The organism is Vicinamibacterales bacterium (assembly GCA_041659285.1).
GTDB lineage: Bacteria > Acidobacteriota > Vicinamibacteria > Vicinamibacterales > UBA2999 > 12-FULL-67-14b.
In genome coordinates, this window is sequence record JBAZYO010000004.1 from 229,217 (window position 1) to 448,600 (window position 219,384).

Annotated in this window: 192 protein-coding genes and 5 tRNA genes (1 of these 197 running past the window's edge); 95 read left to right on the plus strand and 102 right to left on the minus strand. The window is 67.7% G+C overall.

What is annotated here, in order from left to right:
* The 3 genes in view from WC815_08115 to WC815_08125 are tightly spaced (each overlapping or abutting the next) and all read right to left on the minus strand, a layout consistent with a single transcriptional unit that may run on beyond the window.
* A protein-coding gene (locus tag WC815_08115) for a hypothetical protein (GenBank protein MFA5908727.1) crosses the window boundary here: on the minus strand, nucleotides 1-608 show its 5' portion. 517 nt of this gene lie to the left of the window's left edge; the window shows 608 of its 1,125 coding nt (coding positions 1-608); its start codon is at nucleotides 606-608; its stop codon lies off the left edge, out of view.
* Entirely contained in the window at nucleotides 605-1,687 is a 1,083-nt protein-coding gene (locus WC815_08120; GenBank protein ID MFA5908728.1) for an SGNH/GDSL hydrolase family protein, read from the minus strand. The genes WC815_08115 and WC815_08120 overlap by 4 nt, the downstream gene beginning before the upstream one ends.
* Entirely contained in the window at nucleotides 1,687-3,504 is a 1,818-nt protein-coding gene (locus WC815_08125) for a glycosyltransferase family 39 protein (GenBank protein ID MFA5908729.1), read from the minus strand. The genes WC815_08120 and WC815_08125 overlap by 1 nt, the downstream gene beginning before the upstream one ends.
* Nucleotides 3,505-3,584: 80 nt before the next feature.
* On the opposite strand from WC815_08125, the gene WC815_08130 reads away from it, so the two are divergent.
* On the plus strand, nucleotides 3,585-4,760 hold the full coding sequence (locus tag WC815_08130; protein ID MFA5908730.1) for a glycosyltransferase: 1,176 nt from the start codon (nucleotides 3,585-3,587) through the stop codon (nucleotides 4,758-4,760).
* Nucleotides 4,761-4,772: 12 nt separating this feature from the next.
* The gene (locus WC815_08135; protein MFA5908731.1) at nucleotides 4,773-6,140 is read left to right on the plus strand and encodes a glycosyltransferase family 39 protein; all 1,368 of its coding nucleotides are present in this window, start codon (nucleotides 4,773-4,775) and stop codon (nucleotides 6,138-6,140) included.
* Nucleotides 6,141-6,197: 57 nt separating this feature from the next.
* On the opposite strand, the gene WC815_08140 is transcribed toward WC815_08135, so the two are convergent.
* The 16 genes from WC815_08140 to WC815_08215 all read right to left on the minus strand — a co-directional run bounded on the left by WC815_08140 (nucleotide 6,198) and on the right by WC815_08215 (nucleotide 22,855).
* A complete protein-coding gene (locus WC815_08140; protein MFA5908732.1) occupies nucleotides 6,198-7,661 on the minus strand; it encodes an FAD-dependent oxidoreductase in 1,464 nt (487 codons plus the stop codon).
* Nucleotides 7,658-8,599: an NAD(P)-dependent oxidoreductase gene (locus WC815_08145; protein ID MFA5908733.1), complete on the minus strand. Its 942-nt coding sequence runs from the start codon at nucleotides 8,597-8,599 to the stop codon at nucleotides 7,658-7,660. Before WC815_08145 ends, WC815_08140 begins: the two co-directional genes overlap by 4 nt.
* A 17-nt stretch (nucleotides 8,600-8,616) precedes the next feature.
* On the minus strand, nucleotides 8,617-9,591 hold the full coding sequence (locus tag WC815_08150) for an SDR family NAD(P)-dependent oxidoreductase (protein MFA5908734.1): 975 nt from the start codon (nucleotides 9,589-9,591) through the stop codon (nucleotides 8,617-8,619).
* A 19-nt stretch (nucleotides 9,592-9,610) separates the two neighbouring features.
* Nucleotides 9,611-10,261 (minus strand): winged helix-turn-helix transcriptional regulator, encoded by a 651-nt coding sequence (locus tag WC815_08155; GenBank protein ID MFA5908735.1) that lies wholly within the window; start codon nucleotides 10,259-10,261, stop codon nucleotides 9,611-9,613.
* A gap of 6 nt (nucleotides 10,262-10,267) precedes the next feature.
* On the minus strand, nucleotides 10,268-10,984 hold the full coding sequence (locus tag WC815_08160; GenBank protein MFA5908736.1) for an acylneuraminate cytidylyltransferase family protein: 717 nt from the start codon (nucleotides 10,982-10,984) through the stop codon (nucleotides 10,268-10,270).
* Nucleotides 10,981-12,138, minus strand: coding sequence for a UDP-N-acetylglucosamine 2-epimerase (gene neuC / locus WC815_08165; protein ID MFA5908737.1), 1,158 nt, complete (start codon nucleotides 12,136-12,138; stop codon nucleotides 10,981-10,983). Before neuC ends, WC815_08160 begins: the two co-directional genes overlap by 4 nt.
* A 4-nt stretch (nucleotides 12,139-12,142) precedes the next feature.
* Complete coding sequence (locus tag WC815_08170; protein ID MFA5908738.1) at nucleotides 12,143-13,606, minus strand: aldehyde dehydrogenase family protein; 1,464 nt, start codon at nucleotides 13,604-13,606, stop codon at nucleotides 12,143-12,145.
* Nucleotides 13,603-15,540 carry a transketolase C-terminal domain-containing protein gene (locus tag WC815_08175; GenBank protein MFA5908739.1) on the minus strand — a complete coding sequence of 646 codons (1,938 nt, stop codon included), beginning with the start codon at nucleotides 15,538-15,540 and terminating at the stop codon, nucleotides 13,603-13,605. Before WC815_08175 ends, WC815_08170 begins: the two co-directional genes overlap by 4 nt.
* Before the next feature lie 102 nt (nucleotides 15,541-15,642).
* On the minus strand, nucleotides 15,643-16,488 hold the full coding sequence (locus WC815_08180) for an SDR family oxidoreductase (protein ID MFA5908740.1): 846 nt from the start codon (nucleotides 16,486-16,488) through the stop codon (nucleotides 15,643-15,645).
* 190 nt (nucleotides 16,489-16,678) lie between these two features.
* Entirely contained in the window at nucleotides 16,679-17,665 is a 987-nt protein-coding gene (locus WC815_08185; GenBank protein ID MFA5908741.1) for a GDP-mannose 4,6-dehydratase, read from the minus strand.
* Nucleotides 17,666-17,763: 98 nt separating this feature from the next.
* Nucleotides 17,764-18,669 carry a glucose-1-phosphate thymidylyltransferase RfbA gene (rfbA, locus tag WC815_08190; GenBank protein ID MFA5908742.1) on the minus strand — a complete coding sequence of 302 codons (906 nt, stop codon included), beginning with the start codon at nucleotides 18,667-18,669 and terminating at the stop codon, nucleotides 17,764-17,766.
* A complete protein-coding gene (locus tag WC815_08195) occupies nucleotides 18,666-19,631 on the minus strand; it encodes a phosphoglycerate dehydrogenase (GenBank protein ID MFA5908743.1) in 966 nt (321 codons plus the stop codon). The genes rfbA and WC815_08195 overlap by 4 nt, the downstream gene beginning before the upstream one ends.
* Entirely contained in the window at nucleotides 19,628-20,473 is an 846-nt protein-coding gene (gene rfbD / locus WC815_08200) for a dTDP-4-dehydrorhamnose reductase (GenBank protein ID MFA5908744.1), read from the minus strand. The genes WC815_08195 and rfbD overlap by 4 nt, the downstream gene beginning before the upstream one ends.
* Nucleotides 20,470-20,973 carry an SsrA-binding protein SmpB gene (gene smpB / locus WC815_08205; protein MFA5908745.1) on the minus strand — a complete coding sequence of 168 codons (504 nt, stop codon included), beginning with the start codon at nucleotides 20,971-20,973 and terminating at the stop codon, nucleotides 20,470-20,472. Before smpB ends, rfbD begins: the two co-directional genes overlap by 4 nt.
* Nucleotides 20,970-21,860, minus strand: a complete 891-nt coding sequence (gene pdxA, locus WC815_08210) for a 4-hydroxythreonine-4-phosphate dehydrogenase PdxA (GenBank protein ID MFA5908746.1) — start codon at nucleotides 21,858-21,860, stop codon at nucleotides 20,970-20,972. Before pdxA ends, smpB begins: the two co-directional genes overlap by 4 nt.
* On the minus strand, nucleotides 21,839-22,855 hold the full coding sequence (locus WC815_08215; protein MFA5908747.1) for a DNA polymerase III subunit: 1,017 nt from the start codon (nucleotides 22,853-22,855) through the stop codon (nucleotides 21,839-21,841). The genes pdxA and WC815_08215 overlap by 22 nt, the downstream gene beginning before the upstream one ends.
* A gap of 83 nt (nucleotides 22,856-22,938) precedes the next feature.
* On the opposite strand from WC815_08215, the gene WC815_08220 reads away from it, so the two are divergent.
* The 3 genes from WC815_08220 (at nucleotide 22,939) to WC815_08230 (ending at nucleotide 24,075) form a co-directional block, all read left to right on the plus strand.
* A tRNA-Val gene (locus WC815_08220) sits at nucleotides 22,939-23,014 on the plus strand.
* Nucleotides 23,015-23,211: 197 nt separating this feature from the next.
* Nucleotides 23,212-23,288: transfer RNA gene (locus WC815_08225), tRNA-Asp, on the plus strand.
* 397 nt (nucleotides 23,289-23,685) lie between these two features.
* The gene (locus WC815_08230) at nucleotides 23,686-24,075 is read left to right on the plus strand and encodes a hypothetical protein (protein MFA5908748.1); all 390 of its coding nucleotides are present in this window, start codon (nucleotides 23,686-23,688) and stop codon (nucleotides 24,073-24,075) included.
* Here WC815_08230 and WC815_08235 read toward each other — a convergent pair.
* The 9 genes from WC815_08235 to WC815_08275 are packed head-to-tail and all read right to left on the minus strand — an operon-like array spanning nucleotide 24,061 to nucleotide 32,127.
* On the minus strand, nucleotides 24,061-24,567 hold the full coding sequence (locus WC815_08235; GenBank protein ID MFA5908749.1) for an isoprenylcysteine carboxylmethyltransferase family protein: 507 nt from the start codon (nucleotides 24,565-24,567) through the stop codon (nucleotides 24,061-24,063). The genes WC815_08230 and WC815_08235 overlap by 15 nt on opposite strands.
* Nucleotides 24,564-25,703 carry a glycosyltransferase family 9 protein gene (locus WC815_08240; protein MFA5908750.1) on the minus strand — a complete coding sequence of 380 codons (1,140 nt, stop codon included), beginning with the start codon at nucleotides 25,701-25,703 and terminating at the stop codon, nucleotides 24,564-24,566. The genes WC815_08235 and WC815_08240 overlap by 4 nt, the downstream gene beginning before the upstream one ends.
* Nucleotides 25,704-25,731: 28 nt before the next feature.
* On the minus strand, nucleotides 25,732-26,208 hold the full coding sequence (locus WC815_08245; GenBank protein MFA5908751.1) for an adenylyltransferase/cytidyltransferase family protein: 477 nt from the start codon (nucleotides 26,206-26,208) through the stop codon (nucleotides 25,732-25,734).
* Entirely contained in the window at nucleotides 26,201-27,217 is a 1,017-nt protein-coding gene (locus WC815_08250) for a PfkB family carbohydrate kinase (protein MFA5908752.1), read from the minus strand. Before WC815_08250 ends, WC815_08245 begins: the two co-directional genes overlap by 8 nt.
* On the minus strand, nucleotides 27,217-27,780 hold the full coding sequence (locus tag WC815_08255) for an HAD family hydrolase (GenBank protein MFA5908753.1): 564 nt from the start codon (nucleotides 27,778-27,780) through the stop codon (nucleotides 27,217-27,219). Before WC815_08255 ends, WC815_08250 begins: the two co-directional genes overlap by 1 nt.
* Nucleotides 27,777-28,865, minus strand: coding sequence for a glycosyltransferase family 9 protein (locus WC815_08260; protein ID MFA5908754.1), 1,089 nt, complete (start codon nucleotides 28,863-28,865; stop codon nucleotides 27,777-27,779). The genes WC815_08255 and WC815_08260 overlap by 4 nt, the downstream gene beginning before the upstream one ends.
* On the minus strand, nucleotides 28,855-29,805 hold the full coding sequence (locus WC815_08265) for a lysophospholipid acyltransferase family protein (GenBank protein MFA5908755.1): 951 nt from the start codon (nucleotides 29,803-29,805) through the stop codon (nucleotides 28,855-28,857). The genes WC815_08260 and WC815_08265 overlap by 11 nt, the downstream gene beginning before the upstream one ends.
* The gene (gene lpxK, locus WC815_08270; GenBank protein MFA5908756.1) at nucleotides 29,805-30,794 is read right to left on the minus strand and encodes a tetraacyldisaccharide 4'-kinase; all 990 of its coding nucleotides are present in this window, start codon (nucleotides 30,792-30,794) and stop codon (nucleotides 29,805-29,807) included. The genes WC815_08265 and lpxK overlap by 1 nt, the downstream gene beginning before the upstream one ends.
* Complete coding sequence (locus WC815_08275) at nucleotides 30,787-32,127, minus strand: 3-deoxy-D-manno-octulosonic acid transferase (protein MFA5908757.1); 1,341 nt, start codon at nucleotides 32,125-32,127, stop codon at nucleotides 30,787-30,789. The genes lpxK and WC815_08275 overlap by 8 nt, the downstream gene beginning before the upstream one ends.
* Nucleotides 32,128-32,249: 122 nt before the next feature.
* On the opposite strand from WC815_08275, the gene gap reads away from it, so the two are divergent.
* The 5 genes from gap to WC815_08300 all read left to right on the plus strand — a co-directional run bounded on the left by gap (nucleotide 32,250) and on the right by WC815_08300 (nucleotide 35,723).
* A complete protein-coding gene (gap, locus tag WC815_08280; protein MFA5908758.1) occupies nucleotides 32,250-33,242 on the plus strand; it encodes a type I glyceraldehyde-3-phosphate dehydrogenase in 993 nt (330 codons plus the stop codon).
* Nucleotides 33,243-33,270: 28 nt separating this feature from the next.
* Complete coding sequence (locus WC815_08285; GenBank protein MFA5908759.1) at nucleotides 33,271-34,470, plus strand: phosphoglycerate kinase; 1,200 nt, start codon at nucleotides 33,271-33,273, stop codon at nucleotides 34,468-34,470.
* A gap of 1 nt (nucleotide 34,471) precedes the next feature.
* Nucleotides 34,472-35,230, plus strand: a complete 759-nt coding sequence (tpiA, locus tag WC815_08290; protein ID MFA5908760.1) for a triose-phosphate isomerase — start codon at nucleotides 34,472-34,474, stop codon at nucleotides 35,228-35,230.
* A 15-nt stretch (nucleotides 35,231-35,245) separates the two neighbouring features.
* On the plus strand, nucleotides 35,246-35,611 hold the full coding sequence (gene secG / locus WC815_08295; protein ID MFA5908761.1) for a preprotein translocase subunit SecG: 366 nt from the start codon (nucleotides 35,246-35,248) through the stop codon (nucleotides 35,609-35,611).
* Nucleotides 35,612-35,636: 25 nt separating this feature from the next.
* A tRNA-Leu gene (locus WC815_08300) sits at nucleotides 35,637-35,723 on the plus strand.
* Nucleotides 35,724-35,882: 159 nt separating this feature from the next.
* Here the strand turns inward: WC815_08300 and WC815_08305 are convergent.
* The 7 genes from WC815_08305 to WC815_08335 all read right to left on the minus strand — a co-directional run bounded on the left by WC815_08305 (nucleotide 35,883) and on the right by WC815_08335 (nucleotide 48,685).
* Nucleotides 35,883-38,345 carry a M15 family metallopeptidase gene (locus WC815_08305; GenBank protein ID MFA5908762.1) on the minus strand — a complete coding sequence of 821 codons (2,463 nt, stop codon included), beginning with the start codon at nucleotides 38,343-38,345 and terminating at the stop codon, nucleotides 35,883-35,885.
* A gap of 158 nt (nucleotides 38,346-38,503) precedes the next feature.
* The gene (locus tag WC815_08310) at nucleotides 38,504-41,020 is read right to left on the minus strand and encodes a hypothetical protein (GenBank protein MFA5908763.1); all 2,517 of its coding nucleotides are present in this window, start codon (nucleotides 41,018-41,020) and stop codon (nucleotides 38,504-38,506) included.
* A gap of 18 nt (nucleotides 41,021-41,038) precedes the next feature.
* Nucleotides 41,039-43,087 carry a S8 family serine peptidase gene (locus WC815_08315; GenBank protein MFA5908764.1) on the minus strand — a complete coding sequence of 683 codons (2,049 nt, stop codon included), beginning with the start codon at nucleotides 43,085-43,087 and terminating at the stop codon, nucleotides 41,039-41,041.
* Between the two features lie 12 nt (nucleotides 43,088-43,099).
* Nucleotides 43,100-44,827: a M15 family metallopeptidase gene (locus WC815_08320; GenBank protein ID MFA5908765.1), complete on the minus strand. Its 1,728-nt coding sequence runs from the start codon at nucleotides 44,825-44,827 to the stop codon at nucleotides 43,100-43,102.
* A gap of 46 nt (nucleotides 44,828-44,873) precedes the next feature.
* On the minus strand, nucleotides 44,874-45,809 hold the full coding sequence (locus WC815_08325; protein MFA5908766.1) for a trypsin-like peptidase domain-containing protein: 936 nt from the start codon (nucleotides 45,807-45,809) through the stop codon (nucleotides 44,874-44,876).
* A gap of 197 nt (nucleotides 45,810-46,006) precedes the next feature.
* Nucleotides 46,007-46,777, minus strand: a complete 771-nt coding sequence (locus tag WC815_08330; GenBank protein ID MFA5908767.1) for a Crp/Fnr family transcriptional regulator — start codon at nucleotides 46,775-46,777, stop codon at nucleotides 46,007-46,009.
* 336 nt (nucleotides 46,778-47,113) lie between these two features.
* Nucleotides 47,114-48,685: a sigma 54-interacting transcriptional regulator gene (locus WC815_08335; GenBank protein MFA5908768.1), complete on the minus strand. Its 1,572-nt coding sequence runs from the start codon at nucleotides 48,683-48,685 to the stop codon at nucleotides 47,114-47,116.
* Between the two features lie 563 nt (nucleotides 48,686-49,248).
* Here WC815_08335 and WC815_08340 point away from each other — a divergent pair.
* The 6 genes from WC815_08340 to WC815_08365 are packed head-to-tail and all read left to right on the plus strand — an operon-like array spanning nucleotide 49,249 to nucleotide 54,633.
* A complete protein-coding gene (locus WC815_08340) occupies nucleotides 49,249-50,043 on the plus strand; it encodes a hypothetical protein (protein ID MFA5908769.1) in 795 nt (264 codons plus the stop codon).
* A gap of 27 nt (nucleotides 50,044-50,070) precedes the next feature.
* Complete coding sequence (locus WC815_08345; GenBank protein ID MFA5908770.1) at nucleotides 50,071-50,607, plus strand: hypothetical protein; 537 nt, start codon at nucleotides 50,071-50,073, stop codon at nucleotides 50,605-50,607.
* Complete coding sequence (locus tag WC815_08350) at nucleotides 50,604-51,932, plus strand: hypothetical protein (protein MFA5908771.1); 1,329 nt, start codon at nucleotides 50,604-50,606, stop codon at nucleotides 51,930-51,932. Before WC815_08345 ends, WC815_08350 begins: the two co-directional genes overlap by 4 nt.
* A gap of 35 nt (nucleotides 51,933-51,967) precedes the next feature.
* Nucleotides 51,968-53,041 carry a hypothetical protein gene (locus WC815_08355; GenBank protein MFA5908772.1) on the plus strand — a complete coding sequence of 358 codons (1,074 nt, stop codon included), beginning with the start codon at nucleotides 51,968-51,970 and terminating at the stop codon, nucleotides 53,039-53,041.
* Between the two features lie 58 nt (nucleotides 53,042-53,099).
* Nucleotides 53,100-53,960, plus strand: a complete 861-nt coding sequence (locus WC815_08360; GenBank protein ID MFA5908773.1) for a hypothetical protein — start codon at nucleotides 53,100-53,102, stop codon at nucleotides 53,958-53,960.
* On the plus strand, nucleotides 53,944-54,633 hold the full coding sequence (locus WC815_08365) for a hypothetical protein (protein ID MFA5908774.1): 690 nt from the start codon (nucleotides 53,944-53,946) through the stop codon (nucleotides 54,631-54,633). Before WC815_08360 ends, WC815_08365 begins: the two co-directional genes overlap by 17 nt.
* A 22-nt stretch (nucleotides 54,634-54,655) precedes the next feature.
* On the opposite strand, the gene WC815_08370 is transcribed toward WC815_08365, so the two are convergent.
* Complete coding sequence (locus WC815_08370; GenBank protein ID MFA5908775.1) at nucleotides 54,656-55,384, minus strand: hypothetical protein; 729 nt, start codon at nucleotides 55,382-55,384, stop codon at nucleotides 54,656-54,658.
* Nucleotides 55,385-55,391: 7 nt separating this feature from the next.
* The gene (locus WC815_08375; protein MFA5908776.1) at nucleotides 55,392-65,441 is read right to left on the minus strand and encodes a neuraminidase-like domain-containing protein; all 10,050 of its coding nucleotides are present in this window, start codon (nucleotides 65,439-65,441) and stop codon (nucleotides 55,392-55,394) included.
* Nucleotides 65,442-65,581: 140 nt separating this feature from the next.
* Here WC815_08375 and WC815_08380 point away from each other — a divergent pair, with 140 nt between their 5' ends.
* The 3 genes from WC815_08380 to WC815_08390 are packed head-to-tail and all read left to right on the plus strand — an operon-like array spanning nucleotide 65,582 to nucleotide 70,928.
* Complete coding sequence (locus tag WC815_08380) at nucleotides 65,582-66,901, plus strand: nodulation protein NfeD (protein ID MFA5908777.1); 1,320 nt, start codon at nucleotides 65,582-65,584, stop codon at nucleotides 66,899-66,901.
* 8 nt (nucleotides 66,902-66,909) lie between these two features.
* On the plus strand, nucleotides 66,910-67,686 hold the full coding sequence (locus tag WC815_08385) for a slipin family protein (GenBank protein MFA5908778.1): 777 nt from the start codon (nucleotides 66,910-66,912) through the stop codon (nucleotides 67,684-67,686).
* Nucleotides 67,683-70,928: a PAS domain S-box protein gene (locus tag WC815_08390; protein MFA5908779.1), complete on the plus strand. Its 3,246-nt coding sequence runs from the start codon at nucleotides 67,683-67,685 to the stop codon at nucleotides 70,926-70,928. The genes WC815_08385 and WC815_08390 overlap by 4 nt, the downstream gene beginning before the upstream one ends.
* A gap of 25 nt (nucleotides 70,929-70,953) precedes the next feature.
* On the opposite strand, the gene WC815_08395 is transcribed toward WC815_08390, so the two are convergent.
* On the minus strand, nucleotides 70,954-72,381 hold the full coding sequence (locus tag WC815_08395) for a Na+/H+ antiporter NhaC family protein (protein ID MFA5908780.1): 1,428 nt from the start codon (nucleotides 72,379-72,381) through the stop codon (nucleotides 70,954-70,956).
* A gap of 39 nt (nucleotides 72,382-72,420) precedes the next feature.
* Between WC815_08395 and WC815_08400 the strand changes: the two genes are divergently transcribed.
* The 8 genes from WC815_08400 to WC815_08435 all read left to right on the plus strand — a co-directional run bounded on the left by WC815_08400 (nucleotide 72,421) and on the right by WC815_08435 (nucleotide 82,768).
* Entirely contained in the window at nucleotides 72,421-73,347 is a 927-nt protein-coding gene (locus WC815_08400; GenBank protein ID MFA5908781.1) for a transporter substrate-binding domain-containing protein, read from the plus strand.
* A gap of 3 nt (nucleotides 73,348-73,350) precedes the next feature.
* On the plus strand, nucleotides 73,351-74,025 hold the full coding sequence (locus WC815_08405) for a response regulator transcription factor (GenBank protein MFA5908782.1): 675 nt from the start codon (nucleotides 73,351-73,353) through the stop codon (nucleotides 74,023-74,025).
* Nucleotides 74,006-75,403 carry a HAMP domain-containing sensor histidine kinase gene (locus tag WC815_08410; protein MFA5908783.1) on the plus strand — a complete coding sequence of 466 codons (1,398 nt, stop codon included), beginning with the start codon at nucleotides 74,006-74,008 and terminating at the stop codon, nucleotides 75,401-75,403. Before WC815_08405 ends, WC815_08410 begins: the two co-directional genes overlap by 20 nt.
* Nucleotides 75,404-75,472: 69 nt before the next feature.
* Entirely contained in the window at nucleotides 75,473-76,957 is a 1,485-nt protein-coding gene (locus tag WC815_08415; GenBank protein MFA5908784.1) for a DegQ family serine endoprotease, read from the plus strand.
* A 48-nt stretch (nucleotides 76,958-77,005) separates the two neighbouring features.
* Nucleotides 77,006-77,905, plus strand: a complete 900-nt coding sequence (locus WC815_08420) for an RluA family pseudouridine synthase (GenBank protein ID MFA5908785.1) — start codon at nucleotides 77,006-77,008, stop codon at nucleotides 77,903-77,905.
* A gap of 26 nt (nucleotides 77,906-77,931) precedes the next feature.
* Nucleotides 77,932-80,142 (plus strand): DUF5916 domain-containing protein, encoded by a 2,211-nt coding sequence (locus WC815_08425; protein ID MFA5908786.1) that lies wholly within the window; start codon nucleotides 77,932-77,934, stop codon nucleotides 80,140-80,142.
* 94 nt (nucleotides 80,143-80,236) lie between these two features.
* On the plus strand, nucleotides 80,237-81,940 hold the full coding sequence (locus WC815_08430) for an amidase family protein (protein ID MFA5908787.1): 1,704 nt from the start codon (nucleotides 80,237-80,239) through the stop codon (nucleotides 81,938-81,940).
* A 9-nt stretch (nucleotides 81,941-81,949) separates the two neighbouring features.
* On the plus strand, nucleotides 81,950-82,768 hold the full coding sequence (locus WC815_08435) for a DUF3014 domain-containing protein (GenBank protein ID MFA5908788.1): 819 nt from the start codon (nucleotides 81,950-81,952) through the stop codon (nucleotides 82,766-82,768).
* 36 nt (nucleotides 82,769-82,804) lie between these two features.
* Here the strand turns inward: WC815_08435 and WC815_08440 are convergent, their stop codons facing one another.
* Nucleotides 82,805-83,623 (minus strand): DUF4159 domain-containing protein, encoded by an 819-nt coding sequence (locus tag WC815_08440; GenBank protein MFA5908789.1) that lies wholly within the window; start codon nucleotides 83,621-83,623, stop codon nucleotides 82,805-82,807.
* A gap of 6 nt (nucleotides 83,624-83,629) precedes the next feature.
* A complete protein-coding gene (locus tag WC815_08445) occupies nucleotides 83,630-85,135 on the minus strand; it encodes a radical SAM protein (GenBank protein ID MFA5908790.1) in 1,506 nt (501 codons plus the stop codon).
* A gap of 135 nt (nucleotides 85,136-85,270) precedes the next feature.
* Here WC815_08445 and WC815_08450 point away from each other — a divergent pair, with 135 nt between their 5' ends.
* Nucleotides 85,271-87,442 carry a patatin-like phospholipase family protein gene (locus WC815_08450; protein MFA5908791.1) on the plus strand — a complete coding sequence of 724 codons (2,172 nt, stop codon included), beginning with the start codon at nucleotides 85,271-85,273 and terminating at the stop codon, nucleotides 87,440-87,442.
* Between the two features lie 9 nt (nucleotides 87,443-87,451).
* Nucleotides 87,452-88,660, plus strand: a complete 1,209-nt coding sequence (locus tag WC815_08455) for a M28 family peptidase (GenBank protein MFA5908792.1) — start codon at nucleotides 87,452-87,454, stop codon at nucleotides 88,658-88,660.
* A 390-nt stretch (nucleotides 88,661-89,050) separates the two neighbouring features.
* Here the strand turns inward: WC815_08455 and WC815_08460 are convergent, their stop codons facing one another.
* Nucleotides 89,051-89,422, minus strand: a complete 372-nt coding sequence (locus WC815_08460; protein ID MFA5908793.1) for an RNA-binding protein — start codon at nucleotides 89,420-89,422, stop codon at nucleotides 89,051-89,053.
* A gap of 307 nt (nucleotides 89,423-89,729) precedes the next feature.
* On the opposite strand from WC815_08460, the gene WC815_08465 reads away from it, so the two are divergent.
* A complete protein-coding gene (locus tag WC815_08465; GenBank protein MFA5908794.1) occupies nucleotides 89,730-91,571 on the plus strand; it encodes a histidine kinase N-terminal 7TM domain-containing protein in 1,842 nt (613 codons plus the stop codon).
* Here WC815_08465 and WC815_08470 read toward each other — a convergent pair.
* A complete protein-coding gene (locus WC815_08470) occupies nucleotides 91,472-92,191 on the minus strand; it encodes an HAD family hydrolase (GenBank protein ID MFA5908795.1) in 720 nt (239 codons plus the stop codon). The genes WC815_08465 and WC815_08470 overlap by 100 nt on opposite strands.
* Before the next feature lie 72 nt (nucleotides 92,192-92,263).
* Here WC815_08470 and WC815_08475 point away from each other — a divergent pair, with 72 nt between their 5' ends.
* Nucleotides 92,264-94,447 (plus strand): TonB-dependent receptor, encoded by a 2,184-nt coding sequence (locus tag WC815_08475; protein MFA5908796.1) that lies wholly within the window; start codon nucleotides 92,264-92,266, stop codon nucleotides 94,445-94,447.
* Between the two features lie 193 nt (nucleotides 94,448-94,640).
* On the opposite strand, the gene WC815_08480 is transcribed toward WC815_08475, so the two are convergent.
* Both WC815_08480 and WC815_08485 read right to left on the minus strand, forming a co-directional pair.
* Nucleotides 94,641-95,633, minus strand: coding sequence for a hypothetical protein (locus WC815_08480; protein ID MFA5908797.1), 993 nt, complete (start codon nucleotides 95,631-95,633; stop codon nucleotides 94,641-94,643).
* Between the two features lie 62 nt (nucleotides 95,634-95,695).
* Nucleotides 95,696-96,133 (minus strand): 6-carboxytetrahydropterin synthase, encoded by a 438-nt coding sequence (locus WC815_08485; GenBank protein MFA5908798.1) that lies wholly within the window; start codon nucleotides 96,131-96,133, stop codon nucleotides 95,696-95,698.
* A 26-nt stretch (nucleotides 96,134-96,159) separates the two neighbouring features.
* Here WC815_08485 and WC815_08490 point away from each other — a divergent pair, with 26 nt between their 5' ends.
* Nucleotides 96,160-97,035 (plus strand): hypothetical protein, encoded by an 876-nt coding sequence (locus WC815_08490; GenBank protein MFA5908799.1) that lies wholly within the window; start codon nucleotides 96,160-96,162, stop codon nucleotides 97,033-97,035.
* On the opposite strand, the gene WC815_08495 is transcribed toward WC815_08490, so the two are convergent.
* Both WC815_08495 and WC815_08500 read right to left on the minus strand, forming a co-directional pair.
* Nucleotides 97,013-98,197, minus strand: coding sequence for an acyltransferase (locus WC815_08495; protein ID MFA5908800.1), 1,185 nt, complete (start codon nucleotides 98,195-98,197; stop codon nucleotides 97,013-97,015). The two genes, WC815_08490 and WC815_08495, sit on opposite strands and share 23 nt — an antisense overlap.
* Nucleotides 98,178-100,676, minus strand: a complete 2,499-nt coding sequence (locus tag WC815_08500) for an ABC transporter permease (GenBank protein ID MFA5908801.1) — start codon at nucleotides 100,674-100,676, stop codon at nucleotides 98,178-98,180. The genes WC815_08495 and WC815_08500 overlap by 20 nt, the downstream gene beginning before the upstream one ends.
* Before the next feature lie 60 nt (nucleotides 100,677-100,736).
* Between WC815_08500 and WC815_08505 the strand changes: the two genes are divergently transcribed.
* On the plus strand, nucleotides 100,737-100,961 hold the full coding sequence (locus WC815_08505) for a hypothetical protein (GenBank protein ID MFA5908802.1): 225 nt from the start codon (nucleotides 100,737-100,739) through the stop codon (nucleotides 100,959-100,961).
* Nucleotides 100,962-100,985: 24 nt separating this feature from the next.
* On the plus strand, nucleotides 100,986-101,429 hold the full coding sequence (locus WC815_08510; GenBank protein ID MFA5908803.1) for an EVE domain-containing protein: 444 nt from the start codon (nucleotides 100,986-100,988) through the stop codon (nucleotides 101,427-101,429).
* Here the strand turns inward: WC815_08510 and WC815_08515 are convergent.
* The 3 genes from WC815_08515 to WC815_08525 all read right to left on the minus strand — a co-directional run bounded on the left by WC815_08515 (nucleotide 101,426) and on the right by WC815_08525 (nucleotide 105,578).
* Nucleotides 101,426-102,895: an aldehyde dehydrogenase family protein gene (locus WC815_08515; GenBank protein MFA5908804.1), complete on the minus strand. Its 1,470-nt coding sequence runs from the start codon at nucleotides 102,893-102,895 to the stop codon at nucleotides 101,426-101,428. The two genes, WC815_08510 and WC815_08515, sit on opposite strands and share 4 nt — an antisense overlap.
* A gap of 107 nt (nucleotides 102,896-103,002) precedes the next feature.
* Entirely contained in the window at nucleotides 103,003-104,484 is a 1,482-nt protein-coding gene (locus WC815_08520) for an NCS1 family nucleobase:cation symporter-1 (GenBank protein ID MFA5908805.1), read from the minus strand.
* Entirely contained in the window at nucleotides 104,481-105,578 is a 1,098-nt protein-coding gene (locus WC815_08525) for a hypothetical protein (protein ID MFA5908806.1), read from the minus strand. Before WC815_08525 ends, WC815_08520 begins: the two co-directional genes overlap by 4 nt.
* A gap of 143 nt (nucleotides 105,579-105,721) precedes the next feature.
* On the opposite strand from WC815_08525, the gene WC815_08530 reads away from it, so the two are divergent.
* Genes WC815_08530 through hydA form a run of 3 tightly spaced genes read left to right on the plus strand, consistent with a single transcriptional unit; the run spans nucleotide 105,722 to nucleotide 108,390 of the window.
* Nucleotides 105,722-106,399, plus strand: coding sequence for a DNA alkylation repair protein (locus WC815_08530; GenBank protein ID MFA5908807.1), 678 nt, complete (start codon nucleotides 105,722-105,724; stop codon nucleotides 106,397-106,399).
* Between the two features lie 29 nt (nucleotides 106,400-106,428).
* Nucleotides 106,429-106,959 carry a hypothetical protein gene (locus WC815_08535; protein MFA5908808.1) on the plus strand — a complete coding sequence of 177 codons (531 nt, stop codon included), beginning with the start codon at nucleotides 106,429-106,431 and terminating at the stop codon, nucleotides 106,957-106,959.
* A gap of 54 nt (nucleotides 106,960-107,013) precedes the next feature.
* The gene (gene hydA, locus WC815_08540; GenBank protein MFA5908809.1) at nucleotides 107,014-108,390 is read left to right on the plus strand and encodes a dihydropyrimidinase; all 1,377 of its coding nucleotides are present in this window, start codon (nucleotides 107,014-107,016) and stop codon (nucleotides 108,388-108,390) included.
* Nucleotides 108,391-108,490: 100 nt separating this feature from the next.
* On the opposite strand, the gene WC815_08545 is transcribed toward hydA, so the two are convergent.
* From WC815_08545 to WC815_08560, 4 genes are all read right to left on the minus strand, one after another.
* Entirely contained in the window at nucleotides 108,491-108,823 is a 333-nt protein-coding gene (locus WC815_08545; protein MFA5908810.1) for a heavy metal-binding domain-containing protein, read from the minus strand.
* A 124-nt stretch (nucleotides 108,824-108,947) separates the two neighbouring features.
* Nucleotides 108,948-109,445 (minus strand): Rieske 2Fe-2S domain-containing protein, encoded by a 498-nt coding sequence (locus WC815_08550; protein ID MFA5908811.1) that lies wholly within the window; start codon nucleotides 109,443-109,445, stop codon nucleotides 108,948-108,950.
* Complete coding sequence (locus tag WC815_08555) at nucleotides 109,424-109,930, minus strand: hypothetical protein (GenBank protein ID MFA5908812.1); 507 nt, start codon at nucleotides 109,928-109,930, stop codon at nucleotides 109,424-109,426. The genes WC815_08550 and WC815_08555 overlap by 22 nt, the downstream gene beginning before the upstream one ends.
* Nucleotides 109,927-110,490 (minus strand): hypothetical protein, encoded by a 564-nt coding sequence (locus tag WC815_08560; protein MFA5908813.1) that lies wholly within the window; start codon nucleotides 110,488-110,490, stop codon nucleotides 109,927-109,929. The genes WC815_08555 and WC815_08560 overlap by 4 nt, the downstream gene beginning before the upstream one ends.
* Before the next feature lie 275 nt (nucleotides 110,491-110,765).
* On the opposite strand from WC815_08560, the gene WC815_08565 reads away from it, so the two are divergent.
* Nucleotides 110,766-111,914, plus strand: coding sequence for a patatin-like phospholipase family protein (locus WC815_08565; protein ID MFA5908814.1), 1,149 nt, complete (start codon nucleotides 110,766-110,768; stop codon nucleotides 111,912-111,914).
* Nucleotides 111,915-111,920: 6 nt separating this feature from the next.
* On the opposite strand, the gene WC815_08570 is transcribed toward WC815_08565, so the two are convergent.
* Complete coding sequence (locus WC815_08570) at nucleotides 111,921-112,397, minus strand: AraC family ligand binding domain-containing protein (GenBank protein MFA5908815.1); 477 nt, start codon at nucleotides 112,395-112,397, stop codon at nucleotides 111,921-111,923.
* Between the two features lie 107 nt (nucleotides 112,398-112,504).
* Between WC815_08570 and WC815_08575 the strand changes: the two genes are divergently transcribed.
* Both WC815_08575 and WC815_08580 read left to right on the plus strand, forming a co-directional pair.
* Complete coding sequence (locus tag WC815_08575) at nucleotides 112,505-114,076, plus strand: M28 family peptidase (GenBank protein ID MFA5908816.1); 1,572 nt, start codon at nucleotides 112,505-112,507, stop codon at nucleotides 114,074-114,076.
* Entirely contained in the window at nucleotides 114,073-114,993 is a 921-nt protein-coding gene (locus tag WC815_08580; protein MFA5908817.1) for an MBL fold metallo-hydrolase, read from the plus strand. The genes WC815_08575 and WC815_08580 overlap by 4 nt, the downstream gene beginning before the upstream one ends.
* Before the next feature lie 65 nt (nucleotides 114,994-115,058).
* Here the strand turns inward: WC815_08580 and WC815_08585 are convergent, their stop codons facing one another.
* The gene (locus WC815_08585; GenBank protein ID MFA5908818.1) at nucleotides 115,059-117,188 is read right to left on the minus strand and encodes a PQQ-binding-like beta-propeller repeat protein; all 2,130 of its coding nucleotides are present in this window, start codon (nucleotides 117,186-117,188) and stop codon (nucleotides 115,059-115,061) included.
* 330 nt (nucleotides 117,189-117,518) lie between these two features.
* A complete protein-coding gene (locus tag WC815_08590) occupies nucleotides 117,519-118,115 on the minus strand; it encodes a CPBP family glutamic-type intramembrane protease (protein ID MFA5908819.1) in 597 nt (198 codons plus the stop codon).
* A 159-nt stretch (nucleotides 118,116-118,274) separates the two neighbouring features.
* Between WC815_08590 and WC815_08595 the strand changes: the two genes are divergently transcribed.
* The 3 genes from WC815_08595 to WC815_08605 all read left to right on the plus strand — a co-directional run bounded on the left by WC815_08595 (nucleotide 118,275) and on the right by WC815_08605 (nucleotide 122,910).
* Nucleotides 118,275-119,480, plus strand: coding sequence for a GGDEF domain-containing protein (locus WC815_08595; GenBank protein ID MFA5908820.1), 1,206 nt, complete (start codon nucleotides 118,275-118,277; stop codon nucleotides 119,478-119,480).
* Nucleotides 119,481-119,496: 16 nt separating this feature from the next.
* Nucleotides 119,497-120,051: a response regulator gene (locus WC815_08600; protein MFA5908821.1), complete on the plus strand. Its 555-nt coding sequence runs from the start codon at nucleotides 119,497-119,499 to the stop codon at nucleotides 120,049-120,051.
* Between the two features lie 306 nt (nucleotides 120,052-120,357).
* Nucleotides 120,358-122,910, plus strand: a complete 2,553-nt coding sequence (locus WC815_08605) for a TonB-dependent receptor (GenBank protein MFA5908822.1) — start codon at nucleotides 120,358-120,360, stop codon at nucleotides 122,908-122,910.
* A gap of 469 nt (nucleotides 122,911-123,379) precedes the next feature.
* Here the strand turns inward: WC815_08605 and WC815_08610 are convergent, their stop codons facing one another.
* Nucleotides 123,380-123,634 carry a helix-turn-helix domain-containing protein gene (locus tag WC815_08610; protein ID MFA5908823.1) on the minus strand — a complete coding sequence of 85 codons (255 nt, stop codon included), beginning with the start codon at nucleotides 123,632-123,634 and terminating at the stop codon, nucleotides 123,380-123,382.
* 303 nt (nucleotides 123,635-123,937) lie between these two features.
* On the opposite strand from WC815_08610, the gene WC815_08615 reads away from it, so the two are divergent.
* The 3 genes from WC815_08615 to WC815_08625 all read left to right on the plus strand — a co-directional run bounded on the left by WC815_08615 (nucleotide 123,938) and on the right by WC815_08625 (nucleotide 125,317).
* On the plus strand, nucleotides 123,938-124,222 hold the full coding sequence (locus WC815_08615) for a winged helix-turn-helix domain-containing protein (protein ID MFA5908824.1): 285 nt from the start codon (nucleotides 123,938-123,940) through the stop codon (nucleotides 124,220-124,222).
* Nucleotides 124,223-124,520: 298 nt separating this feature from the next.
* Entirely contained in the window at nucleotides 124,521-124,907 is a 387-nt protein-coding gene (locus WC815_08620) for a hypothetical protein (protein ID MFA5908825.1), read from the plus strand.
* Between the two features lie 146 nt (nucleotides 124,908-125,053).
* The gene (locus WC815_08625) at nucleotides 125,054-125,317 is read left to right on the plus strand and encodes a hypothetical protein (protein ID MFA5908826.1); all 264 of its coding nucleotides are present in this window, start codon (nucleotides 125,054-125,056) and stop codon (nucleotides 125,315-125,317) included.
* A 106-nt stretch (nucleotides 125,318-125,423) separates the two neighbouring features.
* Here the strand turns inward: WC815_08625 and WC815_08630 are convergent, their stop codons facing one another.
* The 8 genes from WC815_08630 to WC815_08665 form a co-directional block, all read right to left on the minus strand.
* Entirely contained in the window at nucleotides 125,424-125,804 is a 381-nt protein-coding gene (locus WC815_08630; GenBank protein ID MFA5908827.1) for a PIN domain-containing protein, read from the minus strand.
* The gene (locus WC815_08635) at nucleotides 125,801-126,001 is read right to left on the minus strand and encodes a hypothetical protein (protein ID MFA5908828.1); all 201 of its coding nucleotides are present in this window, start codon (nucleotides 125,999-126,001) and stop codon (nucleotides 125,801-125,803) included. The genes WC815_08630 and WC815_08635 overlap by 4 nt, the downstream gene beginning before the upstream one ends.
* A gap of 120 nt (nucleotides 126,002-126,121) precedes the next feature.
* The gene (locus WC815_08640) at nucleotides 126,122-126,526 is read right to left on the minus strand and encodes a hypothetical protein (GenBank protein MFA5908829.1); all 405 of its coding nucleotides are present in this window, start codon (nucleotides 126,524-126,526) and stop codon (nucleotides 126,122-126,124) included.
* Between the two features lie 194 nt (nucleotides 126,527-126,720).
* A complete protein-coding gene (locus WC815_08645; GenBank protein MFA5908830.1) occupies nucleotides 126,721-127,776 on the minus strand; it encodes a 2-oxoacid:ferredoxin oxidoreductase subunit beta in 1,056 nt (351 codons plus the stop codon).
* Nucleotides 127,773-129,572, minus strand: coding sequence for a 2-oxoacid:acceptor oxidoreductase subunit alpha (locus tag WC815_08650; protein MFA5908831.1), 1,800 nt, complete (start codon nucleotides 129,570-129,572; stop codon nucleotides 127,773-127,775). Before WC815_08650 ends, WC815_08645 begins: the two co-directional genes overlap by 4 nt.
* Entirely contained in the window at nucleotides 129,569-131,374 is a 1,806-nt protein-coding gene (locus tag WC815_08655) for an FAD-dependent oxidoreductase (GenBank protein MFA5908832.1), read from the minus strand. Before WC815_08655 ends, WC815_08650 begins: the two co-directional genes overlap by 4 nt.
* A 21-nt stretch (nucleotides 131,375-131,395) precedes the next feature.
* Complete coding sequence (locus tag WC815_08660) at nucleotides 131,396-132,997, minus strand: alkaline phosphatase D family protein (GenBank protein ID MFA5908833.1); 1,602 nt, start codon at nucleotides 132,995-132,997, stop codon at nucleotides 131,396-131,398.
* Nucleotides 132,998-133,026: 29 nt separating this feature from the next.
* Entirely contained in the window at nucleotides 133,027-133,524 is a 498-nt protein-coding gene (locus tag WC815_08665; protein ID MFA5908834.1) for a methylated-DNA--[protein]-cysteine S-methyltransferase, read from the minus strand.
* A gap of 72 nt (nucleotides 133,525-133,596) precedes the next feature.
* On the opposite strand from WC815_08665, the gene WC815_08670 reads away from it, so the two are divergent.
* From WC815_08670 to WC815_08680, 3 genes are read left to right on the plus strand one after another with little or no spacing between them, the layout of a single operon-like run.
* Nucleotides 133,597-134,763 (plus strand): DUF1343 domain-containing protein, encoded by a 1,167-nt coding sequence (locus tag WC815_08670; protein ID MFA5908835.1) that lies wholly within the window; start codon nucleotides 133,597-133,599, stop codon nucleotides 134,761-134,763.
* Between the two features lie 2 nt (nucleotides 134,764-134,765).
* The gene (locus WC815_08675) at nucleotides 134,766-135,266 is read left to right on the plus strand and encodes an SRPBCC domain-containing protein (GenBank protein MFA5908836.1); all 501 of its coding nucleotides are present in this window, start codon (nucleotides 134,766-134,768) and stop codon (nucleotides 135,264-135,266) included.
* A complete protein-coding gene (locus WC815_08680) occupies nucleotides 135,263-135,643 on the plus strand; it encodes a DUF1801 domain-containing protein (protein ID MFA5908837.1) in 381 nt (126 codons plus the stop codon). The genes WC815_08675 and WC815_08680 overlap by 4 nt, the downstream gene beginning before the upstream one ends.
* A gap of 65 nt (nucleotides 135,644-135,708) precedes the next feature.
* On the opposite strand, the gene WC815_08685 is transcribed toward WC815_08680, so the two are convergent.
* Nucleotides 135,709-136,884 (minus strand): ATP-binding protein, encoded by a 1,176-nt coding sequence (locus WC815_08685; GenBank protein ID MFA5908838.1) that lies wholly within the window; start codon nucleotides 136,882-136,884, stop codon nucleotides 135,709-135,711.
* Between the two features lie 672 nt (nucleotides 136,885-137,556).
* Here WC815_08685 and WC815_08690 point away from each other — a divergent pair.
* Nucleotides 137,557-138,756 carry an FAD-binding oxidoreductase gene (locus tag WC815_08690; protein MFA5908839.1) on the plus strand — a complete coding sequence of 400 codons (1,200 nt, stop codon included), beginning with the start codon at nucleotides 137,557-137,559 and terminating at the stop codon, nucleotides 138,754-138,756.
* Here the strand turns inward: WC815_08690 and pyk are convergent.
* A complete protein-coding gene (gene pyk, locus WC815_08695) occupies nucleotides 138,753-140,162 on the minus strand; it encodes a pyruvate kinase (GenBank protein MFA5908840.1) in 1,410 nt (469 codons plus the stop codon). The two genes, WC815_08690 and pyk, sit on opposite strands and share 4 nt — an antisense overlap.
* A 104-nt stretch (nucleotides 140,163-140,266) precedes the next feature.
* Nucleotides 140,267-142,828, minus strand: coding sequence for a response regulator (locus WC815_08700; GenBank protein MFA5908841.1), 2,562 nt, complete (start codon nucleotides 142,826-142,828; stop codon nucleotides 140,267-140,269).
* Between the two features lie 101 nt (nucleotides 142,829-142,929).
* Here WC815_08700 and WC815_08705 point away from each other — a divergent pair, with 101 nt between their 5' ends.
* From WC815_08705 to WC815_08720, 4 genes are all read left to right on the plus strand, one after another.
* Complete coding sequence (locus WC815_08705) at nucleotides 142,930-143,577, plus strand: O-methyltransferase (GenBank protein MFA5908842.1); 648 nt, start codon at nucleotides 142,930-142,932, stop codon at nucleotides 143,575-143,577.
* A gap of 121 nt (nucleotides 143,578-143,698) precedes the next feature.
* The gene (locus WC815_08710; GenBank protein ID MFA5908843.1) at nucleotides 143,699-143,920 is read left to right on the plus strand and encodes a hypothetical protein; all 222 of its coding nucleotides are present in this window, start codon (nucleotides 143,699-143,701) and stop codon (nucleotides 143,918-143,920) included.
* A complete protein-coding gene (locus tag WC815_08715) occupies nucleotides 143,917-145,263 on the plus strand; it encodes an amidase (GenBank protein ID MFA5908844.1) in 1,347 nt (448 codons plus the stop codon). Before WC815_08710 ends, WC815_08715 begins: the two co-directional genes overlap by 4 nt.
* The gene (locus WC815_08720) at nucleotides 145,260-146,399 is read left to right on the plus strand and encodes an alpha/beta hydrolase (protein ID MFA5908845.1); all 1,140 of its coding nucleotides are present in this window, start codon (nucleotides 145,260-145,262) and stop codon (nucleotides 146,397-146,399) included. Before WC815_08715 ends, WC815_08720 begins: the two co-directional genes overlap by 4 nt.
* Before the next feature lie 62 nt (nucleotides 146,400-146,461).
* Here WC815_08720 and WC815_08725 read toward each other — a convergent pair whose 3' ends face one another.
* The 4 genes from WC815_08725 to WC815_08740 form a co-directional block, all read right to left on the minus strand.
* Complete coding sequence (locus WC815_08725; GenBank protein MFA5908846.1) at nucleotides 146,462-146,692, minus strand: hypothetical protein; 231 nt, start codon at nucleotides 146,690-146,692, stop codon at nucleotides 146,462-146,464.
* Nucleotides 146,693-146,785: 93 nt separating this feature from the next.
* Nucleotides 146,786-147,808: a zinc-binding dehydrogenase gene (locus WC815_08730; protein MFA5908847.1), complete on the minus strand. Its 1,023-nt coding sequence runs from the start codon at nucleotides 147,806-147,808 to the stop codon at nucleotides 146,786-146,788.
* Nucleotides 147,809-149,188, minus strand: coding sequence for a pitrilysin family protein (locus tag WC815_08735; GenBank protein ID MFA5908848.1), 1,380 nt, complete (start codon nucleotides 149,186-149,188; stop codon nucleotides 147,809-147,811).
* Nucleotides 149,185-150,489, minus strand: a complete 1,305-nt coding sequence (locus tag WC815_08740; protein MFA5908849.1) for a pitrilysin family protein — start codon at nucleotides 150,487-150,489, stop codon at nucleotides 149,185-149,187. The genes WC815_08735 and WC815_08740 overlap by 4 nt, the downstream gene beginning before the upstream one ends.
* Nucleotides 150,490-150,520: 31 nt before the next feature.
* On the opposite strand from WC815_08740, the gene WC815_08745 reads away from it, so the two are divergent.
* On the plus strand, nucleotides 150,521-151,711 hold the full coding sequence (locus WC815_08745; protein MFA5908850.1) for an MFS transporter: 1,191 nt from the start codon (nucleotides 150,521-150,523) through the stop codon (nucleotides 151,709-151,711).
* Between the two features lie 64 nt (nucleotides 151,712-151,775).
* Here WC815_08745 and WC815_08750 read toward each other — a convergent pair whose 3' ends face one another.
* Nucleotides 151,776-152,864, minus strand: coding sequence for an Mrp/NBP35 family ATP-binding protein (locus WC815_08750; protein ID MFA5908851.1), 1,089 nt, complete (start codon nucleotides 152,862-152,864; stop codon nucleotides 151,776-151,778).
* An 82-nt stretch (nucleotides 152,865-152,946) separates the two neighbouring features.
* Between WC815_08750 and WC815_08755 the strand changes: the two genes are divergently transcribed.
* Both WC815_08755 and yidD read left to right on the plus strand, forming a co-directional pair.
* Entirely contained in the window at nucleotides 152,947-153,294 is a 348-nt protein-coding gene (locus WC815_08755; GenBank protein MFA5908852.1) for a DUF4870 domain-containing protein, read from the plus strand.
* A 26-nt stretch (nucleotides 153,295-153,320) separates the two neighbouring features.
* Nucleotides 153,321-153,599 (plus strand): membrane protein insertion efficiency factor YidD, encoded by a 279-nt coding sequence (yidD, locus tag WC815_08760; protein MFA5908853.1) that lies wholly within the window; start codon nucleotides 153,321-153,323, stop codon nucleotides 153,597-153,599.
* Nucleotide 153,600: 1 nt separating this feature from the next.
* Here yidD and WC815_08765 read toward each other — a convergent pair whose 3' ends face one another.
* Together WC815_08765 and WC815_08770 are read right to left on the minus strand one after the other, a co-directional pair.
* Nucleotides 153,601-153,981, minus strand: a complete 381-nt coding sequence (locus WC815_08765; GenBank protein MFA5908854.1) for a hypothetical protein — start codon at nucleotides 153,979-153,981, stop codon at nucleotides 153,601-153,603.
* Nucleotides 153,978-154,436: a hypothetical protein gene (locus WC815_08770; GenBank protein ID MFA5908855.1), complete on the minus strand. Its 459-nt coding sequence runs from the start codon at nucleotides 154,434-154,436 to the stop codon at nucleotides 153,978-153,980. Before WC815_08770 ends, WC815_08765 begins: the two co-directional genes overlap by 4 nt.
* A 66-nt stretch (nucleotides 154,437-154,502) precedes the next feature.
* Here WC815_08770 and WC815_08775 point away from each other — a divergent pair, with 66 nt between their 5' ends.
* Entirely contained in the window at nucleotides 154,503-154,667 is a 165-nt protein-coding gene (locus tag WC815_08775) for a hypothetical protein (protein ID MFA5908856.1), read from the plus strand.
* On the opposite strand, the gene WC815_08780 is transcribed toward WC815_08775, so the two are convergent.
* The 4 genes from WC815_08780 to WC815_08795 form a co-directional block, all read right to left on the minus strand.
* Complete coding sequence (locus WC815_08780) at nucleotides 154,664-154,840, minus strand: hypothetical protein (GenBank protein MFA5908857.1); 177 nt, start codon at nucleotides 154,838-154,840, stop codon at nucleotides 154,664-154,666. The genes WC815_08775 and WC815_08780 overlap by 4 nt on opposite strands.
* A gap of 117 nt (nucleotides 154,841-154,957) precedes the next feature.
* Nucleotides 154,958-157,756 carry a UvrD-helicase domain-containing protein gene (locus WC815_08785; protein MFA5908858.1) on the minus strand — a complete coding sequence of 933 codons (2,799 nt, stop codon included), beginning with the start codon at nucleotides 157,754-157,756 and terminating at the stop codon, nucleotides 154,958-154,960.
* Nucleotides 157,749-160,697, minus strand: a complete 2,949-nt coding sequence (locus WC815_08790) for a PD-(D/E)XK nuclease family protein (protein MFA5908859.1) — start codon at nucleotides 160,695-160,697, stop codon at nucleotides 157,749-157,751. Before WC815_08790 ends, WC815_08785 begins: the two co-directional genes overlap by 8 nt.
* Nucleotides 160,694-162,049, minus strand: coding sequence for a hypothetical protein (locus WC815_08795; protein MFA5908860.1), 1,356 nt, complete (start codon nucleotides 162,047-162,049; stop codon nucleotides 160,694-160,696). The genes WC815_08790 and WC815_08795 overlap by 4 nt, the downstream gene beginning before the upstream one ends.
* 269 nt (nucleotides 162,050-162,318) lie before the next feature.
* Here WC815_08795 and WC815_08800 point away from each other — a divergent pair, with 269 nt between their 5' ends.
* Entirely contained in the window at nucleotides 162,319-162,534 is a 216-nt protein-coding gene (locus WC815_08800) for a hypothetical protein (protein ID MFA5908861.1), read from the plus strand.
* Between the two features lie 10 nt (nucleotides 162,535-162,544).
* Entirely contained in the window at nucleotides 162,545-163,645 is a 1,101-nt protein-coding gene (locus WC815_08805) for an asparaginase (protein MFA5908862.1), read from the plus strand.
* Between the two features lie 14 nt (nucleotides 163,646-163,659).
* Here the strand turns inward: WC815_08805 and WC815_08810 are convergent, their stop codons facing one another.
* Together WC815_08810 and WC815_08815 are read right to left on the minus strand one after the other, a co-directional pair.
* The gene (locus WC815_08810) at nucleotides 163,660-164,607 is read right to left on the minus strand and encodes an alpha/beta hydrolase (GenBank protein MFA5908863.1); all 948 of its coding nucleotides are present in this window, start codon (nucleotides 164,605-164,607) and stop codon (nucleotides 163,660-163,662) included.
* Between the two features lie 71 nt (nucleotides 164,608-164,678).
* Nucleotides 164,679-167,081 carry a beta-L-arabinofuranosidase domain-containing protein gene (locus WC815_08815; protein ID MFA5908864.1) on the minus strand — a complete coding sequence of 801 codons (2,403 nt, stop codon included), beginning with the start codon at nucleotides 167,079-167,081 and terminating at the stop codon, nucleotides 164,679-164,681.
* 42 nt (nucleotides 167,082-167,123) lie between these two features.
* On the opposite strand from WC815_08815, the gene WC815_08820 reads away from it, so the two are divergent.
* Nucleotides 167,124-168,302 carry an aldose epimerase family protein gene (locus tag WC815_08820; GenBank protein MFA5908865.1) on the plus strand — a complete coding sequence of 393 codons (1,179 nt, stop codon included), beginning with the start codon at nucleotides 167,124-167,126 and terminating at the stop codon, nucleotides 168,300-168,302.
* Here the strand turns inward: WC815_08820 and WC815_08825 are convergent.
* From WC815_08825 to WC815_08835, 3 genes are all read right to left on the minus strand, one after another.
* Nucleotides 168,280-168,978: a methyltransferase gene (locus WC815_08825; protein ID MFA5908866.1), complete on the minus strand. Its 699-nt coding sequence runs from the start codon at nucleotides 168,976-168,978 to the stop codon at nucleotides 168,280-168,282. The genes WC815_08820 and WC815_08825 overlap by 23 nt on opposite strands.
* Nucleotides 168,975-170,558, minus strand: a complete 1,584-nt coding sequence (locus tag WC815_08830) for an FGGY family carbohydrate kinase (protein MFA5908867.1) — start codon at nucleotides 170,556-170,558, stop codon at nucleotides 168,975-168,977. The genes WC815_08825 and WC815_08830 overlap by 4 nt, the downstream gene beginning before the upstream one ends.
* A gap of 74 nt (nucleotides 170,559-170,632) precedes the next feature.
* Nucleotides 170,633-171,481, minus strand: coding sequence for a 5'-3' exonuclease H3TH domain-containing protein (locus WC815_08835; GenBank protein ID MFA5908868.1), 849 nt, complete (start codon nucleotides 171,479-171,481; stop codon nucleotides 170,633-170,635).
* Between the two features lie 183 nt (nucleotides 171,482-171,664).
* Between WC815_08835 and WC815_08840 the strand changes: the two genes are divergently transcribed.
* From WC815_08840 to WC815_08850, 3 genes are read left to right on the plus strand one after another with little or no spacing between them, the layout of a single operon-like run.
* Nucleotides 171,665-171,934, plus strand: a complete 270-nt coding sequence (locus tag WC815_08840; GenBank protein MFA5908869.1) for a MoaD/ThiS family protein — start codon at nucleotides 171,665-171,667, stop codon at nucleotides 171,932-171,934.
* 6 nt (nucleotides 171,935-171,940) lie between these two features.
* Nucleotides 171,941-173,059 (plus strand): hypothetical protein, encoded by a 1,119-nt coding sequence (locus tag WC815_08845; GenBank protein MFA5908870.1) that lies wholly within the window; start codon nucleotides 171,941-171,943, stop codon nucleotides 173,057-173,059.
* A complete protein-coding gene (locus WC815_08850; protein ID MFA5908871.1) occupies nucleotides 173,056-173,658 on the plus strand; it encodes a plastocyanin/azurin family copper-binding protein in 603 nt (200 codons plus the stop codon). Before WC815_08845 ends, WC815_08850 begins: the two co-directional genes overlap by 4 nt.
* Before the next feature lie 40 nt (nucleotides 173,659-173,698).
* Here the strand turns inward: WC815_08850 and WC815_08855 are convergent, their stop codons facing one another.
* Entirely contained in the window at nucleotides 173,699-174,100 is a 402-nt protein-coding gene (locus WC815_08855) for a hypothetical protein (protein ID MFA5908872.1), read from the minus strand.
* 106 nt (nucleotides 174,101-174,206) lie between these two features.
* Between WC815_08855 and WC815_08860 the strand changes: the two genes are divergently transcribed.
* Both WC815_08860 and WC815_08865 read left to right on the plus strand, forming a co-directional pair.
* On the plus strand, nucleotides 174,207-175,151 hold the full coding sequence (locus WC815_08860) for a hypothetical protein (protein MFA5908873.1): 945 nt from the start codon (nucleotides 174,207-174,209) through the stop codon (nucleotides 175,149-175,151).
* Nucleotides 175,152-175,164: 13 nt separating this feature from the next.
* Nucleotides 175,165-175,240 (plus strand) — tRNA-Ala (locus WC815_08865).
* 68 nt (nucleotides 175,241-175,308) lie between these two features.
* Here the strand turns inward: WC815_08865 and WC815_08870 are convergent.
* Nucleotides 175,309-176,973 carry a S1C family serine protease gene (locus tag WC815_08870; GenBank protein MFA5908874.1) on the minus strand — a complete coding sequence of 555 codons (1,665 nt, stop codon included), beginning with the start codon at nucleotides 176,971-176,973 and terminating at the stop codon, nucleotides 175,309-175,311.
* 39 nt (nucleotides 176,974-177,012) lie between these two features.
* On the opposite strand from WC815_08870, the gene WC815_08875 reads away from it, so the two are divergent.
* The gene (locus WC815_08875) at nucleotides 177,013-177,858 is read left to right on the plus strand and encodes a crosslink repair DNA glycosylase YcaQ family protein (protein ID MFA5908875.1); all 846 of its coding nucleotides are present in this window, start codon (nucleotides 177,013-177,015) and stop codon (nucleotides 177,856-177,858) included.
* Between the two features lie 4 nt (nucleotides 177,859-177,862).
* Here the strand turns inward: WC815_08875 and WC815_08880 are convergent, their stop codons facing one another.
* From WC815_08880 to WC815_08890, 3 genes are all read right to left on the minus strand, one after another.
* Nucleotides 177,863-179,269: a PQQ-dependent sugar dehydrogenase gene (locus WC815_08880; protein ID MFA5908876.1), complete on the minus strand. Its 1,407-nt coding sequence runs from the start codon at nucleotides 179,267-179,269 to the stop codon at nucleotides 177,863-177,865.
* Nucleotides 179,270-179,374: 105 nt separating this feature from the next.
* Nucleotides 179,375-180,982, minus strand: coding sequence for a M56 family metallopeptidase (locus WC815_08885; protein ID MFA5908877.1), 1,608 nt, complete (start codon nucleotides 180,980-180,982; stop codon nucleotides 179,375-179,377).
* The gene (locus WC815_08890) at nucleotides 180,979-181,368 is read right to left on the minus strand and encodes a BlaI/MecI/CopY family transcriptional regulator (GenBank protein ID MFA5908878.1); all 390 of its coding nucleotides are present in this window, start codon (nucleotides 181,366-181,368) and stop codon (nucleotides 180,979-180,981) included. Before WC815_08890 ends, WC815_08885 begins: the two co-directional genes overlap by 4 nt.
* 97 nt (nucleotides 181,369-181,465) lie before the next feature.
* Between WC815_08890 and WC815_08895 the strand changes: the two genes are divergently transcribed.
* Genes WC815_08895 through WC815_08910 form a run of 4 tightly spaced genes read left to right on the plus strand, consistent with a single transcriptional unit; the run spans nucleotide 181,466 to nucleotide 186,714 of the window.
* Nucleotides 181,466-183,322 (plus strand): PQQ-binding-like beta-propeller repeat protein, encoded by a 1,857-nt coding sequence (locus tag WC815_08895; protein ID MFA5908879.1) that lies wholly within the window; start codon nucleotides 181,466-181,468, stop codon nucleotides 183,320-183,322.
* Nucleotides 183,323-183,364: 42 nt separating this feature from the next.
* Nucleotides 183,365-183,805, plus strand: a complete 441-nt coding sequence (locus tag WC815_08900; protein MFA5908880.1) for a hypothetical protein — start codon at nucleotides 183,365-183,367, stop codon at nucleotides 183,803-183,805.
* Nucleotides 183,802-185,337, plus strand: a complete 1,536-nt coding sequence (locus WC815_08905) for an ATPase domain-containing protein (GenBank protein MFA5908881.1) — start codon at nucleotides 183,802-183,804, stop codon at nucleotides 185,335-185,337. Before WC815_08900 ends, WC815_08905 begins: the two co-directional genes overlap by 4 nt.
* Nucleotides 185,338-185,340: 3 nt before the next feature.
* Nucleotides 185,341-186,714 carry an ATP-binding protein gene (locus WC815_08910; GenBank protein MFA5908882.1) on the plus strand — a complete coding sequence of 458 codons (1,374 nt, stop codon included), beginning with the start codon at nucleotides 185,341-185,343 and terminating at the stop codon, nucleotides 186,712-186,714.
* Nucleotides 186,715-186,720: 6 nt separating this feature from the next.
* Here WC815_08910 and WC815_08915 read toward each other — a convergent pair whose 3' ends face one another.
* Nucleotides 186,721-187,188 (minus strand): hypothetical protein, encoded by a 468-nt coding sequence (locus WC815_08915; GenBank protein ID MFA5908883.1) that lies wholly within the window; start codon nucleotides 187,186-187,188, stop codon nucleotides 186,721-186,723.
* Nucleotides 187,189-187,286: 98 nt separating this feature from the next.
* Here WC815_08915 and mqnB point away from each other — a divergent pair, with 98 nt between their 5' ends.
* From mqnB to WC815_08930, 3 genes are read left to right on the plus strand one after another with little or no spacing between them, the layout of a single operon-like run.
* Complete coding sequence (gene mqnB / locus WC815_08920) at nucleotides 187,287-187,916, plus strand: futalosine hydrolase (protein MFA5908884.1); 630 nt, start codon at nucleotides 187,287-187,289, stop codon at nucleotides 187,914-187,916.
* A complete protein-coding gene (locus WC815_08925; protein MFA5908885.1) occupies nucleotides 187,898-188,668 on the plus strand; it encodes an MqnA/MqnD/SBP family protein in 771 nt (256 codons plus the stop codon). The genes mqnB and WC815_08925 overlap by 19 nt, the downstream gene beginning before the upstream one ends.
* A 58-nt stretch (nucleotides 188,669-188,726) precedes the next feature.
* A complete protein-coding gene (locus tag WC815_08930) occupies nucleotides 188,727-189,827 on the plus strand; it encodes a Gfo/Idh/MocA family oxidoreductase (GenBank protein MFA5908886.1) in 1,101 nt (366 codons plus the stop codon).
* A gap of 8 nt (nucleotides 189,828-189,835) precedes the next feature.
* Here WC815_08930 and crcB read toward each other — a convergent pair whose 3' ends face one another.
* Nucleotides 189,836-190,210 carry a fluoride efflux transporter CrcB gene (crcB, locus tag WC815_08935; protein ID MFA5908887.1) on the minus strand — a complete coding sequence of 125 codons (375 nt, stop codon included), beginning with the start codon at nucleotides 190,208-190,210 and terminating at the stop codon, nucleotides 189,836-189,838.
* Nucleotides 190,211-191,467: a hypothetical protein gene (locus WC815_08940; protein ID MFA5908888.1), complete on the minus strand. Its 1,257-nt coding sequence runs from the start codon at nucleotides 191,465-191,467 to the stop codon at nucleotides 190,211-190,213. It lies immediately after the preceding gene.
* A gap of 157 nt (nucleotides 191,468-191,624) precedes the next feature.
* Between WC815_08940 and WC815_08945 the strand changes: the two genes are divergently transcribed.
* Both WC815_08945 and WC815_08950 read left to right on the plus strand, forming a co-directional pair.
* Nucleotides 191,625-193,739: a TonB-dependent receptor gene (locus WC815_08945; protein ID MFA5908889.1), complete on the plus strand. Its 2,115-nt coding sequence runs from the start codon at nucleotides 191,625-191,627 to the stop codon at nucleotides 193,737-193,739.
* Between the two features lie 3 nt (nucleotides 193,740-193,742).
* Nucleotides 193,743-193,946: a YeeE/YedE thiosulfate transporter family protein gene (locus tag WC815_08950; GenBank protein ID MFA5908890.1), complete on the plus strand. Its 204-nt coding sequence runs from the start codon at nucleotides 193,743-193,745 to the stop codon at nucleotides 193,944-193,946.
* A gap of 124 nt (nucleotides 193,947-194,070) precedes the next feature.
* On the opposite strand, the gene WC815_08955 is transcribed toward WC815_08950, so the two are convergent.
* On the minus strand, nucleotides 194,071-194,457 hold the full coding sequence (locus WC815_08955) for a four helix bundle protein (protein ID MFA5908891.1): 387 nt from the start codon (nucleotides 194,455-194,457) through the stop codon (nucleotides 194,071-194,073).
* 247 nt (nucleotides 194,458-194,704) lie between these two features.
* Here WC815_08955 and WC815_08960 point away from each other — a divergent pair, with 247 nt between their 5' ends.
* The 6 genes from WC815_08960 (at nucleotide 194,705) to WC815_08985 (ending at nucleotide 202,919) form a co-directional block, all read left to right on the plus strand.
* Complete coding sequence (locus tag WC815_08960) at nucleotides 194,705-195,037, plus strand: PadR family transcriptional regulator (protein ID MFA5908892.1); 333 nt, start codon at nucleotides 194,705-194,707, stop codon at nucleotides 195,035-195,037.
* A gap of 74 nt (nucleotides 195,038-195,111) precedes the next feature.
* Nucleotides 195,112-197,751 carry an ABC transporter permease gene (locus tag WC815_08965; protein MFA5908893.1) on the plus strand — a complete coding sequence of 880 codons (2,640 nt, stop codon included), beginning with the start codon at nucleotides 195,112-195,114 and terminating at the stop codon, nucleotides 197,749-197,751.
* Between the two features lie 3 nt (nucleotides 197,752-197,754).
* Nucleotides 197,755-200,364 carry an ADOP family duplicated permease gene (locus WC815_08970; protein ID MFA5908894.1) on the plus strand — a complete coding sequence of 870 codons (2,610 nt, stop codon included), beginning with the start codon at nucleotides 197,755-197,757 and terminating at the stop codon, nucleotides 200,362-200,364.
* Between the two features lie 212 nt (nucleotides 200,365-200,576).
* The gene (locus WC815_08975; GenBank protein ID MFA5908895.1) at nucleotides 200,577-201,119 is read left to right on the plus strand and encodes a DUF2911 domain-containing protein; all 543 of its coding nucleotides are present in this window, start codon (nucleotides 200,577-200,579) and stop codon (nucleotides 201,117-201,119) included.
* A gap of 109 nt (nucleotides 201,120-201,228) precedes the next feature.
* Entirely contained in the window at nucleotides 201,229-201,807 is a 579-nt protein-coding gene (locus WC815_08980; protein ID MFA5908896.1) for a hypothetical protein, read from the plus strand.
* The gene (locus WC815_08985; GenBank protein ID MFA5908897.1) at nucleotides 201,804-202,919 is read left to right on the plus strand and encodes a matrixin family metalloprotease; all 1,116 of its coding nucleotides are present in this window, start codon (nucleotides 201,804-201,806) and stop codon (nucleotides 202,917-202,919) included. The genes WC815_08980 and WC815_08985 overlap by 4 nt, the downstream gene beginning before the upstream one ends.
* Here WC815_08985 and WC815_08990 read toward each other — a convergent pair.
* Nucleotides 202,876-203,511: a nucleotidyltransferase family protein gene (locus tag WC815_08990; protein MFA5908898.1), complete on the minus strand. Its 636-nt coding sequence runs from the start codon at nucleotides 203,509-203,511 to the stop codon at nucleotides 202,876-202,878. The genes WC815_08985 and WC815_08990 overlap by 44 nt on opposite strands.
* 239 nt (nucleotides 203,512-203,750) lie before the next feature.
* Between WC815_08990 and WC815_08995 the strand changes: the two genes are divergently transcribed.
* Both WC815_08995 and WC815_09000 read left to right on the plus strand, forming a co-directional pair.
* A complete protein-coding gene (locus WC815_08995; protein MFA5908899.1) occupies nucleotides 203,751-203,957 on the plus strand; it encodes a cold shock domain-containing protein in 207 nt (68 codons plus the stop codon).
* Between the two features lie 41 nt (nucleotides 203,958-203,998).
* Complete coding sequence (locus WC815_09000) at nucleotides 203,999-204,619, plus strand: YdcF family protein (protein ID MFA5908900.1); 621 nt, start codon at nucleotides 203,999-204,001, stop codon at nucleotides 204,617-204,619.
* Nucleotides 204,620-204,777: 158 nt separating this feature from the next.
* On the opposite strand, the gene WC815_09005 is transcribed toward WC815_09000, so the two are convergent.
* From WC815_09005 to WC815_09035, 7 genes are all read right to left on the minus strand, one after another.
* Nucleotides 204,778-204,873, minus strand: a tRNA-Sec gene (locus WC815_09005).
* A gap of 8 nt (nucleotides 204,874-204,881) precedes the next feature.
* The gene (locus WC815_09010; GenBank protein ID MFA5908901.1) at nucleotides 204,882-205,571 is read right to left on the minus strand and encodes an HAD family hydrolase; all 690 of its coding nucleotides are present in this window, start codon (nucleotides 205,569-205,571) and stop codon (nucleotides 204,882-204,884) included.
* A gap of 40 nt (nucleotides 205,572-205,611) precedes the next feature.
* Nucleotides 205,612-206,343 carry an ATP-binding cassette domain-containing protein gene (locus tag WC815_09015; protein ID MFA5908902.1) on the minus strand — a complete coding sequence of 244 codons (732 nt, stop codon included), beginning with the start codon at nucleotides 206,341-206,343 and terminating at the stop codon, nucleotides 205,612-205,614.
* Nucleotides 206,325-207,182: a PHP domain-containing protein gene (locus tag WC815_09020; protein MFA5908903.1), complete on the minus strand. Its 858-nt coding sequence runs from the start codon at nucleotides 207,180-207,182 to the stop codon at nucleotides 206,325-206,327. Before WC815_09020 ends, WC815_09015 begins: the two co-directional genes overlap by 19 nt.
* Nucleotides 207,179-208,201, minus strand: a complete 1,023-nt coding sequence (locus WC815_09025) for a transcriptional repressor (protein ID MFA5908904.1) — start codon at nucleotides 208,199-208,201, stop codon at nucleotides 207,179-207,181. Before WC815_09025 ends, WC815_09020 begins: the two co-directional genes overlap by 4 nt.
* 6 nt (nucleotides 208,202-208,207) lie before the next feature.
* Nucleotides 208,208-208,585: an iron-sulfur cluster insertion protein ErpA gene (erpA, locus tag WC815_09030; GenBank protein MFA5908905.1), complete on the minus strand. Its 378-nt coding sequence runs from the start codon at nucleotides 208,583-208,585 to the stop codon at nucleotides 208,208-208,210.
* A 54-nt stretch (nucleotides 208,586-208,639) separates the two neighbouring features.
* Nucleotides 208,640-210,169: a FumA C-terminus/TtdB family hydratase beta subunit gene (locus tag WC815_09035; GenBank protein ID MFA5908906.1), complete on the minus strand. Its 1,530-nt coding sequence runs from the start codon at nucleotides 210,167-210,169 to the stop codon at nucleotides 208,640-208,642.
* A gap of 51 nt (nucleotides 210,170-210,220) precedes the next feature.
* On the opposite strand from WC815_09035, the gene WC815_09040 reads away from it, so the two are divergent.
* Together WC815_09040 and WC815_09045 are read left to right on the plus strand one after the other, a co-directional pair.
* Nucleotides 210,221-212,665 (plus strand): ABC transporter permease, encoded by a 2,445-nt coding sequence (locus tag WC815_09040; protein MFA5908907.1) that lies wholly within the window; start codon nucleotides 210,221-210,223, stop codon nucleotides 212,663-212,665.
* 141 nt (nucleotides 212,666-212,806) lie between these two features.
* Nucleotides 212,807-213,448: a class I SAM-dependent methyltransferase gene (locus tag WC815_09045; GenBank protein MFA5908908.1), complete on the plus strand. Its 642-nt coding sequence runs from the start codon at nucleotides 212,807-212,809 to the stop codon at nucleotides 213,446-213,448.
* A gap of 54 nt (nucleotides 213,449-213,502) precedes the next feature.
* Here WC815_09045 and WC815_09050 read toward each other — a convergent pair whose 3' ends face one another.
* A complete protein-coding gene (locus tag WC815_09050; protein ID MFA5908909.1) occupies nucleotides 213,503-214,120 on the minus strand; it encodes a biotin transporter BioY in 618 nt (205 codons plus the stop codon).
* Nucleotides 214,121-214,139: 19 nt separating this feature from the next.
* On the opposite strand from WC815_09050, the gene thiD reads away from it, so the two are divergent.
* The 9 genes from thiD to WC815_09095 all read left to right on the plus strand — a co-directional run.
* Nucleotides 214,140-214,925, plus strand: coding sequence for a bifunctional hydroxymethylpyrimidine kinase/phosphomethylpyrimidine kinase (gene thiD, locus WC815_09055; GenBank protein MFA5908910.1), 786 nt, complete (start codon nucleotides 214,140-214,142; stop codon nucleotides 214,923-214,925).
* A 9-nt stretch (nucleotides 214,926-214,934) separates the two neighbouring features.
* A complete protein-coding gene (locus tag WC815_09060; protein MFA5908911.1) occupies nucleotides 214,935-215,408 on the plus strand; it encodes a molybdenum cofactor biosynthesis protein MoaE in 474 nt (157 codons plus the stop codon).
* Nucleotides 215,399-215,644 carry a MoaD/ThiS family protein gene (locus WC815_09065; protein MFA5908912.1) on the plus strand — a complete coding sequence of 82 codons (246 nt, stop codon included), beginning with the start codon at nucleotides 215,399-215,401 and terminating at the stop codon, nucleotides 215,642-215,644. The genes WC815_09060 and WC815_09065 overlap by 10 nt, the downstream gene beginning before the upstream one ends.
* Nucleotides 215,645-215,768: 124 nt before the next feature.
* Nucleotides 215,769-216,845 carry a peptide chain release factor 1 gene (gene prfA, locus WC815_09070; GenBank protein MFA5908913.1) on the plus strand — a complete coding sequence of 359 codons (1,077 nt, stop codon included), beginning with the start codon at nucleotides 215,769-215,771 and terminating at the stop codon, nucleotides 216,843-216,845.
* Entirely contained in the window at nucleotides 216,842-217,681 is an 840-nt protein-coding gene (gene prmC / locus WC815_09075) for a peptide chain release factor N(5)-glutamine methyltransferase (GenBank protein ID MFA5908914.1), read from the plus strand. The genes prfA and prmC overlap by 4 nt, the downstream gene beginning before the upstream one ends.
* A gap of 45 nt (nucleotides 217,682-217,726) precedes the next feature.
* The gene (locus WC815_09080) at nucleotides 217,727-218,068 is read left to right on the plus strand and encodes a histidine triad nucleotide-binding protein (protein ID MFA5908915.1); all 342 of its coding nucleotides are present in this window, start codon (nucleotides 217,727-217,729) and stop codon (nucleotides 218,066-218,068) included.
* 163 nt (nucleotides 218,069-218,231) lie between these two features.
* Entirely contained in the window at nucleotides 218,232-218,420 is a 189-nt protein-coding gene (locus tag WC815_09085) for a hypothetical protein (protein ID MFA5908916.1), read from the plus strand.
* Between the two features lies 1 nt (nucleotide 218,421).
* Entirely contained in the window at nucleotides 218,422-218,751 is a 330-nt protein-coding gene (locus tag WC815_09090) for a type II toxin-antitoxin system PemK/MazF family toxin (protein MFA5908917.1), read from the plus strand.
* A 167-nt stretch (nucleotides 218,752-218,918) separates the two neighbouring features.
* Nucleotides 218,919-219,384, plus strand: a 466-nt coding sequence (locus WC815_09095) for an alpha/beta hydrolase (protein MFA5908918.1), incomplete at its 3' end; no start/stop codon positions are given.

Consider the following 219,384-nt stretch of genomic DNA (forward strand, 5'->3'; position numbering starts at 1 on the left):
CAGGCGGCGGTGACTGCCACCGCCAGCGTAATCCGGACGCGGAATGTCTTCCACTCGCGCCCGAGCGCGGCGGCGGCGGCCGCGATGTAGAGCGGCGCTGCCGCAAACTCCTTGGCGAAAATGCCGATGGTGGCAAGCGTCCCGGCAGCCCTGGTGCGGCCTCGCAGCAGGAGCAACGTGGTGATTGGAGCGAAGCACAGCACGAGCGGATCCGCGTTATAGGGATGGTAGACGGTCGAGAAACTGCCGGCGCCGAGCGCCGACAGCCAGATGGTCAGCGTCACCGCGCGCGGCGCAAGCCCGAGCGCCAGCGCGAGTCGGCCGGTGGCTACCGCCGCCGCGGCGTTGGCGACAGCGGCATAGGCGCGCCAGCGCGGAAGCGATGGCCCGGGGAAGGACTCGACCACCGCGGGAACGAGAATCCGGAAGCAATTGAGGTCGGCGCACCCCGGAACGATCACGCCCTGACCGACCTTCTCCATCATGCCCTGGTCGGATGGCGTGGGCGCCGGCGCGAGCCACGCGACGAGGCCAAGAATGGCCAACACGCCGGCGCCGTGCCACCAGGCGGTTCGCCAGAAGATGGCGGGCTCGCCGTGGCCGATCATCGCGATGCGGCGCTTCCCTTCACGGCAGCCAACGCCCGGATCGCCGGCGCCAATCCCCTGGCCATCGTTGCGTTCCCTTCGGCGTTCAGGTGCATGCCGTCGAACGCGATGTCGAGGTTGTTCAGGTCGACCGAGTCGCGCAGATCGACATAGCGAACCCGCGGGTCGTTTGCGAAGTGGCGGGCAATCATGCCGATCACGGCGCGCTGCTGGTCATCGTGAACTCGCGCATCCTCCTTGACCTTGCGGGGCTGCCCCGCAATCGCGACCACCTTGCCGCGATCCAGGGCGTAGCGGGTCGCCACGTAGATCGCCTGGCAGTAGTTCGCCCAGGGAGAGGCGCAGCCGGCCTCGCTCGTCAGTGAAACCGCCGGCGGTGCCTGGTTCGAGAGCCGATCGAGCTGCCTGCTGAGCGATTCCGATACCGCCCCGGCGGCCTCGAGCGCCGACGCTGAGGTGCGATCGGCCAGGCCGGGCCGGAACACGGTTCTGCCGGTGGGCTCATTGCGGGCATCGGCATACGCCGCGTTGAGGTCACCGCCGTAACGCAACGACCGGGCCTTCTCGGTGAGGGCGAGAGGCAGAATCGGAAAGTAGCCGGTCATGCGGAACACCACCGACTCGTGGCGATAGACGGCCCGGTTGGGGGCCAGGTCGCCGCTGAGATCGTTGTATCCCTCGTACAAGGTGACCACGTCGAAGTCGAGGAACTCGAAGTCCTGCAGTGTGGGCAGGAACGAGTAGGCGCCCTCGTTGTTGAAGCCGAGGTTGATGACCCGCGCAGGGGCTTCACCGCGTTGCTCATTCAACCTCCGCTCGAGGAGGGCGGGGATGGCCTCATCCCACGTTACGCCGTAGCCGAACGCGGTGCTGCCACCGAGCATCGCGACTCGGAGCTCACCGGGCTGCTTGGCGCCGACAATCGGCCCGCGATAGCCCCATCGGTTCAGGCCGGCGGAGCGCTCGGCGCGCCGATGAAGGTAGAGGTCGGCGGCCAGCGCCACCATCAACGGCACCACCACCGACAGAACGACCGCGACGACCGCAAACACGATGAACTTGCGCCTGGTGAGCGCCATTACGCCTCCACTCCGCGGAGTTCCCAGTGCGATCGCGCGGCGACCACCAGGCCGACGGCCGCGACCGCCGCCAACAGAATCAACAGCGGCTCAATCGGCACGCGATGTCGATAGTGCGATTCGAGCACCAGGTGGGGCAAGGTGCGGGAGGCGATGATCCCCAGGACCAGCGCCGTGCCCGCGGCGGCGGCGCCACCGGCGATCACCCGCCTGGCCGCGATGACCGTCCCCGCGCACGCCAGCGCGTAGGCATAGAACCACAGGCCGTAGTAGTACGCCGAGCCCTTTGCCAGGAACACGAGGTCGAATCCGCCAAACGGTTGCGTAAAGAACTGGACGGCGAAGTTATGCACGACAGCGCGGCTGAGCGTTACAGCGACGAGCGCCGGCTGCTGACGAAACTGTGCGAGTGCCGCACCGGGATCCTCGAGCGGCCCGATCAGGTCCTTGCGCGTCCGAACCACATCGCCTTGTCCGGTGTACAGGCGGTCGAAGTGTTGGCGCAGACGGAGGCGGCCCGCCTGAGTGGACACCGACGGCACGATCAACGGTGTCACCACGAGGACCACGCCAGCCACTACCCACGCGGCGGCCCGCCAGGAACCGCCGAGCGCGCGGCGCCTGAAGGCGAATGGCATCCAGGCGAGGACCAACGCCAGGAGGAACGCGCTGGTCTCCCTGACAGCGATGGCGCATCCGAGCAGCACACCGATCGTCGCCCACGCCAGACCGTCAGCCCTGCGGGCTTCGATAACCCGAACCAGCATCCAGGTAATCAGCAGCGTGAGGAAGACGTCCACCGCCTGGTGGCCAATGGCCGCGGCCGCAAACAACAGCGGAAAACTGAGGGCCGCGAAGAGCGCCGCCACCCGCGCGGTTGCCAGGCCAAAGAGCTGCCGCGCCACCAGGAAGAGCAGCACACACGCCAGGGCTCCCAGCACCGACTGGACCGCGCACAAGACGAAATAGCTGTGCCCCGCAATGGCGTAGACCGCTCCGGCGAACCAGACATAGCCGAGCAGCAGCAGCGGATAGCCCTCACGAAATGACGCCGGTACACCTTCGCCGCTGGCAATCGACCAGGCCAGGGCGTCGTAAACCGGGCCGTCCCCGCCGGTCGCGAGATAGCCAGGGTCGGTCATGACCCGGCGGAGGTACAGGAGTCGCAACCCCAGAGCCACGAGGAACACGGCGAGCATGAAGGCACGATCGCCGGCCATCGCCTTGCGCGCCAGGCGGGAGGCAGCCTGCCACCGGGCAGGAGTGGACGCCAATCCCGAAACCCACCCGATCAAGGCGAGGCCGGCCACGACGGCCCCAAGACCCACCCACATGTCGTAGCGAACGAGGGCGGCGGCCAGCACGCAAGCGCCGGCCAGCACGGGCACCACAAATATCGCGGACCTGCCGGGCGCGCGCCCGGACTTGCCCATGTGCCCAGCCGACCAGCCGAGTGCGCCCACCAGCGCCATGCCGCAGAAGCCGCGCGCGTAGAGCCGGTAGAACGCCGTGCTGAACCGCGAAGGGTCGGCGAGTTGCGGGGTGAACATCGCGAGCAGTAACAACAGATGCAACGCCATCCCCACGGCGATCGCCGGTGGCAATACTTGCGAAAGGGGCGCGTGAATGGCTCGTGAGGCGAGCCAGGCCCAGAGAGCGACGGCGGCCCAATAGGCGACGGGAATGACCACCTCGTTCGCGCCGCTCGACGCGATGTACAGCACCAATTGGGCCCGGTCGGGCACCACCATCACAACCACGACGGCGGCGATCACGAACAGGACGCTGGCGGCCAGACCGGCAACCTTCACCGGCACGGGTCCGCCCCGCGGCTCAATCGAATGGTAGAGTGATCGCACTCGAGTAGATGCCGAGCGACCCCAACCACCAGCCGCCAGTGCCTGTCGCGCGTGTAATCACGCGCCTCAATATCGGCGGCCCGTCCATTCAAGCGACGCGTCTCACCAGCGCTCTCGAGCGCCACGGCTTCCACACGCGCCTGTTCCACGGACGCCTTGGCGACGGTGAAGGCGACATGTCGTATTTGATTCCGGCGGGCGCCGACACCGTGTACTTGCCGCGACTCCAGCGTCAGCTGTCGCCGATCGACGACCTCCGCACGGTGTTCGCGTTGTATGCGCAGTTCAGGCGGTTGCGGCCGGTGATCGTTCACACGCACATGGCGAAGGCCGGGATGCTGGGCCGCATGGCCGCCGCCGCCTACAACCTGACGCGCGGCGCCGCGCCCCGCGCGCGCGTCGTGCACACCTATCACGGCCACGTGCTCGACGGGTATTTCAGTCCGGTGATGACCAAGGTCTTCATCACGCTCGAGCGCGCGCTGGCCACCGTGAGCGACGCCATCGTCGCGATCTCGCCGGCGATTCGGGATGAGTTGCTGAACACGTATCGCATCGGGCGCGACCGCCAATTCCACGTGGTCCCGCTTGGATTCGACCTGGCGCCGTTCGCCGCCGTCGATGCGGCGGCCCGCGCCGAGGCGCGCCGCACGCTGAACCTGCCGCCTGGCGTGCCGGTGATCAGCACGGTCGGCCGGCTGACGGCCATCAAGCAGCACCGGCTGTTCCTCGACGTGATCCGGCGGACGACTGCCGGCCACCCGGATGTCATTGCGCTCATCGCTGGTGGCGGCGAGCTGCAGGCCGAACTGGAAGCCCACGCGGCGGCGCTGGGCATCGCCGGCAACGTGCGGTTTCTCGGCTGGCGCCGCGACCTGGCCACCATTTACGGCGCCACCGATGTCTTTCTGTTGACGTCCCGCAACGAGGGCACGCCTGTGGCCCTGATCGAGGCGATGGCCACCGGCGTCCCGGGCGTCAGCACGGCGGTGGGCGGGGTCAAGGACGTGATCAACTCGCCCGACGTCGGCCTGCTGGCGCCGTTCGGCGACGCCGACGCCCTGGCGGGTCATGTGAACGGGTTGCTGTCGGACGCCACCCGCCGCGACACCATGGGCGCCGGCGCCCGCGCGACCGTCCTCGAGCGTTACGGCATCGAGCGGCTGGTCCGGGAAATCGCCGCGATGTACCGCGACCTGCTGGCCCGGCCCTAGGATGGAATGCTGATGCGCCAACGCGCCCTGCTCGTGATTTGCCTCGTCGCCCTGGCGCACGCGGCGCTCTACATCGTCTACCAAGGCCCGGACCGCGACGCCATGGTCAACTGGAGCGACCAGCGCGGCTATCAACGGCTGGCCGAGAGCCTCGCCACCACCGGGCAGTTCACCCGCTATGCCGGCACCGAGACGTTCGCGCCGGAAGTGATTCGCACGCCCGGCTACCCGGCGTTTGTCGCGGTCGTCTACCTGTTGGCCGGCGTCGGCAACAACACCGCCGTCGCCGTGGCGCAGGCGCTGGTGTTCGTCGCGATCTGCCTGCTGGTCTTCGTAGTGGCGCGACGCGTCAGCGATCAGCGGACCGCCCTGGTCGCCGCCGGCCTCACCGCCGTGTATTCGCCGCTGCCCTATTTCGGCGCGCTGGTCGTGACCGAGCTGTGGACGGCGTTGGTCGCCACCGCGGCGATCGTGGTCGCCCTCCGCGCCGCGCAAGACGGCAGGCTCCGCGACTTCGCGCTCGCCGGTTTCCTGTTCAGCGTGACGACCCTCGTCCGGCCGGCGTTCGTGTTGATGCCGTTCTTCTTCGCCATCGCAGTGCCGATGCTGGTCCGCCGTCAGCGCTCCGCCGCCATGCTGAAGGGCTGGAGCGTCCTCGCCGTGGCCGCTGCGATCACCTTGATGCCGTGGTTTGCCTACAACTACGTGAACCTCGGCCAATTCACCCTCTCGCCCGCCGGCGGCATTGGCCGAGGCCTGTGGGAAGGCTCCTGGCAGGGCCGATGGACGGGGCGGATACAGGCGGACCTGATCACACTCGCCGACACCACCGCTGACCGCGACGAACTGACCCGCCGCGTGCTGGCGAAAGCCGCGGCAGCCGGACTGCCGGCCGAGCCGATGCTCGACTACGTCAACGAGTGGCGTGACATTCGCGCCATCTGGGATACGCCCATCGATCCGATGGAACGGGTCCGCGCCCGCGTGGTGGCCGACGGTGAATACCTGCGCTTGGCCCTGGCGCACATGCGCGAAGATCCGCTCGGTCACATCCGGCGCCGCGTCGTGACCGGCACGTTCGTGTTGTGGGCCGCCGAGATCCCGATCAGGTACCGCGACATCAATGAGATGCCGGCGTCCGTGGTTCGATTGATCTGGCTGATTCAAGTGGTGCTGCTGCTGGTGGCGGCGGGGGGAGCGGTGGTCCTGGTTCGCGGCGGCCGCTGGCTCGAAGCGGTGATGCTAACGCTGCCGATCATCTACGTGACGGGGGTTCACTTGCCGCTGCTGTGCGAAGCGCGCCAGTCGTTGCCCGTAAAGCCGATCGTTCTGGCCCTGGCGAGCGTTGGCGTAGTGGAAATGACCCGCAAGAAGACCTGATCTGCGTCATCTGCGTCATCTGCGGCCCTGGCGTCACCGTCATCTGCGGCCCTGGCGTCACTTTCCCTGAAATCTGAGTTTCATGAACGCCAGCATCTCCGTCTTCCAGGCGCGGCTGTCGGCGCCTTCGGGACGGTTGATGTGATCGGCGATCTGCATCCCGAGCAGCACGTTGTCGTCCATGCTGTTGTTCAGGAACAACCCGTGGCGGCCCAGCGTGAGCAGGTTCGACACCTCATGCACGCCGTCGAGCACCGGGATAAGATGTTCCTCGAAGTTGAGCTCGTACACGGGATAGGCCGTCGGAATGTCGGCGACGTAGTACTCGAGCACTTCATCGGGCGTCACGTGGTAGCCCATCTTCATCAGGTCGCGTAACGCGAGCTGATACACCTCTTCGTCGCTGGCCTGCCACAGCGGCTCGTCCTTCCACAGCGACAGCTCGATGCACAGCACCGTCGAATCGGCCGGCACCATGTCGGGGCTCACGTTCTTCTGCTCCGACAGCCGGTTGACGCGGAACTGCGCATCGAGCAAATACACCCAGTGGTAATCGGTCATCCGCGCGCGCTTGAGGACGATGTAGATCAGCTTGAGGCTGCGGTAGCGCAACTTGCCGGCGTGCGACACCACCTCTGCCGGCAGGGACGGCGTCGTCATCGACACCAGCGCCGGCAGCGGCAACGTCGACAGCAGCAGGTCGCACTCGACGGCCTTCTCCTGCCCGTCTTCGCGATAGACCACGCGGGCCACGCGATCGCCTCCCTGCCCTGAGCCTGTCGAAGGGTCGCGCTCGAGCCGCACGGCCGGCGCGTTCAGCTTGATCACGTTGCCGGCGGCGCGCACTTCCGCCGCCATGCCCTCGTAGAGCAGGCTGATGCCCTTGCGCGGATACATGTACTTCGTGAAGTAGGTCGCCGGGTCCGCATTGATGCCCAGCGTGCGCAGGATGATGTTCTTCAGGTTGAGCTTGGCGACCCGCTGCGCCTGCTTCGACGAGATCTGGCTTGTCGGCAGGCCCCACACGCGCTCCGAATAGATGCCGAAGCAGAGGTCATAGAGCGTGCGGCCAAGGTTGCGGACGCCCCACTCCTCGAACGAGTCTTCCTTCTTCGCCGGCGCAAAGGTCGACTTGAGCGTCGCCACCAGGTAATCGAAGATGATCCGCGCCGACAGGAACGGGCTGACGCCCTTCAGCACCTGCAGCATCTCGAGCGGGTAGACGTACTCCTTGCCGCGCAGCAACACGCGGGTGCCGCGGGTCAGGACCAGGGGATCCTCGCCGAAGAAGTGCTTGATCGAGGCCAGCACGCGGCGGCTCTCCTCGGTCTCGCGGACGTGAAACGTGTGCGGCCCGAAATCGACGGCGTAGTTGCCGACGTTGATGGTCCGCGCCATGCCGCCGACGGCATCGTCGCGTTCGAGCACGGTGACCGGATAGCCCAGTTCACTGAGCCGCCACGCCGCCGTGATACCGGCCGGCCCGGCACCCAGAATCACTACCCGCTGCTTTCCGCTCATCCTCTCCTCATGTCGACCTGAGCGGCGCCGGCCAGAAAGGCGCGCAGCCGCTGCAACCCGTCTTCGAATGACACCCGCGGCGTGATGCCGAAGGTGTCGTGCATGGTGGTGTCCGCCGATCGAAACTCGATGTACTCGGCCACCGTGCCTTCGTGCCGCACCGACACGTCCGCCCCCGCGACCTTGGCCATCGTGCCAACCACGTCGTTGACGCTGACCGGAGCGCCCGACGCAAAGTCCACGGTGGCCCGGGTGCCGGCGGCGGCGACCAGCGCCAGGAAGCCGTCAATCGCGTCGTCCACGTACATGAAGTCGATCAGGTTCTGGCCGTTGCCGCGCACCACGAACTCGCGCTGGCCCGCCCGCATCGCCTGCAGCCACTTGGTGGTGATCTTGCGTGCGGCTTCGTAGGGTCCATAGGCGCCGAAGAAGCGCACGTTGACGTAACTGCCGACAGTGCCCTGCCGCTCGCAGAAGAACCGCAGGTATTGCTCCGACGCGAGCTTCGCAATCGCGTAGGGCAGCCGCGGCGACACCGCGGTTGCGGGCGTGACGGGCCCGCTCAAGCCGTCATATACCGCGCCCGACGAGAGGTAGACCACGTGATCCGCCGGGCAGTGCTCGAGGGTGGTGACGAAGGCGGCGGTGTTCGAGTCCAGGTCCCACCGTGGCCGTTCGGCCGACGCCGCCGGGTCGCCATTGGCGGCCAGGTACAGCATGGCGTCGGGCCGGCCGATGTCGCGGGCCATGGCCTGCACCGCGCCCTCGTCGAGCAGGTCGCAGCGCACCGGGCGCACGTGGGACAGGCCCTGCGCCTCGACGAACGCTTCGAGGCCCGGCGTCTGGTGGTAGACGGCGACGATCTCCCAATCGCGCGGTGCACGCAGCAGCACGTTGTGGCCGATAAATCCGGAGGCGCCGGTGAGGAGGAGTTTCACGTGAGCTTGGGACGTGCTTACTTCTTGCCGCTGACGGCGTCGTAGTTCTCGCGATACCAGGCAATGGCCTGGGCGACGCCTGCCTCGAGCGAGACCGTCGGCTTGAAGCCGAGCAGCGTCATCGCTTTTTCGATCGACGGCACGCGCAGGTCGACCTCGGGACCGGGGTGGGGCTTGAAGACGATTTCAGACTTCGAGTTGGTCAGGCGGATGATCAGGTGGGCGAGCTCGAAATTGGTCGCCGTGCCTTGCGGGTTACCGATGTTGAACGCCTGGCCGATCGCGGCCGGGTTCTCGGCGCAGCGCAGCACGCCGTCCACGAAGTCCGACACGAAGCACCACGAACGGATCTGCGTGCCATCGTTGTAGAGGGTGATCGGCAGGTTGCGCAGCGCCTGCAAGGTGATGCCGCGGATGGCGCCGTCACCGACTTGACGGGGACCATAGACATTGAAGGGCCTGACAATGGTCAGCGGCAGGTTGTCTTCGCGATAGTGGGCGTAGGACAGGTGCTCCGAGGCCAGCTTGCTCGCGGCATACACCCACCGGCTTTCGCCAATCGGCCCAATCGGCGTGAAGTCGTCTTCCTTGCCCTTGTGGATGAAGGCGCCGTAGACCTCGCTGGTGGAGAACTCGACGAAGCGTTCCACCCCGGTCGCGAGCGCGGCCTTCACCACCTGGTGCGTCCCGAGCAGGTTGACCTCCATCGTCCGCACGGCACTGCGATCCACCGTGTAGACGCCGGCGATGGCCGCGCAGTGAATGACAATCTGACATCCGTCGATTGCCTTGCGCGTCGCCTCGTAGTCGAGCACGTCACCCTGGATGAAATGCAGGTGCTTGTGCTCGCTGAGGTGCGCAAACTGGAGCGCATTGCGGTGCAGGTTGTCGTAGACGACGATTTCGTTGTCATCGACGAGCATCGAGACCAGGTGCGAGCCAATGAAGCCGGCGCCGCCGGTGATGCAGATTCTCTTGTTCTTCAATGCCATGTTGAGACGGTCCTCTGAACTAGTGCTTGCCGTTGGTGGATCGGGCGCGAACGGAAACGGGCTTGCGCTTTGGGGCGGGCTGCGGGGTCGGCTCCTGGCGCAAGGGAAACAGCCGGTTTCGCGCGACGCCGGCGTCGATCAGCTCTTGCAGCTGTCGGCCCGACTGGTCGAGCGTCGCCACGATGATCAAGTCGAACTCGACGGTCGCGTGGTCGGCAATCGGCAGCACCGGCATGCCGAGGAACTCGTGGTGGCCATCGTGATCGAACACGGCGACCGGCTCGAGACCAGACTCCTTCAGCGACAGGTACGCCAGTTCGGCGGCTTCGCCGCTGCCGCAAATCGCCACGCGCTTGCCGGCTTCGGCGCAGGCCTGGAGGGCGGTGCGCAGGTGCTGGCGCACCTCGCCGTAGAGATGCAGCGAGTAGTCCATGAACTCGTAGGTCAGGCGCGCCTTCTCGGTGATGCCGCGAGGCGTCACCAGGTAGGTGATCCGGTTGGGCTGCACGTTGACTACCTTGATGAAGCCCTTGTGGACCATGCGCTTCAGGTAGATGTTCGCGAGACCGAGCGCGATCCCCAGCTTGCTGGCCAGGCCGCGTTGCGTGACCTGCCCATTCTGGTGGACCGCTTCGAGCATCCTTAGATCGCGATGTGCTTCAACGTCCATTAGTGCTTAGTGCAGAGATGCAGTGGCCAGGGCGCGCTCCGCGGCGGCCCAGTCGTCCAGGTCGTCGATGCTGACGGAACGCTCGGCCGGCATGCGGTAGGCGACGACTCGGTCGCCATACAGACTGGGCCCCGGCCCGAACAACACCGTCGTGCGGCAGGCGTAGATCGCGCCGTTCATGACCCACGCTTCCGGCAAGTCCTGGCGGCGGTTGATGCGCTTGCGCACCGGCTCGCCGGTGGCGAACAACACGGCATTGCCGGCCGCGTCCACGCGCAGCGTGCGCGACGGGTGGCTGTGCGCCGGCACCTCGCTGACACTCAACACCGAGTCGGCGCCGGAACTCTCCAGCAGCGCCGCCGCGGCATCGATGTCGGCGACGGTGCGCAGCGGCGAGGTCGGCTGCAGGATCATTACCGCATCGGGGTGGTAGCCCGCTTCATCCTGCATCCACTTCGCGGCATGCTGGATGATCGGCAAGTGCGCGGTCTCGTCGCGCGACAACTCGGCGGGCCGCATGAACGGCACCTCGCAGCCCAGCGCCCGGCCGGCCTCGGCAATGGCCGCGTCTTCGGTGGAGAGGATGACCCGGTCCAGTCCCCGCGCCGCCTGGGCGGCCAGAACCGTGTAGTCAAGCAGCGGCTTTCCGGCCAGCAGCTTCAGGTTCTTGCCGGGAATGCCCCTGGATCCGCCACGGGCCGTGATGATGCCGAGAACCTTCACGCGCTCTCGAAGAACCGTTTCTGCGTGTAGAGCTCGGCCGACGCGAGGATCTCGACGACGGTGTCGCTCGCGTTGGGACGGTAGTAGATGTTGGATGACAGGTACGGACCGTGGGCCAGCTGCGCCGCGACGGCGGCGGCAATCTCGGTGGCGTCGTAGCCGACGTGCGTCACATGTTCGCCCGACAACCGCCCGTGCTGACGGCCCCCGATGTTCACCACCGGGGTGCCGAGGTACGAGCACTCCTTGATGCCGGCCGAGGAATTCCCCACGAGGCAGGCGGCGTTGGCCAGCAACGCCACGAACCGATCAGCGGGGACGTTGGTGATGAAATGCATCTTCGCTGTGAGCTCCGGGTGGCGCTCGCGCATGTGCCGCAGGCTGTCGGCCATCTCGCCGGTGCCGGCGTCCGCGTTGGGCCAGAACCAAATCGCCGGCACGTCGAGCGCCGCCACCGCCCGCAGCGTGGTTTCCAGGTGCAGCCGGTTGTCGGCCTCGGTGGTCACCGGGTGCTGCACCACCATCAGGAACGGCTGCGCCACGTCAATGGCATGACCGACGCCGAAGCTGTTGAGCTCATCGCTGGCAATCGACCGGTTCACCAGCGAGGCCAGTTCGACGTCGAGCGAGCCGGTGTTGAAGACGTACGTCGGGTCCTCGCCCATCGCCAGGACCCGCCGGTGCGCGTCGGCGTTGGTCACGAAGTGGATGTGGGCGAGCTTGGTGATGGCGTGGCGCACGCTCTCGTCGATGCTGCCGGTGACGTCCCCGCCCTCGATGTGGGCAATGGTGATGTTCAGGTACGCGGCCGCCATGGCAATGGCCAGTTGCTCGAAGCGGTCGCCACAGATCACCACCACGTCAGGATCGGCCTTGTGCAGTTCGTTGGTGAACTCCAGCGCCGTCAGGCAGGCCGTCTTCGCCATGGCCACGTGATTGCCGCCTTCAATCACGTTGAACAGCGAGGCGGCAATCTCGAACCCGCCGGCGGCGATGTCGTCGGCAATGTGGCGGCTGTACTTGTCGAGCAGGATCGAGCCACCCAGCATCAGCTTCAAGTCGATGTCCGGATGCGCGTGCAGCTTCTTGATCAGCAACTGGCTGCGCCCGTAGTAGGCGCGGCTGGTGATCGGAAAACAGATCTTGCGCTTCATAGGATCACACGCGACCGGGATTGTGGTTGATGACCACCGTCTTCAGCTCGCAGTAGACGTCCAGCGATTCGGTGCCCGGTTCGCGGAACCCGTTGCCGGAATTCTTCACGCCGCCAAACGGCATATGCGGCCCCGAGCCGAAGGTGGCGCCGTTCACCGACACCAGGCCGCCGCGATAGCGCGTGATGAACTCCTGCGCGCGGTGCACGCTCGCGGTGTGGATGGCGCCGGTCAGGCCGTAGTCGGTCGAGTTGGCCAGCCGCACGGCCTCGTCGAAATTGCGCGCGCGATACAGACACGTAACCGGGCCGAACAGCTCGTGCTGCGACACCTGGTCGTCGGCCGACACGCCCTCGAGCACGGTCGGCGCCAGGTAGTAACCGGGCGCGAGCGCGGCCACCGCCTGGCCGCCGGCGATGACCTTCCCGCCCCGTGACACCGCGCCCTCGACCTGGCCAATGAGGCGGTCGAGGCTGCCCCGGGAAATCACCGGCCCGCATTCGTCGTCCGGACCTGAGCCGACCTTGACCTTCGCGACGCGGTCGAGCATCACGGCGCGGAACTTGTCGTAGACGGCGTCGAACACGATGATGCGGCTGCCGGACGCGCAACGCTGGCCGGCATCCACGAACGCCGACGCCACCGCCCAATCCGCCGCCAGCTCGAGATCCGCATCGTCGCAAACCACGAACGGGTTCTTGCCGCCGAGCTCGAGGCACACCTTGGCGAGCACGGCGCGCTCGCTGACGGTCTTCTGAATCAACTTGCCGGTGGCCGACGAGCCGGTGAAGCTCACCACGCCGACGCGGTTGTCCTGCACGAGCGGCGCGCCGGCGTCGGGGCCAAAGCCCTGCACCGCGGCATACACGCCCACCGGCAACCCGGCGTCTTTCAGCAGGCGGCCGAATGCCACCGCGGTGTACGGCGTCAGTTCGTGCGACTTGGCCACCACGGCGTTGCCGCACAGCAGCGCCGGGAACGCCTTCCAGGCAATGCCCGCCAGCGGGCTGTTGAACGGCATGATCGCCGCGCAGATGCCGATCGGCGATCGCAGCGTCTGCACCGTCCGGTTCAGGACCGGGCTGGGCATCGTCTTGCCGTAGAAGCGGCTGCCCTCGCCCTCCATGAACACCGCGAGCTCCGCCGCCGACGCCACTTCCGCCGCCGCGCTCTTCCACGGCTTGCCGGTTTCCGCCTGGACGATGGCGGCGAATTGCTGCTCGCGTTCGCGCAGCAGCTGCGCCGCGCGGCCGAGCACCGCGCCGCGCTTGGGGGCCGGCACCTGCGCCCAGGCCTCGGCCGCACCCGCCGCCGCTGAGACGGCATGCGCGACTTCCGCCGCGCCACCGCGCGCGACCTGCGCGATCACCCGATCGTCCATGGGGCAGCGCTTGTCGAACGACGCCCCTTCGACGGAGGGAACCTCGACGTCGGCGATCCAGTGCGGAACGAAGGATGGATAGGTCATCGCTTGATGCGGGTCAGGACGGTGCGCGCGATCGAGGGACCATCAAGGCCGTGATACGCGAGCACCTCGGCGTTGGTGCCGCAGGCCGGCACCTCGGTCAGGCCAATCGCGCTGACGCCCGCGCGAACACCCGTCCGGGCGAGTGCCGCCGCCACCATCACGCCCTGGCCGAACTCGAGGTAGTGGTTGTCGAGCGTGACGATGTGCTTGAAGCCGCCCAGCGCCTCGCGCACCCACGTATCGTCTATCCGATTGAGCCACGGCAGGTCGATGACCGCGGCCGAGATGCCATGCGTCGCCAGTTCGTCGGCCGCGCGCCAGGCGTTGGTCAATAGCACGGTGCCATAGCCAACCAACGCCACGTCGGTACCAGGCTTCAGCACAACGCCGCGACCAACCTGCAGCGTGTAATCGGCGGGCATCACGTACGGCAGGTCCAGCGGCACGTTCACAAACCGCAGGTAGGTGCTGCCCGGGTTCTGCTCCACGGCCCAGCGGATGGCGAGCCGCGCTTCGCGCTCGCTGCACGGCTCGAACGCGACCAGGCCGGGCACGGCGCCAATCGCCGAGATGTCGCGAACCGACTGGTGAGAGTGGCCGGGCCCGCCCGGGACCAGCCCCGCCAGCGTCGCGGTGTAGATGATCTTCCGCTTCTCGGTGGCGTTGTTGTAGATGTTCTCGTTGGCGCGGGTCGAAAGGAAGCACGCGAACGAATGCACGACCGGCAGCATCCCCCGCAGCGCCATGCCGCCGGCGGCCGACACCATGTGCTGCTCGGCGATGCCGCACTCGATGAACCGCTCGGGCAGCTCCGCCTTGAACGCTTCGATGCCGCAGTCCGAGAGCAGGTCGGCATCCATCACGACAATCTCCGGACGCGTGCGGGCCATGGCGAGGAGCTCGTCGCCGTAGGCGAGCACGATCTTCTCGGGACTGGCGGGCGACAGCCGCACCGGCAGCGGCGCCGAGGTCAGGACCGCCGGCGGCAACCCCAGGCCCTCGAGCGTGCCGTTGACGCGGGTCAGCATCTCGCGCGTGGCGGCCACGTAGTCCTTGAGCGTCGGCGCGCCGGCATGGAAGTGATAGGTCTGGTCGCCGCACGCCAGGCCTTCCATGAACGACACGCCCTTGCCCTTGATGGTGTCGGCGATGAACACCTTGGGCTTGTCGGTGACGGTGGCGAAGTGCGCCAGCGTGTCGCGCAGCACCGCGAAGTCGTGGCCGTCGCCGCGGCGCACTTCCCAGCCGAACGCGCGGAACTTGTCTTCGATCGGGCCGAGGTCGCTGACCGCCGCCACCGCGGAATCCGACTGCAGCTTGTTGTGGTCGACGATCACCGTGATCTCGGCCAGGCCTTCGTTGGCCACCGGCTGCAGCGACTCCCAGATCTGGCCTTCCTGCAGCTCGCCGTCGCCGGTCATCACCACGATGCGGCTGCTGCGGCCGGTGTAGCGGTTGGCCCGCGCCATGCCGTAGGCCTTCGAGATGCCCATGCCGAGCGAGCCGGTGTTGGTGGCGATGAAGGGCGTGCCGACGTCGGGGTGCCCCGGCAGCCCGTTGAGGCGGCGCAGTTGCGGCAACAGGTCGAAACCGAGCTTCTCCATGCCGATCAGCAGCGAGTACAGCGCCGGCGCGTCGTGGCCCTTCGACGAAAAGTAGACGTCGGCGTCGCGGCTCTGGCCGTTGGGGTCGCGCAGGTGCTCGGTCCACAGCCACGTGATGATGTCGGTGGAGCTGAAGCTCGACCCGATGTGGCCGGAGCCGGCCTGCATGATCATGAACAGCGTGTTGATCCGGCAGAGGTCGGCGATGAGGCCGGCACGGACAATCGGATCGGCGACCCCGTCCCGTACCGCGCGAAACATCTCGCGCGAAACATACGACAACGAGTCGTCCCCGACCAGCGCGCGATCCGAAAAATCTTTCTCGCCCATGTTTCTATGCTCGCAGCCGGGAGTAAGAGTTTGGCAGTTGGAAGTCGAGAACGAAAGTCTGCGTCATCTGTGTCATCTGCGGCCCTGGTGTTATCTGCGGCATCACCTGGCAGTCCACCCGCCGTCGACGACGATGGTCGCGCCGGTCATGTAGGCGGAGGCGCGCGACGCCAGGAACAGCACCGCCCCGTTGTAGTCCGACTCGGTGGCCATGCGGCCCAGCGGCGTGCGCCGCTCGTACTCGGTGACGAACTCCGCCGCGTGGCCGGGCTCGCGGACGCCGCCCGGCACCAGCGTGTTGGCGCGAATGCCGAACGGGGCGCCGTACTCGGCCAGCCAGCGCGTGAAGTTCAGGACCCCCGACTTGGCCACGCTGTAGCCCACCGGTTTCACGTAGGTCGCGCCGCCCTTGCGCTTGTACTCGTACACGGACTGATCGGGCGAGACCAGGCCGTAGGTGGAGGAAACGTTGATGACGCTGCCTTCGCGCAGGCCCGCAGCGCGGTACTGCTTCACGAACGCCTGCGACACCAGGAACGTCGTCTTGAGGTGCGAGTCGATCATCGCGTCCCACGCCGCCTCGGGATAATCCTCGAACGGCCCGTTCTCGCTGCCGGCCGCGGCGGGCGATGAGCCCAGGCCGGCGTTGTTCACCAGCACCGTGACCGGTCCGAGCTCGGCCGCGACGCGGGCCATGGCGGCATCGACCGCGGCCTTGCCGGTGAGGTCGGCCATCTCGACGCGCACCCGATGGCCGGCGGCGGTCAGGGCGGCGAACGCATCGGCCGATCCGGCGACGTCGAACGCGGCCACGGCGGCGCCCGCCTGAGCCAGGGTCGCCACGTACTCGCGGCCCAGCCGGCCCAGGCCGCCGGTCACCACCGCCACATGGCCGGAAAGGTCGAAGAGCCCGTGGAACAGGCGATCCTGTATGTCTTTATTTGACAAGTGCTTAGCCTGCCTATCGGAGGGAGGGAGGGAGGATGGTGTTACAGGCCTCCGGCATTCCCGGTCACATGCTGGGCACGCGCGACCGGGCCACGTTCAAGAGCTGAACGAGCATTATACACCGCTCGTTCATGAAATGAACGGAGGGACCCGGCCCGGCAGCCGCCTTGTTCAAAAGATGAACAAGAGCCTAGCGGAGGGTGCGGTTGGCGCCGGCGTAGGTGCGCTTTTCGGCCACCACCCGCTCGATGATCTCGTCGAGCTTGACCTGCGGCACGTAGCCGATGGCCTGGTGAATCTTGGTGAGGTCGGGCACCCGCCGCGGCATGTCCTCGAAGCCTTCTTCGTAGGCCTGGTCGTAGGGAATGGTCACGATCTCGGACGTGCTGCCGGTCGCCTGCTTGATCCGCTCGGCCAGCGCCCGGATGCTGACCTCTTCGGTGTTGCCGACGTTGAAGACCTGGCCAATCGCGCTCGGCAGCACCATCAGCTTGAGCAGCGCGCCGACGACGTCGCCGACGTAGGTGAAGCTGCGCTGCTGCGTGCCGTCGCCGAACACGGTGATCGGCTCGTTCTGCAGCGCCTGGCGAACGAACGTCGGCACCACCATGCCATACTGCCCGGTCTGCCGCGGACCCACCGTGTTGAAGAACCGCATCACGATGACCGGCTGCTTGGTTTCCTTCCAGTACGCCAGTGCCAGGAACTCGTCGAGCGCCTTGCTGCAGGCATACGCCCAGCGGTGCCGCGTCGTCGCGCCCATCACCAGGTCGGCATCCTCGCGGAAGGGCACGTGCACGCTCTTGCCGTAGACTTCGGAGGTCGAGGCAATGAAGACCAGCTTCTTCTTCTTCGCCGCGTGCTTCAGGATTACCTCGGTGCCGTGCACGTTGGTCTCGATGGTGTGCACCGGCCGCTCGACAATCAGCTTCACGCCGACGGCCGCCGCCAGGTGGAAGACCACGTCGGCGCGGTCCACCATTTCGGCGACCAGCGAATCGTTGAAGACCGTGTCGATGGTGTAGTGGAAGCCGGGCCGGCCCTTGAGGTGGGCGATGTTGTCGATCGAGCCGGTGGACAGGTCGTCGAGGACAAACACTTCGTGGCCCTCAGCCAGCAACGCTTCGGCCAGGTGCGAGCCGATGAAACCCGCACCGCCGGTGATCAGAATACGCATGTGTGTCGCACTGTCCTCTCTAGGGGCCGGACGGCCGGCCGTGCCTTGATCGTATCCGCATTGCGCCTGGCTTCTCGAAACATTGTCCACATTTCGGCCTAGAGCGCCGGATCGTCCTGCAGAGTGAGCAGATACCGGCCATATTCACTGGCTGGACCAAACGCCGCCGCCAGCCTCGCCAGCTGTGCCGCCTCGATGAACCCCTGGCGGTAGGCGATCTCTTCCGGACACGCGATCTTCAAGCCCTGCCGGCGCTCGATCGTCTCGATGAACTGGCTGGCTTCGAGCAACGAGGCGTGGGTCCCGGTGTCCAGCCACGCATAGCCGCGGCCCATCACCTCGACAGACAAGGTCCCCTGCTCCAGGTACGCGCGATTCAGGTCGGTGATCTCCAGCTCGCCGCGCGGAGACGGCTTCAGGCCCTCGGCAAACTCTGATGCGCGGCCGTCATAGAAGTACAGACCGGTCACCGCGAAGTGCGACTTGGGGTGTGCCGGCTTCTCCTCGATCGAGGTGGCGCGGCCCGCAGCATCGAACGCCACCACGCCGTACCGTTCCGGATCCCCCACGTGATAGGCAAACACCGTGGCGCCATCACGCCGGCGATCGGCCGCCGCGAGCCGCTCAGGAAGGTCGTGGCCGTAAAACAGGTTGTCGCCGAGAATCAGCACCGAGGGCGCCCCGGCGAGAAATTCGCGCCCGATGATCAAGGCCTGCGCCAGCCCGCCCGGGTTGGGTTGCACCGCGTATTGCAGGCTGAGCCCCCATTGGCTGCCATCGCCCAGCAGCTGCTCGAACGTCGGCGTGTCGCGCGGCGTGGAAATGACGAGGATCTCGCGCACCCCCGCCAGCATCAGCGTGCTGAGCGGGTAGTAGATCATCGGCTTGTCGTAGATCGGCAGGAGCTGTTTCGAGACAGCACGGGTGGCGGGATACAGGCGCGTGCCCGACCCTCCGGCGAGGATGATGCCGCGCCGCGTGGTTCCACTGGTCGATTGAGTCATCGCGATTCTTCCTGGCCCCGGAGAGCCGGATGGTTGGGTCCCAACAGTTGCGCGTCTTCCAGTCCGGTAATGGCCGCGCGGCCCATCGCCAGTTGCGCTTCGGCCGTGCTGCCGCCGATGTGCGGCGTGCCGAGAAAGGTCGGCAAGGCCAGCAGCTGCGGATTGGCCTCCGGCTCCATCTGGAAGACGTCGAACGCGGCGCCCGCGAGGTGGCCGTTCGAGAGCGCCTCGATCAACGCCCGCTCATCCACGAGCCCACCGCGGGCGGCGTTGATCAGGTATGCGCCCTTCTGCATCATCGCCAGTTCCGCCGCACCGATCATGCCGCGCGTCGAGTCGTCGAGTGGCACGTGCAGCGTGACAATTTCGGCTTCGGCCAGGAGCCGATCGCGGCTCGCCGGCTCGACGCCATTCGCCGCGTAGAACTCCGGGTAGTCGCGGATGTCGTGCACCAGCACGCGGCAGCCGAATGGCGCCAGCAGCGACACCAGGTCTTTGCCGACGAAGCCGCAGCCGATGATGCCGACCACCCGCCCCGTCAGCTGGCGGCCGACCAGCTTCTGGAAGTCGCCGGATCGCAGCGCCACGGTGGTTTCAGGCAGGCGGTGAAGCAACGCAATCGCGAACGCCAGCGTCAGCTCGGCGACCGAGCGCCGGTTGACGCCGCCGGTCCACGCCAGCTTCACGCCATGCCGCGCGATGGCCGCCAGATCGAGGCCGTCGAGGCCGACGCCGTACTTGCTGATGATCCGCAGTTCCGGCACCTGGGCCAGCACCGCCTCGTCCACGCGCTCGAGGCCGATGATGGCGCGGTCGTGGCCGCGCAACAGCTCAACCAGGCCGGGGCCGTCGAGCACGCCCGGTGATTCACTGAAGGTCACATCCGCATACGTCGCCCTCAGCTCGGCGCGGAGCGCGGCGTTGCGGGCGAAGGACCGGGCCGCGACCGCAATGCGGGTCATGACGCCGCCCGGCCATGCAGGTGCCGGCCGATCGCGTCCTGCCAGCTCGGCATCGGGTAACCGGCGGCCGCCAGCTTCTGGTTGCTGAGCGCGGCAAACTTCGGACGCGCGGCCACCAGCTTCACCTCGTCCACCGAGACCGGCTTGAGCGGTGCGTCGGGCCGGTCCAGCACGCGCGCGATCTCCTGGGCCAGCTCCAGCCAGGTCGCCTGCCCGGAGTTGACGCAGTGATACAACCCGAACGGCACCGCGGTGCGCAACATGTGGGCCGTCGCGCCGACGACATCATCGATGTAACTCGGCGAGACCACGCGATCGAAGAACACCGGCGCTTCGGCGCCGGCGCGAACGGCGTTGACAATGCGATCGACGCTGCCGGAAACGGCGCCGCCGAACAGGCTCTCCACGCGGACCAGGTAGTGCCGGCGCCAGTCCGCGGCCATCCACTCGCCGACCAGTTTCGACTGGGCGTACACGCTCTGCGGCTCCGGCGCGGCCTCTTCCGTGTAGGCCGTCGCGGCCGAGCCGGAAAACACGAAGTCGGTGCTGTAGTGCAGCAACACGGCGTCGAGTTCCTCGGCGGCGCGCGCCAGCGTGCGCACCGCGAACGCGTTGACGTCGAAGGCCCGGCGCTGGTCGCGCTCGGCGCCGTCGACGTCGTTGTACGACGCGCAGTTGACGATGGCTTCGGGACGGGCGCGACGAACGAAGTCGAGCAGGGCCGCATGGTGCGTGATGTCGACGTCGGCACGGGTGCCGGTGGTCACGTCGTGCTCGCGCGACAGGCGCGCCGCCATCACCTGGCCCAGGCGGCCGGCGGCGCCCACCACCATCACCCTCATCGGCGCACGCGCTCCTTCACCGCCGCCCGCGTCTCGCGGTCGGTTTCGCGCTTGCGCAGCGCCTCCCGCTTGTCGTGATCCTGCTTGCCGCGGGCCAGCGCGATCGCCACCTTGACCTTGCCGTTCTTGAAGTAGAGGCGGGTCGGCACCAGCGTCAGCCCCTTCTCCACCGTCTTGCCGATCAACTTGCGGATCTCGGACTTGTGGAGCAGCAGCCGCCGCTTGCGGCGCGGGTCGTGATCGACGTAACCGCGATGGCTGTAGGGGTTGATGTGGACGTTGTGCAGCCACACCTCGCCCTTGTCGACGCGCGCGAAGGCGTCGCGGAGGTTGGCCTGGCCCTCGCGAATGCCCTTCACCTCGGTACCGAGCAGGGCGATGCCCGCCTCGAACGTTTCGAGGATGTGGTAGTCGTGAAACGCCTTGCGGTTGTCGGCGATGAGCGTGTCGGGCTCGCTCTTGCCTTCCTTGGCCGCTTTCCGTTCGATCTTGGCTTTCATCTTCCCTTTGTCATCTGCGCCGCCAGCAGCACCGCCTCGATCATGCTGCCGGCATCGGCCACGCCCTTGCCGGCAATGTCGAACGCGGTGCCGTGGTCCACGGAGGTCCTGATGATCGGCAGGCCAATGGTCACGTTGACCGCCTGGCCGAACGCCAGCAGCTTCACCGGGATCAAGCCCTGATCGTGATAGCACGCGAGCACGCAGTCAAATTCGCCGCGCGAGGCGCGGACGAACACCGTGTCGGCCGGGAACGGGCCGCGGATGTCGATGCCGGCGGCGCGGGCCGCGGCGACGGCCGGCGCCAGGATGTCATCGTCTTCGGTGCCGAGCACGCCGCCCTCGCCGGCGTGCGGGTTGAGGCCGGCCAGCGCGAGGCGCGGCCGCGCCAGGCCGAACAGCGGCAGCGACGCCGCGGTGAGGTTGATGGTGCCGGCCACCAGCTCCCGGGTGATCAGCGCGGCGACGTCCCGGAGCGGCACGTGCACGGTGATCAGCACAACCTTGAGCTGGGGCGCGTGGAACAGCATGGCCACGGGCCGGGCGCCGCACAGGTGCGCGAGCAGGTCGGTGTGGCCTTTCCACGGCAAGCCGGCCTGGGCGAACGCGAGCTTGTTGATGGGCGCGGTGGCAATCGCATCGACGTCGCCTCGCTTCGCGGCGTCAACCGCCTTCACGATGGTGTCGTACGCGGCCTGGCCCGCGGCGGCGGAGACTTCGCCCGCCCGCACGGATGCGTCAACCGGCGACGCGAAGATGACCGGCTCGCAGACGGCGAGGACCCGAGGGTCGGCGGCGGCTTTCGCGACGATCTCGGGGCCGATGCCGGCCGGATCGCCCGCGGTCAGCGCAATGCGCGGCAAGGTCACAGCTGGACCGCGAGCCATTCGGCGACGACTTTCGTGCCGGCGTTGCGTTCGAGGGCGGTGAGGGCGCGGTCCACGGCGCCGAAGGCGGAGCGGGCGCGGTCGCCGGCGAACGCGCGCGCCAGCGTGGACAGGTCGTCGGTCAGCAGCGGGTTGGCCAGCACGCGCTGGTCGGCGCCCGAGTTGAGCGCTTCGATGTCGCGCAGCATCGACGCGGCCAGGCGCAGCAGCACCGCCAGGTCTTCGCGGCTGCGTTCCTTCTTCGACGGCCCGGCGACCAGCGCGGTGGCCGCCTGCAGCCGGGTTTGGGTGTCGGCGCGGCCGGAGGTCTGCTGCAGCAGGCGCATCGCCGACTCGCGCAGGCCCGACAGATCGCTGTCCGATAAGGCGAGGGCCTGCCCGATGCTGCCGTCGGCCAGCGGCGCGGCTTCGCGCGCTTCCAGTTCGCTCTGGCCGTGGTCGCGCACCAGCGCCAGTTCCACGTCGGCCGCGGTCAGCCGTCCGAAACGCAGGCGCATGCAGCGTGAGCGCACCGTGCCCAACAGCGCGCCCGGCACGGCGGTGGTCAGGATGAACACCGTCCCCGGCGGCGGCTCTTCGAGGTTCTTGAGCAGCGAATTCTGCGCGGCCGGCTCCAGCGTATCGGCCTCGCGGATCAACACGGCGCGGCGCTTGCCTTCGAACGGCCGGAAGCCGGTGCGGGACAGCACGTCGCGCACCACGTCGATCTTGATCGAGGCGCGGTCGTCCGGTTCCAGCGTGATCACGTCCACGTGGACGCCCCGGGCAATGCGATCGCAGGCGCGGCAACGGCCGCAGGCGTCTAACGGCAGGCCGCCCTGGTCGCGGACCGGTTCCAGGCAATTGAGCGCCTGTGCCGTGGCCGTCGCCACCTTCCACTTACCCACGCCCGAGGGCCCGGCAAACAGCAGCGTGGGCGGCAGCGACTCGCGATCGATCGCGCGGGCAATGAGGGCGGTCAACCGCCGATGACCGATGACGTCGCGCAGGGACATGAGCTGTTTGATGATAGCGCTTGTGGGGAGGCCATTGACCAACTGCCGCTTCGCTGGCTACAATCGGTTGTTTGCCGGGTGTCGGGCGGTTAGCTCAGTTGGTAGAGCACCGGCTTTACACGCCGGCTGTCACAGGTTCGAGCCCTGTACCGCCCACCAGATCGCCAAATCGGATTTGGCGATCTGGTGATTTGGCGATCTGGTGATTTGAGTTTGTGACGTTTTGATCTGATGATTTGATCTGATGATTTATTGATCGACTTGGCTGATGCGGCGGTCGTCGGTGCGGTGACAAGCACTGGCGGTTAAATCCCCAAATCACAAGATCACCAAATCACGAGATCAGATTCCCGATCGGGGTGGTAGTTCAGTTGGTTAGAACGCCGGCCTGTCACGCCGGAGGCCGCGGGTTCGAGTCCCGTCCACCCCGCCATTCGACTCACCTATCGACTCGCCTCCGGCGAGCCACCTTCCAGGGAGAATGTCCTGAGTGAGCGTGCGGCCAGCCGCAGGCTGGACGATCGCGAATCGAAGGGCATCTCACTCGCTTCGCGCCAGACAGTGCGAGTCCAGCCTTTGCTCACGCCTCATGCAAAGGCTGTCCCGCCGTAGCTCCGAAGGAGCGGAGGCGGACCGCCCCCTCTTCCTCCCCACACCCCATTGCCTGTGTTGTCGTGCGCCGCTGTTCAGTCCGCCGCGATAACAAGTGCGTTTCCGCCAGGCGTGAGAAGATCAGCCAGCTTGGCAGTCTAATCAGTAAGAGGCCTTGAAGTGCGCGCTTCCATTGGTCCGCCTTGAGCACTGAAGCCACTCGATAAACACGGCCCCCTATGGCGATCATCATCGACCGATCACAAGCCCCGGCCCTTCTGCGCTACACGCTGTCGGGAAGCTTCCCGACATTGCAGGAACAGAGCACGGCGCGCGAGGGCGAGATTGCCGCCGGCGCGTTGACCGCGGAAACGAGGGGATTGATCGACATGCGCGAGGTCACGAGCCTGCCGCACGTGGATCAAATCATGACTCGATCTGGACAGCCCGCCACGTGGCCCTTGCGCCGAGTCTATCTGGTGAAACCCGGCGAGCAGTTCGGGGTGGCGCGCCAAATGCAGATCCTCGCGCCAGCCAGGATGCAGATCGCGATCTACACCGACGAACAGGAGGCCCTGGCCTGGCTCCTGGGGACGGAGGCCGGCGGCACCTCCTCATCTTCCCAATAACTTCATCGCCAGGATCGCGAGCCCGGTCGCGAGGCCGATCATCGTGTGGTGCTCGCGGTTGCCGCGCGCGCGCTGCCAGCTGAACGGGCGATCCATCGGCGCGGCGCGCTTCTCGGCATAGGCGTCGTAGGCGTCGCCGAACTTCTCCCGCAGGTGCGCCTCTTCACTCCGCATCGCCGCCGTCAGCGTCAGCAGCATGTAGCCGATCACGAGCGCCGCGACGACCACGTGGTGCGCCGCCACCGCGATGCCAGTCCCGATGATCGATGAGCCGAGGTAAAGCGGATGACGCGTATAGCGATAAGGCCCCGACCGCGTCACCTCCTTGCTCTTCTCGAGATGCCCTGCCGCCCACAGGCGCAGGCACTCGCCCACCACGGCGATGGCGGCACCCAGCAGCAGTGAGTCCCTCGTCGGCGTCGCCAGCCACAACACCAGCGCCGCGAACACGAACCCAAGGAACACGCGCCAGCGCGCCAGCAGGCGCGTCACGAGCGGCGCCCCGCGGTTGACAGTCGTTGCAGGGCAGCGGCGAGCACGTCGGCGACCTCGATTTCGTTGATGCACGGCGCGCCACGCAGGCACTGCCGCTTGTGATGGCACACGCAACCGCCGGCGCGGGAAATGACCTGGTCGTCCGGGTTCCAGGGCCCGTTGCGCTCCGGCCACGTCGGCCCGTACAGGCCGACCAGCGGCGCCCCCATGGCGGCGGCAATGTGCAGCGGACCGGTATCGCCCGAGACCACCAGCGCCGCATCGCGCATCAGCACCGCGAGATCGGCAATGGCCGTGGGCGGCGCCGGCGCGGCGGCGCCTTCGGATGACGCCACCACCGACTCCGCGAGGCCCCGTTCGTCGGGGCCCCACGTGACCAGCGACCGTAGCCCCGTCTGCGCGTGCAGCTTCGCGGCCAGGGCGCCAAACCGGCCGGCGGGCCAGCGCTTGTTCGGCCACGCCGCGCCGGGGTTGAGAATCGCGAATTTTCCGGGCCCGCCCGCGGCGGAGATGGCGGCGGTCGTGGCGGTGCCAGCCGAGGGATGGAGCGGCAATTCGACCCGGCCCTGCGCGATGCCAAGCGCCTGCAGAATCGACAGGTTCTTCTGGATCACGTGCGGCGCCTCGAGCGGCACCACGGTCTCGCTGTAGAACATCGCCGCCTGCGGCTCGCGCAGGTGCGCGCGGTCGAAGCCAATCACGCGCGCGGCGCCAGACATCCGCGCCCACACCGCCGACTTGAGCAGGCCCTGCAGGTCCAGCGCGGCGTCGTAGCGTTGCGCGCGCAAATGACGAACGGCCTGCAGGTATCCCAGGCCGCCCCCGAACGACACGCTGCCCTGGGGAGGCGACCCCTCCTTGTCCGCCGTCCCGTCCACCGACTTGTCCACCGACTTGTCCACCGACTTGTCCACCGTAGCCTTGGCGGAGGTGGAAGCCTTGGCGGCGGTGGACGCCCGCACAATCACGCGGCGATGCAGGCCTTCGGCGAGGGAGAGAATGGGCGCGTAGGCTTCGTCCACGATCCAGTCCACGCGCGCCGCCGGCCACGCCCGGCGGATCGCCGCGAGCACTGGCAGCGCGTGCACGATGTCGCCGAGCGCGCTCATGCGGACGATCAGGATTCGATTCATGTGCTCAGGTACTGGGGTGCTCAGGTGCTTAGGTGCTCGATGGTCTAAGGCGCCCCAGGAGGTCGGTGGTGGAGTGGTCCTTCGGGTCGCCGACAATCGCAATGCGGCCGCCGTAGGCGCGCACGGTGTCGCGTTCGGGCACGGTGTCCACCGTGTAGTCGGTTCCCTTGCAGTGGACGTCGGGGCGCAACAACTCGAGCAGCGGCGTCACCGTCGGCTCCGGAAAGATCACCACGTAATCGACGGCGCGGAGGGCGGCCACCAGCTCCGCGCGATCGGCCTCGGGCAACACCGGCCGTGCCGGACCCTTCAACCCGCGGATCGAGCGATCGTCGTTGATCGCGACGATCAACTTGTCGGCCTCCCGGCGGGCGGCCTCGAGATAGCGCACGTGCCCGACGTGCAGCAGGTCGAACCCGCCGTTGGCGAAGGCCAGCGTCAGCCCGTGCCGGCGGTCTTCGGCGACGCGGTCCACCAGCGCCGCGCGCGTCAGCACTTCACCCATGGGCCACGGCGCGGCGCAGTTCCGCCGCCGAGACGGTGGCGGTGCCGCGCTTCATCACGACCAGCCCGCCGGCGAAGTTGGCAAGCCGGGCCGCCTCCTCGAAGGTGGCGCCCGCGGCCAGGGCCAGGGTCATGGTGGCCATCACCGTATCGCCGGCGCCGGTCACGTCGGCAATCTGATCGGACCCGAAAATCGGAATGTGCACCGTCGGCTTGCCCGCCTCGAACAGCGCCATGCCGCGGCTGCCGCGCGTGACCAGCACCGCCTGCATGCGCGTGCGCTTCAGCAGGGCGCGGCCCGCGCGCTCGAGCACCTGCGGCTTATCGTCGATGGTCACGCCCAGCACCTGTTCGACCTCCGACTCGTTCGGCGTACAGGCGGTGAGCCCGCGGTACTTCGTCAGCGCGTAGCGCGAGTCGATGAGGATCGGAATGTGGCGTCCGCCTTTAGGCGGACCGTTCCTCAGCAACGCGGCCAGTTCGTGGACGAACTTCGGCGTGACCAGCCCCGAGCCGTAGTCGGAGACGAGCACGGCGTCCGCGCCCTTCACCGCCTTGCGCGCGATGCGCTCGGCCGCCAGCCGATAGCCCTCCGTGACCGGGACACTCGCGAACCGATCGATGCGCACGACCTGTTGCTTGGCGGAGTGAATGCCGCCGGCGAGGATCCGCGTCTTCACCGGCGTGCGGTAGCCGCCCGGCCGCGCCAACCCCGAACGCTCCACGCCTTTCGGCAGGACCTTGAACAGCCGCCGGCCCGGGTCGTCTCGACCGACGAGGGACACCAGCGTGACCGCGCCGCCGAGGCTGGCCACGTTGTTCGCGGCGTTGCCGGCGCCGCCGGGGACGGTTTCGGTGGCGTCGTATTCGAGGATCAGCACCGGCGCCTCGCGCGAGACGCGGGCGACGCGGCCGTAGACGTACTCGTCGGCGATCAGGTCGCCGAACACGACCAGCCGCTTGCCGCGGAACGAGGCGATGAGGCTGGACAGACGATCGGGCGTGGGCATCAATGATTCGCCAATATGACGGACACGGCGGCCATGAGATTGTCGCACACCGCCTCGACCTTCTGGCCGGCCGGGCGCTTCTGCTCCTGCTCCACTCCCCAACCCGTGCGCACGAGGATCGACCGCGCGCCGACGGCGTGGCCCAGGTTCACGTCGAGCCACTTGTCGCCGATCACCCACGACGCCGCCGGATCGATCCCGCGGTCGCGCACGGCGTCTTCGATCATCCCGGGCGCCGGCTTGCGGCACCGGCAGTCGATGCCGAGGCCCTCCACGGTGCCGCGCGGGTGGTGCGGGCAGTAGTAGAGCGCGTCGAGATCCGCGCCGCCCGCCTGCAGCCGCCGCCGCATCTCGTCGTGGCAGCTCTCGACAAAGCCCGGCGTGATCAGCCCCTGCGCGAGGCCCGACTGGTTGGTCACGATGATCAGCTCGAACCCGGCGCGCTTGAGCAGGCGCAGCGCGTCCACGGTCCACGGGAACAGCTCGAGGTCCGCCAACTTGTGGAGATAGCCGACATCGACGTTCAAGGTGCCGTCGCGATCGAGAAAAATGGCTTTCTTCATGGTAACGACGCGAATGCCCTCTCTGCGGTGATGCCCCGCATGCACCGATGGTCGATTGGGCATTCGCGCAGCATGCAGGGCCGGCAGAACACCGTATGGGTGAGGATGGACGGCGCCGGCGCATCCGGGCCGGCCGACAGCGGCGACGTCCGCAGTTCGTTGGTGGCCCCGAACATCGCCACCACGTGCGTGCCGACGGCGCCGGCCAGGTGCATGGCGCCCGAGTCGTTCGAGACGACGGCGCGCGCTTCCGCGAGAATGCCGGCGAGCGTGGCCAGGTCGCTCTTGCCGGAGAAATCAATCAATCGATTCAGCCGGTTGCTGCCGGGCGTGCGGCCGGCCTGTCCGCCGTCTTGTCCACCGTAGCCTTGGCGCAGGTGGAAGCCTTGGCGAAGGCGGAAGTCGATCTCCTTGCAGACGGCCCGGTCGGCGGCCGCTCCCACCATCACCACGCTCCAGCCGCGTTGTTCGATCAGCATGTGCGCGAGTTCGGCGAAGCGCTCCGGCAGCCACTGCTTGGCGCGCCCGTAGGCCGCGCCCGGCGCGAACACGGCGAACGGCTCGTCGAGGTCCAGGCCAATTTCGCGCAGCAGTTGCCTGGCGCGGCCGGTGTTGGGCCGCACCCGCGCGTGCATGGGGCCGGGCGCCATCCCCAGCGCGGTGGTGAGCGTCTGGTAGTAGGCGCCCTGATGGAGGGGCGCGGCCGGCTTCGGCACGGCGCGGGTGAGGAAGCGTCCGCGCCAATCGGTGTCGTAGCCCCAGCGCTCGCCGATGCCCGACTTCGACGCGATCAGGGCCGTCGCAAACGAATTGGGAAACAGCAGGGCCGCGTCAAACGGCCCGGCCGACAGCACGGCGGCGTCCTGCTTCCAGCTGGCAAGCGCTCGCAGTCCGCCGCGACCCGGCAGGGTCACAATCTCGTCCACGCCTTCGACCATGGTGAAGAGGGGCGCCACCGAGGCGCGCGCGGCCACGGCGAGATGCGCGGACGAATGGTGGCGGCGCGCGTCGGCAATCGCCGGCAGGGCCATCACCGCGTCGCCGAGCCAGTTGGGCGCGACCACCACGAGGCGATCAATCGCCATGGCCGCCTTCCATCGTCACGGCCCGTTCTTCGTGCTTCGCCTTCGGGAACATGCCCGGCGTTTCCGGAATCGGCGCGTCGCGCCAGCGCCGGTGCATCCACAACCACAACTCGGGGTGCTTGCGGACGTGCATCTCCAGCACGTCGGTGCAGCGCTGCGTGAACTCGCGGATCGCCTCGGGGCCGTCGCCGGACGGCGGCTCGACCGGGGCTTCGTAGACGAAGCGGTAACGTCCGCCCGGCAGCGGCAAGGCAAACACCGGAATCACCGCCGCGCCAGTGCGCAGCGCCAGCGCCGCCAGCGTCGAGGTCGTGGCGGCCGGACGCTGGAAGAAGTTGACCCAGATCGCATCGGGGCTGTGCATGTGCTGATCGATCAGCAACGCCACACCCTCGCCCGCCGCCAGCAGCCTCATCACGCGCCGCACGGCGCCCTGGCGGTAGATCACGGAGTTGCCGGTCCTGGTGCGCATGCGCTCGAGCAGGCCGTTGAGCGGCGCGTTGTCGAGCGCGCGCGCCAGCACGCCGATCGGGCGCAGCTTCACGGCGTGGGCCATCGCCTGCAGTTCCCAGAAGCCGAAGTGGCCGGTGAAGAACAGCACGCCCTTGCCTTTCGCGTAGGCGAGCCGCACGCGCTCGTCGCCCTCGTACTCGGCGCGTTCGAGCATCTGTTCCGGCGTCAGCGCGCTGAACGTCAGCAGCTTCAACAGCACTTGCCCGAAGTGCGCGAACATCGCCCGCGCAATGGCCCGGCGCTCGCGGGCCGGCCGCTTCGGGAAGCACTGTTCGAGGTTGGCAAGCGCGACGCGCCGATGGGGAGCGTCGAGCACGTAGAACATCAGCCCGAGCGTGCTGCCCCACGCCCGCACCATGGCGTCCGGCAGCCGGCGCGCCACGCCCCTGACCCCGACGACGGCCCAATACTCGAGGGTTTCGCGCATCAGAGGATCGCCCTGACCGATTCGAACAGCGCCTCGGCGGGTTCGAAGGTGACGACCAGCGGCACTCGATACACCGGAAACGGCAAGGCCCCGATCGACTCGAGGCGCACGGCGTCCTTGTCGGTGGTGAACACCGCATCAGCGCCAGAGGCTTGAAGCTGGCGCGCCATGCGATCGAGGTCGCTCCGCGAGTAGCGATGGTGGTCGGGGAACATCACGGTGTCGGCCACCTGCCAGCCGGCATCGCGCAAGGCGTCAACAAAGCGCGAGGGGTTGGCGATACCCGCTACGGCCAGAACCTTGCCGGGATCCGGGACCCGGGATCCGGGATCCGGGCCACCAACTCGAACCGGACTACCCAGCGTGCGACGCGCGCCGCACGCCTGTGAGATTCCCAGCGACCATGCTTCGGTGGAGGCGGCGCCCACCGTGGCGTCCGACACCACCAGCACTTGCGCGCGCGCGGCGGCGTCCATCGGCTCGCGCAGGCGGCCGCGCGGGATCACCCGCCCTTGCGGAATCTCCCCCATCGTCGTCACCAGCACGTCGAGGTCGCGTGCCAGTTGCAGGTGCTGGAACCCATCGTCGAGGACGTGAACGGTGCACCCGAGCCGGCGTTCGGCAAGGGTGCCGGCGAGGTAGCGATCGGGCGAGACGCACACGGCGGCGCCCGCGACTTGCCGCGCGAGCATCAACGGCTCGTCACCGGATCGATCCACGCCTTCGAGAATGCGGGTGCCGTCGGAGACCACGACCACGCCATCCGCGGCGTCGGCGCGGCCGTAGCCGCGGCTCAGGATCGCGGGCCGCTCACCGTGATTCACCAGCCACTGCGCGATGGCCGCGACCACGGGCGTCTTGCCGGTGCCGCCCATCGACAGGTTGCCGACGCTGACCACCGGCCGCGCCAGGTGCTGGCGGCGCCCGGGGTGCTCTTCCACCCAGCGCCGGCGGACGCGCATCACCTGTCCGTAGAGGGAATCAAGCAAGGGGTCTAAAGGGGCGGACGTTGGCCGGATAGGCACGGACTTCCTGGGGGAGCAACGCCGCCAGCACCGCCGCGCTCTTCTCCTTGGCGCCGCGGTTGGCCTCGACCAGCGCGCGGGCCGCCGCGCCGAGGCGGGCGCGCCGGACCGGGTCGCCCATCAGCTCCACGAACGCCTCTTCGAGGCCGCGGGCATCGGGCACCTGCACGCCGGCGCCGTTGGTCATGAACGCGTCGGCGATCTCGATGAAGTTCTCCATGTGCGGGCCGAACACGATGGGCTTGCCGAACACGGCCGGCTCGAGCACGTTGTGGCCGCCGGTGGCGACGAGGCTCCCGCCCACGAAGACGACGGTGGCAACCTGGTAGACGGTGGCCAGCTCGCCGATGGTGTCGAGCACGACCACATCCACGCGCGGCTCGACGTCGATGGCGAGGTCGCTGCGGCGGGCGACCTTCCAGCCTTCGGCGCGGGCAAGTTGCTCGGCTTCGCCGAAGCGCTCCGGGTTGCGGGGGGCGAGCACGAGCAGGGTGTTGGGGGCGCTGGCGCGGACGCGGCGGAAGGCCCGCAGCACCGCGGCTTCCTCGCCCTTCATGGTGCTGCCCGACACGATCACCGGACGCGACGGCGACAGCCGGAAGTAGCGCAGCACGCGGTCGCGGGCGCGGGCCTGCGGCGCCGTGGACGGCAGGTCGAGCGAGTCGAACTTCAGGCTGCCGGTCACCACCACGCGCGCCGGATCGGCGCCGAGCTCGATGAAGCGGCGGGCCGAGTCTTCGCTCTGCACGCAGAAGCGGTCGATGTGCTCGAGCACGCGCCGCATCATCGGCCGCACCATCTTGTAGCGCGGGAACGATCGGGGCGACAGCCGGCCGTTGACGACCGCGGTCTTGATGCCGCGCTGGCGGCACTCGCGCAGCAGGTTGGGCCAGATCTCGGTCTCCATCATGATGAAGAGCTTGGGCCGCACCAGGTCGAGCGTGCGCTTCACGAAGATGCCGAGGTCGAACGGAAAGTAGAAGACCGCGTCCACGTCCTGCACGCTGCGGCGCGCCAGTTGCTGGCCGGCCAGGGTGGTGGTGGACAGGAACATGCGGAGGCCGGGGTGGCGCCGCTTGAGGTCGCTGATAAGCGGACGGGCGGTGAGCACCTCGCCGACGGACACCGCGTGGATCCAGATCGAGGGATCCCCGTCCATGTTGAACGACACGGGCAGGTAGCCCATCCGCTGTCCCAGGCTGCCCACGTATTTCTTGTAGCGCAGGGCCTGGTAAACGAACCACGGGGAGGCGATCACCACGATCACCAGCACGAGGACGCTGTAAAGGCTATACATTAAAGGACTTAGGAATGATTGTAACGACAAACCTTCGGGTTTGTCGATGTTGCGCTATACAATTTGTCGTTTGGGTCGCGCTCGAGAAAGCTTACTGTGAGCGCTCAGCGGAGGATGCATTCATGGCTATCAAGGTAGGCATCAACGGGTTCGGGCGAATCGGCCGCAACATCATGCGAGCCGCCCTCGCCCACCACGATGTCGACATCGTCGCGGTCAACGACATTACGGACGCGGCCACGCTGGCGCATCTGCTCAAGTACGACTCGGTGCTCGGCAACCTGACGGTGCCGGTCAGCGCGACCGGCGATTCCATCCAGGTGGGCAGCGACAAGTTCAAGGTGCTCGCGAGCAAGGACCCCGGCGCGCTGCCGTGGAAGGACCTCGGCGTCGACATCGTGTTCGAGTGCACCGGCAAGTTCACCAAGCGGGACGACGCCGCGAAGCACCTGGCGGCGGGCGCGCGCAAGGTGGTGGTCACGGCGCCGGCGACCAACCCGGACATCACCGTGGTGCTGGGCGTGAACGATCACGAGTACGACGGCGCCAAGCACCACATCATCTCGAACGCGTCGTGCACCACCAACTGCCTGGCGCCGCTCGCCAAGGTGCTGCATGAGTCGTTCGGCATCCAGAAGGGCTGGATGACGACGGTGCACGCCTACACCAACGACCAGAACCTGCTCGACCTGCCGCACAAGGATCTGCGGCGCGCGCGCGCGGCGGCCCTGTCGATCATTCCGACCACGACCGGCGCCGCCAAGGCCGTCGCCGAGGTGATTCCCGCGCTCAAGGGCCGGCTCGACGGCATCGCCATGCGCGTGCCGACGCCCAACGTCTCGGTGGTGGACCTGGTGGTCATCCTGGAAACCAAGACGACCGCGGAAGCAGTGAATGCGGCCCTCAAGGCGGCGTCCGACGGCCCGATGAAGGGCATCATGCAGTACGTGACCGACCCGCTGGTGTCGATCGACTTCCGCGGCAACCCGCACTCGTCGATCATCGACGCGGCCTACACGAAGATCATGGACGGCGACTTCGTGAAGGTGATGGCGTGGTACGACAACGAGTGGGGCTACTCCAACCGCTGCGTGGACCTGCTGAAGAAGTTGTAGAGCGCCCCTTTATGGGGCGCCGGTAGCCATGACCAAATACTCGATCAAAGACTTCGCCGTCGCCGGCAAGCGCGTCTTCATCCGCGTGGACTTCAACGTGCCGATCAAGAACGGCACCATCACCGACGACACGCGAATCACGGCGTCCCTCCCCACGATCCAGCAGGCGCTGGATCATGGGGCCACCGTCATCCTGGCGTCGCACCTGGGACGGCCGAAGGGCAAGCCTTCGCCGGAGTTCAGCCTGAAGCCGGTGGCGGCCCGCCTCGAAAAACTGCTGAACCGGCCGGTCACGTTTGTCAAAGACTGCATCGGCGACGCCCCGAGGCTGGCGGTCGCCAAGGCGCAAGGCCCGAAGGGGTCGAAGCTCGTGCTGCTCGAGAACCTGCGTTTCCACCCCGAGGAAGAAAAGAACGATCCCGGTTTCGCCATGGCGCTCGCCTCGCTCGCCGATGTCTACATCGACGACGCGTTTGGCGCGGCGCATCGGGCGCATGCCTCGGTCTCGGGCATGGTGCCGTTCGTGCCGCTGGCGGGCGCCGGCCTCCTCATGGAGAAAGAGCTCACCTATCTGGGCCTTGCGGTTGGCAAGCCCGATCGCCCGTTCGTGGCGGTGATTGGTGGCGCCAAGGTCTCGGACAAGATCGATGTCATCGACAGCATGCTGGGACGCGTTGACCGCCTGCTGATCGGCGGCGCGATGGCCTACACGTTCTTCAAGGCGCTGGGCATGCCGGTGGGCACGTCGCTGGTCGAAGACGACAAGCTGGACGAGGCGCGCACGATCATCGCCCACGCGCAGGCGCGCGGCGTGGTGTTGCAGCTCCCCGTGGATCACGTGGTCGCCGCGAAGATCGACCCCGGGGTGCCGACCGAGGTGCTGAAGGTCGGCGACGCCGCGATTGGCGATCGCATGGGTCTCGACATCGGCCCGGAGACGTCGCGGCTCTACGCCGGCCTGCTCGCGGATGCCAAGACGGTGGTGTGGAACGGCCCGATGGGCGTATTCGAGCTGGAGCCGTTCGCCAAGGGCACCTTGGCCGTGGCCCACGCCATGGCCAAGGTGAAGGGCACGACGATCATCGGCGGCGGCGACTCGGTCGCGGCCGTCAACGTCGCGCGCGTCGCCGACAGGATCACGCACATCTCCACCGGCGGCGGCGCCTCGCTCGAGTTCCTCGGCGGCCAGGAGCTGCCGGGCGTGGCGGCGCTGCCCGACAGGAAGTGACATGCGCACGCCGCTGATCGCCGGCAACTTCAAGATGTTCAAGACCGTCCAGGAGACGGTGGCCTACGTCGCCGAGTTGCGCGCGCTCGTCATGGACGTGCGTGGCGTGGAGGTGGTGATTGCGCCGGCCTTCACCGCCATCCAGGCAGCGGCGGCGGCCGCGAACGACAGCGCGATTGGCGTGGGCGCGCAGAACGTGCATTGGGAGCGCGAGGGCGCGTTCACCGGCGAAGTCAGCGCGGGCATGCTGCGCGAGGCGGGTGCGCGGTTCGTGATCGTCGGCCACTCGGAGCGCCGCACGCTGTTCGGCGAGACCGACGGCACGGTCAACAAGAAGATGAACGCGGTGATCGCGGCGGGCATGACGCCGATTGTCTGCATCGGCGAAACGCTGGAGCAGCGCGACCGCAACGAGACGCTCGCCGTGCTCGATCGGCAGATCAAGGAAGGCCTGGACGGCGCGACCGGCGAGCAGCTGGCAGCCATGGTGCTGGCCTACGAGCCGGTGTGGGCGATCGGCACCGGCCGCAACGCCACGCCGGCGCAGGCCGGCGAGGCGCACTTTCACATCCGCCAGCGGCTGAAGCAGTGGTTTGGGCTGGATTCGTCCGATCGCTGCCGGATCCTGTATGGCGGAAGCGTGAAGCCCGACAACATCGCCAGGCTCATTGCCGAGCCCGACGTGGACGGCGCCCTCGTGGGAGGGGCCAGCCTCGACCCAAAGAGCTTTCTTGCCATCATCCGGGGCGCGGCCGTATAATCAGAAGTTCTTGCCATGCTGTATTACGTCATAGTCACTTTGTACGTCATTGTCTGCGCGCTGCTGATCCTCACGATCCTGCTGCAGCAGGGCAAGGGCGGCGATATTGCGAGCGCGTTTGGCGGCGGCAGCAGCCAGGCGGTGTTCGGCGCGCGTTCGGGCGCCACGTTGCTCACGCGGGCGACGGCGGTCCTGGCGGCGCTCTTCGTCATCGGCGCTATTACGCTGACGGTGTGGGGCCAACGCGGTCCCGGATCGGTCGTCGGCGGCATCGGTGGTCCGGCCCCGGCGCCCGCGCCGGCCGCCCCGGCCGCAGCTGCGCCCGCGCCGGTTCCGGCCGCGCAACCTGCGGCTCCGGCGCCGGGTAACACCACGCCGTAGTTTGTTCTATACTTTCTATCTGCCTGCGGGAGTGGCGGAATTGGCAGACGCACTAGCTTGAGGTGCTAGCGGGAGCAATCCCGTGGAGGTTCGAGTCCTCTCTTCCGCACCATTCGACTCACCTACGGTCCGCCTCCGGCGAACCGTAGGTTCGCTCATGGCGGGCCACCGCAGAGTCGAATGTCCCCACAACCTTGCCTTCCCCTACCGATGAGGAGCTGCGGCGGTGGCAACAGTTGTCGGGCCGGTTTCTCCATCGGATCTCCCTCCTTCAACCCGCGTACTCGAAATGCATCGGATCGGGCGTTGAGAATCCCCTTCCCCATCGGAATCGGAACGCCTCGAACAACGCGACGATCCGCGGGTCCATCGACCCGGCGATGTTCTGGCCGTTCTCGAACACGTTGAGATCGATGGCGATGCCGAGGCTGTGCTGCGACATCCGCCGCGCCGCGCCGGGATTGCCCGGAACCTTCATGCCGCGAAAACACCCCATGCCCTGGGTCTCGAACAGCAGGTCGTTCCAGCCGAGGTCGGCAATCGCCTGGAACACGCTCTCAAAGGCCGGCCGCACCGCGCTGAGCCCGGTGAGCGTGAGCAGCGTCGGCGCCGCGGCCGGCGCCGGGAACGCGGTCCGCAGTTGCAGCCCGCGCAGCGACACCGGCGCCATCGGCCGCAGCGGCGCCAGGTGCGTGTTGTCGCATTTCGTCAGCGGCACCGTGACCCGTCGCGCATCGAAGTCGGCTACCCGCCTGGCCCACGCGGCCTGCACCTGTGATCGCGGTCCACTGATGTTGATCGACCCGGGAATCGTGAACGGCTCCGCGTAGAACGGCGCGCCGGGGCCGCGTCCGGGCACGGTGTCACGGCCCGTTTCAAGGCGCCAGAACCGTCCGGCCGGGCCCGTGTTCCAATTGTTGAAACGCGCGCGATAGTCGGCTTGGGACAGCGTCGTGTCGATCAGCATCCTCGTCACGATCAGGCGGCTGGTCTGCGGACCAAGGCCCGGCACGGGATTGGCGAATGGCGTGACGAACGCCGGCGAGTCGGGCAGCCAGAAGTTCATGCGGCTGCTGGCGCGCACGTCACTCGCCAGCGAGTGCATCAGCAACCAGCCCAGGTTCTCGAGCGCGAACGCTTCGTCGGCGTTGCCGGCGCGCCTGGCGAGCTCGCGGAAATGTCCCGGGATGGCCAGCAGCGTTCGAATGGCGAGCAGCGCCGGCCGGCTGGCCGTTCCCCCGAACGCCCGCGAGAGGGCCGCGTCATCAGCGAACGAATGCGGCGGCCGCGCGAGCTGCGCGCTGGTGTAGCGGAGGCGCCGCACCACTTCGATCAGCGCGGGTTCGCCAAACACCTCTGCGATCGGGCTCAGCGCGCTCATCCCGGCCGCGCCAAAGGCGGTCAGCGCGGCGGCGCTGACGCCGAGCGCGCCAAGCGCCCGCGAGGCCGCGCCGTCCGCGTCGGTGGTGGCGACGGGCCATTCACTGGCGGGCGTGACCGAGACCGGATCGGGCGGCGTGCGGAACAACGCCGGGTCCGACGCGGGCGTGTACGGCCGCGCATCGGGTGCGGCATAGGTAACTTCGGAGTCCGGAGACCCAGCCTCGGTTGCCGGAACTTCAGCTTCGGAGTCCGGAGATTCAACCTCGGTTGCCGGCACCGGCTTGGCCGGCGGCGGGGCGTCGCCGAACGGCTTGCGCGGCGCCTTGGTGAGCCAGTCGTCGTTGGCCACGCATCCCGGTCGCGAGGACGAGGGCGGCGGTGTCGAGGCACCTGGCATCGCGGCGGCGATGTCGTCGAGCAGCAACGGCGAGTAGCGCGCGGGAATGTCGCCGTGGGCCACGGTCGTGCGCTCCACGCGGAAGCGGGGCCCGAGGGCGGCGCCATTCGACGCCGACGACAACGCGCGCGTCAGCGCGTCGTGGAGCCGGCGCGCCGAGATCTCCGTGGTCTCCAGGCGCCAGCTACCGCTGGTCGCGTTGTAGGTCCACGAGCCGGGTGGCTCGAAGTCGACTTTCCCGTTCGCGCGTGGAATCCATCGGCCCGACGGATACGCCTTCACCGGCGACCAGCAGGCCGTGTAGAACACGCGCAACCCGCTGGCCGCTGACGAGGGCGACGCGATCTTCGCCCTCGCCCACTTGAGCACCGAATCGTGGCCGCCGTAGAGCGAGTCGAAACAGACCACCTCGTCGGGATCGACACCCTTGTCGAGCAGCCCGCTCATGCCGGCGCCGGCGCCGGAATGGGCCATCAGGATCAGCCGGCCGCGCGGGAGCGTCGAGCCGCCCGGCAGCCGCAGCACCGTCGCGCACAACCACGCGAGTCCTCGCGCCACCAGCGCATCGAAGGCAGCGCGATCGGGCAGCTTGTCGAAGTACCACGCCCTCCCGCCATCATTGCGGCCCAGTGGCACGAGCGCGAGCGTCGGCCGCGACGCGCGCTTCGGCGAGCCGCCAGCCGCGTCCACGAGGTCCACACCGGCGGCCACCGCCTTCCGTTGCAGGAACGCCGCCTGCCGCGCCGCCGCATCCGGCTCCTTCCCCAGAGGACCGTACCCGTGCAGGTGCACGACGACATCAATGGTGGTGCCTGCCGGCGTGGCGGCATCGACGTTCCAACGCGCCTCAACATTGTCGGTGGTCGCGCCGCCCAGCGGCGCGTGCGCGAAGCGGCCGCGGCCGCCCTGTGGCACCGCCTCGGCGATCGACTCGGTGGCGAGCGGTCGCGGCACCGGCGGCGGAGGAGCCAGCAAGGGTCTTGGGAGGAGGGCACGCTGCACCGGACGGGGAGCCATCCTCACAGCAGGACGCGGCGGCGGCAGCCGCCACCCCATTAGGTCCGCGAAGAACAACTCGGATTGATCGGGCACGCCTTTCATCACGATCTCCTTCACGGCGCCGGCGGCGGCGGTGACAGCACGACACGAGCGCCGTGCCGCCAGAATCCCGTTGTCGCATCGAACGGCACCACCAACGGGCGCAGGTCGAGGTGGATGTGCATGCGCGGCCCGGGTCCGTGCCCGTCGACGCCGAACAGCACTCGTCCTTCTCCGTACAGGCCGTTCATTTCCCGCGCCAGCCCTTCGTCGTTGTAGATGGCCTTCCATGCGTACGGACCTGGAGACGCCGAGCCTGCGCACGCGGTGTCGAGCGCGGCGAAGAAACCGCGCACGGCGGCGCGCGCCCAGAAGCCGCTCTTCTCGAGCGCGGCGGCGATGAAGATGTCCACCGAGAAGTCGTTCCACCAGTGCCGGGGATACGTGCCCGCCCGCCACTGCTGATGCCCGTCGCGCACGCGGCCGAGCAGCGTGACGATGGACCTGGCGATCTCCAGCGTCTCGCCGACCTTGGCCGCCGACCACGCGCGCGGAATCGGCTCGGCGCCGACCACGTGATGCAGGGTGCCCTGCGACGCCACCGCACGCTTGAACGCGACCGCCCTCTGTTCCAGGCGCACCGATTCGGCATCGAAGCGCATCCGGGTCAGCTCGGCGGTGAGCCGGGTCAGGCTGGCCATCACCGTGGGCCGGCCGAACGGATCCCTGGTGTTCGGCACCAGCAACACGACACCGTAGTGGTGCAAGACGTCCAGGATCGGCCACAGCCGCGCCGCGTCACGCGGCGGCGCCAGCGCCTGCCGTAGCGCCTCATCGGTCGTGAAGAGTTGGCCGCGCCGGTCAGGGAGCTTCCGGTTCGGGAATGGACGGATGCGGTCCAGCAAGGGTCCGTCTTTCGAGACGTCCAGCCGCGCCGTCAGCGCAGGGTCGGCAGCCAACTCCTCAAAGGTGGCCGTCAGCCGCCGCATGAACCAGTCAGCGACGATGCGCGCCTGGGCAATCAGGATCAGCTCGCGATCGAGCATCTCGTTGATCTGCCGCTGGGGCGAGACCGTCGCGATCGGCGAGGTGGTGCGGGCCGTCCCGAGCGCCGTCGCCGGCTCCACCGCCACCGACGAATCGGTGGCGGCGTGCTCGATTGGCGACTCGACCTCGCCCACCGGCGAATCGCCGACCTCCACCAGTTCGAGCGGGCCCAGCTTTGGCTTCACCGTCTTGGGAATGCGCGGTGGAACGATCGGCCCCTCGGCGCTGATCAGGAAACTAAGGGTCGGGTCGGCCAGCACGTCAGCCACCGCCATCTTCTTGTCATCCACCGTCATCCAGGGGTGCACCAGGCGCACGCCCTGGGCGTAATCGGCGAAGCGGCGGCTGTGGGCCAGCGTCGGCAGGTCCTTGGCGCACGACGGCTTCGGTTTCTGTTCAGCGTTCTCGTAACACGGCTCGAACGGAAACCCGTCCTTGTCGTAGAACCCCTGGAACGCGATCCGCTCGCTGTTTCCGTGAAGGCTCCTGGCAATGACGACGTCCTTTTTGTGGCCGGCGACGAACTCGCCGGGTGTGATGCCGGCCTTCTTCATCTGCTCCCGCACCGCGTCGGAGTGCTCGATGTAGGCCGCGGTCGAGGTCTGCGCCCGTCCGCGCTTCGCAATCTTCCGGTTGGCGTCGGTGTTGTAGTAGTCGCGATTGAGCGCCCGCAACTGATGCTTCGCCTGCGAATAGATCGCGTCGCAGATGCGGGCCGTCGGCAGGAGGCAATCGAAGCGATCGGCCACCAGTTGCGCCGATACCGGGTCGAGCGGCACGTGCACGAAGTCGGCATCGTGACCGACCGCCAGGTAATCCGGCAGCACCTGCAGGGTGGCCTTCACCGTTCGTGATTTGTCCTTGTAGGTCAGGCCAATCGTCACCCACTGCAGCAGCTTGTCCGGCATGTTGCCCGCCAGCAGTTGCCGCACCATGGCCTCTTCGCGTTTCGGCCACTCGGCGGGCGTGGGCGCCGCCTCGCCGCCGGTGGTGGCCATGAACGCGTGACCGCCCGGCGCGGCCGCATCGCGCGCCGGGAAGTGGTACGCGCGCGCGCCCGGCGACCAGCGCAAGAAGCTCCGGTCGTCCTCGGCCGCCTCGAGTGACGGCATCACGACGGCGGGAAGATCTGACGCTCGTTCCCGCCGCGCCAGCACCAGCACGCTCTCGCGGATTCGCCCATCGGCGCCGTACAACTCCTCCACCTGGATGTCTTCGCCCAGCACGTGCGTGGACGCCAGCCGGTTCTCGCCAAGGGCGCGCTCCACGACCAGCGCCCCGGGCCGCAGCGCGCACCGGCACGTCGCCGATCGCGGGAGCGCCACGGCTTCCCACACTGCTTCGTCGTCGCGCACCGGGAGCAGCGCATTCGGGCTGATGCCGCGGAACACGACGCCGTCGAACAGGTGTGCCGCGCTGGAGTCCGCTGGCCGCGGCGGCCGCGCGGGCTCGATCGCCGGCCCCAGCAGGTCGTCGCAGAACAGATTGGCGGCAGACGCGGCCGGCTGATCGGCTTCCAGTGGCCAGGACGGCGAAGGCTTCATCGCGCAATCTCCAGGAAGTCAGTCTTCGGCGTCGAGCGCGTCGAAGGCGTCACGCACGTCTTCCCACACGATCGGCGACTCGATCTCGCCGGCAACCTCGTCACCGGCATCTTCATCAGCATCCTCGTCACCGGCGTCCTCGTCGATCGACTCCGATGCCTGCAAACTCCCGGTCAGGTCCCCGGACTCGAACCACGACTCGACCTCGACATTTCCCTGAGCCGCGTCCTCCACCTCGATCGGTGGGTTCCCCTCGAACGCCGGCGGCGCCGCCAGCGGGGCGGTCGCGGCCGGAGGCCGCGGTGGCGGATTCGGCGACGTCTCCTGGCCGATGCGTCGTGCCAGGGCCACCGCCCCGGCGGTGTTCAGGTAGCCGTAACCGAGACGGGTGGAGGATCGACCGGAGGGGCCGGCGTGCGGATCCGCGCTGCCGATCAGGGCGCGTCGCACTTCGTGAATGGTGAGCGGGCGGGCGGCGGCCGCGAACATCAGGGCCACGGTCCCGGACACCCAGGGCGCCGCCATGCTGGTCCCGGACTTCACGCACAACCGCGGTTCGTCTTGCCATCCGGCTCGCGGCGTCGAGCGGGCCGCGCGAACGCGGAACCCGGGCGCGGCGATCTCCGGCTTCTGCCGGCCATCGGCCGTGGGCCCCCGGCTCGTGAAGCGCGTGGGCGGCCGCTTCGGCGTGCTGACGTAGGCGCCGACGGCGATCGCCCGGAAGCAATTGCAGATCGTGTTGGTGGTGTACAGCGACGAGGCCTGCTCGCGCGGAAACCGCGACTGGTAGCGCCCTGACGCGTCGCGCTCGATCCACGCGTGGAGGCGCCCATCCACCACTTCCTTGCCGCGCAGCACGATCTGCCAGCGTCCGCTCGGGGCGATCGGGTAGAGGAACACCACGATGTGGTTGAGGCCGCTGTTGGGTTCGCGCAGCCGGTGATAGAAATTGCCCCAGACCTGCCCGGCGGCGCCGACCGGCATCCGGTGGTCGAGCGCGAGCGAGAACTCGAGGCCGGTCGGCGCCACCAGCGTCACGTCGAACACGTCTTCGCCGCTGTACCAAATCTCGAGCTCGTTGGGAGTGCGATCGTTGGCGGGCGTGATCCAGTTGAGCACGTGCTGCTGGTCCGGCCCCACGCGCGCGTGCGTGTGCATGGCGGCGTCGCCGTAGTTGCCCACGCTCTGCACCAGCACGATGCCGGGCTGCTGCAGCATCGCGTCAACGGCCCGCTCGAGCAGCGTGTTGCCACGATGGGGTCCGCCGGTCTTGCCGGCGCTCAAGTGCAGGACGCACGGGCGTCCCGCCGCCTGCTGCCGCACGAAGTCGAGACCTTCGAGCAGCCCGATCGAGTCGCCGAGGTTGCCCAACTCGCCGAGGTTCTGCGCGGCCAGGTGCACGAACACGAGGTCCGCTCCCGACGCCAGCCCCACCTCTGAGCCTGGCTCTCGCCGATTGCCGGCCAGGATGTCGGCGACATGGGTGCCGTGGGCGCCGCTATTCGAGGGATCGCCGCTCGCCGGGTGATAACCGAGGGCGGCGAACGGATCCGGCTCGCGCAGCGCCGCGTTGATGGCCTCGCGCGTCAGCAGCCGGCCCTGGTTGTAGGGCGCCGGCGCCAGCGGGTCGCCCTGGCCGCGCTGGTCCCACAAGCACTGCAGGCGGGTGGTGCCATCGGGGTTGCGAAAGTTGGCGTGGGTGAAATCGAAGCCCCAGTCACAAATGCCCACCACCACGCCGCGGCCGTCGCCGCAATCGGCCGGCAGGGCGGGCGCGGCCGGCCGCGCCGCCTCGGCGTCTTCGCTGATCGCATCTTCGTCCGGGTTCTCAACCGGCGGCGGCATCGTCACGGCGTCGCCGGCCTTGAGACTGAACACCGAGGGATGCGCGCGCACATCAACGATGTCGCCCCGCCGGAGGCGGGCGGTGACGATGTCGCCGAAGCGGGAGACGATCCGTACCCCGGGCGGCGGTTGACCACCCGGCACGAGCCGCAGGATCACGCCCACTTCGTCGTCTGGAGATCCTGATTCCGCGAGCGACCACGCCGCCGGATCCATCGACATTGCGCGCCTGGGCTAGGCCACCACGCGGCCTGCCCGCACCGGCAACTGCATCCGCGGCGTGACCGCGGCGCCGCCGGTACCGGCGTTGGCGGGGACCGGCGCGCACACCGCGCTGCAGTAGTCGAAGTGCATCGGGTCGGTCGGGTTGAAGCAGGCGCCCCATCGGAAATGGAACGCCTCGAAAATGGCCACGATCCGCGGGTCCATGCTGCCGAAGGGCCGCGACGCGACGCTGTTGCGGTTCTCCTGCACGTTGAAGTCGATCGCGGCGCCGATGCCATGCTCCGACATGGTGCGGGCCGTTCGCGCGGCGGCCAGCACGCGGGCCCGCTTCGGTGGGGCGAACAGGGTGTTGATCCGCGTCACGGTGGTGGCGTTCGGCTGGTGGAACGGGTTGACGAGCACCTGCTGGCCGTTGATGGTGACCGTGTCGGCGGCGTCGTGCTTGACGCCGCGGAAGCAGGCGCCGCCGGAGGTCTGATACAGCAAGTCGTTCCACCCGAGTTCACTGATCGCGCGGAAGAGCACGTTGTAGACCGGCAGCAGGTCCGCCATCAGGGGCAGCCGGCGGCGGGTGCTGGGATTGGTCGTGGTCGCCGGGAAGTCCACGATCAGTTCCAGTCCCTGCAGATCGCATCGTTCGAACGCTCGCGCCGGCAGGTGCGGGTCGTTGCCGGGGCAGTCGCGCAGGGCGACCGCGTTCCGCAAGCCGCTGAGGGTGACGACGGCAGCGCCGGCGGCGTGCGGAGGGTGCTGCGCGTCGGTGGCCGCCCGCCGCGAGGCCCACGCCGGGTCGAACCGGGCACGCGGCGCGGTGGTGTCGATGTGCGCGGGCACCGTCAGCAGGCCGGCATAGAAAGGCCGGCCGGGATCGGGGGCGTTCACCTCGGCCTGCCACTGACGGCCGGCGAGGCCCGTGCCCCAGGCCATGAGCTGCGCGTTCCAGCGATCCATCGGCATCAGCGTGTCGACCAGCAGGTAGCGCATCACCAGCGCCGACACGTCGGCGCTCAGCGGCGGCAGCGGGTTCGGCATCGCCGTGACGAAGCTCGGCGGCGGCGGCAGCCACCATTCCCGGCGCGACGCAGCGGCAACGCGGCGGCGCATCTCGGTCATCAGCAGCCAGCCGAGCGACTCGAGCACGAATGCTTCTCGCCCATCGGGGGCACGGCGGGCCAGCTCCCGGAAATGCCCTGGGATGTGCAACAGCAGGCGCGGCACCAGCATGCTGTCAACACTGTCGGACCATCCCCGGCGGCCGAAATCCGCGCGCGACCAGCGCAATCTGGCCACCAGTTCAGTCAAGGCCGGCGCGCCAAATTGTTCGGCGATCGGTCTCAGTCCCCCTCGTGCCACGCCGCGGCGTTCCGCCGCGTCCAGGCCGGCGGCGGTGAGCGCCGCATCGATCGCGGCATCGGCATCCGCGGTCGGCCGCGGCAGGAACGACGCGGCGATCACGACAAACGGCGCTGGGTGGCACCCGCTGAACAGACCGGCTTGCGGCGCATACGCACGGCCGCCGGTCGGCAGGTACGGTTCCTGGGCCGGCTCGGCCTGTTCATAGGGTGGTGCCCAAAGCGGCGGCCGCCGCACCGGGCGCAGCGCAATCTGTCCGGTGCGCGGGCGCGGCAGCGGCAGCCGTGGCGGCGTGGGCACAGCTCGATGGCGATTGCCGGGCCAGGTGGTAATTGGCTCGCCCATCAGATCGGCCAGGAACAGGTCGGCGTCGCTCGGTCTCATGAGCATCCCCAGGCAGACACGTCGTTCCCCTTACCGCGACCGATGCCTAGGGCGCCGGCGGGCACACCCGCCGCCGCTGCACGACGTCGACAATCGGCAACGGCGTGATCGAGCTGGCCCGGCAGGTCGCCTCGATCCAGTCGATCACGGCGCACGTGATTCGCACGCCGGTGTTGGCGACGGCTCCGCCCTGGATGTGCACGCCCAGCAGCAGGCGGATGTTGTCGTTGCCCAAGAGCCACAGCGGGCTGCCGCTCTGACCCGCCGTGGTGTCAATCCGGTAGGTGAGGTGCGTCGGCGTCACGTCGGTGAGGCGCAGCCGGTCGGTGTGCCGCCACATCGATCCCGGAATGGGCGCGGTGGCGGGCGGCGGGATGACGCCAGGATACCCGGCGATCGTGAGCAAGGTGGCCGTGTTGAGGTCACCGCGCGGCTGCAGCATCATGAACCGGGTCGGCCGCGTGAACGCCGCCGGCAGGATCACGAGCGCGAGATCGAGGGTCGGATGGAAGTGGAAGACGGTGCTGGCCTGGCTTCCCGGGTTGGCGGGCCGCTGCTCGGCAGCCGTCGCCGCCGGGAAGTTGGCCCCGGGTGTCACGGTGACGGACGCCGCGCCCCGCGGCACGTGGCCGGCGGTCAGGACCACGCGCGGCGTGATCAACGTGCCGCTGCCGTGCCCTGAGCCCACGTCGATGTGGCAAATCGTGTTGAACGGAAAGAGCGTTGTCGACGGATTGGTGGCGCGCGCCAGCACCTGCACGCGATCGTCGGTGCCCTGTGGCGATTCCTGCAGATCGTCAACGGCCTCGCCGTAGTCGATCGCTTCGCCGTGGCCCAGCGCCTCGCCGTAGCCCCGGCGGCGGCGGCGCTGGCGGCTGCGCCACATCGGATCCCGGGCGCCGAACAAGTCGCGCTCAAACAGATCTGCTTCGTTCATGCGGCCAAACGACTGGTTCTGCCGACGCAGTGGCTGGTGTTCCATGGCGGTTCCCCTGAAGCTGGTGGCTCGGTTGGCGATCGGTGGATCGCGTGCCTGCGCGCCACGATACGGCCTGCCAGCCGCGGTGTCTGTACGGCGCGGTACGAAGCGGCCATGGTCCGCCTAAAGGCGGACGCGACATCGGCGTCTAATGTGGCGTCCGGCTTTAGCCGAACCATCACCGCCGTAATGCGTGCCGGTCAATGTGCGCCGCCGTGCTGTTCCGCGGCGACGATCGCGTAGCACTCGCACACCGACGCCTCCAGGCCGCGCCGGCTGAGGATGCTGATGTGCCCGCGCGCGTAGCGAATGAGCCCGCGATCCTGCAACCGGCCGGCAGCCACCGTCACGCTCTCCCGGCGCCCGCCCAGCATGTGCGACATCAGTTCCTGTGTCATGAACAGCTCGTTGACGCTCACCCGGTCGTGGCACATGAGCAACCAGCGACACAGCCGCTGCTCGACGGCGTGGAGGCGGTTGCAGATCGCCATTTGCGAGATCTGGGTGATGAGGACATGCGTATAGCGCAGCAAGGCCAGCTGCAGCGAGCCGCCGCGGGCGAACTCCTCGCGCAGCGCCGTGGCCGGCAGGCGATAGGCCAGGCCGCTGACCACCGCCTCGACGCGATGCGGCGTCGTGTCGGCGCCGAGGAACAGCGACACTCCCACCACGCCGTCGTGGCCGACCAGCCCCATTTCAACCGTCGCCCCGGTCTCGGTGGTGTGGAGCGACGAGACCACGGCGGTGGTCGGAAAGTAGCAGTGCGTGATCCGCGTGCCGGACTCATACAACACATCGCCGGCCGTGAGGGTGACGGGCTGCAGGATCGCCAGGAGCCGTGCGCGATCCGGATCAGCCAATTCGCGGATCACCCGGTTGCACTCGCGTCCCTCAGGCTGCGGGTGCTGGGGCGGGACACGTCGCGCCACCGGCGCCGGCGCATATGAGCTCAGTGCGTGCGAAGTGTTCATGTTGTCCGCCCATTCTTCTTCTGTGCACTGCGCCGCACCGGTCGCACGCGGTCAATCGCGACAACACAGTGTGGCCGCAGCCGCGCCACCTTGATCGCGTGGTGTGGCTCGCGGCATGGCTGGCACGTCCGGCATCGCCCGTCCACAGCAAGAGCGCTGCCGTCGGCGCGTTCGCGCTTAGCAGACACTCCAACCAATTCGTCTCATGGGGGTTCGGGCATCTGCGCCCTCCGCCGCCTCAGCCACAAGGGACGATGCAGCGGCGTGCCGACCGGCAATCTTCTTCCGGCACGTTCCTGCGCGGTGAGGCGACGTGGGGCCGGTGGAGACGATCGTTCAGGCGGTGAGGCGATGCTTGCGCATCTTGTTGAAGATGCTTCGCGGGCTGATGCCGAGCAGGCGGGCGGCGCGCGCCCGGTTGCCGTGCGAGGCATCCAGCGCCGCCGCCACCATCGTCTGCTCGCAGAGAGCCAGCGCGCGGCGCAACTTCCATCCGGCGGCGCCAAGCGCGGCCTCGTTGTCGAGCCACGTTGCCGCCGGCTCCAACGCCCGCTGATCGCTGGCGCCAACCGGGACCAGCGCGGTCGAGGACGAGACTGGCGCCGGCAGGGTGACCGGCGTCCTCTGCGCGAGTTCGAACCATAGCTCCGGCGGCAGGTCCGACAAGGTCAGCGGCTGATGGGCGCGCCGGTTGACGATGGCGCGGCGCACGACGTTCTCGAGCTGCCGCACATTGCCTGGCAACTCCGCGCCCGAGAGTGCTTCAAGGAAGCCCCGCGTCGGTGCCGACACCTGGCGCCCGGCGCCGGGGTCGGCGTAGCGCGCGAGGAAATGGGTGATGAGCGGCGCGATGTCTTCGGGCCGCTCGCGCAGCGGCGGGATCTTCACCGACAGGGCGTTGAGCCGGTGAAACAGATCGGCGCGGAACAGGTGGGCGGCCACCATGGCTTCGAGGTCGCGGTTGGTGGCGGCAATCACGCGCACGTCCACCGGCACCTCGTGATCCTCGCCCAGCGTGAGCAGCCGCCGCTCCTGCAGGACGCGCAACAGCTTGGCCTGCAGCGCGACGTCGAGGTCGCCGATTTCGTCGAGGAAGAGCACCCCGCCGCGCGCCGCCCGCACCAGGCCCTGGCGATCGTGATCGGCGCCGGTGAAGGCGCCCCGGCGATGGCCGAAGAGTTCGCTCTCCGCCAGTCCGGCGCTGATCGCGGCGCAGTTCACGGGCACGAACGGACCCGCGCTCCGGCGCGGGTCGCGCGCATGAATCGCCCTCGCCACCAGTTCCTTGCCGGTGCCGGTCTCGCCGGCCACCAGCACCGGAATGTCGCTCAGCGCGCTCACCCGCTTCACCCATCGGAACACGGTGATCATGCGGGCGCTGGCGCCGACGACGCCACTCGCCAGCATCTCGCGCTGGAGGCGCTGCTCCTCATCGAATCGTTCGGCCTCGCTGCTGCACCACTGCTCGACGCTGTCGCGGATCTCGGTGGCAAACGAAGCAGCCGTGCTGTCGATCAAGCACGACGCGCCGGCCAGCAGCAGCCGGCAATGCGCGCCCAGCGGCCATCCGCTCGCGCCATCGCCGTAGCACAGCACCGTGAATCCGCGAGCGGTGAGGGTGGCGATCGTGTCCAGCGCGGCTGACCCGGCGTCAGGCGGATCGACACCGACCAGCGCAATGCCGATGTCGCTCGCGCGACCGACCGGCGAGAGATGCTGAAGATCAACGATGTGTTCTGGACGCGGGCGGATGCCATCGATCGCGGCGTCGAGCCGCTGCCGGCGATCTGCCGATCCGTCGAGCGCGAGGATGCGCCCCACGCCGCCGTGGCCCGAAGTGATCCCGCCGTGTTGCGCACCGGTGTGTGGGGACACCGGCCCTGCCCCGTCGCTTGCACGCGTTGCCATGAAACCTCATTCAGCCGGCGCACAGACGCCGCGCTGCGTCGTGAGAAACGGGGGAGGCCCTCACGAGCGAGTTCATGATCTACGCCCTTCTCAGTTCGTGGGTCAAGGGGAAAGCGGGGTGTGTACGCTCGCGCACAGACGCCACTCGGCTTTGCCTTCCATACTGCGCGCGTTGAGTGTGCAAAATGGGTTTCTTCGAATTCGAAGACGTGTGGCTTGAGGCCGCGGGCGCATCGAGCGCTCGCTTGGCAGGCAGCGGCGCGCGGCCCGCAGGCGGCGGCAGTGCCGGAGGTCGCGCTCCCGCGGCACGACCGCGGCAGTCCGGTGGCACGACAGCGACCACCTCGCGGCCTTCCGCTCAGGGCGGTGCGGCCGCCGGAAGGCCGCAGGCCCAGTCGCATCAACCGGCGCGTCCGCAACCGGCGCGGCCGCAAGCAACCACAGGGACGCGGCCGCGGACCACGCCCTCAACGCGGCCGCAGACGCCTGCGCGTCCGCCGTCTGCCGGCGCCAGGCCGGCGGCCGACCGTCCGGCGAGCCAGGGCTTCAATCTCGATCGCTTCATGTCGTCGGTCCAGCAGGGCGCATCGATGTTTCAGCAGGGCTGGGATTTCGTGCAACAGGTGCCGCGATTCGCACAGCAGTTCTCCGGACAGGGTCAGCAGCCTGCCGCGTTCGCGCCGACGCCTCAGGCCCCATTTGCCGGCGACGCACCGGTTCCGGCGGCCGGCGGCCCCATGACGTTCCCAACTTACCCGCCGACGCCGTCGGCGGATGCGCCCGCGGCACCGGCCGCCGTGTCACCGGCAGCTGACGCCGGACAGATCGATCAGTTGCTGCAGGCGCTTCGCCAGCGGAACATCCCGCCGCTGCCCGGCCCTTACGGTCCGCCTCCCACGGCGCCGGCGGCGGCGCCCGGCGATCCGATGTCGATGCTCAGGCTGATCCTGAGCAATCCGCAGTTTCTCCAGGCGCTGCAGTCAACCTCCGCGCCGGTGGCGGCGCGCCCGGTCCAGTTGCCGGTGCCGGTACCCACCGCCCCGCAGCAGATGCAGCAGATGCCGATTCCACTCGGCGCCGTCCTGAACGCCATCGTCGCGCTCGCCGGCTCGTCGATGAGCAACTTGAGCGCCGGCGCGCGTGAAGACGAACCAGAAGTTCCGGCCTACCTCGTCGATGCCGACGGCCGCTTCATCGTCGACCCCGCCAATATGGATGACCGGGCGGCGCTCGTGACGCACCTGTTCCGGCTGAGTGCCGAAGCGCAGGGCGCCGGCGAGGGCTGGCTGGCGATGGAACAGGACGAGGCGATCGACGACAGCGTGGACGAAGGTGAGGCGACCGAGGGATGGGCGTAGACCCAGGCTTCCGAGAGAGAGGGCACGGTGAGTACAGACACGACAACCGCGATGCACGACGCGCTTCAGGCCGCCGTCAAGCACATGAACAACGGCAACGGCTCGCACGAGGTGAAGGCGCCACCGGTGGACACGATGGGCCTGCTCATGACCGTCGTGCCGAAGCTGCTGCAGGGCAGCGAGTCGAGCGGCGAGATGGTCGAGAAACTGGACGCGCTGCAGAAGGGCGACCTCCAGACCATGCGCGAGCAGGTGGGCCTGCTGCGCAAGCAGTGCCATCGCCTGCTCAAGTCGCAGGAACAGCTGCTGGCCCGCGTTGACGAGGTCCAGCAGCAACAGCTCGACGTCGGCCGCGCGGTGCTCGACCTGGCGCGGCAACTGGCCCGCCTCAGGTTCATCGAGGAGGGGCCTGACGAAATGGACGAGGACGACGACGAACCGGAGGCTCGATCCGCTGAGCGCTTCCGGCGGGACGATCAGGGAGCGGGTGGTAACGGGCAGAGACGAGGGTCGCGAGACACCGCAGCACAGTACGGCCCGAAGGGTCGACCGGGGAGGCAATGATGAGCACGGAAAACTTCGAGTACGACGAAGACGTGGAAAGCGGCGACGAGGGTTTTGAATCCTCCGACGAAGGCTTCGAATCGGATGAGGGCGTGGAGTCCTCGGACGAGTACGCCATGGAGTCGAGCGACGAGGGCGGCGAGAGCGACGAGAGCGACGAGTCGTTTGAAGCGGCCGAGTCCGACGAGGCGATCGACGAAAGCGACGAGTCCGACGAGGCGCTCGACGAGGCGGCGGTGAGCGCATCGGCCAGGCTCCAGATGCAGCAGGACCAGAACCGCCGCAGCGCGTGGGCGCGCAAGGTCGCGGGCGACCAGCGGGTCGAGGCGCGGCGGGCGGCGGCCACCCAGCGCACCATCACCAGCCGCATCAACGCCATTCCGACCGGGGTCAAGGCGCCGGGCCATACGCAAGTCGGGATGCTGCGCGGAGCGGGCGTGGTGACCGCGGTGCTCCCGAACGGCCGCCGCAGCCAGATGCGGATCATTCCCACGGTCGCGCCGATCACCGAGGTCAACCGGCTGCGGACGGTGATCATGGCCAACGAGCGGTCGACGGCCATGGCCACGGGGCGGAACTCGCGGGCGATCAGGGCCCTCGCGGCCACCCAGACGGCGGCGGTCAAGCGGCTCACGACCCAGCAGGTCAAGAGCGACAAGGACATCAGCAAGCGCCTGGTCGAAGGCGACAACCGCCTCGACATGCGCATCACCAAGGAGCTCGCCGGCGGCACCGGCGTGCTCGGCAAGCACAACAAGATGATGGCCCGGGCGATCAGGCGCGAGCGGAAGCGCACGCTGTGGAACAACATCCTGCTCGCCACCTCGGCGCCGTTCTTCGCGGCCTACGGCGAGAAGGGCGACCCGCTGGCCAAGAACAACCTGATCCTCACCGGATCGCTGGTCGGCTGGCTGTTCAGCGACGAGCTGCTCGGCTACGTCGCCGGCAAGTCTGGCGCGCTGAGAACCGGCGCCAATGTGCTGTCCTACGTGGCGCCGTTTGGCAACATGGCCACGGCCTACTACTTCCTGAACGGCAAGCAGCACGAGCGGTTCGTGGCTGGAACGAACGTGATTGCCGTCGGTCAGGCGGCGGTCAAGGTGAAGCTCGACTCCCAAGTCGGCAAGGATGCGCTCGAGCAGTTCAAGAAGGACGCGCACACCGTGGCGGCCACCACCGTGGGCGGCGACAAGGTCGCCGTGCAGGCCGCGATCGACGGTGACGGCACCCTGACGCTGACGCTGCCGGCGGTGGCCGTCGCCGCGACGCCCGTGGCGTGGATGGTCGATACGCGGAAGGCCCTGAACATCGCTGCGAGCGCGTGATCGCCGTCACCCGGTGACACGCGCGGGCCCCTGCCGTGCCAGGCGATCATCACGATTCGTTCGACGAGCGGCGCCCCCGCGGACTCTTCCGCGGGGCGCCGCATCGGGGCACGCGCACGCTGGCGGCCATCCTGCCAAACGGCCGCAGCCTCTGGCTCGAGGCCACGGCGCCGCTGGCACCGGCGGCCTCGCTCGGCAACACGGCGCGGCTCGCCGAAGTCGCGGCGGCGCGGCAGCAGGCCGGCGCCGCGGCTGGCGGTCGGGCCATCAGGCGCCTGGTGGGCTCCGTCGAGATCCTCACGGCTCGCCTGTCCGCCCGCCGGGTCGAGCGCGCGAAGGCGTTGCGGCGCCGCCTGGTGAAGGGCGACGCGGTGGTCGATCGCCGGCTGGCCAAGGCCGTCGCCGACTTTCGCACTCGCGTCGCGCGGCAGATTCGCATCGATCGCGAGTCGCTCGCGCGCCTGCGGCGCCGCGACTGGTGCGACAAGGCGGTGATCATCTCGTCGTGGCCGTTGTTTGCCGCCTACGGACAGCGCGGCCGGCCGTTCGGCGCCAACAACGTCGCGCTCACCCTGGCGCTCCTGACCTGGCTGGCCGGCGACGAAGTGGTGGCGGCGCTGTTCGGGAAGAAGCAGGAATCAACGTACCCCGTTCGCGACGCCGACGTGTGGTCCTACGTGGCGCCGTTTGCCAACCTGCTGGCCGGATGGTGGCTCATGAACGATCTGCAACACGAGCGCTTCGTGGCGGGCATGGCCAGCGGCTTCGTGCTGGTGGAGGAGGCGGCTGGTGCGCCCCCGGGCGAGCGCCACTACGAGCACGCCACCATCGTCGACCTGTCGCGGACCATCGCACCGGGCCACATCAACGACTTCCGCTCCTTTGTCGATGTGCCGGTTGTCGCCACTGTCAGCAGGGTCGAGTTCTCGGCGGCCGGCACGGCGCTCGCGGCGCGCCTGTCGGCGCCGTCGGCGACGGTCGTAGGGGGCGTGGTGATGGTGACGGTGATGGTGATCACCAACGGCCCGGTGGCGGCGAACCAGAAGTTGATCGACGCGCTGGATGTCGCGTGGATCGTCGACACCGCCGAGCCGCGCGCGGTGGGTTGAGGGCGTCATGCAAACGGCATATCTGGATTCAGAATCTCTCGCGCGATTGCGCGAATCGGTGGCGCAGACCCGACAGCGGGTGGCGGAACGCGGGAACCGTCGCGACGAGGATGCGCTGCTGGCGGAACCGATTGCCGTCGCCGCCGACGACACGCCGTCGGCGCGACAGCGGGCACGGCAACTCGACACCCTCCGCCAGGCGCACGTCGAGCTGGCGCACAAGGTCAGCCAATTGGAGGAGCGGGCCGGCGGCGAGTCGTTCGAGGTGCTCAAGCACCTCTCCAGTCTCGAAGGCCGCGTGCAGGAGCTCGCCGTCCAGAACCAGGCGTCGAGCGCCGCCGATTCCGCCACCCGGACCAGCCTCGCGCAACAGGCCAAGGCCCAGCGCGCGCTCGAGACCATGCAGACCATCCAGGCCGCCGTCGGCGTGGCGAGCACGCTGCAAAGCACCGCGTACGGACAGCGCGGCAGCCTGCTGTCGGCCAACAACCTGCTCCTGGCCGGCAATCAGCTGTTGTGGACTTACATCGACCCGATCGCGAAATTCCTGGAACTCCCGGTTGGGCCGGCACCGAGCCCATTGGCCTACTGCGCGCCGCTCTTGAGCCTGGTCACGGCGCGCGTGGTGCTTGGTGATCGGCAGCATGTCCGCTTCATCACCGGGATCACCGAGTTCGGCCCCGGTGAGGACGTGCGGCTCGACCTCAGGAGCCGCATCGCCGACCGGCTGTGGCCCGAGTTCCAGCAGCGGGCCGATGTGACGGTGACGGCGCAGCCGCTCGGGCCACGCCGCAACTTGTCCGTGTTCGCCGAGGTGCGGCACGGTACCCTTCGGCTCAACGCGGCGACTCGCGATCGCGCCAAGCTGCAGGGACTGCGCGTGGCGTGGATCGTGGACACGGGTGAGGACGTTGGCTGAGAACCCGGTGCGCCGGTTCGCCCGCCTGCTGGGCGGCGTGGTGCTGATGCAGGGCCGCCTCGGCCACCAGGTGCTCGGCCAGTTGCTGGTGGCCGACGCGGGCGACGCGGTGCTGGCCGGCGCGATGATGGTGATCACGGGCACGGCGCGCCAGCGCAACATCGTCGCCCAGGCGGCCGTGCGCACGGCGGCGCCGACGCTGGCGGCCCAGTGGTTTCTGCGCTCGAAGGCGCTGCACATCCAGCGGCGAGAAGCCGGGCTCGCCAGCCGAGAGCTCAAGCAGCAGCGGATCGAGCTGCTCAAGGCCGTCATTCAACACCGCGCCGGGCGCCGCCTCGCGGCCCTCGAAGACGGCACCGGTATCGTCGTGCTGACGCCGCCGCCGGTGCAGGTACATGTGGAGCCGCCGGACGTGACCACGCTACGCAAGAGCCACCAGCGGTGGCGCGCGCGAGCGAAGCGCCTGTCGTCCGAGTTGCGGGCCCGCGCCGCCCTCCCTGCCATCCCTGCGGCGCCGGCGGCCGCCCCTCGCCCTCGGCACGCAGCGAAGCGCGCGGCGGCTCCGCCGCCGCCGAAGCCGGTCCCACGGCCGCGATCGAAGCCGGCGAAGAAGAAGCCGGCGGCGAAGAAAGTGGCGGCACACCGGGCGAAGAAGCGCCGCCGGAAGCGCTGATCGACCGGTTCAAGGCGAACGGCTACTGCCCTCCCACGGCCGCGCGGTGCCGTTCGATGATGTCGCGCGCGCGGTTCATGTCCACCGACACGCTGCTGCGGCGGGCAAACTCCGAACGATCGCCGCAGGCCAGATCGGGATGGGCGTCTTTGCGCCGCTGGCGCCAGACCGCGCGGATGTCGTGGGCGCTCATGTCCGGCGTGACGCCCAGGGTCCGGTAGGCCCAGGCGATGTCGCCGGATTCCTCCGGCGCCGGGCGCCGGGCCCGGCGGCCGCCGGTGATCGCCTTGTGAAAACGCTCGGCCACGCGATCGGCGGTCACCTCGTCGGCCGCCAGTTGCAGCGATCGACCGAGGTAGCTGATGTCGCGGATGACGCCCGACACCACGGCCCCGAACCAGGCGCTCCTGGCAATGGCCTCGACGTCGGCGAAGGTCGGCAGGCCCGCTTCCCACGCAATCATTTCACCGCGCTGAAAGAGGCAATAGCCGGGCAGCACCCCGAGTGCGCCGGGAGCCCCGCACTGCACCAGGCCGTGGTGGATTGCACTCAGCGCCGGCCCGCCGGCCAGGATCAGGTTCCGGAAATCCATCGTGCCCAGCGTCACTCCGGGATGCGCCTCGCGCAACCGATCGCCCAGCGGCCGGCTGAACGTGTGCATCGGATGCACCGACACCAGCAGCGCCGCGCAGGGCGCCCCGTTGATGAACTCGAAGAAGTTCGCCGCCTCCACGGCGATCGGCTCGCCCATGCCGGTCCTACTTCTTGCGAGCGCGGAGATCGAACACGATGACCAGATCGTCCAGCACGTCGGGCACCTTCGCGCCCTCGGCGCCGACCGCCAGCTTCCACGGGCCGGGCGGGCCGGACACTTCGGCCGTCGCGCGCAGCATTCGCGCGCGCGGCCACGGCGCCGCCCATCCGGAGACCGCCGCGCCCGATCCCTTCGGCGGATCAATCCGCACGCGCAGCGCCTCGGGACGCAGCCCGTCGCCGGCGAGCGCGAACAGGGCGGCCCGCTCGATCCGCAGGTCGAGGCCGCGATAGCGGCCCGAGAAGCGGTCGGCGCCAAGCGCCAGCGGCGCCTCGACGTCCTGTCCTGCGGCGGCGTCCTGCAACTGCTTCCACACCAGCGGGAAGTCGCGTTTGAGACTCACGAACTGGCGCGGCTCTGGCGTGATGCCGCCACGCGCCAGTCCCTTTTCACGTTCGGCGCGCGCCGCCGCTTCGAGGGCGGCGCCGCCGGTGCGGGCGGTGTAGGCGAGCGTGAGTACCAGGTCGGTCAACTGCGCCAGGTCCAGGGCGTTGTCGGCCTGCGGCAGGTCAATGCGCCAGGTCGAGACGGCGCCGGCGCCCTCGAACGGCAACAGCCGCTCATCGTCGAACCGCAGGTGGAAGACGCCGGCGTCGCCATCGGGGCGGCTGGTGGCGACGGCGTGAATCGGGATCGGATTGACGGTGAACCGTGAGTCCTCGCCGTCGGCCGATCGGGCGTAGGCGCCGCTGGCGTTCGCCGACGTGCGCACGCGGCTCTCGAGCAGCGTCAGCGTGCAGTTGACGTTGCGCTGCGGGGCCACCGCGCCGGTCATGGTCAGGCTGACCGTTTTGAGACGCCGGAAGTAGTGCCCCGGAAAGTCGCCGTCGAGCAGCGCCTCGCTCGCTTCGATCTGGCAGCGGCCGGTCGCGAGCAGCTCGAGGAAGGCCGCGGGGTAATCGTCGCGGAGCGAAATGTGACGGGTGATCTCGAGTGCCCGGCGATCGCCCTCGATGTGGGCCGCCTCCATGCGCCGGAGGTCCACCAGCAGCCGCTCGCCCGCGAACAGGCCCTTCTTGAGGCTGTCCCAATAGGAGAACTCGATGAACGACGACGACTGGTCGCCGCGGTCGAAGCGGAAGGCCCGCTCGGCGTGCTGGGCGGCGTCGAAGGCCACCTTGTAGCCCTGGAAGTAGACGCCGGACAACTGCCCCAGCATCCATCCGTAGAGCTGCTGGTTGGTGTACTTGTCGCGCAAGTAGGTTTGCACCTTGCGCGAGTTGTCCACCTCGAGATCGTGCCGCCGGAGATCGGCCGAGGCGATCTCGAGCGTCAGTTGCGTCTCGGCCACCTTCTTGTCGATGCGCCCCTTCTCCTTCTGCAGCAGCTCGAGCTCGTGCTGCCACTCCTCGCGACGCCGCTGGTACTCGGCCTGCGCCGCCGCCAGGTCGGCCTCGGTCTCGTTCTTGCTCATCACCTTCTGCAGGCTCGCGGCAAACGCTTCGGCAATGTCGCCAAACATCTGGCCGCCGAGCTGAAGGGTCACGAACGGCGAACTGAAGCCGCCGGCGGCGCCGGTCTGGAATTCCGGAATCGCGTGCATCACCTTGGCGACGAGGTCAACGCCTTCGGCCACCCCGGAGATCACTTGCGCCGCGGAGAGCGACTTCTGCGACGCCAGCTCCTGCGGGTTCATCAACTGCGTCAACTGCGTGTTGAGGTGCTGCATCTGCATGTCGAGGTGTTCGCGCTGCAGCCCGAGTTCGGCGAGGGCCTCTTCCACCTGGCGCACCTGCTTCTTGCGCACGTCGCGCAAGGCGTCGAGCAGGGCCACCTCGTTGGACGCGCGCAGCGACGCCAGGCCTTCGGCATCGCGGCTTTCCAGCACCTTCAGGGTCATCGCGCCGAAGCTGCGGATTTCCTCGGCCAGCCGCACGGCGCGCGCCAGCAGGAACCGGAACCGGTAGTGCGGCGGCGGCGCGTTGAGGCTGGCGACGACGCTGCCCAGATCGACGCCGGCGGCGGCGGCGCGCACCAGCAGACCCGGGTCAATCGGCGGCTCGAACAGGGGCAGCTGGCGAACGATCCCCTGGATGTTCATGCAGTTGCGGATCTTGAAGAGGCGATCGGCGACCGTGTCCCAGTACTTGTCGAGCTGCGGGTTGGGCGGCGTGCAGAAGTACTGCGTCGCCATGCTGAGCACCGACGAGACGCCGCTGGTGTCGGGGCGGGCGTTGATTCGGAACGGCCGCCGCACCTGCAGGTTTTCCATCCGCACTTCGACGTTCGAGAACAGGTTGAGATCGCGCCGCATCTGCTCGAATGTCATCGGCGCGCGCGTGACAATGGGCGGAATCTGCTCGGGCCGCGGGCCCAGGATGTTGGCCGCCAGGATGTAGATCTGCGTCGCTTCCTGGATCGACTCCATCGAGTCACGGCGGAACAGCTTGTCGCCCCACTCGATCAGGTTGTCGATGTACTTCATCAGCACCGCCTTCTGGTAGGCGGCGATGCGGAGCCGGGCGATCACGTGCGGCGAAAACGGCTTCTCCCACCACGCGAGGAGCTGCTCGCGGACCTGGCGCTGCTTGGCGATGGTGGCGGGATCGCTGCCTTCGTACGACGACAGCAGCTGCATCATCTCGCGCGCGCCCTCGTACTCGCTGTTGGTATGGAACGGCGCGAACCGCCAGTAGCGCCGCGGGCTGGGCGCCCGCGAGTCAGTGGTGGGGTCGAAGATGAAGTGGAACCAGCGCTGCGCCTCTTCGTGGCGGCCGTCCTTCGCCAGCCGCAGCGCCACCTGCAGCGGCGCGTGGAAGAACAACTCCCAGTTGTAGAGCGCGTAGGCATTCTCGTGATCGAAGTCGACGTCGAGGTGCGGGAGCTTCCCGGTATCGACGAGGGGGCCGAGGCCGTAGTGCTGCTGGAACCAGCTGCGGCCGCGGCGCTGCCACGTGCCGTCGGGCCCGCGCACGTGGTCGACGCCGGCCAGCGGCCGGGTGGTCGCGAGATCGAGCAGCCCGTCGATGCCTTTCGCTTTCAGCGTGCGGATGAAGTGGCACGTCTGCGGGTGTTCGAACGGCGTGAACTGCAATTTGTACTCGTGGTAGCCGGGCTGCACCCTGGGACGCGACCGCAGCCGCGCGACAGGTGCCGGCCTGGCCGGAGCCCTGCGCGCGGGCGCCGCCGGACGCCGGCCAGGTCGCGGCGGCGCGGGCTTCTGCCGGCGGCGCCTTGGCCGTGCCTCGGCGGCGTCATCCGGATGCCACGCCTCGTCCTGATCCGCGTCCCACATGTCCTGAGCTTCGAGGTCGAGCACCGGCAGCTGCTCGTCGAAGCCTTCGTCAAACGCTTCGCGACGGCCCCGCCCGCCGCGCCTGGCCCGAACCGGCGCCCGCCGCCCGGGTCGAACCACCTTGCCGAGACCGAAGCGGCGCGCAAACAGCGGCGCCGCCACCGGCGTGGGAGGCGTCCAGTGCGCGTAGACCGGCCTGACGAAGTAGCTCCGGAACCGGTCCTGGAAGAAGAAGGGGAACAGGCCGCGCTCATCCGGATTCGCGGGATTGGTGACCGGCACGATCCGCGTGCCGAGCGGATTGCGCGCCTGCGGGAGGGCGACCGCGGCGCCGCGCCGATCGGCAGTGGGGAGCGTCAGCAGCGCGCCGCCCGCGTGCCGCGCGCGCGCCAGGCCCATGCCCGACACCTGGTACCCGGCAGGGGCGTTCATCATGCCGCCCTGGGTGAGCCGGAACGGCTGCGATCGGCCGCTGCTGCGCACGTTGCCGAGCGTGGCGTCGATGTGGGCCTGGAAGATGCTCCGCTTCGGCTTGGTGTGGCGCGAGATCTTGGCGCGCCGCACGGCCTTGGCCTGATCCGGCACGAGCTCGCCATTGCAGCCGTTGAGAAAGAACGTGGCCACCGGCTCGACTTCCGCCGGCACCAGCACCAGGCGCTCGAGGCGCGCGCGTTCAACGGCGCGCGAGTAGAGATGCAGGCGCAGCTGCGGCAGCGCCCCCGGTCCGATCGAGGCGCGCAGCGTGTAGTCGGACGGCGTCAAGACGCGGCTGCCATCGAGGACCATCCGGTGCGTGACCTGGTCCGACCGATCCTTCTCGTAAGGCCGCACGGTCACGAAGGTCTGGTAGTCGACGACGCCCTGCGTGGACACACGCTTGCGTGACCAGCGGCCGCGGTCGTAGACCGTGTAGGCGAGCTGGATCTCCCAGTCCTTTCCCACGGTCTGCGGGGCCCCTTTGCTCTCGCGGTCCATCGGCGGGAGGGGCTTGTTGACCTCGCGGAACAGCGTCCAGAACAGGTGCATGCGGCGGTTGAAGATCACCGGCACGAGATGCTCGCCTTCGATGTCGGCGTCGATCTTCTCCCAGGCGGTCCACTGCCGCCCGCGTTCGAGCCGGCGGTAGTACCACAAGTGCGGCGCGTTGAACGTGCGCGCGAACACGTGATAGGTGCCGTCGGGCCACGGCGAGCGCGGCGGTGGCGGCGGCGCGCCGAGCCCGGCCGGCGCCGGCCGCGTCACCATCCGGTGGGTGTCGCGTTCCTCGAACCACACGCCGCGGACGTCGAGCCGCGCGACTTCGTCGAGGCCCTCGAGGTAGTCGGCAAACGCCGCTTCGACGTTGTCGTTCTTGATCTCCTGCTGCAGGATGGTGGACTCGAGCGCCTGGAACAGCGGCGACTTGTCGTCGCGCAACTCGGGCTCGATCCAGTTCTCGGGATACAGGAACACCTTGCGGTTCGCTTCCCACACGCGGTAGTTCTTGAGCCACTTCCAGTCGGCGTCGGCGATCACGCGGGGCGGCACCTGCGGCTCGAGGTTCATCAGGCAGCGTTGAAAGAACGTCTGCACGGCGCCGGTGGCCTGGCGGATGCGCGACGTCAACATGCACGGGTTCATGTCAACGTCGATCAGGAAATACTCGAACAGCTGGTTGCGGTTGGTGATGCCGCGCGGCCGCAGTCTCGGCAGGAGGCACGCCACCAGCGCATCGCGGCGCTCGGCGCGCAGCGGGTCGTTCAGCGTCCGCGCCACCTCGAGCCAGCGGGTCTCGTCGTAACGGGACTTGACGGCCTGCACCACCGTGGCCGCGACATCGGCATCGGGCGCCGCGTTGGCCCACGCCTGGAGCGTGGCCGGCGCCACCGCGGTCCGGCGCTGAACGTCAACCGCGCGCGCCAGCCGCACCACCAGCGGCACTTCGCCGGGATCAACCGGCGGCCGCAGGCCGTGAGCCGGGTCGGCGGCGAAGCCGTCGGGGCCGACCAGCGCCTCGACCACGCCCCGATCCCACCCGCTGACGAGCACCAGCCGATCGAGGGCCTCGGACGCGTTAGCCGCGAGAAATACGTCGAACAGATCGGCGTTCGATCGCGGCAGCGTCTTGCGGACCGCGTAGATGGCGGCGAGCTGGCGCCAGCGCTGGAAGTGCGGCGCGGCGTCAGCCGCCGGCTCCATCGGCAGCCCGTCCAGGTTGAGAAACGCCGGCGCTCGAGACAGCCATTCGAGGTGCGCGTCGGTCGTCCCGAATCCCGACACGATCATCGCCGCCTTGTGCAGGCGGCGATAGCTCTGCTCGACCGGCGCGAACGACGACAGCCCGTTGGCGGGATAGAGCTGCGGGGTCGGCACCGGTTGCCTGGCCACCGGCCCGGTGCCCATTTGCAGGGCGAGCGTGGCCGGCGCCCCCTGGTTGCGGTATTCGAGCCGGATGGCGACGAGCTGTCGTGGATCGAGCGCCAGCGGCTCCGACACGTGCTCGACGGGCTTGCCGCCCGACTCGGGCTTGTCGATCACCACGCGTTCCTTCCCGTCGACGACCAGGCTCAGGCGCACGGCGCCGTCGGTCTGCAGGTAGAAGGTGTGAGCGCCCTTGGCGCGGGCCAGCAGATGGCCGGTCCACCGCGCGCTGAACTGGCGTCCCGGCACGCCGTCGGCCGGCGCGGCGCCCGCCCACGCGAAGGTCAGGCCCGGATCGATCCGCGTCACGACCGGGGTGCCCTGGAGATCGGGCGTGGCGAAATATTCGCCGGTCAGGCCGGTCCCGAGCATCGCCAGAAAATCGGCGAGCATCGGCTCACCCGGCGCGCGCCGCGATCGCATCACCTCGTCGAGCAGGCGGGCGGTGGCCGGCACGCTCATGCCCATCGTGTCGCTGAGGCTCTGCACCACCGCCCCGCGCACTTGCCGCGATCGCAGCCGCGGCAGCAGGTGTTCGAGCACGAAATGGATGTGCGCCTTCCAGCGCAGCTCCAGCGCCTCGCGCGCCAGGTCCGCGGGCGGCGGCTCGAGCAGCCGCGCCGCGGCCGCGGCCGGATCCGCGAAGATGCGCGCAAGGTGCCGATCGAAGAACGACCGGCGTCGAGCGGCGTCGAGCGGCGTGCGCGGGTCCAGCGCTTCGAGGGCGGGATCGAGCAGCGCCTGATCGAGCAGCATCGCCAGCTTCTGCCGCAGCGTCTCGGTCGAGACCTCGGCCGGAAGGCTGGTTTCCGCGAAGGCGTCAGCCAGGCCCTGTCGAATGCCGGCCAACACCGCGTCCACCTGCGCCGGCAGCGGGCCGGGATCACGCCTGGGTTCCCACTCGTGCCGGAACAGGTAGGCCAGGCGCTCGGGCGTGAAGTCGGTGGCCTGCACCTCGCGAACCAGGTCGATGAAGCGCGCCGTGGCCGCCGGATCGCCGGGTCGAAACGGATCGGCGTCGGCCGGCACCAGCCGCAGCAGCAGGTCGAGCGCGGGGATCCGCAATTGCAGCGACCGCGACAGCACGACCACGCGATAGATGGCCGAGAGGCCGGCGAGGTCGAGCCGCGGCTCGGTGCCGCGCCGGGCATGGAGCGCGCGAATCAGCGACAGCTCGTCGCTGGTAATGCGGAAGGCGGCGAGCAAGGCCGACGACACGGCGTCCAGCGACGGCCCGACCGTGGCCAGCTCCGTGCGGTCGGGGCGAAGCTGGAACGTCCGGGTGTCTTCCGTCCGCCACGCCACGGCTCGCGTGGTAAACAGCTTGTCGAATTGGCTGTTGGCGCCCCAGGCTTGGATGGGGGCCCACAAGACCAGCAGTTCCTCGACCGGCCGATCGAGCCGGGCCGCCACGTCTTTGATCGCGGCCAGCTTCGACAGCACCGCGGCATCGAGGTCGGCGGCCCCGATCGCGACGAGCGCGCGATCGAGCACGGGAAACGTCCAGCCCAGGCGCCGCTGAAGGCGGATGACCCGCACCATCCGCGACACCCGATCGGCATCGAGTCCGGTCAGGCGGATCTTTTCCGGGTCGCAGTCGGGCGCCGGCGACTCGAGGCGGAGCCGGTCGTCGCCGTTCACGAAGCGGGTGCTGACCAGATCGACCAGCCTCGCAAACGTCAGCCCGGTGGCATCAAGCATCACCGGCACGCGTGCCAGCACGTCCACGAAGGTCGCGCCTTCGACCTGCTCGGCGGCGAACCCCAGGTGCTTCCAGAGTTCGGCCGGAGGCGCGGCGACCAGCGCGAACTCCTCGGGCGACATCCCGAGCGATTCCCAGGTGACGGCGTCGCGCGCGGCGTCGCCGCGTCCGAGCGCCCGCATCAGTTCGAGCCGTGACACGCCAAGGTGGCCAAGATAGGCGCGGGCCAGCGCCAGCGGTTGGTGATACGGAAGCGCCAGCGGATGCACCGCCTGCTGCAGCTCGAGGTAGGCCGCCGCCGACAGGTTCTGCGGCACCGCGCGGAGCACGTCGCCCGGCGTCTTGCCGGTATCGAAGGCCGCGCTGCCGCCGGTGATCGCCGCCTCGAGCAGCTCGTTGACGAGGTCGATGTAGGGCAGCGCCGTCAGCGTGTTCTCGCAGGTCAGCGGCAGGTGCGCCAGGTCGGGACGCCGCGCCAGCAGCACGTCAAGGGGCGACCGTGGGCCTGGCGCGGAACTCGGGGAACCGGCCGCGGTCGCCGCCGCCGATCCGGCCGGCGCCAGCCGCTTCGCGATTTGATCCCGCCGATCGGGCGCGCTGACGTTCAGGTAGCGGAGCAGGTCCACGAAATACGCGGCCGGGCTGTAGACCGACCCGCAATGCTCGCACTCGCAGAAACCCGCCGGCGCCTGGAACAAATCGCGCGCGTCGGGCACGCCCTTGACGCCCATCACGAGCGGGGCGTGTTGCGTCGCCTGCAGCAGGCGGACCGACGCGAGCTTGCTGCCGGCCGCCGCCTGTTGCGCCTGAGCGTGCACGCGCGAGGCCTGGGCCCGGCCGCCGAGGGCTTCACCGTAGGCCTCGATGAAATGGCCGCGCGGCGTCGCCGCGATCTCCATCGCCGATCGCATCCCGGTGCCGACGAGCAGCGCCACCTCGTCGGCGCGATCGGCCACGCGGCTCACCCGCTCCACCGCTTCGATGTCTTCGATCGCCGCCTCGGCGTCGGCTTCGGTCAGGCCCTCCACGAGCGCGGGCTCCGCGGCCACGCGTTCGCGGATCGACCCGTGGTGGAAGTCGTGGGCGGTGGCGCGCGCGATCACCTGCCGGGCCGGAGCGCCAATGTCCTCCGAGTCCGCGAGTCGCTTGCGAATGAACGGGCTGGGAAAGGCCTCCTCGAGAGTGTCGAGGATGGCTTCGGCGCGGTCTTCGACCGCCTCCCCGTACTCGGCCTCGGCCTCGGCATCGGTCTCGCCATCGTTGGCATCGGACTCGAACGGCGCCGTGTCTTCGACCAGCTCGCACCAGTCGTCGAAGCTCAGCGCCGACAGGTCGTCGAGCGCCTGCCACTGCCCGTCGCGCCGCCGCTCGTGAAGCCGCCGGAGCAGCGCCGGATCCGCACCGACGAGTTCGCTCAGTCGTACCGCGATCTCGACATCGGGATCGAGCGCTTCGCCTGCCGCCTCGGCTGACTCGTCCGGCGGGCCCGAGATCTCCCAGGGAGGCCACCCGCCGACGCTCCGGTCCTGGTACCGGCGAAGCACCTGGGCGATCGACTCGCGGGGAATGTCGGCCGCGGCCAGGATGGCAGCGAGGTCCGACCCCTCCGAATCGTGTTCCGCTCCGATGGCGTGATCGATGATCGCGCTCGACAGCTGTTCGACTGTCGCCTCGATGGAACCCAGCGAACGGCCATCGATGATGCGATCGGCCACCGCCTCTTCGAGCGTGGTCCGCAGTTCGTGGCGTGGGGCGTCCAGCAGTTCCCCGAGTGACACGTCCATGCCGTTTCGCCCGAGGGCGTAGAACGCCTCCGCGGGCACGCCGGTGTCGCGCGCCAGCGCGCGCGACTGCTGCAGCAGCGCCAGGCGCTCGGCGTCCACGTCGAGCCACTCGGACACTTCGTCGATGACCGCGGATTCGGCGGCGTCGAGGCCGTCCACGCCGGCGGCCAGCGTGCTGGCGACGCGGCCCTCGAGAAGCGCGTACTCCGAAGGCTCCGCCGACCAGTCCCGCCGTGGACGCAGGTTGACGGCCGCTTGCGGTGGCGGCCCCAGCACCGGCGCCGACGTTGCCACCAGATCACCGTCCGGCGAGTAGAGCCGGACACTCAGGCTGGTATCACGCGGGGCATCGTCGAGCAGCGGTTGGTAGTCGGCCTGGTATCGTCCGCTGTCGTCAACCGCGGCTTCGCCGACCACCTGCTCGACGAGCGCGTGATCGCTGAGCGAGGTCAACACCACGCGGACGGTCGACCCCTCCTGCACGGTGCCTTTTACGCGCCCGCTGACCTGGTGGTGGCCCGGGCCGTCCTGATCGAGCCCGATCGCCGGCAGCGCGTCGTCCGGTCCGGTCGAGGTCGGCAAGTACAGCTCGAGGCGTTCAAACGGAACGCCGGCCAGCTCGCGCATTTCGCTCAGCAGCAGCTCGTCGCCGTCGCGCACGCGCACCTCGATGTCGCGCGGGGCGTCATCGCCAGGTCCGGCGCCGAGAATGAAGGGGACGTGAAAGGCGCCGGCGGCGTCGCTCTCGGTGGTGGCGACGAGTTCGTGGTGCCCGTTGGCGCGCCACAACTCGACGCGCAGGCCGCCGCGCCCGGTGCCGGTGTCGCTATCCGCGACGAACCCGCGAACAGTCTGCTCGCCGACGGGATTCATGGGTGTAGGGCCGCGGTGACATGACACTGAGGCCGGCACCCATGCTAGGCGTTGGGGTCAGCGGGGTCTGTACGGTAGGGCACGAAGAGCGAGCCACTCCGCCGCCCTACGGCCTATAATCAGTTCGAGTCCTGTCCACCATGACTGCTCGCTCTGCGCGGCGGTTGGCGGCTTGCCTGACGCTGGTCCTGGCGCCGACAAGTGGGCAGTCCCGCGCCCAGTCCCCCACGGAACCTCCCATCGTCTACTCCGCCGTCGTTGACGGCATCATCCACCCGGTCTCCGCGGAATACATGATCGACACCCTCGATCAGGCCGATCGCGCGGGGGCGGCGTTGGTGGTATTCACCCTGCGCACGCCAGGCGGGTTGCTCGAGTCCACACGGGCGATCGTCTCGCGAATGATGGCGGCCAAGACGCCGGTGGCGATCTTCGTCGGCCCCGCGGGCGCCCGCGCCGCCTCGGCGGGGTTCATCCTGACCATCGCCGCGGACGTCGCCGCCATGGCGCCCGGCACGCACATCGGCGCCGCCCATCCCGTCGAGGGCGGCGGAGAGAAGATGGACGAGACGATGGCGAAGAAGGCGACCGCGGACACCGCCGCCTACGCCCGCACGCTCGCCACCAGGCGCCACCGCAACGTCACCCTCGCCGGGGAGGCCGTGAGCGAGAGCCGCGCCTTCACCGAAGGCGAAGCGCTGGCCGCCGCGCCGCCGCTCATCGACCTGGTGGCGCCGGACATTCCCGACCTGCTGCGGCAGCTGGACGGCCGCACCGTCACCCGCTTCGACGGCGCGACGGTCGTGTTGAGGACCCGCGGCGCGCAGATCGTCGCGATCGACATGAGCCTGCGGCAGCGGGTCTTGAGCGCCGTCGCGCACCCGAACGTCGCCTATCTGCTGTTGAGCCTGGGGACGCTGGCCCTGACGATTGAGTTGTGGAGTCCGGGCGCGATTCTGCCCGGCGTCGTCGGAGGCGTCTCGCTGCTGCTGGCCTTCTTCGCGTTCTCGGTGCTGCCCATCAACGCCGCCGGGCTGCTGCTGATCCTGTTCGGACTGCTGCTGCTGGTCCTCGAGATCAAGGTGACCAGCTATGGCCTGCTGACGGTGGGCGGCGTGGTCAGCCTGATCTTCGGATCGATGATCCTGATGGATTCGTCGCTCCCGGAATTGCAGTTGAGCCTCCAGGTCGTGCTTCCTGTCGTGCTCGGGTTCGCGGCGGTCGCGCTGTTTCTCGTCAGGCTGGCCGTCGCCGCCCAGCGGCAGCTCCCGGTCACGGGCCAGGACGCCATGGTTGGGGAGCCCGGTGAGGCGCTGACCGCCCTTGCCCCCGAACGCGTCGGGCAGGTCGCGACGCACGGAGAAATCTGGAACGCGACCGCCGGTGAGTCGATCCCCGAGGGTGCGCGCGTGAGGGTGACCAGGGTCGACAGACTGACACTCGTGGTTCGCAGGGACTGAGGTCGATCATGCTGATTTCGCCGCTCCTGATTCTGCCGTTGATCGTCGTGCTCTACCTGATCAGCTCGATCAAGATCCTCGCCGAGTACGAACGCGGCGTCATCTTCCGCCTCGGCAAGCTGCTGCCGCAACCGAAGGGGCCGGGGCTGGTGTTCGTGTTCGCGCCGATCGATCGAATGGTGCGGGTGGGCCTGCGCACGGTGGTGCTCGACGTGCCGCCGCAGGACGTGATCACGCGCGACAACGTCTCGGTCAAGGTCAACGCGGTCGTCTACTTCCGCGTCATGGACTCCCTGAAGGCCATTGTCGAAGTGGAGAACTACAACTACGCGACGTCGCAGTTGTCGCAGACCACGCTGCGGAGCGTGCTGGGCCAGGTTGACCTGGACGATCTGCTGTCGAGGCGGGAGCACCTGAACCGGGAGCTGCAGCAGATTCTCGACCAGCGCACCGACCCCTGGGGCGTCAAGGTGTCGGCGGTCGAGGTCAAGCATGTCGATCTGCCGGAGAACATGCAAAGGGCGATGGCGCGGCAGGCGGAGGCGGAGCGGGAAAAACGCGCCAAGATCATTCACGCCGCGGGCGAGCTCGAGGCCTCGGAAAAACTGTCGCAGGCGGCCGCCGTGATTGCCACCGAACCGGTCGCAATCACGCTTCGCTACCTGCAGACGCTGACGGAGATCGCGGCGGAGAAGAACTCGACGATCATCTTTCCGCTGCCGATCGAAATGCTGCACCTGCTGCAGCCGGCCACGGCGAAGACGACGGACGGCCAGCCCCGGTGACGGATCGGCCTGGCCGCCGGCAGCTGATCGACCCGCCGACCATCCTCGTCGTCGACGACTACGCCGATACCCTCGACGTCACCACGCGCATCCTTGAACAGGAGGGTTATCACGTCGCCCAGGCCGCCGACGGGACGCAGGCCTTGCGCCTGGTGCGGGAACTGCGGCCGCCGCTGGTATTACTGGACGTGGTCCTCCCGGACATTTCCGGATTCGACGTGCTGCGGCAGATTCGCGGCGACCCGTCCCTGGCGGGCATTGCAGTCGTGATGATCAGCTCCCGGCGAATTGGCCCGGAGCAGCAGGCCGAGGGACTCGAGGGCGGAGCCGACGGCTATATCGCCCGGCCGGTGGCCGGAACGGAGTTGATCGCCCGCGTCCGCCTGCACCTCCGGCAGCACGAACTCATCGAGCAGCTGCAAGCGAGCGAAGAACGCTTTCGCGGCACCTTCGAACAGGCCGCGGTCGGCATGGCGCACGTCGCCCCCGACGGCCGCTTTCTCCGGGTCAACGATCGGCTGTGCGCAATTGTCGGCTACGACCGCGCCGAACTGCTGGAGACGACGCTCGCGGAACTGACCGTGCCCGAAGACCTCGCGACGAGCGAAGGCGCGCGGGCCGCCATGCTGGCCGGTGAACAATCGTCATACGCCGCCGAGATGCAGTACCGGCGGAAGACCGGCGACCTGGTCTGGGTGAGTGTCGTCGCGACGCTGGAGCGGCCGCGGGCCGGGGAACCGAAGTACTTCATTTCGGTGGTTGAAGACATCACCGCGCGCAAGCTCGCGGAGGAGGCCGCCGCCGACCAGGCGGCGCTGCTGCGCATTGCCGGCCGCACCGCGCGCCTCGGCGGCTGGATCATCTCCCTGCCGGATCGGAAGCTGACCTGGTCGGATGAAACGTGCGTCATCCACGACCTCCCGCCCGGCTACACGCCGACGCTCGACGAAGGCATCAGCTATTACCTGCCTGAGCACCGCGAATTCGTCCGGCGTCAAATCGATGCCTGCGCGGAGTCGGGAACCGCCTACGACTTCGAACTCCCGAAGACGACCGCCACGGGCCGGCGGGTCTGGGTGCGGTCGATCGGCGCGGCGGTTCGCGATGACAGCGGCCGCATCATCCACCTTCAGGGCGCCTTCCAGGACGTGTCGGAGGGCCGCCGGACCCAGGTCGCGCTACAGGAGTCCGCCGTCCAGCTCGCTGAAAGCAATCGGGCCTGGCAGATGCTGAGCCGCTGCAACGAAGCCGTGACCCGATCGACGACCGAGCAGGAACTGCTGCGGGCGGTGTGCCGCATTGCGGTGGACAGCGGCGGCTGCCGCCTGGCGTGGGTCGGCTATGCCGAAGACGATGCCGACAAGACGGTCGTGGCCCAGGCCCACGCCGGCATTGATGATGGCTACCTGTCGCAGATCCGGCTCACCTGGTCCGACGAGACGCCCGCCGGCAAGGGCCCCGCCGGCCGGTGCCTTCGCAGCGGCGCGCCGGTGGTGGTGCCCGACATCGAAGCCGATGCGGACTTCGGCCCGTGGAAGGCAGCCGCGCGTGAGCGCGGCTTCCGCAGCGTCGTCACGCTGCCCCTGAAGAAACAGTCCCGCACCTTCGGGGTGCTGGTGCTCTACCTGCCCGAGGTCCGCACGCCGCGGCCAGACGAACTGCGGGTTCTGCAGGACATGGCCGAAGACCTGGCGTTCGGCATCGACAGCATCCGCTCGCAGATCGAGCACACCCGCATGGCCGAAACGCTGCGCGAGCAGGCCTCGCTGCTGGACCTGGCGCAAGACGCCATCCTCGTCCGCGACTTGAACCATCGCGTCCTCTACTGGAACCGGAGCGCGGAACGCCTCTACGGTTGGACCGCACGCGAGGTGATGGGGCGCTCGGTGCAGGAACTGTTGTACCGGGACCCGGCGCCCTTCCTGGAGGCGGTTGCGACTACGGTGGCCAAGGGTGAATGGGCCGGCGAGCTCAATCAGGTGACGCGGGACGGGACGATGATTACCATCGAGGGACGATGGACCCTGGTCCGCGATGACGACGGCAAGCCGACGTCGATCCTTGCGATCAACACCGACATCACGCAACGCCAGCAACTGGAGCAGCAGTACCTTCGCGCCCAGCGGATGGAGAGCATCGGCACGCTGGCCGGCGGTATCGCCCACGATCTCAACAACGTGCTGGCGCCCATCCTGATGTCGATCGAGATGCTGCAGGCCGGCGAGGGCGATCGGGAACGGCTGGAGATCCTCTCCACCATCGAAGGCAGCGCCAAGCGAGGCGCGGCGATGGTGCGGCAGGTGTTGTCGTTCGCGCGCGGCATGGAGGGGCAGCGGGTCGAGGTGCGGTTGCCGAACATCGTCGGCGACCTGGGCCGCATTGTCCGCGACACCTTTCCCAAGAACATCGACTTCGAGGAACGGCTGAGTCCGGACCTCTGGGCCATTCAGGCCGACCCGACCCAGATCCACCAGGTGCTGATCAACCTCTGCGTGAACGCGCGCGACGCGATGCCGGCCGGCGGCCGCATCACGATCCGGGCGGAGAACTATCTGGTGGACGGCCAGTATGCCGCGGCGAATCTCGATGCGCACGTCGGCCCGCACGTGATGATCGCGGTCGAGGACACCGGTACCGGCATCCCCAAGGGCATCATCGACAAGATCTTCGATCCGTTCTTCACGACCAAGGACGTGGGCAAGGGCACGGGCCTGGGCCTGGCCACCTCAATGGCCATCGTCAAGAGCCATGGCGGCTTCATTCGCGTGGACGGCGGCAGCGGCGCCGGCGCCTGCTTCCGTCTCTATCTTCCCGCCCACGCCGCGGCCCTGACCGCGGCGGCACCCGATCCTCAGTCGCGGCTGCCGCGTGGCAAGGGCGAGTCCATCCTGGTGGTGGACGACGAGGAGCCGATTCGCTTGATCACCAGGCAGACGCTCGAATCCTTCGGTTATCACGTGCTGCTGGCCGCGGATGGCGCCGAGGCGGTGGCGATTTACGCGCAGCACCAGGGCGACATCGACGTGGTGCTGACCGACATGATGATGCCGGTGATGGACGGCGCGGCGACCATCGAGGTCCTGACCCGGATGAACCCGCACGTCCGCATCATCGGCGCCAGCGGCCTGGCGGCCGACGGCCACGGTCAGAAGGCCGCGGCGGACGCCCTGATTCATTTCCTGCCCAAGCCATATACCGCGGCCACGCTGCTCACCGCGATTCGCGCGGCGCTGGACGTATGAGCCTCCACCGGCGCCTCCTTTGTGCTCAGAACCCACCAAACGTGGAACCCAGGATCAGCACGAGCGCCAGGGCGACGAGCGGCCCGACCACCGACACCATGAAGATGTCGAGATACGACTCCTTGTGGCTCAGGCGGCAGATGCCGAGCAGCGTGATCACCGCGCCGTTGTGCGGCAGCGAGTCGAGGCCCCCGCACGCTATGGTCGCCACTCGATGCAGGAGCTCGGGACTGATGCCCGCCGCCGCGCCGGCCTCGGCGTAGGTCTTGCCAAGCATGCCGAGCGCCAGGCTCAGGCCTCCAGCGGCGGAGCCCGTAATGCCGGCCATGATGTTGACGGCCACCGCTTCCGAGATGAGCGGATTCGACGAGATGGCCATCACCGCTGTCTGGATCGCGGCGAACGCCGCGAGGGAGGCGATCACGGCGCCATAGCCGATTTCGGAAGCGGTATTGAAAATCGGCAGCAGCGAGCTCATCGTGCCCTGATTGATCGAGCTCTTCAGGTCGCTCCAGCGCGACCAGTGCAGGCCGATGGCCGTGACCACCGCGAGGCCGAGCGACGCGACCAGCGCCCAGATGCCGCGAACGTCGTTCACGCCAACCCGACCGAACTTGGGTTCGGCCAGATAGCCGAGGTCCATCGCCGGAATTACCCACCACGTCATGACCAGGTTGACGACGACCACGATCACCAGCGGAATGACCGCGACGACAATGCCCGGCTGGTGCGGGCTCGGCGAGGCGTCGAGATGATCGAACGGGTGCTCCCCGTACCCTTCGCCGGCGTGGGCGGCCCGGCGCGCGCGGCCATTGAGCCACATCGTCCCGAACACCAGCATCACGACACCGGCGATGCTGCCAAGCCCAGGCGCGGCGAAGCTGTCGGTGCCGAAGAACGGCATCGGGATCGCGTTCTGGAGCGACGGCGTACCGGGAATGCCACTGAGCGTGAACGTGGCGCCACCAAGCAGGATGGCGCCGGGAATGAAGCGCTTGGGTGTGTTGGCGGCCCGAAACAGCGCCACCGCCACCGGATAAGACGCAAAGACCACGACGAACACCGACACGCCGCCATAGGTCAGAACGCCGCAGGCCAGGACGATGGAGAGCAGTGCCTGCGAGGGGCCGAGCTTCGACATGATCGAGCGGGCGATGGTCGACGCCGACCCGGAGTCGCTCATTAACCGGCCGAAGATGGCGCCCAGCAGGAACAGCGGGAAGTACTTCGCCACGAAACCGCCAAGGCTAATCATGAAGACCTGCGTGTAGGTGGCCAACAGGCGCGGGTCGCCGCCCATCAGCGCTGCCAGCAGGGCGAGCAGCGGCGCCAGAACCAGCACATTGATCCCGCGGTAGGCCAGGTACATCAACAGCGTGAGCGAGAGGAGGATGCCGAGGACGCCAATCATGGCGGAGAGGATGTCGCGCCTGCCGGCGGAGCGCAAGGCCAATCGCTCACCGGAAGCTGCGGTCCATGAGAAGATCTGCTCATGACCGGCCTCGCCTGGCGAGCAACCCTCCTCGCCCTCGCACTCGGCACGTGGTCGGCATGTGGCGGCAACGTCGAGTCACCGGCGCCGGCTCCCGCGCCGGTGCCAGCACCGGCCGCACGCACCGAACCGGAACGCCGGCCAATCGACGAAGCCGCTCCGGAGCCGGCGCCGTCGGCGGCGGCGCTGCAGGCGATGGCGACGCCGGCCAAGGGCGACCTCGAGGCCATCGCCGCGCGCGGGCACCTCCGCATCCTGGTGACGCCCAGCCGGACGTACTATTCCACCGGCAACAACCTGCAGCGCGGCGCCACGTTCGACACCGGCGTGGCGTTCGCGCGCTTCCTCAACTCCAGGGCCGGGTCGGGACAGCCGCGTCTCGACGTGGTGTTCATTCCCACGCCGGAGGACGCGCTGGTCAAGGACCTGATCGCCGGCCGCGGCGACATCGCCGCCAACCTCCGGCTCACCTTCGAGCGCGACGACCAGGTCGCGTTTGCCACGCCGACCAGGACGGCGATCCGCGAACTGGTGGTGACCGGGGCGGGCCAGCCGCCGCTAATCAGCCTGGAAGACGTCGCCGGCCGATCGATTCACGTTCGCCGCGGCAGCGATCACCATGCCAGCCTGCTGCGGTTGAACGATCAACTGAAGAAGATCAGCCGCCCCCTTGCCAAGATCGTGATCGCCGACCAGTCGCTCACCGACGAGGACCTGCTGGACCGCGTCAATGAGGGCACGTTTCCCGCGACCTTGGCCGACGACTACGTGTTCGACGCGCGGCAGCGCGAGCTGACCGGCGTCGCCGCCAACAAGGACGTGGCGGTGAGCCAGGACGGCGTGATCGCCTGGGTCACGCGCAAGGAGTCGCCACAACTGCTGGCGGCGATCAACGCCTTCTTCGCCGCGCACAAGCCCAGGCCCTAGGCCATGCGCATCCTGGTTGCCGAAGACGACCGCGTGATCGCCGACTTCGTGGCCCAGGGGCTGCGCGAGGCGGGGTTCGCCGTGGACGTGGCGGCGACCGGTGCGGAGGGGCTCCAGAAGGCCCTGGCGGGCGGGTATGACGCCGCGGTCATCGACGTCATGCTGCCGGGGCTGGACGGCCTGGCGCTCATCGAGCAGCTTCGCGCCCGCCGGATCCAGACGCCCGTGCTGATCCTCAGCGCCCGGCACACCGTGGACGATCGCGTGAAGGGCCTGCAAGCCGGTGGCGACGACTACCTCACCAAGCCATTTGCGTTCGCGGAACTGCTGGCGCGGCTGCAGGCCCTGCTGCGCCGGGCCGGTGGCGCGCCGGAGCCCACCAGGCTGGCGCTGGGCGATCTCACCCTCGACCTGCTGTCGAGAAAAGTGGAACGCGCCGGACGGACGCTCGACCTGCGGCCCCGCGAGTTTGCGCTGCTCGAATACCTGATGCGCCATGCCGGCCGCGTGCTGTCGAAGACCATGATCCTGTCGCACGTGTGGGGCTACTCCTTCGATCCCGGGACGAACGTGGTGGACGTGCTGGTGTCGCGCCTGCGCGACAAGGTCGACGAGGGGTTCGGGTCGAAGCTCATTCACACGGTGCGCGGTGCCGGCTATGTCCTCAAGCTGGATTGATCGCATCAGCCAGGCGCTCGGCCTGCGCCTGGCGGCGTGGTACCTCGGCACCTTTCTCGCCAGCACCTTCGTGATTGTCGGGCTCACCTACGGGTTGCTGGCGTCGTCGCTCGAAACGCGTGACCACGACGTCATCCAATCCACGCTGAGGGAATACGCCACGCGCTACCAGGCCGGCGGCCTGGCCGCGCTGGCGAGGGCCATCGAAATCGAGCAGCGCTCCGGACTGCGCGAGCCGCTGTTCGTGCGCCTGGTCGGTCCGTTCCAGGACGTCCTGCTCTACTCGCTGCCGGAAACCTGGGGCGCCTTCGACCTCTCGGAATTGCCCGGCGGCCCGGACGACATCTGGGGCCAGGTCCGCGCCCGCGATCGCAACGCGGTGCTCGAGGTCGCCACGCTGCCGGTCGGCGGCGGCACCGTGCTGCAGGTCGGCAAGACCAGCGAGACCCGCGACCAGTTGCTCTCGAACTTCCGGCGCGTGCTGATGCTGGGCGCGACCGCCGCCCTGGCCATCGGCATCATCGGCGGCATCTTCCTCACCCGCTCCACGCTCAAGCCCCTTCGCGATCTGCGCGACGCCGTCCAGCGCATCCTGCGCACCGGCCAGACCGACGATCGCGTGCCGGTGTACGGCACCGACGATGCGGTGGATGAGTTGAGCGGGTTGTTCAACGCCATGCTCGCCCGCATCACGACGCTGATCCACGGCATGCGCAACGCCTTGGATCACGTGGCCCACGACCTGCGGACGCCGATGACGCGCCTGCGCGTCACCGCCGAATCGGCGCTGGCCACCGACGATCCGGCCAAGCATCGGGAGGCGCTCTCCGACTGCCTCGAAGAGTCGGAGCGCGTGTTGTCGATGCTGACCACGCTGATGGACATCTCCGAGGCCGAGACGGGGACGATGAAGCTGAACGTCTCGCAGGTGAACCTGGCGAAACTCGCGGCCGAAGTCATGGCGGTGTACGAGGACGCGGCGGAAGACGCCGGCGTCGCGCTCGCCGTGAGCGTTCCGGAAAGCCTGGTGGTGTCCGCCGATCGCGATCGCCTCCGCCAGGCGCTCGCCAACCTGGTAGACAACGCGATCAAGTACACGCCGTCAGGCGGGCAGGTCGACGTCGAGGCCCGCCACGGCGGCGGCGCCACGAGCATCAGCGTCCGCGACACCGGCGCCGGCATTCCCGAACACGAGATCCCCCGGATTTGGGACCGGCTCTACCGCGGCGATCAAAGCCGCACCACCCGCGGCCTCGGCCTGGGCCTGAGCCTGGTCCGCGCCTCCGTCGAGGCGCAGGGCGGCACGGTCACGGTCGCCAGCCAACCAGGCCGGGGCTCAACTTTCACCATCACGCTGCCCAACATTGCCGCTTTGTAATGTTCGTGCAAGGCTCCTGCAAGGCCCTCCGACGTCTGAGTAGATATGAGAACGAAAGAGGAGGGTTCAATGACCCGTTCATATCTGAGAGCTGGAGCCGTGGTATTGGCCTTGGGCGCGGCAAGTCTCGGGGCCTGGACCGGATTTCCGGCCAGTCCCGTCGCCGAGGCCGCCAATCCGGCGCCCGTGACCGCTGCCGCGAACGCCGGTCAAAGCCGCATCGCCACGCAGGGGTTCGCGGATGTCGTGGCGAAGGTGACCCCGGCGGTGGTGACCATTCGCACCGAGCGGAGCGCGTCGCCGCAGTTGACGCAGTTGCCGGAGGGCTTTCCGTTCGGCGAGATGTTCGGCCAGCGCGGACCGCGTGGCGGGCGCCAGGCTCCCGCGCCGCTGCAGCGCGGGTTGGGGTCGGGCGTGATCGTCAGCAACGACGGCTACATCCTCACCAACAACCACGTGGTCGAGAAGTCGGCCCGCATCCAGGTGGAACTGTCGGATCGGCGCGTGCTCGACGCGACGCTGATTGGCGCGGACGAGCCGAGCGACCTCGCGGTGATCAAGGTGGACGCGACCAGCCTGCCGGTAGTGGCGATCGGTGATTCATCGGCCATGCGCGTGGGCGACCTCGTGCTCGCGGTCGGCAACCCGCTCGGCGTCGGCCAGACCGTGACCATGGGCATTGTCAGCGCCAAGGGCCGGGCCACCGGCTTCGGCGACGGCAGCTACGAAGACTTCCTGCAGACCGACGCGGCCATCAACCAGGGCAACTCGGGTGGCGCGCTGGTGAACGGCGCCGGCGAACTGGTGGGCATCAACTCGCAGATCCTCTCGCCGTCGGGCGGCAACATCGGCATCGGCTTCGCGGTGCCGTCGAACATGGCGAAGAACGTGATGGATCAACTCGTCAGCAACGGGCGCGTGCACCGCGGCCGGCTCGGCGTCACGGTGCAGGGTGTCACCGGTGACCTGGCGGCGGGCCTCGGCCTCGACAAGGCGGAGGGCGCGCTGGTCAGCGAGGTGACGCCGGGCGGCGCCGCCGCCAAGGCCGGGTTGAAGCGCGGCGACGTGATCCTGAGCTACCAGGGTCGCGCGGTGGTCGACACCAACGCGTTCCGCAACGAGATCGCCGGCACCAAGCCCGGCAGCCCGGTCACGCTGCAGGTGTTGCGTGAAGGCAAGTCGAGCGAGGTGAAGGCGACGCTCGAGGAGATGGCGGTGGCGACCGAGGCGGCCAACCGCTCCGAGCGCGGCGGCCGCGGCGGGTCCGGCAAGTTCGGCATGACCGTGGAACCGCTGACGCCGGAAATCGCCAACCGGCTGGAGCTCGACACCGACGTGCAGGGCGTCGTGGTCACGGACGTGGACCCCTCGGGCGCGGCGGCCTCCGCCGGCCTCCAGGAAGGCGACGTAATCCAGCAGATCAACGGGCGGTCGGTGCGCTCGGTCGAGCAGGTGCGGTCGGGACTGGACGCGGCGTCGGATAAGCCGGTGGTCCTGCTCGTCGCCCGTGGCGGCGCCTCGCTGTTCGTGCCGCTCCGCGCCCCGCGCGGCTAACGCGCTTGTCCACCGAAGCCCAGGCGAAGGTGGAGGTAACATGGTCGGATGCGCCTCGACAAGCGCCTCAAAGAGGCGCATCCAGACCTTTCGTGGCGTCAAGTCCGCGAAGCGATAGAAAAAGGGCAAGCGAGCGTCGCGGGCCGGGCCGAACGGGATCCCGGCTTCGACGTGTCGTCGGACGCCGACGTCGCGATCGACCGCAACCGTCCTGCCCAGTCGCGGGCGCGGGCCAACTTCGACATCCTGCATGAGGACGAGCACATCATCGTGCTCAACAAGCCGGCCGGACTGCTCTCCATTCCGTCCAGCCCGGACGCGGGGAGTTCCGAAGACACCGTGCTCAAGCGCGTGCGCGAGTACATGGCCTTCAAGCTCGGCCACAAGAGCTACGTCGGCATGCTGCATCGGCTCGATCGCGACACCTCGGGATCGCTGGCGGTGGCGCTCTCGAAAGAGGCGCATGCCGCGGGACGCGAGATGTTCAAGCGTCATCAGTTCGAGCGCCACTACCTGGCCATCGTGCAGGGCATCCCCAGTCCGCCGGAGGGAACGATCGAAGCGAAGATCTCCACCGGCTACCGCAGCGGCCGCCGCAAGCTCGTGGATGACGATGACGAGGGGCTGGAGGCGACGACCGACTATCGGGTGAAGGAACGGCTGAAGAACGCGGCGCTGCTCGAGTTGCGGCTGCACACCGGACGGCAGCATCAGATTCGCCTGCACCTGGAACAATTGGGCCATCCCCTGCTTGGAGAGCGCGTGTATACCGAAGGCGACGCGCGCCGGTCACGCGTGGGCGCCTCGAAGGTCGAAGCGAAGCGCAACATGCTGCACGCCTGGACGCTGGCGTTTCCGCATCCGATCACCGGCGCGCACATCGCGGTTGAAGCGCCGCTGCCCGCCGACTTCGAGGAGGCGCTGAAACGGCTCGGCTCGAAGGCCTAGGCGCCACCCCGGGTTACACTGCAAGGATGTTCGCGTCGCGTCCGGTCCTGACCACCCTGTTTCTGCTCGCCGTTGCCGCCGCCCACGCCCACGCCCAATCGGTGATTTCGTCACCAGATGGCCGCAAGCAGGTCATCGCGGTGCCGGCGTCCACTCCAGTCACCATCGACGGCACGCTGGATGACGAAGTGTGGACCCGCGCGGTGCCGGCCAGCGGCTTCATCCAGGCCGACCCACTCGAGGGGCGGCCGGCCAGCGAAGACACCGAAGTGCGCCTCGCCTACGACGCCGACTATCTCTACATCGGCGTGCTCTGCCGCGACGCCTCGCCGGCGGGGATCGTCGTCAACGAGATCCGCAAGGACTTCGGCGGCCGCGACCAGGACACCTTCGAGGTGATGCTCGACACCTTCGGCGACCACCGCAACGGGTTCGTCTTCTCGACCAACGCCAAGGGCGCCAAGTCCGATACGCAGATGGCCAACGAAGGCCGCGACATCAACACCAACTGGGACGCGGTGTGGTGGGTCCAGGCCCGCACCACCGACGCCGGGTGGACGGCGGAGTTCCGCATTCCGTTCAAGACCCTCCGCTTCGAGGCCGGCGACGGCCGCACCTGGGGCGTGAACTTCGCGCGGCGCGTGCGCCGCAAGAACGAAGTGAGCTACTGGTCGCCGGTGTCGCGCGCCTACAACATCTATCGCGCCTCGGCCGCCGGCACGCTCGCCGGGTTGCCGGCGCTGCGCCCCGGCCGCAACATCCGCCTCAAGCCGTTCCTGGTCGGCGGCGCGGTGCGCGCCGTGGGCGAGCCGGAATTCGGCGGCGACTTCAGCGGCGGCGTCGACTTCAAGGCCGGCCTCACCCCGTCGCTCACCCTCGATGCCACCATCAACCCCGACTTCGCCCAGGCCGAAGCCGACGAGCAGCAAGTCAACCTCACGCAGTTCAGCTTGTTCTTCCCGGAAAAGCGCGAGTTCTTTCTCGAGAACTCCGGCATCTTCTATTTCGGCGACATCCCGCGCAACAAACGGCAGGCCAGCCGCTTCAGCCCGCCGGAAGAAGACCTCCTGCTGTTCTTCAGCCGCCGCATTGGCCTGAGCGACGCCGGCGCGCAACAGCCGCTTTACGGCGGCGTCCGCCTCACCGGACGCGCCGGCGCCTTCGGCCTCGGCCTGATGACGATGCAGAGCGAGGAGGATGGCGGGCGGCCGGGAAACAACTACACGGTGGCGCGCGTGCGCCGCGACATCCTCAAGAGCTCCGACATCGGCGCCATCGTGCTCTCGCGCCAGCCGTCGGGCGACAGCCACGACTTCAACCGCGTGGCCGGCATCGACGCCAACTTCCGGTTCTTCAAGAACTTCAGCATCAACACCTTCGCGGCGCGGTCCGACACGCCGGGCGTCACCACCAACCAGAACTCGGCCAAGGCCGCCATCGGCTGGGAAGACAGCCAGAAGCGCATGGGCATGTCGATCATGACGATCGGCGAGGGCTTCAAGGACGACATCGGCTTCGTGCGCCGCACCGGCGTGACGCGGAGCTTCTTCGACATCGCCTTCCTGCCCCAGCCGGAATCGTTGCGCAAGCGCGGCATCCGCCAGTTGCAGCCGCACGCGCGCATGTCCACCTACTACGACCCGGACGGCGAGCTCGTCACCCGCAATGCGCATGCGGCGCTGCAGGTGACATGGAACACCGGCGCCTTCGCCGAGTACGCCATCGAGCCGCGTGTGGAAGTCATCCACAGACCGTTCGGCATTTATCCCGGCGTCGCGATTCCGGCGGGCCGCTACGACTGGACGCAACACCTGTTCGTCTTCGAAGGCGACCACAGCCGCGCCCTCTCCGGCTCGGGCCGGCTCACCATCGGCAACTTCTGGAGCGGCCGCCAGCGGACCGCGCAGATCAGCCTGCTCTATCGCCCGACCTACCGGATCGTGTTCGACCTCGGCATGCAAATCAGCGACATCGCGCTCGACCTTCCCAAGGCCGACTTCACGACGACGCTGGCCAATTTGCGGGTGGGGTACTCCTTCACCTCGAGCATGTTCCTCGACACGCTGGTGCAATACCGGAACGACGTGAAGCAGTTTTCCGCCAACGTCCGCTTTAACCTGATCCATCGGCCGTTGAGCGACTTCTTCATCGTTTACAACGAGTCGCAGTTCACCGACACGACGCAGACCGCCGGGCGCGGAGTGGTGGTGAAATACACGCAGATGTTTGCTTTTTGATTCTTGACGGGGCGGCACCACTTGTCGGGGCGGAACGTCTTGACGGGGCGGCAATGCTTGACGGGGCCGGAGAATCAGCAACATGATGCCCGCTATGAAACCGTTCTCAATCGCCCTACTGCTCGCCATTGGTCTCGCCGGCGCCTGCGCGCCGGCGCCGGCGCCGCCGCTGGCGCCGTTTTCGGTCGTTGAAGCCACCATCCCCGAGATGCAGAAGGCCATGCAGGATGGCCGCGTCACGTCCCGCCAGATTGTCGAGCAGTACCTGCAGCGGATCGGGCTCTACGAGGACCGGCTGAACGCGGTGATGACGGTTAATCCCAAGGCGCTCGAAGAAGCCGATCGCCTGGACCAGGAACGCAAGGCCGGCAAGGTCCGCGGCCCGCTGCACGGCGTCCCCATCGCGCTCAAGGACAACATTCACACCACCGACATTCCGACCACCGGCGGCGCCATCGCGTTTGAGGGGCTGCTGCCGCCGTACGAGGCGACCCTGACCAGGAACCTGCGCGACGCGGGTGCGGTGATCATCGCGAAGACGGTGATGACCGAGCTGGCCAACTGGGTGGCCAACGGCATGCCCGGCAACTACAGCGCGCTCGGCGGCTACGGCATCAACCCGTACGACCCGCGCCGCGATCCGCGCCCGGCGACGGCCGATGGCCGGCCGGTGCTGAACACCGGCGGATCCAGCTCGGGCATCGGCACGACCGCCAATTTCTGGGCCGCCAACGTCGGTACCGAGACATCGGGATCGATCCTGAGTCCCGCGAACCAGAACATGCTCGCCGCCATCAAGCCCACCGTCGGCCGCATCAGCCGCTACGGCGTGATCCCGATCACCGCCGACCAGGACACGGCCGGCCCGATGGCGCGCACGGTCACTGACGCGGCGGTCCTGTTCGGCGTGCTCGAGAGCGGCGCGCCGGATCCGAACGACGCCGCGACCAAGACGTGCCAGCCGCCGCCCAACCGCGACTACACGTTCTTCCTCAGGCGAGAGGGCCTGAAGGGCGCGCGCATTGGCATTCCGCGCGCCAACTACTACGACAAGATCACCTTGCCGGGCGAGAAGGAGCCGCGAGGCGGCATCACCGAGGCGCAGGCCAAGTCGATGGCCGATGCGATCGAGGTCTTGAAGCAGGCAGGCGCCACGGTGGTGGACGCCGACATCCCGAGCGTGATCGATCCGGATCCGAAGAACAACCTCCTGCTGTGGGGTACGTGCTCGGGTCCCGCCGATGTGCGCGGGAAGGATCAGAACTGCTCCTACGCGCTCAAGTACGGCATGAAGCGCGACTTCAACGCCTGGCTGGCGTCGCTGGGCGCCGCGGCGCCGGTGAAGACCCTGGCCGAGCTGCGCGCCTTTAACCTGGCACACGGATCGCGGAACGCGATCAAGTACGCCCAGGCGCAGCTCGACGTCTCGGACCAGATGGACGTCGAGCGCGACCGCGCCAGGTGGCAGGCGGACCGCGCGAAGGACATTCGCCTCGGCGCCACGCACGGCATCGACGAAGTGTTGAAGGCGAACAAGCTCGACGCGCTGCTGTTCCCCGGCGCGAGCGGCGCCGGCATTGCGGCGAAGCCCGGCTACCCGACGGTGATCGTGCCGTTCGGCCTGGTGGTGCCCGTGCCGCCCCCCAACGCGCCGTTCCCGGACGGCTTCAAGCCGGCGCCGGCGCCCTACGGCGTCAGCTTCACCGGCACGGCGTGCAGCGAGCCGCGCTTGATCGAGCTGGCCTACGCCTTCGAGCAGGCCACGATGAAGCGCGTGCCGCCGGCGAGCGCCCCGTAAAGGCCCATCATGTTTGAACCGGACGAACAGCCGCTCGAGCGCACCCCTTCCGCGGGATTCGGCAGCGGCTCGTCCGGGGGCGGGCCGTCGCTCGGCCCGATTGCGATTGGCGGCATCGTCATCGCCGCGCTGCTGGGCGTGGGAGCGTGGTGGATGTCGCGGCAGCCCGCCGCCACCAACGCCTCACCGGCCGCGGTCACCTCGACCGAGGCGCCAATCACTCCTCCGGCGCCGCCGGCCGTCGTCTTGCCGCCGCTCGACGGCATGGACGCCTTCCTCCGTCCGCTGCTGAGCTCGCTCTCGAACCGGCCGGAGTTGGCGCGGTGGCTCGCCACCGACGACCTCGTGCGGCAACTGGCGGCCGCCATCGATCAGGCTTCACAGGGCGACAACCCGGCCGGCGGCTTCAAGGAGCTGGCGCCCAGGTCGGGACTGGCCGTGGCGCGGCGCAACAACCGCCGGATCATCGACCCGGCCAGCTACCGGCGCTACGACGGCCTGGTCACCACCGTCACCTCGCTCGATGCCTCGGCCGTCGCGCGCATCTACAAGACCATCCGCCCACGCCTCAACGAGGCGTACCAGAACATGGGCCACCCAGGCGGCGACGTGGACGCCGCGGTGCAGCAGGCGCTCGACATCCTGCTGAACACGCCGGTGGTGAAGGGGCCGGTGGCGCTGGTGGAAGGCGCCGGCGCGCGGTGGGCGTACGAGGACCCGAAGCTCGAGGCGCTCACGCCCACCCAGAAGCAGCTGGTGCGAATGGGGCCCGCGCACACCGACGCCCTGCTGGTCTGGCTGCGCGCACTTCAAGCCGGAATTGAATAATCCCTTGGCACCTTAGGCACCTTAGGCACCCTGGTTCTAGTGCGTCATCGCGTAGACGAGCACGTTGATTCCGAACGCGTAGCCCTTGGTGGACATCTCGTAGAAGTACTGCGGGTTCGACGCTTCTTCTTCCCATGAATCGCCAATGTCGGTGTTGTGCGTCATCAGCACCATGATGCGGCCGTGCGCGTCGGTGATGGCGCGCGCGTGCGGCATGGCGCTGTCCGCTCCGCGCTCCGAGGTCCCGCCGCCGCTGTTGAACCAGTGGCCGATCGACGCGATCTGCGGGACGCCGCTCATGATGAACTGCGACCGGAACAGCGGATGGTCCGGCGGCAGATCGGTGATCGGATACTGCGCGCGCGGGAACGCCTTGCCCAGTTGCTCGGCCCACACCTCCCAGGCGTACTCGCCCCAGAAGTCGTCGGCCCACAGGAAGCCGCCCTTGAGCACGTAGGTGTGCAGCGCGGCCGCCTCGGCTTCATCCAGGTAGGCGGCGCCGACCTCGGTCATCATCACGAACGGGCACTGGAACAGCGCTTCGTCGGTCAGCCGCACGACGACGTGGTGGGGTTCTTCGGGAGCGGTGAAGCTGACGTGCGTCTTGGTGAGCTCCGAGAGGCGGATCGACATGTTGATGTCGGCCCTCGGGTAATCAACCGCCCAGTTGGCGCCGTCGCCGGCCCGGTTCTGCCGGAAGGCGACGCGGCAGAATTGAAACCCGCCGTCGAAATCGGCGGGCGTGGCGAACTCGAGGGTGAAGCCGCGCCCGCCACGGCCGCCGCCGCGACGCTGCGCCTCACCGATGCCGGCCATGGTGATGGCCACGATCAGGACGAGCGCGAGCTTCTTCACGAACCGTCAGACCGGCACTTGCAGTGACGGCATGGGCTTGCCGGCGAACAGCTTCGCCAGGGGCCTGGCGATGAGACGGGTCATGCGATGCGCCTGGTTGGAGCGGGCGCTGTCGGTGGAGATGCCGGTGTTGGCGTACATCTGCCGGTACAGCTTGGAGATCATCACGAACGCCAGCCGCGACTTGAGCGACTTGACGCACTTGGCGCGCTCCCACACCAGCGGCAGGCGGTAGAACTCGTCCCACACGCCCTGCGTCCGCCGGCGAATCTCTTCCGGCGGCATCAGCGGATGCGGCGTGTAGACCTTCGGGCGCAGGTGTTTCGGGATCAGCCAGTGCCGCGTGACCGGCACGCCGTCGATGCGCTGCACACTGTCGGCGACCGACTCCTCCCACTTCTGGAAGTCGAGCGTGCCCGGGAACGGCGTCAGCATCACGAACTGCGCCAGGGTCACGTTGGCCTGCTGCGCCAGCGCCGCGGTGGCGTCGAAGGTGGCAGGCTTGTCGCTGGGCAGGCCGAAGATGAACGACCCCAGCACGTGCACGCCGCGCTTCTTGAACTCCTGGAGGCGCTCGGCGAGCGCGTCGCCGGCGAGGTTGAAGTCCTTGTAGATGTCCTTGAGGCCCTCGGGCGTGACCGACTCGACGCCGACCAGCGCGCCGCGAATGCGCGCTTTCGCCATCGCATCCAGGTAGTCCGGGTCTTCCGCCGCTTCCATCGTGATCTGGGTGAAGAAGTTCATGTCGGACGGCAGCTTCGACAACTGCTCCATCAGCTCGAAGCGCTCGTCGCGAATCGCCTTCAGCCGGTGGTAGGTGCTCTTGTCCTGCCGGCGATCGGCCATCCGCAAGTCGTCGAGGGTGACCGGGTAGAAGTTGTCGTCGGCCAGCGCCACGAAGCGGAAGCCCAGCCGGCGCAGTTGCACCAGCTCCTCGATGATGGCGTCGGAGGCGCGCACGCGCGGCTTCTGGCCGTCGGTGCGCCACACCGAGCAGAACGAGCAGTGCTTCGGGCAGCCACGTACGGTCTGCACCGACGCGATCATGTACTTATCGCGCGGCAGCAGGTCCCAGCGCGCCGAGAGCATCGTGCCGCCCTCGATCTTGCCGCCCTCGTAGACGCGCTGCGGCGTGCCCGCCTGGCAATCCGTGATGACCTGCGGCCACATGCGATCGCCGTCGCCCTTGACCACCGCGTGGGCGCCGCCGTGCACGAACGGCTCGTCGGGAAACAGCGTGGAGTGAATGCCGCCGTAGACGACATACGCGCCCCGCGCCCGGGCCGCCCGGCCCACCTCGTAGCCGCGCAGGGCGTTCAGGGTGTGGATGCCGATGCCGACGACGTCGCCGCTCGACACCGAGGCCAGATCGAGTTGCTCGAGGGTCTCGTCCACGACCTGGGGATCACCGCATTCGGCCGGTGTGGCGGCCGCCAGGACATAGAGCCAGCGCGGGGTGATGACAGCGGCGCCAAACGAGACGTCGCTTGGGTTGATGAGATGGATGCGCATCGATGTGACTCGGGGAATCCGTCCGCTACGCTGACTTTGGCGGAGAACCGCCATCGCTGTCAATTCGGCCAGCCAATTGCATATAGCTCTGGCATGGGCGCCAGATTGAGCCTCCCGAGACTCGTACTTCCCGTCGTGCTTCTCCTTCTGGCCCCGTGGCCGGCCGCCGCCCAGAGCCGCCCGCCCGTCGGGGTCGCCTTCGGGGGCGGCAGCGCCCATGGGCTTGCACACGTGGGCGTCATCCGGTGGCTCGAGGAGCACCACATCCCGATCGACCTTGCCGCCGGCACCAGCATGGGGGCGCTCGCCGCGGGATTTTTCGCCACCGGGATGCCGGCCGCCGAGCTCCAAACCTTGCTCCACGACATGGATTGGAACACCGTCTTCGCGGCGTCCACCTTCCAGTTCAAGAACGTCCGCCGGAAATCCGATGCCCGTTCATTTCCATCCCGCATGGCTTTCGGGTTGAAGGGCGGTCTGAGCGCGCCGACCTCACCGAATACCGGTCAACAGATCGATCTCCTGCTCAACCGGATCGCCGCGCCGTACTACGCCGTGGCGTCCTTTGACGACCTGCCGACGCCGCTCCGCGTGGTGGCCGTGGACCTTCTGACGGCGAAGCCGGTCGTGCTGGACCGCGGTTCGCTCGCCCTGTCGATGCGGGCCTCGATGTCGTTCCCCGGCATCTTTCCTCCGGTGCAGATGGACGGCCGCGTGCTGGTGGACGGCGGCGTCATGAACAACCTGCCCGCCGACATCGTCCGCGACATGGGCGCGGCCCACGTCATTGCGGTGAACGTCAACGACCTGGCGGACCGCCAGACGGTGAACTATTCCGTGTTCGGGTTGATGGGCGCCGCGCTCGACGCGATGATGCGATCGAATACGCGGACGACGATGGCGGCGGCCGACGTCATCATCAACGTGCCCATCGCCGGTTTCTCGTCGACCGACTTCAGCAGGAGCGATGCGCTCATCGAGGAGGGCTACCAGGCCGCCGAGGCCATGCGGGAGCAGTTGCTGCCCTTGGCCGTGAGCGAGGCCGAGTGGGCGCGCTGGGTCGAGCATCGGCGGGTCGCGCGCAAATCAGCGGACCTGACGCCCGCATCAGTCGAGGTGCGCGGCCTGGCCGCCGCGGACTCACTCCGCCTGGAACGCCTGCTTGCGCACCACGTCGGCAGCCCGCTCGATCCCGCCGCAATCGAGCGCGACCTGGGCCAACTGTCGGCGCTGGACCGCTACGAACTGATCTCGTGGCATCTCATCAAGACCGCAAGCGGAGCGCCCGGCCTCGAAGTCCTGACCACCGCCAAGCCGTACTCACCTCCCTTCCTGATGTTCGGACTGAACGTCGAGAACACGACGTCCGATCAATTCCGCGTCGGCGTGACGAGCCGCTTCCTGACGTTTGACGCGGTCGGTTCAGGGTCGGAATTGCGTCTCGACGCCACCGTGGGCTCCGACCCCGGCGCCGCCGCCTCGCTGTACGTTCCGTTTGCAGGCGCCGTCTTCATCACGCCTTACGGCAGCCTGACGAAGCGCACGTTCAGCGTCGTCGATAGCGGCGCGGACATCGCGCAGTATGGACAAACCGAATGGGAAACCGGCGTCGACCTCGGCGTCAACCTCGGCCGCAACAGCGACCTGCGGGTCGGCGCGTCGCTCGGACACCTCGCGGCCCGCGTGCACATCGGCAACCCGGGCTTGCCGGAATTCCGCGGACGACGGACGGTAGCGTACGCCAGCTGGCGGCTGGATACCCAGGATCGAGCGGTCGTGCCGACACAGGGCCTGCTCGCCCGGGCCGCATACCGCCACTTCATCGCCGGCGCCGGCGTGACGGAGCCTGACGCGGGCGAGCGCTCCAGCACGGGCACCGGCCAGTTGAGTGCGGAGGCCAACCAGTTCTGGACCTTCAACGACCACCACCGATTGTTCGTGCTGGCCGGCGGAGGCACCTCGGTGCGCCACCACCCATTGATCGTCGATCGGTTCGAGCTGGGCTCGCCGATGCACCTCGGCGCCTACAGCGCGGGCGAGCTGGCCGGAGACCATTACCTCATTGCCACGGCAGGCTACCTGCGGGAGCTGACGCGGCTGCCGGAGTTCCTGGGCGGGCCCATGTATGCCGGCGCGTGGCTGGAGGCCGGCGACGCGTTCGCCGATCGCCAGAAGCTGTCATGGCGAACCAACGCCACCACCGGTTTCATCATGGATACCTTTGCCGGCCCGTTGCTGCTGGCCGCCAGTTACGGGTCGGGCACCCGCTGGCGAGCCTACGTCTCAATCGGGCGGATGTTCAGGTAAATTAGGTGGATGCAACGAATCCTGTTCGGCCTGTTCACCGTTGGCTTGCTGACCGCTTCGCTCCAGGGGCAGCAGCCTGCCGCACCGGCCGCCGCGCCGGATCCGATCCGGACGCTGGTCGGCCGGCTTGATCTCGAGAAGTACAAGGCCACCGTCAAGGGCCTCACGCAGTTTGGCGATCGGCGCCAGGGCACCGAGCGCAACCGCAAGGCGGTGGACTGGATCGAGGCGCAGCTCAAGAGCTACGGCTGCACCAACACCGAGCGGATCAAGTACACCTTCACGACGCCGCCGCGGAACCCGAACGCCGGGGCACAGCAACGCCCGGCGCCGGACCCCAACGCGATCCCCACCGCGCAGGGCGGCGGACGGCCGCGCGGCGGGCGCGCGCGCACCGGCGTCAACAACGATCCCATGAAGCAGCCCGACGAAAAGCTCCGCGCGCTCAACACCGAGCCCGCCACCGACGGCCCGCGCGAACAGGTCTACTGCACCAAGATCGGCGCCACGCGGCCGGACGAGATGTACATCATCGGCGCGCACATGGACGGCCACGGCTGGGGCGAGGCGGCCAACGACAACGGCTCGGGCACCGCACTGGTGATGGAGCTGGCGCGCGTCTTCAGCTCACCCGACGTCGTCACCGATCGATCGATCCGCTTCGCGTTGTGGAACAACGAAGAGACCGGGCTCAATGGCGCCCGCGCCTACGCCGAGCAGCGCGCCGCGCTGCAGGGCAAGGAGGATCCGCCGGGGTCGGGCCGCTATCCCGAGCCGAAGTGGATCGGGATGATCCAGCACGACATGATGATGTTCGACCACGGCATGCCGCGCGCCGACGGCACGCTCAGCCCCGAGCAGCGGCCGGAGGCCGACGTCAACATCGAGTTCCAGGTCAGCTCGAAGTTCGTCGCCGGCGCGAAGGAGCTGGCGTGGGCGCTGCATGCGGCGAACGAGAAGTACGCCACCGACTACCCGTCCAACGTCGGCTCGCGCATGACCAACACCGACTCCACGGCGTTCATGGACCTGGTGCCGTCGATCAGCCTGCGCGAGAACGAGCGCGGCATCCACACCGGCAACGGCTGGAACCCGCACTGGCACCAGCCGACCGACGTCTTCGCGACCTATTCGGACAAGGATTTTCGTCTGGGATTGAACGCGGCGCAGACCACGCTGTCGGGTGTCGCGCAGTTGACGAATGCGCGATTGAAATAATCCGGATGTAGCATCCGCCTTTAGGCGGATTGTCCGGCTAAAGCCGGACGCCACATTGCGACATTGATGTAGCGTCCGCCTTTAGGCGGACCAAAAAACGAAAGGCCGGGGGTTAGCCCCGGCCTTCGTCGTTGTCGGAAGTGTCTGAGTCCTCGGTTGGCTCGTCAACCAAGTCATCGAGCCATGGATTGGGCTGCGGACCGGGGACGATGCCCGCGATGTCCGGATCCACTCCACTGGGGTCGTTCGGGCCAACCTGACTGCGCCGCTGCTTGGTTTCCTCGCGGCGAACCACTTTCTGCTTCTGCTTCTCGACGCGCGCACGTTCGCGTTCGCGTTTGCCTCGGCCGAGGGGTCCTCGTGTAGCCATTTAGCGTCAGACCTGCCAGCTTACCAGCGGGGCTCTCGCCGTCCGCCGCCACCGCCGCCGCCGCCGCGGTTGCCACCGAAGCCACCACCGCCGCCACGGTTGCCGCCGCCGCCAGCGCCACCGAAGCCACCACCGCCGCGGGCTTCCTTGGGACGCGCTTCGTTCACAGTGAGTGTCCGTCCGCCCAGCTGCGATTCATGCAGCTCGGTGATGGCCTTCTGCGCGCCCTCGTCCGTGGCCATTTCCACGAAGCCGAAACCACGGGCACGTCCGGTGGCCATGTCGCGCATCACCGTGACCGATTCCACGGGGCCGACTTTTTCGAACAACTCCTGAAGATCCTGCTCCGCCGCGGTGTAGGGAAGATTCCCCACGTACAACTTCCGACCCATCGTCTTCTCCTCGTCTCGCTACGCGAGAACGCTTGCCACAGCCCTTTCGGACTGCCGGCCGCTGGCAGTGACCCGCGGTCCAAAACTGACCCGTCGGGGCGGCACGTTACTGAAGGCTGTCGTCAAACCGAGACAAGTGAAGACAGAACCCAATCGGCCCTGAAACACGGAAGGCCGCCCTGGGCGGCCCTCCCCTACAGCACCCTTGAGTCTACCAGAAATCGGCCGGCGGCCGGACCGGCCGGACCCTCGGTCTGCACTAACGGTTGGGCTGGAACGAATGCCTTCGCGGATAATGAACGCCGCAGTGTTTTGGCAAACCACACTCCAGGCCGCGGCGCTCTTCGCCTCCACCGGGCTGTCGATTTCGGCCGTCGTCATGACGCGCACCCGGCGCGGCGTCCACGGCAGCGCGGCGTTCAGCTGGTTGATGATTGCGATCGCGCTATGGAGCTTCACGAGCGCGATGCACACGCTCGTGGACGACACCGGGGTGCGCATCCTGATTGCCAAGGTCCAATACCTCGGCGTTGCCCCGATCGGCGCACTGTGGCTGCTCTTCACCAGCCACTATAGCCGGGCGTCGTGGCCGGACAACCGGGTGTTGCGCGCGGCGATCTGGATCGTCCCCGCGATCACTTTGGTGCTCGCTGCCACCAACGAATATCACCACGTGTACTGGGCCGCCATCACGGAGGTGGCCACGCCGCTCGGCACCCGCCTCGTCTACACCGGCGGGCCGTGGTACTGGGCGCACGTCGCCTATAGCTACCTGCTCATGGCTTTCGGCACGCTGATCCTGGCGCGCGGCCTGCGGCGGTTCCCGCCGCCGTACCGGCGGCAGACGGTGCTGATGATCACCGGCGCGCTGGTGCCGTGGCTCAGCAACCTCCTCTACCTCGCGCGCGTCCTCCCGGCCGCCGGGCCCGACCTCACGCCCATCGCCTTCACGGTGTCGGGCGCCTGCTTCAGCTGGGGCCTCTACCGCTACCGCCTGTTCGGGCTCGTGCCGGTGGCGCGCGACATGGTGGTCGACAGCATGGACGACGGCGTGCTGGTGCTCGACGCGCAGCGCCGCATCGTGGACATCAACGCCGCGGCCGAGCGCTACACCGGTTGCACGCTGTCCAGCCTGGGCCGTCCCGTGGACGAAGTGGTGTCGTGGTGGAACGCGGCGGTGGCCGACGACGGCCCGCTCACCGGCGGACAGCCCGCCATCGTCAAGGTCGAGCCTGGCCCGCGCTACTTCGAGGTGACGGTGACGCCGGTGCGCGACGCCAAGCGCCACTTCACCGGCTGGCTGGTGGTCGTGCACGACATCTCGAGCCGCCGCCGCACCGAGGCCGAGCGCTACGCGTTCGATCGCCGCCTGCAGGAACAGCAGAAATCCGAGAGCCTGATGGTGCTGGCCGGCGGCGTCGCGCACGACTTCAACAACCTGCTCACCGGCATCCTCGGCAACGCCGAATTGCTGGCCATGCAGGCGCCGCACGATTCGAGCCAGCAGCGCGCCGCCGAGGCCATCCTGATCGGCGCGCAGCGCGCCGCCGACCTGGTGTCGAAGATGCTGGCCTACGCCGGCGGCGGCCGGGTCGTGGCCGAACGCGTCGACCTCGATGCGCTGGTCCGTGAAATGGTGGACCTGCTCGTCGCCTCGGTGGCCCGCGACTGCACGCTGACCTACCAGAGCCCGGGGCCGCTGCCGCTGGTCGAGACCGACCCCACGCACATCCGGCAGGTCGTGCTCAACCTCATTGTCAATGCCACCGAAGCCGTGGACGAGCACGGCGTGGTCACGGTGGCAACCGGCGAGGAGATGCTCGACCGCGCCATGCTGAAGAACATGACGTTCGGCAACGACGTCACGCCCGGACGCTACGTGTTCATCGACGTGGTGGACAACGGCGTCGGCATGAGCGAGCACACGCTGGCGCGCATGTTCGATCCGTTCTATTCCACCAAGGACCAGGGCCGCGGCCTGGGGATGGCGGCCGTCCGCGGCATCGTGCGCAGCCACCAGGCCGCGCTCCGCGTCACCACCGCCGAAGGTCAGGGCACGCGCTTCCGGGTCTGGTTCCCGCTCGTCCCGTCCAGCCATTCGACCAGGGTGGCGAACGAATCGACGCGCGGGCAGTCAACCATCCCGTAAAGTCCCGCCACGTCGAACAACACCGCCTCGCGCAGGCCGGCGCGGCGGGCGCCCACTACGTCCACGTGATACAGGTCGCCGACGTGAATGGTGCGCTCGGCGCTCGCCCGCGCCTGCTCGAGGGCGATCTGGAACAACCGCGGGTCCGGCTTCTCGACGCCCCACTCGTGTGAGTCCAGCACGTGATCGAACCAGCGCGTGAGATCCAGGCGATCGAACAGGTGCTTGAGGCGGCCGTTGGCGTTCGACACCACCACCAGCCGCAGCCCGCGCGCCCGCAGCGCCGCCAGCGCCGGCACCACGTCCGGCTCGACGTGTTCCCACAGATTCTCGACCTTGTGATACTCGCGCAGCTCGGCGAGCGCGGCGTCGGTGCCGGCGTTCTGTTCGACGCCGGCATGCCGCAGCACGAGGTTGAAATAGAGCCACCCTCGCGACCGGTCGTCGGTGGCGCCAATCACCGAGGCCTGATCCAGTTCGTGGGTCGCGCGCTGCTCGGCCGTGGCGAGCGCCGCCGCCGTCACGGTGGCGCCGTGACGGACCAGCGCGCCGGCCACGCGCGGCCACGAGGGATGACAGAGGACGCCGCCGGCGTCAAGGAACACGGTGTCGATGGACATCAGCTGCGATCTTAGCGGATATAATCGCGACAGCATGCCGGACGCGGTCCGCCGCCAACGCTGACACAGGTGATGTTCACTCGCGCTCTTGTTCTTCTCGCCATCCTGGCCTTTCCAACCTCAGCGTTCGCCCTCAAGGGCCGCGTCGTCGATCAACAGGGCCAGCCGGTGGCCAACGCCACGGTGTCGATCCTGGGCCGTCCCGGCGAGGCCATCACCGACGCCGACGGCCGCTTCGAGTGGCAGCCCGATCCGCCGACGCCGTTTGAAGTGCTGATCATCGACAAGGCCGGCAACTACGCGCGGCCGGTGATGATCGAGCGGCTCGAGGCCGGACAGGAACTCACGGTCACGATCCAACCGCTGCTGAGCGAGTCGGTGACGGTGTCCGGATCGGCGCCGAGCATCGAGGCCACCCCCGGTGCGGCGACCACGAGCATCAGCGGGCGCGATGTGACGGCGCGCCAGCCCACCAACCTGATGCAGGCGATCGAGAACGTCGCCGGCGTCAACCAGGTCTCTGAAGGCCAGGCCGCCGTCCCGGCGATTCGCGGACTGGCGCGCGGCCGCACGCTGATCCTGATCGACGGCGCCCGCGTCAGCTCGGAGCGCCGCGTCGGCGCCGGCGCGACGTTCCTGGATCCCTCGCTGATCGAAGGCGTGGATGTGGCGCGCGGACCCGGGTCGGTGGCGTACGGGTCCGACGCGTTCGGCGGCGTGATCTCGGTGCGCACGCGACGCGTCGCGCCCGGCTCGCCGTGGGCCGCGCAGTTCTCGGGGACCCTCGGCGCCGGCGTGCCTGAGCGCCGCGGCTCGGTCGAGATTTCCAAGGGCCTGGCCGAGGGCGGGTTGCTGATTGCGGCGCACTCGCGGCAGGCCGACGATTGGCACGGTCCGGCGGCGACGGTCTTCAACTCCGGATTCGCGGACCACGGCGTCATGGTCCGCGCCGAGCACAAGGCCGGCGCCGGCGTCTTCAGCGCCGGCTGGCAAAGCGACTTCGGCCGCGACATCGAGCGCCCGCGCAACAACTCCCGGACCGTGCGCTTCTTCTATCCGACCGAAGACTCGCATCGCTTCACGACCGGCTACGAAGCGCGCGAGGCCGCCGGCTTCCAGCGGCTCGGCGTCACCGGCTTCATGGGCAGCTACGCGCAGGTCACCGACCAGGACCGGTTCGCGACCGCCACGAACGGTCGCGTCATCGAGCGGGCCGAGGTGTCGGCCAAGGATTTCCAGGTGCGCGGGTTTGGCGAACGCCTGATTGGCAAGTCGCGCCTCGAGGTGGGCCTTGATGTGAACGGCCGCGTCGGCCTGCACGCGGTCGATGACCTGATCACCCATGACCTGGCGGGAACCGTCGTCAGCACGCGTCCCAACGTCTCGGTGGATTCCGCCGGCCGCACCGACACCGGCGCGTATGTGTCGATCGACTCGGCCGTGGCGGCCAGGCTGGTGCTGGGCGCCGGCGCTCGCGCCGACTACGTCACCACCCGGAATGAAGGCGGCTACTTCGGCGATCGGTCCACCGGGAACGGCGCCTTCTCGGGTTTCGCCTCGGCCACCCTCGGCAGCTTCAAGGGCTTCAGCCTGACCGGCCAGATCGCGCGGGGCTTCCGCGATCCGGTGCTGTCGGATCGCTACTATCGCGGACCGACGGGACGCGGCTTCATCACCGGCAATCCCGACCTCGACCCGGAGACGAGCATCCAGGGCGACGTCGCGCTGCGCTACCTGGCGCCGCGCTTCCGAGTGGCCGCCTTCTACTACGAGTACCGCATCCACGACCTGATTGAGCGCTACTCGACGGCCACCGATTTCTTCTTCTTCCGCAACCGCGGCACGGCGCGCATTCGCGGCTTCGAGATCGAAGGCCAGGCCGACCTCGGCGCCGGCGTGACACTGGAGCTGGCGACACAGGTGGCCGAAGGCCGCGCGCTCGACGACCACGCCTACCTCGATGACATCTCGCCGGTGAACCTGTCGGCTGTGCTGCGCAAGCAGTTCGGCGAGCGGGGGTTTGGCCAGGTGCGGGCGGCTTACTTCTCGGACGATGATCACTTTGGACCGACGGAGAGGGCGGTGCCCGGCTACACGCTGATCGACGCCGCCGGCGGCGTGAAAGTGGCGAAGCCGCTCGAGTTGCGCATCCAGGCGCGCAACCTCCTCAACCAGGAGTATTACGCGAGCCAGGACGTGCGCACGGTGTTCGCGCCCGGCCGCTCGGCGTCGCTGGTCGCCACGGTGAAGTTCTGAGCTCAAGGTCCGGCTAAAGCCGGACACTACATCAATGTGGCTGGTATTCTGATGTAGCCTCCGGCTTTAGCCGGAGCCCTTCGATAATCACGGGTGCGTGATCAGCGGCGTCGAGCTCACTCACAAATCACCAGACCAGATCACCAAATCACCAAATCACCAGACCAGATCACCAGATCACGAGGTCACCAGATCACGAGATTCCCAAAGTCCGTTGCCAGTCGCGGCTGTTCGCGATCGGCACCCGGCTCCGGATCGACGCCGCGTAGCGGACCGTTGATTCGTACAGGCTCCAGACCTGCTGCTGCGCGTCGGACGACAGCAGCGGCGATTTCAGCGCCGTGTTCCACGGCGGGCCTTGCCGCGCCCCCTTCGCCAGGTAGACCGTCGTCCACGCCGAGTCTTCGGCGAAGAAGTCGTTGTCGTGCATCTTGACGCCGACCACGAACGGCGCCCGGCCGCCGGCCGCGGTGGGTGCCGCCGCGATGGCTTCGTCGAGGACCTCGGTGGCGCCGCGGCCCACGTGCTCGAACAGCTTGAGGTCGTAGTGTTCGGGGCGCACGTAGAGGCCGTTGCGGGTGTCGCCCAGGTTGGCGGCGCGCCCGTGCACCACGCCAAACTGCGCGCCCAGCTGCAACAGCACGGCGTCCGCGGATGCCTGCAGCGTGGCGCCGTCCACCAGGATGCCGACCGAGGGCGGCGCGTAGCCGGCCAGGCTCGCGAGCTTCGCGTATCCGCCCGCGGCCGTGGTGGGCTGGCCGGTGGTCAGGTCGAGGCCATGCGTTTCGTAGGTGTAGATCGTCGAGCGCTGCTGGTCGCTGGACATGCTGCTCATGCCGAGCCAGTCGAAGCTGGTGTGGTACGGCAGCGGCGGGCGGCCGTGATAGCCGAGGCACACCACGTGCGACGTGAACAGCCGCCGCAGCAGGTCCATGTACTGCGCCTCGTAGAGGTCGACCATCGTAGTGGTCAGCGAGATGTCGATCGGCACGCCCAGCGACTCGTGCAGGTCGATGACCCGCCAGACCAGCTCGGCCGACTGCTGGGGATAGGCGAAGTCCTGCGTGTTGAGCGCGAAGAAGTTGTAGACCTGTGAGGATTGCGCCCGGAGGGTGGCGGCACCAGGAAGGCAGGCTCCGGCCGCGGCGATCGCGGCGGTCTGGAAGAATTGTCGGCGCGTCACCATGCTCTGCCCTCCTGCCTGGGTTAGACCGGGCGGAGCGGCGGAGGTTTAGTGCGCGGGCGTGCTCAGATCGTGACGGTCTTTTCGACCATGAAGATGTTGTTCTCGGTCTCCTGGATGGTCACTTCAATCGTGTAGCGCACGCCCCGGCCTGGGTACTGCTTCCGGATCAGGTCGGTGACGCCGTCGAACACGTAGTGGGCGACGTTCTCCACGCTCGGGCCCTTACCCTTCAGCATCACGACGCCCTCGGGCTCGAACAGCTCGGAGTCCAGGAAGGTCGCGTCCTGTTCGGTGACCAGCATCTTGTGGTCCATGAAGCGCATCACGTTCTTGAGGTCGCCGAAGTCGATCGACATGTCGAGGTCGTCGCGCGGGAACTCCTCGGCCGAGACCATCACCTTCCCCTGCCAGGTATGCCCGTGCACCCACTTGCACTTGCCCGGGTAGCCAAGCTGGCGGTGGCCGGTGTGGAACTTGGTGGTGACGATGATTTTTTCCATGGCTGATTCGATTATAGACTTCCGCCATGCGCCGGGTCTGCGCCGGGGTTCTGGTCGCCATCGCGGTGGCGTCGCTGGCGGCCGGCCAGGACGCGGAACCATCACTCGAGGTGGTGCTGGCGCGCGCCGCCGCCTACGTCACCAGCTACCAGGCCGGTCTGGCCGGCATTGTCGCGGAAGAGCACTACCGGCAGAACGTGCTCGGCACCCAGCGCCGCGGCGGGACGCAATTGCGGGAGTTCCGGGATCTGCGGTCGGACCTGCTGCTGGTCAAGCCCGGCAGCGACGGCGGCTGGCTCCAGTTCCGGGATGTGTTCGAGGTGGACCGCAAGCCGATTCGCGATCGCGACGAGCGGCTCTACAAGCTGTTTGTCGGCGCCTCAGCCGACCGCAACGCGCAAGCCGAAGCCATCCAGACCGAAAGCTCACGCTACAACATCGGCCCGATCAGGCGGACCATCAACATGCCGATGCTGGCGTTGTTGCTGTTCGACCGCGGCAATCAGCCGCGGTTCACCTACGCCAGGGCCAAAGCCGGCAACGTCAAGCGGTTTGCCGCGCTCGCGGCGGAGACCGACGTGTGGCTGATCGAGTACCGCGAAACGCAAGGCGGCACGGTGGTGCGAGGCGCCGACGACAAGGACATCCCGTCGCACGGCCGCGTCTGGATCGACGGCCGGACGGGCCGCTTCCTGCGGACCGAGCTGATCAGCGAAGACACCGAGGTGCGCGCGCTGATCGACGTGTCGTACCGGGCCGAAGCGGGACTCGAACTGCTGGTGCCCTCCGAGATGCGCGAAACCTACGAGCTGAAACGAACCCTGGCCCGCATCGACGGGCGCGCGACCTACGGCCGCTTCCGCCAGTTCACGGTCACGACTACGGAGAAACCGAAGGGATGAATTTGGTGATCTCGTGATTTGGTGATGTGGTGATCGATCGGTCGATCGGTCGATCGCGTGAGCTGGTGATCTGATCTGTTGATCTGGTGATTTGTCCGACTCGCGATTTCAGCTGCAGCAGGGGGCGCTCGAAGAATCGCCACGAGATCACCGCGATCAGGCCGGTGGCCGACGTCAACAGCGCGAATCGAAGCGGCCAGTCCATCGCCGTGAATCCCGGGACGTAGCGGCCGAGCAGGTACGGCGTGAAGCCGTGGTACACGTACAGGCCGTAGCTGATTCGCCCGACGGCGATCATCGGACGGCTCGACAGCAACCGTCCGGCAAGACCACGGAAGCCAACGGCCGCGCCCCCCACCAGCCACGCCGAGAGCAGCGAGACACCGAAGTCCAATCCAACCACCTGGTAGTGCCCGCCGAGCCCGGCGTAGCGAAGCCCCAGGGTCGCGGAGACCAGCAGAGTGGCGGCCCAGAGGCTCATGCCGTTGGGCACCCATTTCTTACCGCTCTCGTAGGGCACCCTTTTATGGGGTGCCGCGGGATTCAGGGCCGGAGCATTCAACGCCAGCAACGCCCCAATCCCCAGCGAATCCAGGCAACTGGTCGGCAACACCGAGTCCATCGGGTTCGGAAACAGCAGCCGCGACACCGGCGCCATCACGATCATCGCCGTGACCATCGGCCGCAGCCAGCGTTCGGGCGCGCAGAGGATCAGGAGCGGCCACACCATGTAGAACTGCTCTTCGACCGCGAGCGACCACAGGTGCGAGACCGAGCCGTGCCAGTCGCCGCGCAGGTAAAAGTACAGGTTTGACAGGTAGGTGGCGTGCCACGCGAAGGTGTCGCGCACCGGGCCGATGTTGAGCGCGGCGGCCGCGGCCAGGACGAAATAGAACAGCGGGAAGATGCGCAGGGCGCGGCGCGCGTAGAACGTCTGCAGCGCGAGCCCGAGCGGCCGCCCGCGCCATGAGAGCAGAATGCCGGTGATCAGGAACCCGCTGAGCACGAAGAACAGGCGGACGCCAATGGTGCCCAGCGGCGCGTAGCGGTCCACCCAGGGAACGAAGTGGAACGCCATCACGAACGCCACGGCGACCGCCCGCAGCCCATCCAGCTGCGGCATGTACGCGGCAGGCCGCGGCTTACTCGTAACGGAGAGCATTCATCGGATCGATCTTCGACGCGCGCAGTGCGGGAATGAAGCCCGCGCCGAGCGCCACGATGGCGAGGGCGATGGTCGAGGCGCCGAGCACCAGGGGATCATATCCCTTCATCTCGAACAGCAGCGACTCGGCCAGCCGGCCGACGCCGAGGGCGATGACCAGGCCGACGACGCCGCCAACCAGCGCCATCATCGCCACCTGCCTCATCACCATGGCGCGGACGCGGCCGCCGTCGGCGCCCAGGGCCATGCGCAAGCCGAACTCGCGCGTGCGCTGTGACACGGTATAGGCGAGCACGCCGTAAAGTCCCACTGCCGCCAGCACGGTCGCCAGCAGGGCAAACCCGAACGACAGGGTCGTGATCAGGCGATCGAGGAACACGTTCTCCTGCACCTGCATGGCCATGGTCTTGAGGTTCTCGATCGGCAGGTTGGGATCGAGCTGCTTCATCAGCGCCGGTATCGACGACAGCAACTGCTCGGGCGGCAGGGCCGTGCGCACGTAGAAGTAGGCGAAGCCCAGGCGCTCCTCCTGGCGATACGGACGGAAGTGCTGCGCCGGCACGACGCGCTTGACGTCGCTGTACTTGGCGTCGCGGACGATGCCGACGATCTCGGTATCGAGCGCGGTGGCCTGGCCGCCGATGGCGATGCGCTTGCCGACGGCGTTGTCAGGCAGGTTGAACTTCCTGAGGAACGCCTGGTTCACGATCGCGACCTTCGGGGCGCCGGCCGCGTCGGCCAGCGTGAAGTCGCGTCCCGCGATCAAGGGCATGCCCATGGTCTGGAAGAAGCCCGGCCCCACGGCGTTGAACGAGGCCGAGGTGTCGGTGTCGGGACCGCCCGTGAACCCCTCCACTGCCATGCTGTTGTTCCAGTTGTCGCCCGCCAGCACCGGAACGATCGACCCGACCGCACCGGCGACGCCGGGAATCGCCGCGAGCCGATCCTCGATGCGGGTGAACAGCTCGCGCGTGCGCTCGGTCGAGTACGAGTTCAGCTCCGGCGCGATGCTGAAGAGCACGAGGTGGTCGGGATTGAGGCCCAGGTCAACGCGGCTGACGTTGAACAGGCTCTTGGCAAACAGGCCCGCGGGCACCAGCAGCGCCATCGACATGGCGATCTGCACGGTGGCAAGCGTCATGCGGAAACGCGCCGCCGCCTTGGCGCCGCCCGGTTGACCCGCCTGGTTCTTGAGCGTCGCGGCCAGGTCGGGACGCGTGCTGTGCAAGGCCGGGAACAAGCCGAAGATCAGGCCGGTGCCAAGCGCGGCCACCGCCGCGAACGCCAGCATGCCGGGATCCAGCTTGAAGGCCACCAGCGCCGCCGCCTCGGGCGGCAGGATGGTGCCAATCAGGTCGAGCGTCCACTTGGCCACGAGCAGGCCGCCGATGGCACCGAGCGCCGCCAGCAACACCGACTCCGTCAGCAGTTGCGTGATCAACTGGCGGCGGCTCGCGCCGATCGACAGCCGCACCGCCATCTCGGCGGCCCGGCCGGCACCGCGCGCCAGCAACAGGTTGGCGATGTTGGCGCAGGCGATCAACAGCACCGTGCCGGTCACCGCCAGCAGGATGGTCAGGGGCGTGCGCGCCTCGGTATGCACGCCACTCTGGCCGCGGTGGCCGGGCGTCATGGTGATCTCCTTCGACTTGAACCGCTCCATCGTCTGGTCGCTCATGCCCTTCTGGAGCGGCGCCTCGACGTCGTTGATGATGGCGCGATAGGGGCCATTCAGCGCGACCCGCGCCTGATCAAGCGTGACACCGGGCTTGAGCCGCGCGAACGCGTAGATCCAGTAACTGCGGCGGTTGTCGAACCCGGTGAAGCCCGGCTGCATCACGCCGCGCATGCTCAGCGGTACGAACACGTCTGCGCTGATGCCGAGGGTCGTGCCCTTGAAGCCGGGCGGCGCGACACCGATCACCGTGACAGCCTGGCCGTTGACGATCAGGGTCTCGTTGAGAATCGACGGACTCATCTCGAACCGCGTGCGCCAGTAGTCGTGGCTGAGCACGACGACGAAGTGGCCGCCGACGGCCCGATCGTCGTCGGGGGTGAAGAGCCGGCCGAGCGCCGGGTTGACGGCGAGCACCGGGAAGTAGCTGCCCGAGGCCAGCATGCCCTCCCCGCTGAGGGTCGTGCCCTTGTAGCCGATGTTGGCGCCGAAGCCGCGATGCGCGGCAATCCCGGTGAAGCTGGTCTGCACCCGTTCGAGGTCGCGGTACATCGGGTAGCTGAAGATCTCGTCGCACGAGCCCGCCTGGCTGCACGACGTCGACCCCTGCTTGGGCCCGGGAGCCCCGAAATTCACCAGTTCGGCCGGATTGGCCACCGGCAGCGGCCGCAGCAACATCTGGTCGAACAGCGAGAAGATGGCGGAATTCGCGCCAATCCCCAAGGAAAGCGACAGGATGGCGACCGCGGTCACGAAGGGCGTCTTGAACAGGGTGCGCAGGGCCAGGCGGAAATTCGGCATGTCAGCGGATTGGACGGATTTTCCCGCCTGAAGGTTTGGAGAGATTATATGAGGGTCGGCATGGAGCTATCCCAGTTCATCGGCGCGTCGATCTGGCTCGTGATGATCGGGCTGGCTGGACTCGTGCTTTACCGCCTGAAGACCAGGCGCAGCCACATCGGCCCGGCCGCCGCCGGCACGGTCTACGACATCATCCACGAAGACAAGCGGAAGGCGATCGAGATTGTCGTGGCCGACAAGGCCGCGGCGCACGACTTCGAACGCGGCGAGGACGACAAGGACTAAGGACTGATGCCCAGATACTGGCTGATGAAATGCGAGCCGAGCGCCTACACGATCGACGCCCTCGCGCGCGACGGCAAGACCGGGTGGGAAGGCGTCCGCAACTACCAGGCACGCAACTTCATGCGCGACGACATGCAGGTGGGCGACGGCGTGTTGTTCTACGCCTCGAACGCCGACCCGTCAGGCGTGACCGGCCTCGCCACGATCGCACGGGCCGGCTATCCGGACCCTTACGCATCGAGAAAGGGCCACGCCTACTACGACGCCAAACACACGGCCGAGAAGCCGCTCTGGTTCAGCGTGGAGATCGCCTTCGCCGAGCGCTTCAAGGACGTGCTGCCGTTGACCACACTGAAGCAGGTCAAGGGGCTGCAGAAGATGATGGTGAACCAGAAAGGCAGCCGGCTGTCGGTGCAGCCGGTCACCAAACGCGAATACGACATCGTCTGTCGTCTCGGGAGGCGCTAGCGCGTCATCGAGCGCTCGGCCTTGCCCGAGTAGTTGATGAACACGGTCTTGATCTCGGTGAAGAAGTTCAGCCCCTCTTCCGCCATTTCGCGCTCGCCGACGCCGGTGGACTTGGTCCCGCCGAACGGCAGCTGCGCCTCTCCGCCGACGGTCGGCTCGTTGACGTGCACCATGCCGGTCTCGACCTCGTCCACGAACCGCATCACCGACGAGATGTTCTCGGTGAAGATCGACGTGGTCAGGCCGTACTCGACGGCGTTGGCGAAGCGGAGCGCCTCTTCAAGCGATGACGCCGTGGCCACCGACAGCACCGGCCCGAAGATCTCTTCCTTGAAGATCCGCATCGACGGCGACACGCCGTCGAAGATGGTCGGCTCGATGAAATACCCCTGGCTGAGCGCCCCCGGCCGGGCGCCGCCGGTCAGCAGCCGCGCGCCTTCGCCCTGGCCGACCTTGATGTAGTCCATCACCGTCTGCCACTGGCTGTCGCCGACGGAAGGCCCCATGTCAGACGAGTCGTCCAGGCCCGGACCGAGCTTCATTTTCCTCGCGGCCGCCACCAGCCGATCGACCAGCGCGCTCTTGATGTCGGGATGCGCGATCACCCTGGAGGTCGCCGTGCAGCGCTGCCCGGTGGAGCCGAACGCGCCGCTGTGAATGGCGGCGGCGGCCTTGTCGAGGTCGGCGTCGGGCATCACGATCACGGCGTTCTTGCCGCCCATTTCGCAGGTCACCTTCGCGCCCCGCTGGGCCGCCTTGACGTAGACGGCGCCGCCGACGCGGTTCGAGCCGGTAAACGAGATCGCGCGCAACTCGGGGGCGTTCACCATCGCCTCCCCAACTTCGGCTCCCGTGCCAACCAGCATGTTGAACACGCCGGGCGGCAACCCGGCTTCTTCGTAGATCTCCGCCAGCAGCGCCGACGTGGCCGGCGTCAGCTCCGCCGGCTTGAACACCACGCAATTGCCGGCGACGATGGCCGGGGCGCTCTTCCACACGGGTATCGCCCACGGGAAATTCCAGGGCGCGATCAACCCGACCACGCCGAGGGGTTGCCGCACGGTGTAGGTGAAGGTGTCGCGCGACTCCGACGGCAGGGTCTTGCCGTGCATGCGGAACCCTTCGCCGGCGTAGTACTCGAGCAGCGAGATGCCCTTGAGCGTTTCGCCGCGGGCTTCCTTCAGGATCTTGCCTTCCTCGCGGGTCAGCGTGCGGGCGATCTCGTCGAGCCGGCGGCGGGAAATGTCGGCGGCGCGCCACAGCACGCGCCCGCGCTCGGGTCCAGGCGTCTTCTTCCACGCCGGCCACGCCGCCACCGCCGCGTCGATCGCCAGGCGGACATCGGCGGCGGTCGCGAGTGGATACTCGGCAATCACGTCGCTGACATCGGCGGGGTTGATGTTCCTGGTGACGCCGCTGGACGCCGGGCGATACCACTTGCCGTTGACGTAAGAGCCGGTGTTCATAAGGCGCCTATTATCCCCCACGAGCGCGCGAAGCGCGCGAGCCCCACGAGGCGCAGAGCGCCGAGCCCGAGGCGCGAGCCCCCACGCGCGAGCGGAAGCGAGCGCGCCTACTGCCCAGCGCGAGGCATCAGCAGCAGGTAAATCGCGGCGCTCAAGCCAAAGGTCACGAACCAGGCGTAGGTGTAGATGTGGTCGAACAGCGTCGGGTCCGCGACCACGCCACCCGCCGTGGTGGCCGCGCGCGCGAAGCCTGGAATGACCGGCAGGATCGCGCCGATCAGCGCGATGATCGCGACGCCGTTGGTGCCGCCGCCGTAGGCATAGCGGCCGTCGACCTTGAACAGGTCCGGCAGCGACAGCTCGCGCTTGCGCAGAATCCAGTAGTCCGCGATCAGGATGCCGCCGACCGCGCCCATCAGGCTCGAGTAGCCAATCAGCCACGTGAAGATGTAGGCCGAGGCGTCGGCGTAGAGCTTCCACGGCATCATCAGCACGCCCAGGGCGGCCGTGATCAGCCCGCCGGTAACGTAATTGATCCGCCTGGGCGCCAGGCTCGAGAAATCGTTCGCCGGCGACACCACGTTGGCGGCCATGTTGGTCGTGATCTGCGCGGCGAGAATCACCAGCGCGCCGAAGATGACCACGGCGGGGCTGCCGATGCGCGCGATCAGGACGACCGGATCCCACACCGCCTCACCGAAGATCACGATGGTGGCGCTGGTCACCGCCACGCCGAGAAACGCAAACGCCGTCATCGTCAGCGGCAGGCCCAACGCCTGGCCCATCGCCTGGGAGCGCTGGCTCTTCGCGTAACGCGTGAAGTCAGGAATGTTGAGGCTGAGCGTGGCCCAGTAGCCGACGTTGGCCGTCAGAGCCGCGGGAAACAGTTTCCAGAACGGCGTGCTCCCCTGCTGCAGCTTTGGCGACTCCGAGAGGATGCGGACCAATCCGCCGCCGTTGGTGACCGCCCACCACAACAGCAGCAGGCCGCCGCCGAGCAGCAACGGCGCCGACCACGCCTCGAGCAGCTTGATGCCCTCGAGCCCACGGACGATGATCGCCACCTGCACGAGCCAGAAGGCGGCGAACGAGATCCAGACGCTGCCCGGCACGTTGGCCCATCCCGGCCACGCCGCCGTCAGCAGCGCCTCGAGCGCGAGCGCGCCAATCCAGGTCTGGATGCCGAACCAGCCGCACGCGACGATCGCGCGCAGCATCGCCGGCACGTTCGCGCCCTTCACGCCGAAGGCGGCGCGACACAGCACCGGGAACGACACGCCGTACTTCGTGCCGGCGTGCGCGTTGAGGATCATTGGGATCAGCACGATGGCGTTGCCGAGCAGGATGGTGACGAGGGCCTGCGACCACGTCATCCCCTGCTGCATCAGCCCCGACGCCAGCGTGTAGGTCGTGATCACCACGCTCATGCCGATCCAGAGCGCGGCGATGTGATACGTGGACCACGTGCGGCTCGCCAGTGACGTGGGTGCGAGGTCGGGGTTCCAGAGCGGACTGCCCGAGACGTCCTCGGTCAGCTCAACGAATTCCTGGCGAAGCGCCCCGGTCGGGGCGCCGCCTGTGGGTTTCAACGCGCGTATCCTTCGGCCTCGTGGCCGCCGTGGTACTCCTTGCCGTCGGGCCGCCGGATCTTCGAATGCACGACGACGTTCCCCCGCCGCAGGCCGCGGAAGTCTTCGAGCGAGTGGTAGCTTCGCTTTTCCATGAACTGCTGCATGCCGTCGATCAGCCCCTTGATGACGTTCGGACCAATCGCGCGGTCGAGCATGGCCGCCGTGCACACCTGCACCGTGCCGCAGCCGAGCAGGAAGTAGTTGAGCGCGTGCGCGAACTCGGCAATGCCGCCGATGCCCGAGAACGCCCGGTCGGGAAACGCGTTGGTCAGCTGCGCCATCTTCGCCAGCGACTGCGGCAGGATGGCCGGGCCGCCCAGGCCGCCGCTCGACACCAGCCCGTCCACGTTCATCTCGAAGTCCAGCGTCTCCGGATCGATCAGCGGCAGCGAGGGAAAGGTGTTGGACGACACGATCGCGTCGGCGCCGCCGCGGAAGGCCGCGCTCGCCTCTTCGACGATGTCGGTGGTGGAGGGCGTGAGCTTGCACCACACGGGCACCTTCGCCACCTCCTTCACCACTTCGGTGACGATCGACACCTGCTCCTGGTCCTTGCCGATGTTCGAGCCCATGTCCTTGCGGTCCATGTGCGGGCACGACAGGTTCAGCTCGAAGGCGTCGGCGCCGGCATCCTGGCAGGCCTTCGCCAGCGTCTGCCAATGGGCAAGTTCGGTGTCGCTCCCGGAGCCGGCCATGATCGACGCCACCAGGATGCGGTCCGGATGCGCCTTCTTGATCCCTTCGATCTTCGGGACCCACCAGTCGAGCGGCTTGTCGGAGATGAGCTCCCAGTTCCAGGACGAGTGCAGCGCCGTGTCGGGCTTCTTCTGCATCGACAGGTGGCCGTCGAGGGTCGAGCGCAGGAACTTGGTCTTGGGCCCGGCAACGTTGGTGACCGGATGCAGCCCGATGGTCTTGGTCACCACCCCGCCCCATCCCGCCTCGAACGCTCGCATGATGTTGCTGTCGGACTCGGTCGGCGGCGCCGACGACAGGAGGAACGGGTTGGTGAACTTCAAGCCCGTGAACGTCACCGAAATGTCCGGCTTCATGGGGGGATTATGGGTGCTGAGGTGCTGGGGTGCAAGGGTGGTGGGGTGCCTGGAAGCACGAGCTGACCGAAGTCGATGTCTTTGCCGCTTGAGTTGCTCCGCACTCCCAGGGGGCTTACCCTACTTCCGGGAGAATCACGACCATGACCCTCAATGAGACTCTCAAGCAGCTCCAAGCGCTCGGCAGCGCGAAGGTGCGGGCGCAGAACGCGAAGAGCGGCGCCGGGGATCATCAGTTCGGCGTCAGTCTCGGCGACATCCGGGCGCTGGCGAAAACGATCCGCACGGACCATCCGTTGGCACTGTCTCTTTGGGAGACCGGGAACGTTGACGCCCAGTTCCTGGCAACACTCCTGGTTCAGCCCAAGAAGCTGCCGGCCAAAGAGATGGATCGGATGGTGCGGTCCCTCACCTTTGTGCGCGTGGCGGACTGGCTCAACGCCTATGTCGTCCGGCAGCACCCCGACAAAGAGGCACTCCGCCAGGACTGGATGGCCGCGGACGACCGCTGGGCGGCCCGCGCCGGATGGGACCTCACCGCCGAGCGGGTCGCCAAGAGTCCGGACGGGCTCGATCTCCCGGCGCTGCTGGCTCGCATCGAGTCGGAAATGGCCGGCGCCGGTCCCGAAGCGAAGTGGACGATGAACAACACGCTTGCGGCCATCGGAATCCACTTTCCCAAGCACCGCAAGCGGGCCATCGCCATTGGCGAGAAGTTGGGGATCTACCGGGACTACCCCGTTTCGAAGGGCTGCACGTCCCCCTTCGCTCCGATCTGGATTCAAGCTATGGTGAGCCGGCGGACGCAGACACACGGCTGAATGGTCTGGTGTCGAAAAGAGGATTGACCATGCGTTACAACACAGTGCGTGTCGGTTTCGTCCTGGTGCTGTTGATGGCTGCCAACGACAGCGAAGGCAAACGCGTGTCCGCTGCGTCTTCTCAGAACCCCGTCGCATGCGCAGTGACGACACCGAATGGAGTCGTCGCAAGCGGCGGAGACAAAGATCCAAACAGCTACGGCAATCGACAGGTATCGGTTGGACCGTTCGGATTGTGGCCGGACGGAACGGTGGTCTTCAAGCCGGGTGGCGCGGGCTTCATCACTCGAGACGGTTCGCTCGGAATGAAGTTCGGATGGCTTCGTGGCGTTCCAGGCCAACTGCGGATTGATGGACGCCGGCTCGACGCGCCGGCGTCACCTTTGCGAGCGGAAGTGTCAAACGGATATGGAACTCTCGGCTTCCAGGCCACCTACGTGATTTTTCCAACGCCAGGCTGCTGGGAGATCACGGGCCGCGTCGGCGATGCGAGCGTCACCTTCGTGACCATGGTCGTGAAGATCGGCGACGGGCCGGCTTGGCGGCGAGATGTTCCATGAGTATTCTCCTGATCTTCTGATCTCCTGTTTTGGCGTGCGTCTGGAGTGTTAGCCATGAGCATTCTGATCAAGAACGGCACCATCGTCACCGCCACCGACCAGTACGTTGGCGACGTCTTCATCGAGGGCGAGAAGGTCACCACCATCGGCACGGCGCTCACGATGCCGGCCGACCGGGTCATCGACGCCACCGGCAAGTACGTATTGCCCGGCGGCATCGACGTCCACACCCACATGGACATGCCGTTCGGCGGCACCACTTCCGCCGACGACTTCGAGTCGGGCACCATCGCCGCCGCCTTCGGCGGCACCACGACCATCCTCGATTTCGCGATCCAGTACCGAGGGCAGACGCTGCACCACGCGTGGGAAACGTGGATGCAGAAGGCCCAGGGCAAGGCCGCCATCGACTACGGCTTCCACATGATCATCACGGAGCTGTCGGACCAGGTGGAAGAGGAGATGGACGCCATGGTCCGCCAGGGCGTGTCGTCGTTCAAGCTGTTCATGGCCTACCCCGGCGTGTTCATGCTGGACGATGCGAGCATCTTCCGCGCGATGCTGCGCACCGGCCAGAACGGCGGCACCATCTGCATGCACGCCGAGAACGGCGGCGTGATCGACGTGCTGGTGAAGAAGGCACTGGCCGAAGGCAAGACGGCGCCGAAGTATCACGCGCTGACGCGACCGGCGCGCGCCGAAGGCGAGGCCGCCCATCGCGCCATTGCCCTCGCCGAGATCGCCGACGTCCCGGTCTACATCGTTCACCTGTCCGCCGCCGAGGCGCTGGAGCAGGTGACCGAGGCGCGCGATCGCGGCTTGCCCGCGTTCGCCGAAACCTGTCCGCAGTACCTGTTTCTCTCTGAGGACAATTACGACGAACCTGACTTCGGCGGGTCGAAGTACGTGATGAGCCCGCCCCTCCGGCACAAGTCCACGCAGGATCGGCTGTGGCGCGGGCTCGCGTTCAACGACCTGCAGGCGATTGCCACCGACCACTGCCCGTTCTGCATGAAAGAGAAGCACCTCGGCGACGGCGACTTCTCGAAGATCCCGAACGGCGCGCCTGGCGTGGAGACGCGCATGAGCCTGGTCTACGACGGCGGCGTGCGCACGGGACGCATCTCGATGAACCGCTTCGTCGAACTGACGTCAACGTCGCCGGCGAAGATCTTCGGCATGTTCCCGAAGAAGGGCACGATCGCACCCGGCTCCGACGCCGACATCGTCATCTTCGATCCCGGGAAAAAGACGACGCTCTCGGCGAAGACGCATCACATGAAGGTGGACTACAACCCCTACGAGGGTCGCCAGGTCACGGGCGTGACCGAAACCGTGCTGTCGCGCGGCAAGGTGATTATCGACGCCGGCAGGTTCACGGGGAAGCCGGGCGCCGGCTCCTTCCTGAAGCGCAGCGCCCGGCAGATTTAGCGGGGTCAGACCCCGAGTCAAGAAGTGCCGAGGGGTCTGACCCCGTCGTAGCGCTGCGATAGGGTCAGACCCCTCGGCACGACCCACTCGGGGTCAGACCCTATTGCAGCACGACGGCGGTGCCGCTGACGGTCACCATCAGCATGCTGGCGTTGCCGCCCACCGTCTCGTAGTCGATGTCGATGCCGACCACCGCGTTGGCGCCCATCTCCGCCGCCGCGATCTTGATCTCCTCCAGCGCCAGCTCGCGGGCCCGCCGCAATTCGCGCTCGTAGGTCGCCGACCGGCCGCCGACGATGTCGCGGATGCCGGCGAAGATGTCCTTGAAGATGTTGGCGCCCATGATCGCCTCGCCGGTGACGATGCCCTGGTAGGCGGTGATCTTCTTGCCCTCGATGCTCGGGGTCGTGGTGACAATGACTGCTGCGGACATGTGATTTGCGCTCCTGCACACTCCAGACGGCGATCTATGGGTTGAGGTTCCACATCGTAAAAGACGATGGATTGCCGGCGGAGGGGTCAGACCCCTCGGCACTGCCCGCTCGGGGTCAGACCCCTCACACCGTGATGACCGCGGCCGCCCACTCGGTCGCCTGGGTGTCGGACTTCACCAGCTTCGACAGGTCCACCACCGCGTTGTTGCCGTCGCGCACGATCGGCAGGCGGTCCATGTTGCGGGTGGCGCGCCCGTCCAGGAACTTGCCTTCGGGGGAGTACTTCGAGTCGTGCTTCGTGCACTCGAAGCGGCCCACCGCCTGCTTCCATCGCAGCGCCGTGTTCTCGTGCGGGCACGCGAGGTTGAACGCGAGAACCTTGCCCTGGAAGCGGACCAGGATCACCTGCGTGGACTTGTCGATAGTGACACCGTCGGCAGCCGGCAGCGGATAGGCCTTCTGCGACGGCGCCACCTCGACGCCGGTCATCTCACCCACAACATAAACGGCTTCCGCCGACGCGGCGTTGCCGCCCACCATGGCCGCCAGCACGACGCCCGGAATCCGCGCCAGAAACACGCGGCGCGAGGTGCCGCACCCTAGGCGGCAACCGTCAGCCACTCGCCGATCCAAAGAATGAAGAGCCATAACAGGAAACTCGCTCCAGACGCCGCCACCACGCGGCGCCACATGCCGGTGTCTCCGCCCTTCGCGTAGGCCCGCTCCGCGGCCACCAGCGCCGCCCCGTTCAGGAGCAGCAGGACGAACGACCCCATCTTGATCCAGAACAGCCGCGACACCTCGAACGTGGACCAGTCGGCGGCGGCCATCATCACCCCACTGGCGGCCACCACGACCAGCGCGGGAACGACGACGGCGTGAGACCCGTGCATCGCGGTGAGCGCGGCCCGGCGGCGATCGTCGGTACCGGTGCGGGCTGACCCCAGCACCAGGCGATCGATCGCCAGGGCCGTGCCGCCCCCGACCATCAGTGCCGCCAGGTGCAGGTAGCGAATAACCACCGACACCGTCTGGTGGTCGCTGTAATACGCCGACCACCACGTGGTGGCGTCGGCCAACGACGCGGCGATGCCCATGGGCGTCACCGGGTCACGAGCATGTAGACGTAGCTCGCCGCTGCCACGCCCATCGACGTGATGGCGACGTTGCGGTGCAGCGATCGATTGCCGCTGCTGCCGCCGCCTTCGTCACTGTCATCGTCAGGCGCCAGCGCGCCGGTCGCGACAAAGCCCAGGTCGGCGCCGAACATCATCAGCGTGTGCACGAGACGGCGGGTCTTGCCGTTGGGGTCCTTGCGCCCCTCCCAGAAGTTCCAGCCGCCGGTCACGGTGTTCACCGCGAAGAGCGCGATGATGCCCGCCATGCCCGCGTCATGGACCGACCGCGCGGTTCCACCGCCCTGGTCATACAGCTTCTGCCCGGCGACCACCTGCGTGACAAAGAGCGGCAGGGTGACGTAGCTCGCGATCATGTGGATCTTGCGACGCATGTTGTACGCCTCGCTGTAGGTGAACGCCACGGGCCGCTGTTCCAGGTCCGCGGCGGGTTCGGGCGCGACGGCGGCCGCGCTGGCGAGCAAGCCTGGGCCGGTCACCGGCGAAGGCTCGGCGAACGTCACCTGCCAGGTGCGCGCGCTTCGGGACACGGACGGCAACCCGTCGGTGGGTAATGTCCCCGGGAGGGTCCAGGTATATGAGGGGAATATTTCGCCATTTTCGGACGAACCCGCCATCACGGGAATCGCCGGCATGAGAAGAAGGGCAAGAACCAAAGAAAATCTGCGCGGATTCATTCCAAACCTCCACCGAAGCGCCGAAAGAAACGGTCGACATTTCGGGGGTGTGCAAATGGCGCGCCATGGAGCGCGGTTTAGTCGAGCTTCCGAGGCAACCTCCGCGATAGCATTCCGGCGTGGACACGATGACGGAACCGCGGGGGCTGGCCCTGGTGTTGAGCGGCGGCGGCGCGCGGGCGGCGTATCAGGTGGGCGTGCTGCGCGTGCTGGCGCGCGAGTTTCCCGCCGTCGTGCCGGACATCCTGACCGGGGTCTCGGCCGGCGGCATCAACGCCGCCTTCCTGGCGGCACGGCAGGCGCCATTCGACGCCAAGGTCGAGCAACTGGCGCAGATGTGGGCCGACCTGCGGATCGATCGCGTGTTTCGCGTCGATTTGCGGGACCTGGCGTCGCGCACGCTGCGGTGGGGCGGCCGCCTGATGTCGGCCGGCACGTCGCCGTTACCGCCGGCGAAGAGCCTCGTCGATACATCGCCCCTCCGCGAGATGCTCGAGCGCGAGTTGGAGGCCGACGGCGGCACCATCCTCGGCATCCCGAAGAGCCTGGCCGACGGCTGGCTGCAATCGTTTGCGCTGACGGGGTCGAGCTACACGACCGGCCAGTCAATCACGTGGGTGCAGACGCACAACGACCGCCGCATGCCGACATGGGAGCGCCCCCAGCGCAAGAGCGAGATGTGCGCGGTTCGGGTCGACCACGTGATGGCGTCGGCGGCGCTGCCCTTCTTCTTCCCGGCGGTGGAAGTCGATGGCGCCTGGTACGGCGACGGCGGCATCCGGCTCACCGCCCCGTTGTCACCGGCCATTCACCTCGGCGCCAGGCGCATCATCGCGGTCACCACGCGCTATGCGCGTTCGCGCGAGGAAGCCGACCGTCCGCAAATCTCCAGCTACCCACCGCCCGCCCAGGTGGTCGGTGTGCTGTTCAACGCGATCTTTCTCGATCAGTTGGATGGCGACGCCATGCAGTTGCGCCTGATCAACCAACTGCTCCAGGATCGCCCCGAAGAGATGCGGCAGGGCCTGCGGAAGATCGACCTGCTGGTCATGCGGCCCTCGCAGGACCTCGGCCGCCTGGCCAACGCCTACGAAGCCGACCTGCCGAAAGCGTTCCGTTTTCTGACCCGTGGCCTCGGCACCCGCGAGACGCGGTCGAACGACATGCTGAGCCTGGTGATGTTCCAGCCCGACTACGTCCAGCACCTCATCCAGATGGGCGAGGACGACGCGCTCGCCCGATTGCCGGAGATAAAGGCATTTCTCGCGGCGGAATGAAATTCGCTACTTCGGCTCGAAGCGATACACGAGGTAGCTGATCGGGCCGTCGAGCGCGCTGAAGCTGTGCGGCGTGCCGGCGGGGACGATGACGATGTCGCCGGGTTTCACTTTCCTGCTCTCGCCGCCGATGCGGGTACCGGTCTGGCTCATCCCGGCGTTGACCCGCGTCAGATCCGTCGGCTTGGGCGTACCCAGCGATCCACCCGTCACAATCGTGCCCGACCCGGAGAGGATGTAGTAAGTCTCGGTGACGTGATCGTGAATCAGGGCGCTCACCTCCGGCTTCACGCGATGGAGCATGGCGACCGACGCCTTCCCACCGGGGACCTCAGTGGCCTTGATGGGCTGGTCCACTACGTTCTTGGCGACCTGCTCCTTGAGGACCGCGGCGTGTTCATCCTGGCTGATGAAGACCGCGGGAACCGGCGCCTGCGCCTGATCGGCTGACAGCGAGAGGAGGAGTGCGAGGATGCTGAGCATCCGCGAACTCTACAAGAAGTGGCAGACCGGCGCCAGCACGCGGCGGGTGGCCACCCGTCCGTAAGGTTCGAGGTCGCGACCGGCAGTCCAACCGCTAGAATCCCCCCATGCGAATTTCCGTGGTGGTGGTCATGGTCGCAATCGCCTGCGCAACCGTCGGCCGCGCGCAGGAACGTCCGGCTCCCAAGCCGGGCCCGTGGTTTGGCCTGACGTTGCCGGCCGCCACCGCCAACGGCGCGGCGGTCCGGGTCGGCACGCGTCCGCCGCGGCCCGTGGCGTTGCCCGCCGGTGAATCCCGCGCCGCAGAGTTCGATGGCGATTCCCTCATGGCCGACGTCGCCACCATCGTCGGGTTCTCGAACCAATCGCGTGCGGAGCGGGAGGTCGGCAGTGGTCAGATGTGGGGACGCATCGCCGGGTTCTCGTCGAGCGACCGGACCGTGGCCTGGGCCGTCGAGCAGTTCCGCAAGGCGGGCATCACCGACGTCAGGACGCAGCCGATCGCGCAGGATCCCAAGTCGCAACTGTGGCTGCCTCGCTCGTGGCAGGTGCGGCTGATCGGCGACCCCGCCTTTGGCCCCGGCTCCGCCGACGTCGTGCTCGAGTCGGCGCTGCCGGTTGGGCCGTCGGACATTCCCGGCGGCACGATGACGGCGCCGCTGGTCTACGTCGGCGCGGCCACGCCCGCGGTGCTGCAGCACATCGACGTGAAGGGCAAGATCGCGGTGCAGCTGGTCGTGCCGCAGGGTCACATGCTGTTCGAGCGGGGCGCGGTGGACTCGCGATCGGAGGAGCTGATCGCGCGCGGCGCCGCCGGGGTGTTCAACCTCGTGCGCCTGCCGGGCAACGAGCTGTCGCGCGACTTCAGCGACTGCGGCAATCCCTGCTTCAACATCGGCGGCCGCGACGGGTGGTTCCTGGAAGCGTTATTGGACCGGGCGGCCAAGGCCGGCGTCCAGGACAAGCTTCGCGTCAGGATCGACCTGCAGACCCAGACCTTTCGCGACATGAAGGCCACCAACGGCGTGGCCGTGATTTCCGGCAAGTCGGATGACACCATCGTGCTCAACGCGCATGTCGATGGCTGGTTCGACGGCGCCGGCGACAACGCCGACGGCCTGGCCGTGCTGGTGGCGCTGGCCCGGCACTACGGCAAGCCGGCGAACCGGCCCGAGCGGACGCTGGCGTTCGTGGCCAGCGCCGGCCACCACACGCCGGGCATCAACGGCCCGCGCAGTTTCGTGGCGGCGAACCCCGGGCTGGCGAAGAAAGCGGTGATGCTCATCAACATCGAGCACGTGGCACAACGCAACTTCTCGCCGGCTCGGACCACGTCAGCCGACGGCTATCGCGAGGCGGTGGCGGATTCGGGCGAAGCGCCCATTGCGGTCGGCGTGACCAACAATTCGCCGTTCCTGCAGGAGCTGATCGACCGCGGGCCATCGGGCCATGGCGTCAACTTCATCTCGGAACGGTCCACTTTTCAGAGCGGCGAGACCGGCGGCTGGACCGAGCTGAAGGTGGCAAAGGTCAGTGTGATGCAGGCCCCGCCGCTGTACCATACGACCGGCGAGGTCCTGGACGTGATTTCCACACCCGGGCTTGAACGCATCGCCAGATTTCTTGCATTTTTCGTGTCCGCGGTCGACCACGCACCGCGTGAAAGGATCAATCCGTGAAGCGCATCACTGTTCTGGGTACTCTCGTTCTGCTCGGCGGCCTGTCCATTGCGGTCAAGGCGGCGCAACAACCGGCGCCCCAACCGTCGGTTGAGAACCTCACCGTTGAGAAGGTGAAAGACAACCTGTTCGTGCTGCGCGGCGGCGGCGGCAACACGGCGGTGTTCGTCACCGCCACCGGCGTCACCATCGTCGACACCAAGAACCCCGGGTGGGGCCAGCCGCTGCTCGACAAGGTGAAGACCCTCACCGACAAGCCGGTCACGCGGGTGATCAACACCCACACCCACTACGACCACGTCAGCGGCAACGTCGCCATGCCCGGCACGGTCGAGATCATCGCGCACGAGAACACGCAGAAGCTGATGACCGAGATGAACCCGGTCTTGGGCCTGGGCTCGACACCGAACGTGTTCAAGGACAACCCGGGCAAGGGCATGGCGAAGCGGTCGTTCAAGGACAAGCTGACGATTGGCTCGGGGGCCGACCAGATCAACCTGTATTACTTCGGTCCCGCGCACACCGGCGGCGATGCCTTCGTCGAGTTCCCGGCGCTGCGCGTGATGCACGTCGGCGACACCTTCCCGAACAAGGGCCTGCCGATCATGGACAAGAGCAACGGCGGCTCGGGCGTCGAATACGCCAACACCATCGCCAAGGCGGTGGCGGGCGTGCCGAACGTCGACACGCTGATCAACGGCCACACCCCCGCGCAGACGACCCCTGCCGAGATGAAGGAGTTCGGGGAGTTCGTGCGCGAGTTCGTGACGACGATCCAGGCGGCGAAGAAGGCCGGCAAGACCTCGGACGAGGCCGCCGCGGCGTGGACCACGCCGGCGAAGTACAAGGGCTACGCCGCCCCGAACGCGGATCGCACCAAGGCCTACACGGCGGTCATCTACGCCGAGACCAAGTAGCGTCCGGCTTTAGCCGGACCGAGAGCAGTGCAGGCAACCCCGTCATGGGGTTGCCTCCCCCTCCGCTAGCGTGGCAATGCGAAGGCCAGATATTCGCCGGAATAGTTCCCGCCGCTAATCGCCACGACGATGAACTGGCGGCCTCCGGCCAGGTAGGTCATCGGCGAACCGCTCTGTTGCGCCGGCATCAAGACCATTCCCACCTGACTGCCGGTCGCCTTGTCGTAGGCGCGCAACATCGCGCCACGCGGATGCTCCGGCGTGGTGGTCATCTGTGAATCGCCCATCACCACCAGGGACTTCGTCACCATCAGGCCGATGCCCGACGTGCCCGGCTGGCCGGTCTTGGGAATGGTGAGGCCCTTGAGCAGCGGATGGTTGCGCACGTTATCCGGGGTATCCCCGTGAGCCACCTGCCAGACGATCTCGCCGCGATCGAGGTTGACGGCGGAGATGGTTCCGTAGGGCGGCTTGAGAATCGTCAGGCCTTCCACCGTGAGGCCGCCAAACAACCCCGGCGGTGTCGGGGCAGCCGCCGGCGCGGGGGTCGGAGCGGCGGCGGCCGCAGCCTGCGCCGCGGCACGCGGTGAATCGGCCGCGCAGCAATCGCCCGGGCCCAGCACCTCGCGGAACTCACGTCCTTCAATGCCCGAGAGGTAGCGGATGTCCGAGTAGCTGCTGGGCGGCGGCGCCAGCGACGTCGACGTGATGTTGACGTTGTTGGCCTGCGCGTAGATCGTGTGGGTCTCCGGGTCGTAAGCCACACCCGGCCAGTTGGTCCCACCGATGGCATTGCCCATGTTGATGGCGCCAAGCACGCCGTTCAGGTTGCCCACAATCGGCGGGTTGTACATCCACGGCGCCACCTTGTAGCGCTTCATCTGCTCAACCGCCTGCGCGCGAAGGGCCGGCGTGAAGTCGATCAGATCGCTCGGCAGTTCGAGCGTGTTCCTCGCGTACGCCGGCGGCCGGGTCGGGAACGGCTGCGTCGCGCTGGTCTTCTCCCCGGGCACATCGCTCTGCGGCACCGCGCGCTCTTCGATCGGCCACACCGGCTGCCCCGTCACACGATCGAATACGAACAGGAACCCCTGCTTGCCGGGAACCGCCACGGCTTTGATCGGCTTGCCGTTGACGACGATGTCGGCGAGGATGGCCGCCGACGACATGTCGTAGTTCCACAGCGGGTGATGCACCAACTGGAAGTGCCATTTGCGCTGGCCGGTTCGCAAATCGACGCAGACGATGCTCTCCGCGAACAGGTTGTTCCCGGGGCGGTGGCCGCCGTAGTAATCCGCCGTCGGCGTTTCAACCGGCAGGTAGACGAGGCCGAGCTCCTCGTCCACCGTGATCTGGGTCCACACGCCGACGTTGCCGTTGACGGCCCACGACTCACTTTCCCAGGTGTCGTTGCCGTATTCGCCGGGCCGGGGAATGGTGTTGAACGTCCACAGCAACTTGCCGGTGCGGACGTCGAATGCGCGCACCAGGCCCTTGGTGTTGTTGTGCGTGTCCACCGTCGCACCCTCGCGGAACGACGAGCCGACAATGGCGACGTCCTTGACGATGGCGGGAGTGGCATGGAGGCCGATCTCGCCGTCCTCGAGGTTGATCTGATCGCCGCGACCCTTGACGGCGCCGACCTTCAAGTCAACGACACCGTCTTTGCCAAAAGTGTTGATGATGGCGCCGTTCCTGGCATTCAGCGCGACCAGGCGATAGCCGGTCGTGACGTAGATGATGCGCTCATCACCCTTGCCATCGGTCCAGTACGACACCCCGCGGCCCGACAGCTGACGTGGCGAGACACCGGCGCGACGGCCCTCACGAATGCTGTGCGCCCAGATCAGCTCGCCGGTGGCGCCATCGATGGCCACTACCGATCGGCGCGTGCCGCCGGTGGTGTAGAGCACGCCGTTGATCGCCAGCGGTGTGCCTTCGAGCTTGTACTCGGGCCGCGGCCCCAGCATGTCGGTCTTGAACCGCCATGCGATCTCGAGCTTGCCGAAGTTGCCGGCGTTGATCTGATCGAGCGGCGAGTACTTGCTGCCGCGAATGTCCGACGTGTAGTGGCGCCAGTCGCCATTGGCCGGCGACGGCGGCCGGGACGGCGCCGGCGCCTGCCCCGACGCAACCGGGGAAATCGAGAACAGCAGTACCGCGAGCCCGCACGCCAGCTTCGTCGTCGACGCCATTGTCCTGCTCCTGTCCGTGATCGCGCCGTGGCGATCGTTGTGATCTACCGGGCGAGTGTGAAGTCCTGTCTGCCGGCCGTGTAACCAAAGTGGCCGTTCGAGCCGCCGACGAGGGCGGCGGTGCGGCAGGACCTGCGGCGGATGATAACCCAGTCCCCGGGGGCGGGCGCGATGCCCGTTCGTGGCACTACTGGCACCACCGGCTCGGCTTGGGCGACCCCGGACCGTCGCCCGCTCGGCGATTCGCGTGACCACGCTCCGGCCGCGCGTGGGATGGCGGGCTGGCCGCGACCGGCGCCGCCACAAGGGCCGTTCAGCATTACCAAAGCGTTATTGGAAGTAGTGCCAGCCGGTTCGTAAGCCCCCGGTGACCGCCGGATCAAAGGACAGCAGGATCACCACCGTCGCAATGGCGTGCGACAAGGCAAGCGGCAGGACGTTGGGGTGGCGCGTGTAGATCCAGCACCAGGCCAGGCCCCCGGTGAAGGTGACGATCACGAGAAATGGGTTCGGCAGGTGCAGCGACGCAAAAACCGCGGCGGCCAGGAATACGGCGCCACGGCCCGCCACCGCCCGTGACTCGCGCAACACGACAGTCTGCAGCACGAACTGCTGCGCGCCGCCCCAGACCATGACATAGAGGAAATCGAGCAGCGGCTCGCGCCTCACCGGCGCCGGGCCCATCGCATGGCCGATGAACCACAGCGCCGCCACGAGCGGCACGGTCAGCGCGATCGACCAGAGCAGGGCCGGCACCAAGGCGCGGCTCGAGAAGCCCCAATCGCCCGACTTGCGGTTGTGCGCGATGCAGAGCGCAATCACGATCACGACCGGCGGCACGACCCACGGGCCGGGCACATCAACCAGCGGATCGGCCACCCACGTGTAGCCGAGAATGAGCCCGACGATGGCCAGTGTGTACGGCATGCATTGTAATTGTGGTGCAAGCGGTGCCACCTCAGCGCACCGCCGGCTGCAGGAAAAGGAAGGCCGCGTGGTCTGGTCCCGGGCTGTGCCGGATTGCACACCCCGGCAGGGCTCCGGTCGGGTACTCTCCGGGGGGAACGGCCTCAGGCCGGGGATCACTTGCGCCTCATCACCCGCAACGACGCGTCCCTCGTCGTCGGCCTCATCGCCGGCACGGTCGTCATTTTCCAACGGCCGTTGCGCTCGGTCTGGGAGGCGGCGCAGGAGGTTCAAGACCGCTACCACGTTGACCTGCTGCCGGCGCTGGTCATCTTCGCGGTGGTGTTCATTCTTCATGACGCGCGCAAGCGGCAGCGGGCCAGGGCCGAGGCCGCGCTGGTCGCGGCGGAATCCGCGCAGACCCGGCTGCGCTCGGCGGAGCTCGAACGGCTCCTCGCCTTCGGCCAGGCGCTGGCCAACGCACTCGATCTCGCCACACTCCAGCAGGCCTGGTGGCGGCACCTGCCCGCATTCACCGGCGAACGCGCGTTCTGGGTGCTGGCGCGGCGGTCCGAGCGGTGGGAGGTGCTGGTGGCGGACACGGCGGCCGCCCCCGGACGCCCGCCGGAGGCGCTCGAAGCGATGGCCGAACGCGCGCTCGCGGCCGACACGCTCCGGGACGCCAGCCACGATGGTCTCGCCGCCGACGGCGTCCTCTGCTTTCCGATGGTCGCCGGCGGCGTGGTCGTCGCCGTGCTCGGCATTCACGACGGCGCCTCGCTCTCCGGCGGGCAGCGCAAGTTACTGGGCGTCGCCGCGGAGCTAATCGCGATTGCCCTGCGGAACGTGCAGCTGCTGATCGAGACGCGCGAGCACGGCCTGCGCGACGGGCTCACCAGCTGCTTCAACCGCGATCACGGGATCGAGATGCTGGATCGCGAGCTGCGGCTCGCCCATCGGTCGCTGAAGCCGCTGTCGATTCTGCTGTTCGACATCGATCGCTTCAAGGCGATCAACGACGAGCTGGGGCACCTGCGCGGCGACGATCTCCTCCGTGCCATCGGCGCGCAACTGACGCGCGTCGGCCGGACCACCGACGTGAAGTGCCGGTACGGCGGCGACGAGTTCCTGATCATCCTTCCCGACACGCCGCTCGCCGGGGCCAGCCGCGTGGCCGAGTCGGTGCGGCGGGCGATGGTGCCGCTCGCCATGGCCGCGGGCGAGCGGACCATTCCCGTCACGGTCAGCATCGGCGTGGCGGCGGCCGGCCCCGACGAGCTCGGCAGCACCGGGCTGATCGAGCGGGCCGACGCGGCGCTGTATCAGGCAAAACGCGAGGGGCGGAACCGCAGCAGCACCGGCGGCACCGCTGCCATCCCGGCCTAGCGCGATGGGGACCGGCATGCTTCCGATCGCGGTGCTTCTCGGCATCACGGTGATCGCGGTGATCGTGGCCGGCGTGGCCGTCTGGCAGGCCCGCGCGGCCCGGGCCGCCCTGCGCGCGTCCGAGTCAGGCGCGGTGGCGGCGACCCGCCGCGAGACTGACGCCGTGGTGCCGGTCCCGGCCGCGCCCCGCGCTGGCGGGGCGGAGGGCGGAGCACCGGCACGGTCGCGCCGCATCCTGGTGGTCGAGGACGAGCCGGGCGTCCGTGAGTTCATCAGCCGTTCGCTGACGCGCGCCGGCCGCGATGCCGTCGCCGTGGCCGGCCCGCTCGCCGCCCTCGCGGCGCTCAACCGCCAGCCGATCGCGCTCATGCTCGTCGACATCGTCATGCCGGAGATGAACGGCTACGACCTGGCGGACGAAGCGCGGAAGATTGCGCCCGGCATCCAGGTCGTGTTCATGTCGGCCTTCGCGCGTGACGCCATCCGGCATCCCGACGCCGGCCGATTTCTCACCAAGCCGTTCACGAGCCAGGCGCTGATTGCCATGGTCGACGAGGCGCTCGCGCCCTGAGGGTCGACCGGGGCGGCCAGCGCGCGGCGGCGTTAAGCCCCGCGTGGTATGCCCGCCGAACCGTTCGGTTCGAGCAGGTCCAGGCACAACACAGGTACAGCGAGCACCTCGGTGCGCCACTCTCATGCTGCGGGACGGCATGCGCGACTCGAGTGGTTCATGGCTTATCCACATTGAAGTCGAGTTCAGGTCTATACGGGTAAGGAGGAGTCGTGATGAAACTGACCACTTCACACCGTAAGGGAATGTTAAGAAATGTTACGAGGGCTCGCTCTGACACGTGCGCTCGGTCATGATGCAGAGACTGTGGCCCTGTTGACTCCTTTGTGGTCGTCTGCGCTTTTGAGCGCATCGTTGCTATTGATTGCCGCCAACGCGTCGGCGCAGTGCCGCATCGAGGGCTCCGTGCAATGGGCCGACGGCACGCCCGCTGCCGCTGTCGCCATCTCGGTTCCCGAGTTGAAGCTTGAAACGACGACAGATGCGCGCGGTCAATTTGCGTTTGACGATATTCGGCCGGGCATTCGCATCACCGTTGATGCCTTCCTCGACAAGCGACTCCTCGGCCGGGCATATACGCTCGTGACCCTTCGGGTCGAGCACGTCGATCTGCAATTGGCCGGTACCCCGTCGAATCCGACGCCTGCGCCACAGGTGCCGCGGGAGCTGAGCCGCCCGGCGACATCAGGAACGGCGCCCGAATCGTTCAGCGCCGGCAGCGGGACCGACACGGTGACGTACGACGCGAACGGGATGCCGGTTGTCTCGTCAGACGTGACTGTCGTGGCCAACCTGCCCATGCTGAGCGCATCGACCGAAGCCGGGAAAGTCACGCTTCAGCCCGAACAGGTGACGGCGCTGCCCAGCCTCGGCTCGAGCGACATTTTTCGCGCGCTTCAATGGCTTCCCGGTGTCAGCAGCAACGAGACTTCATCGGGCCTGTTTGTACGAGGTGGCACGCCCGACCAGAACCTGGTCGACTTTGACGGCTTTACGGTCTACAGCGTCGACCATCTGTTCGGCTACTTCAGCGCGTTCAATATGGACGCGATCGATGCGGTCGACCTCAGCAAAGGCGCGTATGAGGCCCGATATGGCGGCCGCCTTGCGAGCTTGACCGAGATCCGCGGTAAGTCTCGACCGCAGCGAATTCAGGGCATGGTCGGCGGCAGCGCCTTGAGCGTTGATGGCGTCTTCCAGCTTCCGGTCGGTTCCAAGGCATCGGTGCTCGTCGCTCACCGGCGGTCATTCCAATCACCGCTCTACGATCGCATCCTCGGGCTGGTGTCGACGGACACCGGGCCGGCACCGCCAGGCCGCGGCGGCCGATTCGCGACGATGTTCAATTCGAAACCGGTGTCTGGGTTTGATGATTCGAACGGACGGTTCGAATGGCAACCCACGACTCGCGATCAATTCACCGTCAGCACCTATCTCGGACACGACGACGTCGACAACTCGCGAGAACTCCAGTTGCCGACGCAGTTTCTTGAACAAATTGCCGCCAGGGGCATTTCCTTCTCCGGCGATTTAAAGATCACCGATGTCCGCGAATACCGCAACACAGGACTCAGCGTGCGCTGGAACCGTGACTGGAGCAACATCTTCCGGACGTCGATGACGGTTGGCCGCTCCGACTACGACACGCTTACGCAACGGTCATCGAACGTGGGCGGACGGCAGGGTGGCGCCGGCGAACTGAACGTCGTGGACGACACCACGGTCACCATCTCGGCACCAATCACTTTCAATGCCAGCAACGAGCTGACTGTCGGCGCGCAACGGACGGCCAACCGCGTGGTGTTTGAATTTGCGAACAACCTTGCCGGCACCACCGGGCCGAACGGTGCGCAGATTGGAGCGCTGGCAAGTCAACTCAACCGGTCCACGACGGGCACGACGACGTCGGCCTTCGTCCAGCACCGCATGATGTTTGGCAGCCGGCTGATCGCCCTGCCCGGCCTGCGGATGACCCAGTCCTCAGTGTCCGGTGAGCGATACATCGAGCCTCGACTGACGGCGACCTGGCTGGCAACCGATCGGTTGAGAGTCAAAGGCGCCTGGGGCCAGTACCACCAGTTCGTCAATCGCCTGGTCCGCGAGGATGTGTTCCAAGGCAACCGCGAGTTTTGGGCCTTGTCAGACAACACCACGGTCCCGGTCGCCGCGTCCACGAACGCATCATTCGGCGCGGCCTATCAGACGACTCGCCTATTACTCGATGGCGAAGTCTTCTCGCGTGACATCAAGAATCTCTCGCAGTTGGCGCCGCGGTTAACTGGATCGACAGACTCCGTCGATCTCAGCAGCTTCTTCTATACCGGCAGTGGCCGTTCGAAGGGTGTCGAGCTCCTGGCGCAGATGAAGAGAGGTCGCCATAGCGGGTGGGCCAGTTACACCTGGAGCCGGGTCACCTACGACTTTCCAGAACTGTCCGAGCCGTTCCCAGCCGATCAAGACCGCACTCACGAGCTCAAATTGGTCGACATCTTCAACCTGGGGCGATGGACCGCGTCAGCGACGTGGGTGCTCTCAAGCGGCACACCCTATACCGAGCCGGTCGGCGTGGAACCCGTCACATTTCAAGGGCCCGCTGGCAGCGTGACGTTTGAACGGATCGTGATCGGCGACAAGAACGCCGCCCGCCTGCCAACCTACCACCGGCTCGATCTGGCCCTGAATCACGCCTGGGATCTCCCATCCAACCGCAGTGCCACGATTGGTGTCACGGCCTTCAATGCCTACGACCGTGCCAACGTCTGGTACCGCGAGTACACCAGCATTCAAGGGGAAATCGTTGAAAACAATATCGGGTTGATGCCACGGACATTCAATGCATTCTTGTCGATCAAATTCTAGCCGTCCGCGGTCACGCCTGGTCCTTGCCGCGACGGCTTTCATTCTTGCCGCGGCATGCAGTGAGCCGCAGTTCAGCCTGCCCACCTCGTCGAGCGAAACCGACTCCACATCGACGACCACGACGGCGACTACCTCGACGGACCCACAGACATTCAGCGGCACTCTGGCCGTGCGGGGACAGCGCTTCTATTCATTCACCGTGCCGTCAACACGAACGGTGAGAATCACCCTGGAACAACTCCAAGACGGAGCTGGGACGGCGTCCACGGCCACGTTGGTACTGGGATTGGGTGTGCCGAGCGGAACTGGCTGTGCGATGTTGCGCGAAGTCGCGGCCGGGGCGTCTGATGCGCCCCATATTGACGAGTCGCTGACGACCGGGGTCTATTGCGCGCAGCTGACCGATCCTGGGAGCCTGACCGCCGCCGTTATTTTCTCACTCCGGATCGAGTTCCCGTAGATCGCGGTTTCACCACTTGCTACTTTCGGGAACTCGCAACGAGTAGCCAAGTCCTCGCACTGTGACAACCAGGAAGCCGTGCTGGCCAAGCTTGCGTCGCAGGTTGCTGATATGCATGTCGAGAGCCCGATTCTCGCGACGGAGCTCGCGGTCGAACACTTCCGAGACTAGACGCTCGCGTTCGACGATCGAACCGGCCGCCTCTACGAGGCGGGCCATGATCTCGTACTCCATCGTCGTAAGCTCGAGAGGCACATCGTCCACACAGATTTGGCGACTGGGTGGATGACAGGTGACGCGGGCGATCCTGCTCAAGATGCGCGCCAATTGTCGCTGGCGCCTGAGGCAGCTTTGTGGCGCAGGTGTGATTTTTCTGGGGCAATCGTTGTTCGAGACAAAGGGAGCCAACAGCCAGGCGAGCGTCAACGCGTTTTAACCAAAGGTTAACAACGTAAGGAAAGCAAGCTTGCAATAATCGTTTCGCCAAGCCTGCCTGAGCAATAACACGGCCGTCGCCGCCTGCCCGGCGGCCGTGGGGGGGAAGTCTCCGTGAAGCCTATTACTTGCGTGGTCCTCGAATCCACCGCGCGGCGGATGTCTATCGATGGGACAGTGCTCCCGCTGACCACAGTCGAATACGAGATCCTCTCTCGCCTGACGGAAGCTGCGGGATCGATCATCGATCGCGAACAGCTGACCGCCGATGTCTTCGAGCGCCAGTTCAATCCCGAGGATAGATCGCTTGATGTGCACATCCATCGCCTGCGCAAGAAGCTCGGGCCACATGGATGGCTTCTCGTCACGGTCCGCGGATCTGGCCACATGCTGCGCTCGTTTGCCTCACCGGTGTAGCGGAGTTAACTCGATGTCTTCCTTTCATCAGCTCGCTTTCGCAATGGTTCTTGCAGTGCTCACTCCACCGTTGGTCGCAACGAGTCAGGAGAGCGCCACTGTTCAAGGCGAATGGACTCTCAATCGTGATCTGACACCGGCTCCTCCCAGACGGGACGACGACGTCAGGCGACCGGAAGGTCGGCGCCCGCCGGGCGGAGGCGGAGGCGGAGGCTTTCCAGGAGGAGGTGGCCCTCCAGGTGGAGGGTTCGGCGGCGGCGATTCTGCGGGGGGCCGCCGTGGTCCTAGCGAAAAGGACATGCGCAAGTTCGAAGCGATACGAAGACGAATCGAGGAAGTGCCGCAGCGCCTTGTCATCTCTATCGACGGCGTCCGAGTGCAAATTGTTGACGAGTTCGGACGCGCCACCAACCTCGTTGCCGACGGCAAGAAGCAGGACCGGCTGACGGGCGATGGCGAGTTCAAGTCAATTACGAAGCTGGCGGGTGACCGGTTGGTTCTCGAAGAGGACTTCGCTGGCCCCAAGGTGACGACAACGTATGAGCGGCTCACCAGCAACAGGGAGAGCCGCCTCCAAGTCACGCTGCAGATCGAAGGTATTCCCGAGGGACGCGGCGGTCGAGGTGACCAAAGCTCAAGAGCGCCGCTCACGCGCATCTACGACGCAGGGAAACAGGCGCCGTAACAGATGTTTACGAGCCGTTACGGAAACAGGTGCGACCGTGAACTGTGCCACGCGTCGCCGCACCACGTTCTTGACACCGTCTTGTCACACACACCGGCCCGTGAGCCTGATAACACTGGGGTCATAAGCTAGAAGGAGATGCAGTCATGACAAGACGAACCGTGCTTGCAACGTTGTTCAGCCTCGCAGCGGCGTCGATCGCCGCCGCGCAAACCACCACGCCGCCCGGCAACGGCGGACGCGGCCGGGGCACGCCGCCGGCCGGTGGACAACACCCGAATTGCGGATCGAACCCGAATTGCACCGGCACCCCGCCCGCCCAGCCTCCGCGCGACGGCTCGGGGACGCCGCCCGCAGGACGAGGGCCGTCGGGTCGGGGCGGCCGCCGGCAGCGGCCGAGCGGCAACTGAAGTAGTAACAAGCGGTGGCGGCTACTTGACGGTGGCCGTCACCGCCGTCGGTCTTCAGACGTGCAGGAACGGACCTTATCGGCCCCCCCTTTATGTTGAGTCCGGGTTATCCGCTGAACAGTCGGAGCTTGCCGATGGTCACGAAGTGGCGGAAGTCCCGGTCGGCCGTCACGAGACTGACATTGTGATCAAGGCAGCTCTGCGCGATCAACGTGTCGGCCAGGCGCGCTTTCAGCCCCTTGGCCAGCAGCCGAGAACGCAACCGGCCCGCCCGCTCCCAGTAACCCTCGGTGACCGGTAGGGACGGCAAGGCCACGATCAGCTCCGCGACGCTGGGTGGCAGCTTGGGATCGCTGAGGAACTCGGAGACAACAACGGGCGGCAAACACGCCTGCCGCTCCGCCAGAACCAGGGCGGCCGCGGCGGCGACCACGGTGTCGCGGCCCTCGAGGTGGGCAATCAGGGCTGACGTGTCGAGCGCGATCATCGGTCCGCGCGGAGCCGGTTGACCTTGATGGAGAACTTCACCTTGCCACGCAGCGCGTGGAGTTGCTCCTGTGCCCGGGTCGCAGCGACCAGCTCGAGTCCGCGGCGGATCGTGCCGGTAATGCCCTCGCCAGTCGAGTTTTGCGCCCGATCCAGCAGTTCCACGGGCAGTTCCACCGTCACCTTGGTCGTCTCCACTTCGCTATTCTACCAGCCTTGTGGCCATACTCAATACTGGTATCGGCCATGGGATCGCGGCCGTCCGACGCCCTGGGCCACCAATTCATACCGAGTGGACGCCGATGGCCGGACGTGCTCCTAGGGAAGCGGCTTCGCGCCGGCGCAGCGCCCCCCGGTTTCCGACCTGACGAACCTCAGGGGAATGTGTCCCGAACCAGAACCGAAATCGCCGGCGATCTGGTCGCGCTCGTCTTCGAACTTCCCCGCAAATCGCGCGCCGCCCGTTGGCACAACGAAAGTGACCGTCGGCAATTCGCCAGAGACCGGCGCACCCTCGAACAACAAGAATCCGGCGTCGCCACTGCACGCCACGCCGGACACCATATCGCCGTCTTGCGTGAGCGACAGTTCGAAGTAGTGTCCTGAATGCCCGATGCCGGGAGCGCGCCAGCTTCCGACGGCGGAGCCGGAGGGCCCCGTCAGCAGAACGCAGGCGGATAAGCCCAGGGCCATGGTCCAGACGATGGACAGCTTGACACGCATCTCAAACGACCTCGGTCTGATTGTCGCTCGATCGCCGGCGATCGGAGCTCGACCAGAGGAGGATGAGGCGCGACCTCGAGCACAACGCGAGCGCTGAGTCCGACCAGAGCAAGCCCGGATGGGTACGGCGGGAAATACGTGGTCGACCAGGTGCGCGCGAAGGCGGCCTGCTCGACGAGCCTTCGTTATTCTCTTCAGCGGAACTGCTGCTGCAACTTCTGCAAGGCGTCGTTGCCCGGGCAGAGCTGGTCGTGCGGCAGGTTATAGAGCGGCCCAGGCACCGTGTCGTTCTGGTCGTGCACGTCTTTCGAGTCCCCCGACAGGTACAACAGGCCGGTGACCACCTCGCCCTTCCGCTGGTGATCGCGGATGTGGGCGTAGGCGTTGTCGCGGTTGGTGGGGTCGTAGTCGTCCGCCACCTTCCGGAATTTCACCCAGCTGCCGTCGTGCAGCATCACGTTCTTCACCGTGCCGGCCTGGTAGTCCGCCGTAATCTCGTCGGCGGGCGGCACGAAGTCGGCCTGCACCACCTCCACCTTGTGCTCGCGGGTGTGGGCGTAGCTCTTGGTCGAGCCCTCGTGATCGTTGAAGGTCACGCACGGCGAGATGATGTCGATGAACGCGAAGCCGCGGTGCGCCAGGCCGGCCTGGATGATCGGCACCAGCTGCGCCTTGTCGCCCGAGAAGCTGCGAGCGACGAACGTAGCGCCGAGCGTGAGCGCGAGCAGCGCGCTGTCGATGGCCTGCATCGTGTTGGCCTCGCCCTTCTTGGCGGTGGACCCCGGATCGGCCGACGCCGAGAACTGGCCCTTGGTGAGGCCGTAGACGCCGTTGTTCTCCAGCATGTAGAGCATGTTCACATTGCGGCGAATGGCGTGGCACAACTGGCCGAGACCGATCGACAGCGAGTCGCCATCGCCCGACACGCCGATCATGATCAGGTCGCCGTTGGCGGCATTGGCGCCGGTCGCCACCGCCGGCATGCGGCCGTGCACGCTGTTGAAGCCGTGGGCCTCGCGCAGGAAGTAGGCCGGGGTCTTCGACGAGCAGCCGATGCCCGACATCTTCGCCACCTTGTGTGGCGGAATGCTCATCTCCCAGAAGGCCTGGATGATGGCCGCGGTGATCGAATCGTGGCCGCAGCCCGCGCACAACGTGGTGATCGCGCCCTCGTAGTCGCGCCGGGTCAGCCCGATCTCGTTCTTCTTCAGCGAGGGATGATGAACCTTCGGTTTCGCGATATACGTCATGCCGCCTTCTCCAACTTTGCCTTCACGCCGCTAATCACATGGTGCGCGCTCATCGGGAAGCCGGCGTAGTAGCGGACCGACTCCAGCTTCTCGACGTGCACGCCGGTCTCGAGCATCAGCAGGCTGCGCAGCTGCGCGTCGCGGTTCTGCTCGACGATGAAGTTCACCTCGTGCTGCTCGAGGAACTGCCGCACCTCGTCACCAAAGGGAAAGCCACGCACGCGCATGTAGTTCACCTTGATGCCTTCAGCGGCGAGCAGGTCCATGGCCTCGACGCAGGCGGCGTGGCAGCCGCCGACCGTCACCAGGCCCATGGTCGCGCCCGGGGTCGGCTTCATGACGGGTGGCGGCACCGCCTTGGTGGCGCCTTGCACCTTGCGGGCGATGCGGTCGAGCACTTCCTGGTACTCGTCGCCGTCCTCGGTGTAGGCCCCGTACTTGTTGTGGCCCGAACCGCGCGTGAAATACGCGCCCTTGGGATGCACGCCGGGGAGCGACCGTTGCGGGATGCCGTCGCCGTCGACGTCCAGATAGCGGTAGAAGCTCCTGGCCTTCTCGAGGTCGTCGGCCGACAACACCTTGCCGCGATCCGGCCGGTAGCTGTCGTCCCACGCCAGCTTCGGCACCATCCAGTCGTTCATGCCGATGTCGAGGTCGCTGACCAGGAACACCGGGGTCTGGAAGCGCTCCGCCAGGTCGAACGCCTTCGCCGCCATCTCGAAAGCTTCGCGCGGGTCAGCCGGGTAGAGGCAGATGTGCCGGGTGTCGCCGTGCGAGGCGTGGGCGCACAGCATCAGGTCACCCTGCTGCGTGCGCGTCGGCATGCCGGTGGAAGGCCCGGTGCGCTGCACGTCCACGATCACCGCGGGGATTTCCGCGTAGTAGGCCAGGCCGATGAACTCGTTCATCAGCGAAATGCCCGGGCCGGACGTGGGCGTGAAGGCCCGCGCGCCCGCCCACGACGCGCCGATCACCATGCCGAGGGCGGCCAATTCGTCTTCGGCCTGCAGGATGGCGAATTTCTTCTTCTTGGTGTCCGGATCGCGCCGGTACTTCATGCAGAAGCCCTTGAACGCTTCCATCACGGAGGTGGCCGGCGTAATCGGATACCACGCGCCGACGGTGGCGCCGGCATAGACCGCGCCGAGCGCGGCGGCGGTGTTGCCGTCGATCAGGATGCTGTCTGTGGTCGCGTCCATCTTCTCGAGATGAATCGGCAGCGGGCACGGGAAGTTGGCCCTGGCGTAGTCGTAGCCGAGCGCGATCGCCTTCTCGTTGGAATCGAGCAGCGCCTTTTTGGCGGCGTACTTTTCCTTGGTGAGGGCGGCGATCACCTCGGTGTCCATGCCGATCAGGGCGGCCAGCACGCCGGCGTAGGCGATGTTCTTCATCAGGATGCGCTCGCGCACGCCCTTGAAGGTGGCGTTGCACATCTCGGCGAGCGGCACGCCCAGGTAGGTGACGTCGGGCCGCTTGAGCTTCTCGTCCAGCGGCCACGACGAGTCGAACATCAGGTAGCCGCCCGACCGCACCTCGGCGACGTCCTTGGCGTAGGTGGCGGCGTTGAGCGCCAGCATGAGGTCGAAGTGCGGCGTCCGCGCGGTGTAGCCGTGCTTGTTGACGCGGATCTCGTACCACGTCGGCAGGCCCTGGATGTTCGACGGGAACACGTTCTTCCCCGTCACCGGCACACCCATGCGGAAGATGGCCTGCATGATCAGGCCGTTGGCGCTCGCCGATCCGGTCCCGTTGGCCGTGGCGATCTTGAAAGCGAAATCGTTTACGCGACTGGTCATCGTCCTACGGCTTCCAGGGGAATAAAGGTGGTGCCCGCCACGGGCAATTGGAGCACGAACTTGCGCATGTCCCACGCGTAGGTGGGGCACCGCTCGGCGCACAGGCCGCAGTGCAGGCAGACATTCTCGTCTTTCACCATCAGCCGCCCGGTCTGCTTGAGCGGACCCGAGTGGAACAGCGGCTGCTCGAGGTTCGTGGCGGGGGCGAGCGTCCCGTCACGCAGTGCGGACTCGGACTCCGCACCAGGAATAATGGTCAGGCAGTCCACCGGGCAAATGTCGATGCAGGCGTCGCACTCGATGCACAGCGAGTCGGTGAAGTGCGTCTCGACGTCGCAGTTCAGGCAGCGCTCGACCTCGGCGCGGGTCTGTTCCTCGGTGAAGCCCTCTTCCACTTCCATCGTCATCTTCGAGAAGCGGAGCGGCAGCTCGACGTGCTTCATCTTCTGCCGCTGGACCGGGTCGTAGTTGTTGCTGTACGACCACTCGTGCAGGCCCATCTTGGTGCTGGTCAGCGTCATGCCGTGCGGCGGGCGTTCGGTGACCGGCAGGCCCTGGCAGTACTGGTGGACCGAGATGGCGGCCTGGTGGCCGTGCTCGACCGCCCAGATGATGTTGGCCGGTCCGAAGGCGGCGTCGCCGCCGAAGAACACGCCCGGTCGCGTCGACATGAAGGTGGTCTTGTCGACCACCGGCATGTCCCACTTCTTGTCGAACTCCAGCCCCAGGTCGCGCTCGATCCAGGGGAAGGCGTTCTCCTGGCCGATCGCCAGCACCACCGCGTCGCACGGCAGCGTCACTCGACCGGCCGGCTCCTGGATGAACTTGCCGTTCTCTTCACGCGACGTGAACTTGTCGAACTCCATCCCGGTCAACTTGCCGTGGTCGACGATGAAACGGACCGGCGACAGGTTCTCGAGAATCTCGACCTGCTCTTCTTCCGCGTCCTCGAGCTCCCACGGCGACGCCTTGAAATACTTGCGCGTCCGGCGCGAGATCACCTTCACGTCGGTGGCGCCGAGGCGCTTGGCCGAGCGGCAGCAGTCCATCGCGGTGTTGCCGACGCCGATGATCAGGACGCGCTTGCCGACTTCCTTGATGTGGCCGAAGTGAATCGACTCGAGCCACTCGATGCCGATGAAGATCTGGTCCGACTCGTTGCGCCCGGGCAGGTCGAGTTCCTTGCCCTTCGGCGCGCCGGTGCCGACGTAGACTGCGTCGAACTCCTTCGAGTCGACCAGCGACTTCAGGCTGGTGACCGGCGAGTCGTACTTCATCGTCACGCCCATGTTCACGATGTAGCCGATTTCTTCGTCGAGCACTTCTTCGGGGAGGCGGAAGGCGGGAATGTTGATGCGCATCAGGCCGCCAGGGCGCGGCCCTTTCTCGAAGATGGTGCACTGGTACCCCAGCGGCATCAGGTCGTTCGCCACGGTGAGGGCGGACGGACCGGCGCCGATGAGGGCCACCTTCTTTCCATTCTTCGTTGCCGGAGCTTTCGGGATGCGATCGGTGATGTCGTCCTTGTGATCCGCGGCCACCCGCTTGAGGCGGCAGATCGCGACAGGCTTGCCGTCGACGCGGCCGCGCCGGCAGGCCGGCTCGCACGGGCGGTCGCACGTGCGGCCCAGGATGCCCGGGAACACGTTCGACTCGCGGTTCAGGATGTAGGCATCGTCGAACCGCCCGTTCGCGATCATCCGGATGTATTCGGGGACGTTCGTGTGAGCCGGACAGGCCCACTGGCAATCGACAACCTTATGGTAGTAGTTCGGGTCCGCTGTATCCGTCCGAGGCAGCATATCCCCGGATTATATGTGTTCTCAGGGTGCCGGATCAGGAGCCAGGGCGGTCGGCGCAGCGGGGGTGGCCGCCGTCACCAGGTGGTTGGCGCCCGACGCGGTCACAAATCCTCGCTCGAACTTCTCCTCGGTGGTGCGATCGAGGATGGTCGCGACGCGGTAGAAGTCGGCTTGCAGGCGCTCCCGGGTGAGGTCGAGCACGAAGTAGCCGCGGTAGCGGCCATCCACGTAATGCAGGTGCGGCCGGGCGTCGCGCAGGGCCGCCAGCTGCGCCTCGCCGTCGGGACCCGCGCCGAGGTTGCTGGGCGAGCTCACCGACGTGCCCGCGAACTCGACGCCGAGCGACCCCTTGCCGGTCTTGCTGTCGTACGCCCCGAACGGGTCGCGCGGTAGGTCGTACGCCCACGAGCTGTGGACATCACCGGTCAGCACCGCCACGTTGGCCACCTTGGCCCGTTCGATCATGTCGAATACGCGCGATCGCGAGGCGCGATAGCCATCCCACGAGTCGGGGTTGCCGGCCCGCGCGCCGGTGGCGGTTTGGGGAGCGAACATGACCTGCTGCCCCAGCAGGTTCCAGCCGGCCTTGCCACGCACCGACGTCACCATCTGCTCGGCCAGCCAGCCCTCCTGCTCGGGCCCGAGCAGGTGGCGGCCGGGCAGCTCGATGGCGGCCGTGTCTTCGCGCAACGCCTGCTGGTCGCGGCCAACCAGCCGCGTGTCGAGCATGAACAACGTGGCCAGGTTGCCGAAACGGAACGAGCGGTAGATGCGCGCCTGCTTCGTCTGCGCATCTTCGCGAATCGGCATCCATTCGTAATACGCCTGGATTGCCGCGGCACGGCGCGCGGCCCACTCCCCTTCGCCGGTGTCGGCATTGTGATTCTGCGCGCCGCCGGACCAGGTGTTGTTCGTGAACTCGTGATCGTCCCAGGTGACGATGAACGGGTGCTGCCGGTGAATCTCCTGTGAGTCGGGATCCGCCTTGTACTGGGCATGTCGCTCCCGATAGTCCTGGAGCGCGACCATCTCCTTGTTGGGCGCCGGAATGCGCCCGAGCTTCGTGCCGTCGCCGTACTGCTCGTTGGCGTACTCGTAGATGTAGTCGCCGAGGTGCAGCACCGCGTCGAGGTCGGCGCGCCTGGCAAGGCAGGCATAGGCGTTGAAATAGCCCTGCGGCAGGTTCGAACACGACACGACGCCCAGCCGCAGCCGGCTGACGCCGTCGCGTGGCAGGGTCCGGGTCCGGCCGATCGCCGACCGCCCGCCCTGGGACTCGAAGCGGTAGTAGTAGGTGGTGCCCGGCTCGAGCCCCGTCACGTCGACCTTCACCGTGAAGTCGCGCGCGGTCCCGGTCTGCGCCTCGCCGCGCGACACGACCCGCGAAAACTTCGCGTCGCGCGCCACCTGCCACGTTGCCGTCACCGCTGCGGCAGCGGGATCCGACGGCGTCACCCGCGTCCACAAGATGACGCGATCCGCCAACGGATCGCCGCTCGCCACGCCGTGCCGGAAGGCGGCGTCGGCGGTTTGGGCGAATGCGTTCGTCGCGCGGATGAGCGGCAGCGTGCCGAAGGCGAGGCTGCTGGTGGCCAGGAAGTTGCGCCGTGAAACCCTTCGCATGACGCGAAGTCTAATCGAGGGCGGTGACGTTAGAGCAACGTGCGCTGGCCGCGCTCAAGCTCCAGCAGTGCCCGTTTCGTCGGGATTCCACCGCCAAATCCGGTCAGCGACCCGTTGGCGCCGATCACCCGGTGGCAGGGGACGATGATGGCGATGGGGTTGGCGCCGTTGGCCATGCCCACGGCACGGACGGCTTTGGGATTCCTGATGCGGTTCGCCAGTTCCAGGTAGCTGATGGTCTCGCCGTACGGAATGCGGCGCAGTTCGGTCCACACCAGGTGCTGGAACGGCGTGCCGTCGAACACCACCGGCGTCGTGAAGGCCTTCAGGCGCCCCGCGAAGTACTCATCCAGCTCCTCGCGCACGCCGTCCAGGACGCCCGTCGTATCGGCCACCCAGGCGCGGTCGATCGCGCGGGGGCGCGACCCGGCGCCGAACGACAGGATATGCAAGCCCTCGCGGTTGCCGGCCAGCAACAGCGGTCCCACCGGGCTGTCGTCGATGCGCGAGTAGTAGAGGGTCGCCATGACGAAACAGTAACCCAACGGTCGACCAACCATTCTCCTCATCTCCTCGTCTCCTGTTAGATAATCTCTGCCGTGTCCGTGATTCTTGGATCCACCAGCTTGCTGTCGTCCGGCCGCCTGAAGGGCCGCCGCGTCGGCATTGTGTCCAACCCCGCGTCGGTGGACGAGAATCTCACGCACGTGGTGACTGCCCTGCTGGCGGCGCCCGGCGTCACGGTGGGCGCCATCTTCGGCCCCCAGCACGGCTTCCGGTCCGACGTGCAGGACAACATGATCGAGACACCGCACACCAGCGACTCCGCCCGTCGCGTGCCGGTGTTCTCGCTCTACAGCGAAACCCGCGAGCCGACGGCGGAGATGCTGAAGCACATCGACGTGCTGGTGATCGACCTCCAGGACATCGGCGCCCGCATCTACACTTACATCTACACGATGGCCAACTGCCTGCGCGCGTGCGCGAGGCACGGCATCGACATCATCGTGTGCGACCGGCCCAACCCGATTGCCGGGTTGGACGTCGAAGGGCCCATGCTCCTGGCCGGCTACGAGTCGTTCGTCGGGCAGTTCCCCATGCCCATGCGTCACGGCATGACCATCGGCGAGCTGGCGCGGTTCTTCAACGAACACTTCGCGATCAACGCGCCGCTTGAAGTGATCGAAATGGCAGGCTGGTCGCGCTCGATGTATGGCGACGCCACCGGGCATCCGTTCGTCATGCCCTCACCCAACATCCCCACCCTCGACAGCGCCATCGTCTATCCGGGCACGGTGCTCTTGGAGGGCACGATGGCCTCGGAGGGCCGCGGCACGACGCGGCCGTTCGAGCTGGTGGGGGCGCCGTGGGTGGAGGCCGAGCAGTTCGCGGCGGCGATGAACGCGCGTATGCTACCCGGCGTGCACTTCCGCGCCGCGGTGTTCGAGCCCACGTTCCAGAAGCACGCGAAAACGACATGCGGCGGCTGTCAGATTCACGTGCTCGACCGCGCGGCGTTCAAGCCGGTGCTCACCGGTGTCGCCCTGATCGACGAGATTCGCGCGGCCAGCCCGGCCGATTTCGCCTGGCGGCGGCCGCCCTACGAGTACGAGCACGACAAGGAACCCATCGACATCCTCGCCGGCTCGCCGGCGCTCCGCACCGCGATTGACGCCGGCGTGCGCGCGGAGGAACTGGCCAGGACCTGGGCGGTCGAGAGCCGGCCTTTCGAGAAGCTGCGCGGGCAGTTCCTCATCTACTCCTGAGCATGGCGCCCAAGGCCGCGGTCCTCGACGTCAAGCGTTCACTGGTCATCCAGGCCCCGCCGGCCCGGGTGCTGGCCGCGTTCTTCGACAGCACGGACCTGGCCGGCTGGTGGCAGGTGGTGCGCGCGGTCACCGTGCCGCGGCCGATGGGCATGTACGCGATCGAGTGGGAGTCCACGCCGTTCACGGACGACGTGCTCGGCCGGCTTGGCGGCACCTTCCACGGCACCATCATCGACTACCGTCCCAACGGCGCGTTCTTCGTCGCCGAGGCCTACTGGCAGCCGCCCGACGGCGACCCGATCGGCCCGATGGCACTGGAGGTCCACTGCCGCCCGCACGGCAACGGCCGCTCGACCATGCTGACGGTGAGGCAAAGTGGCGAGGGTGATGGACCGCGCTGGCAGCGCTACTTCGAGATCATGGGCCACGGCTGGGAAGGCGCGCTGCAGGAGATGAAGGACTACATGGACAAAGAGTCGGAGCGGACAAAGCGGCAATGACAGACGCCTCGCTTGACGTGCGCGCCTACTTCGCGGCATTGCCGGCAGCGGCCCGCCGCGACCTCAAGGCGATCCGCGCGGCCATTCGTGCCGCCGCTCCCGAGGCCATCGAGAGCTTCAGCTATCGCATCCCCGGCTTCAAGCTCGACGGCAAGGCGCTCGTCTGGTACGCCGCGTTCAAGGAACACACCAGCCTCTATCCGATTACCGGCGGGATCCAGCAGGCCCACGCGAAAGCCCTCAAGGGCTACGAGACATCGAAGGGGACCGTCCGCTTTCCCATGACCGAAGGGCCGCCGCTGGCGCTCGTGAAGAAGCTCGTGAAGGCGCGAATCGCCGAAGTGAGAACAGCGGGCAAGCGCGCGCGGGCGAAGTGAGACCCGGGCTCCAGGCCCACTGTCGGCAATGCGCCGGCGGCGTGACGGGACGGGTCGTGGCGAACCTAACGCCGCGGCCCAGTCCGGCGCCCGAGCAGGGCGCCAACATCGCGGGACACGAGACTCGACATCGGAACCACCGACACGTTCGGCGCGAGGGTGTATGGCTCATCCCCCGGATAGAGAACAACGAGGTGCTCCAGTTTCAGGTCGGCAAGCGCGATGCGCATCGAGGGTGTGAGGCTGGGAGCGTCCTGCCGCTTGATCTCGATGCCGTAGCGCCGGCCGCCGCGAACCACCAGCAGATCCAGCTCAGCCCCCTGATGGGTCGCCCAGAAGTGGGCGGTCTGGGGCTGCAGCACATCAAGGGCCCACTCGATGGCGACCCCCTCCCATGACGCGCCCGCCTTGGGATGCGACAACAAGTCGCGGTCGGTGTCGATGCCGAGCAACGAGTGAAGGATCCCGCTGTCGCGCACGTAGACCTTCGGCGCCTTGACCTGCCGCTTCTTCAGGTTCTCGTGCCACGGCTGCAACTGCCGGATCAGAAACAGGCCAGAGAGGAGATCGAGATAGCGGCGGGCCGTTGGCTCAGAGACCGCCATCGAGCGGGCGGCCTCGGCCGCATTCCACACGCCACCATGATAGTGAGCCACCATCGTCCAGAAGCGGAGCAACGTCGCCGCCGGGATCGAGATACCGAGTAGCGGGATGTCGCGCTCGACGTAGGTCTGGATGAACTGCTGCCGCCAGGCGACGCTGGCGGCCTCTGACGGCGCCAGCAGTGAACGCGGAAAGCCACCGCGCCGCCACAGCGCCGGCAAGCGCTTGGCGCCGGCCTCATCCGGAGTGAAGCCGCCAATGACGATGGTCTCGAGACGGCCGGCCAGCGACTCGGACGACTGTCGCAGGAGGTCGGGACTGGCGCTCCCGAGCACCAGGAACCGGGCCGGCAGCGGCCGCCGGTCGGCCAACACCCGCAGCACGGGAAACAGATCGGGCCGTCGCTGGACTTCGTCGATGACGACCAGCCCCCTCAGTGACGACAGCGCGGTCATCGGCTCGGCCAGGCGCGCCAGACTCCGCGGATCCTCGAGATCGAAGTAGTTCGGCGATCGAACACCAACCAGGGTCCGGGCCAACGTCGTCTTGCCCGACTGACGCGGGCCGATCAGCGCCACCACCCGTCCCCGCCGTAAGGCCAGGGTCACGGCGGCTTGGTGGTGGACACGGACAATCACGACGGCCATCATACCATGAAAATCAGACTCTTCATGTTAGTATTTCATGGTTGATAACCAGTCCATCCAACCACTCGACCGCTGCGCCGGAGCCGTGTTCCCGTCGGGGCCGGCGCGGCTACGACAACAGGCGCTCCTGTCGGCCGTCAATCGCGCCGGTTGCGGCTTGCCCCAGTTACCATCGCGCTTTCGCTCGCGGCGCTCAAGGTGTAGTGGCAACTCGTCGAGGGTGGCCTGAGTCGGCGCGAGAATGACGTAGAGCAGCTCGGTACCCGGCAAGACCGCCGCACCCGGGAGCCGCGGAGCCGGAATCACGCTCGCCAGAACGGTCTCCATGGATCGGGCCGCCTCGGAGTAGCGCGGGGCCCAGGAGAACGCGCGACAGGAATCGGGACGAACGGGAACTCATCCAACAGCTCGTCGTCGAACACCTCGCCATCCAGATCGTCCTGACTGAAATCGAAATGACGGTGCCCGGCAAGGGCGGTCGCCTCGCCCCTTGAAGGCCGCGCGCTGAGCAGCTGGACCCACGTCCGGGTTTCGAAGTCGTGGACGTGACCGATCCCTTCATCAGCATGCGGCGAACTGCCCAACCGTAATCTGTGTCCGTTCTGCGTCTAATCTGTGGCTGCATTTATCTGCGGCCTGTCATTGGCCGTAAGATGCCCATAGATGGCAACCTCCATGGCCGAACGCGCTGACGTGGTCATCGTCGGCGGCGGCGTCGTCGGCTCCAGCGCGGCGTGGCACCTGCGCCAAGACGGGTTCACCGGCCGCATCCTGGTGGTCGAACGCGATCCCAGCTACGCCCGCTCATCCTCCTTCCTGGCGATGGGCGGCATCCGCCAGCAGTTCTGCACGCCGGTCACCGTGCGCATGGTGCAGTTCAGCGTCGAGCTGTGGAAGCAATTTGACAAGAGGCTCGGCGCGCCGCGAAAGCGGCCGCAGGCGTGGTTCCGGCAGCGCGGCTACCTGTTCCTGGCCAATGGTGCCAACGCCACCGCGCTCGGCAGGCGCTACCACGAGGAGCAGCAGGCCGGCGCCGCGGTGCGCATGGTCACCGTCGAGGAACTGGGCGTGATGCTGCCCGACGTGATGCTCGACGACATCCTGTTCGGCGTGCTCGGCCCCGACGACGGCTACGCCAACCCGCGAGAGGTGCTCGCCGGGTTTCGCGCCGGCGCCGAACTGGCCGGCGCCGAGTACATCGCCGACGAGGTCACGGCCGTCGATCAGAAGAACGGCGCGGTCACGGGCGTCCGGCTGAAGAGCGGCATGCGCGTGGCGGCGCCCATCGTGGTCAACGCCGCGGGGCCGTGGGCGGGAGGGCTGGCGGCCCTGGCCGGGCTGAAGGTGCCGGTCGAGCCGATGCGGCAGATGCTGTTCCGCTGCACGCTGCCGCGCGTGTGGCCGTATCGCTTCCCGATGCTGATCGATCCCGGCGGCGTCCACTGGCGGCACGATGATGCGAGCGAGCCGGGGGGACCCGACCAGATCATCCTGGCCTTCACCAACTGGAACGAACAGCCCGGAGACAACCTCGAGCCGGACGAGGCGCGGTGGAACAAGGACTTCTACCCGGCGATGGTGAACCGCGTGCCAGACCTGTGCGACGTGACCGACGTGCGCGGCTGGGCGGGGCTGTATGAAATGACACCGGACCACAACCCCGTTCTCGGTCCCCATCCCGGGCTGTCAGGCTTCATTTTCGCCAACGGCTTCAGCGGGCACGGCTTGATGATGTCGCCGGCCACCGGCAAGATCGTCAGCGAGTTCGTGCGGCTGGGGCGATCGGACACGTTTGACGTGAACGTGTTCGCGCCCGACCGCTTCGAGCGCGGCGCGCTCGTGCACGACGCCGCCACGATCTAGGCGTGGCGGATTCTCACGAAGTTCGAACCTCCGCGATCGAGGTCGGTGGCGGTGTTCACGAACACCAGGGTCGCGTTGTCGGGCGCCCTCGAGCGCTTCACGGCGCCGTCCACGACCCGGTTGATCACATCCTCGATGTCGCCGCCCAGCTCGCAGACCATCGGGATCACGCCGCGCCAGAGGCTCAGGCGCCGCGCCACTTCCTCGTTGTCGGTCGCCGCCAGGATGATGGCTTCCGGGCGCGCGGCCGACAGCAGCCGCGCGGTCTGCCCTTCGCGCGTGACCGCGACAATGGCGTGCGCGCCGGAGCGGCGGGCCAGCGTGACGGCCGCCTCACTCAAGGCCTGAGTGTGATCCACCCTCGGACGGCTGCCGGCCGGTTCCACCCACGCCGGCGGCATCGACTCGGCGTCGCGGATGATCGCGTCGAGCACCTCCACGGATCGCACCGGATAACGCCCGGTCGCCGTCTCGCCCGACAGCATGATGGCGTCGGCGCCGCCGTCCACGGCGCCGGCGGCATCGCTGGCTTCCGCCCGCGTCGGCCGCGGCTCCGTGCGCATCGATTCGAGCACCTGCGTGGCGACGATGGCCGGGACCGAGCGGGCGTGTGCCTTGCGCAGGATCTCCTTCTGCACGCGCGGCACCCGTTCCAGCGGGATCTCGAGGCCCAGGTCACCGCGCGCCACCATCACGGCGTCGCTGGCCTCCAGGATTTCATCGAGATGCTCGATGGCCTCCGGCCGCTCGAGCTTGGCGATGACCGGCACCTTCGGCCGGCCCTCTTCGGCCATCACCGCCCGGAGTCGCGTGATGTCGCCGGCACCCTGCACGAAACTGATCGCCACCATGTCCACGCCCAGCGCCAGGCCAAAGGCCAGGTCGCGGCGATCCTTGTCGGTCAGGTCGGAGCGCAACGGCACGTGCGGCGCGTTGATGCCCTTGTGCTCGCCCAGTTCGCCGCCGTCGATCACGCGCGTGTGGATCTCGCTGGGCGAGTTCGACTCCACTTCCAGCTCGATCTTCCCGTCGTCGATCAACAGGCGATCGCCCTTCGCGACCTTGAGCGCAAGTTCCGCGTAGCTGGTGTAGACGCGGCCCGGGCCGCCAACTTCGTCGCCGATCGCCACCACCAGGCTGCCGCCGCGTTCGAGCAGGATGGGACGCCCGCCCTCGAGGCGGCCGATCCGAATCTTCGGGCCGCTGAGGTCCTGCAGGATCGCCACGTGCCGCTTCGCGCGCTTCGCGGCCTCGCGAATCCTGTGGAACTTGCCGGCGTGATCGGACTGGGTGCCGTGGGAGAAGTTGAGGCGGATGATGTCAACGCCGGCCGCGATCAGCTCGTCGAGAACCTGAGCCGAACTCGACGCCGGGCCAATCGTGGCGATGATCTTGGTGTGCCTCACCCCACCAGCTTACGCTGCCTCGCATAGTCAGCGCGCCCCGTTCAGGCCTGCGGTCAGCTCGGGGGTAGTGCGGGAGCCGCGGCCGGCGCGCGCCGATCGCCGGCTCAGGGCACGACCGGTGCCGTTCGAGCGAGTACCTCGCGGAGCTTCCGGCTGAGCGTCTCGGACGTGAACGGCTTGCGGAGGAACGCCACACCGGGATTCAACACCCCGTGTTGGGCGATGGCGTCGTCGGTATACCCGGACATGTAGATCACCCGCAACGCGGGGTGACGTTCCAGGAGTTGCCTGGTTAACTCCTGCCCGCTGGCCCCCGGCATGACCACGTCGGTCAGGAGCACGTCGATGGGCGGCTGCTTCTCGAACTGCTGGAGCGCTTCGGCCGCGTCTGCGGCGACACGCACGGTGTAGCCTTGCCGCTCCAGCAACCGCCTGGCCATTTCGCAGAGGCCCGGCGAATCATCCACCACGAGCACCGCGTGCGCCGCGGTCTGTGGACGTGCCACTGGCAACGGCGCGTCCACGGCCATGCCGGCCGCGCCGGCCTTGGACAGGAACACCTTGAACGTCGTACCCTTGCCGACTTCACTCGTGACGGCGATGCCCCCGCCGCTCCGGGTCACGATGTCGTGGACGGTGGCCAGGCCCAGCCCGGTGCCCTCGCCGGCCAGCTTGGTGGTGAAGAACGGCTCGAACAGGCGGGCCAGGACGTCCGGTGACATGCCGCTCCCGGTGTCGGTCATGGTAAGCACCACGTAGGGTCCCGGTACGATGGCGGGTGTCGACAGCTCGAGGTCCTGGCCGACGTCGACATTGGCGGTCGCAATCGTCAAGGTGCCGCCCTTTGGCATGGCGTCCCGCGCGTTCACGGCGACGTTCATGACGATCTGCTCAATCTGCCCGCTATCCCCCTTGACCGACGCCAGCTCCGGGTCGAGGCCCAACACGATGTTCACGTCTTCCCGGATCAAGAGCCCGAGCATCGGCCGCATGCCCGCGATCACGGCGTTCAGGTCGAGCAGTCTGGGCTCGATGACGTCCTTGCGGCTGAACGCGAGCAACTGGCGCGCCAGCGCCGTGGCGCGCCCGCCCGCCTTCGCGATTTCGACGATGTCCGGCCGGCGCGGATCGTCCGGCCCGAGATCCGCCAGCGACAGCTCGCAGTACCCGAGAATCACGGTCAGCAGGTTGTTGAAGTCGTGCGCCACGCCGCCAACGACCCGTCCGACGGCGTCCATCTTCTGCGCCTGCTGGTACTGTTTCTCGAGCGCCAGTCGGGAGGTGATGTCCAGGGAAATGCCAACGCCGCGCACCGGTTCGCCGTGCTCGCCAAGATGGACGCGGCCGGCGCCTCTCAGCCAGCGCACGGTGCCGTCGGCCGGCAGGGTGCGGTGCTCCTCAGTGAAGTCAGTGCCGGTCCGCGCCGCCTCGTCCATCGCCTTGGTCACGGCGTCACGATCCTCGGGATGCACCCGCTCGATGAAGGCCGCGAACGTGCCGCCAAAGGTCCCCGGTGTCAGGCCATGCTGTGACTCGAGGATCGCCGACCACTGGAGCCGGCCGGTCTTGAAGTCCATGTCCCAAATTCCGACGCCGGCGGCGTCCATCGCGAAGCGCGTGCGCTCTTCCGACAACTGCAGCGCATCGACCGCCTGGTGGCGCGCGAGAATCTCCTGCTCCAACTCCGCGGCCCGCTTGAGCGCGATGGCGGCGAAATGGCCGGTCTCGTAGATACGGCCCACCAGCCCCGACAGCGCCTGGACCAGGTGTTCGTCGTCCTCGCTGAACGTCTGTCCCTCGTTGCCGACGAAACAGATCCAGCCGTAGACGTGGGCCGGCGAGGCGACCGGCGCGGCCAGGAACGCCTGCACCTCGGGATGGAGCGGCGGGAACTGCGAGCCGGACGGACCAACGCCCGACGGACCACCACGCGCCGTCCGTCGCTCCGCGACGACGGCGGCGAGGACGCCTGACAGCGGGTCGCCAGCCTTGATCCAGTCATGGCTCGCACCACAGGTAGTCGACCGTTCCACCGTTCGGGTCTTCAAGTCGAGAACGCCAAGCGTGACGTAAGTGGCGCCAAACAGGTCTCGGGCAGCGGCGCAGACGTTCTGCAGCAGCCGGTCGAGATCGCGTTCGGATGCCAGGTCCAACCCGATGTTGATCACCGCCTTGAGCCGGGCGTTCGAGATTTTCAGGTCGTCGGCGGTGTCCGACAGCAAGTCGGTCAGTAATCGCAGGTGCTCGCGGGCGAACGCCGTCGTGGTCGGCGGGGCCGGGGCCGGCAACGCGGGCGAGCCCGGCGAGAGCAGGCCGTTGATGACGCGCTGAACGTCCCCCGGTTCGGCGGGCTTCAACAGGACGTCGGCAATGCCAACCTCCCGCGCCAGGTCTCTCGCTTCGGACTCGCCATAGGGCGCGGTATAAAACGCCACGGGGATCGCGCTGGTCGCCGGATCGAGGCGGAGCCGCCGGACAAACTCGCCGCCGTCCATCACCGGCATGAGCAGGTCGGTAATGACAAGGCCTGGAGACGATTCGCGGACGACGACCAGGGCGTCGCGGCCGTTCACCGCCTCGAGGAGCCGGTGGCCCTGGGCGCGCAGCAACGCGGCCAGGAACTGGCGATTGGCGGCCAGGTCATCGACGACCAGAATCGTGGCCATACCGCAGCATAGGGGCACCGCCCCGGGGTGGGTGTGCAATACCGCACATGCGGATTGCCGGGGGGGCATTGCGCCCGGGCGCCAAGTACAATCGTTCTGCCATGTCTCGGCTGACGCCGGAACCAGTCCTCGACTACCTCACGCGGTTGCGGCGCGACCCGCACGAGTACCTGGCCGTGATCGAACGCGAGGGACTCGCGGAAGGGCGGGCGATCGTCTGCCCCGACACCGGCGCCCTGTTGCACACGCTCGCCCTCGGCTGTGGCGCAAGGCGAATCCTCGAAATCGGCACCTCGATCGGCTACTCCACGCTGTGGCTGGCCGCGGCGCTGCCGGCCGATGGCATGATGATCAGCATGGAATGCGAAGCCGCGCTGGCCGGCCGTGCCCGTGACCACCTCACCGTGGCCGGTTACGGTAGCCGGGTCAGCGTGATGGTCGGTGACGCCACGCGCTTCCTCCACAAGGTCGCCGGACCGTTCGACCTCATCTTCCAGGACAGCGACAAGGTGCTCTACGAATCGATGCACCACCGCCTTGTCGAGCTGCTCCGCCCCGGCGGCGTACTGGTGGCTGATAACATCCTGTGGAACGGCGAAGTGTTCCCCGGCTACGTCAATGACAGGACCCACAGCGACACGACCACGGCGGCGATCGTGAGCTTCAACCGCCATTTGGCCGACGACCCGCGTCTCTACACCTCGTTTCTGCCGGTGGGCGACGGCGTCTCGGTGTCAGTGAGACTCTGAGGACGTTCACGAATACCTCACACGGAGTCACTGAAACACAGCAGACTTCGTTTGAGAGAATGGGACGGCGTTTCCGCGTTTCTGTGTTTCCGTATGGAGCATTTGAGGGCAGGCTTGCATCATGACCGTAGGTGAATGGCTGGAGTGGGCGAAGGCCGACGCGGTGAAGCGCGGGCTGCCCGAAATGATCGGTCCTCTCGAGGGACTGGCCCAGGCGACCGAACGCCTGAGGTCGGCGGACTGGAATGACGATGCCGACCGCGAGACGCCCGTCGACTTCGCTCAGGGCGGGCCGGTGGATGGCACGGAGGGCCGGGTCTTCAGTCCCGGCCGCGCGAAATGAGGACGATCGCCGAGGTCGCGCCGCGCGTCGCCCGGGGCGAGCTGACGTCGGAGAGGCTGACGGAAGAATGCCTCTCGCAGATCGAGGCGCTCAACCCGAAGCTGAACGCCTTCATCACCATCACCGCGGATGACGCGCTCGAGACCGCGAGAGCGGCCGATAAGGCGATCGCCGGCGGGCGGTATCGCGGCCCGCTTCACGGCATCCCGGTCTCGCTGAAGGATCTCGTCGACCTGAAGGGCGCGCCGACCACCGCCGGCTCGCTGGTCCGCCGGGATCACGTGGCGAGCGCCGACGCGGTGGTCGCCGCGCGGTTGCGCGAGGCCGGCGCCGTGTTCGTGGGCAAGACCAACCTGCACGAGTTCGCCTTCGGCACCACCACAGAGGATTCGGGGTTCGGGCTGGCCCGCAATCCGGTGGACCCGACGCGTTCGCCGGGCGGATCGAGCGGCGGATCGGCAATCGCGATTGCCACCGGCATGTCGCTCGGCACGGTCGGCACCGACACCGGCGGCTCCATTCGCATTCCCGCCGCCGCCTGCGGCATCGTCGGCTTCAAGCCGGAGTGGGGGCAGATCTCGGCCGCCGGCGTCGTCCCCTTGAGCCGCCAGCTCGATCACGTCGGACCGCTGGCCGCGTGCGTGGCCGACGCGTGGATTCAATACAACGCGTTGCTGCCGGCCAGCCTCCGCGTCACCGGCTTGCCCGAGGCCTCACCACTCAAGGGCTTGCGACTGGGCGTGCCCGCGGGATACCTGTTCGATCGCCTCGACGCGGACGTCGAACGCGTGGTCGATCACACCATCGACTCGCTTCGCGCCGCCGGCGCCATCGTCACCGACGTCACCATTCCGCACGCCACCGACATGGCGGCCATCTATCTGCACCTCGTGTTCGGCGATGCCGCCGAGTATCACGCGCGCACGCTGATGTCGCGGCCCGGGGACTACACGCCCAACGTGCGGCTGCGCCTCGAGATGGCGCGCTACGTGCTGGCCGAAGACTACATCCGCGCCCTGCGCGGCAAGGCGATCATCGCGCACGAAGTGGACCACGCCCTCGACGGCGTGGACGCGCTGGTGCTGCCGGCGCTGGCCATTCCCGCGCCGCCGATCGGCGCCGCCACCATGCCGGTGAAGGGCGGGCCCGAAACCGTGCGCGCGCTGATGCTCCGCTGCACGCAACCGTTCAACCTCTCCGGGCACCCGGCCCTGTCGCTGCCCTGCGGCGCCACCCATGGCGGCCTGCCGGTTGGCTTGCAGCTCGTCGGCCACAAGGGCCGGACGCCGGCGTTGATGCAGACCGCGCTCGCCGTGGAACGCCTGATCGCGCTGGCCGGATGATTCAGCGGTATTTTCACCGTTGGGAGCAGGAGCTCGCCAACGTCAGCAAGCACGAGCGGCTGGTCCGCCCTTTCGAGTGGGGCGAAGACTGGATCGACACACCGGTCCGGTCCGCCGACTTGTCGGCCGCGGAGCCCGGCGCGAACTCGGGCTTGGCCACCGTGGCGCCGGAAGGCGTGCGCGGCGCGAAGGTGGAGGGCTCGACGAGAGTCTCGGACTGGGTCGAACGCGTCATGCGGGACACCGACGCGTTCTACACGCCCGAGCCGGCGCGCTACACGTTCACGCGGGCCCTGCCCAGCGTGCGCGCGGGCGGTGAAGAGGGGCTGCTCACCTACCCGAGCGGCTTCACCACCCCGCATGCCGAGAACAACGTCGTGCAGGCGCGGTACTTCCCCGCCAACCCGATCAGGAAGCCGAAGCGCGGCGCCACGCCCGTCCGCCGGGCCGTGGTCGTGCTCGCGCAGTGGAACGCGGATCCCGAGGGGCACGTCGGGTTGTGCAAGCTGCTGTCGAAGCTGGGCATCGCCTCGCTTCGCATCAGCCTGCCCTACCACGACACGCGGATGCCGCCTGAACTGACGCGCGCCGACTACATCGTCAGCTCGAACATCGTCCGCACGCTGCAGGTCTGCCGGCAGGCCGTGCGCGACGTGCGACTGGCGTTGTGGTGGCTGCGTGACCAGGGCTACGGGCGGCTGGGGTTGTTGGGCACCAGCCTGGGCTCGTGCCTGTCACTGCTGACGACCTGTCACGAGCCCCTGGTGAACGCGCAGGCGCTCAACCACGTGTCGCCGTATTTCAGCGACGTGGTGTGGCGCGGCCTCTCCACCGAACACGTCCGCGAGGGCCTCGAGAGCCAGGTGGACGCCGACCAGTTGCGCCACCTGTGGCGCCCGATCAGCCCGTGGTCGTTCCTCGATCGGCTGCACGATCGCCAGACGCTGCTGGTGTATGCGAAGTACGACCTGACGTTCCCCGTGGACCTGTCGCTGAAGCTGATTGACGAGTTCCGGCGGCGCCAGCTGCCGGTGGAGGTCAGCGTGCTGCCGTGCGGGCATTACTCGACCGGCGCGGCGCCGTTCAAGTTTCTCGATGCGTGGTATTTGGGGAAGTTCCTGGCAACGAAGCTCTAGGTCCGGCTAAACCCGGACGCTACATCGGCAACCGGGAATGTGGCGTCCGGCTTTAGCCGGACCTACAGCATGCGCATCAGCTTGACGAGCGCGTCGTAGATCGACCCCGCCAGCGACTGTACGAGCGGCGTGACCTCGCCGGAGTCCATCGACTCGGCCACCGTCACCGGATCGGTGAGCAGCAGCCAGACCGTGGCGCCCGCGATGATCGTGGCCAGCAGCCCGATGATGCCGACCAGGCTGAACAGCCGGCCGCCGAGGCCCGACGGCTTCCGCTGGATCCTGATATCCATGGCAAAACGAGGATCATACACCTCGCAATCTAAGGGTTGGACGTTGGCGGCCCTCCGCCGGTTTCAGCCTTCGCCAAGACGACGGCCGACAAGTCAGGCGATCAGGACGATCTTGCCGAATTGCTCGCGCGCTTCCAACCGCCGCTGGGCCTCGGCCGCCTCGGCCAGCGGGTAGGTGCGGTCCACGACCGAGCGCAGTTCGCCGGAAAAAAAGAACTGTGCAGCGCGCAGGAGCTCGGCCTTGCGGCCCATGTACGAGCCCAGCAGCGACAACTGCCGCCCGAACAGGAAGCGCAGGTCAATCTTCGCGTCGTGCCCGGTGGTGGCGCCGCAGGTCACGAGCCGGCCGGCGCGCACAAGGCACTTCAGGCTGCGGTCCCAGGTCGCCGTGCCGACGTGCTCGACCACCACGTCAACGCCGCGGCCGCCGGTGAACTCCTTGATCCGGGCCGGCACGTCTTCCGTGGTGTGGTTCACCACGTCGTAAGCGCCAAGTTGCCGCGCCCTGGCCAGCTTCTCGTCCGTCCCCGCGGTGGCAAAGACGCGCGCGCCGTGACGCCACGCAATCTGGATGGCGGCCTGCCCGACGCCGCTCCCGGCACCGATCACCAGCACGTCTTCGCCGGCGCGCAGCTTCGCGCGCGTCACCAGCATGTGCCACGCGGTGAGGAACGCGAGCGGGAACGCCGCCGCCTCGACGAAGCCAATCGCATCCGGAATGGCGACGAGGTTCTGGATGGGCACCTTGACGTACTCGGCGTAGCCGCCATCGCTGCGGTAGCCGATCACGTCGTAGGTGGGACACTCGTTGTCGCGGCCATCGAGGCAGGCCGCGCAGCGCCCGCACGACAGACCCGGCTGCAGCATCACGCGACGGCCCGTCGCGTACTCGCCGCCGGGCGCGCTCGCCACTTCGCCGGAGATGTCGGCGCCGGAAATGTGGGGAAGCGGGATGGTGACGCGCTCGATCCCGCGGCGTTGCCACAAGTCGAGGTGGTTGAGCGCGCAGGCACGCACGCGGACGACGGCTTCGCCCGGGCCGGCGACCGGTTCGGGGACGTCCTCGTAGCGGAGGACGTCGGGTCCCCCATGCGCATGGAAGCGGATGGCTTTCACTTAGATTTCCGGAGTCAAGACCTGATGAGGGCCGAGCCCAAGGTCAGGAAGCGATTGGCCAATCTTATCCAAGTCCCCGACGATCAGCGTCGTCATTCTCGGCAGGTCCAGGTACCGGGCCGCCACCCGGCTGACGTCGTCGATCGTGACCTGCGCGAGGCGCGGGATGAAGTCCTCGAAATAGGAGTCGGGCAGCCCGTGGAGCGCCAATTGGGCCACCGATCGCGCCACTTGCGAGGCGGTCTCGAAGCCGCGCGGATACCCCTTGCTGACGGTGGCAAACCCCAGCGAGAGCTCGTCGGCGGTGGCCGGGCGGGCGGAGGCGATGTCGCTGATTTCTTTCAGCGCCTCGCTAATCGCGGGCACGGTGACGTCGGTGCCCACGCTGGTCTGCATGACGAACGGGCCAATGCCGCGGCGCAGGTCGAAGCCCGTGCGCACGCCGTAGGTGTAACCCTTGGCTTCGCGCAGATTCAGGTTGATGCGGCTCACAAACTGGCCACCGAGAATGGTGTTGAGCATCAGGAGCGCGTGATAGTCGGGCGTCGCGCGGGGCGCGCAGGCGTGGCCGATGCGCAATTCCGATTGCGCGGCGCCGGGCCGCGACACCACGCCAAGCCTGGTCAGCGGCACGGCGGGCGGCGGCGCCAGCGCGGCGGCGCGATCGATCACCATGGTCGAAGCCGGGGCGCGCCAGCCGCCGAACGTCTCCGCCGCGGCGTCCAGCATTTCCTCGGCGGGACGGTCGCCCACCACGACGAGCGTGGCCCCGGCCGGCGAGAACAGCGCGGCGTGCAGCAGGCGCGTCTCCTCCACGGCGGTGGCGGTCAGCGACGCGGTGGTGCCGAGTCCCAGATGGCCGTATGGATGGCCGTCGTAGAGCACGCGCGCGAAGGCCCGCTCGGCCATCGCCCCGGCGTGATCCTTCATCTGTCGCAGCCGTTCCAGCCGCAGGTTGCGGATGCGGTTGAAATCGTCCGCGGCGAGGTTCGGTTCCGACACGATCTCGTGAATCAGTGCCAGCCCGGTCGCGTAGAAGCGATCCAGCGTCGTCAGGCCGACGACCACGGCGTCGGCGCCGACCTCGATGTCGAGGTCGCCGCCAATGCGGGCGACGCGGTCGGCGACGTCGAGCGCCGACTGGCCGCGGCTGCCCTCATCCAGCAGGCCGGCGGTGAGGGACACCAGGCCGTGACGATCGGCCGGGTCGGCCGACGACCCGCCTGGCACCAGCAGCACGATGGAGATCACCGGCACGGCGCTGTGCGTGACGGCGCGGAGCTCGAGTCCGTTCGCCAGCGTGCGGCGCGCGATGCGGGGAAAGTGGAAGGGACGGTCGGGTCCGGGGACCGGCAGCCGGCTGCGATCAACCGGACTCACGAGACGCTGACCTCGGTGGCATTGGGAAGCGCCAGCTGCCGGCGGCCACGCGGCACGACGCTCAGCGTGACGAGGGGAGCGTCCTGCAGCCAGCGCCGCGCGGCGGCGGCAACGCCGGCGGAGGTGGCATTCACGTAGCGCTGTCGATCGCGATCGAAGTAACCGGGGTCGCCGAGATAGGTGTTGTAAGCGTTCAACTGATCCGACTTCCCGCCGAACCCGCCGATGGTCTGGAGGCGATAGAGGAACTGGGCTTCAGACTGCGCGAGGGCGCGTTCCATCTCCGCCGGCGCCGGTCCGGCCGCCGCCAGTTCCGCGACCGCCGCGCGGATGGCGGCGTCCAGTTCCGACAGCGCCACGCCGGCCGCCGCGGTGCAGGCGATCTGGAACAGGCCGCCGATCTCGCGCGAGTGTTGATACGCCGACACGTCGGTGGCGATCCGCCGCTCGTAAACCAGCGAGCGGTAGAGCCGCGAGGTCTTGCCGTGGGCCAGCACGTCGGCAAACACATCCAGCTCCGCGTCGTCGTCCGCGAACATCGCCGGCGAGTGCCAGCCCAGGTACAGCCGCGGCAGCTCGACGCGATCCTCGAGCACGAAGTCGGCGCTCGACGCGAGTGCGGCATGGGCGCGCACCGGATCGGGCACTGGTCCGGCTGGCAGATCGCCGAAGAACTGCTCGGCGAGATCGAAGCCCTGCTCGGTTTCGAGGTCGCCGGCCAGCGCCAGCGAGGCGTTGGCGGGGTGATAGAAGGTCTTGAAGAAGGCGTGGACGTCGTCGAGCGACGCCGCGCGCAGGTCCTCGGGCGCGCCGATGGTGGGCCAATGGTACGGATGATCCGGCGCGAACATCGCCGCCGACAGCGCCAGGCCCGCCATGCCGTAGGGCCGGTTCTCGTAGTTCTGCCGGCGTTCGTTCAGCACCACGTCGCGCTGGTTGGCGAACTTCGCCTCGGTGAGCGCAGGCAGCAGGTAGCCCATGCGGTCCGATTCCATCCACAGCGCCAGTTCGAGCGAGCCGGTGGGCACCACTTCCCAGTAGTTGGTGCGGTCGGTGCTCGTCGATCCGTTGATCAGTCCACCGGCGCGCTGCAACGGCGGGAAGTAGCCGTGGTCGTGGTGCGCCGAGCCCTCGAACATCAGGTGCTCGAAGAGGTGCGCGAAGCCGGTGCGCCCGGGCCGCTCGTTCTTCGAGCCGACGTGGTACCACAGGCTCACGGCCACCATCGGGAGCTGGTGATCCTCGTGCACGATTACGTCGAGGCCGTTCGACAAGGTGCGTTTGGTGTACGGTATCTGCACTTCGCCTTCGATTATGTCATCTCCATGGAAAATGCTCGGCGTCGTCTCCCTCGCGCAGTTCCTGGGAATGACGCTGTGGTTCTCGGCCACTGCGGTCACGCCCCTCCTCGTCCGCGACTTCGCGATTCCACCCGGCCAGGCGGCCTGGCTGACCATGGCGGTGCAGGCCGGCTTCGTCGCCGGCACGCTGGTGAGCGCGCTGGCCAATCTCGCCGACATCCTCAACGCGCGGACGTTGATGTTCCTGGGTTCGCTGGTGGGCGCGGCGGCCAACGCCGCCGTGATCGTGGCGCCGGGGCCGGCGTCGGTGATTGCGCTGCGGTTCCTCACCGGCGTGTCTCTCGCGCTGGTGTATCCACCCGGCATGAAGATCGCCGCCGGGTGGTTCCGCGACCAACGCGGCCTCGCGCTGGGCCTGCTGATCGGCGCGCTCACACTCGGCAAGGCGTTCCCGCACTTGTTGACCGCGATCTTCGGCGCGAACTGGCACGAGCCGATGCTGCTGGTCTCGGGCCTGGCTGCCAGCGGCGGCGTGCTGGTGCTCGCGGTGGTGCGCGACGGCCCGTACGTGGCGGCCACCGCGCCGTTTGATCCGCATGCCATCCGGAAGATCCTGGCCAGTCGCGGTGCGCGCCTGGCCACCTTCGGCTACCTCGGCCACATGTGGGAGCTCTACGCGATGTGGACATGGGTCGCGGTGTTCGCCACCGCGAGCTTCGCCGCGTCAGGGTTGCCCAACCCGGGCGGCGCCGGATCGATCGCCGCGTTCCTGGCCATCGGCAGCGGCGCCGCCGGCTGCGCCCTGGCCGGCTACCTCGCCGACCGCCTCGGCAAGGCGCGCATCGCGATGTGGGCCATGCTCGTCAGCGCCACCTGCGCCGCGCTGACGCTCGTCGTCTTTGGCGGCTCGCCGGCCTGGCTCTACGCGCTGGTCATGGTGTGGGGCTTCGCCGTGGTCGCCGACTCCGCGCAGTTCTCCGCCCTGGTCAGCGAATATGCGCCGAGCGATCACATCGGCACGGCGCTGACGCTGCAGACCTGCGTCGGCTTCCTGCTGACCATGGTGACAATTGAGTTGCTGCCTCTGCTGGCGGACGCGACGAGCTGGCAGTACGCCTCGCTGCTACTCGTGCCCGGACCGTTGCTCGGCGCCTGGGCGATGGCGCGGCTGAGAAGAGACAACCAGGGTCTGACCCCGAGCAAGAATTTCCGAGGGGTCTGACCCTGTCGCAGCGGCGCGGAGGGGACAGACCCCTCGGCACATCCCGCTCGGGGTCAGTCCCCGGCTACTTGATCTGAATCAGCGGAATCTTGCCTTTGTGGGTGACGGCATTCTTCTGCGCGGCCACGGCGATCTGAATCACCGTCGCCTCGGCCAGCGCGGTGAAGGCGCGCGCGGCGACCGACTCGGGCTCGGCGATCACCAGCGGAATCCCGCGATCGCCGCCGACGCGGATCGGCTGGTAAAGCGGCAGGCGGCCGAGGAACGGCACCTCCAGTTGCTGCGCCATCTCTTCCCCGCCGCCGTGACCGAAGATGTCGGCTTCGTGATGGCAGTTGGTGCACTCGTAGAAGCTCATGTTCTCGACCATCCCCAACGTCGGGATGTTGAGCTTCTGATACATCCGCACCGCGCGCCGGCTGTCGGCGAGCGACACCTGCTGCGGCGTGGTCACGACGATGGCCCCGGCGGCCGGCACCGTCTGGCTGAGTGACAGCGCCACGTCGCCGGTGCCCGGCGGCATGTCCACGATCAGGTAGTCGAGGTCCTTCCAGGCCACGTCGCGGCAGAACTGCTGGATCGCGCTGTGCAGCATGGGCCCGCGCCAGATCATCGGCGCCTCGTCCTGGGCCAGGAACCCCATCGAGACAATCTGGACGCCGTACTTCTCGGCCGGCCGGATCATTTTGCCGTCCATCTGGAGCTGCGCCTGCAAGCCGAACATGAGCGGCACGTTGGGCCCGTAGATGTCGCCGTCGAGCATGCCGACCCGCGCGCCCAGCTTCGCCAGGGCCACCGCGAGGTTCACCGCCACCGTGGTCTTGCCGACGCCGCCCTTGCCGGCGCCGACCGCAATCACGTTCTTCACGCCGGGCAGCGGCGGCTTACCGTGTTCGGGGGCCGACACCGCCCGCACCAGGAAGGTCATGGTCAGGTCCACGCCGGTGACGCCGGGCAGGGCGCCGACCACGTCGCGGGCGCGCGCCGCCACCTGCTCCCGGGCCACCGCCGAGGGACTCGACAACTCGATGGTGAAGGCGACGCGGCCGTCGGCAATCCGCACGTCTTTGACGAACTTGAGCGACACGATGTCCGCGCGCAGGTCAGGGTCGTGCACACCCCTGAGCGCATCCAGGACCAGGTCCGGTGTCATAAGAAATTCAGCTTACCATGCGCTCGAACTTGATAAACTTCGCACAGCTTTCCCGCGCTTCCCCCTGTGAAGGAGATATCAGATGGCCGACGCGACGCCCGGTAGCGCACCCTCCAGCAACCGCAATGTGATGATCGTGTTGTCGTACCTGTGGCTGCTGGCGCTGGTGCCGCTGCTGACGGAGAAGGACGACAAGGAAGTCCAGTGGCACGCCAAGCACGGCATCGTGCTGATGCTGGCCGAACTGGTCGTGTGGATCGTCGTCAACTTCGTGCTGGTCGCCCTCGGCCCGATCGGCTGCATCGTCGCGCTGATCACGCCGCTGCTGGCGCTCGGCCAGCTGGCGCTCCACATCATGGCCATGGTGAAGGGCATCAACGGCCAGCGCCTGACCATCCCCGGCCTCAGCGAGTTCGCGGACAAGTTCTGAAGCGGAAGCTGTGGATCGCGATTGCGGTGGTCACCGCCGCAATCGCGATCGATCTCCGGCGTCCCCCCCAGGCACAACTGACGACGCGCGCCGCCGTCGGCGGCATCCACTTGTATCAAGCGACGCTCTCGCCTCTGTACGGCCGCCTGGGCGTGAGCTGCCGGTTCGAGCCCACCTGCAGCTATTACGGCGAGGCCGTGATCAAACGCTTTGGGATTGTGCGCGGCGGATGGATGGCGGCGAAGAGAGTCTTCCGTTGCGGCCCGTGGACACCCGCCGGCACCAAAGACGGCCCACCTGTCTAATTTAGCCTTCGAAGAGGTGTCGCCCCTCTTCATTCAGCAACACCCAACACGCGTAGGCGCCAAGCGCGGTTCCGAACGGCAGCAGCACGAGATTTCCCACCGCCAGCCCCAACGCCATCAGCCGCGCCGACGGACGATGGCGACGGAGGGTCCGGCCCACGAACAGATGGAGCGCGCCCCAGATCAGGGCAATGAGGGCAATCACGCTGATGGTCACGGCGGTCAGGCGCGCGGCCATTTCGGAACTGAACCGCACCGGGCCGTCGGACGAGGCGATCGCCGCCGCCCCCGCGGCCAGCGCGAAGCCGGCGAGCGCGACCAGGGTGAAGATGCCGCCCCAGGTCAGGTAGAGCGTGGAGAGGAAGTCGACGTGCCGCTTCACGCCATGACCGCGACGCGCACATCCACGCGCGTGCGCGGACCCCGGGCGAGCGACACGTTGAAGCTGAAGCGATCGCCGTGGACGACGCCGGGCGGCACCGCCACCGTCAGGTGCTGCGTGTGCAGTTGCTGGCCCTGGCCGTCGCAGTGGCCGCAGTGCTCGCTCCACACCTCGCCGCGGCCGCCGCAGTCACCGCACGTGCGCGGCACGCGCACGTCGAGCGGAACCATGGCGCCGGTGCCGGCCTGGCAGCGCGAGATCGTGATCTCCGCGCGCGTCGAGCGATCGGTGCCACTGGGCTCGCCATGATCCCGGCGGAACAACTCGGCGGCGGCGCGAGACGAGGGAAAGTCGATGGCAACTTCGTCGCTGAACGAGCGGCGATACGCGCGCTCGTGAGGCACGAGCGTTTCAAGCGCGAGGCGCGAGGCGTCGGATCGACGAGGGCGAAACACCTTGGCCGTACGATAGGTTCGGGCCCTGAGGTTGTCAAGAACAAGCGGCGCGGTTACGATGCGCGGATGGGGAAGGAATGCCCGATGTGCGCGGAGTTCATGCGCCTGGTGACGCGCGAGACCGTCACCCGCGTGCCGGGAACTTCACAGGAAGTGAAGACCACGGTGCGCGAGTGGGTCTGTCCGGAGTGCGACTATTTCGAAGAGGCGGACGCCGGCGACGAAAACTAGCGGGCGCCGAGGGTGAGGAGCACTTCCTTGCGAATCGCGTCCTCCACTTCGTCGAAGTTGAGCGCTGTTTCGCACTCGTCACACAGCACTTCGATCACGCCGGGCTTGCTTTCTTCCGACACTTCCACCCGCGTGTCATCGAGTTGCACCACGTGCATTTGCAGCGTCTTCACGAGGAATTTGCGGGTGTTCCCGCAAGCCGAACACGTCAATGGCACTTAAATCAGCTCCTTGATCCTGCAAAATTGTATGGGATGCCTTCGGCCTAACGCAACGCAAATCGGCCCGGCCTAGGGAGTTTCGGAGCCGCCCGGCCCCGGGCGCGCCACGAAAGCCTCGAGGTCCACGAGCGCGTCCCGCATCGACCGCGACGGCCGCCAGGCCCGCGGGGCCTCGCCGGACGGTGAAATGCGGCGGATCCGGTGCGCCGCGGACCGTCCCTGCCACACCAATTCGGGCCCGGCCGTCGCCGCCGCGGCGGCCATCAGCGTCGCCGGGAGGATGCGGCCCAGCGACCCGCGCTGAAGGGTCAACTTGCCGCCGGAGACGGTGCCCGACACGTACAGCCGATCCCGGGCCCGTGTGAGCGCCACGTACAACAGCCGCTTCGTTTCCTCACGGTCCTTCTCTTCGTTGTCGCGATCGCTCGCACTTTCGTGAATGCTCACGCTCACCGAGGCCTCGCCCGCCTCGCTGTCGTCGTCCACGAACGGCGGCGCCACCACGCGAATGTCGTGGCGGCTGCCGCCGGCGCCCTTGCCGATGTTCACGACGAACACGACCGGAAACTCCAGGCCCTTCGCCGCATGCACCGTCATCAGGTTCACCGCGTCGGCGGCATCGATGATCGCGTTCGACTCGTCACCGCCGGCCACCAGCTCCGCAAAGTAGTCCGACAGGCGGCCGAGCGTCGCGTAGCCGCGGTTCTGGATGCGGCGGATCAAGCCACGGACCTTCTTCAGGTTCTCCCGCGCCTGCAAGAAACCGTCGCCGCCAATCTCCGCCGCATAGGCCGACTCGGCCAGCACGCGATCGACCACCTCGGCGGGCGGCAGCTGGTCCGCCATCGCAATCCAGGCGCCGGCGCTGTCGCGCGCCAGCACCAGCCGGTCGCGATCGTCCTCTTGAAGGCGCTGCGCCGGCTCCGGCATTTCGGCCGACGTCAGCGACGCCGCAATCCCTGGCGCCAGCAGCTTCAGCGCTTCATCCGACAACCGGACGATGCGGGAGCGAAGGAACGCCGCGGCGCGGAGATTTGATCCGGGATCGGCCAGGTAGGCCACCAGGGCCAGCACGTCCTTGACCTCGTCGGCATCGAAGAACCCGAGCCCCTTGTAGACGTAGAAGGGCACGCCGCGCCGCGCCAGGGCCGCTTCGAACAACGCGTGGCCTTCACGCGTGCGGAACAGGATGCCGATGTCGCCCGGCGCAATCGCCCGGCGCACGCCGCCCTGCCGGTCGCGGATGATGGCGCCGTCGAGCAACAGGCGCGCGATCTCGTCGGCCACGGCGTCAGCCTGCGCGGCGTCGGTGTCGGCAATGACGACGGCCACCGCCTCGGCGTCGCGCGCCCCTTCATCCATCATCGGAAACGCATCGTCTTCGGAGTAGCGAAAGGCGTCGGGCCGATCGGGGGCCTTCTCGACGTCGGCGAACACGTCGTTCACGAACGACAGCAGCTCCCGGACGGAGCGATAGCTGCGCGTGATGGCGGCGCGCGCCGGCGCCTCGGGCCGCAGCGCCGCGATGAAGCGGGAGGCCGCGTCGAGCACCACCACCTCGGCGTCGCGGAAGCCGTAGATCGATTGCTTGCGATCCCCGACGATGAAGATCGAGGGCGGGATCGGTCCGTGGGCCATGCCCTCGCCCGCCGCCCAGGCGCGGACCAGCTCGCGAACCAGCTGCCACTGCGCGCGGCTGGTGTCCTGGAATTCGTCCACCAGCACGTGCTCGTACCGCGACTCGAGCCGGTAGCGGCTGCGCGAGAACTCCTCCATGTGCCCGAGCAGCTTCAGCGTGCGCTCGAGCAGGTCGGGGAAGTCGAGCACGCCGTGCTTGTCGAGCGTGCGCCGGTATTCGTCCTGCGCGATGGCGAAGAGCCGGCGCACCCCGCGCGCCAGCACGATGTTGATGTCGCGGCGGTAGGCGGCGGCCGCCGCTTCGACGTGAGGGCCGAGGCCGAACACCACCGCCTTGTGCCGCTCGTAGGCGGCGGCCGACGGGTAGTCCGCCTTCTTGTGCTTCAGCCGCTTCCGCGGCTCACCGCCCTGGGTCAGCACCAGGTCCGACAGTCGATCCAGCGCGCCTCGCAGCAGCGCCGGCGACGGCCCGGGCTCCGCCATGATCAGGTCGACGTCGCGCGCCACCAGATCGAAGCCGGGCGCCAGCGGTCCGGAGGCACGAAAGGCCGCGGCACCGCCGACCGACGACACCGCGGCGCGCAGCGCCTGCAGCAGACGCTGGCAGGCCACGTCCACCGTGGTGTCGCGCCCGCGCAGGAAGCGGTTGAGCGCGTCCCATGCCACCAGGCGGCGATCGAGCAGCGCCGTGAGGCCCTTGCGCAGCCGCGGCTCGCCCAGTTCCGCGAACAGCAGCGCCACATCCGGATCGCCGGCCGAGACGCCGCGGCCGATGCCGAGCGCCCGATCGAGCGACGCCTCCACGAACCGCGGCGTCTCGGTTTCATCGGCCAGGTCGAAGCCGGGATCGACGCCGGCCTCGAGCGGGAACTCGTGGAGCAACGACAGGCAGAAGGCGTCGATGGTGCTGATCGAGATGTCGCCGAACGCATCGCGGATCTCGCGCCAGCGGTCGCCGGTCAGGCTGCCAAGGCGGTGGCGCTCGCGCAGGGTGGCCATGACGCGCTGCCGCATTTCGGCGGCGGCCTTGCGCGTGAACGTGATCGCCAGGATGTTGCGCGGGGCCACGCCAACTTCGAGCAGGCGGACGTAACGGTCCACCAGCACGCGGGTCTTGCCGGTGCCGGCCGAGGCTTCGAGCGCGATGTTCCGCGACGGATCGACGGCGATGCGGCGGGCGCGCTGGTCCGCCGTCTCTTCGTCGAAGAGGAGCCGGGGCTGCTCAGACATCGTCAACCCCTGCCTCGTCGCCGATGCCGCCGGGGTTGCGGCACACCGCCACGAACGCGCACATCGCGCAGAGGTTCCGCGTTTCCGGCCGCGGCGGATAGTGTCCGGCGGCGATGTCGTCCAGCGCCTGCACCAGGCGATGCCCGGCGGCGGCCACCAGTTGGTCGAATGACTTGCCGCGCTCTTCGAGCGGCCACACCGCGTCCGGGCCTTCGAACGACAGGTACATCGCCTCGCTGGGGGCGATATCGCGGCCGCGCTCGGCCGACAGCCGTGCCCGCACGCCGGCGCTGTAGATCGGCAATTGCAGCGCCACCTTCCGGTCCGGCACGTACTTGGTCTTGTAGTCGATCAGGCGGAAGGTGCCGTCGGCGAGCACGTCCACGCGATCGATCTTCGCGCGCAGCCGCACCCGGCGGCTGGTGCCGTCTTCACCGGTGAACGCGAACTCGCCGTCGAGTTCGTACTCCATCAGTCGCTCGCGAATCTCGACGCCGCGCTCCGCTTCCATGGCGAACACGCGGTCGGCGATCCCCGACCCGACCGCGGAGCCGAACAGCCGCGCCCGCTCGAGGCCGGCCTCCGAGGGCGACAGCGTGGCGAGGGCGGGTTCGCAGATCTCGACGAAGAGCGCGCGCGCCTCGGTCATGCCGGCCGCGGTAATGCGGCCGCGGCCGCGGGCCTGCCACTCGTGAAAGAACCGTTCGAACAGCTCGTGCAGGAACCGGCCGCGTTCGAGCGGCGACCGCGTGTCTTCGTCCTCGGGCTCCTCGGCGACCTGCAGCACGTTGGCGACGTAGAACTGGAACGGGCATTTCAGGTAGCGCTCCAGCCGGCTCACGCTCACGCGCGGCAGCGTCCACGGCCCGGCCTGCCCCTCGAAGCGCGCCCGATCGCGGCCGGCGCCGCCGGCCCGCACCCGCGCCCAGCGCGCCGCGCTCTCCGGCATCGCCCCGGCGGGAACGGCGTTGGCGGCCAGCGCTTCGTACATGAACACGCGGACCGACGGATCGACCGTGGACACCTCTCGCGAGAGGCCGAACGACGGCAGGTCCTCCAGGAACGCGGACGGCTCCACCACCGCATCCGCTTCGAGCGCGAACGTCGAAGCGCGGGTCCGCAGCCGCGCCGAGCCCAGCAAGTCGCGGAACGACGCGCGCGCGAATCGCACGAGGTCGCGTTCCTGGTGAATGGCCACCCGGTCCGGGCGCGCGGGCTCCAACTGCGCCAGCAGCGACTGCGGATAGAAGATGTTGCGGCGCGGGCGCTCGGGCCACTCCCCTTCCACCAGCCCCAGCACCTGCAGATCGTCGAACTCGGCAAAGCGCGCCGCCTGGGCGTCCACGATCTGGAGGCCGCCCTCGCCGGTGCGGATCGCGAACGTCTGGGCGCCGAGCCAGCGCCGCACGGCGGCCGCCAGATCGGCCACGGTGCCGGAGGCGCCGGGATCGTGACGGCGGCAGGCCTCGCCGAGTCCCGACAGGGCGAGCATGACCGCGGCCCGCACGCGGTCGCGCCGGTCGTTGCCGGGCAGCGGCCGGTCGTGACGCTCGAGGAACGACCGCAGGAGATCGACGTGATCGACGAGCGGACGCGATTCCGCCAGCGGCGCCAGCAGCGTGGCGGCGGCGAGCGCCGCGGCAAATGCCGGCCTCGCCGATCCGCCGCAGGCCTCGGCGAACGAGGCGAGGCGATCGAACCCGCCGAGATATCGCTGCTCCGCCAGCGTGACGTCGAGGGCGGCGATCGATTCGCGGGCGACCTCGACCCCGTCCACCTCGAACCGGAAGTGCGGCGAGCGCAGCAACGCGACCAGCGCGCGGCGCGTGAACGCCGCGGCCACGCATTCCATGGCGACATCAACCGCCGCCGCGTACGGCTCCGCGGCCAGCGGCAGCGTGTCGAGCGCCTCGAACGGAATGCCGGCGCCGTGAAACACGTCGCGCGCGAGGTAGAGATACGGCAGCGGCCGGGCGACGACCAGCGCCGTCTTCTCGAGGCGAACCGCGCGGCCCGATCGGCGATCCGACTTGAGCCGCCTGGCCACGCCTTCCAGCTCCTCTTCGCGATCGCGGTACTCGAAGACGAACGGCAACTCGCCCGCGGCGCCGGCCGGCACGACGATGGCCGGCGCGGGAGCGGAGGGGCCGGCCGCGACTTCTTCGATGCCGACGAAGGCGAGGCGCAGGCGATCGAGATACCCGGCCTCGAGGGTTCCGTCGGTGGCGATCACGTCGATGCGGTCGAGGCCGCCGATGCTGGTGAGCATGGCGACATCCGCCGGCCACAGCCCGTCCGGGTCCAACGGCCGGTCGCCCACGGCGATCACGATGTGGCGCAGCGGATGGGCGGCCGCGGTGTCGATCAAGCGCAGGCGCGCGGCGTGCTCGTCGAGCGCGCCGCTTTCGAGCAGCCGCGCTTCGTAGCCGCGAAAGGCCGCCACCAGGAAGCGGGTTTGCTCGAGCAGTTGCGCCGCGCCTCGATCGGAATCGGCGGCCGGCGCCAGCTCAAGGGTCAGCAGGCGATCGAAGTCGTCCACCGTGCGGTGCAAGCGGCGGAGGTAGTCGTAGAGCGCCAGCATTTCGGCGACCAGGGCCGGGCGCACGTGAAAAGGAGGCGGCAGGCCGGCGTCTTCGGCATCGCGGGCAGCCGCCGCCACCAGCGCCTCGCGCTCGAAGCCCGACAGGCTGCGCGCGTCGGGCAACAGCCGCGCGATCAGCAGGTCGTAGAGGTCGGTGCGCGTGCCAATCGCGGGCGCGGCGGCCTCGGCACCCAGGCGATCCCGCAGGGTGCGCCGGAGTTGCTCGCCCGCCGCCCGGGTCGGGACCAGGATAAAAGCGTCGGCGCCGGCGGCATGGGCGCCGGCCATCTCGACGAGGTGCGCGCGAAAGCCCGCCAGATCTGGCGCGCGCAAGAGGCGCGTGCGTCGGGGCGTGATCACCGGGGCGATGGAGGCTCCATGGCCGCCGCAAGGTCGGCGCGGGCACGTTGGTAGAGCATGAGGGCGCCGGCGGCCGCGGACGAGGCGCGCTGGGCCAGGTCGATGTTGTTGGCCGACACGGACTCCGTTCGGAGGCGCAGGGCATTCTCCGCCAGCTCCCATGCGCTGCGGATCAAGGCGTGCCCGTTGGCCAGCTCGGGCGGCGGCGTCACCTTGGCGATCTTCCGCGAGGCGCCGGCGAGCCGCGTGGCGAGCGGGCCGATGGTGTGGAGCGGCGGGCCCGACAAGGTCCGTACCTGGTCGAGACTCACCGTCGCGTTCCTGAACGTGTTGAACGCGCCGTTCATGGCGCGGCGGTAACGGCGGTACGCTAGCGCCCGCTTCTCCCACTGCTTGCGCGTTTCGCGGCCCTGCACGGCGCCCTCGGCTTGCAGATCGAGCGTCGCGAGCAGCGCCGCCACTTCACCGGCACGCTGCCCGCCCAGGCGCCGATCCTCGTCCTTCACCCGCTCGCGCAACCGCTCGAACTCGGCAGCGTCGCCCTTGAGCGACAGCTTCACGGCCGCCTGGAGCGTGCGCTGGCGGAGGGCCGTGTAGTCGCGTTCGACCTCGTGCTCCTGGCGGAGGTCGCCGCTCACGCTGTGCCGCACGCGATCGGCCCACGCCTGCGGCAACAGCCCGACGGCGCGGTCGAGCAGGCGGAGCACCGATTGCAGCAGCGTGACGCGCTCGCCCGGCGACTCGGCGAGGGAAGCCGCGGCGACCAGCTGTTCCACCAGCTCGGCGTCGGTCGGCGGCGGCAGCGGCGGGGGCGGCGGCACCGCGAGCGGCGCGCTCAGCGACAGGTCGAAGCGGGTCTGGCCGACGGCCACGCGCAGTTGCGAGATGATCTCGTCCAGCACGTCCAGCGACTGCCGCACTTCGCCGATGCGATAGCCGTAGTGCGAAGCGGGCCAGTCGGCCAGCGACTGGCGGGCGCGCTCGGCGGTGGCCAGCCGCACGCCTGGATCCGCCACGCGCGAGACGTCGTTCAAGGCCTTGGCCACCCCGGCGCTGAATTTCGCGAAGTCGTCTTCGCCGCGGGTCTCGGCGTAGGCGACCGCGCGCACCGATTCCGCGTACAGTTCCGTTCGCGGCCAGTCCACGCGCCCCGACGGGATGTTCACGAGGTGCAATTCCACGGGATCGCTGGTCAATTGGGTCGGAATGGAGAAGATCACGCGGTCGGCCACGCGGGCCCACTCGCCGTAACTGGCCAGCACGCGCCCGTCCGCCAGGAAGACGCGGAACAGCACGCGGCTCGCCGGCGACTGCGCGGCGGCAGCCACCGGCACGAGAGCGGCGATAAGCAAAAGGGCGGCAGTTGACCTGCGGGTGCGCAACATGTGCGGGGCTTGTCGGTTTACCCGCCGTAGCTTTAGCGAAGGCGGGAAGGTTAGTTTATCGCCTTGTGGAAATCCTGTGGACGAACGGTCTAAAAACTGTGGATGACGCGACAGCGAAAATAAAGTCAGGGCCGTTGTTCCTCTGAACTTGACGCCCGAAATCCGCAAACCGCCGCTTTCGCGCGGCGCTTCGCTTGATCCGTTCCACCAACGACATACAATCGTCGTCTCTCACCGTGACTGTCCAATTTTTCGAAGAGCACATTGCTGGTCGCACGTACCAGATCGAGGTTTCGCCGGTGTCGGCGGAGCGCTGGCGCGCCCAAATCGCGCGGCGGCCGGGGATCCAGACCTCGTTGATGCCCTTCTACGGCAAGACGCCCGAAGATGCAGCACGAGAGCTGAGCAACTGGCTGACTCTCGTATCCGGCGTGGCCCCAGCCAAGACATAATCAACCCACCATGACCCGACTCGTCTTCCGTCCGACACTCGTGTTGGCGTTCGCCCTGCTGTGCCTCTCCGTTGCCGGCCCGGCCCCGGTCCTCGCCCAGCCCGACCGCGGCGCACTCCCGCGCGTCCACTTCGTCGCCACCGGCGGCACCATTTCCAACCGCGACGGCGGCCGGCTCACCGCGGAGGAGCTGGCCAGGTCCATGCCCGGCGTGGATCGATATGCCCGTCTCACCTTCGAGCAGTTCGCCAACGTGGCCAGCAGCGAGTTGACCCTGCAGCAATGGGTCGGGCTCTCGAAGCGCATCAACGAGATTTTCGCCAAGGAAAAGGACGTCGCCGGCGTCGTCGTGACCAGCGGTACCGACACGCTTGAAGAAACGGCGTTCTTCCTGCACCTGACCGTCCGCGACCCGAGGCCCGTCGTCCTGGTGGGATCGATGCGCAACCCCAGCACGCTGGGCTACGAAGGCGCCGCGAACCTGCTCGAGGGCGTGCGCGTGGCCGCCGACCCAGGCGCGCGCAACAAGGGCGCGCTGGTGGTGCTTAACGATGAGATCAACTCCGCCCGCAACGTGACCAAGACCGACGCGCTCCGCCTGCAGACGTTCCGCAGCCGCGAGTACGGGCAGCTGGGCGTGGTGGACCGCGACCGGGTGGTGTTCTTCAGCCAGATCACGCAGCGCACCAACGAGCGCGTCGAGTTCGACCTGTCGAAGGTCACCGAGTTGCCGCGCGTGGACGTGATTTGGGTGTACCAGGGCGCGTCCGGCGACCTGATCAAGGCCGCGGTTGACAACGGCGCCAAGGGCATCGTGATGGCCGTGGCGGGCGCGGGCGCCCTCAGCGGCACGCAGAGCGAGGGGCTGGCCTACGCCGCCGGGAAAGGCGTGTTCATCGTCAACAGCACGCGAACGGGCAGCGGCCGCATTGCGCCGCCGCGCGGTGATTTGCCCGCCCCGGCCCAGGCCAACGAGGCCCAGCGCCGGCGCCGGCAGTTCAGCGTGGCCGGTGAGGACCACACGCCGATCAAGGCGCGCGTGTTGTTGATGCTGGCGCTGACCCGGACCACCGACCGCAACGAGATTCAGCGCATCTTCAGCGAGTACTAGGACTCGGAAACGCGCTATGCCTTCAGGAACGGCCGGAGTTCGGCCAGCACCTCGGCCGGCACGTCTTCCTGCAGGTTGTGACCGCCGGGCAGGCCCTTGCCGGTCACGTTGACGCCGCGCTCTTTCCAGATTGCCAGCACGTCGTAGATCCGGCCCATCGGTCCCTTCAGGCCCCACAGGGTCATCACCGGGCAGGCGATCTTCTTGTTGAGATCCGCCTCGTCGTGCTTGAGGTCGATCGACGCGCTGGCACGATAGTCTTCGCACATGCCGTGGATGTTGGCCGGGTCGAGGTTGGCGCGAAGGTACTCGAGCTGGACGTCCGTGGTCGCGCGCGCCTTCTGCGCTTCGTACTGCGCCTTCAACTGTTCCTCGGGCCCCGGCGCCGGACGCACGTTGTTGAACCAGTGGAAGTAGGCCTGGATGAACTCGATGGTGACGTGGGTGTAGAGGTAGTGGGTCGGGACGATGTCGAACACGGCCAGCTTCGTCACCTTGTCGGCGTGATCGAGGGCCAGGCGATGTCCCACGCGCCCGCCGCGGTCGTGGCCGACCACCGCGAACTTGTCGAAGCCGAAGCTCTTCATCACCTCGACCTGGTCGAGCGCCATCGCGCGCTTCGAGTAGTTGGCGTGGTTCTCGCCGTCGGGCGGCTTGCTGCTGTCGCCGTAGCCGCGCAGGTCCGGCACGATCACCGTGTAGTCTTTCGCCAGTTCCGGCGCGATCAGGCGCATCGACACGTGCGTTTGCGGCGCGCCGTGCATCAGCAACAGCGGCGGTCCCGAGCCGGCGTGCACCAGGTTGATCTCGGCGCCTGACGTTTTCACCCGCGCCGCCTTGAAGCCCGGAAAGAAGCGAAGGGTGTCGCCCTGCGCCGACGCGATCGTCGTCTTTCCCACAACGCTGGTCGCAGCCAGCGCCGCCGTCATCTGCAATAACTCACGCCGGTTCAGAACGTCCATGGGCGGCATTCTAGCCGACTTCGATCCGAAGCCAGACAGGACCCGCCTGCGGCCCTGCTTGGGATCGCTCCCTAGCTGCGGATCGTGCGGATCGCAAACACGGGCGCCACCTCGTTGCCGTTGGTGGCGACGAAGCGCACGGTGATCGTCTGGCGGCCGTTCGTAATCAGCGGCGGCACGCGGTAATGCATGTCGTAGAACTTCGCCACGCTGCTCTGCGGCATCACGCCGTTGCCAATCCGGAGGTCATCGACGAGGATGTCGAACGTCCGCGCGCGGCGGTTGTCGCTGTTGTAGGTCACGACCAGCGTGGTCGGGCTCGAGCCGTCGATGGGCAGGTCGTACGAAAACCACCTGGCGCTGCGCCGCCCGGACCGGCCGTCGTTGCGCACAATCGTGGATTCCTCGCCGCGCTGGTTGAACGGCTTCTCCGCGGCCGGATCGATCGTCACCAACGCCGCCATCGTCGCGGCCTCGAGCTCGGCCTGGCGCTGGCGTTCGGCGTCGAGCTCGGCGAGCTTCGCGGCGAATTCGACGGGCGTCAGCACATCCCAGTAGGCGGCGTAGACGCGGCGATGCACGCCGTAGAACGGGCGGAACTCGACGTCGGCCGCGGCGGATCCGCCCGGCGTGCGCAGGAGGCCCGCGGCCATGAACGTGCCCGGCTTGCCCGCCACCGGCTTCAGCAGTTCCGTGACCGGCCGCTCGGTCACGATTGCCGGCGGTTCAGGCGGAGCCGACCGCACGCCGTCGCCGTCGCCATCGTCTCCACGCCGCGGTGCCGGGCCCAGGTCGCCGGCCAGCACCAGCGGTCCCCACATCACGACCGCCTTCTTCGGATTGTCGGGCAGGCGCTCGAGGCGCAGGGCCTTCGGCATCGCCAGCGTGACCTCATCACCGCTCTTCCACGTTCGCCGAATCTCCACGTACGAACCGGCCCTGGGCAGCGTCGAGACCGGCCGGCCATTCACGCGCACGCTGAAGCCGTCTTGCGCCCACGACGGCCGCCGCAGGGCGAGCGTGAACTCGCGCGGCGCCCGCAGCTCGAGCTTCATCGCCGCCGCGTCGCCCTCGGGGAACGACGTGGACATCTCGAACTTCACGCCGGCCGCTCCCCACCGCGCCGTGGATGGGGCGTAAACGTTCACGAAGAGCCGGTCACCGGATTCGTAGTACAGCCCGAGGCCGTGCAGCGCGTGGCTCTCCATGCCGGTGCCGACACAGCACGTGAAGCTCCGCTGCATGTCGGCGTATTCCCGCCGCACGCCGGCGCCGACCGGCACCATGTAGCAAGTGGACCCGTCTTCGCTGTCCATCGATCCCAGGATGTGGTTGAACAGCGCGCGTTCGTGGAACTCGGCGTAGCGGATGTCGGGCTCCAACGCGAACAGCTTCCGCGTCAGCTTCAGCATGTTGTAGACGTTGCAGGTCTCGGCGGTCCGTCCTTCGGTGATGTTGCCGAGCAGGTCGGGCTCGCGGAAGTACTCGTCCTTGCCGTGACCGCCGGTGGCGAAGGTGTGGTGGTTGACGACGCGATTCCAGAACACCGTGGCCGCGGCCTGGTCGCCGCGATCGCCGGCGCAGGCATAGCGGGCGGCGGCGCCCACCAGCTTCGGCACCTGCGTGTTGCCGTGCAGGCTGCTCAGCGGATCCTGTCCGGCCTTGAGCGGATCGATCACCGCCTTGTGGTCGAACTTGTGCGAGAGGTCGAGCCACCGCTGGTCGCCGGTGTCGGCGTAAAGATCCGCCATCATCTCGTTCATGCCGCCGAACTCGGTGGCCAGCATGCGCTGGATGGTCGCGTCGTCCATCGGCGACAGGAACGTCGCCGCCCACTCGGCGAACTTCACTTCAATCGCCAGGGCGGCCTGGTTGCCGGTGTGGCGGTAGGCGTCGCGCAGGCCGGCAAAGGTCTTGTGCAGCGTGTACCACGGCGACCACAGGCCGTTCAGGTCGAAGTTCGCGGAGCGGATGTTGCCCTTCGACACCTCGGCGAACGCCGCCTTCACGCCCTGGAGCGCGCCGGCATACCCGTCGCCGTGCGCGTCTTGCACCACCTTCAGCTCGCTGACGATGTAGTCGGCGCGTTGCTTGAAGCGGGCGTCGCCGGTGGCGGCCCACATCAGGCTGACCGCCGACAGATAGTGCCCGGCGATGTGGCCGGTGAGCTGGCGGCCCTCGGCGTCCCAGCCGGTGTAGCCCTCGGCCCTGGGCGCGAGGCCGGCGAGCTTGCGATAGAAGGCCAGCATGCGATCGGGCTCGAGCGACAGCAGGTACTTGGCGTCGAGGTCCTGCGCGTGTTTGAGCGGACCGCCGGTCAGGCGCACCGCCGTCAACGGCAGCGGCCGCGCCGTGTCGGCCACCGCCAGCGCGATCTTCTGGGCAAAGCCGGACGAGACCAGCCACGCCGACCCGCCGGCGACCAGCTGAAAGAACTCGCTGCGGGAGATCTTGTCGCGGAACGCAAGGCCCATGGACGCGCCATCTTACATTGCGACGCGTGGTAGTCTGCCCCCATGAGACCCCTGGTGTGTTCCATGCTGCTGGCATTGACCGTGGGGGCCTGCCGCGCCACGCCACCAGCGGCGCCGGCGGCCGCGCCCGCCGCTGCGCCCGAGGCGTCAGGACCGACCGTGCCCAAAGACCTCTTCGGAACGATCGCGCTTCCCAACCAGCCCGCGCAAGCGATCGAACGCTACACGCTGAAGAACGCCCACGGCGTCGAAGTGCAGGCGATCACGTACGGCGGCATCATCACGTCGATCAAGGCGCCTGACCGTAACGGCGCGATGGCCGACATCGTGCTGGGTTTCGACAGCATCGACGGTTACGCCAAGGGCCATCCCTATTTCGGCGCCCTTGTCGGGCGCTACGGCAACCGCATCGCCAGGGGCCGCTTTGCGATCGATGGCCAGTCGTTCCGGCTGGCCACCAACGACGGGCCCAACCACCTGCACGGCGGCGTTCGCGGTTTCGACAAGCAGGTGTGGAAGGCGGAGCCACTGCCGGGCAAGAACGGCGTGATGTTCTCCAGGACGAGCCCCGACGGCGAAGAGGGGTATCCCGGCAACCTGGAGCTTCGTGTCAGCTACGAGCTCACCGACGGGAACCAACTGATCGTCGAGTACCGCGCGGTGACCGACAAGGCCACCCCGCTCAACCTGACGCAGCACAGCTACTTCAACCTGGCCGGCGACGGCTCGGGCGACATCCTCGGACACTCGCTGCTGTTAAATGCCGACCGCTACACGCCCGTGAACGGCACGCTGATTCCAACCGGCGACATCGCTTCCGTCGAGGGGACGCCCTTTGACTTCCGGACGGCGTCGCTGATCGGCGCGCGCATCGACCAGCCGCATCCGCAGCTCAAGGCCGGCAAGGGCTACGACCACAACTGGGTGCTCAATCGCCGCGGCGAAGGCCTGCAGCTCGCGGCCGTGGTCACTGAGCCGGCGTCGGGCCGCACGCTCGAGATCACCACGACCGAACCGGGCATCCAGTTCTACGCCGGGAATTTTCTCGACGGCACGCTGACCGGCAAGAACGGCCACGTCTACAAGCACCGCTCCGGCTTCTGCCTCGAAACGCAGCACTTCCCGGATTCGCCGAATCAGCCCGCGTTCCCGTCTGCCATCGTGAAACCGGGAGAGGAATTCCGGAGCACGACGGTGTTCACGTTTGGGGTGTCCCGCTAGCCGCGAGAGGCGCGCCGGGCGACGCGAGGAGCAGCCGGTTCTTGGGCGTGACCTCGGCGGGAATCGCCTGGGTCCACACGCGATACCCGTGACGTTCGAGCCCGACCGCGCGCATGATGTCGATGGCCAGCGGACCATCGACCCATCCCGACAAGGCGCCGGAATCATTCACCACCAGGTCGTGACAGCACGGCAGCACCGCCACGCGGGCCCCAGCCGCGACCGCGCGCGCCAGGACCACGTCGGTCAGCGCGCCGCACGCGTGACTCGACACCACCAGGTCGTCGGCCCGCAGACTGACGGCGTCGAGCGGCCCTTCCTCGAAAGTCACGCGGCCCTGCAGGCGGGGCCACTCCTGCAGCAGCGCGGCATGCAGCTTCGCGCACGAGGGCGGCAATCGCGTATCCACGGCGATGGCCTCCGCCGACGTGTCGTCCAGGATCATCAGGATCTGAGCGAGCAGGCCGTGGCCCGCTCCCAAATCGACAATGCGGCCGCCGCGGAACAGGCGTCGCGCGCGCCGCGCGACCTCCCAGGCTTCGTAGAGCTCCTTGCGCGGGAGGCAACCGGCGTGGCACACCGCCCGGGCAATGCGGTCGAACAGCGTCTCCCCGGGAAAACGGCCGAGATCGTGATCGGTGAGGCGGGCCTTCGAGGCGGGAGAAAACGGCGTCATCCGATTGGCGGGGGGGCCTGGTGGACCGCCTCGATGTCGGCGTAGCGGACCCGCAGGTCCCGATACAGGTCCACGTGCTCCAAGCGCGGCATCACGCGATCGCTCGCGCGCGTTTCGGTAAAGTCCTTCACGACGGTGTTCCACGTGATGGGCTCGCCGCTCGCCAGCCGGTCGGCATGAAAGGCGCGCAGGGCGGCGCCCAGGCACGCGGTGTTGTCCAGGTTCAGGCGATCCACCGGCACGCCGAACACGTCCGCCATCACCTGCAACAGCGCATCGTTCACGGAGGCGCCTCCGGTCGCGACGATCCGCGTGAGGCCGCCGGCGGTGATGCCCGCCGAGTGATTCGCGATGGCCATCATCTGACCTTCGACCACGGCGCGGACATCCTGATCGGCATCGCGGCCGTCGTAAGCGAACCGCCGCACGCCGGGAAGCCGGACGGGCGGGGTGATCTCTTCCTCGAGCCACGGCAGCATGAGCGCGCCGCCGTTGCCGGCCGGCGTGCGGTCGAGCGCGACCGAGAAGCCGTCCCAATCAAGGTGATGGATCCGCCGGATCCAGTCGCGGGTCAGCGACCCGTTCCGAAAGCAGACCAGGCTCATGAACCCGCCCATCGGCGATCCAAACACGTGCGAAGCGCCGGTACCAGGATCGCGGGTCAAAGCAAACGCGGTGTCGCTGGTGCCCAGCGAGACCGCCAGGTGTCCCTCCGTCACGACGCCGGTGCCGACCAGGCTGCTCGGGTTGTCGCCGGTCCACGCGACGACGTGCGCGGGTGGAAACGAATAGCGGTCCTGCCAATACGTGGACAGCGATCCGGCGATCGTCGACGACGGCCGGATATCGGGGAGCTTGAGCACGAGGCCGGGAGCGGTGGCGTCGAGTGCGGCCGCGGACCAGGTCGAGGAACGGATGTCCATCAAGTTCATCCCCGAGGCGTCACCGGGCTCGAGCGGCGCGTCACCACCGGTGAGCAGCGATGCGAGGAACGAGCTCACCAGGTGAATCCGCGTGGTGGCTGAGTAGGCGCCGGGGTGGTCGTGCTGGAACTTGCGGATCTGCGGGCCGGTGAACCGCGCGTGGGCTCGCGACCCGGTGAGCCGCGCCGTCGCCTCGGCGCCGCCCAGGGCCGCTTCAATCGCCGCACACTCCTTGCCGGTGCTCTCGTCCATCCAGACCGGCGAGAGGTCCCGCGAGAAAGTGCCCGCCAGTTGCGGCGCCAGCGGTGTGTCGCGGGTCAGCGTGCGCCAGGCGTCGCGGGCGCGGCGGTTGAGATAGACGCTTCCATGCTGTTGCGCGGCGCCGGATATGGCGCGGATCGAGCCGATCTCAACATTGGCGTCGCGCGCGAGCATCGACATCATGCGATCGAGCGCATCGGCCCACATCACCGGCGAGGCCAGCACTTCGCCGGCCCCGCTCCCGCGGACGACGCCGGCGGTGGTGCCGTACTCCGGCAGGTCGCGGTCGAAACTCAGGGACTGCTGGAACACCACCCGGCGGACCTCGCCCTCGACCTCAATCACGATGGCGCTGAGGCTCTGCGTGCTCGCGTCAAATCCGAGGTAAAGCGACACGCCTCACTTTACTTTCCATTCCTGGAGGCCGGCCGAGAAACCCGGCTGCATCGCTCGGGACAGGCGACGCATGCCTACACCGACTTCGCCGAATCCAGCCGTTCCTTGATCGCCGCGAACGCCGGCGTCGGCCCGTGGTATTCCAACTCGTCCACCGACTCGAACAGCGGGACGTCGGTCCGTATCGTCGCGATCTGCCTGAACAACAACGCCTGCTCGCGATCGCGCTTGAGCGTGGCCGCCAGCGAGCCGGCGCGGGCGACGTTGACGCCGTCCCAGGCGCGATGGTCGTCCGGGATCGCCTCGATGTGACCGAATCGCGCCAGCACCGCCGACGCCGACTTCGCCCCCCATCCCGTCAGACCGGGATAACCGTCGGAGGTGTCGCCGACCAGCGCGAGGTAGTCGGGAATGGACGCGGGCGGCACGCCGAACTTGGCGATCACGCCGGCCTCGTCGCGGGTGGTCCGCCGCAGCCGATCCTCCTGGACAATGCGCGTGCCCTGCACGCATTGGGAGAGATCCTTGTCGGGGGTGCAGATGCGCACCTGCGTCACGCGCGGATCGCGCGCCGCCTTCACCGCCGCCGCGCCCAGCGCGTCGTCGGCCTCGAACTCCACCATCGGCCACACCACCACGCCGTAGGCCGACAGGGCTTCCTCGAGCAGCGGGAACTGCGCGAGCAGCTCCGGCTCGATGCCTTCACCCGTCTTGTAGCCGGGCCACAACTCGTTGCGAAACGATTCGACCACCTTGTCGGTGGCCACGCCGACGTGGGTCGCGCCGCCGTTGACCATGCCGCGAATCGACGCCAGCACGCCGCGCACGGCGCCCACTTCCATGCCGCCGCGATCGCGCGCGGGTGGCACGGCGTAGAAATGGCGGAACAGTTCGAACGTGCCGTCGACTAAATGGACAATCATGGGCTCGCTTCGCTTGTGGGGCTCGGGGCTTCGCCCCTTGTAGGGCTCGGCTTCGCCTTCGTGGGGCTCGCTTACGCTCGTAGGGTTCCACGAACGAACTAAGCCCCAGGAGCGAAGCGACCCCCACGAGGCCGCGAAGCGGCCGAGCCCGACGAGCGAAGCGAGCCATTGTAATATCAGCCGATGCCATCGGTGAGGTTCACGCGCAATATCCAGCGCCACGTTTCGTGCCCGACACTCGAGGTCGAGGGCACGACGCTGCGCGAGGTGTTCGACGCCTATTTCACCGCCAACGAGCAGGCGCGCGGCTACGTGCTGGACGACCGCGGCCGGCTGCGCAAGCACATGGCCGCGTTCATCGACGGCCGGCAGATCGACGATCGCGAATCGCTCAGCGATGCGGTGCCGGCCACGGCCGTGGTGGACATCGTGCAATCGCTGTCGGGAGGCTAGCGTCCCATGAGCAATCGATGTTTCGTCAGCACGCGGAAGGGCCTGTTCACGCTGGAGCGTGGGGCCGCCGGGTGGCGGGTGGCCCGGGCGAGTTTCGTCGGCGACAACTGCACCCTCGCCCTGCCCGACCCACGCAGTGGCCACCTGATCGCGGCGCTCAATCACGGCCACTTCGGTGTCAAGCTGCACCGCTCGCACGACGGCGGCTCGACGTGGACCGAAATCCCCGCGCCGAAGTACCCCGAGAAGCCCGCCGGCTACGTCCCGAAGCTGCCGGTGGAAGGCACGCCGGTGGACTGGGCGCTGAAGCTGGTGTGGGCGCTCGAACCGGGCGGGCCCAACGAACCCGGCGTGCTCTGGTGCGGCACGCTGCCCGGCGGCCTGTTCCGATCCGAAGACGGCGGCGACTCGTGGGAGCTGAACCGCCCGCTCTGGGACGATCCGCGGCGCGAGCAGTGGTTCGGCGGCGGCGCCGATCAGCCCGGCATCCACTCGATTTGCGTGGACCCGCGCGACGCCCGGCACGTGAAGGTCGGCGTGTCGTGCGGCGGCGTCTGGACCACCCGCGATGGCGGCGGCCACTGGGAGATTACCGCCAAGGGCATGCGCGCCGAGTTCATGCCGGCCGAGAAGCAGTTCGAAGAGAACGTGCAGGATCCGCACCTCGTCGTGCAGTGCCGATCGAACCCGGATGTGCTGTGGGTGCAGCATCACAACGGCATCTTCCGCTCCACCGACGACGCCGCCTCGTGGACCGAGATCACGGGCGTCAAGCCGTCGGCGTTCGGCTTCGCGGTGGCGGTGCATCCGGCCAACCCCGATGTCGCGTGGTTCGTGCCGGGAGTCAGCGACGAGAAGCGCTATCCCGTTGACGGGCGTGTCGTCGTCAACCGCACGCAAGACGGCGGCAAGACGTTCGAAACGCTGACCCGCGGCTTGCCGCAGGCCCATGCCTACGACCTGGCCTACCGGCACGCGCTCGACGTCGATGAATCCGGGCAGACGCTGGCGTTCGGCTCCACCACCGGCTCGCTGTGGATCAGCGAAGATAGTGGTGATTCGTGGGATACGCTGGCGTCGAACCTGCCGCCCGTGTACGCGGTCCGTTTTGAAAAGCAGACATGAAACAGTCGATCGTCATCCTGGTCCTGTGCGGCGCCGCCGCCGCCTGCAGTTCGCCCGCATCACAGCCCGCACCCGCACCGCCGCCAGCCGCCGCGACCGGCATTGCTGAAGTCACCGGCACCGCTCCGGCCGGTGCCATCGTCTCGCTGCAGCCCGCGGCCGGCGACATCCCGATGCCGTCGGGTCCGGCCGTCATGGATCAATACGCCAAGCAGTTCGTGCCGGGGGTCCTGTACGTTCGCGTGGGGCAGCCCGTCGAGTTCCGCAATACCGAAGACATGGGCCACAACGTCTCGGTGAATCGCCGCGGCACGGGCGCCAGCGTGTTTAACGTCGAGACGGATCCGCAGCAGAAGCACGTCCACACGTTCGATCGGGTGGGTCAGTACGACGTGATGTGCAGCGTGCATCCCGGCATGCAGGCCACCGTCATTGCCACCAACAGCCCGATGGCCACGGTGGCGGACGACGCCGGGAACTTCGTCATCGCCAACGTGCCGGCGGGCGCCTACAAGCTCAGCGTGACCTTCGAGGGCCGCACGATCGACCAGGCCGTGGACGTCACCGGGCCGCGCACGCAGGTCCGCGTCCTTCCCTAGGATCTCTTGGAGCGGGCTGAGGCTCTAACAGGTGCGTCAGCTATGCGCTGGCGGACGGCCTGTGGAGCTTGAGGACCGTGACCAGCTCGCCGTGGGCCAGCACCGCCTCCGGCAATTCCTGGAGCGCGGCGTGATAGCGCGCCGCATAGGCGCTGCCAGGGAGCGGTGACGCCAGTTCCCGGGCCTGCGCGATGAGGGGCGCGGCAGCCGGGGTTTCGGGCGGCTTCGCCTCCAGTGCTTCGTCGATGCCGACGATGAGCCCCGACATCGATCGGAGCCAGGCAAAGGCCTCGTCGTTGAGAATCACCTGTAATAGTTCTGTAATAGGCATCGGCCCGTGGTCCATGACGTACTCGGACCGCTGCCAGTCGATCAGCGTTTTATGCAGGTGTAACAGGGCTTTTCTGAGTTCGCGGAGGAGGGATCGGTCGGCGTCGGTCACGGCAGGGCCACTAGCGATCTTACCAGCGAAAGGCCCCGGCTCGGCATATGATGACCCCACGCCCGGCGCATTGCGTGTGGCGTTCGCACCGCGGATCGCCAGACTTATGAGCCTACCGACACTGAATTTTCTGTCATTCGAGAGCCGCACCACCAATCGCTACTCTCTGGCGTTATTCACCCTTTTCATCGCGACCCACCTGGTGGTGGTGTTCGCCTTGCTCCGCTACTTCTTCAGGCCGACGTGGGACCAGCAATGGTCCGGTGGAACCGGGGTCGTGGTCCTCACGATCCTGGGGTGCAACGTGGTGTTCTGCTTCGGCGAATTCCTGTTCCACCGCTACCTGCTGCACGTACCGAGCGTCCAGTTCCTGGGGCGCCTCTGCTTCAGCCACCTGAACCATCACAAGCTCACCTCGATCGGCTTTACCGCCGACAACACCGTCCGCAGCCTGTATCCCATCGTCGACGCCGACTCCGACGAGGGCGGCACGTTTCCGCCGTGGGCGCTGCTTGCGTTCATGGCGGTGCTGACGCCCTTTCTGGCGGTCATCGCGTTCTCGTTTCCGACGTTCCCGGTTCTCATCGGCGGCTACACCGCGATTGCGGTGGCTCACTTCCTGTACGAGACCATCCACCTCGCGCACCACACGCCGTACGATCCGTGGTGGAAGGGCAAGATCGAGAGTCCGGTGCTGGGCACGATGTGGCGAAAGCTCTACGGCTTTCACCAGGCTCATCATGCCAACTACAAGTGCAACATGAACATTGCCGGCTTCTTCGGCCTGCCGCTGGCCGATCTCGTGCTCGGAACCTACGAGCAACCCGAGGTGCTGCTGCTCGATGGCGCGCCGGCGACGAAAGAGATGGCCGCCAAGCTGACCGCGCACCCGCGCTGGCCCATCTCGTGGTTCGACAGCCTCATACTGGAGCGGCGGAAGCGAATGTCGCGCGAGCAGGCGGCGCGAGTGGCAGCGCGCCGGGCGGCCACGAGCAGCACCGGATGGTCGCAGCCCGTGGTTGATCCGGCCAGTCCCGGCGAGTTACAATAAGCCCTTCCCCGAGGGGCCAGTAGCGCAGTTGGGAGCGCGCATGAATGGCATTCATGAGGTCACCGGTTCGATCCCGGTCTGGTCCACCATCCTTCGCTCACTAATGCAGGCGAAGGCGGGCAAGTAACGTTCCCCCTGAACTTAAAACTGCTCCCGGCTATTTCACGGCCCGGTGAGACGCGAAGTCCTGCCAGATCTGCTGGACCACTTTCGCGTCGACGACCAGCGTGCCTGCAGTCCGCGGATCCTTTTCCGAATACAGCTGGAGCTTGACGGTCGCGCAGGCCGGCGACAGCGCGCCGGGGTCGAACGCGTAGAGGCCTTCGACGAGAGTGTCGTTGTCGGATACACGGTGCTCGAGTTTGAAAGGGTGCACGGGCACGATCTCGGCATCGCCGCACAACGCGCGCAGCCTGGCAAAATCCGGCTTGAGGCGCTTGATCGGCGGAATCGCCATGCCCTGGGTCATCGCCGCCCCGCGAGCGACCTTGGTCCAGAACCCCTCCACCAGCTTCGGTGTGACGCGGATCAGCAGAACCGGCGGCGTCGCCGACACGTACTCGGACCAGTTGCCGAAGTCGGTGAGCAGCCGCTCGGCGATCTCATCGGCGTCGGGCATGCGCGCGCCGGCGTTCCAGTCGCGGGCGGGCGTCCGATCAGCCCGCGCCCGCGCGGCCATGAGCTGCACGGGTGTAATGAACACGATGTCGAAGTCGGACGTGGACATCCGATAGAGACTCGGGCTGCCCGTGCCACTTGGCGCGCCGGCTCCGGTCGAACCAGACGGGAACGGCCGGACAGACTCGACGGGAAGATGCGTGGCCGGCGGCAGCGGCGTGTCCTTGATCGTCTGCGCCGCCGACGCGACGAGCTCGCACAGGCGGCCGACGCGGACAATGCGGCCGCGGGCATCCCGCTGCCCATCGCGCCCGGTAATCAGCGTGGTGACGCCGATCAGCCGGCCGTTTGGCGCAAACGCCGGCCCACCGGTGCCGCCTGCGCTCGGCACGAGGTCGGTGTCGATGGCGTTCGCCAGGATGCCGTCGACCGCACCGGAGCTGGTGCCCCGCGGCCGTCCCAGCGGCGCTTCGAGCGCGGCAATCTCCTGGCCCATGGACAACGGCTCTGCCGCCTTGCCGCACTCGAGCGGCAGCGCCTTCGCCGCCGCGGCGATCGACGGGTCGATTCGGATCAGCGCGACCCCCCGCATCGCATCGGACACGATGACGGTACCTGCGACCTTGACGCTCGGCGACAACTGCACTTCCACCGACGTGGCCGCGCCGATCACCTGCTGGTCGGCCGCAATCAGCCCGTTCGAATCGATCAGGAAGCCAGACCCGTGAGTGGTTGCGGTCCAAATCTGGACGATGCTGTCCTGCCACCGGGCCAACAGCGAGGACGGGTCCGCCTCCAACGGCGACGCGACCGAGGCCGCCGCATCGGTGATGGGCACGACCTCCGCGTTGTCGCCCGTCAACTCGAGCACCGCGTCGCGGCCCGCCTCGATGTCGACGATCCGGGTCCACTGGTAGGCCTTGCCCGCGAACGCCACCGGCCGGTCCGACTCCACCGTGTAGTTCCCAGGTGCCAGCCGAACGTCGACGGTGCCATCGAGTGAAGTGAGGATCCGCCGGGGCGGAGCGCTCGACGGGTTGTCGCTGATCAGCAGCACATGGCGCGGCACCGGTGTCGCCTGCCGATCGCCATCCACGACGACCACCTTGATGTGAAGGACGGCGAGCGGCTGGACGGCGTCAGTACGCGGGGTGATCAGGAAGAGGATGGCAAGGACCAGTCCGCGGAATTCACGCGCGCGCACATCGACATCTTACCCGCTATTATTTCTTCACCCGCACAGATGAGACCCAAGCCGGAGATTCCGTCAGAGATCGAAGACTTCCGCGACGAGCGCTGGCGCCGCGAAGGCGCCCGCCAGGTCGAGACCGCCGCCGATGCGGAACGCTTCGTCGAGCAGGCCGGCTTCGCCGCGTGCCTCACCGATTCCCGCCGGCCGGGTCCGTCGCTCTACGTCGCGGTGTGCGGGCGGCGCGATGCGGTGATGCCGCGCAACGTCCAGAAGGACCCCGAGGCGTCGCTGACGTGGGTGTTGAAGGACGAGGTCATCCAGCGCGGCAAGGTCTATTACGCCAAGCTCGCGCGCGGCAAGGCCATGTTCCTGGCGCCGCGCATGATTCCCTACTTCAACGCGATCTGGGGCCTGCGCCGCGCCGAAGAGCCGCGGCGGCTGAGCAAGGACGCGCAGGCGGTCCTCAAGGTGCTGCGCCGGGAATGGGAGATGGCGACGTCGGACCTGCGCGAGGAGTCGGGCGTGAAAGATCGCCAGGCGTGCACGAAGGCGATCGACGAGCTCCAGGCGGCGATGATCGTGGTGCCGAGCGAGGTGCTCTACGAACCGAAGTTCACCTACATCTGGACGCTGGCCGTCGGCCGCTTCCCCGACGGGTTGCGGGCGCGCGTCAAGCGCGACACTGCCCTGCGTGAGATCGCGCGCGGCTTCCTGGCCGGGGCGGGCATGACCATTCCCGGGGAGCTGGCCCGCGTCACGGGGCTGTCGAGAACAGACGCCGGGCTGGGAAACCGCGCGCTGGTGGCGGAAGGCTACGCCACCATGCTCGCGCCCGGCTGGTACCAACTGAAAACAAGAGGTCAGGAGAGAACAACAGAACCTTCTGCGATCTCCTGAACTCTCAGGGCACGATCATCCGGATGACCCCGTCGCGCTTGTTGAGCACGAACAGCTGCCCCTGCGGGCCCATCCCGAGCCGCAGGTCGGCGCGCGGCGCCGCGGCCTTGCCGGCGGCGGCGTTCTTCTCGCGAATCAACTGCAGCAGCGTCTTTGACGTGCCCTTGTCGTTGAAGAGGATCCGCCGGATCGCATCCTGTCCGCCCTTGGGCTGCTGGTCCGCGTCCACGTAGAAGATCTCGCCGCTCGGGTTGTCGCCGAAGATCAGCTTGTTGGCGAGGGCCTTCACCGCGTTCTGGCGATATACGTAGACGCCGGTCACCGCCGCGCGCTGCAACAGCGGATCGCGGTGATCGTACTCGGCGATCGGATACACGAGCCCGGCCTCGCCACGCGGCTTGTCGGTGCCCACACCGTCGCGTCCCAGGTAGGTGAAGCTCGCCTCCCACTTGTTCCAGCCCAGGTTGGCGCCGGCGGTCACCTGGCTGATCTCCTCGACGATGTTCTGGCCGATGTCGGCCACGTACATGTTGCCGGTCTTCGCATCCCAGGAGAAGCGCTGCGGGTTGCGCACGCCGTAAGCGTAGATCTCGCCAAGCGTGTCGTCCTTGCCGTCGGCGGCAAACGGATTCGACGGCGGAATGCCGTAGTTGCCGTTCGCGCTGTTCTTGCCGAGCGGGTCAATGCGCAGGATCTTGGCGAACGCCGAAGCCAGATTCTGTCCGTGCTTGTAGGGGTCGCCGCCGCTGCCGCCATCGGCGAAGCCGACGTAGAGCAGCCCGAAGTCGGGGCTGCCGGGCCGCGCCTGCGAGTTGAATGCGATCTGGCCGCCGTTGTGATTCCCGAACGGATGCGCGGCGCGAAACAGCTCGCGCGGGGCGCCGCCGTCGTAAGTCGCGGCGACCGGGTTCTTCGCCGTCCATTCCAGCAGCACCGTATCGTGCGTGTGACCGGTGCCGCTCGGCAGGAAGTCGGCCTTCGGCGTCATGTTGCTGGTGTCGGTGTGCGTGTAGAACTTGCCGTAGCCGGGCGTGCCGCGCTGTGCGAACTGCGGGTGAAAGGCGATGCTCTGGAAGCCGCGCTCGGAACCCTGGAAGTTCACGCTGACGCCCCACGCCTCGGCGTTGATGTCGAGGTACTCGGCCACCGCCTTGCCGTCGTAGCTCACGCCGTAGATCTGGCCGCGCATGGTGTGGACGAACAACCGCCGCGTGCCCGGCTCGTCGACCAAGGTGTTCATGCGCGGCGCTTCCCCGCCGGCCGCATCCGGAATGGTGGCGAACTCGACGAAGTTGACGGCGATCACGCCGTCGATGGTGTTGATCGGCGTGGGGAACGGATCGGTGGTGCCCTGCGCCAACGCGGGCGAGGCACTCAACAGGGCCAGGACGAGCAGGCGGGTCATGCGCATGACCGGTATCTTACCTCCGGCCCGATCGGCCGCCCCGACCCGCCGCCCTGGGCAAGCCGCTGCAGAAGGAGCGCTTCGAAAGCGCCCTCCTCCGCACCAGCCGCCTTAGTCTTGCAGGCTGAACGCCACCTGCACGTTCATCAGCACCTCGACCGCCTCGCCATTGAGCAGCGTCGGGCTGAACTGCCACTGTCGGACGGCATCAACGGCGGCCCTGCCCAGGTCGGGATGCGCCGGCGAGCCGATCACGCGCGCCGACGTGACGCGTCCCTCCACGTCAATCATCGCAGTCAGCGAGACAACGCCTTCAAGGCCGGCGTCGCGCATCGCCTGCGGATAGACGGGCCGGACATCCACCAGCTTGCGCGGCGGTTTGATGTTGCCGCCAATGCGGACCGGCGCCCGCTCGGCGCGCGCCGCCGTGGACGGGCGTTGCTCCGTGACCGTGATCGTTTCCTGGAGGGTGCCGACCGGAATGGTCAGGGTGACATCCCAGTGCCGCGCGCTTTCGAGCCGCACGTCCTGCGCCAACGACATGAAGCCGGGCAGCCGCGAGCCGATCTGGTAGCGGCCCGGCGCCACGACGCCGAACTCGAAGCGGCCGTTGGCGTCGGTCGTGGCCGTCAGCCGATTGGCATCGGCATCATCCAGCGTCAAGGCGACCCCCGGCAGCACCGCGCCGGTCACGTCGTAGGCGGTGCCGGTCAGTGGCATGGGGCCCGCCTGTTCCTTTGCGCGGAAGCTCGCGGTGGTCAGGGTGATGCCGAGAATGACGGCGGCGGCCACCATCAGGGTTCGGCGGGCGGGGCGCGTCCGGGCGAGGGTCGTGTTCAACATTGCGGTAATCCTCCGTTCGAGTGTGGACAAGCGAGCCATCGGGACCAGGGTCGCCACGGGTGTCCGCGACCGGCAGACCCTGGCGATCTCCAACAGGTGTGACGCGTACTCGGCCGCCGGGACGCCGGCTTCGAGCACGGCGTCGTCGCAGGCCTGCTCGCCCTCGCGGCGCAGCCTGGCGCAGGCAATCCAGAGCAGCGGGTTGTACCAGAACGCCGCGCGAACCACTTCGGCGGCCATCTGGATGGCCCAATCAGCGCGGCGGACGTGCGCAAGTTCGTGTCCCAGCACGATGCGAATGCGGGCATCGCTCCACGATTCGCACTCGGCCGGCAACAACACCAGCGGCCGCCACCAGCCCCAGGTGCCGAGCATGGCGGGCAGCCCGGTCTGCAGCAGGACGACGCCCTCGCGCAGGTCGAAGCTCGACGACAGATCCCTGGCCGCCGTCAGCCACCGCTCGTCCACGACCGGAACGGCGCGCCTGGTCACGCCATGGAGGCGCACCAGGCTGATCATCATCATGAGGATGCTGACGACGAAGCCCGCCGCCCACATCGAGTTGGCAATGCGTTCGTACGAGATGAGAGTGGCAGACGCCGGCTGACGCGTCACGCTTGATGGCCTCGTCCCGTTGACGGGCACCTGCCCGATCTCGCGCCCGGCGAGCGCTGACGATTCGCCGGCGAGCGCCGACGCCGGCAGATCCCACGCCGGCAGGGCGAGACCGAGCGGCGCCACGGCGGCTGCCGACAGGATGCCTGCCGCCAGCACCCAATGACGGAGCGCGGCGGAGCGGCGCCGCAACGCCGCCGACGCGGCCAATGCCACCAGCACGATCACCGAGGCCCGCAGGCCGATCTCAAGGGCGTTCATCGCGGTGCCTTTCGTGCCGAGGCAATCAGGCCGGCAATCCGGTCCAGGTCGTCGTCAGAGAGCCGCGCCGCGTCGCTCCCGAGCAGGGTGGTCACCACCTTGGCGTGCGAGCCTTCGAAGAACGTGTCAACCAGGTGATTGAGCGCCGATCGGCGCGCCGCGTGGCGCGACACGGTGGGCATATAGACGAAGCGCAGGCCCTGCTCGTCGTGGCGGACGTGGCCCTTCTCTTCGAGCACGCGCAACTGGGTGCGGACGGTCGAATCGCTGGGGTCGCCGGCCAGGCTCTCGCGAATCTCGGCCGCGGTGGCGCGGCCGAGCCGGTAGAGCAGGTCCATGATCTGGCGTTCGCGCTTGGTGAGAACGGCGGGGCGGGGGGCAGCCATGTTATTTTTGTAACACTCCGCGAGAAAAATAGCAGGACAGCGGACCGGTGTCAAGCCGGTGTAGGATGCGTCGCACCAGCTGAACTGGAGACCCCATATGCCGCGACGCCTGACCCTGCTCCTTCTCGGTTTCCTCGCCGCCGGAAGCTCAACCGCCGCGGCGCAAGGCTTCGGCGTCACCGGCCTGCTGCCGTTCGAAAAGCAGTGTGCGAGCTGCCACCTGAAACCGGAGGCCGGCAGCCGGGCGCCCACGCGCGAGCAGATGCAGGGCCGGGCGCCCGAGGCGATTCTCGACGTGATCACGACCGGCGGCATGGCGCCAATGGCCTCGGGACTGACCGACGCGCAGAAGCGCGCCATTGCCGAGTACGTCACCGGGCGGGCGTTCGGCACCGTGGCGGCGGGACCCGCCTCGACGATGAAGAATCAGTGCGCGGCGAAGCCGCTGGGCGATCCCCTGGCCGGTCCGGGGTGGAACGGGTGGGGCGTTGACAAATCCAACTCGCGCTTCCAGCCGGCGGCGGCCGCGGGTTTGACCGCGGCGACGGTGCCGAACCTGGCGTTGAAGTGGGCGTTTGGTTTCCCCGAGGGACGGCAGGCCTTCGGCCAGCCCACGGTGGTCGGCGGGCGCGTCTACGTCGGCTCCGACAACGGGTTCGTCTACTCGCTCGATGCCGCCACCGGGTGCGTCTACTGGTCGTATCAGGCCAAGTCCGGCGTGCGGACCGCCATCACGGTGGCGCCGGTCAAGGCCGGCGCGGCACGGTTCGCGGTGTTCTTCGGCGACGTCAGGGCCAACGTCTACGCGATCGACGCCGAGAACGCCGCGCTGATCTGGACCAAGCACGCCGACGCGCACCCGGTCGCGCGCATTACCGGCGCGCCCGTGTTCCACGAGGGGCGTCTCTACGTGCCGGTGTCGTCGATTGAAGAAGCCCTCGGCGGCAATCCCGACTATCCCTGCTGCTCGTTCCGCGGCAGCGTGGTCGCCTACGACGCCGCCTCCGGCGAGCAACGGTGGCAGTCGTTCACGATCTCGGAAGCCGCCGTCCCGATGCGGAAGACCTCCACCGGCACGCAGTTGTGGGGGCCGGCCGGCGCCGCGGTGTGGTCGGCGCCAACGATCGACCCGGAGCGCCGGCGCATCTACCTGTCAACCAGCAACGGTTATACCTACCCCGCGATCAACTCGACCGACGCGGTGATGGCGCTCGACCTCGACACCGGCAAGCGGCTGTGGACGCGGCAGCTGACGCCGAACGACGCCTATGTGATCGGTTGCGGGCCGAACGCCAAGTCTGAAACCTGTCCCCAGGTAACGGGACCGGACTTCGCCGTCGGCACCTCACCCATCCTTCGCTCGCTCCCCGGGGGCCGGCGCATTCTCGCCGTCGGACAGAAGTCCGGGCTGGCGTGGGGCATCAATCCGGATGACGGCACCGTGGTCTGGCAGCATCGCGTCGGCCAGGGCACGGCACTCGGCGGCATCGAGTGGGGCGGCGCCGCGGATGATCGCTTCGTGTATTACCCGAACGCCGACGGGCTCCTGGGATTGAAGGCGGCCGGCGGCCTGGCCGCGATTCGCCTGGCGACGGGCGAGCGCGAGTGGTGGGCCCCGCCGATTGCCACCTGCACCGACAACACCATGAAGTGCATCCCCGCGCAGTCCGCGGCGGCCACCGCGATCCCGGGCGTGGTGTTTTCCGGCGCGACCGACGGGATGATGCGCGCCTATGACGCGACCAACGGCAAGGTGCTGTGGGAGTTCGCGACCGCGCGCGAGTTCGACACCGTCAACGGCGTCAAGGCGCGCGGCGGCTCGATCAACGGCCCCGGCGCGACCGTCGTCTCGGGAATGGTGTTCACCAATTCGGGCTACGGCTCCTTCGGGCAGATGGCGGGCAACGTGCTGTTGGCGTTTGGCGTTCAACCGGCGAGCCCGCCCAAACCTTAGAACTCGTAAGTCGCTGGGCGATAGGGCATAGTACTGACTCGCATGACGATCCTCGGAACGGCCGAGCTGCAACGGCTCGCCCTGAGGGTGCTACTGCCAACCGAGGGCGACGCTCCGGGGGCGGACGCCCTCGCGGCCGCGGCACACCGCGCCTATGACGACCTGGCTCGGGTGACGGCGCCGCTGATTGGCCACATCGGCGTCGCGGCAATCACCGATCGCGCGTTGCACCTGGCGCAGCGCGAATACCCGTGGATGGCCCGCACGCAGGTGCCCGCCCCCGGCGAAGGGCCGTTCGATCACTTCGTCACCTTCCTGAAGCGGCAGGACCCTGTCATCGCCACCGCCGCCGCCGCGGCGGTGTTCGCCACCTTCATCGGGATGCTCGTCACGTTCATCGGCGAACCCCTGACCACGGGCTTGTTGCGCAAGGCGTGGCCCGATGCTTTTTCCGACGCGAACACAAGAGGACGCAAGACATGACGGACCGGGTTGCCATTCGCCAACTCCCTACGCGCGTTCCGGGTCTCGACCAGATCCTGGGCGGCGGATTGCCGGAGTTCTCTTTCAACGTCATTGCCGGCGCGCCGGGCGCGGGAAAGACGACGCTGGCGCAGCAGATCATGTTCGCGCTCGCCACGCCCGAGCGTCCCGCGCTGTACTTCACCGTGGTCGGCGAACCCCCGATCAAGATGCTGCGCTATCAACAGCAATACAGCTTCTTCGACGCCGCTCGCGTCGGTGAGTCCGTGCGCTACGTCAATCTGAGCGAGGACGTCGTCACCGGCTCGCTGGAAACGCTGCTGGCGCGCATCGTCCAGGAGGTCGAGGCCACCAGCCCGGGCGTGGTGATTGTCGATTCGTTTCGCACCGTGGCCCAGGCGGTCGAGCGGACCAACGACAGCAAGATCGATCTCCAGCACTTCGTGCAGCAACTGGCCATCCGGCTCACCACCTGGGAAGCGACCACGTTCCTGGTCGGCGAATATCAGCCATCGGAGGCCGAGCACAATCCGGTGTTCACCGTCGCCGACGGACTGCTGTGGCTGATGCAAAGCCTCGATCGGAATTCGATCGTTCGCAAGATGCAGGTGATGAAGATGCGCGGACAGGCGCCCATCCCCGGGCTGCACACCTTCCGCATCACCGGCGACGGACTCCAGGTGTTCCCGCGCATGATCGTCGGACCCGAGGAGAAGTTGCAGGAGCCGGCCGCGGTCGCGGCGCGCAAGCCGCGCAAGCGGCTCTCGAGCGGCGTCAAGGGGCTGGACGAGATGCTCGGCGGCGGCATTCCGGCCGGTTACTCCATCTTGCTGGCCGGGCCATCGGGCTCCGGCAAGAGCGTGCTCGCCAGCGAGTTCATCGCCGACGGCGCGCGTCATGATGAGCCGGGCATCATCGCCGTGTTCGAGAAGCGGCCCAATGAGTACTCGCAGGACAGTCCCCTGGGACGGCGGTTCGACCAGTTCGTCCGCGACGGCAAGGTCGGCATCCTCCAGACCCGCCCGCTGGACCTGTCGATCGACGAGATGCTCAGTGAAATCATCGACGCCATTCATCGGCTCAAGGCGCGCCGGGTGGTGATCGATTCGCTCTCCGGGTTCGAGCTGGCGCTGGCGCCCACCTTCCGCGAGGATTTCCGGGAGTCCCTCTATCGCATGGTCACGGTCCTCACCGGCATGGGCATCACGATGATGATGACGGCGGAGGTGGAGGACAGCTATACCGACCTGCGCTTCAGCCCGCACGGCACGGCCTTTCTCACCGACGCCATCATCATGCAGCGCTATATCGAGGTGAAGGGTCAACTCCAGCGCATCATGGCCGTCGTGAAAGTGCGCGGCAGCTCGCACAGCAAGGACCTGCGGGCCTTCGAGATCACCGAGACCGGGATCGAGATGGGCGAGACGCTCGGCACCTACGGGGGCTTGCTCACGGGCAGTCCGGAGTTGTCCGCGATCGTCCCGGCCATCCTCGCGGGCAGGAAGCCGCGGCCACGGCCGACCGGGCGGTGAGTCATGGGTGATGAGAACGCGTCGGTAGAGAAGCGCGAAGGCGCGGTGACGGCGCGCGAGGACGCGTCCACCCTTCGCGAGGAAGCGATCCTCGCCAGGGAAGAGGCCGCGGAGGTGAGAGCGGAACTCGACCTCCTCATGACCCAGATGCGCGAAGCCAACGAGCGCCTGATCGTCGGGACGCTCCGCGCCGAAACCATGACCGAGGTCGCCGAAGAAGCCAACCATCTCAAGGATGAGTTCCTGGCGACGGTGTCACACGAGCTCCGCACGCCCCTGAATGCCATTGTCGGATGGGCGCGAATCCTGGCGTCGAAGCAGGTGCCGCCGGCCGTGGCAGAACAGGGGATCTCGACCATCGAACGCAACGCCTGGGCCCTGGCCCACATCATCGACGACTTGTTGGACATGTCGCGCATCGCCACGGGAACGCTGCACATGGCGGCACAGCCGGTTGATCTGGTCGCCGTGGTGCGGGCGGCACTCGACACCGTGGAGCCAATGGCGGAGACCAAGAAGGTGCGGCTGGCGTTTGCCCCGGACCCTGCCGCCGTCGAAACCATCAGCGGAGACGCCGGCAGGCTCGAACAGGTGATCTGGAACCTGCTCGCCAACGCGGTCAAGTTCACGCCTGCGGGCGGGGGCGTGGAGGTCTGCATCGAGCGCCGCGACAGCGTCATGGAGATCAGGGTCGTCGATACCGGGCAAGGCATCAGTCCGGACTTCCTGCCCCATGTCTTCGCCCGTTTCCGCCAGGGCGAGGGTGCACCGACCGGACGTCACACCGGACTCGGCCTTGGGCTGTCCATCGTCCGGCAGCTCGTCGAGTTGCATGGCGGAACGGTGCATGCGGCCAGTGAGGGCGTGGGCCGCGGCGCGACATTCACGGTCAGCCTGCCGATTGCCCCCGTCGATCCGCTCACCGCTCTGCGAGGCCGGCGGGCCGCGCCTTCGCCCCCCTCGTCCGCGCACCAGCCTCGGCTCAATGGACTGCGGATACTGGTCGTCGATGACAGCGCCGACGGCCGCGCGCTCACGTCGTTGGTGCTGACGCAGGCGGGCGCCAGCGTGAAGACGGCGGCGTCGGTTCGAGAAGCGCTCGAATCAGTCGAGACCGATTGGCCGGATGCCCTGGTGAGCGAAATTGCCCTGCCGGGGCAGGACGGCTACGAGCTGATCCGGCAGATTCGGCGGCGCGAAGCCGACCACCAGGGGTTTCTCCCCGCGGTCGCCCTCACCGGCTACGCTCGCGCCGAAGATCGGACGCGAATCCTCGAGGCCGGATTCCAGGCGCATCTCCCAAAGCCGGCTGAGCCGTTCGACCTCGCCAGCACCATCGCCGCCATCACCAGGGATCGACCGGACAGGAAGTCCTGACCGGCCTCACGGCGCGAAGGTATACGAAAGGGTCCACGCCCGCCGCGAAGCGCCCAGGGGCGCCGGCCCCTCGACGACGACCGCCATGGTTGCGATGGTGAGCGGGACCGGGCAGTTGTCGGACTCGTCGAACACGATCGACAGTTCACGCGTCTCGCCCCGTGCCAGTTCGAACGGCCCCGTGAAGGTCAGCAGGCAGGCCTGGAGGTTGGTGGCGTGAAGAAACGCGCGGGCCCCGAGCACCGGCCCGGAGTCCTGCGCGCGCAGGGCTAATCGCATGGCCACCCGATTGACGCATCCGCTGATGCGAGTGCCGCAGCCGGTGAGCGTAGACCCTGGTGATGGGGTCGCGCCGAGGAACACAATCTCGACCGGCCCGGTCTGTTCGATGAGGACAGGTTGGGGAACAGGAGGCGGCGACGGCGCCACCGGGTTGGGAGAGTCGCGGCAACCCGCCAGTGTGAGCGCGATCACGACAGCAGGCGCGAGACGACAGCACCAGCGCACAGCGAACCTCCACCTTCAATGCTACGCCTCATGCGCGGCGACCGAAAGTGCTAGGCTGAAAAGGCGTGGCCGCCGACCTCCTCATCTGCATGGCAACGGAACTCGAAGGCGCGCGGCTGCGCGAGCGCCTGGGCGCCGATTCGTCGGTGGAGATCGTGCGGATGGGCGTGGGGCCGGTGAACGCCGCGCATGCCGTCACGCTGGCGATTACGCGCTCGCGGCCGAAGGCGATCGTGGTATGCGGCATCGGCGGCGCCTACCCCGGCGCCCCGCTGCGGATCGGCGACGTCGCCTGCGCCGACAGCGAGTGCTACGGTGATCTCGGCGCCACCAGCCCGGGTGGCTTCCTCGACATGCAGGCGCTCGGCTTTCCGATCGTGGAGGGTCCCGAGCCGCTCTACAACGTGCTGCCGATGCAGCTGTTCCCCGCCCCCACGCGCGTCCGCTTTGTCACGATGTCGTCGTGCACCGGCACCGACGCGGCCGCGCGGGCATTGGCAGCGCGAACCGGCGGCGCGGTCGAGAACATGGAAGGCGCGGCCGTCGCGCACGTCGCGCGCCTCCACGGCATCCCCGTCGGCGAGCTACGCGGCATCAGCAACATCGTCACCAATCGCGACACCAGCGCGTGGCGGATCAAGGAAGCCGCCATCGCCGCACAGGAGGCCTTGCTCACGTGGATCGCCCAGCGCTGAACTTCGCGTTCTCGTCCTGCCCCAACGACACCTTCGCCTTCCACGCCATCGTCCATGGCCTGGTGCCGGGTCCGGCGGTCGCGCCGCACATCGACGACGTCGAGGCGCTGAATGCGCGGGCGGAACGGGGCGAGGCCGAGGTGACGAAGATTTCGATCGCGGCGTACCCCCGGATTAGGGATCGGTATTCGTTGCTGCGAGCCGGCGGCGCCGCGGGGTTCGGCGTGGGTCCCATCGTGGTGGCGCGAACGGCCCGTGAGGTGGGCGGCCGCGTGGCCATTCCGGGCGAGCGCACCACGGCGGCGTTGCTGTTGCGGCTGCTGGGCCGGTTTGAGACCGTGCCGATGCGGTTCGACCAGATCGAGGGCGCGGTGCTCCGCGGCGACGTGGATTGCGGCGTGCTGATCCACGAGGGCCGGTTCACCTACGAGGCCAAGGGCCTCACGTTGCTGACCGACCTGGGCGCCGTGTGGGAACAGCGCATGCAGTGCCCGCTGCCGCTGGCCGCCATCGCCATTCGCCGGGATCTGGCGCCGGAGTTTGGCGCGGCCATCGACGCGGCGCTTCGGGCAAGCGTCGAGTATGCCTTCGCGCATCCAGACGCGAGCCGGGACTACGTCGCTGCTCACGCGCAGGAGATGTCTCCGGACGTGGTCCAGCAGCACATCCGGCTCTACGTGAACCAATACACGGTCGAGTTGGATGAGCGGGCCGTCCAGGTGATGCTCGAGTTCGGCGACGAACCCGGCTGAACGGCAACTGGCGAGCTCTGGTACGCCGCTTGCACCCTGAGCAGGCGGGGGACGTGTCATGGCTCAGTCGAAAGTCCGTTACGCCGTGGTCGGCCTTGGCCACATCGCGCAAGCCGCCGTGCTGCCGGCATTCGCGCACGCCAGGCGCAATTCGTCGCTCCACGCCCTCGTCAGCGGCAGCGACGAGAAGCTCAACAGTCTGGGCGACCGCTACCGCGTGCCGGTGCGCGCCAGCTACGACAACTACGAGCGGTGCCTGAAAGAGGTAGACGCTGTCTACATCTGCACCCCGAACTCCGAGCACGCCGGCTACGCGGTGCGGGCCGCGCAGGCGGGCGTGCACGTGCTATGTGAAAAGCCGCTCGCGGTCACCGCGGCCGAATGCCGGCGCATGATCGAGGCCGCGGCGACCGCCAACGTCCGCCTGATGACGGCGTACCGGCTGCACTTCGAGCCGCTGTTTCTCGAAATCGTGGAGATGGTGCGTGCCGGCCGCATCGGCGAGCCGCGCTACTTCAACTCGTCGTTCTCGATGCCCGCCAGGCCGCACGGCATCCGCACCAGGCGAGAGTTGGGCGGCGGCACCTTGTTCGACCTCGGCGTGTATTGCATCAATACGGCTCGCCTGTTGTTCCGGGCCGAGCCTACGGAAGTGTTCGCCTACTCGATTGACGGCGCCCGCACCGACATGCCGGACATCGACGAGATGACCTCGGGCCTGCTCCGCTTCGACGGCGATCGCCTGGCCAGCTTCACCACGAGCTTTGCCGCCAACGGCGTGTCGGACCTGCGCGTGGTGGGCACCGAAGGCAACATTCACGCGGAGCCGGCCTACGATTATGCCGAGGCGCTGGGCTACACGCTCACGGTCGGCACCGACGTGACGATGAAGAAGGGCCGGCGGCGCGACCAGTTCGCGGCCGAACTCGTGTACTTCTCGGATTGCGTGCTGCAGGGCACGGAGCCGGAGCCCTCCGCGGAAGAAGGCTGTTGGGACGTGCGCGTGGTGGACGCGCTCTATGAGTCCGCGAAGCGCGGCGCCCCGGTCTTGCTGCCCCACTTCGGTCCCGAACGGCCGCCGTCCCCGAAGCAGGCCGTGGATCTACCGCCGGTGCGCGAGCCGGACCTGGTGGCGGTGGAGAAACCGCACCACGACTAGCGGCGCGATCACCCGACGATCTGCCTGGCGAGCGCCAGGCCAAGCCAGCCCGCGGCGAGGCCGCCGGCCAGGGTAATCGCGACGTTGACCGCCGCCGCGCCCGGCCTGCCGCTGGCGAACAGGGTGAGCGTCTCCTGGTTGAAGCTCGAGTAGGTCGTGAACCCGCCGAGAAAACCCGCCGTGACCGCGGCGCGAATCTCCGGGCTCCAGGCTGAGACCGAAGCCATCTGCATGACGAACCCGATGGCGAAGCATCCGGTCAGGTTGATGATGATCGTGCCGTAGGGAAATCCGGCGCCGATCCGCTCGACGGCCCACGTGCCAATCAAATACCGGGACCCGCTCCCGAGCCCGCCGGCGACGACAATCCACAACAGTTGCATTCAGCTCCAGCCCTTGACGGTTTCGCGGACGATCGCGAGCACGGCCTCGCGCTCGCCCGCGGTGAACGAGGTATATCGCGGATCCGCGACGCCACCCGAGAGGATCGCGCGCAGGCGCGCCACCAGGGCCGCGCGCGCTTCCGCGGGCAGGCCGTCGAAGGCCGGCGATTGGATCATGTAGCTGCAACGATACCGGAACAACCGCGTCGCCAGGTCGAAGTCGCGCAACGAACGGCCCAGTGAGTCGCGCGTGCCGGCCGCGGCAAAGACCGTCGCGAACGCGGACGAGGCGCGAACCGGCGCGTCGAGCCTGGCTTCGTCCACGAACAGAAGGTAGTCCGCGGTTTCGTTCACCAACTCCCGCAACTCACCGCCCGCGAAGTCGAGCCGCGACTCCGCCATCGCAATGCGGGTTTCCCAGCCCAGCCGCGTCAGCAGGTTGAGCGCGTGGCCCTGGTGATCGAACACCATCAATGCCGCGATGTCACTCGACGGGATCGGATAGGCGGCGGCCGCCACCTGCGCATCGAGCACCGCGCGATTCAGCGTGGCCTCGCTAATCGCCGCCTCGGGGTTCGAGGGATCCGTCACCATGGCGTTGCCCATGTGACGCGCGGCACCGTGGGATCCGACCACGTACCATCCTCCCCAACGCTGCTTCAGCGGGCTGCGATGATCGACCAGGAAGCTGCCCAACTGCGGCATGGTGCGGCCGTCGGGGCCCGTGAACATGCTGCGCACGAGGATGCCGGGCACGTCCATGCTGTTCGCCGACAGGTGGCAGGTCAGGCACGCGCTGGGCCTGGCGAACGCCACCGCCGCCGCATCCTGGCGCAGCGTGTAGAACATCACGCCCTGCCGGGGATCGTGGGACGCTATCTCGATCACCGGTGCGCCCGGGATGTAGCCCACGACCACGCGGTCGTTGAAGTACAACGCGCGCGGATTCTGCGGGTTGGTGAAGGCATGCTGGACGCCGGTCTTCGAGAACAGCAGCACCTGCGATTCAACCGGGACGTGGAGCGCCGAGAGGAGCGACCGCAGGTAGCCCTGCTGGCCGTCAAACGCCAGCGTCACCGCGCCGGCCGCGAGATCGGCTTGCAGCCGCGCCACGGGATCCGCGGGATCCGTCCAGCGGTAGTCGATGGCGGGGTGTTGATCGAGCGTCCCTTGAAACGACGGGCGTCCGGGCTGCCCGGCGACGCTGACCAACGCCACCGCCCACGCGGCGCCGGCGACAGTTAACCAGCGAGTCATGGTGCTCGGCGAGAAGCCTGTCTGTGTGATCTGCGTCAATCTGCGGCCTAGCCTACAACGAACGTCCGCCGGTCGCGGGACGGCTGTTGGGATGAGGGCCAGTCCATCTCGCTGCCGCGTGGGATCCATCACGACGGCCGTCGTGCATAATGATCCGATGTTCAGAACGCGTCTTGCCGTCGTGGCGGCCCTGCTCGCCCCCACATTCTCGTTCGCCCAGTCCGCTCAGCCGCCCAGCATCACCTTGCCGCCGGTGATCGTGACCGCCCAGAAAGAGGCCGCCGACGTGAAGGCCGTTCCGGCCAGCGTCACCGTGGTCACCGGCGAGACCATCGCCAATGCCGGCCTGCGCGTGATCACCGACGCCGCCATGTTTGCGCCGAACACGGTGTTCACCGAGTTCACGGCGCGCAAGGTCAGCAACGCGCGGTTTCGCGGCATCGGCTCGAGCCCGGGCAACCCGGCCGTCACCACCTACCTCGACGGCGTGCCGCAGTTGAACAGCAACTCGTCGAACATCGAGTTGCTGGACGTCGATCAGATTGAGTTCGTCCGCGGGCCGCAGAGCTCGCTCTTCGGCCGCAACGCTCTCGGCGGCATCGTCAACGTCACCAGCGCGCGGCCGTCCACCGCCCGCTGGACCGGGTCGGTGGTGGCGCCGTTCGGCGACTTCGGCGCGAAAGAAGTCCGCGGCAACGTCTCGGGGCCGCTCGGCGACACGGCGGCCATCAGCCTCGCCGCCGGCAGGCAGCAGCGCGAGGGCTACACCGTGAACCGGGTCACCGGCAACGACCTCGACTTTCGCGACGGCACGTTCGCCAAGGCGCAGTTGATGCTGACGCCGAACGCCAACTGGCAGGCGCGCGTCATCTACTCGCACGAACGCAACCGCGACGGCGACTACGCGCTGGGCGACCTCAACGCCATCCGCGAGACGCCGTTCCTCGTCTCGCGCAACTTCGAGGGCTTCACCAACCGCGACCTCAACGCCACCACCGTCAACCTGCGCCGCAGTGGCGACCGCATCTCGATTGAAAGCACGACCGGCGTCGTGAAGTGGAACACCGAGGACGAAACCGACCTCGACTACACGCCGCTGGCGCTGGCCACGCGCCGCAACGCCGAGGAGGATTTCCAGTTCACGCAGGAGCTGCGGCTGGCCTCGCCTGAGAATGCGCCGCTGCAGATCTCGGACACCCTGACGCTGAAGTGGCAGGGCGGGGTCGAGTACTTCAAGCAGAACTACGACCAGCTCGCCGTCAACACCCTCGGCGCGTTCGTGTTGTCGCCGCAGATTCCCTTTCCCGTGGCGCAGACCTCACCGGAATCCGCGATCGACAGCAGCGGCGTGGGCGTGTTCGGGCACGGCACCTTGACCTTCAACGACCGGACCGACCTCACGGTGGGCCTGCGCTTCGATCACGAGCAGAGCGATGCCTCCCTGAACACGTTCTTCACGCCGGCGATCGCGCCGCCGAATCAAGTGACCGCCGACGCCAGCTTCTCGGATGTCTCACCGCAGTTCGCGGTCGCGTTCCGCCCGATCGCCGGCACTTCGCTCTACGCCTCGGCCAGCCGCGGCTTCAAGGCCGGCGGCTTCAATCCCGCCGCCCTGCCCGGCAGCGAAGCCTACGGCGAAGAGCACGCCTGGCACGTCGAGGGCGGCGTGAAGTCCACGTTCGCCGGCGGGAAGATGTCGGCGAGCGCCGCCGTCTTCCACATCAAATGGGACGACCTGCAGTTGAACGTCCCGAACCCCTTCGTGCCCGGCCAGTTCTACATCGCCAACGTCGGCGGCGCGCGCAGCCGCGGCCTGGAGATGGAACTGGCGGCCCGGCCCGTCCGGGGCGTTGACCTGTTCGCATCGTTCGGCTTCACCAGCGCGCGGTTCGCCGACGGCACCGTGGCCGGCGGCGTCAGCGTGGCCCAGAACAAGCTGCCCTACACCCCGGATTACACCGGCGCGATCGGCGTCCAGCTGTCGCGCGCAATCACGCCGGCGGTGACGATCTACGGCCGCGGCGAAGCGGTGGCGTCCGGGGCGTTCGAGTACGACGAAGCCAACACCGCGCGGCAAGACGCCTACGGCCTGGCCAACTTCCGCGCCGGCGCGCGCGGCAAGTGGCTGTTCGCCGAGGCCTGGGTGCGCAACGCCTTCGACCAGATGTACGTGCCCATCGCCATTCCCTATCCGGGATTCGCGCCGTCGGGCTTCGTCGGCGAGAACGGCCGCCCGCGGACCGTCGGCGTCAGCGCCGGGTTCACGTTCTAACGATTGGGTTGCGCCGGCGGCATCCTGCTCGGCTACGGCGCCCGTATCGCCTACGGCTGCAACATCGGCGCTTACTTCAGCGGCATCGCCTCGGGCAGCCTCCACGGCTGGCTGTGGCTGGTGGCGGCGTTCGCGGGGAACATCGTGGGGACGAAGCTGAGACCGCTGTTCGACCTGAACGTGGAGAGGACGGGGTCGTCATGCTAATTTGGCGATCTCGGGATTTGGGGATTTGGTGATTTGGGTTGCGTAATTTGGGGATTTTGGGATTTGGGGATTTGGGGGATTTCGCGGATTTCGCGGATTTGGCGGATTTGGCGGATTTGGCGATCTACCCTCGAGCGCGGCGATTCTTCTGGGCGAGCTGATGGTTCTTCCGCGCGGTGCCGTACGAGGCGGCGAAGATCGCCCGAAGTTGCTGCGCCTCGTCCAGTAGATCTTCTGAATTCGCTGGCAACGTCAGGCCGCTGCGGGTCATGAGTTCAAGCCAGTAGACGGCCTCATCGATCTCCTCCACGACGAGTCCGAGCTTGGAAACAAACTCGGCCCGCGATCGCGCGCGACAGGCGGCTCGGTAGTTGGCACCGACGGAAGTGGCGCAACGAGACAACTGATCCGCCGGCCCCCGGCCAGCAGGGCTGTCGCGCATGACCCGCGTCAGGCCGGTGATCGCCACGGCAAACCTGAGGCTCCGCTCCTGGAGTTCGTTCTTGTCCATGGCTCACATAAGGAGCACAAGGGATGCCACCCGATTTCCGGCCTGAATCGACTTCCAGTGTCGGAGGGATGGAAATTACTGCCACTCGAACCGCCAACCGCTAGCGCAAAAATCGACAAATCCCAAAATCCCAAATCCGTGAGCCAAATCCCCAAATCACGAGATCACAAGATCACAAGATCACAACATTCGATCTCGACCTGTTGACTATCAACACGAGTCGTGAGACCTTCTGTTGACTATCAACATGGCACCCAACTCCGAAGTCCCCTACGGCACCCTCGACCTCATGGTCCTCAAGACGCTGGCCGCCCTCAGCCCCCTGCATGGCTACGGCATTGCCCGGCGCATCGAGCAGGTGGCGCAGGGCTCGCTGGCGCTGAACCAGGGAACCATCTATCCCGCCCTCCTTCGGCTCGAACAAAGAGGGTGGATTAAGAGTGACTGGGGGCTGAGCGAGAACAACCGCCGGGCCCGGTTCTACACCATCACCGCGGCCGGCAAGCGGCAACTCGCCGCCGAGGCCGACCTGTGGGCGCAGACGGTCGCCACGGTCAATCGGTTGCTCGAGGAGTCGTGAACGGATCTGGTGATTTGGTGAATTGGTGATCTGGTGATTTGCCATTCGTGATTTTGGGATCTGGGGATTTGCCCATGCCGACGTTGATTTCGCGATTGCTTGATCTCGTGTTGTGGCGCCAACGGGAAGAGCGGCTGACGGAGGAGATCCAGGCGCATCTCGATCTGATGGCTGACGACTACGTCGCGCAGGGGATGTCGCCCGCCGATGCGCGGCTCGCGGCGCGGAAAGCGTTCGGTGGCGTGGACCAGATCAAGGAGCGCTATCGCGACCAGCGCGGTCTGCCCATGATCGATGCCCTCACTCAGGACGCCCGCTACAGCATCCGGATGCTCGGCAAGGAGCGCGCCCTCACCATTACCGCCATCATGGCGCTCGGGATCGGCATTGGCGCCAGCAACGTGTCGTTCACCATGGTGAACGCGCTGCTGTTGCGGGACCTGCCGGTACCGGGCGGCCACGAGATTGTCGGACTCCGCCACTTCGATCTCCAGCGATCGCAAACCGTCGGTGCCTCGTGGCTGGAGTACCAGGATTGGCAATCCGAGCTGAAGTCGTTTGCCCAACTGACCGCGTACAGAAGTGCGACGGTCACGATCGGCGACCAGGGCCTGGCGCCGGATCAAATCAGCCTGACCCATGTCTCGGCCAACACTCTCGAAACACTGCGCGTGGCGCCGGAACGCGGTCGCGCGTTTCGACCGGAGGAGGACGCCGCGGGTGCCGCGCCGGTCGTGATCCTGTCGCATGCGCTATGGCAGCGCCGTTACGGCGGTGACCCGTCCGTCGTCGGCCGCAGCGTCCGACTGGGAGCAGCCTTTGCTACCGTCATCGGCGTCATGCCCCAGGGCTTCGGGTATCCCGGGGCGACCGACGCGTGGCAAACCCTCGCGCTCGGGCCGGCGGTACTGAACCAACCGCGCAGCACGCGCAACCTAGGTGTCGTGGGGCGGCTGTCGCCCGGCAGCACGATCGCGACGGCGCAAACCGAGCTCGACGCGGTCGAGGCCCGCCATGCGCAACAGCATCCTGACAGCCACCGCCAGCTGCAGACCACCGTGGTGCGGTACGCCGAGTTCAACAATGGCGGCTGGTGGCGCGTGTTGCCGCCTCAGCTCCTGGTCACCGGTCTCGTGCTGCTAATCGCGTGCGCCAACGCGGCCAACCTGCTGCTGGCCCGCGCGGCCGGCCGTTCGCGCGAAATCGCGTTGCGGGTCGCGTTGGGCGCCACCCGCCTCAGAATCGTCCGCCAGCTGATGATCGAAAGCTTGGCCCTGGCCATGGCGGCTGGTCTCGTCGGTTATGTCGTCTCGCTCGCCGGCGTGGCGTTTGTCGACTCCACCATGGCCGAGGTCTCGCGGCCGACCTGGGTAGTCTTCTCGATGGACGCGCGCGTGATCGGATTCCTGGCGGCGCTGTGCGTGACGACGCCGGTGCTGTTTGGACTGGTTCCCGCGCTCCACCTGTCGCGGACGAAGGCGATTGAGCTGCTGAAGGAAGGCGGACGCGGCGGCACGCCGCGGCGGCTGCAACGATGGACGAGCGGCCTGGTGGTCGCCGAGATTGCGTTGTCGCTCGTGGTGCTGGCGTGCGCCGGCATCCTGATCCGCACCATGCTGTCGTTGCGGGACGCTGATCGCGTAGTCGACCTGGAACACATGATGTCGGCCCGGTTCACGCTGCCGCCAGCCTATGGCAACGACGATGCGCGACTGGCGTTCGTCACCAGGTATATCGAACGCTTGCAGGGCCGCCCGGCCATTGCCGCGTCTGCGGTGGCGAGCGCTGCGCCGTTCTCAGGAGTGCCGCCACGCCACAAGCTGGTGCTGCCCAATCAGCCAATCGGCGATCCCCTGCTGGCGCCGGATCTGAGCATCGTGAGTATCAGCCCGCGCTACTTCGAGGCCATGGGCGTGACGCTCGTTCGCGGGCGCGTGTTCGAGGCAGCGGACAAAGCGCCCGGCAGCGCAGTGGCAATCGTCAACCAGCGCTTTGCCGAGATCTACTTTCCGCAGGCCGATCCGATCGGCCAGCAAATTCGGCTGGTCGAAACGGCGGCGCCCGACCGGGCACTACCATGGCTGACCATCGTCGGCGTTTCGCCGTCGATCCGCCAGACGATCGTGACCGAGGCCATCCCGATCGCGTACCTGCCGTATCGAGGAGAGACGTCCCCGTACCTGGCGATTGTCGCCCGCTCCCCGGCCGATGTGCGGGCGCTGGCACCGGTCCTGCGGGAGGAGTTGCGCGCGCTTGATGCGGGCATTCCGCTCGTGTCGCCGCAAACGGCGGCGCAGGTGTTGTCGGCACGGCTCTTCACGCACCACATCGCATCCGGGATCTTCATCGCGCTGGGCCTGGTCGCACTGTTGGTGACGACGGCGGGACTCTACGTGATCACCGCTCATGCCGTGACTGCCCGCACCCAGGAGATAGGCGTCCGCATGGCGGTCGGCGCGCCGGCGATTTCGATCAGCTGGCTGATCGGCCGGCGCACTCTGCTGCTCGTGATACTGGGAAGCATCACCGGCGTCGCCGGCGCGTTGGCGTCCCTCGATCTGATGACCATCTTTGTCGCTGAGGCGGGCACCAACGACTGGCGCTTCGTCGTCGGCGTCGCCGCATTTCTGGCAGTGATTGGCCTGGCGGCGGCGCTCGTCCCGGCACGCCGTGCCGCCCGACTGGATCCCATGACCGCCCTCCGTCACGAATAGCCCATGAGAACCCTCATCTCGCGACTTCTCGATCTGTTTCTGCGACGCGGGCGCGAGGATCGCCTGTCGGAGGAAATGCAGGCGCATCTGGACATGCTGGTCGACGACTACATCGCGCAGGGCCTGTCGCCGGCCGACGCCCAGCTGTCGGCGCGCAAGGCGTTTGGCGGCGCGGATCAAGTCAAGGAGCACCACCGCGACCAGCGCGGCTTTCCGCTCCTCAACGGCCTGATTCAGGACTGCCGATACTCGGTGAGGCTGATCGCGCGCGATCGCTGGTTCGCGGCGGCGATCGTTGCCGCGCTGGCGCTGGGCATTGCCTCGAGCAGCACCATGATGTCGCTGCTCTACGGCATGAGCCTTCGCGGCTTGCCGTTCGACGAGGCCGACGCGCTGGTCGGCATCAGTGGCGAACCGACGCGGACCCAGGGCCGGCGGATACCGTTCGGCGTGTTCGCGGCCTGGCAGTCAAGTTCCACGGGCTTTGCCTCGCTTTCGGCCGAAGTCGATGCGGTGATCAACCTCGGCGACGATGCCAATGCCACGGACCAGTTCGCAGGCACGTACCTCAGTCACACGGCGTTTGGGCAGTTGCGCGTGCGGCCGATCCTGGGACGCGATTTCCGGTCCGATGACGATCGCGTGGGCGCGGCGCCGGTGGCCATCATCGGTTACCGCGTGTGGGTGGAGCGCTATGGTGCCGATCCGGAAGTGCTCGGTCGAACGGTCCGCACGAACGGCCAGTCCGCGACGGTGATCGGCGTCATGCCGGAGGGGTTCATGTACCCCATCGATCAGCAAGTCTGGCGGCCACTCGTCGCGCTGCCGGGCATGGCTGGTCTCGACGCCGCCCAACGTCTCGTGCGCATCGTCGGCCGGCTGGCCGACGGCGTGACGCTGGACCAGGCGCAATCGGAGCTGTCGGGGCGCCTGTCGACCATGCCGCTGTCAGATGCCGATCGCACGCGACCCACCACCGTGCGGCCGCTCAACGACACCTACGTCGGCCGGCCAACCGACACGGCCCCGATGATGATGCTGACGGCGGTCATGGTCATCCTCTTAATCGCATGCAGCCACGCCGCCAGCCTGATGCTCGCGCGGTCAGCCGCCCGCGCACGCGAGATGTCGATGCGCGCGGCGCTGGGCGCAAGCCGGATGCGCATTGTCCGGCAACTGCTCGTCGAGAGTGTTCTGCTTTCGCTCGTGGCCGGCCTGATAGGCGGGACACTGGCGTGGATCGGCGCCCGGGCCTTCGCTGCCGAGACCATTGGCTTCGGCATGCCTTACTGGATCCGGTTCACGTTTGATCTCCGGCTGGTCTTGTACATCGCCGCCTTGTCGACCGGCGCCGGCATCGCTTTCGGCCTGCTGCCCGCGTTGCACCTGTCACACACGAACCTGACGACGGTGATCAACCAGGGCGGCCGCTCTGGCATGCCGGGCAAGCGCGCCGGCCGCATGACCACGTTCCTGCTCGTCGGCGAGCTGGCCCTCACGGTGATCCTGCTCGCGAGCGCTGGTGCGCTCGTGCAAAGCGCTGCCGGTATCTATCGGTCGGATCAAGCGCTCGATCTCGCGCGCCTGTGGGAGTTCCGTGTCGCGCTACCAGAGCCGAAGTACGCGCTGCCCGAACAACGGCTCGCGTTCTACCGCGCCCTCGACGAACGGCTGGCGGCGTCGCCCGGGCTGGAGTCAGCGGCGCTGGCGGGAAGTCCGCCGTTCAACGCGGCTGAGAGCCGCGACGTACTTGTGGATAACGCGCCGCGGGGCAACGTGCGGATGGTTCCGATTGGCGATCGCTATTTCGAGACGCTCGGTTTGAAGCTGGTTCGTGGGGCCGCCCTCAACAACGTCGCGGCCGCAGGCGGCGTGGCCACTGCGTTGGTGAACGAGCGCTTCGCCGAGCGCCACTATCCGGGCGCTGATGCCATTGGCCGCGAGGTGAGCCTGAGCGCGCAGACCGAAGGCGCGCCGCCCGAGCGGTTCACCATTGTCGGCATTGCGCCGGCGCTGCGGCAGCAGGTGGCATCGGGACACACTCCGGTCATCTACGTGCCGCACGCGTCGCATCCCGGCAAAGTGGCCTCGCTGATCGTCCGTGGCCGGCCGGAGGTGTTCGCGGACGTCCTGCGGCAAGAGGTCAGGCGGCTCGACCCCGATTTGCCCCTGTTCAATCTTCAGTCGCTCGAGCGCGTGTCGAATGGCTCGCGATTTGTCCCGCGAATCATGAGCGCGGTCTTCTCCATCGTGGCCGTGATTGCCACGCTGCTGTCGGCGCTCGGCCTGTATTCGATCACGGCCTACGCGGCCGCCCAGCGCACACAGGAGGTGGGCGTGCGCATGGCGCTCGGCGCCCGGCGGTCGCAGATCGGATGGCTGTTCCTGAAACGCGCGCTGGCACCCGTCGGGGTTGGCCTGGCGCTGGGGCTGGCCGGCGCCGTGGCCGCAGGGTCGCTGTTACAGGCCGTGCTGGTTGAGGTCCGCGCCAACAACCCGATCGCGCTGCTGAGCGTGTCGGCGCTGCTGGCTACCGTGTCGGTCATGGCGACACTGCTGCCGGCGCGCAAGGCGTCGCGGCTGGACCCGGTCGCCGCTCTGCGCGGCGACTGAACTGTGCGACATCGGTGGGGGCGAACTGCCGCACCCAAGTCCCGCAATCCCCAAATCCCCAAATCCCCAAATCCTCAAATCAGAACGCCAATCACGAGATCACCAGATCGCCAGATCCCCAAGTTTTTAGGATGGATCGCAGTGGCGTTTTGATTTGGGGTTACGATCGATGCTTGACGCACGCCAAGCTCGGCGGTGCGAAGGAGAGACTGATGAAGCGAACTGTTCTGGCCCTCGCGGTTACCGCGTTGGCGTTTGGCGCCGCTGTCAGCGCGCAGAAGACCACCCCGCTCAAGACCGGTGGCGGCGGCAGCCCGCACGTCCGCACCGAGTGGACCATCGACGGCGGCAACCTGTCCATCGAGTACGGCCGGCCCTCGCTCAAGGGCCGCACGCCCGGCAAGGACATCGATCCCTACGACGGCCGCGAGTGGCGCACCGGCGCCGACGAGGCCACGACGCTCAAGACCGACAAGATGCTGATGTTCGGCTCGGTGCACGTGCCGGCCGGCACCTACACGATCTACACGATCCCGACCGGGGGCACGTGGCACCTGGTGATCAGCAAGAAGACCGGCCAGTGGGGCATCCCCTATCCCAAGGGCGAAGACCTCGGCCGCGCACCGATGACCCTCGGCAAGGCCCCCGCCGCCGCCGAGCAGCTGACCTTCTCGATCGAGGACACCCCGAAGGGCGGCACGCTCCACATCGATTGGGGCACCACGCGCGCCAGCATTCCGTTCACAATCAGCTAGAAAACCGTCCAGAGGGGTTCCGAACCGTTCAGAACCTCTCTGAACCCCTCAGAACCTTTCTGAACCTTTCTGAACTATTCTGACCTCCTCAACCCCGAGGAGGCTCCTGATGTTCCGGCGACTCTTGCCGCTCACCGTCGTCTGCACCCTGTTGGCGACCGGCATCGCGCGTTCGACCACCGTCATTCCCCCGTCCTTCGACGCGCTCGTCGCGAGCGCCGGCACCATTTTCGTCGGCGAGGCGATGAACATCCGCTCGGAGTGGGAGTCGACCTCCAACGGCCGCGCCATCATCACGATTGTCACGTTCCGCGTCGAAGAGGTGTGGAAGGGCAACGTCGGCGCCGTCACGCAGCTCGAATTCCTGGGCGGCACCATCGGCGAGATCGGCATGAAAGTGGAGGGCATGCCCACCTTCCGCCTGGGCCAGCGCGACGTGCTCTTCGTGGGCACGGAAGTCCGCGCGGTGAGCCCGCTCGTCGGGTTCATGCACGGGCGGATGCGCGTCGAACGCGACACCGTGACCGGCGTCGATCGCGTGCGCACCTACGACGGACGGGCGCTCGGCAGCGTCGCGCAAATCGGCCCGCAGCGCGCCCCCGCCTCGCTCACCTCGATTACGCCCATGCGCCTGACCGACCTGGAAGCGGCCGTCCGCTCGCGCGCCGGCGCCGCGAGGCAGCGATGACCGCCCGCCGTCGCACCCTGTGCGGCGCGGCCCTTGCGCTCGCCCTCTGCTTGACGACGATGGAGTCGCCGAAGGGGTTCTCGCTGCTCGCGAATAAGTGGCCGAACGGCACCGTCACCATGCAAATGCAGCTGGGCAGCGGCTCCGGAACCCTGATCGACGGCTCGACCAGCTGGAACCAGGTGGCCACCAACGCCCTGGCCACTTGGAACACCCACATCGACCTCGTCAAGTTCAGCGCGGTCAACGACTCCACGGCCTCGCGCGGCGACGGCACCGGGTCCAACAACGTGTTCTTCGACTCCGCGGTGTACGGCCGCGCCTTCGGCGCCGACACCCTCGCCATCGCCACGTCGTGGTACAACACCGCCACCAACAACAAGATCGAAGGCGACGTGGTGTTCAACAACACCAAGCGGTGGGATTCGTACCGCGGCAACCAGCGCTCGGGCACCTTTGACTTCTTCCGCGTCGCGTTGCACGAGTTCGGCCACGTCCTCGGCCTCGACCATCCCGATGAGAATGGCCAGAGCGTCAACGCCTTGATGAACTCGACCATCGGCAACCTCGACGCGCTGGCCGCCGATGACATCTCGGGCATTCGTTCACTCTACGGCGCCGGCGTGACCTCGAACATCAGCTTCCCCCCGCGCAACGAGCCAAATGACTTCTTCAACCAGCTCATTGCCGTGTACCGCGACGAGCTGCGCGCCGGGCAGGTCACGACCTACGTCGATCCTGAAGGCATCGTCGTGTGGCTCATCGAGTACGCGCGCTATCGCGTCGGCCTGTGCGATCACAACACCGCCACCACGCGCGTGTTCTCGGCCATCGACAACACCGGCGTCTATGGGGTGTGCGCGCTGACGCCGGCCGGGACCATCCCGTTCCCGCCGCGCAACGAGGGCCTGGACTTCATGAACGGACTGCAGGTGAAGTACCGCGACGGCCTCGGGCGCAGCGCCGGCTCATCCTTCGTCAACAACGAAGGCGCGGTGGTGTGGGTGCTCGAGTACCTGCGCTACCGCCTCAACAGCTGCAGCCACGGCGACGCCACCACCAAGGTGTTCATGCAGATCCGCGGTCAGGGGATTCAGCCGGTGTGCCGGTGACCCGCAGGACCCGTTCGTAGTCGGCCGGCGTGTCGACATCGACGTAGGCGCCCTCGTCTTTGACCGTCACGTCCAGGCGGCGCGAAGCGTGCAGCGCAAACACCGCCTTGGCGCCCACGTTCGGATCGGCGCGGCGCAGGTCGTCGAAGACCGATCGATCGAACACCACAGGATGCCCGTGGCGTTCTCCGTCCACGGGCCGCACGATCGGCGCGCGCGTCTCACGCCACGCCTGGACGATGGCCGCGACCGAATGGGGACGCACCAGCGGCACGTCCACGAGCGTGACGAGGATTGCCTCGAGTTGCGGATTGTCAACGGCCTCGAGTCCGGCCAGCAGCGACGAGAGTTGTCCCTGGGCCCAGTCGAGGTGCTCAACGACGCGCGCGCGTGGTTCAAAAGCCGGCATCGCGGCGCGGACCGCGTCGATGTGCGCGCCGGCCACCACGGTCACGTCAGGCAGGCCTGCCGCCAGCAAAGTGCGCACGACCCTGGCCACCACGGTCTCGCCGGTCGTTCCCAGGGGCAGGGCCGCCTTGGCCTGGCCCATCCGGGACGAGGCGCCGGCGGCCAGCACGACGGCTCGGATCATCTAAATTCCTCAGTAAAACAGCTGATTTGTCCGTCGAATACTCGAGCTGGATGGATTGCGTTACAAATCGAGACGAATGCTTGACTTCCCATTGTTGACCTGCCTACACTGACCGCGTTTTCCGCTTCCCCCTGCCTGTGGCCACAGTGTAATCGGCCTCATTTTTGATACCACCGGTATCGTGGGTGCGGCGGCCTGAAGGGCGTTTCTTTCAGGTCTCGGTTCATCGGAGGACAGTTATGCCGACCGGAACAATCGCACGGCTCCTTATCGACAAGGGCTTTGGATTCATTCGTGATGAGTCGGGTCTGGAGCACTTTTTCCACCGCAGTTCGGTTCGCGGGGCGGTGTTCGAACTGCTGCGCGAGGGGCAACGCGTCGAGTTCATCATCGAGGAATCCCAGAAGGGCCCTCGGGCGGGAGACGTGCGGCTCGTCGAAGGATAGGATTGAATCCGGCCCCGACTGGTGGGGCCGGAGTTCGTCAATTGAAACGCTTCCTCTCTCGTCTTGCCGCGCTCGCGGCACTGCTCCTGCTGATCGCCGCTCTGGCCGCGCCGCGCCTTGGCGCCTGGCTCGTGGTGGAAGATCCGCTGCAAACAGCCGACGCCATCTTCGTGCTCGGCGGCACCATGTTCCAACGGCCGCTCGAGGCCGTGGATTTGTACCACGAGGGCTGGGCGCCGCGCATGCTGCTGATGCGCCAGATCGCCGACGATGGCGAGATTGAGCTGCAACGACGGGGCGTCCCGTTTCAGCGTGAGATCGACGTGCAGGTCGATGTCCTCACCCGGCTTGGCGTGCCGCGGTCGGCAATCCAGATCCTCGACGAGCAGAACAGCACGAGGGACGAGGCCGACACCCTGCTCGCGGTCGTGGCCGCCAATCGCTGGTCGCGCGTGATCGTGGTCACGTCGAAGCAGCACACGCGGCGGGCGCGGCTGGTGATGAACCGGCGCCTGGCCGGCACCGGCTCGCAGGCCATCGTCCGCGCCTCGCGCTACGACAGGGCCGACGTCGATGGCTGGTGGCGCAACCGCTCAACGCTGCGCTTCACGCTCTTCGAGACGCAGAGGCTCGTCGCGTATTGGCTGCGGCTCGCGGACTGATGGCTTGAGGCTTGGGGATGGTGCCAACGAAGGCGAGCCCGCAAGGGCGAGCCGAGTGCATGAAGCGCCTGGGAGTCGAGCCGATTTAGGCGAGGCCGAAGGCCGACGCCGGTCTGACTGACGACCAGGCGCTGACGCCATTCGAGCCCTGGCGAGAATGGCGGAAGCGCCTGGGAGTCGAACCCAGCCTGCCCCACAAGGAGGCAGCGACCGATTTTGAAGACCGGGAGGGCCACCGGGCCCCGTTCACTTCCGCCCCGGATCATATCAGCAGCGCGATGACCTTCTCGGTGTCAGACAAATCCGCCAACACGATGTCGGCGCCCGCCGCTTTCAACTCTTCAATGCTGTGCCCGCCGGTGGCCACGGCGATCGAGCGCGCGCCGCCGACGCGGGCGCACTCGATATCGTGCGGCGTGTCGCCAATCACGATGATGCGGTCGAGCGCCTCGGCGGGCACGTCGTAGGTCTCGGCGCGATCGAGCGCAATCGGCACCAGCGCATTCCGGTCAGCCGAGTCGTCGCTGAAGGCGCCCCACTCGAAGAAATCCCACAATTCGAAGTGCGTCAGCTTGATCTCGGCGGCGCCGCGGTAGTTGCCCGTCAGCAAGGCAAGGTGCAGATCGGCGTGCTCGTCGAGCGCCTCGAGCAGCTCGCGCGCGCCCGGCATCAGGCCCTTGTGACCGGTGCCGGGGTGCTGGATCTCTTCCGCCAGCAGCGGCATGTAAGCGTCGCGGAACCGCGCGTGGTTGTCGGCGGTGTCGGGCAGGCCGGCGGCGTTGAGCGCGTACGACACGAGGTACGAATCGGTGCGGCCGGCGAACGACGTCCCGGCAAACGCCTCGGCCACGCCAAACGTGGTCTCGAACGCCCGGTTCATGGCGCGCAACCCGGCGCGCCCGCTGAGCAGCAGCGTACCGTCGATATCAAACAGGATCAGTGCGGGTCTCATACTCGTCTCAACAGAAGTTCAGGGGTCATCCTGTATTTTGTTATTGGCCAAACAGTCGTTTCAGGAGACCCGGCGGCCTCAATTCTCCTGTGGCCGGCACGAGTTCCAGTCGCTGCCCGCCAATCGCCCTGGCCAACTCGTCATCCGCGGTCAGCGCCAGCAGTCCCAGGCCCCGCGATCGCGCCAGCCTCGAGAGGTCGGCCCCGAACGCGGCGACCGACTCGCGCGGGATGGTGGCCGACGGGTGCTCGGCGATCAGCAGGCGCGGGCCGAGCGCCAGCGCGCGGGCCAGGTGGATCCGCATGTGCACGTCGGCGGGCAGGTTCCCCGTCGGCACGTCGAACGCGGCGTCCGGCAGCCCCACCTCGCGCGCGAGCGCGGCGACCTGCGGCCACACCGCGGGATCGATCGGGTCCACCTCGAGCGTGAACGACATCGCGATGTTCTGCAGCACCGTGAACATCTGAATCACGATGCCGCGCGAGGTGACCATGCCGACGCCGTCGAGCGACTCGAGCCAGGCGGTGCCGTCGGCGATGGCCCTGGTGTTCTGCCCGAACAGGGCGACGTCGCCGGTGTCGGGCAGGGTCGCGCCGGTGACCACGTGCACGAAGGTCTGCGCGCCCACCTCGTCGAGTCCGTGGATGGCGAGGATGTCGCCCGGCGACAGGGTGAGCGCCTTGATGCGGAGCGGCCGCAGCGCCTGGTAGTCCTTGACCAGGTCGCGCACCTCGAGCAGCGGCGCGGCGGCGCTCATGATGGTCGCGGCCATCGCGCCGCCCGATCTTCCAGGGCGGCAAACGCGTCGGCCGGCAGCGACACCACGCCCAGCGTGCCGCGGCGCGCGCGCGCGGGCGCCGCCGCCGGGTCATCGCCGTGAAAGTCCGAGCCGCCGCTCACGAGCACGCCCAGCCGCGCCGCCAGTCCCCGGTAGTCCACTTCGTCCGCCGGCGTGTGATCCGAGTGATACACCTCGATGGCATCCAGGCCATCGTCCACCAGCGGCCGGATCAGCTCGTCTCGCCCGGTCACCGCCGGATGCGCGAACGACACCAGGCCGCCGGCGGCATGAATGACCTCCACCACGGCGGCCGGACTCGGGCCCGTGCGCGGCACGTAGGCGGGCTGGCCGTTGGCAAGCCAGCGATCGAAGGCCTCCCGGACGGAAGCGACGTAACCGGCGCTGATCAGGGCCCGCGCGAGCTGCGGGCGTCCCACGGAGGATCCGGGCCGCGTCGCCGCGGCCGTCAGCAGCGCGTCCACATCCACCGGCAGGCCGAGCGCCGCCAACCGCGCGCCAATCTCACGCACGCGCGACACGCGAACGGCCCGCTGCCCTTCGAGGAACGCCGCCAGCGCCGCATTGCCGGGATCGAAAAAATACCCGAGCAGGTGGACGTCACGGGCGTCGGCGATCGAGGTGACCTCGATGCCCGGCACCAGGCGAATGCCGCGGGCCGCCGCTTCCGCGCCGACCTCGACGAGCCCGGCCACGGTGTCGTGATCGGTCACGCTCATGGTGGTGATGCCGGCCGCGGCGACGCGCGCCACGAGCTGGGCGGGCGTCAGGCGGCCGTCGGAAGCAGTGGTGTGTAAGTGAAGGTCGATCACCGGCTGGCGGCGCGCGCGCGCGTCTTCGCGCTCCCGCCTTGGCGGGGACGCTTCGGCGTGGCAAGGGGCTTCTTCACGGCGCCGCGCTGGCGCTTGACCAGCGCGCGGTACTCGCGAATCAGCATCTCGAGGTGCTCGCGCTCTTCGTCGGCGAACTCGAGGAAGATCTGCTTGCCTTCGGAGTCTTCGAAACGCTCGCCATAGCGCTTGAAGAACCGGTGCGAGCCGCGCTCGCAGCGGATGCCGATGCGCAGCGCCTCGAGGTCGTCGACGCCGTCGCGCCGCAACTGGTCGGCGCCGGCGGCGAACAGGCCGTTGGCGGCGCCCTTGAAGAACAGGAAGGTGGGCCGCGACTCGAGCTGCGGATCCTGCTTGAGCAGATCCTGGTAGCGCGCTTCGAGCGTGGCGAGGTGGTGCTTCTCTTCGGTCGCCAGCTTGTGAAAGATCTGCCGGCCGCGCGGGTCCTTCACCAGCCGGGCGCCGCGGGCGTAGAACTCCAGGCCGCTGCGCTCGGTGGCAATCGCAATGCGCAGCGCGTCGCGGGCAAACAGCAGCCCGCTGTTGGACCCTTCGTCGGCGGGGGCGCGGCCGGTGGTGCACGCCTCGCAGGTGCCGTAGATCTGCACCACGCTCTGCCGCGCCGTGAACGCCCGCGCCGCCGCGATCTCCTCGACCAGCGACTCGATGTCGGAGCTGAGGAATTCGTACGAGCGGTTGCAGGTCTTGCAGATGAGGTGAAAGTGCCGCGGATGCCGGTACGAGTGCTCGAACCGGAAGCGGCCCTCGCCGAAGTCCACCTTGCGGGCAATGCCCGCCTCTTCCATCCACTGCAGGGTGCGGTAGACGGTGGCGCGGCTGATGCGCTCGTCTTCACGCTTGATCAGCACGACCAGATCGTCAGCGCTGAGGTGTCCCTCCTGCTTGAGGAACACGTTGACGATCAGGTCGCGCTTGGTCGAGCGCTTGGTACCGGCGGGCCTGAGCCGATCGAGATCCGGAATGGCCGCCGTGGTGGCCATGACGATCTAGCCAGTGAAGGACGAACCGCAGCCGCAGGTCGACGTCGCGTTGGGGTTCTTGATGGTGAAGCCGCCGCCCGTGATGGTGTCGACGAAGTCCACTTCAGCGCCCTTGAGGTAGCTGACGCTCACCGGATCGACGAACAGGCGCACGCCGTTGGATTCAAACAGCTGGTCGCCGACGCCGCCGCCCTCTTCGATCATCAGGCCGTACTGGAAGCCCGAGCAGCCGCCGCCCTGGACGAACACGCGCAGCCCGCTCTCGAGCTTGCCTTCTTCGGCGAGCAGTTCGCGGATCTTCCCGGCCGCCGATTCGGTGACCGTGATGAGGGTCTCGATCACGACAGGCATGTCTGGGGTGATGGTGTGCGTCTCGGTGTTCATGATTAGTCCTTAGTTTAACAGGTTCTTAGACCGCTCAAAACCTCGTTTTTTGGCCTAAAAACTGGCTTCCGCCAGCTCAGCCAACTGGCGTGCCGATGCCTGTTCGAGGTCCTGGTGCAGGCTGTTGCCATGAGCGTCCATGGTCACGATGGCAGGAAACTCCCTAAACTGTAGATGCCACATCGCCTCAGGAGTTCCAAACTCCAGTAGCGACACTCCATCCACCCGTTCAATGCAGCGCGCGTAGAACTGGGCGGCGCCGCCAATCGCGTTGAGGTAGACGGCCCCGTGCTCTTTCAGGCCGGCCAACGTCTTGCCGGCCATGCCGCCCTTGCCGATCACCACCCGCACGCCGTACTTGCCGATGATGTCGGCCTGGTAGGGCTCTTCGCGAATGCTGGTCGTGGGCCCCGCCGCGGTGACCTTCCACGAACCGTCGGCCTGCTTGGCCACCACCGGGCCGCAGTGATAGATCACGCCGCCGTTGAGGTCGACCGGCGGCGCGTGGCTCGCCAGGTGATGATGCACGGCGTCGCGTCCCGTGTGGGCGGGGCCGCTGATCAGCACCACGTCGCCGACCTTGAGCGCGCGGACGGTGGCCTCGTCAATCGGCGCGCGCAACACCACTTCGCGGCCGGTGCGCTTGAACCCGGCCTGGTCCATCATCGGGATGGTCGGCACCGACGGATCGCGATAGATCCAGTCCGTGATCGCGCCGGTCGTGCCGTCGAGGGTCACGCCGAGGCGGCGGTACGCCCAGCAGTCGTAGGCGACCGACACGAAGAAGCTCGCCGGCAGGCGATTCTGCGCGCCGACCTTGCAGCCGATCAGCGAAACACGGCCGCCGAACCCCATCGCGCCGACGCCGAGCGTGTTGACCGTGCGCATGATCTCCGCTTCGAGATCGGCCAGCCGCGAATCCGGGTTGACATCGTCCAGGCTGCGGAACAGCTGCTGCTTTGCCTCGAGGTAGCCGCTGGTGCGATCGCCGCCGATGCACACGCCGATCGCGCCTGGGGCGCAGCCCTTGCCTTGCGCGTTCCACACCGCGTGCAGGATGCACTTGCGCACGCCTTCGATGGTGCGGTCGGCGCGGCCCAGGTGCGGCAGTTCAGCGGGGAGCGAATACTGCGCGTTCATGTTCTCGCAGCCGCCGCCCTTCAGCAGCAGCTTCACTTCGATGTCGTCGCGCTCCCACTGCTCGAAGTGGATCACCGGCGTGCCGGGCCCGAGGTTGTTGCCGCTGTTGTCGCCGGTCAGCGAATCGACCGAGTTGGGGCGCAGCTTGCCGCGCCTGGTGGCCTCGGCAATGGCCTCCTTGATCTGCTTCTTCATCCAGATCTGGTTCGCGCCGACCGGCGTCTTGACCTCGAAGGTCGGCATGCCGGTGTCCTGGCAAATGGCGCCTTCCACTTCGACCGCCTGGTCGATGTTCTGGCTGATGATGTTCAGCGCCTGCTTGGCGCGGGTGCCGTCCTCTTCGGTGTCGAGGGCATGCTTCATGGCCGCCCGCACGTCGGGCGGCAGGTCCGTGGAAGTCTTGATGATCAGCGCGACCACGGAGTCGAAAAAGCTGGGCAGCATATCTGTCCAGTTTAGGCGAACTTTCGGGCGTTGGCCATCGTCTCACCAAGGGTGAGACTCGCCCTGCGACGCCTGTTCAAGAGCCCGGCCTTCGCCCTGACCGCGGTCGTGACCGTGGGCGTCGCCATCGGCGCCAACGCCCTGATCTTCAGCGTGGTCAACGGCATCATCCTCAAGCCGCTGCCCTATTCCCAGCCGGCGGCCCTGGTCGGTGTGTGGCATGTGGCCCCGGGGGTCATGGCCGGGCCGCTCAACCAGTCGGCCGCGACGTATTTCATGTATCGCGACAGCGCGCAGGTGTTCCAGGACATCGGTCTCTGGACCAACGGCTCGGCGACCGTCACCGGCCGCGGTGAGCCGGAGCAGGTGCAGACCTTGAACGTGACGGATGGCACGCTCGGCGTGCTGGGCGTGCGGCCGGCCCTTGGCCGGGGTTTCACGCGCGAGGACGACCTGCCCACCGGTCCGGACGTGGTGATGCTGTCGCACCGTTACTGGCAGCGGGTGTTCAGCAGCAGCCCGTCGGCGGTTGGCCAGACGCTGATGGTGAACGGCAAGGCCAGCGAAGTGATCGGCGTGCTGCCGGAAGGCTTCCGGTTCCTGGATCAGGATCCGTCGATCTTCGTCACCTTCCAGTTCAACCGCGCCGAAATCCACGCCGCGGGGTTCAGCTACCAGGGCATCGCGCGGCTCAAGCCCGGGATCAGCATCGCGCAAGCCAATGCCGACGTCGAGCGGCTGCTGCCGACGCTGACCGAGCGGTTTCCGCTGCCGCCTGGCATGACCAAGAAAATGTTCGACGAGGCACGCTTAGGCAGCCTGGTGCGGCCGCTGGCGGTCGACGTCGTCGGTGACATCGGTACCATGCTCTGGCTGATGCTCGGCACGGTGGCGCTCGTGCTGGTCGTCGCCTGCGCCAACGTCGCCAACCTGTTCCTGGTCCGCGCCGAGGGCCGCCAGCAGGAGCTCGCGGTGCGGCTCGCGCTCGGCGGTTCGAGCGGCCGCATCGCATGGGAGTTGCTCTCTGAATCACTGCTGGTCGCGCTGGTCGGCGGCGTGGCCGGCATCGCGCTCGCCTACGGCGGCATCCAGTTGCTGGTGTTCCTGGAACCTGCCCAGTTGCCGCGGCTCAACGAGATCACGCTGGATCCGATCGTGCTGATGTTCACGCTGGCCCTGTCGCTAGTGGCCGGCCTGCTGTTCGGCGCCATCCCGGTGCTCAAGTACGCGCGCCCGCAGCTGGCGGCGGCGCTGAAGGACAGTTCGCGCGGGTCCAGCGAGGGCCGCGAACGTCATCGCGCGCGCAACACGTTCGTCGTGGCGCAGGTGGCACTCGCCGCCATCCTGCTGGTGGCGTCCGGACTGATGGTCCGCACCTTCCTCGCCATTCGCGAGGTGCCGCCGGGATTCACGCAGCCGGAACAGGTCCTGACGATGCGGATCTCGATTCCCGAGGCGGTGGTCGAAGACGCCGGCCAGGTCGCGCGACTGCACGAGCAGATCGTGCACAACATCGAGGCGGTGCCGGGCGTGACCGCAGTCGGCACGACCTCGTCGCTGCCGCTCGACGGGAACAACAACAACGACCCGATCTGGGTCGAGGACTTCCCCGCTCCCGAGGGCCAGATCCCGACGCTGCGACGCCACAAGCACGTCGGCGAGGGCTATTTCGGCGCGATGGGGAATCACGTCGTCGCCGGCCGGGATCTCACCTGGCGCGATGCCCACACGATGGCGCCGGTCGCGCTCGTCAGCGACAATCTGGCGCGCGAGTACTGGAAGGATCCAGCCCGCGCCGTCGGCCGGCGCATCCGCCGCTCGCCGCAGACGCCGTGGGTTGAAATCGTCGGCGTCGTCGGCGACGATCGCCAGGACGGCGCCACGCAGCCTTCGCCGACCACGGTTTATTGGCCGATCCTGGCGGGCGGCTTCGATGGCCAGCCCTCCATCCAGCGATCGCTCGCGTACGCTATTCGCTCGTCGCGCCTGCAGTCGCCCGGCTTCCTGCCCGAAGTGCAGCGGGCGGTGTGGAGCGTGAATCCGAACCTGCCGCTCGCGCGCGTGCGCACCCTGGCGGAAATGTACGAGCGTTCGATGGCGCAGACCTCGTTCGTGCTCGTGATCCTGGGGATTGCCGCCTCGGTCACGCTGCTGCTCGGCATCGTCGGCATCTACGGCGTGATCGCCTACATCGTGTCGCAGCGGCGGCGTGAGATCGGCATCCGCATGGCGCTCGGCGCGCACCGCGGCACGGTGCAGCGGATGTTCATCGGCCGCGGCGTGTTGCTCGCCGCCATCGGCCTGGTCGTCGGCCTGGTGTCGGCGTCGCTGCTGATGCGCCTGCTGAGTTCGCTGCTGTTCGGCGTGAGCCCGTTCGACCCGCTCACCTACGCCGCGGTGGTCTCATCACTCGCCCTCGTGGCGCTGGTCGCCACCTGGCTGCCCGCACGCCAGGCGACGCGGGTGGACCCGATGTCCGCGCTCCGCGCGGATTGAGGGATGATTGAGGGATGATTGGGGTCAGGTCAAGAAAATCACAGTTTCGGATGATTGGGGACGGAGTATGACCTGTTCCTAATCATCCCTTAGTGTGATTTTCTTGACCTGACCCCAATCATCCATCTGTAACATGGCGGTGTGAAGCCGCTTCTGGCGTTCGCAGTGCTGCTGATCGCGTCCACCTCGGCGTGGTCGCAGAGCCAGAGCCACGGCCGGCTCTTCCCGCCCTCAGACCTCGGCCTGCTCGAAGCCCCTGACCGCGATCTCTGGCAGCGGCCCGATCAGATCATGGACGCCATGGGCATTGCCGACGCCTCGGTCGTCGCCGACATCGGCGCCGGCAGCGGCTGGTTCACCATCCGCCTCGCGCGGCGGGTCGGCCCACAGGGGTTGGTCTATGCCGAAGACGTACAGCCCGAGATGATCAACGCCATCACGCGGCGCGTGCTAAAAGAGGGCCTGACCAACGTGCGGGCAGTGCGCGGGCAGAACAACGACCCTCGCCTGCCGGCGGGTTCACTGGATGCCATTCTCGTGGTGGACGCGTATCACGAGATCGAAGACCGCGTCACGATGCTCGCGAACCTGGCGCGCGCGCTCAAGCCGCAGGGGCGTATCGGCGTGGTGGACTTCAAGCTCGATGGCACCGGCCCGGGGCCGTCCATTGAAGAACGGGTGAGCCCCGACGTCGTGGTGAAAGACGCGGCGAAGGCAGGGCTCCGGCTGGTTCACCAGGAGCCCTTTCTGCAGTATCAGTATTTCCTGATTTTCGGGAAGTAGCGCGGAGGGGTCAGACCCCTCGGCACTTCCCACTCGGGGTCAGACCCCATTTGGTCAGACGGCGCGGTGCGAGAGGAACTTCCAGGCGCTCGGCAGCACCAGGCCCGCGGCCACAATCTTGACCACGTCCACCAGCACGAACGGATAGAAGCCGGTGGCCAGGGCCGCGCTCATGCCGACGCCGTTCGCCAGCCACAGCACGCCGCCCGCGAAGATTACCGACAGGCCCACGGCCATGGCGGCAATCGACGAGAGGTAGCGGCGGTCCAGGCCGCGCTCGGCGAGCAGGCCGGTCACGAACGCCGCCAGCGGATACACCATCAGGAAGCCGCCGGTGGGGCCCAACAGCCTGGCAACACCTTGCGGCAGTTCGGGTGAGAACGCAAACACCGGCAGGCCGGCCAGCCCAAGCGTGAGATAAAGGATCTGGCTGAGGGCGCCCAGACGGGACCCGAGAGCCGCCGCGCCGATGAGCACGACCATCGGCTGGATCGTGAACGGCACGGGCGTGAACGGCAGCGGAAAGCTCAGCTGCGCCGCCGACGCCGTGAGCACCGCCACGAAGACGACCGACAGCGCTTGTACGCCGGTCCACACGTTGGCGGAGCCCGCGCGCATGCTGACCTGATCGAGAATCGTGGATGCGTGCGAGACGATGGGGCGTGATGTCATGACACGGAATTCTACTGGTATGCCTGCCGCGCTGACAATCGCGGGATCCGACTCAGGGGCTGGCGCCGGCATTCAGGCCGACCTCAAGACCTTTGCGGCACACGGCGTCTACGGCACGTGCGCGATTACGGCCCTGACGGCCCAAAACACCCTGGGCGTGACCGGCATCCACGTCGTGCCAGACGACTTCGTCACCGCCCAAATCGAGGCGGTGGCCGGCGACTTCGGCTGCCAGGCGGTGAAAACCGGCATGCTCGCCACCTCGCAAATCGTCGAGGCGGTGGCCGCGGCGGTCGAATCGTTCGACCTGCCGAACCTCGTGGTTGACCCGGTGATGGTCGCCAAGAGCGGCGACCACCTGCTCGACGACGAGGCGGTGCACGCCCTCCGCTGGACCCTCCTCCGCCTGGCGCGGGTGGTCACTCCGAACATCCCCGAGGCCGAGGTGCTGGCCAAGATGGAGGTGCGCACCGTGGACGACATGCGCGAGGCGGCCCGCCGCATCGCCACGTTCAAGCCGGGCGCGGTGGTGATCAAGGGCGGGCACCTCGCGGGACCCCAGGTGATCGACCTGCTCTTCGAGAACGGCGAATTCCACGAGTTCGTGGGCCCTCGCATCGAGGGCCGCAACACTCACGGCACCGGCTGCACCTTTGCCGCCGCCATCGCCGCGCACCTGGCCCTGGGCGGGGAGCTGAAGGACGCGGTGCGGGAGGCCAAGGCCTACGTGGCGGGCGCGATGAGTCCGGGGATTCCCCTGGGCCGCGGTCACCGGCCGCTCGACCATTTCTGGAAGCTATACTGAATGGCTGTCATGGCCGCGCCCACCGCAATCACGACGACGCCGCTCGATGCTGACGCCCTCGTGCGCGCGCTCGACGTCACCGGCATCGGCGCCGTGACGACGTTCATCGGGCTGGTTCGCGACCACAACCTGGGACGGCGCGTGCTGCACCTCGAGTACGAGGCCTACGAGCCGCTGGCGTTGCGCGGCCTGGACCTGATCGTGCAGGAAGCGGCGGAGCGATGGCCGTCGGCGCGGCTGGCCATCCACCACCGGATCGGGCGCCTGGAGATTGGCGAGGCCAGCGTGGCCATTGCCGCTGCCTCGCCGCACCGGGCCGACGCGTTTTCGGCGTCGCGGTATGCGATCGAGCGCATCAAGCAGATCGTGCCGATCTGGAAGCACGAGTACTTCGAGGGTGGCGACGTGTGGATTGAGGGCGCCACCGCCGACCCCGACAACGCGGAGGCGCGCGCGCGGGCGCTGAAGATCGCATGCGCGTGACCATCCGGCTGTTCGCGCGCTTGCGGGACATTGCCGGCGCCGGCGAGTTGTCGCGGGAAGCGCACCCCGGCGCCACGGTCGGCGCGGTGTGGGCGGCGCTGGTCACGGAGTATCCGGAACTGTCGCCGTATGAAAAGTCGATTTCGTGCGCGGTCAACGCCGACTATTCGCGCTTTGCCGCCACGGTGGCAGACGGCGACGAGATCGCGTTCCTGCCACCAGTCTCTGGCGGGTAGATTTGCGGCCGCCCATAAAGGGGGGCCCTACGAGAAATGCCCGTGTAGGGCACCCCTGTTAGGGGTGCCGGCGACCTCTGTAGGGCACTCCTTTTAGGGGTGCCGGCGACAAGGAGCAGTTGTTTTGTTCGAGAAGCTCGAAACCGTCGAAGGCAAGTACGAGGAGCTGATGGCGTCGCTCGGCACCACCGCGGTGCAAAGCGACCCCAACGAGTTCCGCAAGCAATCGAAAGCGCTGGCGGAGATCGAGGAGCTGGTCCAGAGTTACCGCGAGTACAGGGCGGTGACGCAGGAGATTGCCAATACCGAAGAGATGATCAAGGGCGGCGATCCCGAGATGCGCGATCTCGCCCTTGAGGAGCTCAACGACCTCAACAGCCGGAAGGAACGCCTCTCCGACCAGATCAAGATCCTGCTCGTGCCCAAGGATCCCAATGACGACCGCAACGTCATGGTGGAAATCCGCGCCGGCACCGGCGGCGAGGAGGCCGCGCTGTTTGCGGGCGAGCTGTATCGCGCCTACACCCGCTACGCGGAGCGGCAGCGCTGGAAGATCGAGCTGATGTCGCTCAGCGAGGCCGACAAGGGCGGCGTCAAGGACGTGGTCGTCAGCATCGAGGGCAAGGGCGCCTACAGCAAGCTGAAGTACGAAAGCGGCGTGCACCGTGTGCAGCGCGTGCCGGCCACCGAGGCCAGCGGCCGCATCCACACCTCGGCGGCGACCGTCGCGGTGCTGCCGGAAGCCGACGAAGTGGACATCCAGATCCACGAGAAGGATTTGCGCATCGACACCTTCTGCTCGAGCGGCCCCGGCGGCCAGAGCGTGAACACCACCTACTCCGCCGTGCGCATCACCCACATTCCCACTGGCACGGTCGTGTCGCAGCAGGACGAGAAGTCGCAGGTCAAGAACCGCGCCAAGGCGATGAAAGTCCTGCGCAACCGCCTCTACGAGGCGGAGATGCAGAAGCAGCACGACGCGATTGCCAAGGACCGCAAGAGCCAGGTCGGAACCGGCGATCGTTCCGAGAAGGTCCGCACCTACAACTTCCCGCAGAGCCGCGTCACCGATCACCGCATCAACTACACGACCCACCAGTTGCAGGGCGTGATGGACGGCAACCTGGACGAGCTGATCGACGCGCTCTCGACCTACTACACCGCCGAGAAGCTCCGCGAAGTGACGCAGAGCGGTCAGTGACCCTCCGCCAGCACCTCATCGCGGCCAAGGCCCGCCTGGTCGCCGCCGGCATCGAGCCGTCCGAGGCCGCGCGCGACGTGCTGCTGCTGGCCCGGCATGTGCTCGGCTGGGACCGCGCGACGCTCCACGCGCGAGACACCGATCCGCCTCCGGCTGGATTTGACGCCGTCTACGACGCCGCCATCGAGCGGCGGACGCATCGCGAACCGATCGCCTACATCACCGGCGTCCAGGAGTTCTGGAACCGCGACTTCGTGGTGTCGCCGGCGGTGCTCATCCCACGCCCGGAAACCGAGCTGATCATCGAGGAAGCGCTGTCGACCGTGTTCGGCCGCGCCGCCGACATCGGCACCGGCAGCGGCTGCCTGGCGGTCACGCTCGCCGCTGAAGTTCCGCGCGCGCGCATCGTCGCCACCGACATCTCGGCGCCGGCACTCGACGTGGCGCGGGCGAACGCACAGCGGCACGGCGTCGCCGAGCGCGTGGAGTTCCGGGAGACACGCTACCTCGATGGCGTCGACGGCCCGTTCGATCTGATCGTCTCGAACCCGCCGTACGTGACGGACGACGAGCACGCGGCGCTCGCGCCGGAGGTGCACGATTTCGAACCGCGGTCGGCCCTCGCCGCGGGCCCCGACGGGCTGAATGACATTCGCGAAGTGCTGTCCGCGGCGGCCAGCGCCCTGCGTTCGGGCGGCGTGCTGCTGATGGAGATCGGCCACCGCCAGGCAGACGCCGTCCAGGCCCTGGTCGCATCGACACCGTCGCTGGCGCTGGTTCGCATCAGTCCAGATCTGCAAGGCATCCCCCGCATCGTCGTCGCGCAACGCCTTTAGCACCGGCACTTGTGGCACCTCGGGCACCCGAGGCACCATAGCTTCATGAGTTGCCTGTTCTGCAAGATCATCGCCGGCGAGATCCCGGCGTCGAAGGTCTACGAAGACGATGAGCTGATCGCCTTCAACGACATCAACCCGCAAGCGCCCATGCACGTGCTGGTCGTGCCCAAGCGCCACGTGGCGACGCTCAACGATCTGTCAGCCACCGACGACGGGCTGGTCGGGGCGATGGTGCGGAGGGCGGCGGCGATTGCCAAAGACAGGGGGGTTGACGGGCCCGGCTATCGCACCGTGTTCAACTGCAACGCGCAGGCGGGCCAGACGGTGTTCCATCTCCACCTGCACGTGCTCGGCGGCAGGACCATGACCTGGCCTCCAGGCTAGCAGCAGAATTCGCCACCGCTTGGCCCGGGCGGCCCGGCAGATTCTGCATTCTTGAGTAGAATCATCGGCGCAGCGGCCGCCGCGGGTGAGCCGCAATGCGTTAGCCCTTCGGAAAGCGGAACCGAAACTTGACCAACGGAATAGGTACTGCCACTCTTCACCTATGACGCAAGCAGCCAAACGCGCGATCGACACCATCGAGGCGCTCGCACCCGCTGAGCGGCAAGAAGTGCTGGCCGAATTGTTGCGGAGGGCGGCCCAGTCGGATCATGACCTCCCGACAGACGACGATCTCATCGGGTTGGCCGACCAGGTCTTTCTCGACCTCGAAGGACACGAAGCCGGTCAGTGACATGGCGGCGCGGGGCGAGGTATGGCTCGTCGATTTGGGCATGACCTCGAAGGTGCGGCCCGCACTGGTGATCAGCGTGCCACCAACCGATGCAGACCGCGCCTTAGTTACCCTGGTGCCGCATACCACGAGTGTTCGCCAGTCCGGATTCGAGGCCGCGATCCCCGTCGGGTTTCTCAAGGCGGGCGCCTTCGACGCGCAGGGGTTGGTCACGGTACCGCCGGTGCGGCTATTGCGAAGACTCGGCAAGTTGTCGGATGCACAACTGTTGCAGGTTGAAAGATCCGTATGCGCGTGGCTGGGTCTCAAGCCCACACCGTCCGAGGGCTAACAACGGTCTGGAGCCGACGGCGTTCAACTCTTGGCCAGTTGGCGCAGCGCTGATCCGCCGCGGCTCAGACCGAACGTTAGGCCGTCAATCAGACTGGAGATCGGAATTGAACGAGCAGCCGTTCTAACTGCGGGTGCCGGCGGCGAATTCGACTCACAAGGGAGGAAATGAAGCGTACTGGCCTCATCGTGACGGCATTGCTTATTCTGTACGTCTCCCCCCGCCTGCCGGCCCAATCGGGCGCCGAGCCACGCGAGGACCGTTCACGCCACCGCGAGGGCTTTGTGACCTCTGAGCGGGTACGACTGCACTACCTCGACTGGGGTGGGGTGGGGCCAAACCTCGTGTTCTTGACGGGATTCGGGAGCACGGCTCATGACTTCGATAAACTAGCCGACCATTTCGCATCACGCTTCCGCGTAGTTGCGATCACGCGTCGCGGCCGTTCACCATCAGACGAACCAGCCGGTGGCTACGACCTGGCACACCTCACTGCAGATGTGAAAGCTGTCATGGATGGACTCTCGGTCGACCGGGTTCACCTCGTGGGCCACTCGATGGCGGGCACCGAGATGATGCAGTTCGCACGGTTGTATCCAGAGCGTGTGTTGGCGATGGTGTTCATCGATGCTG

Excerpts from the sequence above, each read along its gene's own strand:
- WC815_08700 (MFA5908841.1), bottom strand. The coding sequence starts at position 142,828 with ATGGCCACGATTCTGGTCGTCGATGACCTGGCCGCCAATCGCCAGTTC.
- WC815_08510 (MFA5908803.1), top strand. The coding sequence starts at position 100,986 with ATGAAATGCGAGCCGAGCGCCTACACGATCGACGCCCTCGCGCGCGAC.
- WC815_08900 (MFA5908880.1), top strand. The coding sequence starts at position 183,365 with ATGACGATCCTCGGAACGGCCGAGCTGCAACGGCTCGCCCTGAGGGTG.
- WC815_08480 (MFA5908797.1), bottom strand. The coding sequence starts at position 95,633 with ATGGTGACGCGCCGACAATTCTTCCAGACCGCCGCGATCGCCGCGGCC.
- WC815_08665 (MFA5908834.1), bottom strand. The coding sequence starts at position 133,524 with ATGGCGACCCTCTACTACTCGCGCATCGACGACAGCCCGGTGGGACCG.
- WC815_08930 (MFA5908886.1), top strand. The coding sequence starts at position 188,727 with ATGGCTCAGTCGAAAGTCCGTTACGCCGTGGTCGGCCTTGGCCACATC.
- WC815_08325 (MFA5908766.1), bottom strand. The coding sequence starts at position 45,809 with ATGGAACACCAGCCACTGCGTCGGCAGAACCAGTCGTTTGGCCGCATG.
- WC815_08975 (MFA5908895.1), top strand. The coding sequence starts at position 200,577 with ATGAAGCGAACTGTTCTGGCCCTCGCGGTTACCGCGTTGGCGTTTGGC.
- WC815_08400 (MFA5908781.1), top strand. The coding sequence starts at position 72,421 with ATGACCGGCCTCGCCTGGCGAGCAACCCTCCTCGCCCTCGCACTCGGC.
- WC815_08195 (MFA5908743.1), bottom strand. The coding sequence starts at position 19,631 with ATGACCCGCATTGCGGTCGCGGCCCGGTCCTTCGCCCGCAACGCCGCG.
- WC815_08460 (MFA5908793.1), bottom strand. The coding sequence starts at position 89,422 with ATGGGTCGGAAGTTGTACGTGGGGAATCTTCCCTACACCGCGGCGGAG.
- WC815_08275 (MFA5908757.1), bottom strand. The coding sequence starts at position 32,127 with ATGTATAGCCTTTACAGCGTCCTCGTGCTGGTGATCGTGGTGATCGCC.
- WC815_08860 (MFA5908873.1), top strand. The coding sequence starts at position 174,207 with ATGAGCCTACCGACACTGAATTTTCTGTCATTCGAGAGCCGCACCACC.
- WC815_08640 (MFA5908829.1), bottom strand. The coding sequence starts at position 126,526 with ATGCGTGTCAAGCTGTCCATCGTCTGGACCATGGCCCTGGGCTTATCC.
- WC815_09035 (MFA5908906.1), bottom strand. The coding sequence starts at position 210,169 with ATGCTGCCCAGCTTTTTCGACTCCGTGGTCGCGCTGATCATCAAGACT.
- neuC (MFA5908737.1), bottom strand. The coding sequence starts at position 12,138 with ATGAAGCGCAAGATCTGTTTTCCGATCACCAGCCGCGCCTACTACGGG.
- WC815_08545 (MFA5908810.1), bottom strand. The coding sequence starts at position 108,823 with ATGTCCGCAGCAGTCATTGTCACCACGACCCCGAGCATCGAGGGCAAG.
- WC815_08655 (MFA5908832.1), bottom strand. The coding sequence starts at position 131,374 with ATGCTGCCTCGGACGGATACAGCGGACCCGAACTACTACCATAAGGTT.
- rfbA (MFA5908742.1), bottom strand. The coding sequence starts at position 18,669 with ATGACTCAATCGACCAGTGGAACCACGCGGCGCGGCATCATCCTCGCC.
- WC815_08255 (MFA5908753.1), bottom strand. The coding sequence starts at position 27,780 with ATGAAGAAAGCCATTTTTCTCGATCGCGACGGCACCTTGAACGTCGAT.
- WC815_08705 (MFA5908842.1), top strand. The coding sequence starts at position 142,930 with ATGTCTCGGCTGACGCCGGAACCAGTCCTCGACTACCTCACGCGGTTG.
- WC815_08250 (MFA5908752.1), bottom strand. The coding sequence starts at position 27,217 with ATGCCCACGCCCGATCGTCTGTCCAGCCTCATCGCCTCGTTCCGCGGC.
- WC815_08785 (MFA5908858.1), bottom strand. The coding sequence starts at position 157,756 with ATGTCTGAGCAGCCCCGGCTCCTCTTCGACGAAGAGACGGCGGACCAG.
- WC815_08380 (MFA5908777.1), top strand. The coding sequence starts at position 65,582 with ATGACTGCTCGCTCTGCGCGGCGGTTGGCGGCTTGCCTGACGCTGGTC.
- WC815_09025 (MFA5908904.1), bottom strand. The coding sequence starts at position 208,201 with ATGGCCACCACGGCGGCCATTCCGGATCTCGATCGGCTCAGGCCCGCC.
- WC815_08230 (MFA5908748.1), top strand. The coding sequence starts at position 23,686 with ATGGCGATCATCATCGACCGATCACAAGCCCCGGCCCTTCTGCGCTAC.
- WC815_08155 (MFA5908735.1), bottom strand. The coding sequence starts at position 10,261 with ATGGACGTTGAAGCACATCGCGATCTAAGGATGCTCGAAGCGGTCCAC.
- WC815_08470 (MFA5908795.1), bottom strand. The coding sequence starts at position 92,191 with ATGTCCATCGACACCGTGTTCCTTGACGCCGGCGGCGTCCTCTGTCAT.
- WC815_08645 (MFA5908830.1), bottom strand. The coding sequence starts at position 127,776 with ATGACGTATATCGCGAAACCGAAGGTTCATCATCCCTCGCTGAAGAAG.
- pdxA (MFA5908746.1), bottom strand. The coding sequence starts at position 21,860 with ATGGCTCGCGGTCCAGCTGTGACCTTGCCGCGCATTGCGCTGACCGCG.
- WC815_08515 (MFA5908804.1), bottom strand. The coding sequence starts at position 102,895 with ATGAACACCGGCTCTTACGTCAACGGCAAGTGGTATCGCCCGGCGTCC.
- WC815_08170 (MFA5908738.1), bottom strand. The coding sequence starts at position 13,606 with ATGACCTATCCATCCTTCGTTCCGCACTGGATCGCCGACGTCGAGGTT.
- WC815_08175 (MFA5908739.1), bottom strand. The coding sequence starts at position 15,540 with ATGGGCGAGAAAGATTTTTCGGATCGCGCGCTGGTCGGGGACGACTCG.
- WC815_08430 (MFA5908787.1), top strand. The coding sequence starts at position 80,237 with ATGAAACCGTTCTCAATCGCCCTACTGCTCGCCATTGGTCTCGCCGGC.
- WC815_08135 (MFA5908731.1), top strand. The coding sequence starts at position 4,773 with ATGCGCCAACGCGCCCTGCTCGTGATTTGCCTCGTCGCCCTGGCGCAC.
- WC815_08620 (MFA5908825.1), top strand. The coding sequence starts at position 124,521 with ATGCGCAAGTTCGAAGCGATACGAAGACGAATCGAGGAAGTGCCGCAG.
- WC815_08435 (MFA5908788.1), top strand. The coding sequence starts at position 81,950 with ATGTTTGAACCGGACGAACAGCCGCTCGAGCGCACCCCTTCCGCGGGA.
- hydA (MFA5908809.1), top strand. The coding sequence starts at position 107,014 with ATGAGCATTCTGATCAAGAACGGCACCATCGTCACCGCCACCGACCAG.
- WC815_08710 (MFA5908843.1), top strand. The coding sequence starts at position 143,699 with ATGACCGTAGGTGAATGGCTGGAGTGGGCGAAGGCCGACGCGGTGAAG.
- WC815_08445 (MFA5908790.1), bottom strand. The coding sequence starts at position 85,135 with ATGCGCATCCATCTCATCAACCCAAGCGACGTCTCGTTTGGCGCCGCT.
- WC815_08385 (MFA5908778.1), top strand. The coding sequence starts at position 66,910 with ATGCTGATTTCGCCGCTCCTGATTCTGCCGTTGATCGTCGTGCTCTAC.
- WC815_08810 (MFA5908863.1), bottom strand. The coding sequence starts at position 164,607 with ATGGACGTTCTGAACCGGCGTGAGTTATTGCAGATGACGGCGGCGCTG.
- WC815_08955 (MFA5908891.1), bottom strand. The coding sequence starts at position 194,457 with ATGGACAAGAACGAACTCCAGGAGCGGAGCCTCAGGTTTGCCGTGGCG.
- WC815_08375 (MFA5908776.1), bottom strand. The coding sequence starts at position 65,441 with ATGAATCCCGTCGGCGAGCAGACTGTTCGCGGGTTCGTCGCGGATAGC.
- WC815_08285 (MFA5908759.1), top strand. The coding sequence starts at position 33,271 with ATGACCAAATACTCGATCAAAGACTTCGCCGTCGCCGGCAAGCGCGTC.
- WC815_08725 (MFA5908846.1), bottom strand. The coding sequence starts at position 146,692 with ATGGATATCAGGATCCAGCGGAAGCCGTCGGGCCTCGGCGGCCGGCTG.
- WC815_08350 (MFA5908771.1), top strand. The coding sequence starts at position 50,604 with ATGATGAGCACGGAAAACTTCGAGTACGACGAAGACGTGGAAAGCGGC.
- WC815_08910 (MFA5908882.1), top strand. The coding sequence starts at position 185,341 with ATGGGTGATGAGAACGCGTCGGTAGAGAAGCGCGAAGGCGCGGTGACG.
- WC815_08965 (MFA5908893.1), top strand. The coding sequence starts at position 195,112 with ATGCCGACGTTGATTTCGCGATTGCTTGATCTCGTGTTGTGGCGCCAA.
- WC815_08490 (MFA5908799.1), top strand. The coding sequence starts at position 96,160 with ATGCGCCGGGTCTGCGCCGGGGTTCTGGTCGCCATCGCGGTGGCGTCG.
- WC815_08485 (MFA5908798.1), bottom strand. The coding sequence starts at position 96,133 with ATGGAAAAAATCATCGTCACCACCAAGTTCCACACCGGCCACCGCCAG.
- WC815_08590 (MFA5908819.1), bottom strand. The coding sequence starts at position 118,115 with ATGCCGTACACACTGGCCATCGTCGGGCTCATTCTCGGCTACACGTGG.
- WC815_08890 (MFA5908878.1), bottom strand. The coding sequence starts at position 181,368 with ATGGCTGCCCCCCGCCCCGCCGTTCTCACCAAGCGCGAACGCCAGATC.
- WC815_08420 (MFA5908785.1), top strand. The coding sequence starts at position 77,006 with ATGCGCCTCGACAAGCGCCTCAAAGAGGCGCATCCAGACCTTTCGTGG.
- WC815_08840 (MFA5908869.1), top strand. The coding sequence starts at position 171,665 with ATGCCATCGGTGAGGTTCACGCGCAATATCCAGCGCCACGTTTCGTGC.
- WC815_08630 (MFA5908827.1), bottom strand. The coding sequence starts at position 125,804 with ATGATCGCGCTCGACACGTCAGCCCTGATTGCCCACCTCGAGGGCCGC.
- WC815_08140 (MFA5908732.1), bottom strand. The coding sequence starts at position 7,661 with ATGAGCGGAAAGCAGCGGGTAGTGATTCTGGGTGCCGGGCCGGCCGGT.
- WC815_09010 (MFA5908901.1), bottom strand. The coding sequence starts at position 205,571 with ATGAGACCCGCACTGATCCTGTTTGATATCGACGGTACGCTGCTGCTC.
- WC815_08660 (MFA5908833.1), bottom strand. The coding sequence starts at position 132,997 with ATGCGAAGGGTTTCACGGCGCAACTTCCTGGCCACCAGCAGCCTCGCC.
- WC815_08980 (MFA5908896.1), top strand. The coding sequence starts at position 201,229 with ATGTTCCGGCGACTCTTGCCGCTCACCGTCGTCTGCACCCTGTTGGCG.
- WC815_08690 (MFA5908839.1), top strand. The coding sequence starts at position 137,557 with ATGGCAACCTCCATGGCCGAACGCGCTGACGTGGTCATCGTCGGCGGC.
- WC815_08525 (MFA5908806.1), bottom strand. The coding sequence starts at position 105,578 with ATGAAGCCGGACATTTCGGTGACGTTCACGGGCTTGAAGTTCACCAAC.
- WC815_08850 (MFA5908871.1), top strand. The coding sequence starts at position 173,056 with ATGAAACAGTCGATCGTCATCCTGGTCCTGTGCGGCGCCGCCGCCGCC.
- WC815_09065 (MFA5908912.1), top strand. The coding sequence starts at position 215,399 with ATGCGCGTGACCATCCGGCTGTTCGCGCGCTTGCGGGACATTGCCGGC.
- WC815_08370 (MFA5908775.1), bottom strand. The coding sequence starts at position 55,384 with ATGGGCGAGCCGATCGCCGTGGAGGCGGCGAACTTCTTCGAGTTCATC.
- WC815_08150 (MFA5908734.1), bottom strand. The coding sequence starts at position 9,591 with ATGGCATTGAAGAACAAGAGAATCTGCATCACCGGCGGCGCCGGCTTC.
- WC815_08745 (MFA5908850.1), top strand. The coding sequence starts at position 150,521 with ATGCTCGGCGTCGTCTCCCTCGCGCAGTTCCTGGGAATGACGCTGTGG.
- WC815_08415 (MFA5908784.1), top strand. The coding sequence starts at position 75,473 with ATGACCCGTTCATATCTGAGAGCTGGAGCCGTGGTATTGGCCTTGGGC.
- WC815_08475 (MFA5908796.1), top strand. The coding sequence starts at position 92,264 with ATGTTCACTCGCGCTCTTGTTCTTCTCGCCATCCTGGCCTTTCCAACC.
- rfbD (MFA5908744.1), bottom strand. The coding sequence starts at position 20,473 with ATGAGGGTGATGGTGGTGGGCGCCGCCGGCCGCCTGGGCCAGGTGATG.
- WC815_08240 (MFA5908750.1), bottom strand. The coding sequence starts at position 25,703 with ATGAATCGAATCCTGATCGTCCGCATGAGCGCGCTCGGCGACATCGTG.
- WC815_08990 (MFA5908898.1), bottom strand. The coding sequence starts at position 203,511 with ATGATCCGAGCCGTCGTGCTGGCCGCCGGCGCCTCGTCCCGGATGGGC.
- erpA (MFA5908905.1), bottom strand. The coding sequence starts at position 208,585 with ATGAACACCGAGACGCACACCATCACCCCAGACATGCCTGTCGTGATC.
- WC815_08675 (MFA5908836.1), top strand. The coding sequence starts at position 134,766 with ATGGCGCCCAAGGCCGCGGTCCTCGACGTCAAGCGTTCACTGGTCATC.
- WC815_08315 (MFA5908764.1), bottom strand. The coding sequence starts at position 43,087 with ATGTCGATGGATCCGGCGGCGTGGTCGCTCGCGGAATCAGGATCTCCA.
- WC815_08625 (MFA5908826.1), top strand. The coding sequence starts at position 125,054 with ATGACAAGACGAACCGTGCTTGCAACGTTGTTCAGCCTCGCAGCGGCG.
- WC815_08565 (MFA5908814.1), top strand. The coding sequence starts at position 110,766 with ATGACGGAACCGCGGGGGCTGGCCCTGGTGTTGAGCGGCGGCGGCGCG.
- tpiA (MFA5908760.1), top strand. The coding sequence starts at position 34,472 with ATGCGCACGCCGCTGATCGCCGGCAACTTCAAGATGTTCAAGACCGTC.
- WC815_09085 (MFA5908916.1), top strand. The coding sequence starts at position 218,232 with ATGACGCAAGCAGCCAAACGCGCGATCGACACCATCGAGGCGCTCGCA.
- WC815_08995 (MFA5908899.1), top strand. The coding sequence starts at position 203,751 with ATGCCGACCGGAACAATCGCACGGCTCCTTATCGACAAGGGCTTTGGA.
- WC815_08875 (MFA5908875.1), top strand. The coding sequence starts at position 177,013 with ATGAGACCCAAGCCGGAGATTCCGTCAGAGATCGAAGACTTCCGCGAC.
- smpB (MFA5908745.1), bottom strand. The coding sequence starts at position 20,973 with ATGAAAGCCAAGATCGAACGGAAAGCGGCCAAGGAAGGCAAGAGCGAG.
- WC815_08335 (MFA5908768.1), bottom strand. The coding sequence starts at position 48,685 with ATGGCAACGCGTGCAAGCGACGGGGCAGGGCCGGTGTCCCCACACACC.
- WC815_08895 (MFA5908879.1), top strand. The coding sequence starts at position 181,466 with ATGCCGCGACGCCTGACCCTGCTCCTTCTCGGTTTCCTCGCCGCCGGA.
- WC815_08720 (MFA5908845.1), top strand. The coding sequence starts at position 145,260 with ATGATTCAGCGGTATTTTCACCGTTGGGAGCAGGAGCTCGCCAACGTC.
- WC815_08340 (MFA5908769.1), top strand. The coding sequence starts at position 49,249 with ATGTCGTCGGTCCAGCAGGGCGCATCGATGTTTCAGCAGGGCTGGGAT.
- WC815_08535 (MFA5908808.1), top strand. The coding sequence starts at position 106,429 with ATGCGTTACAACACAGTGCGTGTCGGTTTCGTCCTGGTGCTGTTGATG.
- WC815_08650 (MFA5908831.1), bottom strand. The coding sequence starts at position 129,572 with ATGACCAGTCGCGTAAACGATTTCGCTTTCAAGATCGCCACGGCCAAC.
- WC815_08530 (MFA5908807.1), top strand. The coding sequence starts at position 105,722 with ATGACCCTCAATGAGACTCTCAAGCAGCTCCAAGCGCTCGGCAGCGCG.
- WC815_09060 (MFA5908911.1), top strand. The coding sequence starts at position 214,935 with ATGGCCGCGCCCACCGCAATCACGACGACGCCGCTCGATGCTGACGCC.
- WC815_08825 (MFA5908866.1), bottom strand. The coding sequence starts at position 168,978 with ATGACGCCGTTTTCTCCCGCCTCGAAGGCCCGCCTCACCGATCACGAT.
- WC815_08815 (MFA5908864.1), bottom strand. The coding sequence starts at position 167,081 with ATGGGCCTTGCGTTCCGCGACAAGATCTCCCGCAGCGAGTTCTTTCAG.
- WC815_08320 (MFA5908765.1), bottom strand. The coding sequence starts at position 44,827 with ATGAGACCGAGCGACGCCGACCTGTTCCTGGCCGATCTGATGGGCGAG.
- WC815_08585 (MFA5908818.1), bottom strand. The coding sequence starts at position 117,188 with ATGGCGTCGACGACGAAGCTGGCGTGCGGGCTCGCGGTACTGCTGTTC.
- WC815_08455 (MFA5908792.1), top strand. The coding sequence starts at position 87,452 with ATGCAACGAATCCTGTTCGGCCTGTTCACCGTTGGCTTGCTGACCGCT.
- WC815_08905 (MFA5908881.1), top strand. The coding sequence starts at position 183,802 with ATGACGGACCGGGTTGCCATTCGCCAACTCCCTACGCGCGTTCCGGGT.
- WC815_08310 (MFA5908763.1), bottom strand. The coding sequence starts at position 41,020 with ATGAAGCCTTCGCCGTCCTGGCCACTGGAAGCCGATCAGCCGGCCGCG.
- WC815_09015 (MFA5908902.1), bottom strand. The coding sequence starts at position 206,343 with ATGGCCGCGACCATCATGAGCGCCGCCGCGCCGCTGCTCGAGGTGCGC.
- WC815_08330 (MFA5908767.1), bottom strand. The coding sequence starts at position 46,777 with ATGAACACTTCGCACGCACTGAGCTCATATGCGCCGGCGCCGGTGGCG.
- WC815_08940 (MFA5908888.1), bottom strand. The coding sequence starts at position 191,467 with ATGACTCGCTGGTTAACTGTCGCCGGCGCCGCGTGGGCGGTGGCGTTG.
- WC815_08755 (MFA5908852.1), top strand. The coding sequence starts at position 152,947 with ATGGCCGACGCGACGCCCGGTAGCGCACCCTCCAGCAACCGCAATGTG.
- WC815_08505 (MFA5908802.1), top strand. The coding sequence starts at position 100,737 with ATGGAGCTATCCCAGTTCATCGGCGCGTCGATCTGGCTCGTGATGATC.
- WC815_08835 (MFA5908868.1), bottom strand. The coding sequence starts at position 171,481 with ATGATTGTCCATTTAGTCGACGGCACGTTCGAACTGTTCCGCCATTTC.
- WC815_09050 (MFA5908909.1), bottom strand. The coding sequence starts at position 214,120 with ATGACATCACGCCCCATCGTCTCGCACGCATCCACGATTCTCGATCAG.
- WC815_08845 (MFA5908870.1), top strand. The coding sequence starts at position 171,941 with ATGAGCAATCGATGTTTCGTCAGCACGCGGAAGGGCCTGTTCACGCTG.
- WC815_08575 (MFA5908816.1), top strand. The coding sequence starts at position 112,505 with ATGCGAATTTCCGTGGTGGTGGTCATGGTCGCAATCGCCTGCGCAACC.
- WC815_08425 (MFA5908786.1), top strand. The coding sequence starts at position 77,932 with ATGTTCGCGTCGCGTCCGGTCCTGACCACCCTGTTTCTGCTCGCCGTT.
- gap (MFA5908758.1), top strand. The coding sequence starts at position 32,250 with ATGGCTATCAAGGTAGGCATCAACGGGTTCGGGCGAATCGGCCGCAAC.
- crcB (MFA5908887.1), bottom strand. The coding sequence starts at position 190,210 with ATGCAACTGTTGTGGATTGTCGTCGCCGGCGGGCTCGGGAGCGGGTCC.
- WC815_08885 (MFA5908877.1), bottom strand. The coding sequence starts at position 180,982 with ATGAACGCCCTTGAGATCGGCCTGCGGGCCTCGGTGATCGTGCTGGTG.
- WC815_08805 (MFA5908862.1), top strand. The coding sequence starts at position 162,545 with ATGACCCGACTCGTCTTCCGTCCGACACTCGTGTTGGCGTTCGCCCTG.
- WC815_08680 (MFA5908837.1), top strand. The coding sequence starts at position 135,263 with ATGACAGACGCCTCGCTTGACGTGCGCGCCTACTTCGCGGCATTGCCG.
- WC815_08750 (MFA5908851.1), bottom strand. The coding sequence starts at position 152,864 with ATGACACCGGACCTGGTCCTGGATGCGCTCAGGGGTGTGCACGACCCT.
- WC815_08410 (MFA5908783.1), top strand. The coding sequence starts at position 74,006 with ATGTCCTCAAGCTGGATTGATCGCATCAGCCAGGCGCTCGGCCTGCGC.
- WC815_08405 (MFA5908782.1), top strand. The coding sequence starts at position 73,351 with ATGCGCATCCTGGTTGCCGAAGACGACCGCGTGATCGCCGACTTCGTG.
- WC815_08265 (MFA5908755.1), bottom strand. The coding sequence starts at position 29,805 with ATGCGCGAAACCCTCGAGTATTGGGCCGTCGTCGGGGTCAGGGGCGTG.
- secG (MFA5908761.1), top strand. The coding sequence starts at position 35,246 with ATGCTGTATTACGTCATAGTCACTTTGTACGTCATTGTCTGCGCGCTG.
- WC815_08945 (MFA5908889.1), top strand. The coding sequence starts at position 191,625 with ATGTTCAGAACGCGTCTTGCCGTCGTGGCGGCCCTGCTCGCCCCCACA.
- WC815_08600 (MFA5908821.1), top strand. The coding sequence starts at position 119,497 with ATGCTTCCGATCGCGGTGCTTCTCGGCATCACGGTGATCGCGGTGATC.
- WC815_08185 (MFA5908741.1), bottom strand. The coding sequence starts at position 17,665 with ATGCGTATTCTGATCACCGGCGGTGCGGGTTTCATCGGCTCGCACCTG.
- WC815_08495 (MFA5908800.1), bottom strand. The coding sequence starts at position 98,197 with ATGCTCTCCGTTACGAGTAAGCCGCGGCCTGCCGCGTACATGCCGCAG.
- WC815_09080 (MFA5908915.1), top strand. The coding sequence starts at position 217,727 with ATGAGTTGCCTGTTCTGCAAGATCATCGCCGGCGAGATCCCGGCGTCG.
- WC815_08880 (MFA5908876.1), bottom strand. The coding sequence starts at position 179,269 with ATGCGCATGACCCGCCTGCTCGTCCTGGCCCTGTTGAGTGCCTCGCCC.
- WC815_08985 (MFA5908897.1), top strand. The coding sequence starts at position 201,804 with ATGACCGCCCGCCGTCGCACCCTGTGCGGCGCGGCCCTTGCGCTCGCC.
- WC815_08120 (MFA5908728.1), bottom strand. The coding sequence starts at position 1,687 with ATGGCGCTCACCAGGCGCAAGTTCATCGTGTTTGCGGTCGTCGCGGTC.
- WC815_08715 (MFA5908844.1), top strand. The coding sequence starts at position 143,917 with ATGAGGACGATCGCCGAGGTCGCGCCGCGCGTCGCCCGGGGCGAGCTG.
- WC815_08970 (MFA5908894.1), top strand. The coding sequence starts at position 197,755 with ATGAGAACCCTCATCTCGCGACTTCTCGATCTGTTTCTGCGACGCGGG.
- WC815_08570 (MFA5908815.1), bottom strand. The coding sequence starts at position 112,397 with ATGCTCAGCATCCTCGCACTCCTCCTCTCGCTGTCAGCCGATCAGGCG.
- WC815_08245 (MFA5908751.1), bottom strand. The coding sequence starts at position 26,208 with ATGGGTGAAGTGCTGACGCGCGCGGCGCTGGTGGACCGCGTCGCCGAA.
- thiD (MFA5908910.1), top strand. The coding sequence starts at position 214,140 with ATGCCTGCCGCGCTGACAATCGCGGGATCCGACTCAGGGGCTGGCGCC.
- WC815_08960 (MFA5908892.1), top strand. The coding sequence starts at position 194,705 with ATGGCACCCAACTCCGAAGTCCCCTACGGCACCCTCGACCTCATGGTC.
- WC815_08820 (MFA5908865.1), top strand. The coding sequence starts at position 167,124 with ATGAGACCCCTGGTGTGTTCCATGCTGCTGGCATTGACCGTGGGGGCC.
- WC815_09090 (MFA5908917.1), top strand. The coding sequence starts at position 218,422 with ATGGCGGCGCGGGGCGAGGTATGGCTCGTCGATTTGGGCATGACCTCG.
- WC815_08775 (MFA5908856.1), top strand. The coding sequence starts at position 154,503 with ATGGGGAAGGAATGCCCGATGTGCGCGGAGTTCATGCGCCTGGTGACG.
- WC815_08500 (MFA5908801.1), bottom strand. The coding sequence starts at position 100,676 with ATGCCGAATTTCCGCCTGGCCCTGCGCACCCTGTTCAAGACGCCCTTC.
- WC815_08260 (MFA5908754.1), bottom strand. The coding sequence starts at position 28,865 with ATGGCGATTGATCGCCTCGTGGTGGTCGCGCCCAACTGGCTCGGCGAC.
- WC815_08215 (MFA5908747.1), bottom strand. The coding sequence starts at position 22,855 with ATGTCCCTGCGCGACGTCATCGGTCATCGGCGGTTGACCGCCCTCATT.